Source organism: Micromonospora sp. WMMC264, from assembly GCF_027497275.1.
Lineage (GTDB): Bacteria > Actinomycetota > Actinomycetes > Mycobacteriales > Micromonosporaceae > Micromonospora > Micromonospora chalcea.
In genome coordinates this window covers 4612015-4842700 of sequence record NZ_CP114907.1, presented here as the reverse complement: position 1 = coordinate 4842700, position 230686 = coordinate 4612015, and the positions used below count along the sequence as shown (strand labels likewise).

General features: G+C 72.6%; 204 protein-coding genes, 3 tRNA genes, 1 other RNA gene and 1 pseudogene (2 of these 209 running past the window's edge). 126 read left to right on the top strand and 83 right to left on the bottom strand.

Features of this window, described 5'->3' with window-relative positions; translation table 11 throughout:
- The 14 genes from O7542_RS21025 to efeB form a co-directional block, all read left to right on the top strand.
- Positions 1 to 236 carry the 3' portion of a YbaB/EbfC family nucleoid-associated protein gene (locus O7542_RS21025; protein ID WP_043326418.1) on the top strand. Its footprint begins 178 nt before the window's first position, so only the last 236 of its 414 coding nucleotides appear in the window; the start codon falls outside the window, past its left edge; it ends in the stop codon at positions 234 to 236.
- A gap of 3 nt (positions 237 to 239) precedes the next feature.
- On the top strand, positions 240 to 596 hold the full coding sequence (locus O7542_RS21020) for a hypothetical protein (RefSeq protein WP_064447725.1): 357 nt from the start codon (positions 240 to 242) through the stop codon (positions 594 to 596).
- Positions 597 to 923: 327 nt separating this feature from the next.
- Positions 924 to 4850 (top strand): toxin glutamine deamidase domain-containing protein, encoded by a 3927-nt coding sequence (locus O7542_RS21015; protein ID WP_281605127.1) that lies wholly within the window; start codon positions 924 to 926, stop codon positions 4848 to 4850.
- Positions 4847 to 5290: a hypothetical protein gene (locus O7542_RS21010; protein ID WP_281605126.1), complete on the top strand. Its 444-nt coding sequence runs from the start codon at positions 4847 to 4849 to the stop codon at positions 5288 to 5290. Before O7542_RS21015 ends, O7542_RS21010 begins: the two co-directional genes overlap by 4 nt.
- Positions 5291 to 5296: 6 nt before the next feature.
- Entirely contained in the window at positions 5297 to 6016 is a 720-nt protein-coding gene (gene nfi / locus O7542_RS21005) for a deoxyribonuclease V (RefSeq protein ID WP_281605125.1), read from the top strand.
- Between the two features lie 105 nt (positions 6017 to 6121).
- Positions 6122 to 7093, top strand: a complete 972-nt coding sequence (locus O7542_RS21000) for a hypothetical protein (protein ID WP_113971974.1) — start codon at positions 6122 to 6124, stop codon at positions 7091 to 7093.
- Positions 7094 to 7292: 199 nt separating this feature from the next.
- Positions 7293 to 7499 (top strand): Trm112 family protein, encoded by a 207-nt coding sequence (locus O7542_RS20995; RefSeq protein ID WP_030501390.1) that lies wholly within the window; start codon positions 7293 to 7295, stop codon positions 7497 to 7499.
- Positions 7496 to 8692 (top strand): SIS domain-containing protein, encoded by a 1197-nt coding sequence (locus tag O7542_RS20990; RefSeq protein ID WP_043326408.1) that lies wholly within the window; start codon positions 7496 to 7498, stop codon positions 8690 to 8692. The genes O7542_RS20995 and O7542_RS20990 overlap by 4 nt, the downstream gene beginning before the upstream one ends.
- Positions 8693 to 8720: 28 nt before the next feature.
- On the top strand, positions 8721 to 9743 hold the full coding sequence (locus O7542_RS20985; RefSeq protein WP_069087457.1) for a cation diffusion facilitator family transporter: 1023 nt from the start codon (positions 8721 to 8723) through the stop codon (positions 9741 to 9743).
- 3 nt (positions 9744 to 9746) lie between these two features.
- Entirely contained in the window at positions 9747 to 10907 is a 1161-nt protein-coding gene (gene manA, locus O7542_RS20980; RefSeq protein WP_281605124.1) for a mannose-6-phosphate isomerase, class I, read from the top strand.
- 298 nt (positions 10908 to 11205) lie between these two features.
- Positions 11206 to 12705, top strand: a complete 1500-nt coding sequence (ahcY, locus tag O7542_RS20975) for an adenosylhomocysteinase (protein WP_043326405.1) — start codon at positions 11206 to 11208, stop codon at positions 12703 to 12705.
- Between the two features lie 175 nt (positions 12706 to 12880).
- Complete coding sequence (gene efeU, locus O7542_RS20970) at positions 12881 to 13768, top strand: iron uptake transporter permease EfeU (protein WP_281605123.1); 888 nt, start codon at positions 12881 to 12883, stop codon at positions 13766 to 13768.
- Positions 13769 to 13795: 27 nt separating this feature from the next.
- Positions 13796 to 14926, top strand: coding sequence for an iron uptake system protein EfeO (gene efeO, locus O7542_RS20965; RefSeq protein ID WP_281605122.1), 1131 nt, complete (start codon positions 13796 to 13798; stop codon positions 14924 to 14926).
- Positions 14923 to 16245: an iron uptake transporter deferrochelatase/peroxidase subunit gene (gene efeB, locus O7542_RS20960; RefSeq protein ID WP_069087460.1), complete on the top strand. Its 1323-nt coding sequence runs from the start codon at positions 14923 to 14925 to the stop codon at positions 16243 to 16245. The genes efeO and efeB overlap by 4 nt, the downstream gene beginning before the upstream one ends.
- Positions 16246 to 16271: 26 nt before the next feature.
- Here efeB and O7542_RS20955 read toward each other — a convergent pair whose 3' ends face one another.
- Complete coding sequence (locus tag O7542_RS20955; RefSeq protein WP_281605121.1) at positions 16272 to 17246, bottom strand: RDD family protein; 975 nt, start codon at positions 17244 to 17246, stop codon at positions 16272 to 16274.
- Between the two features lie 41 nt (positions 17247 to 17287).
- Between O7542_RS20955 and O7542_RS20950 the strand changes: the two genes are divergently transcribed.
- Positions 17288 to 18241 (top strand): stage II sporulation protein M, encoded by a 954-nt coding sequence (locus O7542_RS20950; protein ID WP_064447730.1) that lies wholly within the window; start codon positions 17288 to 17290, stop codon positions 18239 to 18241.
- Here O7542_RS20950 and O7542_RS20945 read toward each other — a convergent pair.
- From O7542_RS20945 to O7542_RS20925, 5 genes are read right to left on the bottom strand one after another with little or no spacing between them, the layout of a single operon-like run.
- Complete coding sequence (locus tag O7542_RS20945) at positions 18219 to 19529, bottom strand: DUF58 domain-containing protein (RefSeq protein ID WP_281605120.1); 1311 nt, start codon at positions 19527 to 19529, stop codon at positions 18219 to 18221. The genes O7542_RS20950 and O7542_RS20945 overlap by 23 nt on opposite strands.
- Positions 19526 to 20503, bottom strand: a complete 978-nt coding sequence (locus tag O7542_RS20940; RefSeq protein ID WP_064447732.1) for a MoxR family ATPase — start codon at positions 20501 to 20503, stop codon at positions 19526 to 19528. Before O7542_RS20940 ends, O7542_RS20945 begins: the two co-directional genes overlap by 4 nt.
- The gene (locus O7542_RS20935; RefSeq protein WP_281605119.1) at positions 20500 to 21798 is read right to left on the bottom strand and encodes a DUF4350 domain-containing protein; all 1299 of its coding nucleotides are present in this window, start codon (positions 21796 to 21798) and stop codon (positions 20500 to 20502) included. Before O7542_RS20935 ends, O7542_RS20940 begins: the two co-directional genes overlap by 4 nt.
- Entirely contained in the window at positions 21795 to 22394 is a 600-nt protein-coding gene (locus tag O7542_RS20930; protein ID WP_281605118.1) for a DUF4129 domain-containing protein, read from the bottom strand. Before O7542_RS20930 ends, O7542_RS20935 begins: the two co-directional genes overlap by 4 nt.
- On the bottom strand, positions 22391 to 23236 hold the full coding sequence (locus O7542_RS20925; RefSeq protein WP_281605117.1) for a hypothetical protein: 846 nt from the start codon (positions 23234 to 23236) through the stop codon (positions 22391 to 22393). The genes O7542_RS20930 and O7542_RS20925 overlap by 4 nt, the downstream gene beginning before the upstream one ends.
- Positions 23237 to 23450: 214 nt before the next feature.
- On the opposite strand from O7542_RS20925, the gene mtrA reads away from it, so the two are divergent.
- The 5 genes from mtrA (at position 23451) to raiA (ending at position 29310) form a co-directional block, all read left to right on the top strand.
- A complete protein-coding gene (gene mtrA / locus O7542_RS20920) occupies positions 23451 to 24140 on the top strand; it encodes an MtrAB system response regulator MtrA (protein ID WP_030501405.1) in 690 nt (229 codons plus the stop codon).
- 13 nt (positions 24141 to 24153) lie between these two features.
- Entirely contained in the window at positions 24154 to 25908 is a 1755-nt protein-coding gene (mtrB, locus tag O7542_RS20915) for an MtrAB system histidine kinase MtrB (RefSeq protein ID WP_281605116.1), read from the top strand.
- The gene (locus O7542_RS20910) at positions 25905 to 27704 is read left to right on the top strand and encodes an LpqB family beta-propeller domain-containing protein (protein ID WP_166457270.1); all 1800 of its coding nucleotides are present in this window, start codon (positions 25905 to 25907) and stop codon (positions 27702 to 27704) included. The genes mtrB and O7542_RS20910 overlap by 4 nt, the downstream gene beginning before the upstream one ends.
- A gap of 6 nt (positions 27705 to 27710) precedes the next feature.
- Positions 27711 to 28415 carry a ComF family protein gene (locus tag O7542_RS20905; protein ID WP_043326388.1) on the top strand — a complete coding sequence of 235 codons (705 nt, stop codon included), beginning with the start codon at positions 27711 to 27713 and terminating at the stop codon, positions 28413 to 28415.
- A gap of 250 nt (positions 28416 to 28665) precedes the next feature.
- Positions 28666 to 29310: a ribosome-associated translation inhibitor RaiA gene (gene raiA, locus O7542_RS20900; RefSeq protein ID WP_064447737.1), complete on the top strand. Its 645-nt coding sequence runs from the start codon at positions 28666 to 28668 to the stop codon at positions 29308 to 29310.
- Between the two features lie 45 nt (positions 29311 to 29355).
- Here the strand turns inward: raiA and O7542_RS20895 are convergent, their stop codons facing one another.
- Both O7542_RS20895 and O7542_RS20890 read right to left on the bottom strand, forming a co-directional pair.
- Positions 29356 to 30462, bottom strand: coding sequence for a GNAT family N-acetyltransferase (locus O7542_RS20895; protein WP_281605115.1), 1107 nt, complete (start codon positions 30460 to 30462; stop codon positions 29356 to 29358).
- Complete coding sequence (locus tag O7542_RS20890) at positions 30459 to 31616, bottom strand: GNAT family N-acetyltransferase (protein WP_043326382.1); 1158 nt, start codon at positions 31614 to 31616, stop codon at positions 30459 to 30461. Before O7542_RS20890 ends, O7542_RS20895 begins: the two co-directional genes overlap by 4 nt.
- A gap of 169 nt (positions 31617 to 31785) precedes the next feature.
- On the opposite strand from O7542_RS20890, the gene secA reads away from it, so the two are divergent.
- Complete coding sequence (gene secA, locus O7542_RS20885; RefSeq protein WP_043326381.1) at positions 31786 to 34683, top strand: preprotein translocase subunit SecA; 2898 nt, start codon at positions 31786 to 31788, stop codon at positions 34681 to 34683.
- 217 nt (positions 34684 to 34900) lie between these two features.
- Here the strand turns inward: secA and O7542_RS20880 are convergent, their stop codons facing one another.
- Entirely contained in the window at positions 34901 to 35479 is a 579-nt protein-coding gene (locus O7542_RS20880; RefSeq protein ID WP_281605114.1) for an Rv3235 family protein, read from the bottom strand.
- A 95-nt stretch (positions 35480 to 35574) separates the two neighbouring features.
- On the bottom strand, positions 35575 to 35802 hold the full coding sequence (locus O7542_RS20875) for a helix-turn-helix domain-containing protein (protein ID WP_030501414.1): 228 nt from the start codon (positions 35800 to 35802) through the stop codon (positions 35575 to 35577).
- Positions 35803 to 35997: 195 nt separating this feature from the next.
- Between O7542_RS20875 and O7542_RS20870 the strand changes: the two genes are divergently transcribed.
- Complete coding sequence (locus O7542_RS20870) at positions 35998 to 36507, top strand: hypothetical protein (RefSeq protein WP_043326377.1); 510 nt, start codon at positions 35998 to 36000, stop codon at positions 36505 to 36507.
- A gap of 9 nt (positions 36508 to 36516) precedes the next feature.
- Here O7542_RS20870 and O7542_RS20865 read toward each other — a convergent pair whose 3' ends face one another.
- Positions 36517 to 37650 (bottom strand): hypothetical protein, encoded by a 1134-nt coding sequence (locus O7542_RS20865; RefSeq protein ID WP_281605113.1) that lies wholly within the window; start codon positions 37648 to 37650, stop codon positions 36517 to 36519.
- Between the two features lie 567 nt (positions 37651 to 38217).
- On the opposite strand from O7542_RS20865, the gene pruA reads away from it, so the two are divergent.
- The 9 genes from pruA to O7542_RS20820 all read left to right on the top strand — a co-directional run bounded on the left by pruA (position 38218) and on the right by O7542_RS20820 (position 46077).
- The gene (gene pruA, locus O7542_RS20860) at positions 38218 to 39846 is read left to right on the top strand and encodes an L-glutamate gamma-semialdehyde dehydrogenase (RefSeq protein WP_064447768.1); all 1629 of its coding nucleotides are present in this window, start codon (positions 38218 to 38220) and stop codon (positions 39844 to 39846) included.
- A gap of 134 nt (positions 39847 to 39980) precedes the next feature.
- Positions 39981 to 40496, top strand: coding sequence for a PadR family transcriptional regulator (locus O7542_RS20855; RefSeq protein ID WP_043326375.1), 516 nt, complete (start codon positions 39981 to 39983; stop codon positions 40494 to 40496).
- 45 nt (positions 40497 to 40541) lie between these two features.
- Entirely contained in the window at positions 40542 to 41663 is a 1122-nt protein-coding gene (gene prfB / locus O7542_RS20850; protein WP_069087470.1) for a peptide chain release factor 2, read from the top strand.
- Positions 41664 to 41781: 118 nt separating this feature from the next.
- Positions 41782 to 42462 (top strand): cell division ATP-binding protein FtsE, encoded by a 681-nt coding sequence (ftsE, locus tag O7542_RS20845; RefSeq protein ID WP_013284225.1) that lies wholly within the window; start codon positions 41782 to 41784, stop codon positions 42460 to 42462.
- Positions 42463 to 42527: 65 nt separating this feature from the next.
- A complete protein-coding gene (gene ftsX / locus O7542_RS20840) occupies positions 42528 to 43403 on the top strand; it encodes a permease-like cell division protein FtsX (RefSeq protein WP_030501420.1) in 876 nt (291 codons plus the stop codon).
- A gap of 131 nt (positions 43404 to 43534) precedes the next feature.
- Complete coding sequence (gene smpB, locus O7542_RS20835; RefSeq protein ID WP_030501421.1) at positions 43535 to 44014, top strand: SsrA-binding protein SmpB; 480 nt, start codon at positions 43535 to 43537, stop codon at positions 44012 to 44014.
- A gap of 103 nt (positions 44015 to 44117) precedes the next feature.
- Positions 44118 to 44493, top strand: a transfer-messenger RNA (tmRNA) gene (ssrA, locus tag O7542_RS20830).
- 175 nt (positions 44494 to 44668) lie between these two features.
- The gene (locus tag O7542_RS20825; RefSeq protein ID WP_043326371.1) at positions 44669 to 45091 is read left to right on the top strand and encodes a hypothetical protein; all 423 of its coding nucleotides are present in this window, start codon (positions 44669 to 44671) and stop codon (positions 45089 to 45091) included.
- Positions 45092 to 45132: 41 nt separating this feature from the next.
- Complete coding sequence (locus O7542_RS20820) at positions 45133 to 46077, top strand: hypothetical protein (RefSeq protein ID WP_043326369.1); 945 nt, start codon at positions 45133 to 45135, stop codon at positions 46075 to 46077.
- A gap of 3 nt (positions 46078 to 46080) precedes the next feature.
- Here O7542_RS20820 and mdlC read toward each other — a convergent pair whose 3' ends face one another.
- On the bottom strand, positions 46081 to 47673 hold the full coding sequence (gene mdlC, locus O7542_RS20815; RefSeq protein WP_281605112.1) for a benzoylformate decarboxylase: 1593 nt from the start codon (positions 47671 to 47673) through the stop codon (positions 46081 to 46083).
- 109 nt (positions 47674 to 47782) lie between these two features.
- Positions 47783 to 48583 (bottom strand): S-methyl-5'-thioadenosine phosphorylase, encoded by an 801-nt coding sequence (locus O7542_RS20810; protein ID WP_064447741.1) that lies wholly within the window; start codon positions 48581 to 48583, stop codon positions 47783 to 47785.
- A 148-nt stretch (positions 48584 to 48731) separates the two neighbouring features.
- Between O7542_RS20810 and O7542_RS20805 the strand changes: the two genes are divergently transcribed.
- The 5 genes from O7542_RS20805 to O7542_RS20785 all read left to right on the top strand — a co-directional run bounded on the left by O7542_RS20805 (position 48732) and on the right by O7542_RS20785 (position 63056).
- Positions 48732 to 49322, top strand: coding sequence for a YqgE/AlgH family protein (locus tag O7542_RS20805; RefSeq protein ID WP_069087487.1), 591 nt, complete (start codon positions 48732 to 48734; stop codon positions 49320 to 49322).
- Positions 49323 to 49412: 90 nt separating this feature from the next.
- Positions 49413 to 49485: transfer RNA gene (locus O7542_RS20800), tRNA-Ala, on the top strand.
- 1282 nt (positions 49486 to 50767) lie between these two features.
- Positions 50768 to 55120: a LamG-like jellyroll fold domain-containing protein gene (locus tag O7542_RS20795; RefSeq protein ID WP_281605111.1), complete on the top strand. Its 4353-nt coding sequence runs from the start codon at positions 50768 to 50770 to the stop codon at positions 55118 to 55120.
- A 79-nt stretch (positions 55121 to 55199) separates the two neighbouring features.
- Positions 55200 to 61865: a polymorphic toxin-type HINT domain-containing protein gene (locus O7542_RS20790; protein WP_281605110.1), complete on the top strand. Its 6666-nt coding sequence runs from the start codon at positions 55200 to 55202 to the stop codon at positions 61863 to 61865.
- A 63-nt stretch (positions 61866 to 61928) separates the two neighbouring features.
- On the top strand, positions 61929 to 63056 hold the full coding sequence (locus O7542_RS20785; RefSeq protein WP_281605109.1) for a hypothetical protein: 1128 nt from the start codon (positions 61929 to 61931) through the stop codon (positions 63054 to 63056).
- A 94-nt stretch (positions 63057 to 63150) separates the two neighbouring features.
- On the opposite strand, the gene O7542_RS20780 is transcribed toward O7542_RS20785, so the two are convergent.
- Positions 63151 to 63639: an anthrone oxygenase family protein gene (locus tag O7542_RS20780; protein ID WP_281605108.1), complete on the bottom strand. Its 489-nt coding sequence runs from the start codon at positions 63637 to 63639 to the stop codon at positions 63151 to 63153.
- Positions 63640 to 63711: 72 nt separating this feature from the next.
- Here O7542_RS20780 and O7542_RS20775 point away from each other — a divergent pair, with 72 nt between their 5' ends.
- Both O7542_RS20775 and O7542_RS20770 read left to right on the top strand, forming a co-directional pair.
- The gene (locus O7542_RS20775; RefSeq protein WP_281605107.1) at positions 63712 to 64656 is read left to right on the top strand and encodes an AraC family transcriptional regulator; all 945 of its coding nucleotides are present in this window, start codon (positions 63712 to 63714) and stop codon (positions 64654 to 64656) included.
- Positions 64653 to 64994 (top strand): VOC family protein, encoded by a 342-nt coding sequence (locus O7542_RS20770; protein WP_064447743.1) that lies wholly within the window; start codon positions 64653 to 64655, stop codon positions 64992 to 64994. Before O7542_RS20775 ends, O7542_RS20770 begins: the two co-directional genes overlap by 4 nt.
- Positions 64995 to 65029: 35 nt before the next feature.
- Here O7542_RS20770 and O7542_RS20765 read toward each other — a convergent pair whose 3' ends face one another.
- Positions 65030 to 67462, bottom strand: coding sequence for a DUF4153 domain-containing protein (locus tag O7542_RS20765; RefSeq protein WP_281605106.1), 2433 nt, complete (start codon positions 67460 to 67462; stop codon positions 65030 to 65032).
- A 155-nt stretch (positions 67463 to 67617) separates the two neighbouring features.
- Here O7542_RS20765 and O7542_RS20760 point away from each other — a divergent pair, with 155 nt between their 5' ends.
- Complete coding sequence (locus tag O7542_RS20760) at positions 67618 to 68523, top strand: lytic polysaccharide monooxygenase (protein ID WP_113971955.1); 906 nt, start codon at positions 67618 to 67620, stop codon at positions 68521 to 68523.
- Position 68524: 1 nt separating this feature from the next.
- On the opposite strand, the gene mgrA is transcribed toward O7542_RS20760, so the two are convergent.
- Positions 68525 to 69514, bottom strand: a complete 990-nt coding sequence (gene mgrA / locus O7542_RS20755) for an L-glyceraldehyde 3-phosphate reductase (protein WP_113971954.1) — start codon at positions 69512 to 69514, stop codon at positions 68525 to 68527.
- A 57-nt stretch (positions 69515 to 69571) separates the two neighbouring features.
- Between mgrA and O7542_RS20750 the strand changes: the two genes are divergently transcribed.
- The 5 genes from O7542_RS20750 (at position 69572) to O7542_RS20730 (ending at position 76222) form a co-directional block, all read left to right on the top strand.
- Positions 69572 to 70540 carry an aldo/keto reductase gene (locus O7542_RS20750; RefSeq protein WP_166457288.1) on the top strand — a complete coding sequence of 323 codons (969 nt, stop codon included), beginning with the start codon at positions 69572 to 69574 and terminating at the stop codon, positions 70538 to 70540.
- 58 nt (positions 70541 to 70598) lie between these two features.
- Positions 70599 to 72089, top strand: coding sequence for a magnesium chelatase (locus O7542_RS20745; RefSeq protein WP_281605105.1), 1491 nt, complete (start codon positions 70599 to 70601; stop codon positions 72087 to 72089).
- 2 nt (positions 72090 to 72091) lie between these two features.
- The gene (locus tag O7542_RS20740) at positions 72092 to 74047 is read left to right on the top strand and encodes a VWA domain-containing protein (protein ID WP_281605104.1); all 1956 of its coding nucleotides are present in this window, start codon (positions 72092 to 72094) and stop codon (positions 74045 to 74047) included.
- Positions 74048 to 75029: 982 nt separating this feature from the next.
- Complete coding sequence (locus O7542_RS20735; protein ID WP_281605103.1) at positions 75030 to 75608, top strand: hypothetical protein; 579 nt, start codon at positions 75030 to 75032, stop codon at positions 75606 to 75608.
- A gap of 137 nt (positions 75609 to 75745) precedes the next feature.
- Positions 75746 to 76222, top strand: coding sequence for a hypothetical protein (locus O7542_RS20730; protein ID WP_281606492.1), 477 nt, complete (start codon positions 75746 to 75748; stop codon positions 76220 to 76222).
- Between the two features lie 38 nt (positions 76223 to 76260).
- Here the strand turns inward: O7542_RS20730 and O7542_RS20725 are convergent, their stop codons facing one another.
- Positions 76261 to 77364 (bottom strand): helix-turn-helix domain-containing protein, encoded by a 1104-nt coding sequence (locus O7542_RS20725; protein WP_281605102.1) that lies wholly within the window; start codon positions 77362 to 77364, stop codon positions 76261 to 76263.
- Between the two features lie 53 nt (positions 77365 to 77417).
- Between O7542_RS20725 and O7542_RS20720 the strand changes: the two genes are divergently transcribed.
- Positions 77418 to 78716: an MFS transporter gene (locus tag O7542_RS20720; RefSeq protein ID WP_281605101.1), complete on the top strand. Its 1299-nt coding sequence runs from the start codon at positions 77418 to 77420 to the stop codon at positions 78714 to 78716.
- Positions 78717 to 78731: 15 nt separating this feature from the next.
- Here the strand turns inward: O7542_RS20720 and O7542_RS20715 are convergent, their stop codons facing one another.
- From O7542_RS20715 to O7542_RS20705, 3 genes are read right to left on the bottom strand one after another with little or no spacing between them, the layout of a single operon-like run.
- Positions 78732 to 79448, bottom strand: a complete 717-nt coding sequence (locus O7542_RS20715) for an RICIN domain-containing protein (RefSeq protein WP_113971947.1) — start codon at positions 79446 to 79448, stop codon at positions 78732 to 78734.
- Between the two features lie 58 nt (positions 79449 to 79506).
- Complete coding sequence (locus O7542_RS20710; protein WP_043330617.1) at positions 79507 to 79791, bottom strand: DUF427 domain-containing protein; 285 nt, start codon at positions 79789 to 79791, stop codon at positions 79507 to 79509.
- 40 nt (positions 79792 to 79831) lie between these two features.
- Entirely contained in the window at positions 79832 to 80302 is a 471-nt protein-coding gene (locus tag O7542_RS20705; RefSeq protein WP_069087588.1) for a YbaK/EbsC family protein, read from the bottom strand.
- 91 nt (positions 80303 to 80393) lie between these two features.
- On the opposite strand from O7542_RS20705, the gene O7542_RS20700 reads away from it, so the two are divergent.
- The 12 genes from O7542_RS20700 to O7542_RS20645 all read left to right on the top strand — a co-directional run bounded on the left by O7542_RS20700 (position 80394) and on the right by O7542_RS20645 (position 92097).
- Positions 80394 to 81779 carry an FAD-binding oxidoreductase gene (locus tag O7542_RS20700; RefSeq protein WP_281605100.1) on the top strand — a complete coding sequence of 462 codons (1386 nt, stop codon included), beginning with the start codon at positions 80394 to 80396 and terminating at the stop codon, positions 81777 to 81779.
- Complete coding sequence (locus tag O7542_RS20695) at positions 81776 to 83119, top strand: class I SAM-dependent methyltransferase (RefSeq protein WP_281605099.1); 1344 nt, start codon at positions 81776 to 81778, stop codon at positions 83117 to 83119. Before O7542_RS20700 ends, O7542_RS20695 begins: the two co-directional genes overlap by 4 nt.
- Positions 83120 to 83210: 91 nt before the next feature.
- On the top strand, positions 83211 to 83771 hold the full coding sequence (locus O7542_RS20690) for a helix-turn-helix domain-containing protein (protein ID WP_187693773.1): 561 nt from the start codon (positions 83211 to 83213) through the stop codon (positions 83769 to 83771).
- Complete coding sequence (locus O7542_RS20685) at positions 83764 to 84591, top strand: SRPBCC domain-containing protein (protein ID WP_281605098.1); 828 nt, start codon at positions 83764 to 83766, stop codon at positions 84589 to 84591. The genes O7542_RS20690 and O7542_RS20685 overlap by 8 nt, the downstream gene beginning before the upstream one ends.
- A gap of 78 nt (positions 84592 to 84669) precedes the next feature.
- Entirely contained in the window at positions 84670 to 84903 is a 234-nt protein-coding gene (locus tag O7542_RS20680) for a zinc-ribbon domain-containing protein (RefSeq protein WP_064446874.1), read from the top strand.
- Between the two features lie 2 nt (positions 84904 to 84905).
- Complete coding sequence (locus O7542_RS20675) at positions 84906 to 85082, top strand: hypothetical protein (RefSeq protein ID WP_157539057.1); 177 nt, start codon at positions 84906 to 84908, stop codon at positions 85080 to 85082.
- Between the two features lie 72 nt (positions 85083 to 85154).
- Positions 85155 to 86225 (top strand): hypothetical protein, encoded by a 1071-nt coding sequence (locus O7542_RS20670; RefSeq protein WP_043326330.1) that lies wholly within the window; start codon positions 85155 to 85157, stop codon positions 86223 to 86225.
- Positions 86222 to 87727 carry a hypothetical protein gene (locus tag O7542_RS20665; RefSeq protein WP_281605097.1) on the top strand — a complete coding sequence of 502 codons (1506 nt, stop codon included), beginning with the start codon at positions 86222 to 86224 and terminating at the stop codon, positions 87725 to 87727. Before O7542_RS20670 ends, O7542_RS20665 begins: the two co-directional genes overlap by 4 nt.
- Positions 87728 to 87873: 146 nt before the next feature.
- Positions 87874 to 90153: a bifunctional diguanylate cyclase/phosphodiesterase gene (locus tag O7542_RS20660; RefSeq protein ID WP_181373807.1), complete on the top strand. Its 2280-nt coding sequence runs from the start codon at positions 87874 to 87876 to the stop codon at positions 90151 to 90153.
- A gap of 130 nt (positions 90154 to 90283) precedes the next feature.
- On the top strand, positions 90284 to 90916 hold the full coding sequence (locus O7542_RS20655; RefSeq protein WP_043326326.1) for a hypothetical protein: 633 nt from the start codon (positions 90284 to 90286) through the stop codon (positions 90914 to 90916).
- A gap of 110 nt (positions 90917 to 91026) precedes the next feature.
- On the top strand, positions 91027 to 91785 hold the full coding sequence (locus O7542_RS20650) for a MerR family transcriptional regulator (RefSeq protein WP_281605096.1): 759 nt from the start codon (positions 91027 to 91029) through the stop codon (positions 91783 to 91785).
- A 27-nt stretch (positions 91786 to 91812) separates the two neighbouring features.
- The gene (locus O7542_RS20645; RefSeq protein ID WP_013474158.1) at positions 91813 to 92097 is read left to right on the top strand and encodes an antibiotic biosynthesis monooxygenase family protein; all 285 of its coding nucleotides are present in this window, start codon (positions 91813 to 91815) and stop codon (positions 92095 to 92097) included.
- A gap of 4 nt (positions 92098 to 92101) precedes the next feature.
- Here O7542_RS20645 and O7542_RS20640 read toward each other — a convergent pair whose 3' ends face one another.
- Positions 92102 to 93610: an SLC13 family permease gene (locus O7542_RS20640; protein WP_281605095.1), complete on the bottom strand. Its 1509-nt coding sequence runs from the start codon at positions 93608 to 93610 to the stop codon at positions 92102 to 92104.
- 22 nt (positions 93611 to 93632) lie between these two features.
- Positions 93633 to 95174 (bottom strand): gluconokinase, encoded by a 1542-nt coding sequence (locus O7542_RS20635; protein WP_210884515.1) that lies wholly within the window; start codon positions 95172 to 95174, stop codon positions 93633 to 93635.
- Positions 95175 to 95419: 245 nt separating this feature from the next.
- On the opposite strand from O7542_RS20635, the gene O7542_RS20630 reads away from it, so the two are divergent.
- Positions 95420 to 96574 (top strand): hypothetical protein, encoded by a 1155-nt coding sequence (locus tag O7542_RS20630; protein ID WP_043326319.1) that lies wholly within the window; start codon positions 95420 to 95422, stop codon positions 96572 to 96574.
- 42 nt (positions 96575 to 96616) lie between these two features.
- Entirely contained in the window at positions 96617 to 97789 is a 1173-nt protein-coding gene (locus O7542_RS20625) for a phosphotransferase (RefSeq protein WP_281605094.1), read from the top strand.
- On the opposite strand, the gene O7542_RS20620 is transcribed toward O7542_RS20625, so the two are convergent.
- A complete protein-coding gene (locus tag O7542_RS20620; RefSeq protein WP_281605093.1) occupies positions 97786 to 98646 on the bottom strand; it encodes an AraC family transcriptional regulator in 861 nt (286 codons plus the stop codon). The genes O7542_RS20625 and O7542_RS20620 overlap by 4 nt on opposite strands.
- A gap of 121 nt (positions 98647 to 98767) precedes the next feature.
- On the opposite strand from O7542_RS20620, the gene yidD reads away from it, so the two are divergent.
- The gene (gene yidD / locus O7542_RS20615) at positions 98768 to 99139 is read left to right on the top strand and encodes a membrane protein insertion efficiency factor YidD (protein ID WP_231915509.1); all 372 of its coding nucleotides are present in this window, start codon (positions 98768 to 98770) and stop codon (positions 99137 to 99139) included.
- A gap of 90 nt (positions 99140 to 99229) precedes the next feature.
- Here yidD and O7542_RS20610 read toward each other — a convergent pair whose 3' ends face one another.
- The gene (locus tag O7542_RS20610) at positions 99230 to 99964 is read right to left on the bottom strand and encodes a DUF2071 domain-containing protein (protein WP_209960180.1); all 735 of its coding nucleotides are present in this window, start codon (positions 99962 to 99964) and stop codon (positions 99230 to 99232) included.
- 32 nt (positions 99965 to 99996) lie between these two features.
- Positions 99997 to 100362 (bottom strand): VOC family protein, encoded by a 366-nt coding sequence (locus O7542_RS20605; protein WP_281605092.1) that lies wholly within the window; start codon positions 100360 to 100362, stop codon positions 99997 to 99999.
- Positions 100363 to 100952: 590 nt separating this feature from the next.
- On the opposite strand from O7542_RS20605, the gene O7542_RS20600 reads away from it, so the two are divergent.
- Positions 100953 to 103124, top strand: a complete 2172-nt coding sequence (locus O7542_RS20600; RefSeq protein WP_281605091.1) for an MMPL family transporter — start codon at positions 100953 to 100955, stop codon at positions 103122 to 103124.
- A 22-nt stretch (positions 103125 to 103146) separates the two neighbouring features.
- Here O7542_RS20600 and O7542_RS20595 read toward each other — a convergent pair whose 3' ends face one another.
- Positions 103147 to 103809: a response regulator transcription factor gene (locus O7542_RS20595; RefSeq protein ID WP_113971935.1), complete on the bottom strand. Its 663-nt coding sequence runs from the start codon at positions 103807 to 103809 to the stop codon at positions 103147 to 103149.
- A complete protein-coding gene (locus tag O7542_RS20590; protein WP_281605090.1) occupies positions 103806 to 104978 on the bottom strand; it encodes a sensor histidine kinase in 1173 nt (390 codons plus the stop codon). Before O7542_RS20590 ends, O7542_RS20595 begins: the two co-directional genes overlap by 4 nt.
- Before the next feature lie 226 nt (positions 104979 to 105204).
- On the opposite strand from O7542_RS20590, the gene O7542_RS20585 reads away from it, so the two are divergent.
- From O7542_RS20585 to O7542_RS20555, 7 genes are all read left to right on the top strand, one after another.
- Positions 105205 to 105708 (top strand): DUF1772 domain-containing protein, encoded by a 504-nt coding sequence (locus tag O7542_RS20585; RefSeq protein WP_281605089.1) that lies wholly within the window; start codon positions 105205 to 105207, stop codon positions 105706 to 105708.
- Complete coding sequence (locus O7542_RS20580; RefSeq protein ID WP_281605088.1) at positions 105705 to 106376, top strand: hypothetical protein; 672 nt, start codon at positions 105705 to 105707, stop codon at positions 106374 to 106376. Before O7542_RS20585 ends, O7542_RS20580 begins: the two co-directional genes overlap by 4 nt.
- Before the next feature lie 765 nt (positions 106377 to 107141).
- Positions 107142 to 110225, top strand: a complete 3084-nt coding sequence (locus tag O7542_RS20575) for a hypothetical protein (protein ID WP_281605087.1) — start codon at positions 107142 to 107144, stop codon at positions 110223 to 110225.
- An 8-nt stretch (positions 110226 to 110233) separates the two neighbouring features.
- Positions 110234 to 115672, top strand: coding sequence for a DEAD/DEAH box helicase (locus O7542_RS20570; RefSeq protein WP_281605086.1), 5439 nt, complete (start codon positions 110234 to 110236; stop codon positions 115670 to 115672).
- A 119-nt stretch (positions 115673 to 115791) separates the two neighbouring features.
- The gene (locus tag O7542_RS20565) at positions 115792 to 116787 is read left to right on the top strand and encodes a DUF4928 family protein (RefSeq protein ID WP_043326294.1); all 996 of its coding nucleotides are present in this window, start codon (positions 115792 to 115794) and stop codon (positions 116785 to 116787) included.
- Between the two features lie 125 nt (positions 116788 to 116912).
- Complete coding sequence (locus O7542_RS20560) at positions 116913 to 118091, top strand: DNA cytosine methyltransferase (RefSeq protein ID WP_051611218.1); 1179 nt, start codon at positions 116913 to 116915, stop codon at positions 118089 to 118091.
- Positions 118092 to 118119: 28 nt separating this feature from the next.
- The gene (locus O7542_RS20555; protein ID WP_084789527.1) at positions 118120 to 118554 is read left to right on the top strand and encodes a very short patch repair endonuclease; all 435 of its coding nucleotides are present in this window, start codon (positions 118120 to 118122) and stop codon (positions 118552 to 118554) included.
- A gap of 325 nt (positions 118555 to 118879) precedes the next feature.
- Here the strand turns inward: O7542_RS20555 and O7542_RS20550 are convergent, their stop codons facing one another.
- Both O7542_RS20550 and O7542_RS20545 read right to left on the bottom strand, forming a co-directional pair.
- Positions 118880 to 119431: a GNAT family N-acetyltransferase gene (locus O7542_RS20550; protein ID WP_043326293.1), complete on the bottom strand. Its 552-nt coding sequence runs from the start codon at positions 119429 to 119431 to the stop codon at positions 118880 to 118882.
- The gene (locus O7542_RS20545; protein ID WP_281605085.1) at positions 119431 to 120819 is read right to left on the bottom strand and encodes a helix-turn-helix transcriptional regulator; all 1389 of its coding nucleotides are present in this window, start codon (positions 120817 to 120819) and stop codon (positions 119431 to 119433) included. The genes O7542_RS20550 and O7542_RS20545 overlap by 1 nt, the downstream gene beginning before the upstream one ends.
- A gap of 347 nt (positions 120820 to 121166) precedes the next feature.
- On the opposite strand from O7542_RS20545, the gene O7542_RS20540 reads away from it, so the two are divergent.
- The 9 genes from O7542_RS20540 to O7542_RS20500 all read left to right on the top strand — a co-directional run bounded on the left by O7542_RS20540 (position 121167) and on the right by O7542_RS20500 (position 126754).
- The gene (locus O7542_RS20540) at positions 121167 to 121397 is read left to right on the top strand and encodes a hypothetical protein (protein WP_043326291.1); all 231 of its coding nucleotides are present in this window, start codon (positions 121167 to 121169) and stop codon (positions 121395 to 121397) included.
- Entirely contained in the window at positions 121394 to 121636 is a 243-nt protein-coding gene (locus O7542_RS20535) for a DivIVA domain-containing protein (protein ID WP_281605084.1), read from the top strand. Before O7542_RS20540 ends, O7542_RS20535 begins: the two co-directional genes overlap by 4 nt.
- On the top strand, positions 121629 to 121883 hold the full coding sequence (locus O7542_RS20530) for a hypothetical protein (RefSeq protein ID WP_281605083.1): 255 nt from the start codon (positions 121629 to 121631) through the stop codon (positions 121881 to 121883). Before O7542_RS20535 ends, O7542_RS20530 begins: the two co-directional genes overlap by 8 nt.
- Positions 121884 to 121902: 19 nt before the next feature.
- A complete protein-coding gene (locus tag O7542_RS20525; RefSeq protein ID WP_281605082.1) occupies positions 121903 to 122283 on the top strand; it encodes a hypothetical protein in 381 nt (126 codons plus the stop codon).
- Between the two features lie 60 nt (positions 122284 to 122343).
- Positions 122344 to 123636: an AAA family ATPase gene (locus tag O7542_RS20520; protein WP_281605081.1), complete on the top strand. Its 1293-nt coding sequence runs from the start codon at positions 122344 to 122346 to the stop codon at positions 123634 to 123636.
- A 76-nt stretch (positions 123637 to 123712) separates the two neighbouring features.
- Positions 123713 to 123955, top strand: coding sequence for a hypothetical protein (locus O7542_RS20515; RefSeq protein ID WP_069087547.1), 243 nt, complete (start codon positions 123713 to 123715; stop codon positions 123953 to 123955).
- A 47-nt stretch (positions 123956 to 124002) separates the two neighbouring features.
- Complete coding sequence (locus O7542_RS20510; protein WP_043326275.1) at positions 124003 to 124308, top strand: DUF6403 family protein; 306 nt, start codon at positions 124003 to 124005, stop codon at positions 124306 to 124308.
- Entirely contained in the window at positions 124305 to 125669 is a 1365-nt protein-coding gene (locus tag O7542_RS20505; protein WP_281605080.1) for a hypothetical protein, read from the top strand. Before O7542_RS20510 ends, O7542_RS20505 begins: the two co-directional genes overlap by 4 nt.
- Positions 125666 to 126754, top strand: coding sequence for a hypothetical protein (locus O7542_RS20500; RefSeq protein ID WP_069087546.1), 1089 nt, complete (start codon positions 125666 to 125668; stop codon positions 126752 to 126754). The genes O7542_RS20505 and O7542_RS20500 overlap by 4 nt, the downstream gene beginning before the upstream one ends.
- A gap of 27 nt (positions 126755 to 126781) precedes the next feature.
- Here the strand turns inward: O7542_RS20500 and O7542_RS20495 are convergent, their stop codons facing one another.
- A complete protein-coding gene (locus O7542_RS20495; RefSeq protein WP_064446896.1) occupies positions 126782 to 127348 on the bottom strand; it encodes a snapalysin family zinc-dependent metalloprotease in 567 nt (188 codons plus the stop codon).
- Between the two features lie 189 nt (positions 127349 to 127537).
- Here O7542_RS20495 and O7542_RS20490 point away from each other — a divergent pair, with 189 nt between their 5' ends.
- The 5 genes from O7542_RS20490 (at position 127538) to O7542_RS20470 (ending at position 132632) form a co-directional block, all read left to right on the top strand.
- A complete protein-coding gene (locus O7542_RS20490; protein ID WP_281605079.1) occupies positions 127538 to 127849 on the top strand; it encodes a globin in 312 nt (103 codons plus the stop codon).
- A 138-nt stretch (positions 127850 to 127987) separates the two neighbouring features.
- Positions 127988 to 128701 carry a hypothetical protein gene (locus O7542_RS20485; RefSeq protein WP_064446897.1) on the top strand — a complete coding sequence of 238 codons (714 nt, stop codon included), beginning with the start codon at positions 127988 to 127990 and terminating at the stop codon, positions 128699 to 128701.
- Positions 128702 to 128714: 13 nt separating this feature from the next.
- Positions 128715 to 128975, top strand: coding sequence for a hypothetical protein (locus tag O7542_RS20480; RefSeq protein WP_030501893.1), 261 nt, complete (start codon positions 128715 to 128717; stop codon positions 128973 to 128975).
- The gene (locus O7542_RS20475) at positions 128972 to 129379 is read left to right on the top strand and encodes a hypothetical protein (protein WP_030501892.1); all 408 of its coding nucleotides are present in this window, start codon (positions 128972 to 128974) and stop codon (positions 129377 to 129379) included. The genes O7542_RS20480 and O7542_RS20475 overlap by 4 nt, the downstream gene beginning before the upstream one ends.
- A 43-nt stretch (positions 129380 to 129422) precedes the next feature.
- The gene (locus O7542_RS20470; protein ID WP_281605078.1) at positions 129423 to 132632 is read left to right on the top strand and encodes an AAA family ATPase; all 3210 of its coding nucleotides are present in this window, start codon (positions 129423 to 129425) and stop codon (positions 132630 to 132632) included.
- Between the two features lie 51 nt (positions 132633 to 132683).
- On the opposite strand, the gene O7542_RS20465 is transcribed toward O7542_RS20470, so the two are convergent.
- Both O7542_RS20465 and O7542_RS20460 read right to left on the bottom strand, forming a co-directional pair.
- A complete protein-coding gene (locus tag O7542_RS20465; RefSeq protein ID WP_043326269.1) occupies positions 132684 to 133538 on the bottom strand; it encodes an ABC transporter permease in 855 nt (284 codons plus the stop codon).
- Complete coding sequence (locus O7542_RS20460; RefSeq protein ID WP_281605077.1) at positions 133535 to 134548, bottom strand: ATP-binding cassette domain-containing protein; 1014 nt, start codon at positions 134546 to 134548, stop codon at positions 133535 to 133537. The genes O7542_RS20465 and O7542_RS20460 overlap by 4 nt, the downstream gene beginning before the upstream one ends.
- 353 nt (positions 134549 to 134901) lie before the next feature.
- Here O7542_RS20460 and O7542_RS20455 point away from each other — a divergent pair, with 353 nt between their 5' ends.
- The gene (locus tag O7542_RS20455) at positions 134902 to 136443 is read left to right on the top strand and encodes a carboxypeptidase-like regulatory domain-containing protein (RefSeq protein ID WP_281605076.1); all 1542 of its coding nucleotides are present in this window, start codon (positions 134902 to 134904) and stop codon (positions 136441 to 136443) included.
- Positions 136444 to 136523: 80 nt separating this feature from the next.
- Here the strand turns inward: O7542_RS20455 and O7542_RS20450 are convergent, their stop codons facing one another.
- The 4 genes from O7542_RS20450 to O7542_RS20435 form a co-directional block, all read right to left on the bottom strand.
- A complete protein-coding gene (locus tag O7542_RS20450) occupies positions 136524 to 137507 on the bottom strand; it encodes an aldo/keto reductase (protein ID WP_281605075.1) in 984 nt (327 codons plus the stop codon).
- A 108-nt stretch (positions 137508 to 137615) separates the two neighbouring features.
- Entirely contained in the window at positions 137616 to 138470 is an 855-nt protein-coding gene (locus O7542_RS20445) for an aldo/keto reductase (protein ID WP_043330601.1), read from the bottom strand.
- A gap of 116 nt (positions 138471 to 138586) precedes the next feature.
- Positions 138587 to 139762: an endonuclease gene (locus O7542_RS20440; RefSeq protein WP_113971916.1), complete on the bottom strand. Its 1176-nt coding sequence runs from the start codon at positions 139760 to 139762 to the stop codon at positions 138587 to 138589.
- 40 nt (positions 139763 to 139802) lie between these two features.
- Positions 139803 to 140780, bottom strand: coding sequence for a LysR substrate-binding domain-containing protein (locus O7542_RS20435; protein ID WP_210871498.1), 978 nt, complete (start codon positions 140778 to 140780; stop codon positions 139803 to 139805).
- A gap of 38 nt (positions 140781 to 140818) precedes the next feature.
- Between O7542_RS20435 and O7542_RS20430 the strand changes: the two genes are divergently transcribed.
- Complete coding sequence (locus O7542_RS20430; RefSeq protein WP_281605074.1) at positions 140819 to 141700, top strand: serine hydrolase; 882 nt, start codon at positions 140819 to 140821, stop codon at positions 141698 to 141700.
- A gap of 140 nt (positions 141701 to 141840) precedes the next feature.
- Positions 141841 to 142842, top strand: coding sequence for an MBL fold metallo-hydrolase (locus tag O7542_RS20425; protein ID WP_281605073.1), 1002 nt, complete (start codon positions 141841 to 141843; stop codon positions 142840 to 142842).
- Between the two features lie 9 nt (positions 142843 to 142851).
- Here the strand turns inward: O7542_RS20425 and O7542_RS20420 are convergent, their stop codons facing one another.
- The 7 genes from O7542_RS20420 to O7542_RS20390 form a co-directional block, all read right to left on the bottom strand.
- Entirely contained in the window at positions 142852 to 143391 is a 540-nt protein-coding gene (locus tag O7542_RS20420; protein ID WP_043326260.1) for a DUF1697 domain-containing protein, read from the bottom strand.
- A 37-nt stretch (positions 143392 to 143428) separates the two neighbouring features.
- Positions 143429 to 144172 (bottom strand): FkbM family methyltransferase, encoded by a 744-nt coding sequence (locus O7542_RS20415; protein WP_113972349.1) that lies wholly within the window; start codon positions 144170 to 144172, stop codon positions 143429 to 143431.
- A gap of 13 nt (positions 144173 to 144185) precedes the next feature.
- Positions 144186 to 145955: a sulfatase gene (locus O7542_RS20410; protein ID WP_281605072.1), complete on the bottom strand. Its 1770-nt coding sequence runs from the start codon at positions 145953 to 145955 to the stop codon at positions 144186 to 144188.
- Positions 145952 to 146758, bottom strand: coding sequence for a CDP-alcohol phosphatidyltransferase family protein (locus tag O7542_RS20405; protein ID WP_205795783.1), 807 nt, complete (start codon positions 146756 to 146758; stop codon positions 145952 to 145954). The genes O7542_RS20410 and O7542_RS20405 overlap by 4 nt, the downstream gene beginning before the upstream one ends.
- 153 nt (positions 146759 to 146911) lie before the next feature.
- A complete protein-coding gene (locus tag O7542_RS20400) occupies positions 146912 to 147616 on the bottom strand; it encodes a hypothetical protein (RefSeq protein WP_281606491.1) in 705 nt (234 codons plus the stop codon).
- Positions 147617 to 147618: 2 nt separating this feature from the next.
- Positions 147619 to 148404, bottom strand: a complete 786-nt coding sequence (locus O7542_RS20395; RefSeq protein WP_069087540.1) for a hypothetical protein — start codon at positions 148402 to 148404, stop codon at positions 147619 to 147621.
- A complete protein-coding gene (locus tag O7542_RS20390; RefSeq protein WP_281605071.1) occupies positions 148401 to 149300 on the bottom strand; it encodes an ATP-binding cassette domain-containing protein in 900 nt (299 codons plus the stop codon). The genes O7542_RS20395 and O7542_RS20390 overlap by 4 nt, the downstream gene beginning before the upstream one ends.
- 132 nt (positions 149301 to 149432) lie before the next feature.
- On the opposite strand from O7542_RS20390, the gene O7542_RS20385 reads away from it, so the two are divergent.
- The 4 genes from O7542_RS20385 to O7542_RS20370 all read left to right on the top strand — a co-directional run bounded on the left by O7542_RS20385 (position 149433) and on the right by O7542_RS20370 (position 153503).
- Positions 149433 to 150668, top strand: a complete 1236-nt coding sequence (locus O7542_RS20385; RefSeq protein ID WP_069087538.1) for a histidine kinase — start codon at positions 149433 to 149435, stop codon at positions 150666 to 150668.
- On the top strand, positions 150665 to 151336 hold the full coding sequence (locus O7542_RS20380; protein ID WP_187692623.1) for a response regulator transcription factor: 672 nt from the start codon (positions 150665 to 150667) through the stop codon (positions 151334 to 151336). The genes O7542_RS20385 and O7542_RS20380 overlap by 4 nt, the downstream gene beginning before the upstream one ends.
- A 70-nt stretch (positions 151337 to 151406) precedes the next feature.
- Positions 151407 to 152831: a DUF234 domain-containing protein gene (locus tag O7542_RS20375; RefSeq protein WP_281605070.1), complete on the top strand. Its 1425-nt coding sequence runs from the start codon at positions 151407 to 151409 to the stop codon at positions 152829 to 152831.
- A gap of 87 nt (positions 152832 to 152918) precedes the next feature.
- Positions 152919 to 153503, top strand: a complete 585-nt coding sequence (locus O7542_RS20370; RefSeq protein WP_209960219.1) for a hypothetical protein — start codon at positions 152919 to 152921, stop codon at positions 153501 to 153503.
- A gap of 124 nt (positions 153504 to 153627) precedes the next feature.
- Here O7542_RS20370 and O7542_RS20365 read toward each other — a convergent pair whose 3' ends face one another.
- Complete coding sequence (locus O7542_RS20365) at positions 153628 to 154407, bottom strand: D-Ala-D-Ala carboxypeptidase family metallohydrolase (protein ID WP_043326248.1); 780 nt, start codon at positions 154405 to 154407, stop codon at positions 153628 to 153630.
- A 256-nt stretch (positions 154408 to 154663) separates the two neighbouring features.
- Here O7542_RS20365 and O7542_RS20360 point away from each other — a divergent pair, with 256 nt between their 5' ends.
- Together O7542_RS20360 and O7542_RS20355 are read left to right on the top strand one after the other, a co-directional pair.
- Positions 154664 to 155305, top strand: coding sequence for a hypothetical protein (locus O7542_RS20360; RefSeq protein WP_043326246.1), 642 nt, complete (start codon positions 154664 to 154666; stop codon positions 155303 to 155305).
- Positions 155306 to 155336: 31 nt separating this feature from the next.
- Positions 155337 to 155801 (top strand): PPOX class F420-dependent oxidoreductase, encoded by a 465-nt coding sequence (locus O7542_RS20355; protein ID WP_030272926.1) that lies wholly within the window; start codon positions 155337 to 155339, stop codon positions 155799 to 155801.
- A 1-nt stretch (position 155802) separates the two neighbouring features.
- Here the strand turns inward: O7542_RS20355 and O7542_RS20350 are convergent, their stop codons facing one another.
- Entirely contained in the window at positions 155803 to 156444 is a 642-nt protein-coding gene (locus O7542_RS20350) for an NAD(P)H-binding protein (protein WP_281605069.1), read from the bottom strand.
- A gap of 54 nt (positions 156445 to 156498) precedes the next feature.
- A complete protein-coding gene (locus O7542_RS20345) occupies positions 156499 to 157731 on the bottom strand; it encodes a serine hydrolase domain-containing protein (RefSeq protein ID WP_281605068.1) in 1233 nt (410 codons plus the stop codon).
- Between the two features lie 56 nt (positions 157732 to 157787).
- On the opposite strand from O7542_RS20345, the gene O7542_RS20340 reads away from it, so the two are divergent.
- From O7542_RS20340 to O7542_RS20320, 5 genes are all read left to right on the top strand, one after another.
- Positions 157788 to 158381, top strand: coding sequence for a pentapeptide repeat-containing protein (locus tag O7542_RS20340; protein ID WP_113971909.1), 594 nt, complete (start codon positions 157788 to 157790; stop codon positions 158379 to 158381).
- Between the two features lie 43 nt (positions 158382 to 158424).
- Positions 158425 to 158877 carry a pyridoxamine 5'-phosphate oxidase family protein gene (locus O7542_RS20335; RefSeq protein WP_281605067.1) on the top strand — a complete coding sequence of 151 codons (453 nt, stop codon included), beginning with the start codon at positions 158425 to 158427 and terminating at the stop codon, positions 158875 to 158877.
- A gap of 1080 nt (positions 158878 to 159957) precedes the next feature.
- Positions 159958 to 160863: a hypothetical protein gene (locus O7542_RS20330; RefSeq protein ID WP_281605066.1), complete on the top strand. Its 906-nt coding sequence runs from the start codon at positions 159958 to 159960 to the stop codon at positions 160861 to 160863.
- 125 nt (positions 160864 to 160988) lie between these two features.
- Entirely contained in the window at positions 160989 to 161900 is a 912-nt protein-coding gene (locus O7542_RS20325; RefSeq protein ID WP_233607903.1) for a hypothetical protein, read from the top strand.
- 88 nt (positions 161901 to 161988) lie between these two features.
- Positions 161989 to 162300 (top strand): hypothetical protein, encoded by a 312-nt coding sequence (locus O7542_RS20320; protein WP_043326231.1) that lies wholly within the window; start codon positions 161989 to 161991, stop codon positions 162298 to 162300.
- A 22-nt stretch (positions 162301 to 162322) separates the two neighbouring features.
- On the opposite strand, the gene dacB is transcribed toward O7542_RS20320, so the two are convergent.
- A complete protein-coding gene (gene dacB, locus O7542_RS20315; protein ID WP_043326229.1) occupies positions 162323 to 163906 on the bottom strand; it encodes a D-alanyl-D-alanine carboxypeptidase/D-alanyl-D-alanine-endopeptidase in 1584 nt (527 codons plus the stop codon).
- 192 nt (positions 163907 to 164098) lie between these two features.
- Between dacB and O7542_RS20310 the strand changes: the two genes are divergently transcribed.
- Positions 164099 to 164380, top strand: coding sequence for an iron-sulfur cluster biosynthesis family protein (locus O7542_RS20310; protein ID WP_030501863.1), 282 nt, complete (start codon positions 164099 to 164101; stop codon positions 164378 to 164380).
- Between the two features lies 1 nt (position 164381).
- On the opposite strand, the gene O7542_RS20305 is transcribed toward O7542_RS20310, so the two are convergent.
- Positions 164382 to 165473 carry a hypothetical protein gene (locus O7542_RS20305; protein ID WP_051611212.1) on the bottom strand — a complete coding sequence of 364 codons (1092 nt, stop codon included), beginning with the start codon at positions 165471 to 165473 and terminating at the stop codon, positions 164382 to 164384.
- Positions 165474 to 165682: 209 nt separating this feature from the next.
- Between O7542_RS20305 and O7542_RS20300 the strand changes: the two genes are divergently transcribed.
- Positions 165683 to 166087 (top strand): hypothetical protein, encoded by a 405-nt coding sequence (locus O7542_RS20300; protein WP_043326228.1) that lies wholly within the window; start codon positions 165683 to 165685, stop codon positions 166085 to 166087.
- Positions 166088 to 166337: 250 nt separating this feature from the next.
- Positions 166338 to 166730 (top strand): cupin domain-containing protein, encoded by a 393-nt coding sequence (locus O7542_RS20295; RefSeq protein ID WP_013284343.1) that lies wholly within the window; start codon positions 166338 to 166340, stop codon positions 166728 to 166730.
- A gap of 48 nt (positions 166731 to 166778) precedes the next feature.
- On the opposite strand, the gene O7542_RS20290 is transcribed toward O7542_RS20295, so the two are convergent.
- Positions 166779 to 167960 carry a threonine synthase gene (locus tag O7542_RS20290; protein ID WP_281605065.1) on the bottom strand — a complete coding sequence of 394 codons (1182 nt, stop codon included), beginning with the start codon at positions 167958 to 167960 and terminating at the stop codon, positions 166779 to 166781.
- A gap of 8 nt (positions 167961 to 167968) precedes the next feature.
- The gene (locus O7542_RS20285; protein ID WP_281605064.1) at positions 167969 to 169003 is read right to left on the bottom strand and encodes a DNA polymerase ligase N-terminal domain-containing protein; all 1035 of its coding nucleotides are present in this window, start codon (positions 169001 to 169003) and stop codon (positions 167969 to 167971) included.
- Positions 169004 to 169081: 78 nt separating this feature from the next.
- Here O7542_RS20285 and O7542_RS20280 point away from each other — a divergent pair, with 78 nt between their 5' ends.
- Complete coding sequence (locus O7542_RS20280; RefSeq protein ID WP_281605063.1) at positions 169082 to 169864, top strand: aldo/keto reductase; 783 nt, start codon at positions 169082 to 169084, stop codon at positions 169862 to 169864.
- Between the two features lie 62 nt (positions 169865 to 169926).
- Here the strand turns inward: O7542_RS20280 and O7542_RS20275 are convergent, their stop codons facing one another.
- Complete coding sequence (locus tag O7542_RS20275; RefSeq protein WP_281605062.1) at positions 169927 to 171063, bottom strand: cellulose binding domain-containing protein; 1137 nt, start codon at positions 171061 to 171063, stop codon at positions 169927 to 169929.
- A 329-nt stretch (positions 171064 to 171392) separates the two neighbouring features.
- Between O7542_RS20275 and O7542_RS20270 the strand changes: the two genes are divergently transcribed.
- Together O7542_RS20270 and ctaD are read left to right on the top strand one after the other, a co-directional pair.
- The gene (locus tag O7542_RS20270) at positions 171393 to 172499 is read left to right on the top strand and encodes an FAD-dependent monooxygenase (protein ID WP_043326218.1); all 1107 of its coding nucleotides are present in this window, start codon (positions 171393 to 171395) and stop codon (positions 172497 to 172499) included.
- 127 nt (positions 172500 to 172626) lie between these two features.
- Positions 172627 to 174384, top strand: coding sequence for a cytochrome c oxidase subunit I (gene ctaD / locus O7542_RS20265; RefSeq protein ID WP_043326216.1), 1758 nt, complete (start codon positions 172627 to 172629; stop codon positions 174382 to 174384).
- 675 nt (positions 174385 to 175059) lie between these two features.
- Here the strand turns inward: ctaD and O7542_RS20260 are convergent.
- From O7542_RS20260 to O7542_RS20245, 4 genes are read right to left on the bottom strand one after another with little or no spacing between them, the layout of a single operon-like run.
- On the bottom strand, positions 175060 to 176301 hold the full coding sequence (locus tag O7542_RS20260; RefSeq protein WP_281605061.1) for an MFS transporter: 1242 nt from the start codon (positions 176299 to 176301) through the stop codon (positions 175060 to 175062).
- A 39-nt stretch (positions 176302 to 176340) separates the two neighbouring features.
- Positions 176341 to 176922: an isochorismatase family protein gene (locus O7542_RS20255; RefSeq protein ID WP_043326212.1), complete on the bottom strand. Its 582-nt coding sequence runs from the start codon at positions 176920 to 176922 to the stop codon at positions 176341 to 176343.
- A gap of 11 nt (positions 176923 to 176933) precedes the next feature.
- Positions 176934 to 178220, bottom strand: coding sequence for a nicotinate phosphoribosyltransferase (locus tag O7542_RS20250; protein WP_210873613.1), 1287 nt, complete (start codon positions 178218 to 178220; stop codon positions 176934 to 176936).
- Positions 178221 to 178236: 16 nt separating this feature from the next.
- The gene (locus O7542_RS20245) at positions 178237 to 180909 is read right to left on the bottom strand and encodes a LuxR family transcriptional regulator (protein ID WP_064446921.1); all 2673 of its coding nucleotides are present in this window, start codon (positions 180907 to 180909) and stop codon (positions 178237 to 178239) included.
- A gap of 192 nt (positions 180910 to 181101) precedes the next feature.
- On the opposite strand from O7542_RS20245, the gene O7542_RS20240 reads away from it, so the two are divergent.
- The 9 genes from O7542_RS20240 to rdgB all read left to right on the top strand — a co-directional run bounded on the left by O7542_RS20240 (position 181102) and on the right by rdgB (position 187850).
- Entirely contained in the window at positions 181102 to 182631 is a 1530-nt protein-coding gene (locus O7542_RS20240) for a hypothetical protein (RefSeq protein WP_113971898.1), read from the top strand.
- A 115-nt stretch (positions 182632 to 182746) separates the two neighbouring features.
- Positions 182747 to 183037: an ATP-dependent Clp protease adapter ClpS gene (gene clpS, locus O7542_RS20235; protein WP_030501849.1), complete on the top strand. Its 291-nt coding sequence runs from the start codon at positions 182747 to 182749 to the stop codon at positions 183035 to 183037.
- Positions 183034 to 183537 carry a DUF2017 domain-containing protein gene (locus O7542_RS20230; protein WP_030501848.1) on the top strand — a complete coding sequence of 168 codons (504 nt, stop codon included), beginning with the start codon at positions 183034 to 183036 and terminating at the stop codon, positions 183535 to 183537. Before clpS ends, O7542_RS20230 begins: the two co-directional genes overlap by 4 nt.
- A 54-nt stretch (positions 183538 to 183591) precedes the next feature.
- Positions 183592 to 184080 carry a M67 family metallopeptidase gene (locus O7542_RS20225; RefSeq protein WP_030501847.1) on the top strand — a complete coding sequence of 163 codons (489 nt, stop codon included), beginning with the start codon at positions 183592 to 183594 and terminating at the stop codon, positions 184078 to 184080.
- Positions 184081 to 184147: 67 nt separating this feature from the next.
- Positions 184148 to 184486, top strand: coding sequence for a MoaD family protein (locus O7542_RS20220; RefSeq protein ID WP_030501846.1), 339 nt, complete (start codon positions 184148 to 184150; stop codon positions 184484 to 184486).
- A gap of 11 nt (positions 184487 to 184497) precedes the next feature.
- Positions 184498 to 185463 (top strand): pyridoxal-phosphate dependent enzyme, encoded by a 966-nt coding sequence (locus O7542_RS20215; protein ID WP_043326204.1) that lies wholly within the window; start codon positions 184498 to 184500, stop codon positions 185461 to 185463.
- Positions 185464 to 185687: 224 nt separating this feature from the next.
- Complete coding sequence (locus O7542_RS20210; RefSeq protein WP_043326202.1) at positions 185688 to 186434, top strand: MBL fold metallo-hydrolase; 747 nt, start codon at positions 185688 to 185690, stop codon at positions 186432 to 186434.
- 73 nt (positions 186435 to 186507) lie between these two features.
- A complete protein-coding gene (gene rph / locus O7542_RS20205) occupies positions 186508 to 187236 on the top strand; it encodes a ribonuclease PH (protein WP_043326200.1) in 729 nt (242 codons plus the stop codon).
- Positions 187233 to 187850 (top strand): RdgB/HAM1 family non-canonical purine NTP pyrophosphatase, encoded by a 618-nt coding sequence (gene rdgB / locus O7542_RS20200; RefSeq protein WP_043326198.1) that lies wholly within the window; start codon positions 187233 to 187235, stop codon positions 187848 to 187850. Before rph ends, rdgB begins: the two co-directional genes overlap by 4 nt.
- A gap of 2 nt (positions 187851 to 187852) precedes the next feature.
- On the opposite strand, the gene hutH is transcribed toward rdgB, so the two are convergent.
- From hutH to O7542_RS20170, 6 genes are read right to left on the bottom strand one after another with little or no spacing between them, the layout of a single operon-like run.
- On the bottom strand, positions 187853 to 189391 hold the full coding sequence (hutH, locus tag O7542_RS20195; protein ID WP_281605060.1) for a histidine ammonia-lyase: 1539 nt from the start codon (positions 189389 to 189391) through the stop codon (positions 187853 to 187855).
- On the bottom strand, positions 189388 to 190557 hold the full coding sequence (gene hutI, locus O7542_RS20190; RefSeq protein ID WP_281605059.1) for an imidazolonepropionase: 1170 nt from the start codon (positions 190555 to 190557) through the stop codon (positions 189388 to 189390). The genes hutH and hutI overlap by 4 nt, the downstream gene beginning before the upstream one ends.
- Entirely contained in the window at positions 190554 to 191918 is a 1365-nt protein-coding gene (locus O7542_RS20185; RefSeq protein WP_281606490.1) for a formimidoylglutamate deiminase, read from the bottom strand. The genes hutI and O7542_RS20185 overlap by 4 nt, the downstream gene beginning before the upstream one ends.
- Positions 191915 to 193135 carry an allantoate amidohydrolase gene (locus O7542_RS20180; RefSeq protein ID WP_281605058.1) on the bottom strand — a complete coding sequence of 407 codons (1221 nt, stop codon included), beginning with the start codon at positions 193133 to 193135 and terminating at the stop codon, positions 191915 to 191917. The genes O7542_RS20185 and O7542_RS20180 overlap by 4 nt, the downstream gene beginning before the upstream one ends.
- A gap of 11 nt (positions 193136 to 193146) precedes the next feature.
- Complete coding sequence (hutU, locus tag O7542_RS20175; protein WP_281605057.1) at positions 193147 to 194793, bottom strand: urocanate hydratase; 1647 nt, start codon at positions 194791 to 194793, stop codon at positions 193147 to 193149.
- A 12-nt stretch (positions 194794 to 194805) separates the two neighbouring features.
- A complete protein-coding gene (locus tag O7542_RS20170; RefSeq protein ID WP_104114461.1) occupies positions 194806 to 195654 on the bottom strand; it encodes a MurR/RpiR family transcriptional regulator in 849 nt (282 codons plus the stop codon).
- Positions 195655 to 195768: 114 nt separating this feature from the next.
- On the opposite strand from O7542_RS20170, the gene O7542_RS20165 reads away from it, so the two are divergent.
- Positions 195769 to 196962, top strand: a complete 1194-nt coding sequence (locus O7542_RS20165) for a hypothetical protein (protein ID WP_281605056.1) — start codon at positions 195769 to 195771, stop codon at positions 196960 to 196962.
- A gap of 13 nt (positions 196963 to 196975) precedes the next feature.
- On the opposite strand, the gene O7542_RS20160 is transcribed toward O7542_RS20165, so the two are convergent.
- Entirely contained in the window at positions 196976 to 198544 is a 1569-nt protein-coding gene (locus O7542_RS20160; protein ID WP_281605055.1) for a hypothetical protein, read from the bottom strand.
- Between the two features lie 198 nt (positions 198545 to 198742).
- On the opposite strand from O7542_RS20160, the gene O7542_RS20155 reads away from it, so the two are divergent.
- Complete coding sequence (locus O7542_RS20155) at positions 198743 to 200407, top strand: O-antigen ligase family protein (protein WP_281606489.1); 1665 nt, start codon at positions 198743 to 198745, stop codon at positions 200405 to 200407.
- On the opposite strand, the gene O7542_RS20150 is transcribed toward O7542_RS20155, so the two are convergent.
- From O7542_RS20150 to rfbA, 8 genes are read right to left on the bottom strand one after another with little or no spacing between them, the layout of a single operon-like run.
- Positions 200323 to 201615 (bottom strand): acyltransferase, encoded by a 1293-nt coding sequence (locus O7542_RS20150; protein WP_281605054.1) that lies wholly within the window; start codon positions 201613 to 201615, stop codon positions 200323 to 200325. The two genes, O7542_RS20155 and O7542_RS20150, sit on opposite strands and share 85 nt — an antisense overlap.
- Before the next feature lie 15 nt (positions 201616 to 201630).
- Complete coding sequence (locus tag O7542_RS20145) at positions 201631 to 202437, bottom strand: glycosyltransferase family 2 protein (RefSeq protein WP_281605053.1); 807 nt, start codon at positions 202435 to 202437, stop codon at positions 201631 to 201633.
- Positions 202438 to 202460: 23 nt separating this feature from the next.
- Positions 202461 to 203369 carry a glycosyltransferase gene (locus tag O7542_RS20140; RefSeq protein ID WP_233514569.1) on the bottom strand — a complete coding sequence of 303 codons (909 nt, stop codon included), beginning with the start codon at positions 203367 to 203369 and terminating at the stop codon, positions 202461 to 202463.
- A gap of 5 nt (positions 203370 to 203374) precedes the next feature.
- Positions 203375 to 204451, bottom strand: a complete 1077-nt coding sequence (locus O7542_RS20135) for a glycosyltransferase family 4 protein (protein ID WP_113971888.1) — start codon at positions 204449 to 204451, stop codon at positions 203375 to 203377.
- Positions 204448 to 205299, bottom strand: coding sequence for a glycosyltransferase family 2 protein (locus O7542_RS20130; protein WP_187693929.1), 852 nt, complete (start codon positions 205297 to 205299; stop codon positions 204448 to 204450). The genes O7542_RS20135 and O7542_RS20130 overlap by 4 nt, the downstream gene beginning before the upstream one ends.
- Position 205300: 1 nt before the next feature.
- Positions 205301 to 206569: a hypothetical protein gene (locus tag O7542_RS20125; protein WP_281605052.1), complete on the bottom strand. Its 1269-nt coding sequence runs from the start codon at positions 206567 to 206569 to the stop codon at positions 205301 to 205303.
- Complete coding sequence (gene rfbC / locus O7542_RS20120; protein WP_064446934.1) at positions 206566 to 207168, bottom strand: dTDP-4-dehydrorhamnose 3,5-epimerase; 603 nt, start codon at positions 207166 to 207168, stop codon at positions 206566 to 206568. The genes O7542_RS20125 and rfbC overlap by 4 nt, the downstream gene beginning before the upstream one ends.
- Positions 207165 to 208046 (bottom strand): glucose-1-phosphate thymidylyltransferase RfbA, encoded by an 882-nt coding sequence (rfbA, locus tag O7542_RS20115; RefSeq protein WP_043326169.1) that lies wholly within the window; start codon positions 208044 to 208046, stop codon positions 207165 to 207167. The genes rfbC and rfbA overlap by 4 nt, the downstream gene beginning before the upstream one ends.
- Positions 208047 to 208132: 86 nt before the next feature.
- Here rfbA and rfbB point away from each other — a divergent pair, with 86 nt between their 5' ends.
- Both rfbB and rfbD read left to right on the top strand, forming a co-directional pair.
- Positions 208133 to 209134: a dTDP-glucose 4,6-dehydratase gene (gene rfbB / locus O7542_RS20110; RefSeq protein ID WP_281605051.1), complete on the top strand. Its 1002-nt coding sequence runs from the start codon at positions 208133 to 208135 to the stop codon at positions 209132 to 209134.
- Entirely contained in the window at positions 209131 to 210009 is an 879-nt protein-coding gene (gene rfbD, locus O7542_RS20105; protein ID WP_281606488.1) for a dTDP-4-dehydrorhamnose reductase, read from the top strand. Before rfbB ends, rfbD begins: the two co-directional genes overlap by 4 nt.
- Here rfbD and O7542_RS20100 read toward each other — a convergent pair.
- Both O7542_RS20100 and O7542_RS20095 read right to left on the bottom strand, forming a co-directional pair.
- On the bottom strand, positions 209978 to 211420 hold the full coding sequence (locus tag O7542_RS20100; RefSeq protein ID WP_043326163.1) for a sugar transferase: 1443 nt from the start codon (positions 211418 to 211420) through the stop codon (positions 209978 to 209980). The two genes, rfbD and O7542_RS20100, sit on opposite strands and share 32 nt — an antisense overlap.
- Positions 211421 to 211529: 109 nt before the next feature.
- A complete protein-coding gene (locus O7542_RS20095; RefSeq protein ID WP_043326162.1) occupies positions 211530 to 212597 on the bottom strand; it encodes an LCP family protein in 1068 nt (355 codons plus the stop codon).
- 165 nt (positions 212598 to 212762) lie between these two features.
- Between O7542_RS20095 and O7542_RS20090 the strand changes: the two genes are divergently transcribed.
- Positions 212763 to 213062, top strand: coding sequence for a hypothetical protein (locus O7542_RS20090; RefSeq protein ID WP_043326160.1), 300 nt, complete (start codon positions 212763 to 212765; stop codon positions 213060 to 213062).
- A gap of 71 nt (positions 213063 to 213133) precedes the next feature.
- Positions 213134 to 214132 carry an expansin EXLX1 family cellulose-binding protein gene (locus O7542_RS20085; protein ID WP_281605050.1) on the top strand — a complete coding sequence of 333 codons (999 nt, stop codon included), beginning with the start codon at positions 213134 to 213136 and terminating at the stop codon, positions 214130 to 214132.
- Positions 214133 to 214273: 141 nt separating this feature from the next.
- On the opposite strand, the gene O7542_RS20080 is transcribed toward O7542_RS20085, so the two are convergent.
- The 3 genes from O7542_RS20080 to bcp form a co-directional block, all read right to left on the bottom strand.
- Positions 214274 to 214801, bottom strand: coding sequence for a GNAT family N-acetyltransferase (locus tag O7542_RS20080; RefSeq protein WP_064446937.1), 528 nt, complete (start codon positions 214799 to 214801; stop codon positions 214274 to 214276).
- An 84-nt stretch (positions 214802 to 214885) separates the two neighbouring features.
- A tRNA-Leu gene (locus O7542_RS20075) sits at positions 214886 to 214961 on the bottom strand.
- 108 nt (positions 214962 to 215069) lie between these two features.
- Positions 215070 to 215540, bottom strand: coding sequence for a thioredoxin-dependent thiol peroxidase (gene bcp, locus O7542_RS20070; protein ID WP_043326156.1), 471 nt, complete (start codon positions 215538 to 215540; stop codon positions 215070 to 215072).
- A gap of 123 nt (positions 215541 to 215663) precedes the next feature.
- Between bcp and O7542_RS20065 the strand changes: the two genes are divergently transcribed.
- Genes O7542_RS20065 through O7542_RS20050 form a run of 4 tightly spaced genes read left to right on the top strand, consistent with a single transcriptional unit; the run spans position 215664 to position 218357 of the window.
- Positions 215664 to 216383 carry an energy-coupling factor ABC transporter permease gene (locus tag O7542_RS20065; protein WP_043326154.1) on the top strand — a complete coding sequence of 240 codons (720 nt, stop codon included), beginning with the start codon at positions 215664 to 215666 and terminating at the stop codon, positions 216381 to 216383.
- A complete protein-coding gene (locus O7542_RS20060; RefSeq protein WP_281605049.1) occupies positions 216380 to 216826 on the top strand; it encodes a PDGLE domain-containing protein in 447 nt (148 codons plus the stop codon). Before O7542_RS20065 ends, O7542_RS20060 begins: the two co-directional genes overlap by 4 nt.
- Before the next feature lie 2 nt (positions 216827 to 216828).
- Complete coding sequence (gene cbiQ / locus O7542_RS20055; protein WP_043326150.1) at positions 216829 to 217599, top strand: cobalt ECF transporter T component CbiQ; 771 nt, start codon at positions 216829 to 216831, stop codon at positions 217597 to 217599.
- Positions 217596 to 218357: an ABC transporter ATP-binding protein gene (locus O7542_RS20050; protein ID WP_281605048.1), complete on the top strand. Its 762-nt coding sequence runs from the start codon at positions 217596 to 217598 to the stop codon at positions 218355 to 218357. The genes cbiQ and O7542_RS20050 overlap by 4 nt, the downstream gene beginning before the upstream one ends.
- 227 nt (positions 218358 to 218584) lie before the next feature.
- Here the strand turns inward: O7542_RS20050 and O7542_RS20045 are convergent, their stop codons facing one another.
- Genes O7542_RS20045 through O7542_RS20030 form a run of 4 tightly spaced genes read right to left on the bottom strand, consistent with a single transcriptional unit; the run spans position 218585 to position 221524 of the window.
- Positions 218585 to 219676 (bottom strand): hypothetical protein, encoded by a 1092-nt coding sequence (locus O7542_RS20045; protein ID WP_281605047.1) that lies wholly within the window; start codon positions 219674 to 219676, stop codon positions 218585 to 218587.
- On the bottom strand, positions 219673 to 220389 hold the full coding sequence (locus O7542_RS20040; protein ID WP_281605046.1) for a thioredoxin domain-containing protein: 717 nt from the start codon (positions 220387 to 220389) through the stop codon (positions 219673 to 219675). The genes O7542_RS20045 and O7542_RS20040 overlap by 4 nt, the downstream gene beginning before the upstream one ends.
- Positions 220382 to 220906, bottom strand: a complete 525-nt coding sequence (locus O7542_RS20035; protein ID WP_043326143.1) for a MauE/DoxX family redox-associated membrane protein — start codon at positions 220904 to 220906, stop codon at positions 220382 to 220384. Before O7542_RS20035 ends, O7542_RS20040 begins: the two co-directional genes overlap by 8 nt.
- Positions 220907 to 220936: 30 nt before the next feature.
- Positions 220937 to 221524 (bottom strand): sigma-70 family RNA polymerase sigma factor, encoded by a 588-nt coding sequence (locus tag O7542_RS20030; protein ID WP_064446940.1) that lies wholly within the window; start codon positions 221522 to 221524, stop codon positions 220937 to 220939.
- Positions 221525 to 221737: 213 nt separating this feature from the next.
- Here O7542_RS20030 and O7542_RS20025 point away from each other — a divergent pair, with 213 nt between their 5' ends.
- From O7542_RS20025 to O7542_RS30540, 3 genes and pseudogenes are all read left to right on the top strand, one after another.
- Positions 221738 to 223414, top strand: coding sequence for a copper resistance protein CopC (locus tag O7542_RS20025; RefSeq protein ID WP_187693868.1), 1677 nt, complete (start codon positions 221738 to 221740; stop codon positions 223412 to 223414).
- Positions 223415 to 223430: 16 nt separating this feature from the next.
- The gene (locus O7542_RS20020) at positions 223431 to 224165 is read left to right on the top strand and encodes a YcnI family protein (protein WP_043326141.1); all 735 of its coding nucleotides are present in this window, start codon (positions 223431 to 223433) and stop codon (positions 224163 to 224165) included.
- 647 nt (positions 224166 to 224812) lie between these two features.
- Positions 224813 to 225034: pseudogene (locus O7542_RS30540) on the top strand (hypothetical protein); the annotation flags it as partial.
- A 223-nt stretch (positions 225035 to 225257) separates the two neighbouring features.
- Here O7542_RS30540 and O7542_RS20010 read toward each other — a convergent pair.
- Positions 225258 to 226553: a glycosyltransferase 87 family protein gene (locus tag O7542_RS20010; RefSeq protein ID WP_281605044.1), complete on the bottom strand. Its 1296-nt coding sequence runs from the start codon at positions 226551 to 226553 to the stop codon at positions 225258 to 225260.
- A gap of 74 nt (positions 226554 to 226627) precedes the next feature.
- On the opposite strand from O7542_RS20010, the gene orn reads away from it, so the two are divergent.
- Both orn and O7542_RS20000 read left to right on the top strand, forming a co-directional pair.
- Complete coding sequence (gene orn, locus O7542_RS20005; protein WP_082931010.1) at positions 226628 to 227218, top strand: oligoribonuclease; 591 nt, start codon at positions 226628 to 226630, stop codon at positions 227216 to 227218.
- A 90-nt stretch (positions 227219 to 227308) separates the two neighbouring features.
- Positions 227309 to 227381: transfer RNA gene (locus O7542_RS20000), tRNA-His, on the top strand.
- 281 nt (positions 227382 to 227662) lie between these two features.
- On the opposite strand, the gene O7542_RS19995 is transcribed toward O7542_RS20000, so the two are convergent.
- The 3 genes from O7542_RS19995 to O7542_RS19985 all read right to left on the bottom strand — a co-directional run.
- Complete coding sequence (locus O7542_RS19995; protein ID WP_281605043.1) at positions 227663 to 228151, bottom strand: hypothetical protein; 489 nt, start codon at positions 228149 to 228151, stop codon at positions 227663 to 227665.
- 248 nt (positions 228152 to 228399) lie between these two features.
- On the bottom strand, positions 228400 to 229713 hold the full coding sequence (locus O7542_RS19990) for an Ig-like domain-containing protein (protein ID WP_281605042.1): 1314 nt from the start codon (positions 229711 to 229713) through the stop codon (positions 228400 to 228402).
- A 161-nt stretch (positions 229714 to 229874) separates the two neighbouring features.
- Positions 229875 to 230686, bottom strand: the 3' portion of a protein-coding gene (locus O7542_RS19985; protein ID WP_281605041.1) for an Ig-like domain-containing protein. It continues 466 nt past the right edge of the window; the window shows 812 of its 1278 coding nt (coding positions 467-1278); its start codon lies beyond the right edge, outside the window; its stop codon occupies positions 229875 to 229877.

Genomic DNA, 230686 nt, shown 5'->3' with positions numbered 1-230686 from the left:
GCGAGCTGATCAGCGTCGAGGTGAGCCCTGCCGTCTTCCGGGACCGGGATGCCGGAGGGCTGAGCCGGAAGATCACCGAGACCGTGCTGCGCGCCTCCACGGCCGCTGTCACCGCCACCCGCGAGCTGGTCTCCGGCTATCTGCCCCCGGGTTCACCGTCGGTCGAGTTCCTGCGTACCAATGACTTCGGCGCGCTGCTCGGCCGGGCCGACGCCGTGCTGGCACGCGGCGAGTGACAGGTGGCCGGGGGAGAGATCTGGCTGGACCCGGACCGGGCCCGGCGCGGCGGCGCCGACCTGACCCTGTCCGGTAAGGCGATGAGCGCGGCCCGGCGGGAGACAGGCGACCCGATCGCGACTGCGAGCGCCCAACGACCCTGGGGCCGGGACGACATCGGCGTCGCCTTCGACAAGCATTACCAGGGCTACGCCGAGACGCTGCTGCGCGCGTGGGAACAACTCGGCCGGTCGCTGGAGGTGCTCGGGTCGGACGTCGTCCGCTCGGTCGCGGCCACCGTGGAGACGGACCTGAGCAACGCCCGTGACCTCGGAAAGATCCCCCAGCAGGGCCACAACCCGCGTCGGCCCTGGCGCTGACCACCGGAGGATCCGCGCGTGAGCATGCTGCCCAGCCCGATCCCGCACCCGCTCGACTTCTGCCCGTGGGACGTGCCCGGCTGGATCTACGAAGCGCTCGACTGGGTCGTGGGCGTCGAGTGGCCGGAGGGCAACGAGCGCTCCGTCTGGGACCTGGCCGACCAGTGGTACGGCGTCGCGGGCGTCCTGACCGGTCCGCGCGACGACGCCACCGCCGCCGCCGGTGAGGTGAAGAGCGGATACGGCGGCGTCGGCCTGGTCGCCGGCGCGTTCGACAGGGCCTGGCACAAGCTCGCCGAAGGTGAGGATGCGCCGCTGCACGTCCTCGTGGCGGCCACCGACGAGTTGGGCCGGCTGGTCGACTCCTGCGGCTGCGACATCGAGGGCGCGAAGCTCGAAGCCTGGATCGAGCTGGGCATCCTGGTGGTGGAACTGCTGGCCCTGGCGGTGGCCGCCGTGCTCACCCTGGGCGCCGCCTCCCCGGCGGCCGCCGCCGCGATCACCGCGACGAGGGTCGTCGTCCAGCAGATCTTCAAGCGCCTGGTGGCCCAGCTCGCCCGCAAGGCGGTCAAGCAGGGGCTCAAGGAGGCGGGTGAGCGGGCCGCGAAGGAGGCGGCGAAGGCCGGTGCCCGTGGACTGGCCCGACGGGCGGCGCTCGGCGGCCTGGTGGAGGCCGGTCAGGAAGCGGGTACCAACCTCGCGACGCAGGCGTATCAGAACACCACCGGCCGACGTGACGGCCTGGACCTGACCGACGTGAGCACGTCGGCTCTCGGCGGCTTCGCCGGTGGGGCGGTCGCGCCGCTCGCGGGTCTGGGCCGTCATGCGAGCGGGCGGTTCGCCGAGATCGGCGAGCGGTTCGGCCGGGAGATGGCCGGGGAGACTCTGGCCGAGACCGCGGCCGGATTGGCCACCGGTCACGGCCCGTCGCTGGAGGATCTCGCGCGCGCCGCGGCGTCCGGCGCGACCGGCTCCGCCACCGGCCAGACCGACTCCGCGCTGCAACGCCGCCTCGACGGGCAGTTGAGCGGGCTGACCGTTCCGCCGGTCGGGCTGGACGTGCCACCCGTCGGCGACCCCGTCGGGCTCATCCCGGCCCAGCGGGTCGCCGAGCCGGTCGTCCAGGGCGGCGAAGCGGTGGCGGGCCAGGTCTCCCCGACACCCGCACCCGTCCCACCGCACGCTGCCGCCGCTCACCCGCTGGCGGTTGACCCGCCGCGTCCGGCGCCGGAGACGGCGACGCCGCCGGTGGCCGCTGCCACCCCACCGGACGTGACGCGGCTATCGGTCGCTTCCAGCCCCACGTTGTCCTCGGTGATCACGGATGTGCCCGTCGCGTTCCCTGCCGAGCAGGTCGACCCGCGAACCGCCACGGGTTACCCGCCCCTGGTGCCCGGCAGCAACTCGCCGCCGCCATCGACTCCGGTCCAGGCGGCAGCAGGACCGGCCACGCTGTCCCCATCGATCGGGGAGCACCCGCAGTCGGCGGCGCCACCACCGTCGGACCGGACTGCCCCCGACGTCGGGCACCCCGCACCGTTGAGCGCCCCGCCGCCACAGCCGCAGTCCGCCTCACCCCAGGGGCCGCTCGGGCCGGACCCCCGCCCGACGCCGAACCCGCGCTTTCCGCTGCTGGAGTCCCTGGCGCCGCCTCGGCCCGCCATCGATCCGCCGGCACCCAACCCCGGCCCGGTCGACCCGCCGCCTCCCGACCTACGGACCATCCAGGAGCGCGCCGCGCGCCTCGCGGCCGACCGGGAGTCGTTCGACCGGCGCCGCTACCACGGTTACCTGCAGGCCCAGCGGACGTGGTTCGAGGATCGCCGACGTCAGACCAGGGCCGACTGGCTGCACGAGCGTGCCGCCTATCACGAGGAACGGGCCAGCGACTGGGCCGCGCAGGCGATGGAACTGCGTCGCACCGGGCGGACGCTGGCGGCGCAACGATGGCACCGCGAAGCGCACGAGGCGGATCTCGAGGCGGCCGACCTGCGCGAGGAGGCTCGGCAGGTCCTCGCCGGGCGACTCGTGCCGGAGCAGGTGATGGTCGAGGACGACCTCGACTTCTACCGGATCAACGACGACGTGGCGGACCTGGCCGTCGGCGCGGTCGAGACGGCCGACCATTCCGCGCTCACCGGCCACGGCCACCCCGAACCGATCGACAGGTCCCGGCCCTACGGCCGTCGGGGAGGGCTCCGGCCACCGCTCGCACTGCATCAGACCGACCTGGAACGGCAGATGCCCCGCAACCCGGACGGCAGCGTCGCGCGTACCGCCGATCCCCGGCGTGGCGGATGGTTCCGCCTGGCGAACGACGGCGGACCGGCGGCGGACGCGACCCGGGGCATCAACTGCCTCGACTGCACCCTGTCGCTGTTCGAGACATGGGTCCACGGACGGCCGCGGGTCGCCGCTCCGCGTACGTTCGACGGCTACCTCGGCGGTGACGTGCTCCGCCCAGTGGGCGGCGAGGCGGACGGACCGCTGCGGGTCGAGCAGACCACTGGCGGCCGGTTCCAGAACCTGTGCCCGGTCGACCGGCCCGGCATCACCGGCCCGCAGCGCCAGTGGCTGGTGGATCGCGGCTACCGCGACCTGTACGCGCAGCTGGCGTCGGGCGGCCACGGCAGCTACGCCTTCCTCATCACCAGCTTCGAGGGTGGCGGATCGCACGCCTGGGTGGCGTTGAACCAGAACGGCACGGTCCTCTTCCTCGACCCGCAGTCGGGCGCCGTCGCCGACCGGCCGCTCTACCACCACAGCGGTCGCCCGTTCGAGGGCAACGTGGTCGGTGTCGACGCGCTGGTGCTCGGCCCTGACGGACGGCCGATGCCGCTCACCGGCCGCCCGCCCGGCACGTTCAACGTCCTGCCCGAGCCCTTACCCCGCCCGGCGCCGCCACGCCTGCCCGAGCCGCCGCCGCCACGCCTGCCCGAGCCGCCGCCGGCCGACGACGGGAACGCGCCGGACTTCAATCACGTCCACCTGCTCGGCGAGTCCACCACTTTCCACACCCGGGCGGACGCACCCCCGACGGGCAGCGCGCCGCCCGTCGAGCCGCAACCCGACCGGGTACGCGAGGAACACCGGCAGGCGCACGCCGACCGGATAGCCGGCGGGCTCTACGTACGCGACGTGCTCGCCGAGAGCGGAAGCCTCGACGCGGCCTTCGCCGCCGGGGTGACACCCGTGGAGCTGGCGCAGGCCGCCGACGCGCCGACGCTGCGGCGGCTCGCACCCGGGCTGGACGATGCCGCCGCGGCCGACCTCAGCCGGTTGTTCGCCGACCCGCGCGTGCAACGAATGCTCGACCAGAGCTGGGAAGCGCCACCGCGACGGGAGGAGTTGCTGGCCGAGACGCTGGTACGGCAGCTCGCCGAGCGGCCCGACCTGGTCCGGATGCTCCTGGCGACACCGGAACTCGCGAACTCGCTGACCGCGCGACCGCTGACCCTGCATCACCTGGCCAGCCACCAGCAGGCCATCGACGTGCTCGGCGAGGTCATCAACGACATAGCCGTCCGCGGGACCGAGGCGGTGATCGCGCCAGAGCCGCTGAAACCCCACCCGACGCCTGTCAGTGAAGAGCAGCGGGAACTCGGAGAGCGGGTCGCGAGGCGCGGCCAACGGCGGTTGCAGCTCGGATTCGATAGGGCCCGCCGAAATGACGAGGTGTATCGGCTCGCTTACGTGGACCGGCTGTACGCGGATGCGGCGGTAGCCCAACAGGAGCTGAACACGCTTGCTGTTGTGCTGGCCGCTGATCAAGGCAGGCCTGGTTGGAGGAAGGAGCCCAAGAATCGCGAACGCGTACTCGACAAGTTGGTCGAGTACGAGAACGACGCGTCAAAGCTCAAGGATTTGGCGGGCGCAAAGGTGCAATTCGACACTCTTGACGCTGTTTACCATGCGCTCGGACGACTGGCAGCCGACCCGAAGGTAGTGATCCTGCATGTCAAGGACCGGTTCCTCGATCCGCAGGACAGCGGTTACCGGGATATCTTGCTCAACCTTCGAATGTCGAACGGCCACATGGCGGAACTGCGACTGCAGCTCGCGGCGATCGAGGGGGTCGCGGAATGGGAACATGCGCTGTACGAAGTCCGACGCGACCTGGAAGCGGTCTCAGAGAGTGAAGGCAGGTCGTTGACACACACAGAACGCGCCATCCTCGACGGACTCCTCCGGCGAGCGCAAGGCACTTACTGGAGCAAGGTGCGGGAGGACATCGGAGAGGTGCCGCCGCAGTGAGGCCGGCAGAGGGTTTGACGCTCCCCAAGTTCTTCAACTACTACGACTCCCCGGTGAAGTTGGTCGCCACCGCTGACGGTGGCATGGCTGGCTGGAGGCTGTCGAAGGACACCGGGGGTTGGCGTGAGGCCAACAACCTCATCAACAAGGTGCTGTTCGTGGGCGGTGACGAGGTCTATGAGATTTCGCCTGAAGAGTTCGTGCAGCTCACGGAGCTTGAGAGGAGCCTCTACCTTCGTGGCGACGGGCCGATCTTTGCCCTCTACGAAACCGTCCGGGCTATTGAGGACACGCTCCAGGTGGAACGCCGATATCCGACGCCGCAGGAGCAGGCGCTGATCAGGGGAATCCGGCGGCGGACCTTTGTGATGTTCGAGGAGCAGCTCCAGCAGGCCGGTGACCCCGCCGCCGACCCCACCATCGCCGCCACCCCCTCCTGACACGCCATGTCCGTCGACGAAGGTCCGGCCGTGCCGTACGTGCCGCCCGCCGACGCGACGGAGGCGAGGCGCGTACAGGAGGAGCTGCGGTCGCGGGTGGACCTGGTGGGGCCCGGTCCCGCCGCGCCCGCGACGGTGGCCGGCCTAGACGTGGCGTACGCGCAGGACGGTGATTTACTCGCCGCCGCTGTCACGGTGCTGGACGCAGTCAGCCTCGCCGTGGTGGACGAGGCGGTGTTCGTGGGGCGGCCCGCCTTTCCGTACGTGCCGGGGCTGTTCGCCTTCCGGGAGATGCCGGCGCTGCTGGCCGCGTTGGGCCGGCTGACCGTCCGCCCGGAGCTGCTGGTGTGCGACGGGCACGGGCTGGCGCACCCGCGCCGGTTCGGGCTGGCCTGCCATCTGGGTCTGGTGACCGGGCTGCCCGCGATCGGCGTGGGGAAGACGCCGCTCGTCGGCTCGTGGACCGGGCCGGGCCCCGAGCGTGGTGACAGCGCCGACCTGTGTGACGAGGGCGACGTGGTCGGGCGGGTGCTGCGTACCCGGGAGGGCGTCCGGCCGGTCTTCGTCAGCGTCGGGCACCGGATGGGGTTGGACAACGCGGTCGAACGGGTACTGGCACTGACGCCCCGGTACCGGCTGCCGGAGACGACCCGGACGGCCGACCAACTGTGCCGCCGGGCGCTCGCCTCGGCCGTCGTCTCCGGCGGTGACCTGGACCGGCGGTGATCGCGTGGCGCGGCACACATGTGGCGTGGTCGATGCGAAGGTGCCCTCCGGGCCCGGTAGTAACCTGACCGGCGGATCCGGTCCGGACGCAACGGTGAGGTGGGGATGTCGGTGGGGAGGCACGCGGCGCGGTGGGCCATTGTCGGCGCGCTGCTGGGTGGCCTGATCGCCGTCCCGGCGTCGCCGGCGTCGGCCCGGGACGACCGGGTCGGGCTGCGCTCGGCGGGCAGCTTCACCGCCGGGGGTTCGCCGGGTGGCGTGACTGTCGAGGTGCGCAAGCGCACCGACGGCTGCGTGCAGCTGCGTACCGCGATCGGGCTCCGGTTGGAGGGCCTTCGGGCGGACCAGGTGCGGGTGCAGGTGGCCGCCGGGGACGGCTGGACGCCGGTGCCGGTCTCCGGTGGTGACGGCGCGGTCGCCACCGCCCAGGTCGCGCCGGTCGACCGGCCGCTGTGCAAGGGCAAGGGCGCCACCGTGCGCTACCGGGTGTCCTTCCTGGCCGGCGTCGTCGGCGGGCGGTTGGAACTGGCGGGCGAGGCGAGCGCCGCGAACGGTGACGTGCTCGGCCGGGCCGGTGGGTCGGCCCGGCTGGTGGGCGCGCCGCGTACGCCGAGCCCGAGTCCGTCCCGCAAGCCCTCGCCGACGCCCAGCGCGAGCGAGACCACACCGGCCGAGGCGACTGACACGTCGCCGGTCGCCGCTGCCGTCGCCCCGGCCACCGCCGCGGCCGACGACTCGTCGTTCGGAGGTTCCATGATCATGTGGTTCGGTATCGGGCTGGTGCTCGTCGGCGCCGCGCTCATCGTCCTGCTGCTGCGCCGCAGTCGCGCCGACCGCAGCGGCGGCGGGCCGGTCGCCGACCAGCCGCCGGTCCCGCTGCCACGCAGCACCACCACCTACCGCTCCGGCGCCACCGGGCCGGCCCCCACGGTGTACGGCGGCACGCCGGCGCCCCGTCCGGCGGGCAGCGTGTACGGCGCGCCTTCGTCCGGTCCGACCCCGCCCGTCTCCGGGTCGACGCCGCCCGCGCCCGCGGGCGGGGACGCGACGAGCCTCCTGCCCCGCTTGCCGGACTGAGGCCGAACCCGACCGGCTCCCGGGGTTACCGTGACGGTGGGTGGTCACGCCGTGACCCGGTGGCCGCCACCTGCCCGGCCGGAGGACCGGACACCGGGGCCGAACGGGGCCCGGTGCCGGGGCCGGTTGGCCGATAAGATCGCGTGCGCCGATCGGCACCGCCGACCGGTGAGACCGCATACGTGGAAGGAGCCGCGCCGTGGCCCTGGACCCGCAGTTGCTCGAGATCCTCGCCTGCCCGGACACGCATCACGCCCCGCTCGACTACGACGCGCAGGCGCAGACGCTCACCTGCACCGAGTGCGGTCGCATCTTCGAGGTCCGCGACGACGTACCGGTGCTCCTGCTGGACGAGGCGCGCGGTGGACCCGCCGCCGACGAGGCGCGGGGCGGGTCGTCGCGGTGATGGAGGGTACGGCCGGGGTCAGCGGGCACCGGCACGCCGATGAGGCCCTGCTCGACGACGCGGCGCTGCTGGCCGAGCGGGACCCGGGCGGCATGCTCCGGCACACCGCATCCGCCGGCGCGCAGGTGCGTGAGTCGGCGGCGCTGGCCGCCGAGGCCAACCTGTCAGTGCTCGCCGACGACGGCCGGCCGCGCGCGGTGGTCATCGCCGGCATCGGCACCGCCGGGCGTACCGGTGACGTGCTGGCCACTGTCGCCGGGCCGCGCTGCCCGGTGCCGGTCATCCCGCACCGCAGCGCCGGCGTGCCGGGCTGGGTGGGTGCGGCGGACGTGGTCATCGCGGTGAGCGCGTCCGGGCGCAGCCCCGAGGCGCTGGGCGCGGCCGAGGCGGCGCACCGCCGTGGCGCCCGGCTGGTGGCGGTGGGCGCGCCCGACTCGCAACTCCAGTCGGTGGCGGAGCGGGCCCGGGCGCCGTTCATCCCGGTGCCCCGGCGCGCGCCGGCGAGGGCCAGCCTCTGGGCGCTCACCGTGCCGGTTCTGCTCGCCGCCCGTACCCTCGGGCTGGTGAAGGTCAACGAGGCCGACCTGGCGGAGACGGCGGCCCGGCTCGACGCCGACGCCGATCGGTGCCGGCCGACCGCGGAGTCCTTCGTCAACCCGGCGAAGTCGCTGGCGCTGGGGCTGTCCGGCTCGATCCCGATCGTCTGGGGCTCGTCTCCGCTGGCGACCGTCGCGGCCCGGCGGTTCGGCGACACGTTGTCCGCCAATGCCCGCTACCCGGTGGTCGCCGGCGCGCTGGGCGAGGCGGGGCGGGGTCGTGTCGGCCTGCTCGACGGCGTGTTCGGCGGCCTGGCCGAGGGCGAGCGGGACATCTTCGCCGACCCGGGCGACGACGAGTCCGACGGCACCCGGCTGCGGCTGGTGCTGCTGCGCGACGGCGGGCTCAACGCCGACGACGACACCGACGAGCCGCTGGCGGTCGAGGAGCGCCGCGCGGACGCGGTGCAGACGCTCGCCGAGCGCCGTGGGGTGCGCTGCGACGTGGTGACCGCCGAGGGCGGCTCCGCGCTGGAGCGGCTCGCGTCGCTGGTGGCGGTCCCCGACTTCGCCTCGATCTACCTCGCCCTGGCACACGGGCTGGACCCGATGGCGGTACCGGCCATCACGGAGATGAAGGAGCTGGCGAACCAGTGAGCACACGGGGCATCGAGCGAGGCGGGGAATGAGCGCGAACGGGGGCACGAAGGCGATCGTCGCCGCCCTGGCGGCGAACCTCGGTATCGCCGTCACCAAGTTCGTCGCGTTCGCCCTCACCGGCTCGTCGTCGATGCTGGCCGAGTCGATCCACTCGGTGGCCGACTCGGGCAACCAGGGCCTGCTGCTGCTCGGTGGCCGGCGGGCCAAGCGGCAGGCCACGCCGCAGCACCCGTTCGGGTACGGCCGGGAGCGCTACATCTACGCGTTCATCGTGGCGATCGTGCTGTTCAGCCTCGGTGGCCTGTTCGCGCTCTACGAGGCGTACCACAAGGCGTCCGATCCGCACCCGATCGAGAGCTGGCAGTGGGTGCCGGTGGCGGTGCTGGTGGCCGCGATCGTGATGGAGGGCTTCTCCTTCCGTACCGCGATCAAGGAGTCCAACCTGATCCGGGGCAACCAGACCTGGGTGCGGTTCATCCGCCGGGCCAAGGCCCCGGAGCTGCCGGTGGTGCTGCTGGAGGACTTCGGCGCGCTCGTCGGTCTGGTCTTCGCGCTGTTCGGCGTCGGCATGACGCTGATCACCGGAAACGGCATGTGGGACGCGGCGGGCACCGCGATGATCGGTGTGCTGCTCGTGGTCATCGCGGTCACGCTGGCGATCGAGACCAAGAGCCTGCTGCTCGGCGAGGGCGCGGAGCAGGGCGAGCTGGCCAAGATCGAGCAGGCCGTCACGAACGGTCCCGAGGTCGAGCGGATCATCCACATGAAGACGCTCTACCTGGGCCCCGAGGAGCTGATGGTGGCGGCGAAGATCGCGGTGCCGGCCTGGGAGACCGCCGAGGACCTGGCCCGCGACATCAACGCGGTCGAGGCCCGGATCCGGCGTGAGGTGCCGACCGCCCGGGTGATCTACCTGGAGCCGGACATCTACTCGCCGGAGGCGGAGCGGGCGGGCACCGGGCAGGCGGCGGCGACCGCCGTCCCGGAGGCCGCGACCACCGGCGAGGCGCACGCGGCCGACGAGGTGGCCGGGCGGCCCGGGAGCTGACCGATGGAGCTGTTGCAGGGCCGGATCCGCGACTACGCCTGGGGCTCGCGCACCGCGATCGCCGAGTTGCAGGGGAGGCCGGTGCCGAGCAACGGGCCGGAGGCGGAGCTGTGGCTGGGCGCCCACCCGGGCGCCCCGGGCACCGTTCAGCGGGACGGCCGTCCGGTCAGCCTCACCGAGCTGCTGGTGGCCGAGCCGGGCCACTGGCTGGGTGAGCGGCTGGTCGGCCGGTTCGGCACCCGGCTGCCGTTCCTGCTGAAGGTGCTGGCCGCCGACTCCCCGCTGAGCCTCCAGGCCCATCCGGACGCCGAGCAGGCCCGCGCCGGGCACGCCGCCGACGTGGAGCGGATCAACTACGTCGACCCGTACCACAAGCCGGAGCTGCTGGTGGCGCTCTCGGAGTTCGACGCGCTGTGCGGCTTCCGCGATCCGGGGGAGTCGGCGGCGGCGATCGCCGCGTTCGGCGTACCCGCGCTGGAACCTGTGGTGGCGGCGTTGCGCGCCGGGCAGGCGGGGCTGCGGGAGGCGGTACGCCTGCTGTTGAGCTGGCCGCGGGCGGAGCGCGCCGGGCTGGTGGCGGCCGTGCTGGCGGCGGCGGACGCCGGTCCCGGGTCGGCGGACGCCGAGCTGGTACGCACGCTGGCGGCCGGCTATCCGGAGGATCCGGGCGTGGTGGTGGCGTTGCTGTTGCACCACGTCCGGCTGGCGCCCGGCGAGGGCATCTGGATGCCGGCCGGGAACCTGCACGCCTACCTGCGCGGCACCGGCGTGGAGATCATGGCGGCCAGCGACAACGTGCTGCGTGGCGGGCTGACCCCGAAGCGGGTGGACGTGGACGAGCTGCTGCGGGTGCTCCGGTTCGAGGTGCTGACCGAGCCGGTGCTGCGGCCGGAGACGGTGGCGCCGGGGGTGCTGACGTGGCCGGTGCCGGTGGAGGACTTCGCGCTGCACCGGGTCGAGGTCGCCACCGGGTCGCCGGGGGCGCGGTTGACGCTGCCCGGGCCGCGGGTGGTGCTCTGCCGGACCGGGAAGCTCACCGTTGACGACGGGGTGGGCGTGGTCACGCTGGGCGCGGGACAGGCCGCTGTGGGCACGGCGGCGGGAGGTCCGCTGACGCTGGGCGGGGACGGCGAGGCGTTCGTCGCCACCTGTGGCCTGCGCTGAGCGCTCAGTAAAAGCCGCAAGTCCGACTTTCCCGAAATAGCTTGACGGCCCACTGGCGTGGTGTGACCCTATGGGTACGCAGCGTTGTCGCGACGAAGGTCCGATGACGTGCGGGGGAACCAAACCGGGGGGATGCGCGGGGCGGTCGGGCCGTGGACGGAAAGTCCGTCCACGACCGACCGCCCCGTGCGCTGTCCGCCGACCGGCCGATTGTGTGCTCGGTCAACCGGGCACCGGCCGGGTGGGTCGCGCGCGTAAGGTGGAAGGCTGCGCACCACATCGTTCGACAGGAGCTTCCATGACCAGCACCCTCCCCGCGGCCTCCAGCGGCGCGTCGTCGCAGGCTCGGCCGAGCACCCTCGCCGAGGGCGACTACAAGGTGGCGGATCTGTCGCTCGCCGCGTTCGGTCGCAAGGAGATCCGGCTCGCCGAGCACGAGATGCCCGGCCTGATGGCGATCCGGCGTGAGTTCGCCGAGGCCCAGCCGCTGGCCGGCGCCCGCATCACCGGCTCGCTGCACATGACCGTCCAGACCGCCGTCCTGATCGAGACCCTTGTCGCGCTCGGCGCGCAGGTCCGCTGGGCGTCCTGCAACATCTTCTCCACCCAGGACCACGCCGCCGCGGCGATCGTGGTCGGCCCCGAGGGCACCCCGGAGGCCCCGGCCGGCGTGCCGGTCTACGCCTGGAAGGGCGAGACGCTGCCGGAGTACTGGTGGTGTACCGAGCAGGTGCTCGCCTGGCCGGACGGGCAGGGCCCGAACATGATCCTGGACGACGGCGGCGACGCCACCCTGCTCGTCCACAAGGGCGCCGAGTTCGAGAAGGCGGGCGCCGTGCCGCCGGTCGAGTCCGCCGACTCCGAGGAGTACGCGGTCATCCTCGAACTGCTGCACCGCTCGCTGGCCGAGGACAACCAGCGCTGGACCCGGATCGCCGCCGGCATCAAGGGCGTCACCGAGGAGACCACCACCGGTGTGCACCGGCTCTACGAGATGCACCGCGCCGGCACGCTGCTCTTCCCGGCCATCAACGTCAACGACTCGGTGACCAAGAGCAAGTTCGACAACAAGTACGGCTGCCGCCACTCGCTCATCGACGGCATCAACCGGGCCACCGACGTGCTGATCGGCGGCAAGATGGCAGTGGTCATGGGCTACGGCGACGTGGGCAAGGGCTGCGCCGAGTCGCTGCGCGGCCAGGGCGCCCGGGTCGTGGTGACCGAGGTCGACCCGATCTGCGCGCTCCAGGCGGCGATGGACGGCTACCAGGTCGCCACGCTGGACGACGTGGTCGAGCAGGCGGACATCTTCATCACCGCGACCGGCTGCTTCGACGTCATCACCAACGAGCACATGGCCCGGATGAAGCACCAGGCCATCGTGGGCAACATCGGCCACTTCGACAACGAGATCGACATGGCCGGCCTGGCCAAGCGCAGCGACGTGACCCGGGAGAACATCAAGCCGCAGGTCGACGTGTGGCGCTTCGACGACGGCCACGCGATCATCGTGCTCTCCGAGGGCCGCCTGCTGAACCTGGGCAACGCCACCGGCCACCCGAGCTTCGTGATGTCGAACTCGTTCGCCAACCAGACGATCGCGCAGATCGAGCTGTTCACCAAGACCGAGGAATACCCGATCGGCGTCTACGTGCTGCCCAAGCACCTGGACGAGAAGGTCGCCCGGCTGCACCTGGACGCGCTCGGCGCGAAGCTGACCACGCTCACCAAGGAGCAGGCCGCCTACCTGGGCGTCTCCACGGAGGGCCCGTTCAAGCCCGACCACTACCGCTACTGAGTTCACGCTCCGGAAGGGACCGGGGTCGGCCACCGCGCGGCCGTCCCGGTCCCTTTTCGCGTACGGGGTGGGCCGGCGGGTGCCGAACCGGGTGACGTTACCGCGATCAGCTTGACGTTTGCTGTGAACAGGAGGAAGGTATGCCTGCCCTAAGTTAGCGACCACGGAGCAGCTGATGTTCGCCACGTACCTGATCGGCCTGCGCGAGGGCCTGGAAGCGACACTTGTGGTCAGCATCCTCGTCGCGTTCCTGGTGAAGTCGCAGCGCCGCGACCGGCTGCCGCAGGTGTGGACCGGCGTCGGCCTGGCCGTGGCGCTCTCCGTCGGCTTCGGCTCGCTCATCCAGTACACCTCGACCTCGCTGTTGCGCACCTCGGAGTCGCGCGAGCTGTTCGAGGCGGTCACCTCGGTCGCCGCCGTGGTGTTCGTGACCTGGATGATCTTCTGGATGCGCCGGGCCGCCCGCACCATCGCGGGTGAGCTGCGCGGCAAGCTCACCGACGCGCTCGCGGTCGGCTCCCTGGCGGTCGCCGGCATGGCGTTCCTCGCGGTCATCCGGGAGGGCCTGGAGACCGCGCTGATCTTCTACGCCGCCGCCGAGAGCGCGGCCGGCGGCACCGGGCCCGGCTCGCTGCTCGCCCTGGCCGGCGGCATCGCCACCGCCGTGGTGATCGGCTTCCTGCTCTACCGCAGCGCCGTCCGGATCAACCTCAGCCGGTTCTTCACCTGGACCGGGGCGCTGCTCATCCTGGTGGCCGCCGGCATCCTCAAGTACGGCGTGCACGACTTCCAGGAGGCCGGCGTGCTGCCCGGCCTGAACGACCTGGCCTTCGACATCTCCACCACGCTCGACCCGAACGCCTGGTACGGCGCGCTGCTCGCCGGCATGTTCAACGTCACCGCCGCGCCGACGGTGCTGGAGCTGGTCGCCTGGGTCGCGTACGCGGTCCCGGTGCTCGTGCTCTTCCTGCGCAAGCCCGCCCGGCCCGCCAAGCCGGTTCCGGCCGCCGCCACACCCACCGCGCCGGCCGACGTCGCCGCTGATCCGTCCCCCCGCGCCTGAACCACCCGTTCCCGAGGAGACCGCACGATGCGTACCACCCGACTCGTCGCGCCCGCCGCCGCCGGGCTGCTCGCCGTCGCCGGACTGACTGGCTGCGGGGGCGGTGACGACGCCGACGCCAAGAACGGCGGGCCGATCGCCGTCAAGGCCACCGACACCGTCTGCGAGGTCGCCGACACCGAGATCGACGCCGGTCAGGTTACGTTCAAGGTGACGAACAACGGTTCCAAGGTCAACGAGTTCTACGTCTACGCCGCCGGTGACCGGGTGATGGGCGAGGTGGAGAACATCGCCCCCGGGCTCAGCCGGGAGCTGCGCGTCGAGCTGACCGCCGGCACGTACGAGACGGCCTGCAAGCCGGGAATGAGCGGCCGGGGCATCCGGGGCGCGCTGAAGGTGAGCGGCACCGCCGCGACTGTCGCCCCCGACGCCGCGCTGACCCAGGCCACCGAGAGCTACCAGCGGTACGTGCGCAGCCAGACCGCCGCGCTGCTGACGAAGACCGAGGAGTTCGTGGCCGCGGTCAAGGCGAACGACGTGGCGAAGGCCAAGGCGCTGTACCCGGTGGCCCGCACCTACTGGGAGCGGATCGAGCCGGTCGCGGAGAGCTTCGGCGACCTCGACCCGAAGATCGACGGCCGCGAGGAGGTGGTCGAGGAGGGCATGGAGTTCACCGGCTTCCACCGGATCGAGAAGGACCTCTGGACCACCGGCGACGTCAGCTCCGACGGCCCGATCGCCGACCGGCTCCTGGCCGACGTCAAGGCGATCGTGGCCAAGGCGGACGCCGAGAAGCTCACCCCGCTCCAGCTCGCCAACGGCGCCAAGGCGCTGCTCGACGAGGTCGCCAGCGGGAAGATCACCGGCGAGGAGGAGCGCTACTCGCACACCGACCTCTGGGACTTCAACGCCAACCTGGAGGGCTCCAAGGCGGCCGTCGCCGCGCTGCGTCCGGCGCTGGAGCAGCGCGCGCCCGACCTGGTCAAGCAGCTCGACAGCGAGTTCGCGAACGTGGAGACCACGCTCGGCAAGCACCGCGCCGGCGACGGCTGGAAGCTGCACACCCAGCTCGGCAAGGACGAGCTGAAGGAGCTGTCGGACGCGGTCAACGCGCTGGCCGAGCCGGTCAGCAGGGTCGCGGCGGCAGTCGCGCGATGACCGGCCCGGCCGGCGGTGACGCGACGAGCGAGCCGAACCGCGAGCGGACCGGCCGCGGCCTGTCCCGGCGCCGGGCGATGACCCTGGCCGGCGTCGGAGTGGCCGGTGTCGCCGGGGTGGCGGGTGGCGCGGGCGCGCTGCTCGCCGGCGGCAACGAGGCATCAGCGACCGGATCGGCCGCCGGTTCCGTGCCGTTCCTCGGCGAGCACCAGGCCGGCATCACCACCCCGGCCCAGGACCGGCTGCACTTCGTCGCGTTCGACGTGGTCACCAAGGACCGGGACCGGCTCGTCGCCATGCTCCAGGAGTGGACCGCCGCCGCGGCCCGGATGACCGCCGGGAAGGACGCCGGGGTGATCGGCGCGGTCGGCGGCATGCCCGAGGCTCCGCCGGACGACACCGGCGAGGCGCTCGGGCTGCCCCCGTCGCAGCTCACCCTCACCGTGGGCTTCGGACCGACGCTGTTCCGCGACGCGCAGGGCCGGGACCGTTTCGGCATCGCCGCCCGGCGTCCGGCCGCCCTGGCCGACCTGCCGCACTTCGCCGGGGACGCGCTGCGGCCGGAACTGTCCGGCGGCGACATCTGCGTCCAGGCGTGCGCCAACGACCCGCAGGTCGCGGTGCACGCCATCCGCAACCTCGCCCGGATCGGCATGGGCGTGGTGAGCGTCCGCTGGTCGCAGCTCGGCTTCGGGCGTACCTCGTCGACGTCGCGGGACCAGGCCACGCCGCGCAACCTGTTCGGCTTCAAGGACGGCACCGCCAACCTCAAGGCCGAGGACGCCGCCCTGCTCCGCGACCAGCTCTGGGTGCAGCCCGGTGATGGCCCGGACTGGATGACCGGCGGCTCCTACCTGGTCACCCGGAAGATCCGGATGCTGATCGAGACGTGGGACCGCAGCCCGCTGGCCGAACAGGAGATGATCGTCGGCCGGACCAAGGGCAGCGGCGCGCCGATCGGCCGCCAGGACGAGTTCGACGAGCCGGACTTCGCCGCCAGGGGCGACGACGGCGAGCCGCTCATCGCCGACACCGCGCACGTACGGCTGGCCCACCCGGACACCAACGACGGCGCCCGCCTGCTGCGCCGCGGCTACAACTTCGTGGACGGCTCGGACGGGCTGGGCCGGCTCGACGCCGGGCTGTTCTTCATCGCCTACCAGCGCGATCCGCGCCGGCAGTTCGTGCCGATCCAGACCCGGCTGGCCCGCAACGACGCGATGAACGAATACCTGCGGCACGTCTCCAGCGGCCTGTTCGCCTGCCCGCCCGGCCTGCGCGACGCAGCCGACTGGTGGGGGCGCGCGCTGTTCTCCTGAAGCCGGCTCAGCTCACCCGAGGCGGCTCAGCGGCGTACCGGATCGGGTTCGACCTGCGGCGCGGCGGGCCGCAACCGGCCCGCGCCCGGCCCGGCGGGGCCTGGCAGGACGGCGCCCGGCCCGGTGGAGCCCGGCACCACGGCGGGCGCCGGGACCAGCTCCGGCCAGAGCGTGGCGGCGACCGCCCGGCTGCGGCCCAGCCGGTGCGCCGCCCGCCGCCCCCGCTCGGCGAGCACCGCCGACAGGTACGCCCAGTCCGGCGCGGCCCACGGCGGAGGCGGCGAGGTGACCGCCGCGACCTCCGTCCACAGCCCCCGGCCCAGCCGGAACCGGTCCGGTTCGGCGAGCTGGGGCAGCCGGTCCAGGTACTGCCGCACGGCCAGCGCCAGCCCGTCGTCGAGGCGGGTCAGGTCGAGCGTGCCGGCCCAGGCCAGCAGCGGCGGCGCGGCCGGCGGCAGCGGCCGCCACAGCGTCGCGCCCCGGGTGTGCACCACGAGCGTGCCGGCGACCAGGTCACCGAGTCGGCGTCCGCGCGGGTCGGTGAGCATCACCGTGACGCTCGCCGCCCAGCTCAGCAGCGGCAGCACCAGCCCGGGCCACTCCACCGCGACGCCGACGAGCGCCCGCGTCAGCGACTGGCCCACCCCCACCGGGCCGCCGTCGGCCCGGACCACCCGCAGCCCGACGGCCAGCTTGCCCACCGTCCGGCCACCGGCGAAACGTTCCATCACCACCGGATAGCCGATCAGCACCAGCACCAGCAGCACGATCTGCAGCGCCCCGGCCAGGGCGGCGTCGAGGTAGTCCCCGAGCAGGGCGAGCGCCACCATCCCCAGCACCGCGCCGAGCACGAGCGCCAGCGCGAGCTGGATCACCGCGTCGATCAGCAGGGCCAGCACCCGGGAGCCCAGCCGGGCCGCCCGGACGTCCAGCTCCACCGCCTCGCCGCTGACCAGACCGGCGTCGGCCCACCGGGGCGGTGGGGGAGGTTGCGCGCGCACCCCGACAGTGAACACCATGGACGCCGAACGGGGGAGGGCGAGTGGATCTCGATGCGTACGTGGCCGAACACAACGCCGAATGGCGGCGGCTGGAGTACCTGACCGGGCGGCGTCGCCTCGACGCGGCAGAGGTCGACGAGCTGGTGGCGCTCTACCAGCGCAGCGCCACGCACCTGTCCGCCCTGCGCGCCCGGGCGCCCGAGCCGGCGCTGGTCAACCGCCTGTCCCACCTGGTCCTCGCGGCCCGCGCCCGGGTCACCGGCCGTCAGCGGTTCTCCTGGGCGGCGGTGGGCCGGTTCCTGGCCGCCGACCTGCCCGCCGCCCTCTACCGTGCCTGGCCGTGGTGGTGCGGCGTGGCCACCGGGTTCAGCCTGCTCACCGCGTTCCTCATCTGGTTCGTCGCCGGCAACCCGGACACCGCCGCCGCGTTCGTCGGCGACGAAGCCGCCCGGGAACTCGTCGACTCCGGTTTCGCCGGCTACTACACCGAGTTCGCCGCGCCCACCTTCGCGTTCCACCTGTGGACGCACAACGCCTGGCTGGCCGCCCAGTGCCTGGCCGCCGGCGTGCTCGTGGTGCCGGTGCTCTGGCTGCTGTGGCAGAACGCGCTGAACATCGGCGTGGTCGGCGGCGTGATGGTCGCCTACGGCCGGGGAGACGTCTTCTTCGGCCTGATCACACCGCACGGCCTGCTGGAACTGACCGGCATCTACGTCGCCGCCGGGGTCGGACTGCGTACCGCCTGGGCCTGGATCGCCCCGCCCGCGGACCTCGGGCGCGGCCGGGCGGTCGCCGAGGCGGGCCGGCTCGCCGTCGTGGTCGCGGCCGGGCTGGTCGGCCTGTTCGCGGTCTCCGCGCTGGTCGAGGCGTTCGTCACCCCGGCGCCGCTGCCGGTCGCGCTCCGGGTGGCCGCCGGCGCCGCGGTGTGGCTGGCCTTCCTCGCGTACGCGCTGGTGCTCGGCCGGCGCGCGGTCAGAGCTGACCGAGGGACTTGAGCCGCAGGTAGGTGTCCGCGACGGCCGGGGCGAGCCGGTGGGCCGGCACGTCCACCACCGTCACCCCGTAGCGGGACAGCGCGGCGCGTACCCGGTCCCGCTCGGCCAGCGCCCGCCACGCCGACGCGGCCGCGTACGGGTCGTCCGGGCCGGTCGGGGTGGCAGTGGCGAGCCTGCTCAGCACCGGGTCGCTGCCGGCGGCCAGCACCACCCGGTGCCGGGTCGCCAGCCGGGGCAGCACCGGCAGCAGCCCTTCGCCGATCGCGCCCGCCTCCAGCGCGGTGAACAGCACCACCAGGCTGCGCTGCCGCTCCCGGCGCAGCACCTCGCCGGCGATCAGCTCGAAGTCGGTCTCGGCGAGCGTCGGCTCCAGCGGCGCCACCGCCTCGACCAGCCGGGCGAGCAGGGCCGGACGGCCGCTGCCGGTCACCCGCGCCCGGATCTCGGTGTCCGCCGCCAGCAGGTCCACCCGGTCACCGGCGCGGGCCGCGAGCGCGGTGAGCAGCAGCGCCGCGTCGATGGCGGTGTCCAGCCGGGGCTCGTCGCCCAGCCGGACCGCCGAGGTGCGGCCGGTGTCGAGCACGCAGACCAGGCGCCGGTCCCGTTCCGGGCGCCAGGTGCGGACCAGGATGTCGGCGCGCCGGGCGCTGCCCCGCCAGTCGATCGAACGGACGTCGTCGCCCACCGCGTACTCGCGCAGCGTGTCGAACTCGGTGCCGTGGCCGCGCCCCCGGGTCACCTGCACACCGTCGATGACCCGCAGCCGGGCCAGCTTCTCCGGCAGGTGCCGGCGGGAGTCGAACCGGGGCAGCACCCGCAGCGTCCACGGCGGGGTGGCGGGCTGCCCGGCGCGCTGCCGGGCGCCCAGGCGCATCGGCCCGAGCGAGCGTACGGTCAGCGCCACCGCCGGCCGGTCGCCGCGCCGGGTCGGGGTGAGCCGGACCGGCAGCGTGGCGGTGCCACCGGGCGGCACGGTGAGCAGGCGCTGCGGCGGCACGTCCGAGCGGGCCCCGGCCGACGGCACCCAGGCGTCGCGCACCTGGGCGTACAGCGTGTGGTGGGTCGGGTTGGTCAGGTGCAGCGTGACGGTGGCGGTGCCGCCGAGCCGCACCGTACGGTCGCCGGAGCGGGCCACCGTGAGCGCGTGCGGCGGGGCGGCCATCGCCCGGTCGAGCGCCACCAGCAGCAGCACCACGACGGTCAGCACGGCCACCCCGACGAACGGCGCCGGCCAGAACGGCAGCGTCAGCGCGCCCAGGCCGAGCAGCAGACCCGCCCGCCAGGTCATCGCGGCGTCGGCACGGTGGCCAGCACCGAGTCCAGCACCGCGTCCACGGTCACGCCCTCCAGCTCCGCCTCCGGGCGCGGCCGCAGCCGGTGCCGCAGCGTGGGCCGGGCCACCGCCTTCACGTCGTCCGGCGTGACGTGGTCCCGGCCGGCCAGCCAGGACCACGCCTTGGCGGTGTTCAGCAGCGCGGTGGCGCCCCGGGGCGACGCGCCCAGCTCCAGCGCCGGGGCGGAACGGGTGCCCCGGCACACGTCCACGATGTAGCCGAGCACCGGCTCGGCCACGTGCACCCGCTGCACCTCGGCCCGGGCCGCGGCCAGGTCCGCCGCACCGGCCACCGGGCGTACGCCCGCGGCACGCAGGTCGCGCGGGTCGAAACCGGCGTGGTGCGCGCGGAGCACACCCAGCTCCTCCTCCCGCTCCGGCAGCGGCACCGTCAGCTTGAGCAGGAAGCGGTCGAGCTGCGCCTCGGGCAGCGGGTAGGTGCCCTCGTACTCGACCGGGTTCTGGGTGGCCGCGACGATGAACGGGTCGGGCAGCGGACGGCGCTCGCCCTCGACCGAGACCTGCCGCTCCTCCATCACCTCCAGCAGCGCCGACTGCGTCTTCGGCGGGGTCCGGTTGATCTCGTCGGCGAGGAGCAGGTTGGTGAAGACCGGCCCCTCCCGGAACGTGAACGCGGCGGTGCGCTGGTCGAAGATCAGCGAGCCGGTGACGTCGCCGGGCATCAGGTCGGGGGTGAACTGCACCCGCTTGGCGTCCAGGTCGAGCGCGGCGGCAAGCGTCCGCACCAGCAGCGTCTTGGCCACCCCCGGTACGCCCTCCAGCAGCACGTGCCCCCGGCAGAGCAGCGCGATCACCAGCCCGGTGACCACGGCGTCCTGCCCGACGACGGCCTTGGCCACCTCGGCGCGCAGCCGGTGCAGGGCGGCGCGGGCGCCGGACGGGGCGGTGGTCGTGACGGGTCCGGTCACCGGGTGTCTCCTTCGCTCGGATGCGGGGCCAGGGTACGGGTCAGGGCGTCCAGTTCGCGGGCCAGCTCCAGCAGCTCGCGGTCCTTCTCCGGGGCGGGGCCGTAGAGCAGTTCGGCCACCCGTTCCGGGTCGGCGCCGGCACGCTCGGCGATCCGGGCGGCCACCTCGTCGTCGGGCGTGTCCGGAGGCAGGTTGAGCCGGGGCAGGAGCCGGTCCAGCGCGGCGGCGCGCAGCGTCTCGGCGACCGTGTCCCGGGCGCCCGCCCGGCGGTAGAGCCGCGCCCGGCCGCGTACCGTCTCGGCGGCCCGCACGGTCACCGGCAGCGGCTCCGACACCGGTGGCCCGAGCCGGCGGGCCCGCCAGAGCACGACGAGCAGCCCGGCCAGGGCGAGCTGCGCCAGGAGCGCCCAGAACCACTGCGGGAAGGCGCCCCAGAGCGGGTTCTCCCACGGCGGGTCGGCGCGGTCGGGCGGGTCGGGCCGTTCCGACCGTTCGCCGTCGCCGCCCTGGGCGGGCTCCTCGGTGAAGGGTTCCGGGGACCAGCTCGGGCGGGTCGGGGCCGGTACCGGCTCGGGCAGGTCGAGCCAGACGAGCGGGCGGTTCCCGCCGAGCATTCCGGTGGCGAGGGCCTCGTTGCCCCACTCGCCGATCCGGTCGTTGCGGAACGGGTCGCTGGCGCCGGCCAGCACCACCTCGACCCGGCCGGGGACGCGCAGCAGCGCGCCGCCGTAGCAGTGGCCGACCTCGGCCGGCCCGGCGTAGCGCTGCAGGTCGATCGCGGCGGCACCGGCCCGGACCGCCTCGGGCAGCGGGCACGGCGTGCCGTCCGCGTCCGGCGGCACGGCCCGCGCGGCCCAGCGCCGGGCGGCCGGCTCGACCGGCGTGTCCAGTTCGGCGAGCACCCGCGGGGAGGGCTCGACGAACACCAGGCGGGTGCCCGGGGGCAGGGCGGTCAGGCGGTCGAGCAGGTCCGGGTGCACCAGTCCGGGCGCGGGCACGAAGACGGTGCTCGGTGCGATGCCGGCGGTCTGCAGCACCCCGTCGAACGCCGTCTCCCGGCGCACCGACACGCCCTGCGCGCGCAGCGCCTCGGCGAGCCGGCTGCCCCCGTCGTCGTCGGTGGCGACCGGGGAGAGGAAGCCGGGCTCGTCGGTGTCGGGCCGGTCGACGGCGTGCAGCACGAGCGTGGTCACGATCAGCAGCACGGCCAGCCCGAGCGGGACGAGCAGCCGGTGCCGCCGACGGCGCGGCGTCGCGGCGGTGGCCGTCTCCGCCGGCGTCACGGTGGCGGTCATCGCGGCTCCTCCCCGGTCAGCTCGCGACGCAGGTCGGCGGCGAGTTCACGCATCCGGTGGTCGTGCGCGGCGGTGGCGGGACGCTGGGCGTACCAGAGGTCGGAGAAGATCGCCCCGGCGGTGTGCAGCGTCGGCCGCACCTGGGGCCGGGCACGGGCCGCCGCCTCGGTCAGCTCGACCACCGTGAGCCCGGGGCGGGGCTCCACGACGTGCCGCGTGACCAGGAGCCGGACCATCTCGCGCAGCCGTTCCCGGACCGCCTCGGCGTACCGGCCCTCGGCCGCGAGCCGGTCGGCCAGCCCGGGCGCGCCGGCCGGCACGGCCTCCGGGGTCCGGGGCTCGGGCACGCGTACCGGCGGCGGATCGGAGCGGCGGCGGCGCGCGGGCCGGCGCAGGCGGGGCAGCCGCAGCCGGGGCAGCCGCAGCCAGCGCAGCCGGGGCAGTGAGAACCGGGGCAGCCGGCGGGGCACCCAGGCCGGGAAGAAGTACCAGCCCAGGGCGGCCAGCAGCGCGACCGCCAGCAGGATCAGCGCGGCCAGCGGCAGCGGCAGCAGGTCACCGAGGGCCGCCACCGTCTCGGTCCACCACCGGCTCACCGCTGCGCCGCCAGCAGGACCGGTTCCGGTACGCCCGCCGGCGCGCGGGAGAGCCGGATGTCCAGCCCTTCGGTGCGGATCCGGGTCTCCAGGTGCAGCACCGCGTCCAGGCAGGCCAGCGCCGGGTACGCCAGCGCGTTCACCGCGGCGAAGGCGGCGACGGTCACCGGCAGCGCCCAGGCGGACACGTCGAACAGGCCCAGCATGCCGAGACCGTGATAGACGCCCAGCCCGATGCCGAGCCGGATCAGCCACCAGCCCAGGTAGCCCAGCAGCCGGACGGCGGCGGCCCGCGCGCTCACCCGGCCCGCCAGGCGGATCGCCCGCCACGGGGCCCGGTGTCCGGGCACCCCGTCCAGCACCAGCACCGGCACCACCAGGCCGAGCAGCCCGTACGCCAGGAACCAGCCCGGCCCGGTCAGTGCGGCGAGCGCGACGACGGGGCCGATCGCGACGGCGGCCAGCAGCGCGGCGCCAGGGCGGGAGCCGCGCAGCAGCTCGGCCGGCCCGGGACGGCGCCCCAGCAGGGCCGCGCCGGCGCCGCGCGCGGCCGGGCCGCCCAGCAGCGCGATGATCGCCGCCTCGGTGCCGGCGCCGGTCGCCAGCAGCAGCCAGTACCAGGGCAGCGCGTCACCGAGGTCCGCCGGCCACCACTGCGGCGGGTCGGCCTCGACCAGCAGCCGCAGCGGGTGGAGCACCGCCTGCTCGGCGAGGGCCAGCACGAGGGCGAGCGGGACGAGCACCCGGGCGTGGTCGCGCAGCAGCAGCACTGCCGCGTCGAGCAGTTCGCCGACGGTCAGCGGACGGCGCGGCAGCACCGCGGTCGGGCCGGCGTCGGGCACGCGTACTCCTGGCGGGCAGGGCGGAGGTGGCGGGCGGCGCGGCGCCCGAGGGATCATGGTTGCACGGCGGGTCCGCATCCGGTGGACCCGTCCGCCCTGACGCGCCACGCTGTGCGGCCACGCCGCTTGCTGTGGTGCGCGGGCCCGCTCGGCGCTACCGTGCCGTGGAGACGCCGAACCCCTCCAGACGAACGGGGATGGAACGATAAACCCCATGAGAGCCCGGGTACTCGTGGTCGACGACGACCCCGCCCTCGCCGAGATGCTCGGCATCGTGCTGCGCAGCGAGGGCTTCGTGCCGTCCTTCGTCGCGGACGGCGAACGGGCGTTGGCCGCCTTCCGCGACAACCGACCCGACATCGTCCTGCTCGACCTGATGCTCCCCGGCATGAGCGGCATCGACGTGGCCCGCGCCATCCGGGGCGAGTCCGGCGTGCCGATCGTGATGCTGACCGCCAAGAGCGACACCGTGGACGTGGTGCTCGGCCTGGAGTCCGGCGCCGACGACTACGTGGTCAAGCCGTTCAAGCCCAAGGAGCTGGTGGCCCGGATGCGGGCCCGGCTGCGCCGGGGCGAGGACGTGGCCCCGGAGATGCTGACGATCGGGCCGCCCGGCAACCAGATCACCATCGACGTGCCGGCGCACACGGTCAGCCGCGACGGCGACGAGGTGAAGCTGACCCCGCTGGAGTTCGACCTGCTGGTCGCGCTCGCCCGCAAGCCGCGTCAGGTCTTCACCCGCGAGGTGCTGCTGGAACAGGTCTGGGGCTACCGCCACGCCGCCGACACCCGCCTGGTGAACGTGCACGTGCAGCGGCTGCGCGCCAAGATCGAGCCGGATCCGGAGCGACCCGAAATCATCCTGACCGTGCGGGGCGTGGGTTACAAGGCGGGTACCGGATAGCCTGGTCAGCACTGTGGTGACCACCCCGCTGCCGGACACGCCGACCGCCGAGCCCCGCCGGCTCCACGCCGTGCGGGCGCTCTGGCTCGCCCTGAGCGGCCGGGTCGCCCGGCTGGTCGCCGCGGTGCACCAGGCCTGGCGGCGGTCGCTCCAGGTGCGTGTGGTCACCATCACGCTGGTGGCGTCGAGTCTGCTGGTGGGCGGTTTCGCCTACCTGATCGCCGACAAGATCACCAGCATCCTGCTGGAGAACGCCGAGACCGACGTGCGGCTGCGGCTGAGCAACGGCAGCGAGTACGCGGCGAAGCAGTTCAACCTCTACAGCCAGCCGCAGGAGGCGCAGCTCCAGAACACCATCGACGGCACGGTGAACTACCTTGCCGGCGGTGACCCGACGCAGACCAGCGGCGTCGTGGTGGCGATCACCGCCGACAACTTCGCCGAGTTCATCGAGCCGCGCACCACGCCCGAGGTGCCGGTCGGCACGGTGATCGGCGACGAGCTGCGGGCCGCCGTGGCCTCCGGCAAGGTCGCCCACCAGATCCGCACCGGGTCGCTCGGCGGCGAACGCACCAAATACCTGGTCTACGGCTCCCCGGTGCCCACCAAGTTCGGGCAGGTCGAGCTCTACTACCTCGTACCCCTGGCCCGGCAGGACGCGACGGCGGCCGACGCCCGGGCCACGGTGGTCGCCACCGGCGTCGCGCTCGTCCTCCTGCTCGGCCTGCTGGCCGCCCTGGTCACCCGCCTGGTGGTGACGCCGGTACGGGTGGCCGCGCGCACCGCGCAGCGGCTCTCCGCCGGCCTGCTCGACCAGCGCATGGTGGTCTCCGGCGAGGACGACCTCGCCCTGCTGGCCGCCTCGTTCAACCAGATGGCGACGAACCTGCAACGGCAGATCCTCCGGCTGGAGGAGATGTCCCGGCTGCAACGCCGGTTCACCTCCGACGTCTCGCACGAGCTGCGGACCCCGTTGACCACGGTCCGGATGGCCGCCGACCTGATCTTCGCCGAGCGGGACGAGTTCGACCCGGCGGTGGCCCGCAGCGCCGAGCTGCTCCAGGCCGAGCTGGACCGGTTCGAGGAGCTGCTCACCGACCTGCTGGAGATCAGCCGGTTCGACGCCGGCTTCGCGGTGCTGGACAGCGAGCCCACCGACCTGGTGCCGGTGGTGCACCGGGTCACCGAGCGGCTGGCCGGGCTGGCCGAGCGGGTCGGGGTCACGATCGAGCTGGACCTGCCGGACACTCCGGTGATCGCCGAGGTCGACCCGCGCCGCGTCGAGCGGGTGCTGCGCAACCTGGTTGGCAACGCGGTCGAGCACGGCGAGGCCAAACCGGTACGGATCACCCTGGGCCAGGACCGCAGCGCGGTGGCGATCACCGTGCGGGACCACGGCGTCGGCCTCAAGCCGGGGGAGGAGAAGCTGGTGTTCAACCGCTTCTGGCGGGCCGACCCGTCGCGGGCCCGGCAGACCGGCGGCACCGGGCTCGGCCTGTCGATCAGCCTGGAGGACGCCCGCCTGCACGGCGGCTGGCTGGAGGCGTGGGGCGCGCCCGGCCAGGGCGCCCAGTTCCGGCTCACGCTGCCGGCCCGGGCCGGGGACCGGCTCACCACCTCCCCGCTGCGGCTGGTGCCGGCCGACGCCACGGTGCCGTTCGGCGGTCCCCGCGACGGCGGCCTGCTCGCCATCGGCCCGGGCACCGACGCCGGAACGCTGACCGTGGAGCCCGCCACCGAAGGCGACCGGGCGGAGGTCCGGCCGTGAGCCGCCGCGCCCTGGCCCTGCTGCTGGCCGGCGCCCTGCTTCCGGCCGCGCTCGTCGGCTGCGGCATCCCGGGTGAGACAGACGTCCAGATCGACGGCTCGGTGCCGGCCGCGCAGGGCGGAGCGCTCAACGGCAGTCCGGCCCGGCCGCCCGAACCGGCCGACAGCAGCGAGCCGGTGCCGTTCATCGAGAACTACCTGCGGGCGGCGGCGGCCGGGGAACGCGACCAGGCGTACGCCCGGGCCCGGAAGTTCCTCGCCGAGGAGTCCCGCGACCTGCTCCCGGGCAAGCCGCAGACCAGCGAGGTCGAGTTGACCGTGGTGCGGCTGCGGGAGAAGCCGGAGAGCACGCCGCCGAACAACCAGGGCACCAGCACGGTGACGCTCAAGGTGCAGCAGGTCGGCGTGCTGCGGGCGGACGGCACGCTCGGGCCGCCGGTGGCCAGCGACACGCAGTACGTCTTCGAGCTGCGCCGCGCCGAGCCGGCCGGGACCGGGCTGCTGATCACCGAGGCGCCGAACGTGCTGCTGGCCAGCGACTCGGCGATTCGTGAGTACTACCGCCCCCGCACCGTCTACTTCTGGAACTCGGACCAGACCCGGCTGGTGCCGGACCAGCGCTACCTGCTCTCCTCGGCGCCGACCGAGCGGCGGATCACCGAGGTGATGAAGTGGCTGGCGGACCGCCCCTCGGACTGGCTGGCCGCCGGCGTGACCGGGTTGCCCGACGGCACCCAGCTGATCAACAACGCGACCGGGACGGACGGGCACTGGGAGATCAACCTGAACATGCCGGGGGCCAACGAGCAGCGGCTGAACCGGCTCGGCACCCAGTTGGCCTGGTCCCTGTCGGACCTGGACGGCGTGGTCGACCTCAAGATCCAGAACCAGAAGCGGCTGACCGTCGACCTCCGGCGGGAGCGCGTCTCGGTCGTCGCGTACCCGCGCGGGGCGAACCCGATGCGGTTGGGCGTCTACGACGGCGCCGTACGCCCACTGGCGTTCGGCAACGAGCCGCGGGCCGCCGTGCCGCTGCCGCCGGAGGAGAACCGCAACGTGGTCTCCGCCGCGCTCGCCCGTGCCGAGGAACAGGTGCTGGCCGCGCTCGTCGTCACCGGCGCCGACAACCGCAAGCGGCTCAAGGTGGGCTCCGGCGCGGAGCCGGTGGCCACGCTCAACGCGAGCGACCGCACGTTCCGCGCGATGAGCCGCCCGACCTGGCTGCGGTCGCTGACCAAGGCCCGGCCGGGTGGCCTGGTGGCGGCAGACGGCAAGCTCTACCGGTTCGACGGGTCGGGCCGGATGAGCGAGATCGCGCTGTCCGTGTCCGGCCCGGTGACGGCGGTCGCCGGTTCCCTCGAAGGCCACCGGGTCGCACTGGTCAGCGGCGGCGCGCTCTACGTCGCCGCGGTCAGCGTCGACGGCGGCGTGGTCAACCTGGGACAGCCGCGCCGGGTGGCCACCCTGCTCACCGGCGTGACGGTGGTGGACTGGGTGGCGGAGAACGAACTCGTGCTGGCCGGCAACGAGGCGGACCGGCGTTCGGCGATCCACCAGCTCAGCGTCGACGGCGTGTGGGAGACCCCGCTGGCGGTGGAGATCGGCGCCCCGGTCACCCAGCTCGCCGGGTATCCGGGCGGCAGCGACCGGGGCCTGGCCGCGTTCTCGTTCATGTTCGAGACGGACGGGGCGGCCTGGCGGAACAACCCGTTCGACTTCGTCAAGCGGGAGCAGGTGCTCGACGTGCCGGCCGGCAGCCGGGCGACCAACCCGACCGCCCCGTTCTTCCTCTACTGAGCCGCCGTGCGTGACCTGGGCGGGCTCTGGTCGGACCTGACCGACCTGGTGCTGCCCGCCGGGTGCGCCGGCTGCGGCGGGGGAGCGGCGCGGCTGCGGCAGGGCTTCTGCCCCGGCTGCGTACGCGAACTGGAGTCGCTGCGCCCCGCGCCCACCCGGCCCGATCCGGCCCCGCCCGGCCTGCCGCCCTGTGTCGCGCTCGGCCCGTACGGCGGGGCGCTGCGCGAGGCGCTGCTCGCGTACAAGGAACGGGGCCGGCACGGGCTGGCCCGGCCGCTCGGCGCGCTGCTGGCGGAGGTGGTCGCCGAGGCGGTGGGGCCGCCCGGCCCGGTGACGCTGGTGGCGGTGCCGGACACCGCCCGCGCCGCCCGGGCCCGCTACGGCGACCACCTGGACCGGCTGGTCCGCCCGGCGGCGTCCCGGCTGCGCGCGGCCGGCTGGCCGGTACGCGTGCTGCGACCGCTGCGGGCACTGTCCCGGCCCGACTCGGTGACGCTGGACAGCGCCGGACGGGCCACCGCGGCCGAGGCGGCGTTCCGGTTGCGCCGCCCCGTGACCGGACACCGCCCGGCCGGGACCGTGGTGCTGCTGGACGACATCGTCACCACCGGCGCGACGCTCGCGGCGGTGAGCCGGATGTTGCACCGCGCGGGAATGACGCCAAAGGCCGCGGCCGTGCTCGCCGCAACGCAAAAGCGGCACGTTCGGTGACGCTTCGTGTATCCGTTTCACCCCATGGTGTATGAGGTGTTAAATTCCGCAACCCCTTTCGGCAACCAGGGGTGACGGTTGGCGGTACAGGAGTTAGCGTTTCGGTGTCGGGGGTAGAGAGGATGCCAACCTTCCCCCGGCGCTGGAAGGAGGCGTAGCCGAACACCACCGGTCGACGCCGAGCGGGGCCCTCCCGGGCGGGTCGACCGGATTCTCCGGACCGAACGACCGTCCGAACAAGGGAGGTCACGTGGACATCGTGGTCAAGGGCCGTAACGTCGAAGTGCCGGACCATTACCGGGTGCACGTAGCCGAGAAGCTCGCGAAGATCGAACGCTACGACCAGAAGCTCATTCGCGTGGACGTCGAGTTGTTCCACGAGCGCAATCCACGCCAGGCGGACCACTGCCAGCGAGTGGAGATCACCTGTGTCACGCGCGGCCCGGTGATCCGGGCCGAGGCCTGCACGAGCGACTTCTACAGCGCGCTCGACGCCGCAATCGCCAAGTTGGACACCCGCTTCCGCCGCGCGGCGGACCGCCGCCGGGTGCACCGGGGGCGGCACGCGCCGATCTCAGTGGCCGCCGCGACCGCCGGACTGCCGGTGGCCGAACTCGACGGGCCCGGCCTGGCGGCGCGCGACGGCCACGGCGCCGCCACCGCCGTCGCCGAACGTCCCGACGAGGACGGTTACGTCGAACCCGACGACCAGCCGTGGCACATCGCCCGGGCGAAGGTCCACCCCGCCGATCCGATGACCGTCGACGACGCGCTGTTCCAGATGGAACTGGTCGGCCACGACTTCTACCTGTTCCAGGACAAGGAGTCCGGCCGCCCGAGCGTGGTCTACCGGCGGCACGCGTACGACTACGGGATCATCCAGCTCGACACGTGACCCCTTGACCGGTGAGACGGGCCCCCGCACGCGCGGGGGCCCGTCTCAGTTCTCGTCGGTGGCGAGCCGGCCGTAGACCACCGAGTCGACCCGGGCGCCGTCCGGGCCGGGCAGCCGCCCGCGCAGCAGCCCTTCCCGCCGGAAGCCGGCCCGTTCCAGCACGCGCTGCGAGGCCACGTTGTCCGGCCGGGTACCGGCCCAGAGCCGGGCCACCCCGATGCCGAACGCCCACCCGGCGACCAGCCGGACCGTACGCGCGGCCAGCCCGCGCCCGCGCGCCTCCGGCAGCAGGCTGTAGCCGATCATCGCCTGGCCGGTGGCGGGCTCGTCGTAGAACAGCGCGCACCCGCCGACGACAGCGCCGGTCGCCGCGTCGACGATCGCCAGGTCGGCGGCCTCGCCGGCCAGCCAGCGGCTCGCCGCCAGCCGGCAGCGCCGCGCGAGCGCGGCCCGCTCCGGCGCCACCGGCGGCACCCGGTTCGCCACCACCTCCGGCAGCGAGTGCAGCCGGTGCAGCACGCCGGTGTCCGCCGGCCCCACCGGGCGCAGCGTCACCACGCCGTCGGTGAGCCGGCCGCCGGGCAGGTCCGGCAGCAGACGGGCGACCGGTCCCGGCGGGTCGTCGGCCAGCCGCACCCAGGCGATCAGATCCTCGCGTACGCCGCCCGCGCTCGCGCCCGCCGCCCGGCGTACGCCCTCGTGCCGGTAGCCGCAGGTCAGGGCGATGCGCTGGCTCGGCACGTTGTCGACGCGGGTGAGCAGTTCCAGCCGGGCCGCCCCGGCGGCAAACGCACGCTCGGTCAGCAGCCGGGTGGCGGCGCTCGCCACGCCCCGGCCGCGCGCCGCGGGACCCACCCAGTAACCGATCTCGTAGCTCGCCCGCTCCGCGCTGAGCCGGCTCAGACCGATGCTGCCGAGGAGCCGGTCGGTGGCCGGGTCGGCGATCGTGTACGCGGCCCCACCCGCCGCCCACGCCGCCGGCGAGCCCTCGGTGATCCACCAGCGGGCGGCGTCCTCGTCGTAGGGATCGGGCAGCAGAGGCATGAACCGGCGGGTCTCCGGGTCGGCGCACCCGGCCACCATGTCCGGCACGTCCCCGAGGTGGCACGGCCGCAGCCGTACGCCGTACCCCTCGATCGTCTCCGGCGTCACACCAGGTCCTCCGGCAGCAGCGCGCCGATCCACGCGTCCTGGCGCTCGCCGCGGTGCTGGACGCCGCCGCGCAGCGTGCCCTCGACGGTGAAGCCGGCCTTCTCGGCGGCCCGCCGCGAGGCGGTGTTGCCCACGTTGGCCCGCCACTCGATCCGGGCCAGGCCGAGCGTGGTGAAGCCCCAGGCGCACACGGCGGTGAGCGCGGCCGGCAGGTAACCCCGGCCGCGCGCGTGCGGCGCGGTCATGTAGCCCACGTCGGCCACCAGCGGGTCGTTGGGGAGGATACGCAGGTCGATCGAGGCGACGTAGCTGTCGTCCGGGTCGGCCACGGCGAACGTCGCGGCGGTGCCCCGGGCCCAGGCCGGGCGGACCAGGTCGTGCAGAAAGCCCTCGGCGTGCTCCGGCCGGTACGGGTGCGGCACCGTGGTCCAGCGGATCGTCTGCTCGTCCTGGCAGGTGCGGGTCACCGCGGGCAGGTCGCGCTCCTCCAGCGCGCGCAGCCGCAGCTCGGTGTCCCCGGCGGTGGCGAACAGGACCGGCTGCGGGCGGCCGAAGACCGCCGCGCGGCGGGCCTGCAGCGTGTCCGGCCCGTAGGGGACCGGGTCGCCGGGCGCGGCCAGCTCGGCCGGGAACAGGGAGCCGATCCAGCCCTCCGGACGGCCGCCGGGGCTGGGGTGGGCCAGCCGCAGTTCACCCTCGACGCGGAAGCCGGCGCGCAGCGCGACCAGCCGCGAGGCGTGGTTGCCGATCTCGGCCTGCCAGGTGAGCCGGCGCAGCTTGAGCGCGTCGAACGCCCAGCGGGCGAGCGCGCGGGTGGCGCGGACCGCGACGCCCCGGCCCCGGGCCCACGGCGCGGTCCAGTAGCCGACCTCGGCCGAGTCCAGCTCGCGGTCCACGGAGACCAGGCCACACGAGGCGAGCAGTTCCCCGGTGCCGGCGTCGCAGACCGCGAACGGTGCGCCCGCGCCCTCGGCCCAGGCGGTCGCGCTGAACGTGGTCACGAACTCGGCGGCGTGCTCCGGCAGGTACGGGCGAGGTACGGTGGTCCAGCGCTGGATGTCCGGATCCTGGCAGGCACGGTGCACCGCGTCGGCGTCCGCCGCACGCCAGGGGCGCAGCAGCAGGCCGTCCTCGATGATCTCCACAGGCTCCATCCGAGCCATCGTGCCGGATCGTTCGCGCACGGCGTAACCCGATTAGCGGCCGGTGGCGCACGGTCGCGGCGTTATGTCGGGTTCCGGAGCCCGGACCGCCGCCACCAGTGACCATCGTCGCCTCCGAGCGCCTACGATGGTTCGAGACCGTCTAGGGGAGCGTTGATCCGTGTCGATTCTGGAAAAGGTCCTTCGCGCCGGCGAGGGGCGCATGGTGCGTCGGCTCAAGGCCATCGCGGCCGCCGTCAACTCGATCGAGGACGACTACGTCAACCTCAGCGACGACGAGCTACGCGGCATGACCGACCAGTTCAAGGAGCGGCTCGCTGACGGCGAGACCCTCGACGACCTGCTGCCCGAGGCGTTCGCGGTGTGCCGTGAGGCGGCCTCCCGGGTGCTCGGCCAGCGTCCCTACGACGTCCAGGTCATGGGTGGCGCGGCGCTGCACTTCGGCAACATCGCCGAGATGAAGACCGGTGAGGGCAAGACGCTCACCTCGGTCATGCCGGTCTACCTGAACGCGCTCGCCGGCAAGGGCGTGCACGTGGTCACCGTGAACGACTACCTGGCCGAACGCGACGCCGCCTGGATGGGCCGGGTGCACGAGTTCCTCGGCCTGCGCGTCGGCGTGGTGCTGCCCAACCGGCCCGCCACCGAGCACCGCGCGGCCTACGAGTGCGACATCACCTACGGCACGAACAACGAGTTCGGCTTCGACTACCTGCGCGACAACATGGCCTGGTCGAAGGACGAACTGGTCCAGCGCGGCCACTTCTTCGCCGTGGTCGACGAGGTCGACTCGATCCTCATCGACGAGGCGCGTACCCCGCTGATCATCTCCGGTCCGGCCGAGCACTCCGCCCGGTGGTACCAGGAGTTCGCCACCGTGGTGGCCCGGCTCCAGCCCGGCACCGACGGCGAGGGCGACTACGAGGTCGACTACGCCAAGCGCACCATCGCGATCACCGAGCGCGGCGTGGCCAAGGTGGAGGACCGCCTCGGCATCGACAACCTGTACGAGTCGGTGAACACCCCGCTCGTCGGCTACCTGAACAACGCCATCAAGGCGAAGGAACTCTACAAGCGCGACAAGGACTACATCGTCAACGACGGCGAGGTCCTGATCGTCGACGAGTTCACCGGCCGCATCCTGCACGGCCGCCGCTACAACGAGGGCATGCACCAGGCGATCGAGGCCAAGGAGGGGGTGGAGATCAAGCAGGAGAACCAGACCCTGGCCACCATCACCCTCCAGAACTACTTCCGCCTCTACGACAAGCTCTCCGGCATGACCGGTACCGCCCAGACCGAGGCGGGCGAGTTCAACAAGGTCTACAAGGTCGGCGTCGTGACCATCCCGACGCACCGGCCGATGGTCCGGCTCGACCGGCCCGACGTCATCTACAAGACCGAGAAGGCCAAGTTCAACGCCGTCGTCGAGGACATCGCCGAGCGGCACGAGCAGGGCCAGCCGGTGCTCGTCGGCACCGTCTCGGTGGAGAACTCCGAGATCCTGTCGCACATGCTGCGCCGCCGCGGCATCCCGCACTCCGTGCTGAACGCGAAGTTCCACGCCAAGGAGGCGGAGATCGTCGCCCAGGCCGGGCGCAAGGGCGCGGTCACCGTCGCGACCAACATGGCCGGCCGCGGTACGGACATCCTGCTCGGCGGCAACCCCGAGTTCCTCGCCGCGAACGAGCTGCGCCAGCGCGGGCTCGACCCGGTCGAGCAGCCGGAGGAGTACGCCAAGGCGATGGAGGAGATCCTTCCGACCTGGAAGCAGGCGTGTGACGTCGAGGCGGAGGAGGTCGCCGCCGCCGGTGGCCTCTACGTGCTGGGCACCGAGCGGCACGAGTCCCGCCGGATCGACAACCAGCTGCGCGGTCGCGCCGGCCGGCAGGGTGACCCGGGCGAGTCCCGCTTCTACCTGTCGCTGCAGGACGAGCTGATGAAGCGCTTCCGGGCCGGCGCGGTCGAGGCCGTGATGGACCGCTTCAACATCCCCGAGGACGTGCCCATCGAGTCGAAGATGGTCACCCGGCAGATCAAGAGCGCCCAGGCCCAGATCGAGGGCCAGAACGCCGAGATCCGCAAGAACGTCCTCAAGTACGACGAGGTGCTGAACAAGCAGCGCCAGGTGATCTACGCCGAGCGTCTGCGGGTGCTCAACGGCGAGGACCTGTCCGACCAGGTCCGCAACATGATCGACGACGTGGTGACCGCGTACGTGGTCGGCGCGACCAGCGACGGCTACGCCGAGGACTGGGACCTCGATCAGCTCTGGTCCAGCCTCAAGCAGCTGTACCCGGTCGGCGTCACAGTCGACGAGCTGGAGGAGGAGGTCGGTTCCCGCTCGGGCATCGACCAGGACTTCCTGCTCGCCCGTCTGAAGGAGGACGCGCACGCCGCGTACGACAGGCGCGAGGAGAGCCTCGGCGAGGAGGCGGTCCGCCAGCTCGAGCGGATGGTCCTGCTCCAGGTGATCGACCGCAAGTGGCGCGAGCACCTCTACGAGATGGACTACCTGCAGGAGGGCATCAGCCTGCGGGCGTACGCCCAGCGCGACCCGGTCATCGAGTACCAGCGCGAGGGCTTCGACATGTTCGCCACCATGATGGACGGCATCAAGGAGGAGACGGTCGGCTTCCTCTACAACCTGGACGTGCAGGTCGAGGAGGCCGAGCCGGAGGCCGAGGAGGTGCAGTTGCTGGAGAAGCCGGTGGAGATCCGGGCGAAGGGTCTCAACCGCGCGCCGCAGCAGCAGGGCCTGCAGTACTCCGCTCCCGCCGTGGACGGCGAGGCCGGTCGCGGCGCTCCGGTGATCGAGCGGCCCGAGCAGCAGGCGCCGGCGCTCGGCATCGGCCAGCAGTCGGAGCGCCCTGCCGCCGCCGGGCCGCGCCGGGCTCCGGCCGGTGCGAGCGGCCAGGCGGTCGCGGCGAGCACCGCCCGGCGGGCCGCCCCGGGCCAGGTCGACGGCGGCGAGGGCCCGTCCCGTAACGCGCCCTGCCCGTGTGGCTCGGGCCGCAAGTACAAGCGCTGCCACGGCTCGCCCAACGGCGGCAACTGACCCCGAACGCCCACGACGGGCCCCGGCCTCCCGGCCGGGGCCCGTCGCCGTCCCTGGGTTCCCCCAGTGCCCTCGCTCTCTCCCGCGATCTTGCAGTTTCGGCCCTCATCATGCCCGATTCATGACGTCATCTACGGGACTGAAGTGCAAGATCGGCGCCGGTGGAGGCGCGGGTGGCCGCGGCGCGGTCGAGCCGGGTCGGGGGCCACGACCGGGCTCAGAGGACGTCCAGGACGAGGCACAGCCAGGTGCCTCGGCGGCGTTCCAGGCGTATCGCAACGGCCCAGCTCGTGCCTCCGACGCCGGCGAACACGGCGGTGGCCTCGACCGCACCCGCGCGGGGCTCGCAGACCCGCAGACGCCGCAGGAGCAGAGCCGGCCGGGCGGTACGGCGGCGGACCGGGGTCACCCGGCGGGCTGCTCGGGTCAGCTCGGCCGCGACCGGGCCGGCCGACTCGGGCACGCAGAGCGGCCGGAGCTGGCCGGGTGGCCGGAAGCCGTTGACGATCTCCAGGAAGGTGCGGACGAATCGGTGTGCGGCCCGCGTTCCCTCGGGTGCGGCGGACGCGAGGGCTGACGCGGGGGTGCCGGTCCAGCGTGGCCAGGCGGGTGCCGGGTCCGGGGCGCGGCCGGCGGGGCGTGCGGCGGCACCGCGGCGCGGATCGCTCAGGTCGAGGGTGAGCTGCCCGACGGGACTCCACAGCGGCTCCTCGTCGACCCACGGCGGGTCGAGTGGCGGGGCGGGCCGGAGACGGACCGGCGGGCGGGGTGCGCGGGGACGGCGGGTGTCGACCATCTCGAATCCTTGCGTTTGCCTTCGTTTGCCTCCGACAGGGCTTCATCTTCCCGGAATGGCGTCACCGGCGTCAATGGCCGACGGTCCTCGGGTGGTCACTCCTCGTCGCGCTCACCGAGCGGGTTCCCGCGTACCCACTCCGCCGTCTCGGCGTACTTCCGCTCGATGTATTCCTCCAGCCGGGAGCGCTCGACCCGCCACTGCCCCCGACCGCCGATCTTGATCGCCGGCAGCTCGCCACTGCGAACCATGTGGTAGACCTGCGAGTCCGAGACGTTCAGCTCGGCGGCGACGTCGGACAGCAGCAGGAACCTCGACTCCACGGTGACTCCCGGGGTTGGCTTCGTTTGCCTTAGTTTGCCATCACCGGCTGACATCGCCCCATGCCCGTTCGCCTGACACACCGGCGGGAGACTTCACCCGCGCGGATGCCGGGTGTATGACGGTCCTGGCGTACGGCATGATCGGCGCCCGGAGCCGGCGTCCGCCGGTGAGTGGCCTGAATGCGGGAGTGACCGGTGACCGACGAGCTTGTCCGGGTGTACCTGCCGGCGACCGTACCCATGCTCGCCCGGCTGCGCGAGGAGGGGCTGACCGCCGAGGCGGCGCACGCGGTCACCCCGGAACTGCGCGAGTGGTACGCCGAGGGCGACGAGGAGGAACTGGAGTACGTGGCCTTCACCCGGGCCGCCCAGGACGCGCTGTTCCTGCTCCGGAGCGACCCCGCCGCGCCCCGGCGACGGGTTGTCGTCTCGGCCGACCTGCCCGCCCGGGCGGTCGGACGAGTCGGCGGCGAGCTGGGGTCCAGCGTGGTCCGGCCGGCCGGACCGGTGCCGGTGAAGTCGGTCGCCGCGCTTCATGTCGACGGCGCGGAGGCGGTCGAGGACGTGGCCGCTGCCGTCGAGGTGGTGGCCGAGGCCCAGGCCGGGGACCCGGACGCCCAGTTCACCGTCGACGGCGCCGAGGACCACGAACTGGAGTGGTACGACGTGACCGAGCTGGACCTGCTGCTGCGCGAGGCCGGCTGAGCCGGCGGCTCAGGACGCCGCCGGCTCGTCCGTCTCGTCCTCGACCGGGCGGGGGCCGAGCGTGCGGCCGAACACGATGAGCGTGGTCAGCGCGCCCACGAAGAGCACCCAGATCCCGTTGTCCACCCGCGAGGTGCCGAGCGCGGTCTGCGCGACCTCGTCGGCCTCGCTGAGCGCGGCGGCCAGGTCGAGCAGCCCGCCGCCGCCGATCCGGATGATCACCTCGGTGAGCAGCAGGAGCAGGCCCGCGCCCGCGCCGGCCACCAGGTAGGCCGGCCAGCGCAGCGGCGACGCCACGCCGTCGCGGCGCTCCGCCCGGCGACGGGACCAGGTCAGATAGAGGTACGCGGCGAGGCCGGCGAGCAGGCCGGCGAGCAGCGATTCGGTACGCGAGACCCACTTGGCGGCGTCGAGCACCGACTGCTGGGTCTCCCCGGCGCCGAACAGGTCGGACAGCGGGTCCCGGGCGCGGCTGAACAGCACCACGAAGATCTGCGCGGTGAGCGTCGCAGCGGTGATCGCACCCACCACCCGGGCCTGACGCGCGCCCGCCATCGCGCCGCCGATGATCGCGGCTGCCGCCGTGGTCCCGGCGATCGTGTTCGTGGTGGCGTTGTCGGCGTACGTCAGGTTGATCGCCACCGCGGCGAGCAGCCCGACCACCAAGCCGGTCCCGACGGCGGCCAGGAACCGCAGCGTGGCCCGGCCGAGCCGGTTGGTCGCGGCCAGGGCGACGGTGGCGCCGGTGACCAGCGCCGCGGTGATGACGCCGGGCAGCGCGTACGCGGAGAGGCTGATCGCGGTGACGCCGGCCGCGGTCGAGTGGATCGCCTCGCGGGTCGACCAGAGCATGGCGGCCAGCCATCCGAGCGAGAGCAGGGCGAGTACGAGCGCGCCCGGGGCGAACTCCGGCCGACCGCCGGTGACAGTCCCCTCGTCCCCATGCGCGGGTCCGGCTGCGTCCTCGCCCGTCCGAGCCTCGCTCGCCGGTGCCTCGGCCGACGGTGCCTCTCCGGAGGACGCCTTGACGGAGGACGCCTTGACGGAGGACGTCTCGACGGTGGCCCCGTCGCCCGTGGTCGGCCCGACGGTCTCGGGCTGATCCGTCTCCGCGGCCGTGGAGCTGCCGGGCTGGTTGCTCATCGTCTTCCCTTCGACGGTCGCCGGATCCCCGAGCCGGGCCGGGCAGGTCACCGGTCATCCAGCGTACGCGGCGCATCACCACTCCTCGGGCGGGCCGTGTGCCGTGTGCGCGTTGATCGACTGCAGTACGGCGATGTGGTGGCATCCCGAGGGCCCGGATACCGCCATTTCCCCGAGGTGGAGTGGATCAGTGGCCGATAACCGCCAGCCGGGCGGGCCGTGTGGTGCCGTTGGTCGAATCCAGCTCGGGGAGGTGCCGCCCGGAGGCCCGGAACACCGCCACCCCCGAGGTGGGCTGGATCAAAGGTCGAGTAAGCGCCGACGAATCGTCGACGAACTGGGGCGCGATCCGATGTTTCGTCGGATCCGGGTCGGTTGGGGCGACGGTCCGGAGATGAACCGGCCGTCCGGTGTGCCAGGGAGGCGCGTCCGGCGGGGGCTTGTCGTGACAGAATCGGGGCCAGGTCCCGCCGCCGCCCACCCCGCGGCGCCCCGGTGTCCGGCCGCCCGGCCGGCGCCCGCGGGTCCGGTTTCGCCGTCGCCGTCGAGATCGCCAGGAGCCTGTTGATGGACGCCGTGTTCTCCGTACCCGAGCCGCTCAACGAGCCGGTCCACTCCTACGAGCCCGGCAGCGCCGACCGGGAACGGCTCCAGCGGCGGCTGGCCGAACTGGCCGCCGAGCGGATCGAGCTGCCCATGACGATCGCCGGCGAGCGGCGGATGGCCGGCGGCGCGTCGATTGACGTGGTGCAGCCGCACAAGCACGCGCACGTTCTCGGCGTCACCGGGCACGCCACCCACGACGACGCCCGCGCCGCGGTGCAGGCCGCCAAGGACGCCGCGCCGATGTGGCGCGCGCTGCCGTTCGAGGAGCGGGCCGCGATCTTCCTGCGCGCCGCCGACCTGCTGGCCGGCCCCTGGCGGGACACGCTCAACGCGGCCACCATGCTCGGCCAGTCCAAGACCGCCGTGCAGGCCGAGATCGACTCGGCGTGCGAGCTGATCGACTTCCTGCGCTTCAACGTGCACTTCGCCCGGCGGCTCCTGGCCGAGCAGCCGCTGTCCTCGCCCGGGGTCTGGAACCGCCTCGACCACCGGCCGCTGGAGGGCTTCGTCTACGCGATCACCCCGTTCAACTTCACCGCGATCGCCGGCAACCTGCCGTCCGCGCCGGCCATGCTCGGCAACACGGTGGTCTGGAAGCCGTCCCCGACGCAGCAGTTCGCGGCGCACTTCACCATGCGCCTGTTCGAGGCCGCCGGCCTGCCGCCCGGCGTGATCAACATGGTCACCGGCCGCGGCGAGGAGGTCTCCGAGGTGGTGCTCGCCGACCCGGACCTGGCCGGCATCCACTTCACCGGCTCGACGAAGGTGTTCCAGCACCTGTGGAAGACCGTCGGCGACAACATCGCCCGCTACCGCGGTTACCCCCGCCTGGTCGGCGAGACCGGCGGCAAGGACTTCGTGGTCGCGCACACCAGCGCCGACGTGGACGCGCTGCACACCGCGCTGATCCGGGGCGCCTACGAGTACCAGGGGCAGAAGTGCTCGGCTGCCTCGCGCGCGTACGTCCCGCGGTCGATCTGGGAGGGCGGGCTGCGCGACCGGCTCGCCGCCACCGCGGACTCGCTGACCTACGGCGACGTGACCGACTTCAGCAACTTCGGTGGCGCGGTGATCGACGACAAGGCGTTCGGCCGGCACACCGCCGCGCTGGAGCTGATCAAGGGTGACGACTCCTGTCGCATCCTGGCCGGCGGCACCGCCGACGACTCGGTCGGCTACTTCGTCCGGCCGACGCTGTTCGAGTGCTCCGACGCGGCGCACGAGACGTTCACCACCGAGTACTTCGGGCCGATCCTCGGCGTGCACGTCTTCGACGACGCCCGCTTCGACGAGGTGGTCACCCAGGCCGAGTCGATCGCGCCGTACGCGCTGACCGGGTCGATCTTCGCGACCGACCGCCGGGTGGTCGACCAGGTGGCGGAGAAGATGCGGTACGCGGCCGGCAACTTCTACATCAACGACAAGCCGACCGGCGCGGTGGTCGGGCAGCAGCCGTTCGGCGGCGCCCGGGCCAGCGGCACCAACGACAAGGCGGGTTCCTGGCACAACCTGGTCCGCTGGATGTCGCCTCGGACGATCAAGGAGACGTTCGTTCCGCCGACCGATCACACCTACCCGCACATGGGCTGAGACGCTCGAAGAGGGCCCGTCCCGGCCGGGACGGGCCCTCTTCCTCATCCGACAGTGCACATCGGACCGGTCCGCGGGTGCCGAAATAGGCAAATCCTGGACGCCAGAGCCGACAAAGTGGCAGCTTAGAGGGCATGGCGGATTCCGGAGTCAACCCGACGGCGGCAGCTTTGCTCGGCCTGCTGCACGACGGCCCGATGACTGGCGGCCAGTTGATGGCCGCGGCTGAGCGCCGGCTGGCGCCGTACTGGTCGATGACCCGCAGTCAGGTCTACCGGGAGCTACCGGTCCTGGCCGAGAAGGGTCTGGTGCGTCTCGGCAAGCCCGGGCCGCGCATGAGTCAGCCGTACGCGCTGACAGCTGCCGGTAAACGGACATTCTCCCGCTGGCTGGCGGAGAATCCCGGCAAGGACACCATCCGTAACCCGATAGCGCTACGGATGGCGTTCGGCAACCTGCACTCGGCGAGCCAGCTCAAGAACCTCTACGCGACGGCGAACGAGTACCACACCGAGGCGCTGGCGGCGGTGCGGGAGCAGGTCAAGAACGCCAAGAAGGAAGGCGAGAGCTACGACGCCAGCGCGCTGGAGTTCGCCGTCGCCTACCACAAAGCGGCGCTGTCCTGGCTCAAGACCGCGCCGGTCGGCTGACCACCTGCAGCAGGTTGAGGGAACGACGCAGTAGTCTTGTCTGTCGTGACCGCTGCCGATTACGCCGAACAGCTCAAGGAACTCGACGCCACGCTGCGCAACATCGAGGCCGTGCTCGACCTCGACAAGCTGCGCGAGCAGAAGGCACGGCTGGAGCAGGAGGCCTCCGCGCCCGACCTCTGGGACGACCAGGCCAAGGCGCAGCAGGTGACGTCGCAGCTGTCGTACGTCAACGGCGAGATCACCAAGCTCGGCGACCTGCGCTCCCGGCTCGACGACGCCGGGGTGCTGCTGGAGCTGGCCCAGGCGGAGGACGACCCGGGCGTGCTGACCGAGGTCGAGTCGGAGATCGCCGGGCTGACCAAGGCCATCCAGGAGATGGAGGTCCGCACGCTGCTCTCCGGCGAGTACGACTCGCGGGAGGCGCTGGTGGCGATCCGGGCCGGGGCCGGCGGCGTGGACGCCGCGGACTTCGCCGAGATGCTGCTGCGGATGTACCTGCGCTGGGCCGAGCGGCACGGCTACCCGACCGAGGTCTACGAGACCTCGTACGCCGAGGAGGCGGGCCTCAAGTCGGCCACCTTCACGGTGAAGGTGCCGTACGCCTACGGCACGCTCAGCGTGGAGTCCGGCACGCACCGGCTGGTGCGGATCAGCCCGTTCGACAACCAGGGTCGCCGGCAGACCAGCTTCGCCGGCGTCGAGGTGCTGCCGGTCACCGAGCAGACCGACCACATCGACATCCCGGAGAACGAGGTCCGGGTGGACGTCTACCGGTCGTCCGGGCCGGGTGGGCAGAGCGTCAACACCACCGACTCGGCGGTGCGGCTGACCCACATCCCCACCGGCATCGTGGTGACCTGCCAGAACGAGAAGTCCCAGCTGCAGAACAAGGCCTCCGCGATGCGGGTGCTCCAGGCCCGGCTGCTGGAGCGCAAGCGGCAGGAGGAGGAGGAGAAGATGGCCGGCCTGAAGAGCGGCGGCACCAGCTCCTGGGGCGACCAGATGCGCTCGTACGTCCTGCACCCGTATCAGATGGTGAAGGATCTGCGTACCGAACAGGAGACGGGCAATCCGTCCTCGGTCTTCGACGGTGACCTGGACAGCTTCATCGAGGCGGGAATCCGCTGGCGGAAGCAGCAGCAGCTCAGCGCTGACGGTGCGTGATCACGTTCGGACTGAGCGCGTCATCGATCCCGTTCTGACCGGGTAAATCGATGACGCGCACCGCTTCGGCGGGCCTGGGGGCTTGGCTCTGCGGTTACACCGCGTAGACTACCGACCCGTGATTCAGCTTGAGCAAGTGACGAAGACGTACCCGAAGGCGTCCCGGCCTTCGCTCGACAACGTGTCCGTCTCGATCGAGAAGGGCGAGTTCGTCTTCTTCATCGGTCCATCCGGCTCCGGCAAGTCCACCATCATCAAGTTGCTGCTGCACGAGGTCACGCCCAACAAGGGTCGCGTCGTCGTCAACGGCAAGGACGTGACGTCGATGCGTTCCTGGAAGCGACCACACTTCCGGCGTTCCATCGGCTGCGTCTTCCAGGACTTCCGGCTGCTGCCGAACCGCACCGCGTACGAGAACGTGGCGTTCGCGCTGGAGGTGATCGGCAAGACGAAGGCGGTCGCCCGCCGGGTCGTGCCGGAGGTGCTGGAGCTGGTCGGTCTCGGTGGCAAGGAGCACCGCTACCCGCACGAGCTCTCCGGTGGTGAGCAGCAGCGTGTGGCGGTGGCCCGGGCGTTCGTCAACCGGCCGCTGATCCTGCTGGCCGACGAGCCCACCGGAAACCTGGACCCGGACACCTCGATCGAGATCATGCGCCTGCTGGACCGGATCAACCGCACTGGCACGACCGTCGTGATGGTCACGCACGACTCCAACATCGTGAACCAGATGCGGCGCCGGGTGATCGAGATCGAGAGCGGCCGCATCGTGCGCGACCAGGCCCGCGGCGTCTACGGCTGAGCCGTACGACGTTCCGTAGACCCTGACGACGAACCCTCACGCCGGAGAGCCGGAGGAATATCCCGATGCGGATGAAGTACGTCCTGTCCGAAGTACTGGTCGGGCTGTGGCGCAACGTCACCATGACCATCGCCATGATCATCACAATGGCGGTGTCGCTGTTCATGCTGGGCGGCAGCGGCCTTCTGTACCAGAAGGTCGGCGACATGAAGGACCTCTACTACGAGAACGTCGAGGTCTCGATCTTCCTGAAGACCGACGCCACCAAGGAACAGGTCGACGCGCTGGGTCAGCAGCTCGACCAGGACCCGCTGGTCAAGGACTCGACGTACGTCAACAAGGACCAGGCGTACGAGCGCTTCCAGCAGATGTACGCCGACGCCCCGGACCTGGTCAGCGCGGTCAAGCCGGACCAGCTTCCCGAGTCGTACCGGGTGAAGCTCAACGACCCCGAGCAGTACAAGGCGATCTACGACAAGTACAAGACCGCCGAGGGCATCGACACGATCGTCGACCAGAGCAAGCTGCTCGACAAGGTCTTCGGCGTGCTCAGCGGCTTCCAGAACGGCGCGCTCGCGATCGCTATGGTGATGGCCGTCGCCGCCCTGCTGCTCGTCGCGAACACCATCCAGGTGGCCGCGTACAGCAAGCGGCGTGAAGTGGCGGTCATGAAGCTGGTCGGCGCGTCGAACTGGTTCATCCAGGCGCCGTTCGTGCTGGAGGCGGTGGTGGCCGGTCTGTTCGGCTCCATCCTCGGCCTGCTGGCATTGATCGCGGTGAAGGTGCTCGCGGCCGGCAGTTCGATGGCGGCCCTGGAGGGTCTGATCACCCCGATCTCCTGGTCCGACATCTTCCTGACCTTCCCGCTGATGGCCGCCGTCGGTGGCGTGGTCAGCGCGGTCACCGCCTGGGTCACGCTCCGCTTCTACCTGCGGGTCTAGTCACCCGTCCGGCTCCGACAAGGGCCCTCCCGCGCGGAATAAACCGCGCGGGAGGGCCCTTGTGGTTCCGGTAGCATGATCTTCGCTCGCCGGCCGGTGGCCGGCGACGGACCGGGAGGGAGGTGGCGCCGATGCCACGGGAAAAGGGTCGCAAGGTGGTCGCCTCCAACAAGAAGGCGCGCCACGACTACGCCATCCTCGACACGTACGAGGCGGGCATGGCGCTGACCGGCACCGAGGTGAAGTCGCTGCGGGCCGGGCGGGCGTCGCTCGTCGACGCGTTCGCCCAGGAGCGTGACGGCGAGATCTACCTGCACGCCATGCACATCCCGGAGTACGCCCAGGGCACCTGGACCAACCACGAGCCGCGGCGTACCCGCAAGCTGCTGCTCAACCGGATCGAGATCGACCGGCTGCTGGGCAAGCTCAAGGAGAGCGGCCTGACGCTGGTGCCGTTGCAGGTCTACTTCTCCGACGGCTGGGCCAAGGTGGAGATCGGCCTGGCCCGGGGTAAGAAGTCGTACGACAAGCGCCAGGACCTGGCCAAGCGGGACGCCGCCAAGGAGATCGCCCGGGCGGTCGGCCGGCGCGGCAAGGGCATGGCTGAGTGATACGTCCGGTTCGTCCGGCTGCCCGCGTCGGGCGGGCCTCGGGATGAATCTGGTTGCGCCAGGCGTTAGGCTTGGTGTGCTGCCGACAGGGGCAGCGCTTCGAGGGGGTGACTGGTTTCGACTTCGTACGCAGCGACAGGGGAAGCGAGCCGAGGAAGCCGACGTCGTCTCGAGAATCGGTCGTCGGAAACCAATAAGCGCCAAGAACAATCGCGCTGACTTCGCTCTCGCCGCCTGAGGCGAGTAGCAAGTCTGTCGGCCTGGGAGCGCCTTCGACCCAGTTAGCCGGCATCAGCTAGAAGGCTGGCCAATCGGACCCGGTCGCGGGGTCCGTGCGGCGAGATCAATCAGCGACTGGGCCCGTCACACCAACTTGCTCGCGTGAGCGGTGGGGCCGAGTAGAGGCACAGCGAGCTGCGCTCGGAGAAGCCCTGACAAACCGGCGAAGGACCCGGGTTCGATTCCCGGCACCTCCACCACACGGCCTGTGCGCCCCGGTCCACGAGGACCGGGGCGCACAGTCGTCTGAGGCCTCTGAGCCAGCCGGGGCAGATGGTGCCAATGCGGCAGATGAGGCGCGTCGCAGCGCTGGACAGCGCCGCGTACCGGGTCCACCATCGCCATACGGGTTCGCCCAGCAGCGGGAGGTGTCCCATGGTCACCAGTCCGATCCAGCAGCCGATCTCCGTGCTCCCCACCGCTCCCGGTGACCTGCGCGCCCTCGCCCGGGCCACCGGCGGTCCGCGCTGGCGGGAGCGCCTGCTCACCGACCTCGACCCGGTCCGGCGGGGCTTCACCGAACACGTCCGCGTCACCGAAGGGCCGGGAGGCCACTACGCCGACCTGGTGCGCGCCGCGCCGCGGCTGCACCGGGGCGTACGCCTGCTGGTCGCCGAGCATGCCGCGATCCTGGCGGCGCTGGCCGCGCTCCAGCACACGGTCCGGCTGCCCGGGGCGTCCGCCGCCCAGGTGCGGGCCCGCACCGTGGACCTGCTGCGCGCGCTCGACCGGCACCGGCGCCACGGTGCCGACCTGCTCTGGGAGGCGTACCAGGCCGACCTCGGCGGCGAGGACTGAGTCCGGGGGAACCGGCCGGGACGGGCCGGCGTCCAACCGGTATGCGTCGCGTGCTCGCCCTGCTCGGGATCTCGTTGCTGACCCTCTCCGCCTGCGCCACGCCCGGCGCCGCTCCCGTCCGGACGCCGCCCACCGGCCCGGACCAGCGGCCCGCGTTCACCGAGCGGGCCGAGGAAGTCGCCGCCGGCTGGCGGCCCGGGCCGGGCTGGCGCGACGGGTACGTGCCGCTCCAGGACGCCACTGTGCTCACCGGCGACCCGGGCTTCACCGACGAGACGAAGGTGGCGTTCGGAGCGGGCTGGTACCGGGACCAGATCCCGATCCCGGCCGCCGTGCCGAAGGACGGCACGATCCGGTTCCCCGACGGCACGCTGCGGGTGCCGTTGGTCAGCGCCGCCGACGCGTACGCCCAGCTCCGCCAGGGCGACCCGCCGCCCTGCGACGGGCGCCCCGCCGCGCCCGACCCGGCACCGACCGGACGGCCCGGCCCGAACGACCCGGTGTCGACCTCGGCGCCGACGCCGTGCGTCCCGCTCACAGTGACCGAGGTACGGCTGGGCAGCGCGCCGGTGTGGACCAGCCGGGGCCGCGCCGACGCGCCCGCCTGGCTGTTCACCGTGGACGAGCTGGCCGTACCCGTGGCCCGGATCGCCGTCGCGCCGCGCGTGACCGGCCGGGCGCCCGGCGGCGCGGTGCCCACCCGGCCGCTCCCGGCCGGCCTGGTGTCCGCTCAGCAGTTGCGGGCGGTCGACGGCAACCGGATCGACTACGTGCTCGGCGTCGGCGCCTGCGACGGCCCGCCCACCCCGCTCGTGCTGGAACGGCCGGACGTGGTGGTGATCGGCGGCGCCGTGATCGCCTCCACCGGCGTCTGCACCGCGCAGCTCGTGCTGAAGCCGGTCAGCGTCACGCTCGACGCGCCGCTCGGCGGCCGGGCCGTGCTGGACGCCGCCAGCGGCGCCCCGCTGATCGTCCAGCCCGGCTGAGTCTCAGAGGATCCGTGGCACGTCGGTGCTGATCGGCACCGGCAGCACCGTCGGCCGGTCCGCGGCCAATGCGGCGTCGAGCGCGGTGCCGAGCCCGTCCAGCGTGGTCACCGCACCGGCGCAGCCGTAGCCGTGCGCCACCGCCGTCACGTCCAACCCGGGCAGATCCAGCGCCGGCACACCAGGGGTGTGCTTCAGCTCGGCGAACGCCTTCAGGATCGCGTACTGCTGGTTCACCGGAACCACGACGGCGAGCGGCAGGCGCAGCCGCGCCGCCGTCCACAACGCCTGGACCGAGTAGTGGAACGAGCCGTCGCCGACCACCGCGACCACCGGGCGGCCGCGCCCGGTGTCGCGTTCGGCGAGCGCCATGCCGACCGCCGCCGGCAGCCCGAAGCCGAGCCCGCCGCTGGCCATCGTCAGGTACGAGAGCGGCCGCTCGATCGGCAGCCGGCGGCGCAGCGCGGCCAGGTTGGACGGCGACTCCTGCACCAGCACCCCGTCCGCCGGCCACGCGGCGGCCAGCGCGGCGAACAACGCGTCGGCGCTGGGCGGGTCAGCCTGCTCCGGCGGGGCCGGCTGCGGGCGCGGTGACGGCGCGGGACGGTCGGTCGCCGGCAGCAGCTCGCACAGCGCGGCCATGGTCAGGCGGGCGTCGCCGAGCAGGCTGTCCCCGACCGGGGCGCGCGCCGCCTCGTCCGGGTCGTCTGTGACGTGCAGCAGCCGCGCGTCGCCGGGCAGGTAGTCGCCCGGCACGTGCGGGTAGTAGCGGAACACCGGCGCACCCACCACCAGCACCACGTCGTGGCCGCGCAACGCCTCCGACAGCGGCCCGATCGCGTACGGCAGCACGCCCCGGAAGTGCGGATGCCGCTCGGGGAACACGGCCCGCTCCGGCGCCGGGGCGGCCCAGACCGGGGCGGCCAGACGCTCGGCCAGCGCCACCGCGTCCGGCCAGGCGTCCGACCGGTCCACCGCCGCGCCGAGCACCAGCGCCGGGGCACGGGCGGCGGCCAGCGCGTCGGCGAAGCTCCGCAGCCGGTCCGGGTCCGGCGCGATCCGGGTGGCGACGGTACGCACCTGCGGCGGCGGGTCGGCCGGGCGGTCCCAGTCGTCCATCGGCAGGGAGAGGAAGACCGGCCCGGCCGGTGGCTGCACCGCCGAGGCGTACGCCCGCATGAAGGCCGCCGGGATGTCCTGCGCGCGGGCCGGCTCGTGGGCCCACTTGACGTACGGCTGGGCCAGCTCGACCGCCCGGGGGCTGGCCAGGCGCGGCTCGATCAGCAGCATCTCGCGGGTCTGCTGGCCGGCGCTGACGATCAGCGGCGTCCGGTTGTGCCAGGCGGTGACCAGGTTGCCCATGCCGTTGCCGGTGCCCGGCGCGGTGTGCAGGTTGACGTGCGCGGGCCGGCCGGTGCCCTGGGCGTAGCCGTCGGCCATCGCGACCGCCGACGCCTCCTGCAGCGCGTGCACGTAGTGGAAGTCGGCCGGGAACTCCTGCAGGAACGGCTCCTCGGTCGAGCCCGGGTTGCCGAAGACCGTGGTCAGCCCGAGCGCGCGCAGCAGGTCGTAGGTCGCCTCCCGCACCGTCGCCATCGCCGGCTGCCTCCGTCCTCCACGCGGATGCCGGAGACGGCCCGGTGCCCGGTCCCCCGACCAGCCGAATCTATCGGGCCGAGGCCGACTTTTCGGGCGCTTCCCGCGCTCAGGGCAGCGGGAACGGCAGCTTGATCCCGTCCAGCGCGTGCCCGCACCCGCACTCCCGCTCGGCGGGCAGCGCCGCCACGGCGTCCAGCAGCAGCCCGCGCAGCCGGTCGGTGTTCTCCGCGAAGACCCGGAACACCTCCTCGTGGGTGACCGACTCGCCCGCCTCGACGCCCGCGTCCAGGTCCGTGACCAGCGCGATCGACGTGTAGCAGAGTGCCAGCTCACGGGCCAGCACCGCCTCCGGGTGGCCGGTCATGTTGACGATCGTGCCGCCCATCGAGGCGAACCAGCGCGACTCCGCCCGGGTCGAGAAGCGCGGACCCTCGACCACCACGACGGTCCCGCCGTCCACCGCCGGCACGCCCCGCCCGGCCGCCGTGTCCAGCAGCGTGCGCCGTCCCACCGGGCAGTACGGATCGGCGAACGACACGTGCACCGCGCCCCGGTCGTAGTACGTCTGCACGCGCCCGCTGGTGCGGTCGATCAACTGGTCCGGCACCACGAACGTGCCCGGACCCAGCTCCGGCCGCAGGCCGCCCACCGCGCAGGGCGCCAGCACCTGGCGTACGCCCAGCGACCGCAGCGCCCACAGGTTCGCTCGGTAGGGGATCAGGTGCGGCGGGTAGCGGTGATCACGCCCGTGGCGGGGCAGGAACGCCACCCGGCGACCGCCCACCTCGGCGACGGTGATCGGGCCCGACGGCTCGCCGTACGGGGTGTCCACCACGTGCTCCACCCCGTCGAGCAGGGCGTAGAGACCCGACCCGCCGATCACCGCCAGTTCGGCCTGCGCCGCCATCCGACCCTCCCTCGATCCGTCGTGATCACCCGCCGTCAGACCTTAACCAGCGGGCCGGACGCAGGCTATGGTGCGTGACATGGCGTTGACAGGATGGACGGTCGACGGCCTCGGGCCCGTACGGGCGCACGGCTGACGGGTGTCGGACATGCAGAGTGAGGGGCAGGCGATCGGTGGCCGAGCCATGGAGTCGATGACCGGACGACTGCTGGTCGCGACTCCAGGGCTCAAGGATCCGAACTTCGACCGTACGGTCGTGCTGCTCGTCGCCCACGAACCCGGCGGCGCCCTCGGGGTGGTGCTGAACCGCGCCACCGAGGTCTCGGTGGCCGACGTGCTCGGCGACTGGAGCGACCTGGCCCGCGACCCGGCCGTGCTGTTCGAGGGTGGCCCGGTGCAGCCCGACTCCGCCATCTGCCTGGCCCGGATGCGGCACCCCGTCCGGCCGATCAAGGGCTTCCACCGCGTCTCCGGCGCGGTCGGCACCATCGACCTCTCCGTCGACCCGGAGAAGCTGCGCGAGGCGGTCGGCGGGATCCGGGTGTTCGCCGGCTACTCCGGCTGGGGCGCCGGACAGGTCGAGCGCGAGATCGAGGAGGGCTCCTGGTTCGTGCTCGACGCGCTGCCCGGTGACGCCTTCGTCGACCGGCCGGATGATCTCTGGCCGATGGTGCTGCGCCGGCAGGGCGGCATGATGGCGGCGGTGGCCCACTTCCCGCCGGATGTGGCACTGAACTGACCCCCTCGGTGGGGGACCCCCGCGAGATGACCATGCGGGGCGGCGTGTGTATAGTTCTTCCCGTGCCCGGGCGACCGGGTACGACCGCAAGGGGCCGTGGCGCAGCTGGTAGCGCACCACACTGGCAGTGTGGGGGTCAGGGGTTCGAGTCCCCTCGGCTCCACCGATCGCACCGTTGTGCGAACCGGTGGTACTCCTGAGGTGCCCCCGTCCGTTTCGGGCGGGGGCATTGTCGTGTCGGCGGGGATCTTGAACGCGGGTACGACTCCCTGGTCGGTGAATCGGACTTCGGCGATGACGGGCTTGGAATTGAGCGAGTCGTTGGCGGAGTTCGCGGATGCGGGGTCCGGCGGTGGCGTCGTCCATGGTGCCGTTTTCGATTTGCCGTGTGGTAGCGGTCGATCGAGTTTTTCGGTGGCTCGTCCGGATGCTGCGCCACCTGAGCCTCAAGGGCCGCAGCCTGGTCAGCCACACTCATCGACACGGCACCTACCGCACTGAATGCCTGTCGCGATCGGGCACGGAGCCAGGGGCGTCATGGGCGGTACACGTCAATTCGATAAGCACTTCCACAGCAGTGACGGTGTGAATGTCATCGTCAATGCGGTAGATGATCCGATAGGTGCTTCGCCGGGCGCTGAATCGATCTGACAATGGCGGCAGCAGACGCTTCCCGACCCGGCAGGGTTTCGCGCCAACGGCCCGGTCATGAACTCGTACGAGGCCACAGTGACGGCCGGGGCCTTACGCGACCGAGGCGCGACGGGCGCGAATGATCTCCGCGGGAGGGCGGGCAGACACCTCTTCACCTCGGCACGTTCCGCGTCGAGTCGGCCGGCCGCCACAGGGTGCCAGCATCCCCGAGAACCGCGACCCGTTCCTCCAGACGCTTCAAGTCCTCCACCGAGACCAGCACAGCGGACGGCCGACCATGCATGGTCACTTCGCTGCTGCGTTTGTGCAGTTCCCGTACGGCGTTGGAAGCCCCGTGACGGAGTGCGAGTCGTCGAAGACGTCGTCGAGCACGAGTGTTGCCCGGCTTGGGACCACGGCCCCGGCAAAGTCGTTAGGTGCCGAACAATGCCAGCGGGCGGGTGCTGTCGCGGGCGTGATGCCGGTTGGCGGCGGTCGGTGTTGCGGTCGGTGTCGCAGGTAGCAGAGCCGGTACGCAGGACAGTGACGAGACCAGCGATGATGGCAGCGCGGCCTTGCTGCCACCAACAGCGGCGCTTCTACCTCAAGCCCCACACGTCAGACACTGTCACGACTTGCCTGGGCGAGGATCTGACCGAGGGGCAGCGCCAGTCAGGTGAAAGTTCATTGACCAAGGTCACCATTGGCTCCTACCATCTGCCCACGCGCTTTGCCGTACGGGGGCAGATGGGCAACCGCTGAACCCTGCGCGAGAACGACTTCATCGCATGGTTCACGGGGGAGCAACACAAATGACGATGGCGCACGCCCGCATCGCGCAGGGCGCCACTTTGGCGATCCTGGCGACGTTACTCTCAGTCGTTACATCACCACCTACCGCCGCTCATGCTGCGGATTGTCCGTCCGGAGTGGTCGCCGAGAGTGAGCCGGCTGCCGAGACCGAGGCGGCGGCACAGCGCCTCGCGGAGCTCTGTGACAAGCCCGTCGAGGTCCTCGCCGAAGCCGATGAGACCACCAAGGTCGTCGCCCTGCCCAGCGGCGACTTCTCTATGGAGACCTACCTCGAGCCGCAGCGCGTCGAGCGAAACGACCGCTGGATCGCGCTGGACACGAACCTCGAGCGCGGCGCGGACGGCCGGTTCCGGCCCAGGGCTGCGGCCGACGTGTCGTTCTCGACCGGTGGCACCGGCCCGCTGGCGACCTACCGCGAGGGTGGCGCCGACTTCACGCTGACCTGGCCCGCGCCGCTGCCGGCCGGCGTCGTGCGCGAGGACTCGGTCACGTACCCGGAGGTTCACCCGGGCGTGGACCTGGTGGTGCGTGCCGTGCCCGGCGGCTTCTCGCACGTGCTCGTAGTGAAGAACGCCGAGGCTGCCGCGAACCCCGAGGTGCGCGAGACGGCCTACGTCATCGGCGGCTCGGCGACCGTGACCGAGACCAACGACGAGATCGTCATCAAGGGCCCGGCCGGTGTGATCGCCGGCGCTCCCAAGGCGATGGCCTGGGATTCGACCCGGCAGGTCCGTGACCCGCAGACCGCCGCGCTGCGCCGGGAGGATCCCGAGGGCCTCGCCCCACCGCGGGTGGCCGAGCCGTCCACCGCCGAGGCTCCGAGCGAGTTCGCCCGCCGGTCCGACCTGGACGTACGGGTTGCCGGCAAGAGGCTGACGGTGAGCGTCGACGAGGATCTGCTGTCCGCGCAGTCGACGTTCCCTGTCTACATCGACCCGACCTATTCGAAGTACTACGCGAAGTGGATTCCGGTCAACGACTCCCGGCCGGACACCAAGTGGGTCTCCGGCGACGCCTGGCCGCGTGAGGTCATCCGGATCGGGTCCAACTACGACAACTACGGCGACGTGTGGCGCGCGCACATGCAGTTCGACATCAGCGCGCTCAGGGGCAAGCGGGTCATCAATACGCCCAGCGTCGACGCCTACCTGACGCACAGCGCCTGGTGCGCCGGTGAGTCGCTGGCGCTCTGGCAGACCAACGCCATCGACGGCAACACCCCGACCTGGAACGGCATGAAGGGCAAGTGGCTGCACGGCAAGGCGATCCATACCAAGACAGTCAAGGTGAACAGCGGCTGCAGCGGCCAGAAGCCGGCCTGGGTCAAGTTCAACGCGGGCGGTGTGAAGACCCACGTGCAGCGGCATGCCGACGAGAACTACAGCACCATCACGTTCGGCCTGCGGGTGCCCACCGAGAGCGGCGGCCACTGGGTCAAGGCCGAGCGCGGCAAGATCAAGCTGGTCGTCGAGTACCAGTCGAAGCCGACCTCGCCGGTGCCGGTGCGCACCGCGCCGGGCGGTAACTGCGCCGCCTCGCCCGGTCCTTGGATCAACGACAGCACCCCGGCCCTGTACGCCACGGCAACCGACGCCGACAACTCGGTGCGGCTCGTCTTCGACGTGAACGGCCCGACGGCGCCGGCCGACTACACCTCCGCCGCGGTGGCCTCGGGCAAGGAAGCGACCTGGACCACCCCGGTGCTCGCGGACGGCAGCTACAACTGGAGGGTCTACGCCACCGACGGCACGGACAAGACCGGCTGGAGCAAGACCTGCTACTTCCGGCAGGATCACACGCCGCCCACCCTGCCGGTGATCGCCCGCAAGGCCGGCACCCCGACGCCCGAGCTGGGCAAGCCGGTGACCCTCACCTTCTCGTCGACCGACGCGCTCTCCGGCGTCGAGCGCTTCGACTACGGCATCGGCGTCGACGTGAAGTCGTCGAACGTCACGGCGTCGGCCGGCAAGGCGGAGGTCACCTTCACCGCGGACAGCGGGCTGACACAGATCTACGTGTGGGCCCGGGACAACGCCCTCAACTCTTCGTCGCGGGCGATCTACAACATCTTCACCGGGCGGGTCACGCCGGTCGAGCCGATGGCCGTCTGGCGGATGACCAGCAACCTGCGTGACGACTCCGGCACCATCGACGACGAGGGCAACACCAGTGAGGCGTCCACCGCGAAGGACCTGCGGTGGACGGTCTCCGGCACGCCGACGTACTCGGCGGACCGGCTGAACCACGGCAGCACCGCGCTCGACCTGACCGGTACGGGCTGCGCCACCACGATTCCGGTGGTGCGCAGTGACGCGGCGTTCACCGCCACGGCCTGGGTCAAGCTGACCAGCAAGGCGGCCGGGTCGAACCGCACCGTGCTGGCCGTCACCGGCACCAACGCGCCGGCCTTCGCGCTCTCCTACGACCAGGCCAGTGACCGCTGGCAGACGGCGATCACCAACGCCGACTCGGCTACGGGAACCTCAACGATCGCCCGCGGCACCACCTCCCCGCCGCTCAACGGCTGGCAGCATGTGGCGACCACGGTCGACCCGGTCGGCAAGACGATGCGGCTCTATGTGGACGGCGCAGTACAGGCGACCACCGCGATCGGCGCCCTGCCGTGGCGCGGCACCGCCCGCACCCTGGTCGGCTGCGGCGGTACCGCCGGTGTGATCAATGAGCATCTGATCGGCGCGGTGGACGACGTCGCGATGTGGAGCGGCCTGCTCAGCGACGCGCAGATCGCCGCGGCGCGCGACGAACTGCCGGCCGGTGTCGCTGCGGCCTGGAAGCTACGCGGCACCGGTGACGACGCCAGCAACCACGGCCACACGCTGACCGTGCCCGCCCCGGCGACGCCGCCTACGCCCGAGCCAACCCCGGAGCCCGAGGTCACCGACGACCCGGCACCCGATCCGGGCCCGGGCGGTGGCCCGACCCCGCCGCCGGGCGAGGAGCCGACGCCCGAGCCGACCGAGACCGGCGACCCGAACGAGCCGGACCCGACCGGTAGTCCCGAGGTGCCTGAGGAGACCGAGGAGCCGTCGCCGGATCCGTCCGAGGAACCGACCCCCGAGCCGACGCCGGCACCGACGGTTCCCATGGAGTGGACCGACGACGCGTACGGCCGGCCGGGCTCCGCCTGGTACGTCAGCGGTGACCGGTGCGCCACCACGCAGCACAGCGTGATCCGCAGCGACGAGTCGTTCACGCTCGCCGTCTGGGCCCGTCTGGACGACCCGAGCGCGATGAACCAGACGATCATCGGCACCGACGGCAACCGGGTCAGCGGCTTGTTTCTCGGCGCCCGCACGAACGCTGCCGGCGTACCGTTCTGGGCGCTCATGATGAAGGCCTCCGACTCCGAGACCTCGACCTCGGAGTGGGCGGGCGGCAGCACCGACGCGTTCGCCGCGACGGTGGGCAAGTGGACGCACCTGACCGCCACCTACAACGCCACCACCAAGACGATGTCGCTGTTCGTGAACGGCGCGAAGGCGGCGTCCGTGGTGCGGTCGACCGGCGCGAACTGGAACGCGTCCGGTGTGCTCAGCCTCGGCTGCGCCAAGTACGCCGGCGCGCGCAACGACTTCTTCCGAGGCGCGATCACCGATGTGAAAGTGTGGCGCGGCGCGCTCACCGACGCCGCGGCTGCCGCCGTGAAGAACGCCAACCCGCCGGTCAGTGTGCAGGCCTGGTACCCGCTGGAGGGGCCGCGTGCCGAGGAGCCGACCAACCTGGAAGACCGCTCCGGCAATGCCAGGCACCTCTCGATGGCCTCCGGTGAGCCGCACTGGGAGCAGGACCGGTTCGCCAGCCGCAACGGCGCGCTGGGCCTGGCCCTCGACGAGGGCTCGTGCGCCGAGACCAATGCGCCGGTGATTCAGGCGAACGAGTCGTTCTCGGTCGCCGCCTGGGTATCGCTGGACGACCTGACCGGCGACCGCACCGTGCTGTCGCAGTCGGGCAGCGTCAAGCACCGCTTCCTCATCGAGTACGCGGCCGGCGTCGGCCGGTTGCGGGTGGTGATGACCGGCGGTGACTCCGCTGACGCGCCGACCGCGGAGGTGCGCTCGCTGGCCGCCCCGGCGGCCGGCGCATGGACGCACGTGGCGGCGGTCTTCAATGGGCTGACGAACAAGCTCACGTTCTATGTGGACGGCGAGCCGCAGGGTGAGGGCACCACGCTGACCGGCTCGCTGTGGTCTGGATCCTCCCCGCTTCGAGTCGGTTGTCTCGCCCTGACCGGCGGGACCCGCTCCAACTACCTGGGCGGCATCGTCGACGACGTCCGCGTCTGGACCTCGACGGTCGACCCCGACCTCTTCGGCACCTTCGCCCACGCCTGACCGGAGAACGTTCATGACTGAGAAAAAGAAGTTCTTCTCATCAGACCGGCGCGGGTTCGCCCTGGCTGCCTCGGCTTTGATGCTGACCTCTTTCCTGACCTACAACTGGGTCGCCGAGGCGCTGGACGGCGAGCGGGACAGCCAGTCCGTCGCCGCCACCAACTTCGGCACCGTCAAGGTCGACCCGGTCCCGCTGCCCGCCGACGGCGGCGCCTGGAAGGGGCCGGAGAAGGGCCGCTGGCCCGCCGCCGGCTCCACCGAGATCGTCCTGGCCGGCGCCGCCGGCCGCGCGGTCGAGGGCAAGGCTGGCTCGATCACGGTGCGGGTCAAGGCCATACCCGGCAAGAAAGCGCCGGACCGGGTGCGGGTCACGTCCCTGCCTGAGGATCAGTCCACCAAGCTGGGGTTGAGCGGCCCGGTGCTCGCGGTCGAGGGCGATCAGCCCGGCGACGTGGAGACCGAGGTCGACATCGACAGCTTCAGCCAGATGTACGGCGGCGGCTGGGCGGGCCGACTCAACCTCAGCCGTTTGCCGGCGTGCGCGGCGACGACCCCGCAGAAGGCGGAGTGCCAGGACGCGGTGCCGCTGAAGACGGCGAAGCAGGCGACGACGCTGGCGGCGCCGATGGCGCTGACGGCGGCGGGGCCGACCATGCTCGCCCTTTCCGCGGACACCGAGTCCGGTGAGGGCGACTACAAGGCCAGCGACCTGCAGGCGTCCGGCTCGTGGACGGCCGGCGACAGCTCAGGGGCGTTCAACTACTCGAATGCCATCAAGGTGCCTCCGGCGCCCGGCCCGGTGCCGGACGTCGCGCTGAACTACTCGTCGCAGATGGTCGACGGCCGGATGGCGGGCAACAACAACCAGGCGTCCTGGGCCGGCGACGGCTGGGACTACACCCCCGGCTACATCGAGCGCAGCTACGTCACCTGCCAGGACGACGTGGACAAGGTCGCCGGCAAAGACCCGAACAACAAGGACAAGAAGACTCTCGACCAGTGCTGGAAGGACAAGTCGCCGAACATCACCGTCTCGCTGAGCGGAACGAACACGGCGCTGGTCAAGGACGACGCGACGGGCACTTGGCGGCCCGCCGCGGACGCCAACTGGAAGGTGCAGCTGGAGGGCTCGCCCGCCAAGAAGGGCACCGCGACCACCGAACGGTGGATCATCACGACCCCGGACGGCACCCGTAACTTCTTCGCCGCCGAGGTCGCCACGTCCAACTCGCGGTGGTCGGTGCCGGTCTTCGGCAACCACGACGGCGAGGACTGCCACGCCGACGTGTTCAAGGACTCGTCCTGTCAGCAGGTCTGGCGCTGGCTGCTGGACAAGCAGATCGACGTCCACGGCAACATGACCCGCTACTTCTACAAGAAGGAGACCGGGCACTACGGCGCGGCCGGCGACAAGAGCAACCGCGTCTCGTTCGACCGCGGCGGCAACCTCGAGCGCATCGAGTACGGCCTGCACACGGCGTACCCGGACGTCGCGGCCACCGGCCGGATCATTTTCAGCACAGCGGACCGGTGCTTTGCGACCGAGTGCTACTCCGACGGCAAGCCGGTCACCGCGAACTGGCCCGACGTGCCGTGGGACAAGGAGTGCACCGCCGAGCCGTGCACCGACAAGCTCGCGCCGGTCTTCTACTCCATCAAGCGGCTCACCAAGATCACCACTCAGATCCGCACGAGCGCGACCGGGTTCGACCCGGTCGAGTCATGGACGCTCGACCAGGAGTTCAAGGCGCCCAAGGCGGCGCGCTCCGCGTCGCTGTGGCTCAAGTCGATCACGCACGCCGGGCACGTCGGTGGCACCGTCACCGACCCGCCGGTGGTGTTCACCGGCGTCGAGCTGGCCAACCAGGTCAACGCGATCGCCGGAACAGAGTTCTTCTCCCGCTGGCGGGTCCAGAACATCCGCACCGAGTCCGGCGCGGACATCTTCGTCAGCTACTCGGACGCCGACTGCGACGCGAACGACCTGCCGGCTGTGGAGAACAACAGCCGGCTCTGCTACCCGGTGTACTGGACCCCGGACGGCTACTGGGACCCGACCAGGGATTGGTTCCGCAAGTACGTGGTCAAGGAGGTCACCACGTACGAGAACACCGCCGGCCAGCCGCCGGTGACCACCCGCTACGCGTACTCGAACGAGGGCACCAATACCAACGTGCTCTGGGGCTGGGACGACGGCGAGTTCACCAAGAAGAAGCACCGCACCTACGGTCAGTGGCGGGGCTACTCCCGGGTGACCGCCACGGTCGGCGGCACGCAGGCTCCGCTGGTCACCCGCAAGCAGTTCTTCCGTGGCCTCGACGACCAGCCGCTGCCCGGCGACAAGACCCGCAGCGTGCAGGTCATCGACTCGGCCGGCAACAGCTACACCGACCAGCCCGCGCTCGCCGGCTCTACGCTCGAGGTGGCCTCGCTCGACGGCACCGCGGTCGTCGAATCGTCGATCACGTCGTACTGGGTCAAGCAGACCGCGACCCGCACGCGTACCGGCGGATCGGACCGGGCGTACAAGATCGCCCCGTCGGTGAAGAAGGAGCGCCGCCTGCTCGCCCCCGGCACCTGGGAGCAGAGCGAGACCCGGACGACGTACGACGACGAGGGCTACGCCGAGGTCGCGTACGAACTGGGCGACACAAGCAAGACCGGCGACGAGTCGTGCACCCGTAACACGTACGTGCAGAACGACGCCCTCTGGTTGCGCGGGTTGGTGTCGCGGAGCGAGACCGTGTCCAAGGCCTGTGGCGCGACGGTGTCCCGGCCGGCCGACGTCGTCGCCGACGTCAAGACCTACTACGACGGGTCGGACACACATGGCGCGGTGCCCAGCAAGGGCAGGGCGACCCGAGTCGACACGCTCGACGAGTGGATGGACGGCGCGCCGAAGTACACGGTGACCACCCGGGCGGCCTTCGACGCGCTGGGCCGGCCGACCAGCAACACCGACTCGCTCGGCAAGACCAGCAAGACGTACTACACCCCGGCGGGTCCCGGCCCGGTCACCCAGACCCGGACGCGCAACCCACTCGAACACGAGGTGATCACCGACCAGAACCCGGCGTGGGCCACGCCCACCTCGATCCTGGACGCCAACAACAAGCGCACCGACCTGGAGCACGACCCGATGGGCCGGCTGGCGAAGGTCTGGCTGCCCGGTCGAGCCAGGACCGCCACGCCGAACCTGGAGTTCTCCTACCTGGTCCGCAACAACGGGCCGCTGGCGGTGACCACCAAGCGGCTCGGCCCGAACAACAACCAGATCAGCGAGATCGGCCTGTTCGACTCGCTCTACCGGTCGGTGCAGGTCCAGGAGGACGCGCAGAAGGACAAGGACGGCAAGGACGCCCGCCTGGTCACCGGCACCGGCTACAACGACCGCGGCCAGGTCGAGTACAAGTCGGACGGCAACTACGCCCTCGGCAGGCCGGGCACCGGACTGGTGAACATCACACCGGGCGAGGACCGCAGCCGGACCGTGTCGACCTACGACCGGCTGGGGCGCGTCGTGGAGGAGGCGCTCTGGTCGCACAATGTCCGCAAGTGGGGCACCACCACGGCGTACGGCGGAAACTCGGCGGGCTGGCAGGTGGCCGTCACGCCGCCGAAGGGCGGCACCGCGACCGCGACCATCGAGAACGTCGACGGCGACGTCATCGAGGAGCGGGAGTTCCACGGGCCCGAGCCGGAGGGCGCGTTCGACAAGACGTCGTACACATACACGCCGCGCGGCGACGTCGAGACCGTGGTGAAGGGGGCCCTCACCTGGCGGTACGAGTACGACCTGCGCGGTCGTGAGATCAAGACGGTCGACCCGGACAAGGGCACCACGGTGCTCGAGTACAACAACGGCGACGACGTCACCAAGTCGATCGACGCCGAGGGCGACGTGGTCTCGACCACCTACGACGACCTGGGCCGCCAGAAGCAGCGCCTGTTCAACGGCGTCAAGGCGGCGGAGTGGACCTACGACACTGTCGCGAAGGGACACCTCAGCAAGTCGACCTCGATCGTCGGCGGGCACTCCTTCACCAAGGAGATCTTCGAGTACAGCGACGCGTACCAGGTCGTCGACGAAGAGGTCACCATCCCGGCGATGCCGGGGCTGACAGGGCTCGCCGGCACCTACGTCGCGACGTACACGTACACCGCGAACGGCCTGCCGTTGCGTTCCAGCTTGCCGAAGATCGGCCCGATGGAGAAGGAGGGCCTGACCCGCACGTACGACGACCTCGGCAACGTGGTCAAGCTGGCGGGCACCTCCTCGCCGTCCGGCACCACCCGCACGTACGTCGACCGGACCACCTACTCGCCGTACGGCGAGGTGCTCAACCGCTGGCTCGGTACTCCGGTCGGGGACAAGCCGCAGGCGTACCAGAACTACGTCTACGACGACGCCACCCGGCGGCTGTCGGAGTTCCGGTTCGACCGCGACGGCAGCGTGCCGAACGTGGCCGCGGTCACGTACGACTACGACGAGGTCGGAAACGTCCGTTCGGTCGCCAACCGGCCGGTGGACGCGGACAAGAACCCGCGTGCGGGCGAGGAAGACGTCCAGTGCTTCACCTACGACCACCTGCGTCGCCTGACGGAGGCCTGGACGCAGGTGGCCACCGAGTGCGCCGGCCCGACCGCTGCGGGTGGCAAGGCGCCGTACTGGAAGACCTGGGCGTTCGACGAACACGGGTCGCGGACCACCACCAGCGACAAGCTCACCGACAAGAGCTCGATCTACGGGTACGCGGCCGGTGCCCAGCCGCACGGCGTGCGCACCATTACGACCGGTGAGCAGGTCGACCACTACGACTGGGACAAGCGGGGCAACCTGAAGTACCGCAAGGTGGGCGACCGCACCGAGACGTTCCAGTGGAGTCCGCACGGCAAGCTGACCAAGATCAGCGGGCCGGAGGGCGACACCACGATGGTGTACGACGTCGACGGCAACCGCATCGCGCGGATCGACCCGACGGGGGCGGCCACCGCCTTCCTGTTCGGCAACGAGTACACCTCGTCGCCGGCGAACACCAGCGCCACGCGGTACTACGAGCACGCGGGTGACACGATCGCGTCACGGACCGACACCACCAGCCGCAAGGGCGACATCATCTGGCTGGCGTCGGACGCCCAGGACTCCGCGACCTGGGCGGTCAACTCGGTCACCCGGGCCGCGACGATCAAGTACAACGACCCGTACGGCAACCCGCGCGACGGATCGCCGACCCCGCAGTGGCCCTCGGGCCAGCGCGGGTTCGTGGGCGGCATCAACGATCCGACCGGACTGACCCTGCTCGGCGCCCGGTACTACGACCCGAGAACCGGCGCGTTCATCTCGGTCGACCCCGAGATCGACGAGCACGACCCGCAACGGCTTCACCCGTACGCGTACTCGAACAACAACCCGACGACGTTCTCCGACCCGGACGGCCTGTTCTGGGGTGCCATCAAGAATGGCATCCAGAAGACGGCCAGTGCGGTGGCGAACGGCGCCAAGGCGGCCACCAAGGCGGTGGTCGACAACGCCGGCACGATCGCGTCGGTGGCCGGCACCGTGGCGATGGTCGCGGCGGTGTTGCCCCCGCCCGCGCAGGTGGTCGCTGCGGCGGCCGGTGCGGTGGCGGCCGTCGCCGGAGCGATCGACACGGCCAAGTCCTGTGTGGGTGGTGACGTCGGCGGCTGTGCGTCGGGCATCGCCGGCATGGTTCCCGGCGTCCGGCAGGCCAAGAACGCCGCACGAGGTATCGGGTCGTTGAAGAACGCCGCGAAGGGTGTCTTCTCCAAGGGCTGCAACAGCTTCTTGCCCGGCACGCGGGTGCTGATGGCCGACGGCAGCACCAAGCCGATCGAGGACGTCGACCTGGATGATCAGGTCGTCGCGCGGAACCCGGAGACCGGTGAGGACGGCATCCGCCCCGTCACGTCACTGATCACGGGCACCGGTGACAAGCAGCTCGTGAAGATCACCATCGACGCCGACGGCGACGGCGTCGACGACGGCACCGTGACCGCCACCGACGGCCACCCGATCTGGGTGGAAGACGAGCGGAAGTGGCTGGACGCCGGCGTGCTGAAGGCGGGCATGCAGCTGCTCACGCCGGACGGCGCCCGCGTCACGGTCATCGCGGTGGTCGCCTACGGTGCCGTCGCCACGGTGCACAACCTCGACGTCGACGACATCGACACGTACTACGTCGTCGCCGGTGGCACGCCGGTCCTGGTTCACAACGCGGAAGCCTGCTCGATCCTCGAGCACCGAGCCAAGGAGCTGCACGACCTGCGCCGGGACGGCACGGCGGCTGGCTACTTCCAGTGGAAGCTCGGCACGACGGCGATCGTTCGCAGCAAGAAGGTGCTGCCGGACGGCACGGTCACCTACGTCGACGTGGTCGCGGCCAACGGCAAGGGACTGACGGCGGCGCAGAGGGCGGCGCTGCGCGGCAACGAGGAAGAAGCGGTCAACTTCGACGACCTGCACGCCGAGATGAACGCCCTGAAGCACGCTGTGGACTCGAAGTACGAGCCGCTGCACGGCGCGGCGAGTCGCAACGTCTGTCCCTGGTGTGAAAACTCGATCCGGGATCGCGGCGGCCGACTCACCGGACGCTCGAAGTGGCGGCAGGCGGTTCCCGCGGCGGGCGGCAAGAAGAAATACCCGAAGGGGCAGCGCGGCTTCGAGATCTACCGCAACGGCTCACTGTATGGCATCAAGGTGAACGGCGGCACCCTGCTGCTCTGAGCACCGGGCTGCCCGGCGTTTGTGGCGCCGGGCAGCCCGACCCATCGTCGATAGAATGCCGCCGTGATTCGTGAGATGCGCTTCGTCGTGTCGGTGCCGGATGAGGTCTCGGCCCATGCCGTCGCCGAGAAGCTGGCCGAGCGCGGCCACCTGCTGGTCGCGGTACGGGAGGTGCCGACCGACCCGCTGGAGGGTCGCTTCGCCGGCTGGTGGCGAGTTCACTCGCTGGCCGTGGACCCGCCCTATGAGGGTCCGCTGGAGGTCTCACCGGCCGAGAAGAAGGCCGTTGCGGCAATTGCCCGGAAGTACGGCGGGCAGGTCAACTCGGCGTGTGGCCAGTTTCCGGACGAGGCGATCGAGCGCTTCTCCCGGGAGGGCCTCGTGCACGAGCTCGACCGGGCCGAGGCCGACCGGATCCGCGCGGAGCTCGTCGGCGGGCAGGCAGCCGTCGCGCCGTCCTTGCCCGCGCCTCCCGGACTCAAGTGCGGCGGTTTCCGTCGTCCTGCCGCCGATCTTCGCGCGGCCGCCGAGGTGGTGCCCTTCGAGGGCCGCACCTTCGACGGTGTGGGCGACCTGATCGCAGCGATCGCGAGCGACGCGTTCCCGCAGGGCTCGGTGGTGCCCGCCACCCCGGGGGCGGTGCCGCGGCTGGCCGCGCTGGCAGGTGCCGCGGGGGTAAGCGACTTCTACCGGGCGATGACGCTCATGGTGCTGTTCCAGATGAGCACCGCGGGTCGGCGGCGGCTGGCCTACCAAGCGGACGCCCCGGAAGACGGCGGTGCCGAGACGCCCGTGGAGACGGCGACCCGGGCCGCGGTCGCGGCGGTGCTGCCCGGTCTCGCCGTGGGCCGCAGTGAACTGGCCGAGTTCCTGCTCGCCGGGCTGTCCGCGGCCACGCGGGAGGCGGGGGCCGGAATGCCGGCCGGCCTGGAGCGGGTCGCGGGGCGGTACGCGGGCACCGCCCGCATCCCGGTGGTGAACCTGATCCGGGCCGTGGCAGACGGCGCCGAAGAGCCCATGCGGACCGCCACCGCAGCGGTGGTGGCGGCCCTGCCCGAGGTGGTCGACGGCCTGCAGAGTACAAAGGCATCGGTCGAGGGGCGGGCACTCGACACGCTCGATACCGTGCTGCAGTGGGAGCTGGACAACGCTCGGCTGTCCAAGCTGGGCACCGTCTTCGGCCCCCGCTGATGACCGCCGGCCCACCGGTGGTGTGAGTTGGTGAACGGCGGTGTGCCAGCAATCCGGGTGGTGCCGGCAATGGGCTGAACCGGCCGGAATCCGCTCAACCGGCCGCCCGCCCGACGAGCGCCAGCGCCCAGCACAGCGCGCCGAAACCGGCCGTGCTCGCCAGCGTCCGGACCAGGTTCCAGGTGACCCAGGCGGACTCGAAGCGCTCGCGCGCCGCACCGGGATCGGCGGAACCAGCCGCCGCGAGCGCGTCGTTCAGCGGCACGTTCACCGCCACGGTGACGACGAACATCACCAGGTAGAGAGCAAGCCCGACGACGATCCACGGCAGCGCCGGCCGGACCGCCCCGCGCCATGCCAGCACCGCCGCGAGCGCGGCCAGCACCGGCGTACCCAGGAAGGCCAGTAGGAACCAGCCGTTGACGATGGTGACGTTGATGCGCTGCATGGCGTCCACGAACGTGGGGTCGTCCGCGCCGCGCAGCGCCGGCATCACCGCGTACGCGAACGCGGCGAACAGGCCCGCCATCAGCCCGGCCCCGACTGTGGCGCCGACCAGCGTCAGTTGTTGTACGAGTCGCATGTGTCCATCGAACCCGCCGCGCGGTGAGACGGCCCATGGCCAGGACGCGCGATCCTGTGTTCAATCGTCTCCGTGGACGCCGTCTCCGGCCTGCTCGACGGTCCCCGGGCGCGGGGCGCCTTCCTGCTGCGCTCGATCCTCACCCCGCCCTGGTCGATGCTGATCCGGGACGAGGCGCCGCTCACGCTGGTCGCCGTGGTGCGGGGGGACGCCTGGATCGTCCCGGAGGAGGGGGAGGCCGCGCGGCTCGGCGATGGTGACGTGGCGATCGTGCGTGGCCCGGCCCCGTACACGGTGGCGGACGACCCGGCCACGGCGCCGCAGGTGGTAGTGCACCCGGGGCAGCGCTGCACCACGCCGGACGGGCGCGAGCTGTTCGCGATGACGCGGTGGGGCGTACGCACCTGGGGCAACGGACCGGACGGCCGGACCGTGTTGCTCACCGGCACGTACCCGGTGCGGGGCGCTGTCGGGCGGCGGCTGCTCGACACGCTGCCGCCGTTGGCGGTGGTCCGCCGTGAGTCCTGGGACTCTCCGCTCGTGCCGTTGCTGGCCGACGAGATCGTCAAGGACGACCCCGGCCAGGATGCGGTGCTGGACCGCCTGCTGGACCTGCTGCTCATCGCCGCGCTGCGGGAGTGGTTCGCACGGCCCGGGGCTGCCGCGCCCGGCTGGTACCGGGCGTACGCGGATCCGGTGGTCGGCCGGGCGCTGCGGATGCTGCACGACGACCCGGCCCGGCAGTGGACGGTGGCGTCGCTGGCCGCCGAGGTGGGGCTGTCGCGGGCGGCGCTGGCCCGGCGGTTCACCGCCCTGGTGGGCGAGCCGCCCATGGCGTACCTGACGGGCTGGCGGCTGGCGCTCGCGGCCGACCTGCTCCGCGAGCCCGGCGCCACTGTCGGCGCGGTGGCCCGCCGGGTCGGCTACGGCAGCTCGTTCGCGCTGAGCACCGCGTTCAAACGCCGGTACGGCGTGAGCCCACGCGGGCACGTCGACGCGGCTAGATTTGCCGGATGACTGTCGACCTGTTCGCCGGCGTTCCGATCCATGACATCGCCGTGTCGACGGCCTGGTACGAGCGGCTGCTCGGCGCCCCGCCGCAGTTCCTGCCCAACGACCACGAGGCGGTGTGGGAGCTGGCCGAGCACCGCTACCTCTACATCGAGGTGCGGCCCGACCACGCCGGTCACGCCATGCAGACTGTCTTCGTCGAGGACTTCGACTCCCGTCTCGCGGCGATCGCCGCCCGAGGGTTGGAGCCGGCTGCGCAGGAGACCTACGACAACGGCGTCCGGAAGGCGATCTTCCACGACCCGGACGGCAACGAGATCGGCTTCGGCGGCGGCCCCGCCTGACCGGGCCGCGGCGATCCGCGGCCCGGTCGGCGACGTCAGCGTGGGCCGCGCGTCTTCGGCAGGTCGAACTGGTCCGCCCGGCGGCAGTCCTTCGGGCCGCCGACCGCCTGCGGGCCGACCTCCTCCAGTGCCTTACGGGCGCGCTGCCGACCGAGGTTCCAGGCGTACCAGGGGTCGGGCTCGGCGAGGTCGTCGGCTATCCAGCTCAGCGTGCACCGGCGTACCGGATCGGGAAGCTTGGCCAGCGACGGCGTCGCGTCGGCGGACAGCGCCCGCAGATACCAGGCGTCGATCTTGCCGGTCTGCTCGTACCGCAGCGTGTTGCGGCGGGCGACGTAGTCCTCCGGGTTGAGCACCGCCAGGCCGAGCAGCATCGTCACGGCCAGCGCGACGGTGGCGCCGGGAATCCACCGGCCCTTGAACCGGACGCCGGCCAGGATGATCATCAGGAAGACCGTGCCGAGCAGCATCTCGAACGCCATCACGAAGATCCGCTCGCCGGTGAAGCTGTAGACCTTCTGGTACGTCCACATGCGGGACAACGCCGACGCCACGATCACCACGCTCAGCGCGCTGATCAGCCCGAGCAGCACACGCAGCAGGACGCGCTCGACCGGCCGCTCCCGGCGCGCCCAGCGGCCCACGCCGCCGAGCACCGCCACCGTCAGCAGCGTGACGAAGAGCAACTGCCAGAAGCCGCTGCGCGCGTACTCGGCGTAGCTGAGACCGGCGACCCGCTGCACGTGCTGCTGCCCGCCGAAGAGCACAGTGAACTGCACCACCACGAACCCGGCGAACAGCAGGACGAGCGCGCCGATGGCCGGGGCCCACTCCAGCAGGCCGATCCGCCGCTCGCCGGACCTGTCCACGGTGGACAGGTCCGGCGGCGCGGCGAGCGTGTAGACCGCGGCCACCGCGATCAGCCCGCCCACCACGGCCAGGAACACCCAGCTGAACACCGAACCCATGTCGGTCTCGGGAACGAGCGAGCCGAGCGCCTCGGAGAACGCCGCGTCGGCGGAGGCGAGCAGGCTGCCGAAGACCACGAGCACCACGACCGTGGCGACCACCGAGACAGTCACCTTGCTCACCGTCGCCGCCGACGCCGAGGCGGTGACGTGCCGGCGTACCCAGGGCAGGCCGCGTAACGCCGCGAACGGCGTGGCGACCAGGCCGAACAGGATCGATCGCACCAACCGTCCGCCGACGATCGCGAGGGTGGCGCAGCCCAGCGCGCCGAGCACGCAGAACGTCACGAGCCACCAGGCGTTGCGGAACGCCGGCACGGCCATCAGCGCCAGCGCGGCCGCCGCCCACCCGGCCCGGATGAGCCGGTCGGCGCGCGGCAGGTCAGCGGTCTTCGACCGGATCGCCAGCACCACCGCGACAGTGAGCGTGAGCCACCCCAGGAACCAGCCGACGCCGACCCGGCCCAGCGGCACGAAGACCGCGCCGCCGACCGCGCCGGCCAGCACCGCGAGCGGCACGGCCCGGCCGGTCGCCGCCTTCGGGCCGGGCCACCGCGCGCCGAGGAACGAGGTCCGCGGCGTCGGCGGTCGCGGCGCCCAGACCGGCGCCTGCGGATGGCCGGTCCACCCCACACCGGGGTACGGCGGCGCGCCCACCGGCCGACCGGGAGGCTGCGGCATCCCCGGAGCGTGCGGTGTGACCGGCGCGGGCGACGCGCCGGGGATCAGCGCGGGCGACGCGCCGGGGATCGGCGGCGTGCTCGGGGTCCCGGGCCGGCCGGAAGCGTGCGGCGTGCCGGGCGCGCCGGAACCGGCCTGCGGGTGCGCACCCGGTGCGCCCGAACTGGCCAGTGTGCCGGAGCCGGCTTGCGGGTTCGGCGCATCCGACGGGGACGAACCCGGGGTGGCAGGCGAACCGGTGGCCGGAGCCGTCGTGCCGGCGCCCGAGGAGGACGGACCCGCCGATGCGGCGTCCTCGGCAGCCGAAGGGGTTCCGTCGGCTCGGGTGGCGGCAGGCCGGGCCGCCGGAGCGGTGTCCGGCGTGGCGGCGACGGGCTCCGCCGGACGGTCGGCCGGTGCGGTGGCGGGCTCCCCATGATCAGCCGCCCCCGTCGAACCGTCCCCGGCCGGGGACACGCCCGCGCCCGCGGAAGTCGGCGGCGTCTTGGCGACGTCGCCGGTGGTGGGGGAGAGGGCGGCATCCTCCACCGGGGAGCGTTCGACGGCCGGTGCTGTCGCCTGGGCAGGCACCGCGCTCGGCTGGCCGGCCGCCGGCACCAGCGGGAGGAACAGCGCGTACCCCTGGGTGCCGGGCGGGACGGTGACCGGAATCGCCCAGCCGGGCTGCCCCTCCGCGCCGGGCCACGGCACCGGTGGGGGCGCGCCCTCCATGCTGGGCATCACCAGCAGATAGGGCTGGGAAGGTGGGACGTCGCCCGCGGGGGGCCCGTTCGCCGGGGCGGCGCGGGAGGGCTCGGGGGACGGTTCCGGCTCGGGCAAGGGACGCTCCTCGATCACAGGGTTTCGTCACTCTAGGTCCCCCCACATGCGCCCCGCCGCCCCGTCTGTCCGTTCGGTCACGTCGGCCCGGCCGATCGGCGCGGATCGAACCTTTGACGTCTCGCGGCCGTACCAGTGCGCGGGAGGTCGATCACATGGCCGCACGCCGCGCGCTCGTCGCGCTCGCCGCCGTCGCCGTGACGGTGCCGCTCGCCGCCACGCCGGCCGGCGCGCACGGTGCGCCGACCAGCCCGCTGAGCCGGGCCGCCGCGTGCGGGCCGGAAGGTGGTGGCCGGGCGCGGACGCCCGCGTGCCGGGCCGCGATCGCCGCCGGAGCGGCGGTACGCGAGTGGGACAACATCCGGGTCGCCCGCGTCGACGGGCGGGACCGGGAACGCATTCCGGACGGGGAACTGTGCAGCGGCGGGCTGTCCGCGTACCGGGGGCTGGACCTGCCGCGCGCGGACTGGCCGGCCACCACGCTCACCGCCGGCGCCCGGCACACGTTCCGCTACCGCACCACCATCCCGCACCAGGGCACGTTCCGGTTCTACGTCACCACCGGCTCGTACTCGCCGCAGCGGCGGCTGACCTGGGCGGACCTGGAGAAGAAGCCGTTCCTTCAGGTCACCGACCCGCCGATCCGCTCCGGCGCGTACGAGATGCGGGGGCGGCTGCCGGCCGACCGCACCGGCCGGCACATCGTCTACGTCATCTGGCAGAACTCGGACACCCAGGACACCTACTACTCCTGTTCGGACGTGATCTTCCGGGCGGCACGCGGTGAGCCGGACGCGACACCGGCAGCGCCGGAGGCGAGCGCGTCGCCTCCGCGTACCCTCGCCGGGGCGGCGACCGACGACGAGCCGGCGGTGCCGGTGGCGACGGTGACCGACGGCGGACCGCTGTCCCGGCCGCTCGTGCTCGGCGCGGCGGCGCTCGTCGTCGCGCTGCTCGCCGCGGCGGTGGTCGGACGGCGGCTGAGCCGGGCCGGCGGCCCTCCGCCCGGACGGCCGTGCGGTGTCCGCAACCACCGCGCCGGGCGGCGCCGCGTCTGGTGAGTCAGCCGAGCAGGCGCTCGATCTCGGCCAGGTCCTCACCGGCGAGGTCGAGGTTGTCCAGCGCGGCCACGTTGCCCTCCAGCTGCGCCACGCTGCTCGCGCCGATGATGAGGCTGGTCATGCGCGGGTCGCGCAGCGCCCAGGCGAGGGCGAGCTGCGCGAGCGTCTGACCGCGCCGCTCGGCCACCGCGGCGAGCCCCCGGACCGTCGCCATCGTCTCCTCGTCGAGGTCGCTCTCGTTGAGGAAGACGCTCGTGCGTACCCGGGAGTCGGCCGGGATGCCGGTGAGGTAACGGTCGGTGAGCAGGCCCTGGGCGAGCGGGCTGTACGCGATGCAGCCGGCGCCGACGCCCTCCAGCGTGTCCAGCAGGCCGTCGCTCTCCGTCCAGCGGTTCATCATCGAGTACGACGGCTGGTTGATCAGCAGCGGCGTGCCCAGGTCGCGCAGGATCTCGGCGGCGCGCTCGGTCTGCTCCGAGTCGTAGTTGGAGATGCCCACGTAGAGCGCCTTGCCGGAGCGGACGATCGCGTCGAGCGCGCCCATCGTCTCCTCCAGCGGGGTCTCCGGGTCGAAGCGGTGCGAGTAGAAGATGTCGACGTAGTCCAGCCCGAGGCGGCGCAGCGACTGGTCCAGCGACGAGATCAGGTACTTGCGCGAGCCCCACTCGCCGTACGGGCCGGGCCACATCAGGTACCCGGCCTTGCTGGAGATCACCAGCTCGTCCCGGTACGGCTTCAGGTCGCCTGCGAGCAGCCGGCCGAAGTTCTCCTCCGCCGAACCGGGCGGCGGGCCGTAGTTGTTGGCCAGGTCGAAGTGGGTGATGCCGAGGTCGAAGGCGCGGCGGACGATGTCGCGCTGCCGCTCGAAGGGCCGGTCCGGTCCGAAGTTGTGCCACAGGCCGAGGGAGATGACGGGGAGCTTCAGCCCGCTCCGGCCGCTGCGCCGGTAGATCATCTCGTGGTAACGGTCGTCGCTGGCGAGGTATGTCACGGGGCCATTCTGTCCGCAGCGGAGTGCGGCCGCAGCGGCGCGGGTACGTTCGGCCACATGCGTTACGTGCAGCTCGACACCCCCAAGCCCATCTCCAAGATCGGCCTCGGCACCTGGCAGTTCGGCTCCAAGGAGTGGGGCTACGGCCCCGACTACGAGCGCCGCGCCGCCGAGATCGTCCGGCGGGCGCTCGACCTGGGCGTCACCCTGTTCGACACCGCCGAGCTGTACGGCTTCGGCCGCAGCGAGCGCATCCTCGGCGCGGCGCTGGGCGACGACCGGAGCAAGGTCGTCGTCGCCAGCAAGATCTTCCCGCTGCTGCCGGTCGCCCCCGTCGTGCAGCAGCGCGCCGTCGCCTCCGCCGCCCGGCTCGGCGTCGACGGCATCGACCTCTACCAGGTGCACCAGGCCAACCCGGTGGTCGCCGACACCACCACCATGCGCGGCATGCGCTCGCTGCAGGACGTCGGACTGGTCGGCGAGGTCGGCGTCAGCAACTACGGCCTGCGCCGGTGGCGGTTCGCCGAGGCCGCGCTGGGCCGCCGGGTGCTGAGCAACCAGGTCCGCTACAGCATGATCGACCGCGGCCCCGAGGAAGACCTCATCCCGTACGCGGAGCAGGCCGGCCGGATCGTCATCGCGTACTCGCCGCTGGCGCAGGGCTTCCTCTCCGGCCGCTACGACGCCACGAACCCGCCCGCCGGGGCGGTACGCCGGGCCAACCCGTACTTCCTGCCGGAGAACCTGGAACGCGGCACCGCGCTGATCGCCACGCTGCGCGAGGTCGCCGACGCGCACGACGCCACGCCGAGCCAGATCGCGCTCGCGTACGTGCTGCGGCACCCGAACGTGGTGGCCATCCCCGGCGCGTCCGGGGTCGAGCAGATGGAACGCAACGCGGCCGCCGCCGAGATCGACCTGACCGACGACGAGTACGCCGCGCTGGTCGCCGCCGCGCGCGCGTTCCGCCCGGTCACCGGCCTGGCCGCGGTGCCCCGGATGGTCCGCGCCCGCCTCGGGAGGTGAGCGGCGCTCCGGCGGCGTCAGTGGCGACGGGCGCCGCCGGTCACCGGAGCGCGCTAGCGTGGATCGGGTGACCGCTCCCAACCAGGTTCCCCCGGTCCCGCCCGCCGAGCTGCCGAGCACGCTCGGCGCGTTGCGCGCGGCCGGCCACCAGTACCGCACGGTCAAGCAGGAACTCCGAGACAACCTCCTCGCCCGGATGGGCTCCGGCGAGGACCGCTTCCCCGGCATCGTGGGCTACGAGGACACGGTGCTGCCCGAGGTCGAGCGCGCGCTGCTCGCCGGGCACGACATGGTGCTGCTCGGCGAGCGCGGGCAGGGCAAGACCCGCCTGATCCGCTCGCTCGGCGCGCTGCTGGACGAGTGGACCCCGGTGATTCCCGGCTCGGTGCTCAACGAGCACCCGATGCACCCGATCACCCCCGCCTCCCGGGCGCTGGTCGACTCGGCCGGCGACGACCTGCCGATCGGCTGGCTGCACCGCTCGATGCGGTACGGCGAGAAGCTCGCCACGCCGGACACCAGCGTCGGCGACCTGATCGGCGACGTCGACCCGATCCGGCTCGCCCAGGGGCGCACGCTCGGCGACCCGGAGACCATCCACTTCGGGCTCGTACCGCGTACCAACCGGGGCGTCTTCGCCGTCAACGAGCTGCCCGACCTGGCCGAACGCATCCAGGTGGCGCTGCTCAACGTGCTGGAGGAGCGCGACATCCAGGTCCGCGGCTACCAGCTGCGGTTGCCGCTGGACCTGCTGCTGGTGGCCAGCGCCAACCCGGAGGACTACACCAACCGGGGCCGGATCATCACGCCGCTCAAGGACCGGTTCGGCGCGGAGATCCGTACCCACTACCCCCTCGACCTCGACCTGGAGCTGTCGCTGATCCGGCAGGAGGCCGACCTGGTCGCCGTCGTGCCGGAGCACGTGCTGGAGGTGCTGGCCCGGTTCGCCCGCGACGTGCGGGAGTCCCCGTCGGTGGACCCGCGCTCGGGTGTGTCCGCCCGGTTCGCCATCGCCGCCGCGGAGACGGTGGCCGCCGCCGCGTTGCGTCGGTCCGGTCTGCTGGCCGGTGCCTCTGCCGTCGCCTCGGGTGGCGGCGCTGCGTCTGCGTCTGCCTCTCGTCCGGAGGCGCCGGTGGCCCGGATCGGCGACACCGTGTCGGTCACCTCCACACTGCGCGGCAAGGTCGAGTTCGAGAGCGGCGAGGAGGGACGCGAGATCGAGGTGCTCGCGCACCTGCTGCGTACCGCCACCGCCGAGACGTTCCGCGCCCGCCTGGCCGGGCTCGACCTGTCCGGCTTCACCGCGATCGTCGCCGAGGGCGGCGCCGTGGAGACCGGGGAACTGGTCTCCTCGGCCGAGCTGCTGCGCCAGGTCGGCACCGTACCGGGGCTGGCCAAGGTGCTCGACCGGCTCGGGCTCGGCGACGCGCCCAGCCCGGAGGAGGCCGCCGCCGGCATCGAGTTCGTGCTGGAAGGGCTGCACCTGACCCGCCGGCTCGGCAAGGACGTCACCGACTCCGGGCGCACCGTCTACGGGGACCGGGACTGACAATGGCCGGCGGCAACCGCTTCCGGTACGGGCAGTGGCGCGGCGGACCCGACCCGCTCGCCCCGCCGTACGACGTGCGCGCAGCGGTGGACGCGGTCGGCTCCGACGTGCTGGCTGGCGGCAGCCTGCGCGAGTCGCTGCGCGAGCTGCTGCGGCGCGGCCCGCAGGGTCGCGGCGGCCTGGACGACCTGGCCGCCCGCGCCCGACGCCTGCGACGGGAGGCGCTGCGCCGGGGCGACCTGGACGGCGCTGTCACCCGGGCCCGCGCGCTGCTCGACCAGGCGCTCGCCGCCGAACGCGACGAGCTGCGCGGCCGCGACGGCGACGACGCCCGATTCGCCGAGGCCGTGCTCGACAACCTGCCCCGCTCCACCGCCCGCGCGGTCTCGGAGCTTTCCGGGTACGACTGGGCCAGCGCCGAGGCGCGGCAGACGTACCAGCGCATCCTCGACGGGTTGCGTGGCGACGTGCTGGAGCAGCGCTTCGCCGGGCTGCGCGACGCGGCGCGAGCCGCCGCCGACCCGGCCGCCCAGCGGCAGCTCGCCGAGATGATGCGCGACCTCAACGACCTGCTCGCCCGGCACGCCCGCTCGGAGGACACCACCGACGCGTTCGCCGAGTTCATGGGGCGGCACGGGGAGTTCTTCCCGGAACGGCCCAGGAACGTCGACGAGCTGATCGACGTGCTGGCCCGGCGGGCGGCTGCAGGTGAGCGACTGATGCGGTCGCTGTCCGACCGGCAGCGCGAGGAACTGGCCGGACTGATGCGCCAGTCGCTCGGCGACCGGCTGGCCGGTGAGCTGTCCCAGCTCGACGCGCACCTGCGGTCGCTGCGGCCGGACCTCAACTGGCAGCGCGGCGAGCGCGTACGCGGCGACCAGCCGCTCGGCTACGGCGAGGCCACCGGCGCGCTCGACGAGATCGCTGAACTCGACGAACTGCTGGACTCCCTCGACCAGGACCAGCCCGGCGCCACGCTCGACGACGTCGACGTGGAGGCGGTCGCCCGCACGCTGGGCCGTGACGCCGCCGACGACGTACGCCGGTTGCAGGAACTGGAACGCGAACTGCGCCGCCAGGGCTGGGTCACCCGCGACGCGGACGGGCTGACGCTCAGCCCGAAGGCGCTGCGCCGGCTCGCGAGCACCGCGCTGCGGCGCGTCTTCTCCGACCTGACCGCTGGCCCGCGCGGCCAGCACGACCTGCGCACCGCGGGCGCGGCCGGCGAGGTGAGCGGGGCGTCCCGCCCCTGGGAGTACGGCGACGAGCAGCCGCTGGACGTGGTGCGCACACTCACCCGCGCGGTACGCCGGGCCGGCCCCGGAGTGCCGGTGCCGCTCGCCGTCGAGGACTTCGAGGTGGTGGAGACCGAACGGCGCGCGTCGGCGGCTGTCGTGCTCTGCGTCGACCTGTCGTACTCGATGATCTCGCAGGGCCGGTGGGGCCCGATGAAGCAGACCGCGCTGGCCCTGTCGCACCTGATGGCCACCCGGTTCCCGCAGGACGCGCTGCAGATCGTCGGCTTCGGCCGGGAGGCGATGCCGCTGACCCAGCAGGAACTGGCGGCGGTGGAGCCGGACATGCAGCAGGGCACGAACCTGCAGCACGCGCTGCGGCTAGCCGGCCGGCACCTGCGCCGCCACCCGGGCGCCGAGCCGGTGGTGCTCGTGGTCACCGACGGCGAGCCCACCGCGCACCTGGACCCGGAGGACGGCGAGGCGTACTTCCACTGGCCGCCGCTGCCGGAGACCATCTCGGCGACGATCCGGGAGGTGGACCGGCTGACCCGGTACGGCGCGACGCTCAACCTGTTCATGCTGGGCGACGATCCGGGGCTGCGCCGGTTCGTGGACGCGGTGGCGCGGCGCTCGGGTGGCCGGATGTTCACCCCCGACCTGGACGACCTGGGCGAGTACGTGGTGTCCGACTACCTACGATCCCGCCACGGCCGCCGCTGACCCCGCGCTCCCTCATCCTCCCGCCCCCCGTCCCCGCGTCCCCGCAGTTCTCCCATGTTCTCGTCGATCTTGGAGTTGTGGCGCCCAGGATGCCCGGCTTGACACCTTTCGCGAGGCACCACAACTCCAAGATCCCCGACCCCAGGCCCCCTGAGCGCGCGCGATCTTGCACTTTGGTGCCCCGCAAACCGGGCGAATCGGGTGCTCGGAGGGCGCGAACTGCAAGATCGCGGGACCGGTCGCGGCCGCTTCGCTCCCGCCCAACGCACCGTCCTGCCCGGTCGCGTCGATCATGAACTTGGCGGCACTTGGTGTCCGGCTTGTCACCGTTAACCTCATGATCAACCCGGCGTGGGGGCCTGGTGAAGGCTTGTCGGACCTTGGAGTTGTGGTGCCCAGGATGCCCGGCTTGACATCGTTCGTGAGGTGCCGCAACTCCAAGATCGCGGTGATCAAGGGGTTTGTGTTCTCGTGGGTGCCGGAAAGGGCCGCAAACTCCTTGATCAACAGGGCGTGGAGCGAGGCGGCCGGGCTGGGCGCGGTGGGGTTTGGCGTGTGTGGGCGGGTTGTCGGGTTTGGGGGTGGTGGGCGGCACTTTGGTGGCGGAATCGTGGGCGGGCCGGTGGCGTTGTAACCGGGTGAACGACCGAGCAAGGCCGCGCCCCCGAGCGCGTCGGCTGTGGGGACAGACCTCAGGCCGTTGAGTACGTGCGGCGGCGTGAGCCGCGGGGAATGATCCCGCTCGGCTGGTCGTTGAGCATGGTTCCGACGACGTGAGCCCCGCGCCGTACCCCCGACAGCGTGAGCTGGCCCGGGAATGATGCCGGGCCGATGGTCGTTGGACATCCTTCCGGCGCCGCGTAGAGGCCCCCGCCCCGCGAGCAGCCGGGATCCCCCTTGAGACTTTCTTGAGCGCCTGACGGTGCCCACGCACCCCCGGTCCCCCCGGGGGGTGTGTCGACCCCCGAATGGAGCCCCCATCATGAACACGATTCTGCGTAAGAGCGTTCTGGGTGTTGCTGGTCTGGCTTTCACCGGTGGCGTGTTCGCCGGCCCGGTCGCCGCTCACGCGGCCGACACCACCGCCCAGGCGGCGAAGCCGGTCACGGCCACGGTGCAGTCCGACAAGCTGATCCCGCACGGCGTGCAGGGCGCCCAGTCCCGCATCGACCTCGACGACGAGCAGACCAAGAACGTGAAGGCGATCATTGCCGCGACGAAGAAGGCCGGCATGGACGAGCGTGCCGCGGTCGTGTCGATCGCTACCGCGTTGCAGGAGTCGAAGCTGGAGAACCTCGGCCACCTCGGTGACCGTAACGACCACGACTCGCAGGGCCTGTTCCAGCAGCGCCCCTCCAGCGGTTGGGGCACGGTCGAGCAGATCACCGACCCCGAGTACTCCACCACCGCGTTCCTGAAGGGCCTCAAGCAGGTCGACGGCTGGCAGGACATGCCGCTGACCAAGGCCGCCCAGACCGTCCAGGTGAGCGCGTACCCGGACCACTACGCCCAGTGGGAGCAGCAGGCCGCCGACCTCGTCGCCCAGCACTGGAACAAGTAAGACAAAACGTGAAGGCCGGCACCCCGAACCAACGGGGTGCCGGCCTTCACGCCTGTCCGGACCCGTCCGGGTGAACCCGGCGCGGTAGCCGGGGTGGGCGCGGCAGCGCCGGGGGTTGGATGCGGGACATGGACGAGGTGGACGTCGCGGCACTGCGGCAGGCGTACGACGAACTGTTCGCGGAGATCGACGCGGGCGGGTTCGGGCCGCCGTCGGAGGGGCAACTCAGCGCCGAGCAGATCGTCGCGCACCTCGCCGCCAACGACGAGCTGATGAGCGAGGCGACCGAGGCGGTGCTGGCCGGTTCGCCGTTCGCCTACTACGACCTGGACACCATTCACCGGCCGCAGCTGGACGCGCTGGTGTCCGAGTGCGGCGGGCTGGACGGCCTGGCGGTGCTGTTCCGGGCCACCAGCCAGAAGCTGTGCGCGCTGGCCGAACGGCTCGGCCCGGCGGCGGAGACACCTGTGGACACGGTGCTACGCGAGGGCTTCGACCTGGACGTGGACGAGTCGCTGCCCTGGGGCAGGGCGCTGGACCTGCACATCCGCGTGCACCTGCCGCTGCACCTGACCCAGCTCCGCGCCCTGCGCCGCCAGCCCCACCTCGCCTGACCGCGGGACCGCCCGCCGCCGATCCGCCCCGCCGCCGATCATGGAGTTGTGGCGGTGGACAACTCCGGCACGTCCGGCCTTCCAGGCGCCACAACTCCAAGATCGACGGGAGCGGGGCGCGGGGAACGCGGGGACGTCGCGGGGGACGCCGCGGGGGAAGGGTGGCGGAACGTGCGGCGGTAGGCGGTGGGGGCCACGCCGACCCGGGCGTGGAAGTGCTGGCGGAGCGCGGCTGTGGTGCCGAAACCTGCGTCCTGGGCGATGCGGTCGACGCTCAGGTCAGTGGTCTCCAGCAGCACCCGGGCGTGCTCGGTGCGCTGCTGGAGCAGCCACTGCGCCGGGCTGAGCCCGGTCTCGGAGCGGAAGTGCCGGGTGAACGTGCGGACGCTCATCCGCGCGTGCGCCGCCATAGCGCGCAACGCCACCGGCTCGTGCAGGCGCTGCCGGGCCCACTCGCGGGTGGCGGCGGTGCCGTGGTCGGTGCCCCGGGGCACCGGCCGTTCGATGTACTGGGCCTGCCCGCCGTCCCGCCACGGCGGCACCACGCAGCGCCGGGCCGCCCGGTTGGCCGCCGCGCTGCCGTGGTCGGTGCGGACGACGTGCAGGCACAGGTCGATGCCGGCGGCCACCCCGGCCGAGGTGAGCACGCGCCCGTCGTCGACGAAGAGCACGTCGGGGTCGAGTCGTACGCCGGGGTGCAGGCGACGGAAGCGTGGGGCGTACGCCCAGTGGGTGGTGGCCGGGCGGCCGTCGAGCAGACCGGCGGCGGCCAGCACGAACGCGCCGGTGCAGATGGACATGACGCGCGCTCCCCGGGTGTACGCGGCGCGCAGCGCGTCGGCCACCTCGGCGGCCACCGTGCCGTCGAGCAGTGGCGGACCGGCGTGGATGCCGGGGACGATCACGGTGTCGGCGGTGTCGAGGAGTTCCAGGCCGTGGTCGGGGAGCACCTGGAAGCCGGCGCTGCTGCGTACCGGCTGCCCGCCGGGGGTGCACGTGGCGACGAGGTACAGGGGGACGCCGCCGTCGGTGCGGGCGGCGCCGAAGACCTGGGCGGGGGTGCCGAGGTCGAGTGCCACCACGCCGTCGAGGGCGAGGACTGCGACCCGGTGCGGTACGGACATGGCCCGATTATTGCGCATGATGGCTTTCCGGCCACTCGTCGGCGAGGCCACCCCGGTCCGAGACTCGGCTGGTGAACCGATCCCGCCTGCACCCGGCCTGGCTCGTCGCCGCCGTCGCCTTCGTCGCGCTCGTCGGCGCGGCCGGTTTCCGGGCCACACCCGGCGTGCTACTGCACCCGCTGCACGCCGAGTTCGGCTGGCCGCTGGCGACCATCTCCGCCGCCGTCTCGGTCAACCTGCTGCTGTACGGGCTCACCGCGCCGTTCGCCGCCGCGCTGATGGACCGGTTCGGCATCCGCCGGGTGGTGGCCGGCGCGCTGGTGCTGGTGGCCGCCGGAAGTGGCCTGACCGTGGCGATGACCGAGAGCTGGCAGCTCATTCTGTGCTGGGGCGTCCTCGTCGGGCTGGGCACCGGCTCGATGGCCCTGGCGTTCGTCGCGACGGTGACCGGGCGCTGGTTCGTCAAGCGCCGGGGCCTGGTGACGGGTGTGCTCACCGCCGGTGGGGCGGCCGGGCAGCTGGTCTTCCTCCCGCTGCTGGCGGTGCTGGTGCGCGACCACGGCTGGCGCACGGCGGCACTCGTCGTGGCCGGGGCCGCGCTGGCGGTCGTACCCCTTGTGGTGTGGTTGTTGCGCGAGCACCCGGCGGATCTGGGGCGGCCCGCCTACGGCGCGACGGAGGTCGTGCCGCCGGCCCGGCCGGAGGGCGGCGCGGCGGCCCGGGCGGTCGGCGCGCTCGCCGCCGCCGCGCGGACGCGGCCGTTCTGGCTGCTCGCCGCTGGTTTCGCGATCTGCGGCGCGACCACGAACGGCCTGGTGGGTACGCACTTCGTGCCGGCCGCGCACGACCACGGCATGCCGGAGACCACAGCGGCCGGGCTGCTCGCCCTGGTCGGGCTCTTCGACATCGCCGGTTCGATCGCCTCCGGCTGGCTCACCGACCGGGTCGACGCGCGGCTGCTGCTCGGCGCCTACTACGCGTTGCGCGGGGCGTCGCTGCTGGTGCTGCCGAGCCTGTTCGCCGGGTCGGCCCGGCCGAGCATGCTGGTCTTCATCGTCTTCTACGGGCTGGACTGGGTGGCGACTGTGCCGCCCACTGTGGCGCTGTGCCGGGAGTGGTTCGGCGCGTCCGGGGCGGTGGTGTTCGGCTGGGTGTTCGCCGCGCACCAGTTCGGGGCCGCGTTCGCGGCCACCGGCGCCGGGCTGGTCCGGGACCGGCTCGGCGACTACGCGATGGCCTGGTACGTGGCGGGCGCGCTGTCGGTCGGCGCGGCCGGGCTGTCGCTGCTGCTGCGCCGCCGTCCCGCCGACGAACCGGCGTTCGCGCTCCCGGTGGTCGCGGGCCGGCGGGCCTGGAGCTACCGGGGTTGACGCCCGCGCTGCCGGTCAGCCGACCGCCCACTGCTGCTCCGGAGCGCCGCTGCACGGCGCCTGCTCCAGCTCACGGCCGGGCTCGGTGCCCGCGTCGTCGACCTGCGCGCACTTGCCGCTGTGCACGGCGACCAGCAGCGCCACGCCGTCGCCGGCCTGCTGGAACCGCCACTGCTGGTTGGCCTGCCCGTTGCAGGACCACTGCTGCACGTCCGTGCCGTCGTCGGTCTTCGCCTCGTTGACGTCCAGGCACTTGCTGCTCGCGGCGTTGACCAGCAGGTAGGTGTCGTTCGTGACCGGCGTGACCACCCACTGCTGCTCGGGCCCGCCGGTGCAGTCGGCGAGCGCTGCCTGCGCGCCCTCGGCCTCGTCGCCGGTCACGCCGAGGCAGCGCCCGGACGGCACGCCCCGGAGCACCTTCGGCGTGGCCACCGGCGCGGCCGGGGTGGTCGGCGCCGCGCTCGGCGAGGGCGACGGCGTGGGCTCCGCCGACGGTTCCGCGCTCGGCTCGCTCGCCGTCGCGGTCGGCACTGCCGCCGCCGGCACCACCGGCCGCTCGTCGCCACCGCCGAGCACGCCGGTGGCGAAGAAGGCCCCGAGGAGTACGCCGGTCACGCCGACGCCCAGCGCGATCCGCATCAGCGGGTCCTGCGGCAGCCGGAGACCACGGGCGCCACGGGCGCGGCGGGCCCCGTAGACGGTGCCGGACGGGTCGGAGTGCGGGTCGGCCATGGGAGCATGGTGACCCACCGGGGCCGCCGGGTGCCAGTCACCCCGGCGGCACGGTGACTCAGTCGACGACCCGGACGTCCTTCCAGAACGCCACCCGGTCGCGGACCATCTCCGCCTCCGGCTTCGGGTCGCTGTAGTACCAGACGGCGTCCGGGCTGGTCACGCCGCCGTGTTCGAGCGTGTAGTAGGAGGCGGTGCCCTTCCACGGGCAGACCGTGTGGGTGTCGGAGGGGCGGATCAGGTCCTCGCGCAGGGCCGTACGGGGGAAGTAGTGGTTGCCCTCGACCAGCACCGTGTCGTCGCTCTCGGCGACGACGAGGTCGTTCCAGACGGCTTTCGGCATGTCCTCCACGCTATGCCGCCGGCTCTCCACCGGCCACCGCTCAGCGCGTCGGCTCCTCGTCTGTCACGTCGGCCACAGTCGCGCCGAGCGCGGCCAGCGCGGTGTCCGCGTCGACGGCGACGGCGAGGCCGTGCTCGCCCGCGCCGAGCGTGATCTCCCGGCCGCGCAGCCGCTCGTCGGCGACCACCGGCCAGGCGGTGGTGGAGCCGAACGGCGTGATGGTGCCGCGCGCGTACCCGGTGGCGGCCTTCGCCGCCTCGGCGTCCGGCATCGACAGCCGGCTGACACCGAGCAGGGCGCGCAGCTTCGGCCAGGAGATCACCCGGCCGCCGGGGGTCAGCACGAACAGCAGGTCGCCCTCGCCGCGGCGGACCACGATCGTCTTGACCACGTCCGGCACCTCGACGCCGCGCGCCGCGGCCGCCTCGGCGAGGCTCGCCACCGGGCCGTGCCGGATGACCCGGTACGGCAGGCCGGTGTGGTCGAGAGCGGTCAGCGCGGGATTCGCCATGGCGGTCACGGTAACGCGCGCGCCGACCGTGAGTCGGCGAGGCCATCGTGGACGTCCCCCGAATTGTCGTACCCGCGCGTAAGGTGATCTCATGCACGCTGTCCGTGATCATGAACGGGCGGTGGACACGCTGCGGCGCTCCTACGCCGCGGTGCCCGCCGGGGAACCCGTACGGCTGGCCAAGCAGACCTCGAACCTCTTCCGGCCACGTTCGGCTCCACGAACGCCGGGTCTGGACGTGAGCGGCCTGACCGGGGTGCTCGCCGTCGACCCGGCGGCCCGCACCGCCGACGTGCAGGGCATGTGCACCTACGAGGATCTGGTCGACGCGACGCTGCCGCACGGCCTGATGCCGCTTGTCGTGCCGCAGTTGCGCACGATCACGCTGGGCGGCGCGGTGACCGGGCTGGGCATCGAGTCCACCTCCTTCCGCAACGGCCTGCCGCACGAGTCGGTGCTGGAGATGGACGTGCTCACCGGCGCGGGGGAGATCGTCACGACCCGGCCCCGGGGCGAGCACGCCGAGCTGCACCGGGCCTTCCCCAACTCGCTGGGCAGCCTCGGCTACGCCACCCGGCTGCGCATCGAGCTGCAACCGGTACGCCGTCACATGGCGCTGCGCAACATCCGGTTCACCCGGCTGGAGGAACTGGTCGACGCGGTCGGCGAGGTGGTGGCCAAGGGTGCCTGGGGCGGCGAGCCGGTCGACGCCATGGACGGGGTGATGTTCAGCCCCGGCGAGGCGTACCTCGTGCTCGGCACGTTCACCGACGAGGCCGAGGACGGTCCGTCCGACTACACCGGCCAGGAGATCTACTACCGCTCGTTGCGCCGGCGCACCCGGGACACGCTCACCGCGTACGACTATCTCTGGCGCTGGGACACCGACTGGTTCTGGTGTTCGGCGGCGTTCGGGGTGCAGCACCCGGTGGTGCGGCGGCTGTGGCCGCGGCGCTACCGGCGCAGCGACGTCTACCACCGGATCGTGCGGCTGGAGCACCGGCACCAGGTGGCCGCGCGCGTCGACAGGTGGCGGGGCCGCCCGGCCCGCGAGCGGGTGGTGCAGGACGTGGAGGTCCCGCTGGACCGCACGCCCGAGTTCCTGCGCTGGTTCGCGGCGAACGTGGGCATGACGCCGGTGTGGCTGTGCCCGCTGCGGCTGCGCGAGCCCGCCGGCCCCGGGTCGGCGAAGGCGTGGCCGCTATATCCGCTCCGACCGGGCGAAACGTATGTGAACATCGGCTTCTGGGGAAGCGTGCCCATCGCGGCGGGCGCCGCCGACGGGGACGTCAACCGCCAGATCGAGCGCATGGTGTCGGAGGTGGGCGGTCACAAGTCGCTCTACTCCGACGCGTACTACGACCGGGGCGAGTTCGACCGGCTCTACGGCGGGGAGACCTGGCGCGCCGTGAAGGACCGCTACGACCCGGACCACCGACTCACCGGACTGTACGAGAAGGCGGTAACCCGAGCATGAGTCTGACCGACCGAACACCGGGGGCGGCGAGCGCCCCGGCCGGCCCGCCGGCGGGCGGCCGGCGTACCGGACCCACAGTCGCGGACGTGGTCCGCGCGGTCACCACCGGCGACCTGCCCGTCCGGGTGACCGGCTACGACGGCAGCGCGGTGGGCCCGGCCGACGCCGGCATCACCCTGGCGATCCACACCGAGCGCGGCTTGTCCTACCTGCTCACCGCGCCCGGCGACCTGGGCATGGCCCGGGCCTACGTCAGCGGCGACCTCGGGCTGGAGGGCGTGCACCCGGGCGACCCGTACGAGGCGCTGCGGATCATCAAGGACGAGGTGCCGCTGCGGATCCCGGCGATGAGCGAGGCGCTCGCGCTGGTCCGCGGGCTGGGCTGGGAACGGCTGCGTCCGCCGCCGCCCCCGCCGCAGGAGGCGGCCCCGCGCTGGCGGCGGCTGATGACCGGGCTGCGTCACTCGCGTACCCGGGACAGCAGCGCGATCTCGCACCACTACGACGTGTCGAACGCCTTCTACGAGAAGGTGCTCGGGCCGTCCATGACGTACACCTGCGCGGTCTTCCGCAGCCCCGGCGACACCCTCGAAGAGGCGCAGCGGGCCAAGTACGACCTGGTCGCCGGCAAGCTGGCGCTCAAGCCGGGGATGCGGCTGCTGGACGTCGGCTGCGGCTGGGGCGGCATGGTCCGGCACGCGGCCCGCGAGTACGGCGTCAAGGCGCTCGGTGTGACGCTGTCGAAGGCTCAGGCCGAGTGGGCGCGGGCGGCGATCGAGCGGGAGGGGCTGAGCGAGCTGGCGGAGGTGCGCCACCTGGACTACCGGGACGCGCCGCACGAGCAGTTCGACGCGATCTCCTCGATCGGGCTGACCGAGCACATCGGCGTGCGCAACTACCCGGCCTACTTCGGCGCGCTGCGCTCCCGGCTCAAGCCCGGCGGGCGGCTGCTCAACCACTGCATCACCCGGGCCGACAACCGGGCGCCGCACCGCTCCGGCGCGTTCATCGACAGGTACGTCTTCCCGGACGGCGAGCTGGCCGGTCCGGGCCGGCTGATCAGCGAGATCCACGACGCCGGGTTCGAGGTGCACCACGAGGAGAACCTGCGCCAGCACTACGCGCTGACGCTCGCCGGCTGGTGCCGCAACCTGGTCGAGCACTGGGACTTCTGCGTCGGCGAGGTCGGGCCGGGCACCGCCAAGGTGTGGGGCCTCTACATGGCCGGCTCCCGGCTGGCGTTCGAGCGCAACGGCATCCAGCTGCACCACGTGCTCGCCACGCACAACGGCCCGGAAGGGGTGAACGGGTACCCGCTGCGTCCGGACTGGACGCCCTGACCGGTCGTACCGACGAGAGGCCGCGCGGACCGCGCGGCCTCTCGTCGAAGTCATTGACAAAGAAGTTTTGTACGTACAAACTGATTTTGCCATGAGAGACGTCCTGTACCTGGAACAGCGCGAGCAGGCCGAAGCCCTGCTCAAGCCGCAGCGCATCGAGGTGCTGCGGCAACTGGCCGAACCCCGCACCTGCACCGAGGTCGCGGCCCGGCTGGAGCAGACGCCGCAGCGCGTCTACTACCACGTCAAGCAGCTCGTCGCGGCCGGGCTGGCCGAGCAGGTGGCGCAGCGCCAGGTGCGCGGCATCACCGAGGGCATCTACCAGGCCGCCGCCCGGTCGTACTGGCTCTCGCCCCGCCTGGTCGGCCGCATCGGCGGCGCCCGCCGCGCCCGCGACGAGCTGAGCCTGGGCTACCTGCTCGACCTCATGGAAGAGGTCCAGGCCGACATCGCCGCGCTCGACCGCGCCGCCCCCGAACTGCCGTCCGTCGGCGTCTCCGGCGAGATCCGGGTGCCCGCCGAGCGACGGCAGGAGTTCCTGCACGACCTGCAGACGACGCTGCAGGACCTGTTCACGCGCTACGGCGGCGCCGAGGGCGACGCCTTCAAACTCGCCGTGGCCTGCTACCCGAAAGGCGACAAGCATGAGTGAGCCGATGACCATCCGCGCCCGCCTCGCCGCACCCGTGGCGACCGTCCGCCAAGCCCTGACCGACCCCGCCGAGCTGCGCGTCTGGCTGGCCGAGCACGCCGAGGTCGAGCTGCCCCGGCGGTACGAGTTCTGGGGCCGCTACACGCCCGAGGGCGACGCGCCACACCAGCGGCTGCTGCACGTCGACGACCGGACGCTGCGCTTCGCGTGGACGCTCGACGGGGTGGAGACCACCACCGAGTTCGAACTGGAGCCCGACGGCGACGGCACGATACTCACGCTGCGGCAGAGCCACTTCGACTACGCGGAGGCGATGAGCGGCAGCAGCATCCGGGGCGTGCTCCAGACGTACTGGTACCTGGCGATCGCCCACCTCAACGACCACCTGGACGGCCGGCCGCTGCTGCCGCGTACCGACTTCACCTCCGCCGACCTGAGCGGCGAGGTGGTCATCGACGCCCCGATGGACAAGGTGTGGACGTCGCTCACCGACTCGGAGCAGGTCACCGCCTGGTTCGGCTACCCGATCGGAGTGGAGCCCTGGGAGGGCGGCCGGTACGCGATGGGCGGCCTCGACGCCGGTGAGGCCGCGAAGGTGTTCGACGTGACGCCGGGGCGGGCGCTGTCCATCGACTGGGGGCCCGTCGGCGTGACGTCCTGGGAACTGGCGGAGTCCGACGGCCGGACGAAGCTGACGTTCGTGCAGTCCGGCTTCGACGAGGGCAACCCGCCGTACGCGGCGTGGAGCGGGAACGTGGCCGGGTGGGTCGAGCTGCGGCGCTTCCACGAGGTGCCCAACTGGCAGCCGATCTGGCTGTAAGGAAGGGCCCCCTCTTAACGCCTCCGGTAGAGGAGGGGGCCCCTTTTAACACGGCGCCCGGGTGGGTAATGCCGGGCGATGTTCTTCATCTTCGGGCTGCGGACCAAGGTCGTCCGGTCCGGCGTCGTCACCGAGGTCTGCCGCAACTGCGGCAACCATGCCGCCCAGGTGATCACTCGCCGGGTCACCAAGTTCAGCCTCTTCTTCGTCCCGCTGATCCCGCTGCGCACCCGGTACGCGCAGCAGTGCACGTTCTGCGGCGCCGAGTACGACATCTCCCGCGCCGAGGCCGAGCGCCTCCCGGTCGGCTGACCGTGACCCGCTTCCTCTACTGGCTGATCGGCCGGCAGCCGGCCGCTCCGGCCGCCCCGCCGGTGCACACCGCCGCCCGTCCACCCTGCACGCCCGGGCGCCGGCACCACCGCCGGCGTCGCCGGGTCGCGGGCGCGCAGTCGCCCCGCTCGCCCTGGAACCGTTCCGCCGACCGCTGACGCACCGTGTTAATAAGGGGCCCTTCCTCTACCGGAGGCGTTAACAGGGGGCCCTTCCTTACACTTCATCGGGTGGAAGATCGGCTGGCACGGATCAGGGGTGGTGGGCCGCCCCGGCGGCACAACGCCCGTACCATCGCCGCGCTGACCGGCAACCCCGGCTGCACCCGCCGCGCCGTGCTGGACAGCGCGGGCGCGGACAAGCCGGCGCTGGCCGAGCGACTCGGCTTCCCGGCCCGCTTCGGTCAGTCCCGCTTCGCGATCACCCGCGGCAACGCGTTCGAGGCGCAGGTGAAGGCCGACGGCGGGAAGGAACTGCTGCGCCTGGTCGCGGAGCGGCTCGGCGTACCCGTCCCGGAGGGCGCGACCTGGACCGACCTCGGCGCCGACGACGACCGGCCGGAACGGTCCCGGGCGGCGCTCACCGCGAGCGGCGACGGCCCGGCGCTGTTCGACCACCCGCTGCTCGGCCTGGACGTGGCGGGTACCCGGGTGCACCTGGAACCGGATCTGGTCGCCGCCCGGCTGGCGGGCCGGTTCCACGTCGTGGAGATCAAGTCGTTCCCGGTGATCGACGGGCAGGCCGACCCGGGCAAGGTCGCCGCCGCCGCGATCCAGTCCGCCGTCTACGTGCTGGCGTTGCGCGAGCTGCTCGCCGCCGAGGGACACGACCCGGAGCTGGTGTCGCACGAGGTGGTGCTGGTCTGCCCGCGCGACTTCGCCAACCAGCCGGTGGCCAGTCTGCTCGACGTGCGCCGCCAGCTGCTGGTGCTGCGCCGCCAGCTGGCCCGGATGGCCCGGGTCGAGGACCTGCTCGCCGCCGTACCGGCCGGGTTCACGGTCGACCCGGCGGCCGATCCGGCGACGCTCGCCGCCGCGCTGCACGAGGTGCCGGCCCGCTACGCGCCTGATTGCCTGGCCGCGTGCGAGCTGGCGTACTTCTGCCGGCACGAGGCGCGCGGGCAGACCGGCGCGCTGGGCCGGCCGGTCCGCGAGGCGCTGGGCGGCGTCGAGGAGGTGGCCGACGTGCTGGCGCTCGCCGAGGGTTCGGCCGCGCCCGAGCCGGGGCAGGCGGAGGCCGCCGCGCTGCTGCGGGCCGCCGCGCGCCTGCGCGCCGACGCCCTCGCCGGGCAGACCGCATGAGTACGCTGCGCGCGCTCGCCCGGGCGCAGGCGGTCGCCTCCGGGCGGGCCCAGCCGGTGGCCACCGTCCGGCACCTGCACCTGTCGGAGCGGCCGTTGGTGCTGGTGCCGCTCGCGCTCGCCGGTGAGGCGAACGCCCCGCTCGCCGCGATGGTCGGCGCCGCGCCCGACGACGCCCGGCTGCTGGTGGTGCCGCAGCCGCGCAACCGGGACCAGCGGTTCGCGTTCGCCGCCGAGCTGGCCGCGATCGTGCTGCCGTACCTGGACGAGTTCCGTGACCTGACCGAGGCGGTGCCGGTGGACCGGGGCCGCGACGTCCGCCACCGGTACGTCGACGCGCCGCAACTGCTGGTGCCGAACCCGGCCGGGATCACGTTCCTGCGGCTGTTCGGGCGCTCGACCCGGTTCCGCCGTACCGACGGTGACTATCCGGTGCACCAGTCGGTGCCGCTGCTGGGCCGCTGGCTGACGTTCTTCGCCGAGCGTGCCGAGCAGCCCGGCTCGTCGGCGCTGCTGGCGTTGACCGAGGCGCTGACGTTGCACTGGGCGACCGGGCAGAGCGTGGTGGAGGACCTGCATCTGCCGGCGGTGCTGGGCTGGCTGGACCCGCCGGCCGGGCTGACCGGGGCCGAGGCGGCGGCCCGCGCCGAGGACCCGGCACACTGCCCGCCGGCCGGGCCGGCCACCGACCCGGACTTCGACAACCGTCGGCTCGCCCCGGCGATCGAGGCGTACACCCGGGCCGGGGACGACCCGGCGGCCCGCGCGGCCGCGTACGACGAGCTCGCCGGCCTGCTGCGCGACCAGCTCGCGCCCACCTGGGAGCTGATGTGGCGCGGCGTCGGCCTGCTGCGGACGCTGCCGGCCGGTGCTCGGGTGGCCGGCCGGTGGGCCGGTGACCGGGACGCGTTCACCGCGCACGCCGAGCACGTCGACGCCGGGGGCGGCCCGCAGCCGCGGCGCGACGGCGCGGTGGCGGCGGCGCTGCGGTTGCAGCGGCTGGAACGGGCGTCGACCGCGTGGGCGGTGCAGCGCGCCTACGACGATCCGCTGGTGATGGCCGAGCACCGGCTGTCCGGTGAGGCGTTCGTCGGTGAGGTGACGCTCGCCGACCCGGCGCGGGTGGACGACTCCGGCAAACGGCCGGTGCTGCGCCCGCGCATCCAGGTGGTCACCACCGAGCCGGTGCCGATGCCGGTGGGCGCGAGGCTGTACTCGCCGCAGCGCCCGGCGCAGAAGGCGACTGTGGTGTTCGTGACGCCCGGCGCGGACGGCAAGACCGAGGTGGTGCTGGAGCTGTCCGGCGGGATGGGCCGGGGGCTGACCGCGCCGCCCGGCAGCGTTCCGGAGGTGGGCGAGCGGATCTGTCTGACCAGCCTCTCCGACGGTTTCCTGCCGGGTGGGGCGTTCCCGGCGCCGGAGGAGACGCCGTGGACGCACGGCGGGCCGCCCGGCACGGCCGCCGCACCGCCGGACCCGGCCCCGGCGGAGGACTGGTCCTGACCGTCACGGTCCGCTGACCGACAGCCGTCGACTCTGGCGGCGGCCCCCGGCGCTGACTAGGCTTGCGCCGTCCGTCGTCCTGCCCTCGGCGTCGAGGGTGCACGTCTGGAAGAGAGCCGGAGCGCATCGTTGTACCCCAGCTCGACGTGAGCCTCGCCGCCGCTGCGCCGGCCCGTCATCCGCTCGCCGGCCGTGTCGGACTTGTCGCGGCCGCCGTCGTCGTACTCGGGGAGACGGCCTGGCTGGTCGCCCGGCTGCCCGGCGCGGCGCTCGTCAGCGACCTCGGCGCGGTTGCGGTGTCGAGCCTCGCGGCGGTGCTCTGCGTTGGCGCGGCGCGGCGCCACCCGGTCGCGCTACGCCGGTTCTGGGAGCTGCTCGCGGTCACCATGGTCCTCGCCGCGCTCGGCCGTACGGTGTGGACGGTCGAGCGTCTCGGCGGGCTCGGGCTGCCGCACACGCCGCTGGTCGCCGGACTGTTCGCCGGCGGCATCGTCACCGGCACCGCCGCCCTGCTCAGTTTCCGCGCCGGCCCGCGCAGCCTGATCGGCCGGGCCCGCACCCTGCTCGACGGGGTCATCGTCGGGCTGGCCCTCCTCCCGATCGGCTGGGTGGTGGTGTTCCAGGAGATCACCGAGGCCGGCCTGGCCGATCCGATGCGTACGTTCGGCCTGCTCTACCCGATGTTCGACCTGATGCAGCTCACCATCCTGGTGGCGGTCGCCGGTCCGGGCCGGCCGATGTGGCGGGCGCTCACCGTGATCGGGGCGGGCCTGGCGATCCGGGCCGGCGCGGACGCCGTCTACGTCTCCCTGGTCGCGCACGGCAACTACACGCCCGGTCACCCGGTCGACATCTGCTGGCCGCTGAGCTACCTGCTGGTCGGCCTGGCCACCCGCTATCCGCCGCCGGTCGACGAGGACGGCGACGACGACGTGGTCGAGTCACCGCTGCCGCCGTGGTGGCGGGTGGCGCTGCCGTACCTGCCGGTGGGCGGCGCGATCGTCGCGGTCATGCTGTCGCGGCGGCCCAGCGGGCAGACCCCGCACGTGGTCTTCGTCGGCATGATGGCCCTGCTCGGCGTACTGGCGCTGCGTCAGGGGCTGGCCGCGAACGAGAACCTGCGGCTGGTCGGCCGGCTGCGTCGGCTCGCGTACTCCGACCAGCTCACCGGCCTGCCGAACCGGCTGACGTTCGTCCGGCGGCTGCGGCGGGCGTTGCGCACCGGCGGGCCGGTCGCCGTGGTGCTGCTCGACCTGGACGGCTTCAAGCAGGTGAACGACAGGTTCGGGCACGCCGCCGGGGACCGGCTGCTCACCGCCACGGCGGAGCGCATGCGGGACGCGGTCGGCCCGGACGGGATGATCGCGCGGCTGGGCGGCGACGAGTTCGCGGTGCTGGTCGCCGGGGACCGCGCGGTGCCGCCCGAGCGGCTCGCGATCCGGCTGCTGGCCGCGCTGGAGCCGCTGCCCGGCGAGGAGGACCTGGGAGTGCACCCGTCGGCGAGCATCGGCATCGCCGAGTACGGGCCGCAGCACGCCTCGCACACCGACCTGCTCCGCGACGCCGACATCGCCATGTACGCGGCGAAGGCGGCCGGCAAGGCCGCGTACCGCACGTGCACGCCGCAACTGCGCGAGTCGGCGGTCAGCCGCGCCGAGCTGATCGCCGACCTGCGCCGGGCGGTGGACGAGGGCCAGTTGCTGATGGAGTTCCAGCCGATCGTCGACCTCGACACCGGCGCGGTACGCAGCGCCGAGGCGCTGGTGCGCTGGCGGCATCCCCGCCTCGGCGTGCTCACCCCGGCCCGGTTCCTGCCGCTGGCGGAGGAGACCGGGCTGATCGTGGCGATCGACAGGTGGGTCATCCACGAGGCGTGCCGGGCCGCCGCGACCTGGCGCGCGCACGCGCCGGAGGTGACGGTCGCGGTCAACATCGCCGCCGCCCACCTGTGCCGGCCCGACCTGATCGCCACCGTCACCGGCGCGGTCGCCGCGGCCGGCCTGCCGCCCCGCGCGCTCACCCTGGAACTCACCGAGTCCGCGCTGATCGAGGGCAGCGAGGCGGTGCTGGACCGGCTGTCCCAGCTGCGTGACCTCGGCATCCGCATCGCCATCGACGACTTCGGCACCGGGTACTCCTCGCTGAGCTATCTGCACCGCATCCCGGCCACCGAGCTGAAGATCGACAGGTCGTTCGTGTCCCGGCTGGACGCCGGGGACAGCCGCGCGTACGCCACAGTCGAGATGGTGAACCGGCTGGCCGGCGCGTTCGACCTGGCCGTGGTGGCCGAGGGGGTGGAGACGGTCGCGCAGCACGCGGCGGTCACCGCGATCGGCTGCCGGCAGGGCCAGGGCTGGCGGTACGGCCGCCCGGCCGCCCTGACCGATCTGCTTCCCGCGTTGTCCGGGGCGGGCGCGGACCGCTGACCGGCCCGGGTCCACGGGGGCCGAAGGTCCCGGACGGGACAGGGGGTTCGACCCTGCTCACGGGCGGTCCGGCACCGCCATGATGGTTCTCGTCAACAAGACGAACACACCCTCCACACGGGAGCTTGATATGAAGCGACGGACTCTCGACCTGCTGTTCAGCATCGGTGGGCTGGGCCTGGCGGTCCTGCTGCTCGTCGTCGGCGTCGTCCTGACGACGAACGCCAACTTCGCCAACGACTACGTACGCAGCCAGCTCGGCGAGCAGAACATCACCTTCACCCCGGCGGACAAGCTCTCCGACGAGGAGAAGAAGTCGGACTGCCTGCGCGAGTACGCCGGCCAGAAGATGACCACCGGCAAGCAGGCGGAGTGCTACGCCAACGAGTACATCGGCCTGCACCTGAAGAACATGGCCGGCGGCAAGACCTACGCCGACCTGGGCGAGCCGCAGAGCGCGCTTCGTGAGCAGGTGGCCCAGGCCGAGCAGAGCAACGCCGCCAACCTGGCCGACCTGCAGAAGCAGCTCGCCGAGGTGACCGCCCAGCGGGAGACCGTGTTCAAGGGCGAGACGCTGCGCGGCCTGCTGCTCACCTCGTACGGCTTCAGCGAGTTCGGCCGCAAGGCCGAGCAGGGCGCCCTGGCCGTGTACCTCGGCGCGGGCCTGCTCCTGCTGCTCTCCGCCGCCGGCCTGGTGCACGCCTTCCGCACCCCGCCGACCGCGACCTTCGCCGCCCCGGAGAAGGAGAAGGTCACCAACTGACCGCACCGACGACGTCCCCGGCCGATCCTGGTCGGGGGCGTCGTCGTGTTTTCCGGCTTGACCCTCACGCAGCGGAAGGCGGCAGCCTTGGTCGCGGAAGGGAGGGAACCATGGCGTACACGGTGGGGCAGGTGGCGCGGGCGGCCCGGGTGACGGTCCGGACGCTGCACCACTACGACGAGATCGGGCTGCTGCGGCCCAGCGGGCGCACGTCGGCGGGCTACCGCCGCTACGACGAGGCGGACCTGGACCGGTTGCAGCTCATCCGGTACTACCGGGAGCTGGGGTTCCCGCTGGAGGAGATCGCCGAGATCCTGGACGATCCGGACGCCGACCCGGTGGCGCACCTGCGCCGGCAGCACGAGCTGCTGTCCGGGCGGATCGGGAAGCTCCAGGAGATGGTCGCGGCGATCGAACACGCGATGGAGGCGAGGACGTTGGGGATCCAGTTGACGCCGGAGGAGCGGTTCGAGGTGTTCGGGGACTTCGACCCGGACGAGCACGCCGAGGAGGCGGAGCAGCGCTGGGGCGGCACCGAGGCGTACCGGCAGTCGCAGGAGCGCGCGGGCCGCTACTCGAAGGAGGACTGGCTGCGCAACAAGGCGGAGAACGAGGAGTGGGGGCGGCGGTTCGCCGCGCTCATGGAATCGGGGGCGCCCGCTGACGGCCCGGAGGCGATGGCGCTGGCCGAGGAGCACCGGCAGCTCATCACCAAGTGGTGGTACGACTGCTCGTACGAGATCCACACCGGTCTGGCCGACATGTACGTGGCGGACCCGCGGTTCACCGCGTACTTCGAGGAGCTGCGGCCGGGGATGGCCGCGTACCTGAACGAGGCGATCCACGCCAACGCGATCACCCGGTCCTGACCGGGAGCGGGTGGCAGGATGGCCGGCATGCTCATCGTCGCCGGCACCCTCTACGTCGATCCGGCCCGGCGGGACGCCTACCTGGCGTCCTGCGAGGCTGCCGTCCGTGCGGCCCGGGACGCGCCCGGCTGCGTGGACTTCGCGGTCAGCGCGGACCTGGTCGAGCCGGGCCGGATCAACGTCTACGAGCGGTGGGAGTCCGACGAGCAGTTGCTGGCGTTCCGGGGTTCCGGCCCGGAGGCCGAGCAGGTGACGGAGATCCTCGGCGCCGAGGTGCACAAGTTCCGCATCTCCGGCGTCGAGGCTCCCTGACCCGTTAGATGAAGACGTCGAGCAGCAGGACGCCGAGGAAACCGACCACCGAGATGATGGTCTCCATCACCGACCAGCTCTTGATGGTCTGCCCGACGGTCAACCCGAAGTACTCCTTCACCAGCCAGAAGCCGGCGTCGTTGACGTGGGAGAAGAACAGCGACCCACAGCCGATGGCCAGCGCCAGCAGCGCCACCTCGGGGGCGGCGAGCGTGTCGGCCAGCGGCGCGACGATGCCGGCGGCGGTGATGGTGGCGACGGTGGCCGAGCCGGTGGCGACCCGGATGCCGACAGCTACCAGCCAGCCGAGCAGCAGCGGGGAGAGGTTCGCGCCGTCGGCGGCGTTCGCGACCAGGTCGCCGACGCCGGCGTCGACGAGCACCTGCTTGAAGCCGCCACCGGCGGCGACGATCAGCAGGATGCCGGCGATCGGCGGCAGCGAGCCGCCGAGGAAACCGGAGACCTGGGTACGGCTGAAGCCGGACCGGTAGCCCAGGAAGATCATGGCGAAGATGACGCCGGCGAGCAGGGCGATGATCGGGGTGCCGACGATGTCCAGCGCCTTGCGCCCGGTGGTGTCCTCGCCGAGCGTCAGCTCGCCGATCGCGCGCAGCAGCATCAGCACCACCGGCAGCAGCACGGTGACCACCGCCGCCCAGAGCGCCGGGGCGCGGCGCGAGCGCCGGCCGGCCGGCTCGTCGATCGCGCCGCCGGGCCGCCCGGTGCCCGGGTTGACCAGGTCGTCCTCGGTGACCAGGTCGCCGTCGGCGTCCAGCCGTCCGTCGCCGGGCCGGGTCGGGCTGCGGTCGCCGGTGTCGCGCCGGGTCGGCAGCAGCTCGGCCGGGGCGGTGGCCGGCACGTACCGGGCGATGAAGTTACCGAAGACCGGCCCGGCGATGATCACCGTGGGGATCGCCACCAGCAGGCCCAGGGCGAGCGTCTGACCGAGGTTCGCGCCGAGCGCGTCGATGGCCACCAGCGGGCCCGGGTGCGGCGGCACCAGGCCGTGCAGCACCGACAGGCCGGCCAGCGCGGGAATGCCGATCTTGATCAGCGGCACGTTCACCCGCAGCGAGACGAGCAGCACGATCGGCACGAGCAGCACCACGCCGACCTCGAAGAACAGCGGCAGGCCGATGAGCGCGGCCACGCCGGCCATCGCCCAGGGCAGCGCGGTCCCGGAGACCCGGCCGACCACCCGTTCCACGATGCCGTCCGCGCCGCCGGACTCGGCCAGCAGGCCGCCGATCATCGCGCCGAGCGCGATCAGCAGGCCCACCCCGCCGACCGTGGAGCCGACCCCGCCGCTGAACGACGTGACGATCTTGTCGACGGGTACGGCGGCGACCACGCCGAGCACCGCGGCGCCGAGGATCAGCGCGAGGAACGGGTGCACCTTGCCCCACGCGATGAGCAGGACGACAGCGGCGATGCCGAGCAGCGCGGCGAGGACGAGCTGGGTGTCACCGGCGTTCGTGAGCGGTTCCGCTGGTGCGGCGAGCAGTGTGACCACGGCTATCACGCCCTTCGGTCGGTCAGCGGGGTGGTGCGGTGGGTGGTGGTTCCGGCGGCAGGCTCGGCGCCATCCGTCGCAGTGAGGCGAACGTGGGTACCAGTGCGTCGTACAGCTCGGAGAAGAGCGGGAGCAGCGCCGCGTACGTCGCGGCGGAGGCGGGATCCGGGCGGACCGTCTCCTCGATCCGGACCAGGTCGGCGGCGACCTCGATCGATTCGATGAGGCCGAGCGCCTGCATGCCGAGCAGCGCCGCGCCGAAGCCGGACCCCTCGTGCCCGGCCGGGAACCGCACCGGCATGCCGAGCGCGTCGGCGAGGATCTGCCGCCACAGCGGGCTGCGGGCGAAGCCGCCGCTGGCGCGGACCTCGCGTACCTCGTTCCCGGCCGCCCGGACCGAGGCGAGGACCAGCGCGAGCTGCTGGCAGACGCCCTCCAGCGCGGCCCGGACCAGGTGCGCCCGGCCGTGGCCGTGGGTCAGCCCGACGTACGCGCCGCGCGGCAGCGCGCTCCAGTGCGGTGCCCGTTCGCTGAGCAGGTACGGCAGCATGATCAGCCCGCCGGAGCCGACCGGCGCCGTGGCGGCCAGGTCGAGCAGTTCCTCCTCGGCGTGCTCGCCCAGTTCGGGGGCGAGCGCGTCGTTCGCCCACTGGAGGACGATCCCGCCGTTGTTGATGGCACCGCCGACCACCCAGCGGTCCTCGGTGAGGGCGTAGCAGAACACGCCGCCGAGCGGGTCCACGCCGGGGCGTTCCACCATCACCCGCATCGCGCCGCTGGTGCCGATCGAGCAGGCCACCACGCCGGGGCGTACCGCGCCGAGCCCGAGGTTGGCCAGCGGCCCGTCGCCGGCGCCCACCACCAGCGGGGTGTCCGCCGGCAGGCCGGTGGCCCGCGCCGCCTCGGCGGTGAGCCCGGGCAGCACGTGCGTGGTGGGTACGAGCTGGGGGAGCTGCTCCTCGGTGATGCCGGCCAGGCGTAGCGCCTCGGTGTCCCAGGCCAGCCGGTGGATGTCCATCAGCCCGCTGGCGGAGGCGACCGAGTGGTCGGTGACGAGTGCGTCGGCGAGCCGCCGCAGCACCAGATCCTTGATGCCGACCCAGTGGGCGACCCGCTCGTGCAGTTTCGGCTCCTGCTCGGCGAACCAGACCAGCTTGGGCAGTGGCGCCATCGGGTGCACCGGGGTGCCGGTGCGGCGGTGCAGCGCGAGCCCGGACGGCACCGCCCGCAGCCGCTCGGCCTGCGCGCTGGCCCGGGAATCGGCCCAGGTGATCGACGGGGTCAGCGGGGTGCCGTCGGCGTCCAGCCCGATCAGGCTGTGCATGGCGGTGCTGAACGACAGGCCGGCGATCGGCGCGGCCAGCTCGTCGACGACCGCGCGGATGACGCCGAGCACCGCTTCGTAGATGAGGTCCGGGTCCTGCTCGGCCCAGCCGGGGTTCGGCTCCTCCAGCGGGTAACCGATCGAGTGGCTCGCCAGTTGCCGGCCGGAGGTGTCGAACGCGACCGCCTTGGAACTGGTGGTGCCGATGTCCACGCCCACCACGACGGCCGGGTCGCCCACCGGTGCACCTCCTCGCCGCCCGGGGGGCCGCGCTACGCCCCGCTGTGCGGCTGACGTTACCGACGTGCTCCCGGGCGCGCATGACGAAGCAGCGCCGCCGGGAAGCGCGGGGGAGTTTCCGTCGATAGTGTCGGTCAATCAGCCGATCGGTCTAATTGGCGACTTTCGCGTGTCTTCGTACCCCTGCCGGATCGTTGACATGAATGACACCCCGATTGGTGGGCTCGCGCGGCGGAGGAGTCGGCGTGACGAAGACTGATTCGACGGGTTCCACATGGCGGTACCGGTGGGCGCACCGGCAGAACGAACGGCGGCAGCGGGCCTTCCGCGCGGCCGACGAGGCGTGGCGACGCCGCGACGACGAGCTGCGCCGCCTGCGTACGCTCGCGGTGTCCTTCCACGGCTCGGCCCAGGCGGGCGTCGGCCTGCCGATGGAGCTGGCCCCCGGTGAGGTGGTCTTCTGGACGCTCCCGGCCGCGCAACTGGTGGAGGTCCGGCACACCGCCGTGCTGCCCGCCCCCGAGCTGACGGTCGACCCCGACCCGCCCGTGCTGCGCCCGCGCCGCCCCGAGGGGGTCAAGGTGGTCGACGCCGGGCTCGCCGTGCTCACCAACCGCCGGCTGGTGCTGCTCGGCGGGCGCGGGAGGCGCGACTGGGCGTACGGCCGGATGACCGGCCTGTCCCACGACCCCGGCGCGCCGGTCACCCTGATCCAGGTGCTGGACCGGCGACGTACCTCCGGGTTGCTGCTGCCCACCGGCGCGGTGGCCGACTTCCGGTTCACGCTCACGCTCGCGTTCGCCGACGCCATCGAGCAGCGCGCCGCGGTCGTGGCCGAGCTGGACGAGCTGATCGAGGAACACGCGGCGGAGCGCCCCCAGCGACCGCCCGTGCTCACTCCCGCCCAGGCCCGGGTCTCCGCGTTGGTGCCCGGCGGCCGGCGCACGGTGGCCGTCGGCGCGGCGCTCGCGCTCGTCGTCCCGGCGATGCTCTTCGAGTCCAACCCGCCGACCCGGGCCGGCTCGGAGCGCGCCGTCGCGGCCACCCCGGCGGCCACCGGAACCCCCGCGCCGCCGCAGGTCGCGCCCGCCGTCCAGGTCCGGCCCACCACCAGCCCCGAGCCGTCGCGTGCCCGTCCCGCGCCGCCGCGCGGCACGCCCCAGCCGCCGGTCGAGCGCCGCTGCGGCGCCCCGGCGAACCCCTTCGGGTACGACTTCTGCGGCGGCCAGCGGATCCGCAGGCCGGCCGCCGGGGTGTGCGACTGGTTCGAGTGCGTACCCGGGTTCTGGTCCGATCGCGGCTGGCTGGTGCAGTGCCGCGACGGCTCGATCAGCCGCACGGGTGGCCAGCGCGACGTGTGCGCCGGGCACCAGGGGTTGCGCCGCACCGTCTGGCGCTGAATCCGCTCGCCTCCCGTCGGGGCGTCCGGCTACCGTCCGGCCGTGTCCCGCACCGTCACGCTGATCCTGCTCGACGCCGCCGGCCGTCCGCTCGGCGCGCTGCCGCCGTTCGACGTGCCGGAGCCGTGGTGGCAGGAGGTCGCCTCGATCGTGGCCGAGGTTCGTCGTCGTCACGGTCTGGAAGTCGCCGTGCTGCGGCTGCTCGACGCCGACCGCCCCGCGCCGCCCGGCGGCCACGTCCGCTACCTGGCGCAGACCGCCGACGCTCCCGCCGTACCCCTGGAACGGGTTGCCGTGGACCTCGCGCCGCACCCGCTGCGCCAGCCGTGGGCGCGGGCCGGCGGCCCGGCGCGCAGCGTCGCCTGGGCGGCGGGTGAGCTGCGCCGGCTCGGCCGCCGGGTGACGGCGGTGGCGCAGCAGCGCACCTGGAACCTCTCCGCCATCTGGCGCCTGGACACCGACGCGGGCCCTACGTGGCTGAAGCAGCTCCCCCCTTTCGCCCGCCACGAGCCCACGGTCCTGGCGTTCCCCGGTGACCCGAGCTCCTTGGTCAACGGGCCGACGGTGCTCGCCGCCGACGGGGAGGGGCGGATGCTGCTGGCGGACGTGCCGGGGCAGGACCGGTACGGGGCCGGGGAAGGGGAGCGTGCCTCCATCGCGGTAGAGCATCACGCGGTGCAGTGGCGGGCGTGTGGGGTCGTCGGTGAGCTGGCCGTCGCCGGGGTGCCGGATCTGCGCGGGACGGGGCTGGCGGACTGGATCCGCGAGCGGCTCGCCGGGCACGACGTGTCGGCGGCCGCCGGCCTGCTCGACGGGCTCGACCACCGGCTCCAGCAGGTCCGGGACTGCGGCCTGCCCGACACGCTCGTGCACGGCGACCTGCACCCCGGCAACGTGCGCGGCGACGGGCGGCGGCGGGTGGTGATCGACTGGGCGGACTCGTTCGTCGGCCACCCCGCCTTCGACATCCTGCGCCTCACCGAGGACGTCGACGCGGACGCCGCCGCCCGGCTGATCGGCGTGTGGACGCGGCGCTGGCGCACCGACGTGCCGGGCAGCGACCCGCACCGGGCCGTCGACCTGCTCCGGCCGGTCGCGCCGCTGCGGCTGGCCGCCGTGTACGCGATGTTCCTCGCCGCCATCGAGCCGGGCGAGCATCCGTACCACGTACACGACGTGCCGGCCGCGCTGGCGCGAGCGGCAGCTACTCCCTAGACCCGGCGGACCGGGATCCACAGCTCCGCGTCGGCGGTGCCGCCGTCCTCGGCGACCCGCACACGCGAGATCTCCGGCCCCGGGCGGGCCTCGTACGGGTTGGACGGGAACCAGGACGTGAACACGGCCCGCCACAGGTGCTGCACCGCCACCGGGAACGCCCCGGAACTGGAGAACACCGCCCAGTCACCGGCCTCGACCGGCATGCTGTCCAGGCCGTCCGGCACCTCCGCGCCGGTCACCGCCGCGTACCAGTAGTCCAGCTCGGCACCCTCGTCGCGGGAACCGGCCAGCTCGGCGCTGACGTTGACGATCCCGCGCGGCTCCTGGTCGGACAGCGCCTCGATGCGGCGTACGGTGGCCGGGTCGATGCCCCTGACGAACGCCACGATGTGCGGGTTCATCCCCTCGTGCACGAGCGGCACCCGCGCCTTCAGCCCGGCGAGCCGGAAGGCGTCCTTGGTCACGATCCGGTAGTCCATGCTGGTGTTCCCTTCGACGACGAGCCGGAAGGACAGCCGGGGCTGGGACCGCAGCACCGCCCCGGCCTGCCGGGCCTGCGTCGGCCCGACGCCGTGCACGGACCGGAACGCGCGGGCGAACGCCTCGTTCGAGCCGTAACCCCAGCGGACCGCCACGTCGAGCAGTGACTCCCGCCCCGCGAGCACGTCCGCGCCGGCCAGCGTCATCCGGCGACGGCGGACGTACTCCGACAGCGGCAGCCCGGCCAGCGCCGAGAACAGCCGGCCGAAGTGGTGCTCCGAGACGCCCGCGATCCGGGCCAGCGCGGCCACGTCGAGCGGCTGCTCGAGCCGCTGTTCGAGGTAATCCAACGCGGCGTTGAGCCGATCCAGCACCCGATGTTCCTTCCTGGTGACGACCTCGACGCTAGGTTCCCGGCCGTCCACAGACCCGATCACACCGGACCCGGTCCGGTCGCCTCATTCGACACTGGCGGGCGTGTCGCATCATGACGTGGTGATCTTCCGAAAGCGGCACCGCCACAAGAAGAAGAGCCGGGACTGGTGCAACTGCGACGTGCCCACCTGTGACGGGCCGGGCTGCTGCGACCTGGGCCTCTTCTCGATGCTGCTCACCCTCGGTTCGGTGACCGCCGGCGTCGTCCGGCGGCCCGCCGTGGACCGCGCCGGCCGGGCCGCCATCCTCGGTTACCGGCGCTGGCTGTCGCACCGCTGGCCGGCGACCTGCCGCTACACGCCCACGTGCAGCGCGTACGGGCTCGCAGCGGTCGAGCGGTACGGGCTGGCGGTGGGCGGTCGGATGGCCGCCGACCGGGTACGCCGATGCCGTCCCGACGTGCCGCACGGCACCCACGACCCGTTGCGCTGACGCGCCCTCGCCACGTCGGGGAGGTGGCGGTGTCCCGGTGCGCGGGATGCCGCCACTCCGGCGACCTGGTGTCGATCAAGGCGGTGGCGGTCACCCGGCCGACGTGGGGCCGCCGAAGACGACAGGGACGCCGGGGGAGTAGAGCACGCTCACCGGTGGGCCGTCCGGCGCGGGCAGGCCGGCGGCGGTGACCAGTTCGTCGTCCAGGTCCAGCAGTTCGGCACGGTGCAGCGGCCACTGTGGATGCCAGTTCGGCACGTGAAGGGTGCGGCCGTATGCGCGGGTGTGCAGACCCCAGCGCGCGGTGAGGAAGTGCTCCAGCGGCGTCGGCTCGGCGATCGGCGCGCCGACGCGCACCGTCATCCGGCTGGACGCGCCGGACGGACCGGGCCAGCGGCGGCGGCACCGGTAGGTGAGCGTGTCGCCGGAGCGGTCCAGCCGCATCGCCGACCACTTGTACGGCAGGCGCAGGCTCAGCTGGGCCACCAGCACCGGCACCAGCCGGGACGCGTCGAGCGAGCGGAACACGACAGCGCGCCGCCCCGAGCCGTCGACCGAGTAGAGGCGGACGTTCGTCTCCCAGAACGTGCCGAAGTACGGCACGCCCGGGCCGACGCCGAGCCCCAGCCCGACCATCTGGAACCCGATCAGCCCGACGTAGGTGAGCCCGTCGAAGGTGTCCGGCCGGGTGCCGGCGGGCAGCAGTGGAGCCACCCGCTCCGGCGGGACCGCCCAGTGCAGGAACGTCAGGTCGTGCCAGCGCTGTGCCAGCCAGGACCGGCGGATGGCGCGTACCGGAGCGTGCTCGACCGGTTCGATCTCCACCGGTCCATCCTGCCTCTGCGACGCAACCGGACTCACTCCGGACGGTGGCAGACCGCCTCGACGTTGTTGCCGTCCGGGTCGCGGACGAACGCGCCGTAGTAGGTGGCGTGGTATTCCGGCCACTCCTTCGGCGCGTGCAGCACCTCCGCGCCGGCCGCGACAGCCGCGTCGTGGAACGCGCGCACCGTGGCACGGTCGGCGGCGGTGAACGCGATGTGCACCGGCACCGGCGTGGCGTCGGACGGCGCGGGTTCCACCCAGAAGTCGGGCTTGTCGACGCCGTAGCCGATCGGGCCGGGCTCCATGAGCCGCCGCGCGCCCAGCGGGGCGAGCACCGTGTCGTAGAAGGCGCCGCTGGCCGTCAGGTCGCGTACCGCTACGGAGAAGTGGTCGAGCACGTCGCCTCCCTGCGATCGTCGTTGACCGCGCCAGGCTACGAGCCCTCTACGACACTTCCGCCGCCCGGTTTGCGTCGCGCCCGCCGCCGGGCAGCCGTCGCGGTGACGCCAGCCGTCGTCGAGCGCCCGGGCTCGGTGGTCCAGCCTCGTTGAAGACGTGTGCCATCCAGAGCGATATACCTCAGAGTCATGATTATGACTTTGAGGTATATCGCTTCTGCCTCCATGTATTTCCGGGCGGCGGTAAGGACCGTCGGGCGGGACGCGCGTCGCAGCCGGGCGGTGAATGAACTCGCCCACCGCGCCCCGGATTTCCGCACGCCACCCACCACGTAGTGGGTTCTGTCCTCGGCGCCGAGCCGTACCGTGCTCTGCGCCAGCAGCGCGCCGAACACGACGGGGTACCCGATCAGCGGCGGGGCGTCGGGGTTGGTGGACCGTCAGCACGGGGGCGAGCACCGGCGCCGCGAGCACGGGCCACCACAGCGCGGTGGAGACCGGATCGTCGACGAAGTCCGCGAGCCGTCCGAAAGGGATTGCTCACGCAGCGTAGGATCGCGTGCGACACAGCCGAACACACGGGGGAAACGATGTTCGAGCGCCTGGGCAGATTCGTCGTGGGCAAGGCGTGGTGGGTGATCGGCGGCTGGGTCGTCGCCGCGATAGCGATCATCGCCGCCAGCCCGTCACTGAGCGACATCACCTCCGCGGACCAGGAGAGCTTCCTGCCGAGCTCCTACGAGTCGGTGCAGGCCACCGAGCTGGCCGGGAAGTCGTTCCCGCAGGCGGCCACCGCCACCGCCACCGTCGTGGTCAAACGCGGCGACGGCAAGCCGCTCACCGCGGCCGACGAGGCGCGCGTGGGGCAGCTCGCCGCCGCGCTCAAGGCGCGGAACATCCCGCAGACCTCCGGCTACCTGACCGGGCCGCAGGCCGTCGCGCCGGACAAATCGGTGCAGGTGGTCACCGTCGGTCTCGACGCCGACAGCCCCGACGACCCGGGCCTGCTCGACGCCGTACGCGATCTGCGTGCCGCCCTCGGGCCGGACCTGGCCGGCAGCGGCCTTACCGCCGGGGTGGCCGGCGACGTGGCCAGCTTCGTCGACAACGAGGACACGTTCAACGACGCGTTCGCGGTGGTCGGCGTCGCCACCATTATCCTCATCATCGGGCTGATCCTGATCATTTTCCGCAGCCCGATCGCCGCGCTGCTGCCGGTGGTGGTCATCAGCGTCGTCATGTCCGTCACCACCGGGCTGGTCGCCGCCGCCGGCAAGGCGTTCGACCTCAACGTCAGCCAGGACCTGCAGACCATCCTGCTGATCGTGCTCTTCGGCATCGGCACCGACTACATCCTGTTCCTGCTGTTCCGCTACCGGGAACGGCTGCGCGCCGGTGACGACAAGCGCACCGCCATGGTCGTCTCGGTGCAGCGGGTCGGCGAGGTCATCACCTCCGCCGCCGGTGCCGTCATCGTGGCGTTCCTGGTGCTGCTGCTCGCCTCGCTCGGCTTCTTCGGCTCGCTCGGCCCGGCGCTCGCCATCGCCGTCGGCGTCATGCTCGTTACCTCGCTGACCCTGATCCCGGCACTGGTGTCGCTGCTCGGCCGGTGGGTGTTCTGGCCGTCGAAGGCGTGGCAGCGCCCACCGAAGGCGACTCTGTCCCGGCGGCTCGGCGCCGCCGTCGGCCGTCGCCCGGCTGTCGTCGCAGCCGCCTCCGGTGTGCTGCTCGTCGCGCTCGCCGCCGGGGTGCTCGGCTACAAGGCCGACTACGACTTCAGCGCCGGATTCCCGCAGGACACCGAGTCGGCGCGGGCCGCCCAGGACCTCCAGCGCGGATTCGCCGCCGGTGCGCTCGCGCCCACCGAGGTCTACCTGACCACCGGCAACGGCACCCCGCTCACCGACCAGCAGGTGAACGACTTCGCCGCCGCGTCGGCCAAGGCGCCGGGCGTCGGGCGGGCGCAGCCGCCGGAGCGCAGCGCCACCGACCCGAGCGTCGCCCGGATCAGCCTGCTGCTGAACGAGAACCCGATGTCCAACGAGGCGATCACGCTGGTCCGCGACGACCTGCGGGACGCGCTGCACGCCGCCGCGCCGCCGGGCACCAAGGCCCTGGTCGGCGGCGCCACCGCGATCTTCGCGGACATCAACTCGGCGAACAACAGGGACCTCTCGGTCATCCTGCCGGTTGCCGCCGGCCTGATCGCGCTCATCCTCGGGTTGCTGCTGCGCAGCCTCGTCGCGCCGGTCTACCTGGTGATCGCGGTGCTGCTCAACTTCGCCGCCACGCTCGGCGCGACCGTGTACGTGTTCCAAGGGCTCCAGGGCAACCCTGGCGTCACGTTCCAGCTGCCGATCATCCTCTACCTGTTCGTGGTGGCGATCGGCACCGACTACAACATCCTGATGATCGCCCGGCTCCGCGAGGAGGCGCGCGAAGGGCACGAACCGCACGAGGCCGCCGCGATCGGGGTGGAACACGCCGGCCCGACAGTCGCCGCGGCCGGGCTGATCCTGGCCGGCACGTTCGGGGTGCTGATGCTCGCGCCGATCTCGTTCCTGCAGCAGATGGGTTTCGCGGTGGCGATCGGGATCGTGCTGTCCGCATTCGTCATGTCGATGTTCTTCGTACCGGCGCTGACCGGGCTGATCGGCCACACGGCATGGTGGCCGGGGCACGGCGACGAACGGCGCAACGGCGGTGGCGGTGGCGGCGGCCGGCACGCCGCGCCCGAGCCGGCCGACGCGACGCCGGTCTGACTGTGACCCGCCCCGGCGCGGCTCAGCCCTCGCCGGGGCGGACCAGCCCGCTCTCGTACGCGATCACGACGAGCTGCGCCCGATCCCGGGCGTTCAACTTCTGCAGTAGCCGGCTCACGTAGGTGCGGGCGGTATCCGGGCTCAGGAACAGCGCCTGCCCGATCTCCGTGTTCGACCGTCCGGCGCCCACCTGCGCGAGCACGTCCCGCTCCCGCGCGGTCAGTCCGGCCAGCCGCGCCGGGTCGGCCACCGGTGAGCGGGCCGCCGCCGCGAGCACCCGCCGCGTGACGGCGGGAGACAGCAGCGCGTCGCCACCGGCCACCGTCCGGACCGCGTCCCGCAGGGCGTCCGGCGCGGTGTCCTTGAGCAGGAAACCGGCCGCCCCGGCGCGGATCGCCTCGAACAGGTACTCGTCGTCGTCGAACGTCGTCAGCATGAGCACCTGCACGCCGTCCAGCGTCGGGTCGGTGAGGATCCGCCGGGTCGCCTCCAGCCCGTCCCCGCCGGGCATCCGTACGTCCATCAGCACGATGTCGGGCCGCTGCTCGCGTACCACGGCGAGGCCGCTGCGGCCGTCGCCCGCCTCGCCCACCACCTCGATGTCCGGCGCCCGGTCGAGCAGCGCCCGCAGGCCGGTACGGACGAGGTGCTGGTCGTCGACGAGGACGACGCGGATCGGGCTCACGCGGCGACTCCCGCCAGCGGCAGGCTGACCGCCACCCGGAAGCCGGTGCCACCGGATGCGGCGGTGCCGTTCCGGACCGTGCCGGTTTCGACGGTGCCGCCCAGCAGGGCGACCCGCTCGGCCATGCCGCGCAGGCCCTGACCCCTCCCGTCCGCCCGACCGGCGGGTGGGCCGCCGCGACCGTCGTCCACCACCTCCAGCGCGAGCCGACCGGCCGTGACGCGCACCGTGACGGTGACCCGGGTGGCCCCGGCATGGCGCAGCACGTTCGTCAACGCCTCCTGCACGACCCGGTAGACGGTGCTGCCCACCACCGCCGGCAGTCTGTCCACCGGCCCCTCGACGCGCAGGTCGACTGCCAGCCCGCCCTGGCGTACGCCGTCCACGAGCGCCGGGAGCCGGTCGAAGCCGGGTACCGGCTCCCGCGGCCCCGGTTCGCGGCGCAGCGTGCCGAGCGTGGCCCGCAACTCCGCCATCGCGCTGCCGCTCACCGACCGGATCGCGGCCAGCGCGCTCTCCGCCTGCGCCGGATCGCTGTCGGCGAGCGCCTCCCGGGCGACCGCGGACTGCAAACTGATCACCGACATCGTGTGGCCGAGCGTGTCGTGCACCTCCCGCGCGATGCGCAGCCGTTCCGCCTCGACCTGACGGGCCGCCTCCCGGTGGCGCTCCTCGTCGGCCGCGACCGCCTGCCGGATCAGCGCCGCCCGCAGCGACCTGCGGTTGCGTACCGCGTCGCCGAGGGCGATGACGGCGAGCAGCAACGCCGCCTCCGAGCCCAGTTGCGTACCGACGACGACGCCGACGTCGTCGCCCTCGGCCAGCCGCGCGACCACCGACACGGCCAGCAGGCTCCCGGCGACCACAGCGGCCGGGACCACCCGCCCGCGTTCCGACGCCCGGTAGAGCACTGCGGCTGCCGGAGCGGCCACGCCGACCGGCGGCAGGTCCAGCGCGTAGTACAGGAGGATGGCGACCGCCGTGGCCAGCAGCGCCGGCACCGGCCACCGCCTGGCGCACAGCACCAGCCCGCCCAGCCCCGCGCCGAACACCACGGCGAGCGCCGCGCCGCCGGCAGCGGGCCGCTCGGCCGCCACGGCCACCACGACCAGGCCGAGCGTGGCCGCAGCGAGCAGCGCGTCGGCTCGTGTGGGCAGGGCGTCGGGCACGCTTCGAGCCTAGGTCCGCGCGGCCCCTCGCCGCTGTCGTCCGCAGGCGTCAGGGACAACCCCGAGGCGTACGCCGAGAAGCGACAACCGGTCGCGCGGCCACGCGGACGACGGTGCCCGGCCCCCGACCTAGCGTCGATGGCGTCCCCAAAACGTGAGGAGAACCCTCGTGGTACGCACACGACTGACCTGGATAGCCCTAATTGCGATGGTTTGGGCTTCGATGATGTCGTTCGGCGGGGTCGCCGCCGAGACAGTCATGCTCTACCCGAACATCTTCAACGACGCGCCCGCCTCCCTCGACCGGGCCCGCGAGTTCCTCGTCCACGGCGGCCCGCACGACTACTTCCCGCCGCTCGGCGCGTCGGTGATCCTGAGCAGCGTCGCCGCGACCCTGCTCACCTGGCGCGACGGCCGGCTGCGCTGGTGGATCGCCGGCGCCACAGCCGTCTTCGTCGTCTGCGAGTTCCTGTTCTCGGCCGTCTTCTTCTGGCCACGCAACGAAATCATGTTCGTGGACCCGGTGGGGACGCACTCGCCGGAGTACCTGCGGCAGGTCGCGGCCGAGTTCGTCGCCGGGCACTGGGTGCGCGTCGCCGGAGGGGCGGTCACCGCCGTCCTGGCGTTCGTCGCGCTGTTGAAGTTCGTGCGCTCGACCGCGCCGGCCCCGGTTTCGGCTCCCGCGCCTGCTTCTGTTTCGGTTGCGGATTCTTCCGAGGCGACGCGATGAGCGGGGCCCGCCGTACCCTCGGGTTCTCCTGGCCGGCGCTGGTCGCGCTCGCCGCGCTGGCCGCCCCGCGCGTGGCTCTGCACGACCTGGGCGTCGTGCCGGAGGGCACGATCGTGGCCGCGCTGCTGGCGGTCGGGCCGCCGCTGTGCTGGGTGGCCGTCGTGCTGTGGCGGCGACCGCCGCGCCCGTTCCTGACGCTCGTCGTGGTCGGGGCGCTGTACGGGGTGTTCCTGGCGGCCGGTCACCAGGTGTTCTGGGACTCGTCGCTGGGGATGGACGCGCCGGGGCCGGCCGGGCTGGCGCCGGGGGCGCGGGAGGCGTTGTTGCGGGGTGCAGCGGTGATGTCGAGCCTGGTCACCGGGACGGTGGTCGGGGTGATCGCCGGTGGGGTGGCGGTGTTGCTGAGCCGGGTGCTGCGCAAACGTTCCGATGTTGCTGGTCGCGCTCTTGCTGAGCGTCCGCTTGGATCCCGGCATCCTCAACCGGCTCAGTTCACTGCCGCTGATCCTCGCGCCAATCTCGTTCCTGCAGCAGATGGGCTTCGCGGCGGCGATCGGCATCGTGCTGTCCGCGTCCGCCATGTCGATGTTCTTCGTACCGGCGGTGACGGCGATGATCGGGCACACAGCGTGGCGGCCAGGGCACGACTACCGGCGACGGGCGAGTGAGTCCGGAAGTCCCGCCGGAGTCGGTGGGCGTGGGCCGGGTGGAGCGGGCGGCGGTGGGCATTCGAGACCGGGTGCCCGCCGCTGTCCTGATCCACTGGCATAGATTGGCCGATCGCAAGACCGGGGACACACTCTGCGCAGCTATAGCAGCCGGCGGTCGTCCACGGGACACCTTCATCGCGCCGCCTTCCGGCACGGCACGCCTCCCCGAACGAGTCTCATGAGGAGTGCAGGACGATCCTCGCTGTCGAATCTCCGACAAAAACGAGGGTCTTGCTCACACGCCTTGGTGACCGGGGAGACCTGTGCCCGCTCGGTCATAGCTACGGCTTTGCCTCACGGCGAGGGGAGGAGACTGCCCTTGAGCAGGGCAAACCGCTACCAAGACCTGATTGCTTTCCCCGCAGCGATATCAACTTGCAAGGCTATTGACAGTGCAGACAGGGCGGTGGGGACCGGCTGAACGGCTGAAGACTTGGGGTCCCGCTGACAGGACGCGGGGCGATATGGTCCGAGCACCGTCAGTGGGGAGTGGGGTGACGGTGCTTACCAAGGTGCCTTTCTCGCCGGGGGGTAGGGCCGAGCGTGCGCTCCTAGCGGTCCTGGCGAAAGTGGGCTCGGGCGAATGCCGCGGCGGGGCCGACGTTCTGTCCTCCGCGGCCTGCGGGTCGACCTCGGTCATGCGCGCTGTCGTTGAGCTCGCAACCCCTGCAAGGCGTCAAGCCATGCCGCAACTTGGGCCCGTTCTGCAGGGAGGGATCTAGGATGTCTCGCTGGGAAGCGTATGACGCTTGGAATGAAGCGATAGCCGAGGTCTTCTTCTCGGAAGAGCTAGGAGGCCAGCCGGTTTATATCGATGTCGACAGTGACACCATTCCGCTGCTCGGTGAGAAGACCGGGACTCCATCTGATGAGGTTGAGGAGGCGCTCGCCACTGCTGTACGGGAGGTTCTGTGCCTCGCGGGGAGTCGGCACACCTTCGGTGAGATCCTCACGCATCTCACCACCTGGCTTGGAGCGTGGCGCCGCACTGCCCATACCTCGCGTCCAACCCTCAGTCCACCCCCTATCCTGGCCCTGTTGGCGGTGTTCAGCATGGCTGCGGAGCGCATGGGCCGTGACGCCGATATGGGACCCAATAACTACTTCGGCAGGCTAGCGCAGCTCCTCGGGGCTCGGGACCAACACGAAAAGCAGCGCCTTAAGGCGCACTACCGCCAGCACGTCGTGACTTTCTGGAATGTGCTGGCGACCTGGCTCACCGGCCTTGACGGCATGCGCGGCCTCCCGTCGGCCGTGGCCATCTCCCACCGATACATTGGTCTCTCCATCTCGCAGGCTCTGGTTCGCGAACATGACCGCAGTAAGCTGCCGCGATTTTTCGCCGACTACGGGCTCCATCCCGGGCAGGAGGTGGCACCCCAGGAGATGCAGCCACTCCTTGACGAGTGGATCCGGCGAGACCCGCCTCCGATCAGTAAGAATCTCGCTTCGCTCTGGATCCGGCATGCGGCCACGCGGGAACGTATTGCCAGTGTCGTCTCGCTCGAGTTGCAGAACTGGGACGGCAGCAGCACCGAGGTAATTCCGCTCTCTGCAGAGGCGCTTCGGCCGCGTGGAGAGGTTAGGCTGGTTGCCTTGACTCGATCGAGCATGTTCGGCAGCAGCCTGGAGCTCAGTGTCGTGGCTCGCATCCCGGGGCCTGCTGAGCCCCACTGCATGCAGATCGACAGCGCGATTGGTGACGATAAGCCGGTCCTCGAACTCATGCCGTGGGTAAATGGTTGGCACCGCCTTCCACGGCCTGCGGGCCTTGAGAAGTCCTCGATCCTCGATGGTGTCCTGGTCCTGTCCAGTGAAGATGGCAAGACCGTCCAACGACGGCCCCGACGAGTGGTGCCGCTGCGCAAGGACGAGACCCTCGGCCTGTTCCTCGAAGTGGAGCGACTGCAGCTGGCCGAGGACGGCTTGGTCTTTGCGTCCAACTCGCTGGCAGGGGAGGTCGCGGATGTGCTCAAGCACGTGGCCCGCCCGGGATTCCAGAGAGTGCAGGGCGGATCTGAAGGTGTGCCAGCCGGTTGGGTCCTCTTCCGGGATGTGCAGATCCTGGGATTGCTGCCGTCCGAGGCTAGGTCCCGAGCGCGCGCCGACGTCAATGTGCTCCTGCCGTCGGTCTCCTCGCAGGTGGCCTTCTCCGAAGGGCTCAAGCTTCCGGGCCGGCTGCGTAAGTTCTCGGCATATGCGCCGCCGGAGATCCGAGCAGTGTCGACCGGTGCAGAGCACATCCGCCTTCAGGTAGCGCGTCGAGACGCCGAGAGCATTGTGGGCGACGTCGACCCAAACGCCCTCGAGCGGGTGGCCTGCGAACGTGAGGGTGAGGGGGCTGCGCTAATTCTGCATACGGCCGATGAGCATCTCCCCGTGGGTGACTACGAGGCTTTGCTGTTTGTTGACGGTGCCAACGATCCCACACAGCGCCTGCCCTTCCTGCTGCGGTCGGCCGACTCGGTTGACCTCGCAATGTGGACCCGCTGCCGGCGCCTGGCGCATCAGCCGGCGGTCCACCAGGGGTGGGCTGCGTTGAGCGCAGAACCGTATGAAGAAGAGTCGTCGCCAGTCATCGATGGGGCTGTCGCAACCGAGGCGTCACCGCTATCTCCAGCCGTGCAGGCACCCCGCTCCGTCTGGTGGACGCAGCAGCGGCCAACCCAGTATGGCGAGGTCGCCAGCGCGGTCCTGACCACCCCTGACGCGAGATCATGTCTTGTCACCGGCGCTCACTATTACGAGCTGCCCTACGCGAGCACTTCGTTTGTATCCGGGGTATGCCGTAACTGCGGCCTTGTGAAGCGATTTCCGAACAATCATTGGGCGGCTCAGAAAAGCAAGCGGGCTCGAGACAAGGTCGAGGCAATGTATCGCGTCGACGTCCACGACGTGGAGCCGGTGCGGGCGGAGCCTTTGACCTGGGACGTTGGCCTCGATGGGCTCATGCACGCTGGCGGCGGCCCAATTTCTGCGCTTGAGGGCATCGCGCTGCAAATTGAAGGCTCCTTGCTCTTCGTCGACACCTTTATTCGGACTCTTGAAGCGCTTGCTCACATCGCAGTCCGACGGGATGAGCGGACTCTAGAGGCGGTCGAGTGGGAGATCGCCCCACCGGCCTTGGCCCAGCTCGCCGACGGTGCCTACTTGCTAACCGGCTACTGGCCGCCAAGCTATGTCGAAACCCTTGAGGAGCTGGCGGCCGAGGCTGGGGCCAAGGTCGGGATCGAAACCACCAGCCCGGGACCGAGCCGACGGACCCTCAGCGGATTGGCACCGAAGACCGCCCAGGAACTGGCCAGCGCGATAGGGGAGGTGACGGTCGCCGCAGATGCCGCCCGGGCCATCCTCCGCGCTGCTCCGGATCTCACCGCCGTGGAGGCGTCGCTTCCGACAATCACCATGCCAGGTGCTCGTCGGATCCAACACTTTCATCTTGGCTCGGCCGCCTGGGTCCCCCAGCGTCATGCCGAAACCTTGGGTGCCTTCCGCCTCGAGTCATTCGGCAGCACCTACATCGTGCGACGGGACGTTGAGCTCGCGAACGGAACGGCCCGCGTCGGCACAGCGCAACTCGTCAAACACCTTGAGGCGCTCAGGGCGGGCCGGCCGTTGCTGGCATACGACCCAGCGGCCCAGGCGCTTGATGTGCCGCTCGGTGCCGACTTGCCAGGGCTTTATGGGCGGGCGGCGGTCCTATGTGCAGGGCGTCCACCTGCTCCGATCAAAGAGCGTCGGCTCCTTCGCTACTACAACGTGCCAGCCGACGTCGCAGACATGCTAGCTACCCGTCTCGCCCGCTGAGGAACAACATGACTGATCGCACCTTGTCCGCCAGTAACAACCGATCGTCGACGTTCCCCGTGCCTACCCAGGTTTACGGTGAGCTCCGGGACGCCTACCTTAGGTACTTCGATACGGCATTCTGGTTGCGGGACGAACCGCTCCGGCGGGAGCGACGACAACTACTGCAAGAACCCGGCCTCATCTTCACCGACATCCTGCTCGAGCCGGTCGTCCCATACGATGCGGACTACCCGCTGAAGCAGGCGGCAGAGGCAGCAGGTCTCGATCCTGCTGCGGCTCGCATTGTCGGCGAGGCTTTGTTCGGCGATTTCGTTGCCCCTGGCGAAGAGATATTTCTGCGGTCCCACCAGGCCGAGGCGCTCATCCACTCGCTTCGCCCTGGCGAAGGACAGCGGAATGTTGTCGTCACGTCCGGCACAGGTTCCGGTAAGACTGAGTCCTTCCTGCTCCCGGTACTCGCCCGGCTCGTTCGCGAGGCACTTACCTGGCGCAGTCAGCCTGCACCCGACCGCTGGTGGCAGGCACCGGACAACGCGCTGCAGTGGCGGCCGCTACGCGACCTCGAGAACCGCCCTGCCGCCCTACGGACAGTTGTCCTTTATCCGACGAATGCACTCGTCGAGGACCAGATCGGCCGACTTCGCCGGGCTCTGCGGCGAATCGCCGCGACAGGGCAAGTCCCACAGCTGTGGTTCGGTCGGTACACGGGTGCCACCCTCGGGTCCGGCAACCGGCCGGGTTCCGGAGACGGGTCGAAAGTCCGTGAAGCGGCGGCCGAGATTAGGAGCGCCGAGCAGGACTATCAGGCACTCGTGCGTGCCTATCAGGATGACACGGATCGACGTGCGGTCGAGCACATGTTGTCTCAGTTCTCCGACCCCGCTCTTGGTGAGATGGTCACGAGGTGGGACATGGTCGCCTCGCCACCCGACCTCATGGTGACCAACTACTCCATGCTCAACGCAATGCTGATGAGGGACATCGAGCAGGAGCTCTTTCAGAAGACGGCAGACTGGCTCGCTGCCGACCGGCAGAACAACTTTTTCACCATTGTGATCGACGAGATGCACCTGTATCGGGGGACACAGGGCAGCGAGGTTGCGATGGTCGTTCGCAATCTGCTTTCCCGCATCGGTCTCGACGCAGACTCGCCGCAACTGCGGTGCCTCGCCACTAGCGCGTCGCTGAGCGACGACGAGAAGGGCGGCGAGTATCTGGAGCAGTTCTTCGGCGTGCCTCGCTCGAGTTTCCAGGTCACGGCCGGGGTGCCGCGACCAGTGCCAAACCGCGAGCCGCTGTCACGCATAGAATTCGAGGAAATCGCGCGAACCCTTCCTGAAGAACCGACGGTCCGTTCTGCGGCCCTGGCCGCTATTGCGGACAAGCACCGCCTTTCGGAGGCGATAGCCGCTGCCTGTCGAGAGAAGCCGAACCAGCCGCTGCGAGCCACACGTCTCTCTGTCATCGAGGGGCGACTGTTCGATAAGACTGTGGACGCCGGCGCCGCGATGGACGTCGTACTGTCGGCGGTCGCCGAAGCGGGAAGCGGCCCGGCCAGCATCCCGCTGCGCGCCCATATGTTTGTCCGCACCGCGAGCGGACTCTGGGCCTGCGCGAACCCGAACTGCAGCCAGGTTTCGTCCGAGCACGTCTACGCTGGGCGCGCGATCGGCAAACTATTCAGCCGCCCGGCTACCACCTGCCCATGTGGCGGTCGGGTTCTGGAGGTACTGTATTGCTTCGACTGTGGCGAGGTTAGCCTAGGCGGCTACATCATCGAACGGCATACGGCCAGCAACCCACCGGAGCTGGTCATCGGCGCTAATCCCATCGAGATTCCGTCACCGCAGACCCGTCCGGTCAACATGCGACCCCTCAACCAGTACATATGGTATTGGCCGGGACAATCCGCCACGGGCGCCTGGCAGCACAAGACGCCGCAGGGCCGTAGCGCGACCTTCAGCTTCCGGCCCGTGGAGCTGGATCCCACATCCGGCCGCATCATCGAGACGATGACAAGCGCGACCGGATTCACCCTGGCCGTCTCCGGTCTCGGCTCGAGCGCAACGGCGAAACCACCAGCGCTTCCAGAACGTTGCCCGCGGTGCGATGCCAAGAACTATAACGGGGACCTGCGGCGATTTTGGCGCGGGATTGTGCGGTCGCCAATCCGTGGCCACCGATCCGGTCAGTCGCAGGCGATCCAGTTGTACCTCTCGCAGTTATTTCGGAGCATGGGCTCCACTGCGGCTGAGTCTCGCACGATTCTCTTCACCGATAGCCGCGATGATGCCGCCCGCACCGCCTCTGCGGTGGCCCGGAACCATCATCGGGACCTGGTGCGTCAGCTCATCCGGCACGAGCTAGAGGAGCGCCAGCCAGATCCAGTCGATCTGGTGTTCAAGTCGGTAAAGGAGCCGCTCGCCCCGGATGAGCTCCCTCCCCTGATGACGTTCCAGCAGCAGCATCCGGATGTCTACGGCGCGGCCATTCGGGCGGCTGCTGGCGCGGCGTCGCCGAGTGATCACGCACTCATCGCCGAATACCGTCAGGCGAGCGATCCCACGGCGCGGATCCCCTGGACGCAAGCAGCCATTCGGCTGGAAACGAGGATGCTCGCTCGCGGGGTCCACCCGGCTGGACCCGCGCGATCTGTGCGGGAGTGGCAGGGCGAGCCGTGGTATCGAATCTTCGATCCTCCTGAGCCGGAGCTGTGGAGCCCGCTTGCCCCGCATACACGCATGGCGGGCATCCAGCTCTACCGGCAAATGCTGGCAACTGCCATGGCGGAGGCGGTGTTCGACCGGGCTCACCGCGACCTAGAGTCCACCGGGCTGGTGATGGTCGAGCCGCGGGCTCCGCAGCTCTCTGGCAGCGGCCTTGACGCCGAACTCAGCCTGCAGATTCTGCGCTCGGTCATTCGGATCATGGGCATCCAAGGGCGGTACGCAGGCGGTCGCTGGTTCAGCCCGCAGACCGACATGCCGCGACCTGTCCGGGCCTACGTCCACGCCGTCGCGGACAAACTAGGCGTCGACAGAAGCGGACTCGAGGTTTGGGTGACGCGCGAGATCCGTGACCGAATCGCCCCGGACTGGGGACTTCGGGTCAGCAGTGCCGACGCGCCCTTCGTGCTGGTGAAGGGTGGTGACGCAGTCTGGGTCTGCCCGAGATGTAACTATCGGCACCTGCATGCGTCTGCAGGCGTCTGCGCGGCACGCGGCTGCCACCATGTCGGACTCGAGCAGCGCCACGGAGATCAAATCGAGCAGGATTACTATGCCTGGCTCGCCGACCTGTCTCCGCGACGTATGGCGGTCGCGGAGCTGACCGGCCAGACAAAGCCGCTGACGTTGCAGCGAAAGCGCCAGCGCTGGTTCAAGGAGGCACTGCTCAAGCCGCCGACCGAGAACCACCTGACCACGCCGCTGGACGTCCTTAGCGTGACAACCACCATGGAGGTGGGCGTTGACATCGGCTCCCTACGTTCGACCATCATGGCGAACGTTCCGCCGCAACGGTTCAACTATCAGCAACGCGTGGGCCGGGCCGGCCGGCAGGGACAGCCTTACTCATACGCCCTGACCGTCGCCCGCTCCCGCACCCATGATGACTACTACTTCAACGCCACTGAGCGAATGACCGGGGACACACCCCCGCAGCCATTCCTCGACCTGCGGCGGACGCGGATCGCGCGGCGCGTGGTCGCGGCTGAGCTGCTGCGCCGCGCCTTCGCCGCCTGCGAACCAGTCCCGGAACGCACGCCGGACAGCATCCATGGGATCTTCGGCACCCGCGATGACTGGCCGGCATACCGCCCGCAGGTCCAGGCATGGCTGGCTGCAGCGGCGGACGTCCCCGCGATCATCGCCGCGCTGACGGTCCGATCGGGCATTGCCTCCGCCGAGATCAAGGAACTGGAGCGGTGGGCCGCCAGCGATCTAATCGGCGACATCGATGCAGCTGTCTCCAACCCCTTCTACCAACAGAAGGAGCTCAGCCAGATCCTGGCCAATGCGGGAGTGTTGCCGATGTTCGGCTTCCCGACGCGGGTGCGCTATCTCTACAAGAGCCACCCCCGGGACAAGCGGCAGCTCGAGGCGGCGGCGGTCTCCGACCGATCGCTGGACATGGCAATCGCCAGCTTCGTTCCCGGCGCAGAGGTCGTCCGGGACGACGAAATTCACACCGCGGTGGGATTTGCCGCCTTTGACGTCAGAGGGAACTCCGTCTTGCCCGTCGACCCGCTCGGCCCGCCAATCAGCGTTAGCAGATGCGAGGACTGCGGCAGCACATCACTGGCCGCGCCGGCCCCTGCCTGCGCAGTCTGTGGCGGAAGGGTGAACACCTTTGACATGTACCAGCCGCTCGGCTTCCGCACCGACTATCGGCCCCGCGACTACGACGTCGACGGCGAGACCGTCGCCGTTGTGGGTGCGCCCGAGCTGGCGATCGCCTCGGCGCCGAGCCGTTCGTCATCGGTTGGGGGCCTCCTGGTCGAGGTCTATGAGATGGCCGACATTCTCCGAATCAATGACAACCTCGGTCGGCTCTTTCCCATGGAGGACGCGGTCGACCGCAGCGTCGTGGTGACCGATGAATCTCTCTACAGCAACGAAGTCTCTATCCCTAAAACCCGGGGACGCCGCAGCGACGCCGCTATCGGCGATGTGCGTAAGACCGACGCTCTCGTCGTGACTCTCAACCGGCTGGCTCTGCCTGGTGGCATCATCCCGACCGCACGCGAGGTCCAGCCTGCCGGGCTTCCGGCGCTATGGTCGCTGGCCGAAGTGCTCCGCAAGGGCTTCCAGGCAGAGCTAGACGTGGACTCCAGCGAGTTAACCGTGGGTCTGAGCCCGGCCCGGGTAGGCGACGAACAGACCCATCGCATCTTCGTCGCGGATAGCCTAGAGAACGGGGCTGGCTATGCATCGCTCCTCGGCCAACCCGAGTTGTTCGCACAGGTGCTCAACCGCGTGCTCGACGATCTGCGACAGCGGTGGCAGGCAAGCCGGCACGCCGCGGAATGCACCGTGTCGTGTCCCGACTGCCTTAGGTCTTTTGACAACCAACGGATCCATGGCGCACTGGACTGGCGGCTTGCACTCGACATGGCCGAACTTGGACTGGCCCGAGAGGTCGACTGGGGCCGCTGGCTTGATCGCGGTGACGTCCTAACCCGGGGTTTCATCAACTCCTTCGGGCAGTACGGCATCGAGCGACACCGGGTTAACGGCCTCTGGGTGCTGTCGAGCCTCGCCCGGCAGAAGGCGGTGGTCCTCATTCATCCGTTGTGGCGTACCGATCCGTCGCTCTTCCGTCCGGAGCAGACCGACGCAATGCGCCAGGTACAGGAGACGTTCCTGAGTGTGAAGACGGCGGATCTCTTCGAGCTCGATCGGACGCCCGTTGCGGTAGCTGGGCGTTTGCTGTCTTCGGCATGACGGGCACTCTCCCTCCACAATGACACCGCCGCGTCGGGACCTCTTCGGCCGTTACGGGGTCGAACAAGTTTCAGCGCTAGCGTAAGCTGCCCGAGCTGTCTATGTGATTGAGGTGCGTAGTGGATTTGGTTTGGCTGAGAGCAGAGCCAATCGTTGAGGACCTGATCAATTCGTTGGAGGACTGGCGGGAGACCAAGCGCAACAGGAAGGGTGCTATCGACGCGAATGTCTTCTGCGCTGGGCTTTACGTGACCGAACATCTCGGGCGGCATTATCCGCTGAGCCGATCTGACTACCTTTCGGAATCCCAGGTGAAAGGCGCAGGTGGTCCGCAGGCTCAGCGCATCCTGAGGAAGCACGGGGAGGAGCGGCCTTTCTTGAAGGAGGGCGGCAGGACCTCTCGAATGACTAAGGAAATCGCTGTCGAACTCGTAAGCGTTATCGACGGACATCCCCGGTCGGACGATCTCCGTGCCCTTTCCGAGAAGGAGCTGGGCCAGGTTGCGACGACCTTGCAGGCATGGTTCGTCGACCAGATCAAGGTCGAGTACTTCGGAAAGCAGCGGCTCAAAACGGAGTTTGTTCCGGCGACCCCGATCAAGCTGGTCGTCGCCGCTGTGCTGAGGGCAGCCCACGAGCGAGGGGGTAATACGGCGGGCGCTGTGGCGCAGCACCTTGTGGGCGCAAAGCTCGCCCTCCGCTTCCCTGCCCTGACTATCGGTAACGAAAGCTACACGACTGCCGATGCTCAGACTGCTCGGCCGGGCGACTTCCTTGTGGGCGACACGGTGATTCACGTGACGATGAGCCCCGGGCAATCGCTGTTCGAGGGGCGGTGCAAAGCCAACCGCGCTGCGGGTTACCGGTGCCGGGTGCTGGTCCCAGAGGCGAAGCTCGCCGCCGCTCTGCAGCTGTCGGAGCTTGGGCAGGTAGGGGATTACGTCGCGATCCAGGCTGTGGAGGACTTCGTAGGCACCAACGTGGAGGAGATGGCGGAGTTCCGCGATCAGAGCATCCGGTCAGGGCTGCGAAGGTTGCTGGAGACATACAACAAACGCACAGCCGAAGCAGAGACCGACCCCTCACTCTTGATTGAGCTACCCGAGAACCTGTAGCCCGTCGACCCGCGACTGGCCGCGTGGCTGCCCGGTCGGCCGGCGCGACCCCGAACGAGCCCTGGTCCCGAGTTGGCGCGGCCCCGCTACGTGGTTGATCAAGATTAGGTCAGTAAGGTTGGCACGTGACCCAGCTAGCGTTGATCCCCTCCGATGCCGGCGTTACCAAGCCCGCCGCTGCCGAGTTCTTCGCCGGGATAGGGCTCGTCCGCATCGGCCTGGAAGAAGCTGGCATCAGAGTCATCTGGTCGAACGACATCGAACCGGACAAGCGGGACATGTACGTTCGGCACTTCCAAGACCTGGAGCACGAGCACACTTTCCAACTCGGTGACGTGGCCAAGGTGACAGGAGGCGAGATGCCCGAGGGGCTGAGTCTCGCTTGGGCATCGTTCCCATGCACTGACCTGTCTTTGGCGGGCGCTCGACGGGGCCTGGCGGGCAGCGAGTCGGGGACGTTCTGGCACTTGGTTCGCGTGCTGGAAGAGATGGGCGAGCGGCGCCCCCCCGTCGTGGCGCTCGAGAACGTGGTGGGACTGGCCACCAGCCATGGGGGCGAGGACCTAGCTGCGGCCATCCGTGCGCTCAATGATCTTGGCTACTCCGTGGATGTCCTTACGCTCGACGCGCGCCGGTTTGTGCCGCAGTCACGGCCTCGGCTATTCCTCGTCGGTGCGATCGATCCACCAGCAGACGAGCCCGTGCCCAACAGCGAGTTGCGGCCGGACTGGCTCCAGGCGCCTTTCGGTGATTCCAGCCTGAGAACTCACCGGGCGATGTTGCCTGCGCCCCCGCCTCCCCTGACCACCGGATTGACTCAGCTGGCTGACAAGCTGCCGCTCGACAGCGATCTGTGGTGGGACGGGCTGCGCAGAGCTGCCTTCATCGAGTCCTTGTCGCCCATCCAGGCAGAGCGGTTGGAAGCCTTGCGAAAACTGCGCAGGATCTCGCGTCGGACCGCGTATCGCCGGACACGAGGCGGCAAGCCGACCTGGGAAATCCGTCCAGATGACATCTCGGGATGCCTGCGCACCGCGCGAGGTGGCTCCTCGAAGCAGGCCGTCGTGGAGGCTGGTCACGGCAAGGTGCGGGTGCGGTGGATGACTCCCGGGGAATACGCCCGCCTCATGGGTGCCGGTGACTACCACCTCGAAGGGCTCCGCACCAACCAGGCCCTGTTTGGCTTCGGTGACGCTGTATGCGTGCCGGTAGTGTCGTGGCTTGCCCGTGAGTACCTCATGCCGCTCGTGCGCGGGGAGCTGCGAGCTGCCGACCCGCCGCATCTGGCGGTGGTGGGTGCCTGACATCCCCGGGGAGGGCTAGGACCCGCAGATGGTGAGGGGTATACCAGAAGCATCCTGGGCATCCAGCCCCGCGACCCGACGTGCCATGCAGGGCAATCGCAGTCGCAACACCACGCCAGAGATGGCGCTGCGGCGAGCCCTTCACGCCAAAGGGTTGCGTTACCGCGTCTGCGCCCATCCGCTACCCGATCTGCGTCGGAAGATCGACATCGTTTTCAGGCCGGCTCGCGTCGCCGTTGAGGTCCATGGCTGTTTTTGGCACGGCTGCCCCGAACATCACCGTCGACCATCGGCGAATAGCCAGTACTGGCATGACAAGCTCGCCAGGAATATGAATCGCGACCGGCAGACCCGTCAGCAGCTTGAGCAAGCTGGCTGGCTATTAATCACCGTGTGGGAACATGATGATGTTGAGCTTGCCGCGGAAAGGATCACCGACGCAGTCCGAGCACGACGGCCCTAGCTAGTGCCTCGTCCTGGAACGTTGATCGTGAAATCCGCTGATTCTGAGGATCCTCCGGCAGGCTGTCCCCAATACTCGTGGTGCGAGGTGTTGGCCGGTACGCCGCGGTCGGTGCCCACATCCGCTAGTGCAACCAGCGCGTCCGGTCCAAGACCGGATTCGCCACCAACTCCAAGATCCGTCACCCCGATTACCATTCAAGGATGCATGACGAGGCACTAGTCGCGATAAAGGCCACGCGAAAGCCAATGCGTTAGTGCAATCGGTAGGTGTCAGGGACTTCGTCCGCCGTCTGTCAGATCATCGACACGGTCTCCGGGATACCTCATCGACGCGCTGGCCCGATGGGCTTGGTGCGGACCTCGAACAGCGGTGCGCCATCCCGCGCGGGCTGCAGCCGGCCGGCCGGCTGCCATCCCCAGGAGTCGTACGCGCGCTGGGCAGGGGCGTTGTCGGGCCGTACGAGCAGCGTGGCGCGTCGTTCCCGCCGCGTGCTCAGGAGCCGGTCGTGGAGTGTCCGGGCGATCCCCCGGCGTTGCCACGAGCGCCGCACCAGCAATTCGCAGACCGCGAAAGTCCGGTGCCCGTCTTCGTCCGTGAAGCCGTCCGGTACTGGCTCATGAATGCCGTCCCACCAACGTGTATCGGCGGCGAGCGGAAATCCGTAGATATAGCCAACCAGCTCGTCATCGGCTCGGGCCGTTACCAGCTCCCAGCCTTCCCTGAGCATGTGCGCCGCGAGTTGCTGTTCGTACCGCTCGGCTGTGTAACGCGGACCGTCGTCGGCGTGCGCGTCGAGGTACACGTCGACAAGCTGGTCCACCAGCACTTCGGCCTCTGCGGCCGTGTGGTGACGCAGTCGCAGTTTGTCCACCATCAAACCAGCGTCCCGTTATAGGCATCAACAAACTGCCGTACCTCCGGCACCATTCGATGGGCCGTCAGACTGCAGCGGACCTCGGAAAGCACCCGAAGCGTCCGCCCGGATCGCACCCGACCAAGCTCCGACAGCACGCTGAACCCGGCTCCGGCGCCACCACCTATCTCCCCTTGCCTGACCAACGCGCGCGAGAGCTGAACCATGTAGTGGACACGGTTGCGACGGTAGGCGTTGGCTGGACCGGACGTGGCTGTGCGGAAGCAGGCGGCAGCACGGTCCGGCCGGTCGAGTTCGAGGTAAGCGAGGCCCTGGATGCCGCTGACCTCCTGCTCGCTGACAAAGGAGAGGAACGGAAGGTCGTCATCGTGGCTGCCGCCGTCGAAGGCCCGCCGTGCCTTGGTCATCTCGCGATCGAAGCCGAAGGCATCCCGGAGAGCGGCATGCGCGTGGGCTGAGCGGAGGTGCAGAAGAGTGGTCAAGCGGGGAGTGGCCCAGCCGGCAGCGGTTCGTAAGGCAGCCTCGGCGCAGTGCACCGCCTCGGCCGGACGATCCTGACGTAGTAACAGCGACATGCAGGCCAGAGCACGTACTTCGGCCCGTGAGTCATCCGCGATACGGGCTCGCGTGATGGCCTCGTTCAAGTAGGGCCTCGCCTCGGTCCGCCGGTCGGAGTCGATGGCAAGCCAGGCCGCCTGGATCGCAAGTTCGGCCAGCGCGCTCTGTAATGCCTCGCCCACCGAACGGCCGTAAGCGGCCGTTGCCGCGCACGTGGACAGGCGATCGTGTACGTGCATAGCGATATCGCAGATCGCGTCCGCACCCACTGCCGCATCCGCTACGCGGAACTGATCAACCAGTGAGGCCGCGTACCGGACCTGCTCCATGCCCAGATGTGACGGCGGTCCGGCGCTTGTGTTCAGCAGGTTGAGGACGTCACTTGCCTGAATGCCAGCCAGCGCGGCCAGGGCGTTGAATCGCCGGCGATTCGTACTACCACCTTCTTCGATGCTCGTGTTTGAGACCACGATAGGTGTGGGTTGACCAGGTAGCGCGAACCAGAGGCGTGGAGGCGGGATGCCGAGCACGGTCGCCCAGTGCGCCAGCCGGTCGAGATGCACCAGGGCTGGGCCGTTCTCGATCCGGCTCAACTGCGCCTGCGTGATCCCCAGCCACCCCGCGACGACGCTCTGCGGCAGCGGGCTCCGCCCGTGGTACGGGTGGTGTCGGTACGCCCGGATCACCTGCCCGAGGTGCCGTCCGGCCAGCGCCGCCCGGAGCGGCTCATGGTCCCAGAACGAGTCGGGCACGGCGGGCGGCGTGCTGAGGCGGTCGCGCTCGGCGGCCTGACAGGGCGCGCAGCGCCCCGTGTCGTTGTCGCGCGCCAAGCGCCCGCCGCAGCGGGGGCAGTTCGCAGGTGTCACCGGCAACCTCGCCGTTCGCGGAGAACCTGTGTCCGAAGTCGAGCCTAGCCATTCAACCCGTTCCGGAGCGGCCTGGTATACGCACCGCGCATATCGCCGGATGTCTCGCGGCGGTGACCGAGCGTATGCGTTGTGTGCATGACAGCCACGATCACCACGGCATGCGGCTCCTGCCGGGAGGGACCGAGAGTCGGCGCATGGCCCGGGGCGGGTGCCGGGCTCCGGTGGCACCGCGTCCCCCGATCGTGGCTCCCGCCGTCCCCGCCCGCTCCGGTGCCACTCCACGAGAACCGACCCGGAGGCGCCAGCCGATGTCCGCCGTACTCGCCGACTTTCCCGTCCTCACCCCGGTCACCGACGAGGATCTGCTCGTCGCCGCGCTGGCCGTGCGCGTACACGTTCCCGAGCACTGGCCGCAGGGACCGCTGTGTCGCAGCGAGCGCGTCCCGTACCCCTGCCGGCTGGCCCGGTGGGGGAGGGCGACGCTCGCCGCGGCCGGGCTGCCCGACGAGGCCGTGGCGGCCGGGATGGTGGCGTTGTGATCTACGTGACCGGGGAGCGGGTGCAGGCGTACCAGGTGCGCAGCGCCGTCTTCGACACCCGCTGGCGCGGGCTGGACCCGGCGCAGGTACGCGATTACCTGTGCCGGGTCGCCGACGAGATGGACCGCCTGCACCGGGAGCTGACCACCGCGCGCACCGAGTCGGAGCGGGTCCGTCAGGCGTTGCGGCAGTGGCAGTCCCGCCACAACGGGTGCCGGCGACGCGGCCACGATGACTGAGCCGCGCTGGATCATCCACCTGCCGACCACGCTGACTATCCGGGACGCCGCCGCCGAGCTGGCCGCCGCGCTCGCCCGGTCGCTCGGGCACTTGGACGCCGTGGACTTCGGCGAGACCACGCTCAGCGAGGAGGACGCCCAGCACCTGCGGCACCGGGTCTGGTGCGACGTGCGGCTGCCCGACGGTGGACGCTGTGGGCTGCGGAACGGTCACGGCGGGTCGTGCGGGGCGACGGAGCCGCGCTGACGCCGGTACCGTCCCCGCCGTGCTGGACACCGAAGAACTACTCGCCGAGTTCACGTCGCCCCGCCCGTACACGATGGCGGTCGTCGCCGACGCGCCGGCCGCGCCCGGCGTGCACCTGGTGCTCGACGGTGGCGTGGTGGTCTACGTCGGCTACACCGGTAACCTGCGCTCCCGGCTGCGGCAGCACCTCACCGGCAACCGCGACTCGTCGGTCCTGCATGACCAGGTCGGCCAGCTCCTCGACACCCCGGGCCAGGCCGCGACCCGCGACGACATCGCCGGGTGGCTGGGGCGGCGCGAGGTCCGCTGGCTGGAGACCGACCACCCCGAGAGTACGAAGGACGCGCTGGTCCTGGCGTTGCGTCCCCGCTTCAACCGGCAGGTGCCGAAGGCTCGCTGAGGCGGCGCGTGTTAAGAAGGGGCCCCGCCTCTACCGGAGACGTTAAAAGGGGGCCCTTCCTTGCACGAAGCGGAGCAGGTGATCCAACGGGTGCTGCGGGACCTCCGGGAGGGGGCGCACCGCGGCGTCGTCGTGGACTCGCCGCCGGGCGCCGGGAAGTCCACCCTCGTGGTCCGCGCCGCTGTCGAGATCGCCGCCACCGGCGACCCGCTGATGATCGTGGCGCAGACCAACGAGCAGGTCGACGACCTCATTGACCGGCTCGGCCGTAGGGCCCCGGAGCTGCGCGTCGGGCGGCTCTCCGCGACCGACTACCGGCCCACCGAGCGGGTCACCGGGCATCCGGCGGTCCGGGTCGCGGCGAAGGTCGCCGATCTGGGCGGCCCGGCGGTCACCATCGGTACGGCGGCCAAGTGGGCCACCGTCACCGAGGGGAGCTGGCCGTGGGCGATCGTGGACGAGGCGTACCAGATGCGCGCGGACGCGCTGCTGCGCGTGGCGGGGCGGTTCGAGCGGGCGCTGTTCGTCGGCGACCCCGGGCAGCTCGATCCGTTCTCCACAGTTGAGACGTTCCGCTGGACCGGGCTGACCTGGGATCCGATGCAGTCGGCGGTGGCCACGCTGCTGCGGCACAACCCGGAGCTGCCGGTGCACCGGCTGCCGGTGTCGTGGCGGCTGCCCGACTCGGCCGCGCCGGTGGTGTCCGCCGCGTTCTACCCGTTCACCGGGTTCCGGGCCGGCACCGGGCCGGCCGACCGGGTGCTGACGTTCACCGAGCCGGGTCCGGGGGACGCCTACGACGCCTCGGTGGAGGTGGCCGCCGCGACCGGCTGGGCGTTGCACGAGCTGCCGGCCCGGCACACCGTGCGTACCGATGCCGAAGCCGCCGCGGCCTGCGCGGAGCTGGCGTTGCGGGTGCTGGCGCGCGGCGCGGTGGCGGTGAGCGAAGCAGCGCCGGGTGGCGCGCCGGTCACCGCGGACCGGATCGCCGTCGGGGCCGCGCACCGCGACCAGGTCGCGGCCATCCGGTCCCGGCTGGGCACGGCCGGGGCGGGCATCACCGTGGACACCGCCAACCGGCTTCAGGGCCGGGAGTACGACGTGACGATAGTGCTGCACCCGCTCTCCGGCCGGCGGGACGCGACCGCGTTCCACCTGGAGTCGGGGCGGCTGTGCGTGCTGGCGTCGCGGCACCGGCACGCCTGCGTCGTGGTGGCCCGGGCGGGGATCGGTGAGCTGCTCGACGCGTACCCGTCGACCGAGCGGGTGCACCTGGACGTGCCGGTGAAGTTCCCGGACGGCTGGGAGGCCAACCAGACGGTGCTGACCCACCTGGACGCGCACCGGGCGTGACGACGGGCCGTCGTGGCATGTCCGGCGAACCGAACGGATCTTCCGGGCGGTGGAGGGCGGTGGGCACGATGGCCGGATGTACCCTCACGACCCGTATCAGCAGGATCCGTACCAGCAGCAGTACCCGCCGCCGCAGTACCCGCAGTACCCGCCGCAGGCGTACGCGCCGCAGCCGGAGCAGCCGACGAACAGGTGGGCGATCGTCCTGTGGGTGGCGGTGCCGGCGCTGCTGGTGATCCTCTGCTGTGCCGGCTGTGTCGCGTCCGGGTTCGCGGGCGGGTTCATCGAGGGGTTCAACGAGGGCTATTCGTCGTCGTAGGCGTACCTCGGCGCGCGCCGCTGGCGGCGGTGCGTTAGGAAGGGATCATGACCGCGAGTGTGCTGCCCTGGCTGGGTGGGGGCGTGGTGGCCCTGGCGGCCGGGTTCCTCGCCGCGTTGCTGCCCCGGCGACGCGCCCGCGCGCAGGGCCGGCGCGTCGCCTGGTCCTCGGCGCGGGCGGCGATCCACGACGCCACCGTGAGCCGGGACGCGTCCCCGACGGCGGTGCCGGAGGCGGAGCGGCTGCTGGCCCGGGCCGAGATGCTCGCCGCCGCCCGGGGTGGCGCCGACGCGGCCCGGGCCGCGGCCGAGCACGCCCGCCGGGCCGACGAGCTGTGGCGGGCCGGCCGGTGACCGCGCCGAAGCTGCCGGTACGCCGGGATCTGGTGCGCTGGTCGCTGCTGGCCGCCGCGGCGGCAGTGCTCGTGGTGTTCCTGGGGGCGCAGCGGCAGAGCGTGGAGGTCAGCTACGGGCGGTCCCCGTCGGCGGGCGCGCTGCCGCAGGAGGGGTCGGCCGGGGAGCTGAGCGACGCGAGCGTCCCGTCGGTCGAGGAGATGACGGCGCTGGTCGCGGCCGAACCCGTGGTGCGGCTGCCCGGGGCGGTCGCGCGCTGGGACGAGCAGCGGGTACGGGCGGCCATCGGTGACCGGGGCACCCGGATCCTGGTCGCCCCGCCCGGTCTGGACGAGGCGGAACGCCGCCGGGTCAAGGACGTGGAGAACGCCGAGATCCGGATCGTCGGCACCGAGGTCAGCGGCGGGCTCTACGTGGCTTCGCCGGACGACCTGCCGGGCTGGCGGGCCCGGTTCGCCACCCGTGACGTGACCGGCCCGCTGCTCACGCTGCTGGCGACGCTGCACGACCAGCCGACCCCGCCGGACCGCGACGACCTGCGCTGGCGGGAACCGACCGGTCCGGAGCTGGCACCGATGGTGGCCGCGTTGCGCGCCACCGGCCGGTACGTTGGCCCCGGCGCCACGCTGACCAAGCTGCCGGAGAAGGCGGCGAGCAGCGCGTTCCCGGACGGGGCCTGGTTCGTGGTGCTGCCCGCGCAGCCGTACGGGGAGCCGCTGCCCGCGTACGGGCCGGCGCTGCACCGGCTCGCCCCGGATCAGCCGCTCCTGGTGATGTACGGCGACTGGATCGAGTACCACGGTCCGAGTGCGGCGGAGTTCGCCGAGGTGGCCGGCGCGAGCTTCTACGCCCAGTTCGGCAGCCGGCTCGGCCGGTACGCCTATCCGCAGCAGAACGTGCTCGCCACGTACCTGGGCCAGGTGACCGACGTGCGGTACGCGGGGCTGTTCGACCGTCCGCTGCCGTACCGGCCGTTCGACCCGCTGCGGGTGGCGCTGCCGGCGTTGCCCTGGATCTTCGCCGCCTGCGTGGCCGGTTTCGTGGCGCTGTCGATCCGTACCGTGCGGGGCAGCGGTCGCCGTCCGGCCGACGTCGGTCCGGGCGGTACGCCGGCCCGGCTGGCCGGGCTCTCCGCGCTGGCGGTGGAGCTGTCGCTGCTCACCGACGCCCGCACCGACCCGGCGCTGGTGCGGGGCGTGGGCCGGTTGCGGGCGGCCCGGGACGCGCTGGGCGAGGGGTTGCCCGACCGGCACGTACGCGAGTTGCTGGCCGACGCGGCGGCCGAGCTGGACGACGTGGCCCGGGACGTGCGGATGCCCGGCTACCGGCCGGACGTCTACCTGCGGGCGAGGCTGTCGTGAGCGGCGTCGCGACCCGGCCCGCGCGGGTGCCCGCCCGGCGCGGCGCGGCGGCGACCGGTCCGCGCCGGCTGCTCGGCCGCCTGGTCGGCACCGCCTTCGGCCGGGCGACGCTCGCCTGCCTGGCGCTGGCCGGCTGGGCGCTGTGGTCCGGCGGCATCCTGGACGGGCCGGTCGCGCGGCAGGTGCGCGTCTCGTCGGTCTACGCCGCTCCCGGGGTGGACCTGGACCGGGCCGCCGCCGAGCGGGTCATCGGCAACCGGCGGCTGGTGGTGCTGATCATGGAGCCGGGCGCCGACCTGCGCGAGGCGTGCGCCGACACGAAGCGCGCCGCCCAGGGCACGCTGGTGCTGGCGATGAGCCGCGACGGCGAGGACTGGGACACCTACGGCTGCTCCCGGCTCGGTGGCGACGGCGCCAAGGACCTCGGCCGGGCCGTGGTCGCCGAGACCACCATCGGCCGGGGCGCCGACGCGTTCGTGGACCGGCCGGTCGAGGCGCTGAAGGTGATCGTGCTCAACTACGACCGGCTGGTCCGGGCCGGTCTGGTGCCGGACGGCGCTCGTACCATCAGCCCGTCGCTGCCCCGGTACCTGCTGGCCGGTGGCGCGGTGACCGGCGTGGTGGCCGGCGCGGCGGTGCTCTGGTTCGGCGGTCGTCGGGCCGGTCGCCTGGCCGACGCGCGCCGGGCCGGGCGGGACGCGCGCGCCGACGAACGGGCCGCGCTCGGCGCCGCCACCGCTGTGCTCGCCCAGCAGATCATCGACCTGGACGGGTACGCCGGTCCGGCCGCGCCGGCGCACCGGCGGCTGGCCGCCGACTACGTCGGCCTGCTCGACGAGGTGTCCGAGGTGGACGACGACGCCGGGGCGTTGCGCCGGCTCCGGGAGCGGGTCGAGGAGCTGAACCGCCGCGCGGCGGCTCTGGCCGACGACGCCGCGTCCGGGCGGGGCGCCGATCGCGCGGGTGGCCGCAAGCAGGACAAGCCGCCGGCCGGGAGCGCCGGCAGGTCGGCGGGCGGGCGGCCGGGCCGGACGGCGGCCGGCGCGCCGGGGAAGGGCCGGACGCGCGGACGGGGCCGGCGGTGACCCGCCGACCCCGTCGTCACTGCGTCGTCAGCGCTGGGCGCCCACCGTCGCGGCGGCCGGCCAGCTGCCGGTGAAGACCTGGGCGGGCGTCGCGCTGCGGGCCGCGAAGCCGAACAGCGAGTCGACCCGGGATGCCTCGGCGGAGCTGGGGTACGGGTTGGTGCAGCTCGTGCCGGCGCTGCCGCCGGACATCAGGATGGCGCAGTTGCCGTTGTAGTTGTCCGGCAGGCCGAGGATGTGGCCGATCTCGTGCGTCATGATGCGCAGTGCCGAGTACTGCTGGGCCTGGTTGTAGTCGATCACCACGCGGCCGTTGCCGAGGCTGGTGCGCTGGGCGTACGAGCCGCCGCCGTAGGTGTAGGTGATCCGCAGGTTGGACCCGCACTGGGCCATGTTGATGTTGTTCGTGTAGTTGTTCCAGATCGCCGCCGCCTGCACCGCCGTGTTGGCGAACGGGCCGGCCTGGCTGATGTTGTAGCAGACGTTGCGGACGGCGGCGGAGGCCGGAGCCGGGTTGACGGCTACCGCGCCGAGCGCTGCCAGCGTCGCGGCCGCGAGGGTGGCGAGGATCCGGGACAGCTTGGGCTTACGCATGGTTCACACTCCTTGGGATGGGGGGTGAGCGGAACGCCGCCAGCCTATAGATTGGTATCCATCGATATCAAGTGTCGCGGTGAACTGACCGGGCTCGATCATCCGTACCCCTTGTCGTGCGGACCACGGAGCTGGTGACCTGTCCCCGCGAGCCGCGACCGGCTCGGCCCGGTCGCCGTACGCGAGGCGGTGCACCGCTGGCTGCGGCTGATCGCGGCGGACGCGGAACTGGCCCCGTACCTGATCGGGGTCGACCGCCGCCGGCTCGCGGCGCTGCTCACCGACCGGCTGGACGCGGCGCTCGGCGGTGTGTGGCGCAGCCCCGGCGGCACCGGCCCGGACGGCGGGCCGGTCCTCGGCGGCGCGCGGCGACCGCCGTTGAGCGAGGAGCAGCGCTGGCGCGTCCTGGACTACCTGGCCGCCGCGCTCTGGACGCTCGACCTGCCGCCGACCGCGCTCGTGGACGCCCAGCGGGCCGTCGCCGGACTGCTGCGCGCCTGATCGCCCACCAGCACAGGAATGGTCGTTCACGCCGCCGGGAATCCCCGGTTTTCCTGTCAACCTCCCGTCACGCGGGGTGTTTTTCTGATCGCTTCCGGTCGATAACGTCGGGCCACTGCCGTCGACGAAGGGCCGACGATGAACGACAACGGACACCCGCTCGACCGCCGGCGACTGCTCGCCGGCGCGGCGGCAGCCTCGGCGGTCACAGTGACCGGCCTGGCCGTCGCCTCCACCGGAGCCGCCGCCGCGGCGGCTCCCGCCCGTCCCGCGACACCGCTGATCGCCCGGGACCGCATCGCCACCGCCGCGCTGCGCGCGCCCGACGGCTCCGCGCCCGCGGTCGGCGTCCAGACCGACTTCCACGCCCGGCTCGCCGCCTGGCTCGCCTTCTGGTCGGCGAACTCGCCGCCGGCCTGGAGTACGCCGGTGCACGTGGTCGCCCGGGTCGAGCCGGCCGGCGACGCGCTGGTGCTGCACGCGATCCGGCACCGCCGCGACGACGAGCTGCACGCCGGGTTCGCCGCCGGCCGGCGCGACGCCACCCACCTGGCCACGCTGGCCAGCCTGCACCACCACTTCCCGGACGTGCGGGTCCGGCCGGACGGCACGATCCGGGTCGCCGACGGACCGGCCGGGTTCACCGGCGCGCCGGAGCAGGTCGCCTTCGCGGTCGCGGCCTGCCGCGAACTGTGGGGCGACGCCGCGGCCACCCCCGGCCGCTGGGCGGAACACGCCGCCCGGGTGCTCGCCCGCGCCGGGCAACGCACCGACGCCGCCTCGCACGCCGGCTGGGCGGCCTTCACCCGAACCAGCCTGCGTCGCGGGCTGGGCACCGAATCGTACGAGTGACCGGAGGAAGCACATGGCCCGCAACGAGTTCCGCTTCGTGGTCGACGGTGTCGACCTGAGCGCCGAGCAGCAGACGCTGATCGCCGCGGAGATCCAGAAGGCCGGCCTGGCCGCCCTGCGTACCGCCGACGCGAAACTGACCAACCCGCTGACCGTCGGCCACGGCAACATCAAGCTGCGCCCCGAGTGGTACGGGCTCTGGGTCATCGACGGCCCGTTCGCCCAGGACCTCGGGCAGAAGATCAACGACATCGGGTTCTGGATCCAGCGGTGACCGACGCCGCCCGGCCGGCCGGCGCGCCGGAGCGGATGTGCCCGAGCACCCCGGCGTCGAACGCCACGGTGTTCCTGGGCATGATCACTCCGGCGGGCCGGGTGGCCTACGTGACCCCGGCCGTACCGGCCGAGGTGGCGCTCGCCGGGCTCGGCGACTCCGACGAGCCGGTCGAGGCACGGGTCCGGCTCGCCGGTCCGTGCGTCACCTCGTCCTGCGGCTTCTGGACCGGCTCGCACTGCGGGCTGGGCGCGCGGATGGCCGCCTCGTACGCCGAGACCGCCCCGCCCGCCGAGGAGGCGCTGCCGAAGTGCGCCATCCGGCGCACCTGCCGGTGGTTCGCCGAGCAGGGGCCGTCGGCGTGCCCGGCGTGCGCGCACGTGGTGACCGACGCGCGGACCTGATCGCTGTCGTCTTGTCGGACCCCTCGACTAGCGTCGGGAGGTCATGGAGCCGCGGTTCGGCGAGCAGATCATCGGGCGGGAACACCCCGCGGCGCTGTTGCGCGCCGAGGTGGCCCGGCTGACCGCGGGCCACGGCGGCCTCGCCCTGGTCACCGGCGAGCCGGGCATCGGCAAGACCACACTGGTCTCGGCCGCCGCCGACGAGGCCCGCCGAAGCGGCGCGCTCGTGCTCGGCGCCGCGTGCTGGGACTCCGACACCGCCCCCGACTACTGGCCCTGGGTCCAGGTGCTGCGCCGGCTGGCCCGCTTCGCCGACGACCCGTCCGGCGCCCGCGAAGCGGTCGACGCCGGGCTGGCCGCGCTGCTCGGCGAGCGCCCCGCCGGAGAGGGCGACGAAGCGGGGGACGACGGCGACGAGGCGGGGGACGGCGGCCGGGCCGAGTTCGACAGGCACGACGCGGTGACCGCGGCGCTCGTCGCCGTCGCGCAGCACCGGCCGGTCGTGGTGGTCCTCGACGACCTGCACTGGGCCGACCCGGCGTCGGTCCGGCTGCTCCAGTTCGTCACCCGGCACACCTGGTTCGAGCGGCTGCTGTTCGTCGGCACCTACCGGGACGCCGAGGTCGAGTCCGGCGAGCATCCGCTGCGCCCGTTGCTGGTGCCGCTGAGCGCGAAGGCCACCACGGTCACGCTCACCGGCCTCGGCCGGGACGACGTAGCCGCCCTGATGACCCGCACCGCCGGCCGCGAGCCGGGCGCCGACCTGGTCGCCGAGGTGCACCGGCGCACCGGCGGGAACCCGTTCTTCGTCGAGCAGACCGCCCGGCTCTGGCACACCGACGGCCTCACCGACACCATCGCGCCCGGCGTCCGGGAGGTGGTGCGCCGCCGGCTCGACCAGTTGACCGCCCCGGTCGTCGAGGCGCTCACCGTCGCCGCGGTGCTCGGCCACGAGTTCGACAGGGGGACGGTGGCGGCCTGCGTACCCGCTCCGGTCGCCCAGGTCGACCGCATGCTCGGCCGCGCCGCCGCGGCCCGGCTGGTGCTGCCCCGGGGCGGCGGGCGGTTCGTCTTCGTGCACGACCTGGTCCGCGAGACGCTCTACGACGGGCTCGCCGCGGACGCGCGGCGGGCCCGGCACGCGAGCGTCGTCCGCGCCGTGGACAGGTCCGGCGCGCTCGCCGGCGCGCTCAGCCCCGCCCACCTGGCCCGGCACGCGTGGCTGGCCGGCGCCGAGCTGGACCCGGTACGCGCCGGTGAGCTGCTGGTCACAGCCGCCCGGGACGCGGCCGGCCGGCTCGCCGTGGACGAGTCGGTCCGGCACTACCGGCGGGCGCTCGATCTTCCCGGTGAGCCCGTCCCGCGGGTCCGGCTGCTGCTGGAACTGGCCGGGCTGCTGCACCACATCGGCCCGGCCGACGAGGTCGAGCGGCTGCTGACCGAGGCCGCCGCGCTGGCCCGGCAGGCCGACGACCCGGGCGTGCTCACCCGGGTGGCGCTCACCGCGCACCGGCGGCACTCGGCCACCCGCCGCCGGCTCGACGCCGACGACCTGGTCCGCGAGGCGTACCGGCGGTTGATCGGCGAGCCGGATCCGCAGCGGTCCGTGCGTAGCCTGGTCACCGACCTGATCACCGCCACCGAGACGCTCGCGAGGCACGGCAGCGACGACGAGGCGCTCACGTTCAGCCTGTGGGCCCGCCACGACACCACCTGGGGCCTCGGGACCGCCGAGGAGCGAGCCCAGGTGACCGCCGAGATCCGGGAGGTGGCCCGCCGCGGCGGCGACCGGGAGACCGAGCTGTGGGCCACCGCGCTGCGCTGGGTCGCGCTGCTGGAACTGGGCGACCCGGGATACCACCGGGAGCTGGCCTCGTTCGTGGCCGGCGCCCGGCAGGGCGAGGTCCCCCGGCAGCGGATGGCGGCCACCATGGACAGCGGCATCATCGCCGCGTTCCGGGGCGACCTCGCCACCGCCGAGGAGTGCTTCGCCGAGGTGGAGAGCCACCCCGAGCCGGAACACTCCGACCACGCCTTCATGACGCACCACATCCGCTGGTCGGTGCTGCTTCTCTACGGCCGCGTCGCCGAGGCCGAGGCCCTGCTCGACAAGGTGGGCGCCGGCCACCCGCAGGCCGAGCTGCTCCGGGCGATCACCGCCGCCGAACGCGGCGACCCGGCCGCCGTACGCGGGCTCACCGCCGGGATCGAGGCCGCCGGCGCCACGTACCCCCGGTCGGTGTCGCCGCTGTGGCTGCGGCTGCGGGCCCAGGCGGCGGCAGTGGACGGCGACCCGGGCCGGTGCGCCGAGGCGCGGGCGGCGCTGGCGCCGCACCGGGGACGGTGGATGGCCGCGCTGTTCGGCTGCGACATCGCCGGCCCGGTCGACCTGTGGCTGGCCGCGGTGGACGCGGCCGACGGCCGGTGGGACGACGCGGTCGCCGGTTACACGGCGGCCCGGGACGCCGCCGACCGGCTGGGCGCTCGCCCGTGGTCGGTGCTGGCCCGGGTCGGGCTGGTGGCCGCGCTGACCGGGCGCGACGGGCCGGGCGACGCGGCCGAGGCGCGGCGGCTGCGCGCCGCGACGGCGGCCGAGGCGCGGGCGCTGGGCATGAGACAGGTGCCCGGCCGGCTGGCCGCCGCCCGGGCGGACCCTCCGGCGGTGGCGGTCTCTCCGCTGACCGCTGTTCGCCCGGCGGTGTCCGCTCCGCCGGAGTTCCGCCCGGACGGGCCGGTGTGGCGCCTCGGGTACGGCGGTGTGGTGGTGCACCTACCCGACGCCAAAGGGCTGCACGACCTGCGGCTGCTGTTGAGCCGGCCCGGCACCGACGTGCCCGCCGTCGAGTTGCTCGACCCGGCCGCCGGCCCGGAACTTGTCGCGGCCCGCCGCCTCGGCGCCGACCCGGTGCTGGACGACGAGGCGAAGGCCCGCTACCGCCGGCATCTGCGGCGGCTCGACGACGAGATCGACCGGGCCGCCGTACGCCACGACGAGCGGCGGCTGTCCGCGCTGGACGCGGAGCGCGCCGCGCTGCTCGACCAGTTGCGGACCGCCGCCGGGCTGGCCGGGCGCAGCCGCCGCCTCGGTGACCAGGCCGAACGGGCACGCAAGGCGGTGACCGGGCGGATCCGGGACACGCTGCGGCGCATCGACCAGCGGCATCCGGCGCTCGCCGCCCATCTGCGCGAGTCCGTCACCACCGGCGGCGCCTGCCGCTACCTGCCGCCCGAACCGGTGTCCTGGCGGCTCTGACCTGCCGTACGCCGGGGTAACGGGTTCGGGTCCCGCCACCCCGGCGGGCGGTCAGTGGCGGTTGTAGCGGTACATGGTCAGCGTGCCGAAGACGACCACGAAACCGGCGCTCCAGAGCAGCAACCACATCGTGTTCGGGCCGTCCATCGAGCCGGCCATCGCCGCGCGGACCGCGCCGACCAGGTGGGTGATCGGGTTGACCTTGACGAACGCCTGCAGCCAACCGGGCATGGTGGACGGTTCCACGAACACGTTGCTGAGGAACGTCAGCGGGAACAGCACCATCATGCTGACCCCCATCACCGACTTCTCGCTGCGCAGCACCAGGCCGAAGAACGTCCACACCCAGGAGAACGCGAACGAGAAGACCACGAGCAGCCCGATCCCGGCCAGCACCCCGAGCAGCCCGCCGTCGGGACGGAAGCCGAGCACCAGCCCGACCGAGAGGATGACCACCGCGGCGAGCACGTAGCGCAGCACGTCCCCGAAGATCATCCCGACCAGCGCGGCCGGCCGCCAGACCGGCAGCGTACGGATCCGGTCGAAGACACCCTTCTCGATGTCGTTGTTCAGCCCGACCCCGGTGTACATGGTGATCATCACGACGCTCGTGACCATGATGCCGGGCAGGAAGAACTGCAGGTACGCACGCGGGCTGTCGGCGAGCGCGCCACCGAACAGGTACGTGAACATCAGCACCATGATGATCGGGAACGCGGTCACGTCGAACAGCTGCTCCGGCACGTGCTTGATCTTCAGCAGGGCCCGCCAGCCGAACGTCAGCGACGCGGCGAGCGGACTCGGCCGGGCCGGCCGTTCCGCCGGGGCGAGCACCGTGGCGAGCGCCTCGGCGGACGGGACGTAGACGGACGGCGCGCGCCCGGTGGTGATCGCGGTGTCGCTCATCGCGCCGCCTCCAGCTCGTCGTCCCGCTCGTCCGCCGGGACGGCCGGGTGGTCGGTCAGGGCCAGGAAGACCTCGTCCAGGCTGGGCTGGCCGAGGGAGAAGTCGTCCACCACGATGCCGGCGCCGGCCAGCTCACCGAGCGCGCGGGCGGCCTGCGCGCTCGCCTCCAGGTCGGTGCCGTCCTCGCCGACCCGGGCGGTCAGCGCCACCGGGTCCGTGTCGAGCTGCACCGGTACGCCCAGCGCCGCCCGCAGCACCTTCTCGGCCTGGGGCCGCTGCCCCGGATCGCGCAGCCGGATGTGGACGCTGCCGGATCCGACCGACGACTTCAACTCGCCCGGGGTGCCCTCCGCGATCACCCGGCCGTGGTCGACCACCGCGATCCGCCCGGCGAGCTGGTCCGCCTCGTCCAGGTACTGCGTGGTCAGCAGCACAGTGGTGCCGTACGCCACCACCGCCCGCACGATCGCCCACACCTGGTTGCGGCTGCGCGGGTCCAGCCCGGTGGTCGGCTCGTCCAGGAACAGCAGATCCGGGGTGTTGAGGATGCTCGCGGCGATGTCGATGCGCCGCCGCATCCCGCCGGAGTACTTCTTCACCTGCCGCCCGGCGGCCTCGGTCAGCCCGAAGGCGGCGAGCAGCTGGTCGGCGCGGTCCCGGGCGCCGGCCCGGCTCAACCCGAGCAGCCGCGCCAGCAGGATCAGGTTCTCCGCGCCGGTCAGGTCCTCGTCCAGCGAGGCGTACTGGCCGGTCAGGCTTACCCGGGAGCGGACCGCGTCGGCGTCGCGCACCACGTCGTGGCCGAAGACCCGGGCGGTGCCGCCGTCCGGGCACAGCAGCGTCGCCAGCACCCGTACGGCTGTGGTCTTGCCGGCGCCGTTGGGGCCCAGCACCCCGTACACGGTGCCGGCGGGGACCCGCAGGTCCAGCCCGTCGAGCGCCCGCGTCGTACCGAAGGACCGGACCAGGCCCTCGGCCTCGACGGCCAGGCCGGTGTTCCGGTTACTCATGGATTGCTACCTCTCTCGTCGGTGTCTCGACAGGCGTACGGCGTGCCGCCGGACCGATCGCCTGTTTCAACGAGGCCGGGGAGCTGTGGTGTTGTGCCGGCCTCACCTCTTCGGCGCCAGACGGTCCGCCAGATCCGATCTGGCGGTGGCGGTTCCCGGCCGACGGCGGCCCGGTACGGGAGAAAGACGGGGTTATGACCGTTCCCGCAGCAGTCCGCCGGATGACCGGTCGCGGACAGTGCGCGATCGATCGTCTGCCATATGCTGCGCCGGCATCCGACGCACGGGGGGCGTGCCCTGGTTGTGGTGACGCGGACGCCTCTTGAGCGCATTGAAACCGAGAGGGGTCCACCGTGTCCATCGTCCGAAGAGTGCTCGGCGCACTCGCCGTGGCGGCCCTGGCCGTCACCGCCGCACCCACCGCCGCCGGTGCGGCGGCGGATCCGGCAGGCGTGCTCCACCTGACCGTCACCGGGACCGACGGCAGCCCGGCCGGCGGCAACGTCGCCGTGACCGCAGCCGACAGCAGCTACGACAAGGACCTGCTGCCGCTGGACGAGTCCGGGCAGCTCAGCGTGGAGGTGCCGGCCGGCGACTACAAGATCGCCGTCACCCCGGTGTACAGCGACGGCCAGGACGACGAGGTGCTCCGGCAGTGGGTGCCGGGCCGCACCAGCTGGGCGCAGGCCGGAACGGTCCGGGTGTCCGCGGGGGACACGACGGAGGTCTCCGAGCGCCTGGTCACGCCCAGCGTGTCGACCCTGCGGGCGCGCGACGCGGTCACCGGCGCCGCGGTCGACGGGGTATGCGTGTTCCTCGACCCCCGGCGCAATCCCTGCGGCGACACCCAGGTGACCGTCCCGCCGCTGATCCCCGGCCCGCAGGAGGTGTGGGTCTACACCCGGGACGACACCCACCTGCCCCGCTACGCCACGGTGAACGTCCTGGCCGACGGCAGCGGCACCGCCGTGGTCGCCCTGACCCCGGCCGCGAACGTGGTCTCCCGGGTGGTCGACGCGGCGACCGGCGCACCAGTCGCCGGGGCCTGCGTGACGCCGGCGCCCGCCGGTACCGGCGAGCTGCCCGCCAACCCGGGACGGTACTGCTCCGACGCCTCCGGGAACGTCCGCGTCGGCCTGGTCGCGGCCGGCTCCTGGAACCTGTTCGCCCGCCCCGCCGGCGGATCGGCGTACGGCGCGCAGTGGGTCGGCGCGACCGGCGGCACCGGTGACGCGAAGCAGGCCCGGGTGGTCACGCTCCGCGCCGGGCAGACGGTCACCGTGCCGCCGATCCGGCTCGACCGCGCCGGTGTCGTCACCGGCACCGTGACCAGCGCGGCCACCGGCAAGCCGGCGACCTCCGGCACCGTGACGCTCGCGCCCGAGACGGGCGACTTCCCGGATTGGGGAGTGGAACTGGACGCGCAGGGCCGCTACCGGATCGACTGGCTCGGCCCGTACGCCTGGCCGCTGCTGTTCACCACCGCCGACAACGCCACCCAGTGGTCCGGCGGGTTCGCCCTGCGGGGCAAGGCCGTGCCGGTCACGGTCCGGGTCGGCGCCACCACCGTCTACGACCTCGCCGTGCGGCGAGGCGTCCTGGTCACCGGCCGGCTCGTCGATCCGGAGGGCCGCCCGGTGGTCGCCGAGCTGACGGTGCGCAACGCGCGTACCCGTGAGGTCATCGGCCGGACGGCCGACCGCGACGGCGAGTACGCGCTGCGTGTGCTCGGCCCCCAGCCGGTCACCGTGGCCTGGCTGTGGACGCCGCCGTTCGTCAGCTACGCCGGCTGGTTCGACGGCGCGGCCCGCCCGGCCGACGCCACCGAGGTGACCCTGCCGGGCACCGGCACCCTGCGGCTCGACGTCGCTGTCGACAGGTACCCGGCCGGCTGAGCGACACGATCCGGTCGATCGGCACGAGCGGTCGATCGGCACGGGCCGGGTGGCGTGTGAGCCACCCGGCCCGGCGCCGGTCAGCGCGCCGTGTCCAGCCGGGTCCGCTGCTCCGGGGTCAGCTCCAGGTCGACAGCGCCCAGGCTCTCCTCCAGCTGCGCCACCGAGGAGAAGCCGACGAGCGGGATCGACGGGATGTCGCCGCCCATCAGCCAGGCCAGCACCACCTGGTTGACGGTGGCCCCGGTCTCGGCGGCCACCGCCCGCAACGCCTCCAGCCGGGCCGGGGTGGCGGGCACCGCGTACTCCTCGCCGAGCCGTTCCGGCCGGACGTACGCGCCCTTGAGCAGCGGCGAGTACGCGACCAGCGTGAGCTGCGGCTCGGCCCGCAGATAGCTGAGCAGGTCCGGGCCGACCCAGCCGACGTCCCCGTCCCGGTCCAGCTCGCTCGGCACGTCGAGACGCCGGGGCAGGTAGCTGCGGTGGTACTGGAGCACCTCGTACCCGGGCAACCCGGCCGCGGCGGCGAGCGCCCGCGCCCGCTCCACCCGCCAGGCGCGGTGGTTGCTGGCGCCCAGCAGCCCGACGGTGCCCTCCGCGACCAGCTCGGCGAAGCCCTCCACGGTCTCCCGCAGCGCAACCGTGTGGTCCTCGATGTGGGCGTAGAGCAGGTCGATGCGGTCGAGCCCGAGCCGCTCCCGGCTGCGTTCGGCGGACTCGCGGATCACCTTCGCCGACAGCCCTTCGGGGTTGTCCACGTAGCTGGTGCCCGGGGCGAGTGGCCGGGCACCGAGCTTCGTGGCGATGACCACCTCGTCGCCGACCCCGCGGCTGCGCCGCCAGCGGCCGAGCAGTTCCTCGCTCTCGCCACCCTGGCCCCCGTTCTGCCAGAAGGCATAGTTGTCCGAGGTGTCGATGAACGTGCCGCCGGCCTCCACGTAGCGGTCGAGGATGGCGAACGAGGTGGCCTCGTCGGTGGCGGTGCCGAAGAGCATCGCGCCGAGGCTGAGCACGCTGACCTTGCGGCGCGTCGCAGGGTCGGTGCCGATGGTGCGGTAGCGCATGGATTTCCTCCCCGTCGGAGCTTTGCCGGTCACCCTGCCCCTTCGAGTGCGCGCGAAGTCAAACGTCGAAGGGCCCCGGTTCCCCGGGGCCCTTCGGTGTGCGGCGGTTCAGCTCGGGATGTAGTCGAACTCGTCCGGGTTCGGGCCCGTCCGGCCGTCCTCGCCCCGGTCCAGCGAGGTGAGCCGCTCCATCGCGGTGTCGTCGAGCGTGAAGTCGAAGATCGCGAAGTTCTCCTCGATCCGCTTCGGGGTGGTCGACTTCGGGAAGACGATGTCGCCGCGCTGCACGTGCCAGCGCAGCACCACCTGGGCCGGGGTCCGGCCGACCTGCTCGGCCACGTCGACGACCGTCGGGTCGTCGAGCACCGCGCCCTGAGCGATCGGCGACCACGCCTCGGTGAGGATGCCGTGCGCCTTGTCGTACGCCCGCACCTCCTCGTTGCCGAGGTAGGGGTGCGCCTCGATCTGGTTGACCGCCGGCACCACGTCCGCCTCGGCGGCCAGCCGCTCCAGGTGCGCGACCTGGAAGTTGGACACGCCGATCGACCGGACCGTGCCCGCGTCACGCAGCTCCTCCAGCACCTTCCAGGTGGAGACGAAGTCGCCGTCGTAGCGGGTGGGCAGCGGCCAGTGGATCAGGAACAGGTCGAGGTAGTCGAACTTGAGTTCCCGCAGCGTCTGCTCGAACGCCTTGCGGGCGTCGTCCGGGCGGTGGAAGCCGTTGTTCAGCTTGCTGGTCACGAAGACCTCGCCGCGGTCCAGCCCGGAGGCGCGCAGCGCCTGACCCACCTCGGCCTCGTTGCCGTACATCTGGGCGGTGTCGATGTGCCGGTAGCCGATCTCCAGCGCGGTGCCGACCGCCCGGGCGGTGTCCTTCGGTTCGATCTGGAACACGCCGAAGCCGAGCTGTGGGATGGAGTTTCCGTCGTTGAGCGCGATGTCCGGAACGCTGTTGGGGGCCATGAAGAGTCTCATCTCCGATCGTGCGGTAGCCGGGGCGCGTCCGTGCCGCCCGCCCCGGCCGTGCCAACCGGATGTCTCTACCCGCTCGCCACGCTTCCTCACATCGGGGACGAGCGTCAACCCCAGATCGACCGGGCCCACTCCGGGTGGTCGACGAACGGATTGCGGTTGCCCTGCCAGCGTTCGTAGATCCGCTGGTTGCGTCGCTGCTCGAAGGCGTCCGGCGGGTCCTGGTCGTTCCAGGCCAGCAGCTTCGACAGCCGCCCGAGCCGGGGCGCGGAGCCGTTCGACACCGAGTCGTTCGGTTCCAGGTCCGGCCAGCCGTCGCCGCCCTCGTACCGGATCGCCATGTACAGGATCATCCGGGCCACGTCGCCCTTCACCGCGTCGCGCGGCTCGAACGAGTCGGCGTCTGTGTAGCAGCCGGGCGCCTCGGCGACCGCGCCGCCGCCGGCGTCGAAGTCCTTGTTGCCGCGCAGCGAGTTGACCGACACGTCCTCCGGCCGCAGGTGGTGCACGTCGGTGCCGGGGCCGGTGGCGGTGCCGAAGTCGCCGTGCGACTTGGCCCAGACGTGCTCCCGGTTCCAGTCGTTCGCACCGCCGCCGTTGCTGGTCTTGCTCTGCGAGCGTCCGCTGTAGAGCAGGATCACGTTCGCCGGGTTGGCCGGGTCCTGGTCGGTGTCCTTGAGCGCGTCCCACACCTGGTCGTAGCTGAGCTTCGTCTGCACCCGGATGATGCCGTGCAGCGCGGTACGCAGCGCCGGCCCGGTCTTGCCGGCCGCGGCCGCGTAGTAGGCGTCGGGCGTGCCGGTCGGCGCCGGGGTCGGGGTCGGGGAAGGGCTCGGCGTGGCCCCGCCGCCGAGGCTCATCGCGCTCGGGTTCTTCAGCCCGCCGTGACTGAAGTACGCGGTCAGCGTGCCGGTCGCGGTCACCTGCCGCCCGCGCAGTGACGGGTTGCCGAGCAGCCCGAAGGTGCTCCGCCAGGCGGCCGTGACCTGCACGTACAGCATCCGGGAGGTGCCGGTCTCGGCGGCCTGGTCGGCGATGGCGATCGCGGTGTCCGCGGTGAAGCCGGAGGTGAGCACCGTGTTGGTGGCGGTGGGCTGGCCGATTACGTAGCCGGTCACGGTGGCGGTCCGGCCGTCCTGCGCGGCGAGGGCCTGCGCCACGGTCAGTGTGGTCGCGGCCGAGGCGGCGCCGGTCACGCCGAGCGGGATCGCGACCGCGACGGCCAGCACGACCGCCGCGATCAGCCGCCCGGATCGCGAGCGGGTGACGCGCTTTATATTCATGATCAGCGATGTTAGTCGGATCGGGGTGAACTGCGGGAGGTCAGCGGGCCAACTTTTCGTCCCGGCCGGCCTCGAACAGCACCGGCCACGGCCGGGCCGCCGGGGCGAGGAGCGCCGGCCCGCCCGGTTCGTCTGGCGCGGTCAGCGTCTCGGTGGCGAGGTGGCCGAACATCGGCGCGGCCGGGTGCGCCGCCCGGATCGGCCAGGCCGCGGAGATCCGCCGGACCAGCGGCGTGCCGGTGATCGGTCGCCAGGCGATACGCGGTTCCCGGCGGGCCAGCGCGGCGGGCTCAACGGCGACCGCGCCGCCGGTGAGCAGCAGACCGAACAGGAACTCCGGGTTGCGCGCGGGGCGGACCCGGGCCGGGGCGAAACCGTGCTGCCGGCACACGGTCAGCAGATGCTCGTGCCAGCCGGGCGCGGTGGCCGGTGGCGCGGTGACCAGGTCCATGCCGGCCAGATCGGCGAGCGCGATCTCCCGCGGCCGGGCCAGCGGCGAGGCCCGGGGCAGCAGCACACCCACAGGTACGTCCACCGGCTCACCGAAGCGCAGCCCGGCCCCGTCGACCGGATGGTGCAGCAGGCCGACGTCCAGCCGCCCGTCCGTGAGCATCCGGTGCTGCTCGGCGCTCGTCAGTTCGTGCAGGTCGAGGGCGAGCCCGGGCGCGCGGGCCGCGAGCGCGTCGAGCAGCGCGCGCAACGTCACGGCCGGGGTCTCCGGGGGTACGCCGGCGCGCAGCACCCCGAGCGCGCCCCGGCGGACCCGCTCGGCGAGGTGACGCAGCCGGCGTTCACCGGCCAGCAGTTCGTCGGCCTCGCCGAGCAGCAACTGGCCGGCGGTGGTGAGGCCGACCTGGCGCTGTGACCTGTCGAACAGGGTGACGCCCAGCTCCCGCTCCAAACGCTGGATCGACTGGCTCAGCGGCGGCTGTGCCATGCCGAGCGTCTCGGCGGCCCGGCCGAAGTGCAGTTCCCGGGCGACCACCACGAAATGCCGCAGGTGCCGCAGCAGGTCCATCCGGGCACCCTAGCGTCGCCGCTGGTTACCGTGTCGGCGTGGATGTGGCGGAACGGGTCGGGGAGATCTTCGGGCGGGCCGGGGTGCGGGGTTGCCTGCACGTCGTGGACGTGGACGACCCGACCGGCGGTGAGGTGGCGCTGCGCGCCGACGAGCAGATAGTCATCGCCTCCATCTTCAAGATCATGGTGGTGCTGGAGTTCGCCCGGCAGGCAGCCGCCGGCCAGCTCGACCCGACCGAACGGGTGCTTGCCGGTGCCGCCGACCGGCTCGGCGGCTGGGGTGTGGCCGGCTGCGCCGACGACGTGGAGGTCTCCCTGCGCGACCTCGCGTACCTGGCCATGTCGGTGAGTGACAACACGGCGGCCGACCTTCTGCTGCGCCGGGTCGGGGCGGACGTGCTGCCGATGCTGGCCGCGGAGCTGGACCTGCCGCGCACCCGGATCGTCGGCGGCCCCCGGCAACTCGTCGAGACGATGCTCTCCGACGTGGGCGCACGCACCGAGGCGGACTTCGCGCGGATCTTCCCCACCCTGTCGCCCGAACGGGTCCGCGCGATGCGGGTCTTCGACCCCGAGCACACCAGCTCCAGCACCGCCCGGGAGCTGACCCGGCTGCTCCGTCTGGTGTGGCGGGACGAGGCCGGCCCGGCGTCCGCGTGCGCCATGGTCCGGGAGTTGATGGCACGGCAGCTCTTCTGGACCCGGCTGGCCGCCGGTTTCCCGCCCGGGGTCCGGGTCGCCGGGAAGACCGGCACCCTGCCGGGACTGCACCTCGAAGCGGGCGTCGCGGAGTATCCCGACGGCCGCAGGTACGCGATAGCGGTGGCGGTACGCGCTGAACGGCTTGCCGCCCGCCGGATCGATGTGGACCTGGCAATGGGGGAGGCAGCCCGGACCGCTGTCGAATCCTTGCGTTGATGCAGGCCGAGCCCTCGGCCTGACCTGCGGTGATATCGGTCCGGATATCGGCTGTTGCGCTCATCGATCTTGGACATCGGCGCCGGCGGGGTGGTGGTCTGGGCCTACCGATCACCGATCCCGAACGGGGAGGGCGACACATGCCCGAGAACCAGCCGTCCGGCTACGCCCGCCGTCGACTGCTACGCGACACCGCAGTCGGCGCCGCCGTCGTCAGCACCGCCGGACTCGTCGCCGGCGCCCCGGCCCGAGCCGCCGGGCCGAACCCAGTTGCCGCGCCGAGCCGCACCGCCGGCGGTACGCGCCGCCGCGGCGCGGTGAGCTTCCGCTGGTGGGGGACCTCCGGCTGGCGGATCGACATGGGGGACCGGACGGTGCTCGTCGACCCGTACCTGAGCCGGTACGACACCGGGCTGTTCCGGAAGCCGTTCAACCCGGACACCCGGCTGACAGTGGCCGCCGACGTGGTCGACCGGCTCGCCGACCGGGCGGAGAACATTCTCGTCACCCACACCCACTGGGACCACTTCAACGACGTGCCGCACATCGCCGTCCGGACCGGTGCCCGGGTCTTCGGCACGCTCACCGCGTACCACCTCGGCCTGGCGTACGGGCTGCCGACCGGGCAACTGGCCCCGGTCAAGGGCGGCGAGGTGCTCGACTTCGACGGGTACACGGTGGAGGTGGTCGGCTCGCTGCACAGCCGGAATCCCACCTGGTCGATGGCCTTCCCTGGGGTACGGGTCAGCCCGCCGCCCCGCCCGGAGACGATCGCCGACCTGCCCGAGGGCGACACGCTGGCGTACCAGATCCGGAACGACGGCGGACCGTCCGTGTTCTTCATGGGCGCCAGCGACTTCGACGAGCGCAAGCTGAGCGGACTGGCCCCGGACGTCGCGATGGTCGCCTCCGCCGCCACCACGGCGACCGCCGACTACGTGCCCCGGCTGATGGCCGCGCTGGACCGTCCGAAGGTCGTGGTGCCGGTGCACTGGGACAACTTCGAGACGCCGCTCACCAACCCGCCGACTGTCGCAGACAACGACCGGGAACGTCTGGACGCCCTCGTCGCAGAGGTACGCCGGGTCTCGCCGCGCAGCCGTGTGCTGGTGCCCGAGTACCACACGGCGTACCGGTTCTGACGGCGTCGCTCAGGCGGCGGTGAGGTCGCGCAGGGCCAGCACCGAACGCCAGTTGCGGGCCGTCGCCACCACACCCAGCTTCTTCTCCAGGTACGCGGCGGTGAACTTCGTCCGTCCGTAGCCGCCGGCCGGGAAGTGCAGGTGCGCTTCCCGGCCGATCACCTCGTACTCCATCGTCTCGCCCGGCGGCACGGCCAGCTCGCGCACCCGCGCGGCGGCGGGCGCGGCCGACAGGAACACCACGAGCACCCGCGTGTGGTCGTCCTGCCGGCCCGCGTACGGGCTCGCGGCGGCCACCGCGGCCAGCTCGTCCCCGTCGCGGACCAGCACCGGCACCCGCAGGCCCAGTTCGTCGCCGAGCCGGTTCGCGATGCCCTCGGCCAGCGTCTCCGGCCGGGCCGGCGGGCTGGTGAAGACCACGTTGCCGCTCTGCAGGTAGGTCTTGACGTCGGTGTGACCGAGGTCGGTGACCACGCGGCGCAGGTCGGCCATGGCCAGCTTGTTGACCCCGACGTTGACGGCCCGCAGCAGAGCGGCGTACCTGGCCATCGGCCCTCCTCGGCTCGTGCTCGGGGCCGACCCTACGTCAGGAGTCCGACAGCCGGGCGTAGACGTCGCCGGAGCGACCGGCCGGGCGGTACGTCTCCAGCAGCCGCACCAGCCCGGCCGCGTCCAGCCAGCTCTCGCTCGCGAACCGCATGGTCTCCACCGGCGAGTAGTTGTAGCGGTACGCGCCCAGCTGTTCCACGAGGTCCAGCGACGCGAGCGCGGCGTCGTGCGCCGGTGGCAGGTACTCGAAGGACAGCCCGCGCACCGGGTGGCTGAGCCCGGACAGCACGTCGACCTCGAAGCCCTCGACGTCGACCTTGCAGAACGCCGGTACGCCGTGCCGCGCCACCAGGTCGTCGAGCGTCACCACCGGCACCTCGACCGACCGGTCCCAGCGGACCCCGGCGAAGCTCGGATCGGCGGTGACCGACTCGATCCAGGACGACGACATGGTGGACACCGTCGGCGTCGCCGACGACAGCTCCAGCCGCGCACTCCCGGACCGCGCACCGACCGCCGTCGGCTCGATCACCACGTCGGCGTCCCGCCCGAACCCCAGGCGCAGCACCCGCAGGCAGTCGGGCTGCGGCTCCACCGCGACCACCCGCGCGCCCAGCCGCCGCCAGGTGCGCACCCGGCCGCCGACGTGGGCGCCGATGTCGAAGGCGAGGTCGCCGGGGGAGAGGAACTGCCCGTAGAGCTGCCGGGCACGCCGGTGCTTGGCCGGCTGACCGTGGTAGACGGCCAGGGAACGGGTGATCCCCCAGGCCCGCGCGAGCATCGTCACGACATCCCTAACTGTGAGTGGTGGACTGCGGTCCGAACGCCCGCAGGAAGCGGTCCCGGAACGACTCCATCGGCCAGACCGGGGCCTGCGGGTCCGGGTTGAGCCCGTCCTGCCAGCCCCATCCGGCGATGCGGTCGAGCACTGCCGGGTCCTTCGCGACGACGGTGATCGGCACGTCCTTGCCGGCGTCGTCGCCGGTGATCGTGCGGGCGGGCTGGTGGTCGCCGAGGAACACCACCACCAGGTTCTCGTCACCGTACCGCTGCACGTAGGAGATGAGCGTGCGCAGCGAGTACACGACGGCCTGCCGGTACGCCTCCCGGGTGCCCTCCGCCGAGCGGTCGGCGCGCGCCGTTCCCTTGTAGACCGAGCCGTCGCCGATGTCGTCCCAGCCGACGAGGGGCGGGACCGGCGTCCACGGCAGGTGGCTGGAGAGCAGCGGGATCTCGGCCATCACGGGGGTGCGCCCGGGGCCGCGCTCGCGGCGTTGGAACTCCGCCAGCGTGTACTGGTCCGGTGGCGAGGAGAAGCTGAACAGCGGCCCCTTGTAGCCGAGTTCCTTTGCCCCGTACAGCGTGTCGGGTTCGAAGAATGCCGCCTCCGGCCACGCCCGGTTCAGCGCCGGCATGACGAGCGCGGTCCGCCAGCCGGCGCGCTTGAACGCGCCGTTGAGGGTCAGGTGGTCGCTGCGTACCAGGTTGGTGTAGCGCAACTGGTTGTCGGTGCGGATGCCGCTCATCAGCGTGGCGTGCGCGAGCCAGCTTCCACCGCCGGTGGTGGACGAGGTGAGGAACGCGCTGCGGCTGCCGTAACCGGCCGCGCGCAACTGCCGGGTCCCCTCGTCGAGGACGGCGTCCACCTCCGGGGCCAGTTCCGGGTCCTCCAGCGCGACCCGGCCGTAGCTCTCCACGAACGTGAACAGCACGTCCTTGCCGCGCAGCGCGGTGAGCATCTGCTCACCCGGCACGTCCCGGAACGGGTCGCCGGCGAGTTGCGTGTTCAGCGTCTCCTTGTCGTTCAGGCCCGCCCGCACCTGCCGGGCACGGTCGAAGACGTCGGCGGCGACGGTGTCCGCGGCGACCGGGAGGCCGGGCACGATCTGCGCGCCGAGCACGGCGCAGACCACCCAGGCGGCGGCGAGCGCGGTGACGGCGCGCGTGGTCACCCGGCGGTGGGCCGCCGCGGCGCGGGCCAGCCGCCGCGCCGAGAGCGTCACCAGCACCGGTACGGCGAGCGCCGCGACCACGGCCAGGGCGATCGCGCCCACCTCGGCGGCCCCGCCGTACGACTCGGACAGGAACTCCGCGCCCGCACCGAGGAACGTCCAGTCGGCGATCAGGTCGAAGCGCCGGTCGAGCACCATCGAGAACCCGAGATCGGTGACCTTGAGCACCAGGATCAGGCCGAGCAGCGCGCCGAGCACCGTGGCCACCACGCGGCGCGGGCGGGCCGGCAGGACCAGCAGCAGGGCGACGGCGAGCAGCCCTTCCACCGGGATGCGGAGCAACGCCCCGAGGGACAGCAGTTTGGCCTCGCTCGGCGCGACCAGGGCCACCAGCACGAGCGCTCCGGCCAGCGCGGTGACCGCCGCGCCGAGCAGCCGCCGGGCGCTCCACGCGCCGACCGCGTCGTTGCCCGGGTCGCTCGTCTCCCTGTCGTTCGGGGTGCGGTCGCCGCTCTCGGCCGAGGCGCCGGCGCTGTCCGGCGTGCTGTCTTCCGTGTACGTGGCGCCGGCCGGGACGTCGTCGCCGTCGGCCGGCCGGGACAGGTCGGTCACCGGCGCCGCCCGCCGACCTCGACGGGCTGGCGCACGATCCGCGTGCCCGGCGTCCACTCGGACCCGTGGCCCGCCGGCGCGGGGGAGACCGGTGCCGCCGGGAGCGCCGGCCGTACGCGGTGCCGCCACAGCCAGCCGACGTCGCGTCCGAACGACTCGACCAGCAGCGCGAGCGCGCCGAGCACCACCGCGAGGGCCAGCGGCCGGGGCAGCACACCGGCCGCCACCACCGTCAGCGCGATGCCCTGCGTGGCGGCGACCACCTTGCGCCAGTAGCGCGGCGGCAGCGAGCCGCGCATCCACGGCAGCACCCAGCCGGCGGCGACGAAGACGTACCGCATCGCGCCGATCACCAGCACCCAGGCGCCCACCTGGTCGGCGACGTACCCGCAGAGGACCAGGACGAGGAAGGAGTCGACCTCCATGTCGAACCGGGCGCCGAGCGCGCTGGTCGTGCCGGTGCGCCGGGCCACCTGGCCGTCGACCCAGTCCAGGGAGAGGGCCACGGCGGCCAGCGCGACCAGCACCGGCACCGCGATCGGGCCGCGGAACGCCTCGACTGTCAACGCGGCCACCCCGCCGGCGAGCGTGGCCCGGGTGAGCGTCACCCAGTCGGCCGGGCCGAGCCGGTCCGCGCCCGAGCGGCGCAGCCCGTATCCGAGCGCCGCGACCATGACCACCCCGAAGAGCAGACCGGCCAGCCAGCCGTACGCGCTCAGGCCGACCGTGCCGGCCAGGGCCGCCAGTACGCCGACCTGGAGTATCGCCCCCGCGAATGGATCAGTTCGAACTGCGGACACCATGCCTCCGAGGTAGACGTCACGTACCACACCTGTGTACGGAGAACATGCCCGAACAGTTCGTTCTGATGCCGGAAACGCGCCAGCGATGTGACTTGTCACGTCCACCGGCGTCGCGGCGGGCACCGCGCGGATCAGGCGCCGGAGCGGAGGCCGTCAGCGCGGCGGCGGTCCGGGGACCAGCCGCCAGTACTGCCGTTTGCCCTCGTCGCGGACCACGACGCCGAGCCGGGCCAGCTCCCCGTGCAGCTCCCGGGTCTCGGCGTCGTGGCCGCCGTCGAGCGCCCGCTGCCGGGCGCGCAGCAGGGCGTCCGCGCCCGGCGGCAGGTCGGGCAGCCCTTCGACCCACCTGCGGTACGCGTCCCGGTGCGGGTCCTGCCCGGTCCACGGCCAGCCCTGCCGGGTGAACGCCTCCCGCAGCCGCTCGGTGTCCAGGTCGGACTTCTCCCGGGCCAGCTCGCCGCCGGCGGTGTCCAGCAGCACCAGCGCCTCACCGTCGACGAACACCCCGGCGACGTCGGCGTGGGCCACGTCCCGGCCGTGCCCGTCGCGGTGCAGCCGTACCGTGTGGTGCCCGACCGTGACGGTCAGCCGGTCGCGTACCGCCACCACCGCCAGGGCCAGGCCGCCGAGCAGGCCCAGCCCGGCCCCGATCGGGTACGCCCGCTCGTCCGGCCACCGGTCGAGCAGCTCGAACAGGCCCTGGAACGGGAACCAGGGCAGCCCGGCGATCCAGCCGGACAGCGCGGTCAGCCCGGCGCCCAGTCCCGCCCCGAGCAGCGGGAACCCCGCCCAGAACAGCACCAGCTCGCCGCGTCCGCCGTCGACCACGACGTCCTCGCCGGTGTGCCGGGCCACCATGGTCACGACACCTCCCGGCGCAGCGTGCGGACCAGACCGGCGACCAGCGGCAGGAGCACCCAGACGGCGAGCGAGACGCCGAGCCGGCCCCACTGCCCGCCGGTCATCTCGGCGCCGAGCAGCGGCTCCATCGTGTACGACGTGTCGAGCCAGCGGGCCGGCTCCCGCAGCGCGGAGATCATCGCGGCGAGCAGGCTCCACACCGTGGGCAGCAGCAGATAGGTGACGATCGCCAGCGGCGTGTTCAGCAGCAGCAGCCCGAAGGCGGCGCCCATCAGCACGTTCACCACCTGGAACACGGCCGCGTGCGGCAGCAGTTGCCAGTCGAACGTCCAGGCGCCCGCCCCGCCGGTGGCGCCGGCGGCGAGCGTGCCGACCGCGGCGACCGCGAGGCTGACCAGCACCGAGGCGAGCGCGGCCAGCACCACGGCGGCGAGCTTGGCGACGATCACCCGTTCCCGGCGGGGCACCAGCGCGAACGTGGTGAGCGCGGTGCGCTGCGACCACTCGCCGGTGATGGAGAGGATGCCGAGCACCGGCAGCAGCAGGCCGACCGGCAGCAGCGACGGGGTGAAGAAGGCGGTGAACGTCTGGTCCGGCGCCTCGACGACGAACAGCTGCACCACCACGATCACGGCCGCGATCAGCCCGATCGTGATCAGCAGCCACCGTCCGGCCCGGGTGTCGGCGAGCTTGCGCAGTTCGACGGCGGTCAGCCGGGCCAGCGTCGGTCCGGCGACGGCGGCCTCGGGACGCGGCGGCGCTGGGGTACGGGTGGCGGTGGTCATCGGACGGCCTCCTTGGTCGACGCGCCGCCGGTGAGGGTGAGGAAGAGCTGTTCGAGGCCGCCGCTGCCGGCCGGGCGCAGCTCGGTGAGGACCAGTCCGGCGTCCGCCGCGGCCTGGCCGACCTGACCCGGCTCGGCCCGGACCACATAGCCGCCGTCGGTGCCGGCCGTGGCGGGCAGCGCGGCCCGCTCCAGCGTCAGGCGCAGGGCGTGCGCGTCGCGGGCGCGCACCAGCGTGCCGGCGCCTGCCAGCAGCTCGTCCTTGCCGCCCTGGGCGACCACTCGGCCCCCGCCGATCACCACCAGCCGGTCGGCCACCGCCTCCACCTCGCGCAGCAGGTGCGAGGAGAGCAGCACCGTGCCGCCCCGGTCGGCGAAGTCGCGCAGCAGGCCGCGCATCCAGAAGATCCCCTCCGGGTCGAGGCCGTTGGCCGGCTCGTCCAGGATCAGCACCCGGGGGTCACCCAGCAGCGCCAGCGCCAGGCCGAGCCGCTGCCGCATGCCCAGGGAGTACGCCCCGACGCGGCGCCGGGCGGCGGTCTCGTTCAGCCCGACCCGGTCCAGTGCCGCCGCCACCCGCGCCCGGTCCACGCCCATGGTGCGGGCGGCGAGCGTGAGCGCCTCCCGTCCGGTGCGTCCGGCGTGCTGCGCCGAGGCGTCGAGCAGCACGCCGATCTCCCGCCCCGGATTGGGCAGGTCGCGGTAGGGGCGGCCGGCGACCGTGGCGCCGCCCGCTGTGGGCGGCGTCATCCCGCAGATCATCCGCATCGTGGTGGACTTCCCGGCGCCGTTCGGCCCGAGGAAACCGGTCACTGTGCCCGGTTCGCACCGGAACGTGACGTCCGCGACGGCTGTGTGCGGGCCGTACCGCTTGGTGAGCTGGTCGACTTCGATCATGCCGTCGAGCCTGCCGGGGCCACCCGGCCACGCGCTGCGGCCGGCGGTCGGCGTCGCCGTCGACCTCGGTTCACCGCAGTCGTCGACTTTGGTAGCTGGTAGCCGGTCCGGACGGCTTCCTAGCATGGGTGGGTGAGCAGCGCCGTCGTACCCGATCATCCCTGGCTCCTGCCGGGCTCCCTGGTGCCCGCCCGGACCGCCCGGCGGACCCCGCGGGACTGGTTCGTCGACGGCGCGCTGTTCGTGGCCTCGCTGCTCTGGGTGCTCATCGCTCACGGCGACGTCACCAGCGCGAGCCCGGAGTTCGGGCTCAACGCCGGTCCGGCCTGGCTGGAGGAGGTCGACCTGCTGATCGGCCTGTGGATCAGCGGGGCGCTCTGGCTGCGCCGGCGCTGGCCGGTCGGGCTGGCACTGGCCACCGCGCCGCTGGTGTTCTTCTCGGTCACCTCCGGCGTCGCGTTGCTCGTCATCACGTTCACCGTGCTGGTGCACCGGCCACTGCCGGTGGGCCTGGCCCTGGCGGCCTGGAACGTGCTCAGCCTGCCGGTCTACCTCGCCGTCCGGCCCGACCCGACGATGCCGTTCTGGGGTTCGGTGATCTGGACCGCGCTGTTCATCGGCGTGGTGGTGGCGTGGGCGCTGTTCGTCCGGGCCCGCCGCCAGCTGGTGCTGTCCCTGCGCGACCGCGCCGAGCGGGCCGAGGCCGAGCAGCAGCTCCGGCTCGACCAGGCCCGGCAGCTCGAACGCGGCCGGATCGCCCGGGAGATGCACGACGTGCTCGCCCACCGGATCTCCCTGCTCAGCCTGCACGCGGGCGCGCTGGAGTTCCGGCCGGACGCGCCGCCGGAGGAGGTGGCGCGGGCGGCCGGGGTGATCCGGGCCAGCGCGCACGCCGCGCTCCAGGACCTGCGCGAGGTGATCGGCGTGCTGCGGGCCGAGGTCGGCTCCGAGGCCACGCCGGAACGGCCGCAGCCCACGCTGGCCGACGTGCCCGCGCTGGTCGCCGAGAGCCGCGACGCCGGGGTACGGGTCGCCGTCGTCGACGAGGTGACCGAGCCGGAGGCGGTGCCCGCGGCGATCGGGCGCAGCGCGTACCGGATCGTGCAGGAGGGGCTGACAAACGCCCGCAAGCACGCGCCCGGCGCGGTGGTGACCGTCCGGCTGGCCGGTGGCCCGGGTGACGGGCTGGTGGTGGAGATCAGCAACCCGTGGCCGGTGGGCAGCCCGGCCACCGCGATCCCGGGCACCGGCACCGGCCTGGTCGGCATCGCCGAGCGGGTCACGCTCGCCGGTGGCCGCCTGGAACACGGGCGGGACGCCGACGGCACGTTCCGGCTGACCGCCTGGCTGCCCTGGGCGGCGCAGTGAGCGCCCCGGTACGGGTACTGATCGTCGACGACGACCCGCTGGTCCGCGGCGCGCTGTCGATGATCCTCGGCGGCGTACCCGACCTCGCGGTGGTCGGCGAGGCCACCGACGGCGCCGAGGTGCCCCAGGCCGTCGCCGCCCACGCCCCGGACGTGGTGCTGATGGACATCCGCATGCCCCGGGTCGACGGCCTGGCCGCCACCGAGGCGCTGCGTGCCACAGCGGAACCGCCCGAGGTGCTGGTGCTCACCACGTTCGACGCCGACGAGCAGGTGCTGCGGGCGCTGCGGGCCGGGGCGAGCGGCTTCCTGCTCAAGGACACCCCGCCGGCCGAGATCGTGGCGGCGGTACGCCGGGTCGCGGCGGGGGAGGCGACGCTGTCCCCGGCGGTGACCCGGAAACTCATCGCGCACGTCACCGGCGCCGCGCCGGCGCCCGGCCCGGACCCGAAGCGGGAGCGGGCGGTACGGCTGCTCGACGGGCTCTCCGAACGGGAACGGGAGGTCGCGGTGCTGCTCGGCCGGGGCCGCACCAACGCCGAGATCTCCGCCGAGTTGTTCATGAGCGTGGCGACGGTGAAGGCGTACGTGTCCCGGCTGCTGACGAAGCTCGACCTGAACAACCGTGTGCAGGTGGCCCTGCTGGTCCAGGACGCCGGCCTGGTCTGAGGCGCAGACACTCTCATTCGGGATACTATCAGAGATGAGAGTATCCGTCCTGAGAGTATGAGGTGATGACGTGGCCGGTTTCGTCGGCAGGACGAGGGAGCTGGCCCGGCTCGACGGCATGTTGGCGCGCGTCGAACGCGGCGGCCGGGCGGGGCGCCCGGGACGGGCGCTGCTCATGCGTGGACGCCGACGGGTGGGTAAGTCCCGCCTCGTTGAGGAGTTCGTCGAGCGCGCGGGCGTACCCCACCTCTTCTTCACCGCCTCGGCGCAACCCACCCCCGCCGCCGACCTGCGGCTCTTCGTCGAAGCGGCGGCCGGCTCGACGCTCCCTGGAGCGGGTCTGTTCGCCGGACAGGCGCCGGCCACCTGGGACGCGGCTCTCACCCTCCTCGCCGCCGCGCTGCCCACGGATCAGCCCAGCGTCGTCGTGCTCGACGAGATGCCCTACCTCATCGCCACCGATCCCGGCTTCGAGGGCACCCTCCAGAAGGTCTTCGACCGGGAGCTGTCCCGTCGGCCGGTCCTGCTGATCTGCGTCGGCTCGGACCTGGCGATGATGGAGGCGCTCAACGACTACGGCCGCCCGTTCCACCAGCGCGCGACCGAGATGGTCGTGCCGCCCCTGAGCCCCGGCGACGTGGCCGAGATGCTCCAGTTGCCGCCGGCGGATGCCATCGACGCGTACCTCGTCACCGGTGGCCTGCCGCTCGTCCTCGACGACTGGGCCCCCGGCGAGACCGTGCGCGACTACCTCGCCCAGGCCGTCCCGGACCCCACTTCCGCGCTGCTCGTCAGCGGGGAACGGGCCCTCGCTGCCGAGTTTCCGCCGCAGTCCCAGCCGGGCGTGGTGCTGCGCGCCATCGGCTCCGGGGAGCGCACCTCCTCCTCCATCGCGCGGGCGGCCGGCGGAATCCCGCAGGCGTCGCTGCACCGCGCGCTCCGACTGCTGACCGACAAGCGGGTCGTGGAGGCCGCCCTCCCGCTGTCCACCCGTCCGTCGCGCGAGACCCGCTACGTGGTCGCCGATCCGTATCTCCGCTTCTGGCTCGCCTTCCTCGACCCCTACCTCGCCGAGATCGAGCGCGGCAGAGGGGATCTGACGCTCGCCCGCATCCATTCGTCCTGGACCTCATGGCGAGGGCGTGCGGTCGAGCCGGTGATCCGGGAGTCCCTGCGGCGGCTGCCGCCGGGGAGCCTGCCGTCCGGGACGGCGGAGGTGGGCGGGTACTGGACGCGTACCAACGATCCCGAGATCGACCTGGTCGGCGGCGATCGGAGCCCGGTGGCCAAGCGGATCACGTTCGTGGGCTCGGTCAAGTGGCTGGAGAACGGCGCGTTCGACGGTCACGACCTGGCCCGGCTGCTTCACCACCGCGCCCAGCTACCGGGTGCCGACGACGACACACCGGTCGTCGCGGTGGTGCGCAGTGGCCGTGCGGTCGACGGAGTCACCGCGCTCGGGCCGGCCGAACTGCTCGCCGCGTGGCGGGATTGAACTGCTGCCGTCATCCGGCCGTACCAGTGGTCGAGGATGTGGTGCGGCCGTTCCGCCGCACCGCTGCCGAACTGCGGGAGGCCTGCCGTGCGAGTTGGTGAGCAGTCGACGGATCCCATCGACCAGATCCTGGGCGAGGTGCCGGTACCGGCGCCGTTGACCCCTGAGGACGTCCGCCTCGCGGTCCGGGCGGTGGTGGTGCACGCCGCCGAGGAGTGGCCCGCGGGGCCGAAGTGCCGCAACGACGGTTCGTCGTTCCCCTGCCGGTTGCATCGCTGGGGCCGGCGCGTGCTGGAGACACACGGTCTCAACGACCGCCAGATCGACGCGCTGATCCGGCACGGCAACCCGTTCGTGCACGTGCCCTTCCCGTTCGTGCTGACCGGACCGTCCGGCGCCCGTCCCGCCCCCGGGCAGGCCGCCCGCGGTCAGACGGCGCGACCGGGCGTACCCGGTCAGGTGGCGCGGCCCGGCGTACCCGGTCAGGTCGGCCGCCCTGTGCCCGGACAGCCGGCCCGGTCGGTGCCGGGTCAGGCCGCCCGCCCCGCCGCGGCGCAGGCGGCGCGCGGTGCGGTTCCGCGGGCCGCCGCGCCGCCGGTGCGGCCCGGTCTGCGGCCGGTCGCCGGGCGGTCGGCTCCCACCGCCCGGCCCCGCTGGCCCCGGGCGAGCTGACGCCCGGCGCCCGGTTCCGGTCGCGCCGACGCCTCGTCGCGGAGTGGCGTCGGTCGCGCCGGAGCATGCCGACGGCGGCCCGGACGGGGAGCCCCCACCCCCGGTCCGGGCCGCCGTCACCGCATCACTTGACTCCGCAGTCCGGTGCGGACCAGCCCTTCGTGTTCGACGACTTGTCCCGGTTGTTCTCCCGCCGCGAGTCGACGTGCGTGTGGTCGTCGTGGTCCGGGTAGCCGGGGCCGTAGATGCCGCTGAAGCCCCGGCTGCGGGCCGAGCGGGCGATGTCGCAGAGGCTGCGGTGCTTGGCGATCAGGTCGGCCGCGTTGCCGTAGAGGTGCTGGCTGTCCGCGGCGCCGCCGACCTGCCGGTTGCAGGCGATGCTGCGGAACCCGCTGGTCACGTAGAGCGGCTTGTCGCCGAGGCTGCGCCGCAGCGCCTCCAGCTTCCACATGGTGCGCAGCGCGTTCTCCCGGGTGGCCGACGCGGAGAGCGGGCCACCGGCCCACCCGCCCTTGCCGCAGCCGTTGTCCAGCTCGGCGTAGCTGAAGTGCTTCGGCGTGCAGTCGCTGTCCTTCTGCAGGTCGTAGATCCTGGCGAACGTCTGCGGCCCGGCCACGCCGTCGGCGCGCAGCCCGTACGCGGTCTGGAAGCGCTTGACCGCGGCGGCCGTCTCCGGGCCGTACACGCCGTCGACCCGGACGATGCCGCCGTACGCCGCCCAGCCGGCCACCCGGATCTGGAGCTGCCGGACGTCGTCGCCGGAGCTTCCCTGGGACAGCGTCCGGTTCCAGGTGTAGCAGCCGTCGGCGTGCGCCGGTGGCGCGGCCACGACTGTCGCCACGGCGGCCCCGGGCAGGGCCAGCGCGAACGCGACCGCCGCCCGCTTCAGGGTGTTGACGCGCACAGAGTCCTCCCGATGTCAGAGCGGAACTGGGATCCGACGGGCACATCGACCGGTACGTCCCGTCCCTCTCACCGTGACAGGTACGAGGATTCTTCGTGGTGATTAGCGGAAATTGTTCTCACATCGCCCGGTTGCTGGGTATTGGCTGTGAATACTGCCTGTTTGCGTACGCGCTGCCGGGTGTCGCCCGTCGGACGTGACCGGTAACGTCTGCTCCCGGACCGGGCGGCGACCTCGACGGGCGGGGAGGTGGGCGTTGGCGCGTGGCGGCGTGTTCTGCGTCGAGGGGCAGTGGCACCGCGACCTCAACGAACGCGGGTCCGTCCTGCCCACGCTCGACCTGCTGGAGCGGCTCGGCCGCATCCGCTACATCCACAAGGACGCGGCCACCCGCGACGAGCTGTTCTACTTCGTCGACCGCTGGCTGCTCAAGCAGTACGCCGACCACCGGGTGGGCTTCTTCGCCATGCACGGCGAGCCGAGCCGGCTCTGCCTCACCGACTGGGACTCGGTCGAGCTGTCGGACGTGGCCGAGCGGATGGCCGGCCGCTGCGAGGGCCGCCGCCTCTACTTCGGCAGCTGCTCGGTGCTGCGTGCCTCCGACGCCACGCTGCGCGAGTTCCTCGACGTCACCGGCGCGGCGCTGATCTGCGGCTTCACCCGCGAGGTGGACTGGGTCGAGTCGGCCGCCTTCGAGACGGTGCTGCTCGACGTGCTCGCCAACGGGCAGCGGCACAACGCCGCCGAGCTGCGGATGCGCTCGGCGCACTGGGCGCCGCTGGCCGCGTACCTCGGTTTCCGGGTGATCTACGCCAACGGCCGCGCCTGGCGGCCCTCGGCCCGCCCGCGCGTGCCGGAGCAGGTCACCGCGCAGCGGTCCGCCGGCCGCCCGCGCTGAGAACGACGGACATGCCTGGTAGAACCGAGGCATGGCACGCAGCATCGCGAAGAACACCCGGGTCGACCGGGACGCCCTGATCGAGTTCCTCCGCCCCCGCCACCACGTCGTGCTCATGACCACCCGCTCCGACGGGCGCCCGCAGTCCTCCCCGGTGGCCTGCGGGGTGGATGCCGAGGGCCGGCTGGTGATCTCCACCTATCCCGAGCGTGCCAAGGTCGCCAACATCCGCCGCGACCCGCGCGTCTCCGCGTGCGTGCTCTCCGACGACTGGAACGGCCCGTGGGTGCAGGTCGACGGCGTGGCCGAGGTGCTCGACCTGCCCGAGGCGCTGGAACCGCTGGTCGAGTACTTCCGCAGCATCTCCGGCGAGCACCCGGACTGGGACGAGTACCGGTCGGCCATGGTCGCGCAGGGCAAGTCGCTGATCCGGGTCACGATCGAGTCCTGGGGCCCGATCGCCACCGGCGGCTTCCCGGCCCGGCTGGCCGACTGAATCAGTACGCGACCGTGAACCGGGCGTTGCCGAAGCGCGGATCCTCGATCTCGTCGACGATCGCCACCGCCAGGTCCTCGTAGGTGAGCACCGAACGGCCCTGCGCGTCGGTCACCGGGTGGTCGGTGCCGGTGCGGTAGTGCCCGGTCCGCTCGCCCGGGTGGAACTCCAGCGGCGGCGGGGAGACGTACGTCCAGGTCACTCCGTCGGCGCTGGACCTGTAGAACTCCAGCGCGTCGGCCTGACCGTGCGCCGAGTCCCGGTACTCCTCCGGGAAGTCCGGCTCGTCCAGATACCGGGTCCCCTTCGGCGTGAGCAGCGTCGAGCCACCGCCGACGTGGATCACCCGAGGTGGGTCCGGCAACTCACGCAGCGTGTCGACCAGCGTCCGCGCGGCGTCGCGCCACAGGGTCCGCTCGCCGCCGCCGATGGCCACCACCAGCACATCCGCGTCCTCGGCCAGTTCGCGTACGCTCCGCGCCGACGTGGCGTCGCCGGTCACCGTGCGTACGCCTGGGGGTAGGTAGCCGACCGCCTCCGGACGCCGCACCGCCGCTGTCACCCGGTGCCCCCGCTCGACCGCCTCCGCGGCGATCCGCGAGCCCGCCGTCCCGCCGGCGCCGAACACGACGATGTCGCTCATGCCTCACAGGCTAGGCAGCCTGTCGGCGGGCGGCGGGAGTTCCGCCGAACCGGCTCAGTCGACGATCGCCGAGTAGACGAGCTGGCGCAACTGGCTGCGCAGCGGGTACGTGCTGGACGGCATCAACTGGGTGAACAGCAGCGCGGTGACCTCCTCCACCGGGTCCACCCAGAACGCGGTGCTGGCCAGGCCGCCCCAGTAGAACTCGCCGACGCTGCTCGGCACCCGCGACGGCACCGGGTCCAGCACGACCGCGAAGCCCAGCCCGAAGCCGACCCCGTCGAGGATCGTCTCGGCGAAGCCCTCCGGCGAGAACGAGGCCAGGTCCCGGTTGCCGGGCAGGTGGTTGCGGGTCATGAAGCGCACCGTGCGCGGCCCGAGCAGGCGCACCCCGTCCAGCTCGCCGCCACGCAGCAGGAACTGGGTGAACCGGTGGTAGTCGGCCGCCGTGGAGAGCAGCCCGCCGCCGCCGGAGTGCCACGTCGGCTCCGCCAGCGCGGCCCGGCCCACCCCGTCGGCGCGTACCGCCTGACCGGTCGCCGGGTGCGGGGCGTAGAGCGCGGCCAGGCGTTTCGCGTCCGCCGCGTCCACCCACCAGCGGGTGTCGGTCATGCCCAGCGGGCCCAGGATCCGCTCGGCGAAGAACGCGTCGAGCGACTGCCCGGAGATCACCTCGACCAGGCGGCCCAGGACGTCGGTGGAGACGCCGTAGTTCCAGCTCGTGCCGGGCTGGAACAGCAGCGGCAGCCGGGCCAGCCCGGCCGAGGCCGCCGCCAGGTCCGCGCCCGGCGGCACACCCAGGTCGAAGCCCGCCGCCCGGTAGAGGCCGTCGACCACCGACACCTGGGCGAAGCCGTACGTCAGGCCGGCCGTGTGGGTGAGCAGGTGCCAGATCCGGATCGGCTCGACCGTCGGCACCGTGTACGGCTTCAGCACCGAACCCCGGTCGTAGACCCGTACGTCGGCGAACTCCGGCAGCCAGCGGCTGACCGGGTCGTTCAGCTCGAGCCGGCCCTCCTCCCAGAGCATCATCGCGGCGACCGAGGTGATCGGCTTGGTCATCGAGTAGATGCGCCAGAGCGTGTCCGCCTCGACCGGCGTACCGGCCTCCCGGTCGCGCAGCCCGTACGTCGAGGAGTGGGCGATCTCGCCCCGGCGGGTGACGACGATCTGCCAGCCGGCGAGCCGGCCGTCGTCGACGTACCGGGCGAAGTGCTCGTCGATCCGCGCCAGCCGGGCGGGATCGAGGCCGACACGTCCGGGGTCGGTGCTCACGGTGACACTCACGACCGCGAACCTACCCGCAGGTATCGCGGCCGGGAAGTGTCACTAGGGTCGGTGGCATGCCGGAGCCGGTCGAGGACGTCACCTACCGCCAGCAGGACTGGTACGCCGAGGAGTTGGCCGACAGGCACTTCGTACGGTGCGAGTTCTTCCACGTCGACCTGACCGAGGCGGTCAGCCGGGGCGCGGTCTTCACCGACTGCGTGTTCGGCAACGTGGCGTTCAACGCCTCCCGGCACACCGACTCGGCGTTCACCAGGTGCTCGTTCAGCAAGTGCAACCTCTTCGAGGCCGAGTTCACCGGCTGCAAGCTGGTCGGCAGCACGTTCGACCGCTGCGACCTGCGCCCGCTGCGGATCGACCGGGGCGACTGGTCCTTCGTCACGCTCGCCGGCGCCGACCTGCGCGGGGCACGGATCACCGACGTACGGATGCGGGAGGTCGACCTGAGCGGCGCCGACCTCACCGGCGCGACGCTGACCGGCGTGGACCTCTCCGGCGCCCAGTTGCACGCCGCCAAGCTGATCCGGGCCGACCTGCGCGGCAGCGACCTGTCCGCGCTCGACCCGACGGCGGTGCAGCGTTCCGGCGCGCGGATCGACGCCGAGCAGGCGGTGATGCTGGCCCAGGCGCTCGGTTTCCAGGTCGGCTGAAAGCTGCCGCGGGTTGTCAGGTTTCCCGGCCAGAATCGGGCGCATGACATGGTGGTCCGATCTGGTGGCGGCCGAACCCGAGTTCGCGGCGCGGATACGCGCCCGCTTCGCGGTCCGCAAGCACGGCACGATGGCGACACTGCGGCGGGACGGCTCGCCGCGGATCAGCGGCACCGAGTTCGACTTCGGTGACGACGGGCAGCTGCGGCTGGGCAGCATGGCCGGCGCGGTCAAGGCGCTCGACCTGCGCCGCGATCCTCGGGTGGCGCTGCACAGCCCGACCGAGGACGCCCCGCCGGACGACCCGTCCACCTGGGACGGGGACGCGAAGATCGCCGGCCGGGCGCACGAGGAGCAGCCCGCCGAGGACGGCTCGCACAGCTTCCGGATCGAGCTGACCGAGGTGGTGCTCACCCGGGTCGGCGACCCGCCCGACCACCTGCTGATCGAGAGCTGGCACCCCACCCGGGGCCTGCGCCGCCGCACCCGCCACTGACGCCACCCACCATCCCGCCCGCTCCCCACCCGCCCCGCTCCCCACCCCCGCCCGCTCCCGTCGATCATGAAGTTGACGGCATTCCGCGCCCGGAATATCCCCGCCAACCTCATGATCAACAGGTTGACGAGGGTGGGCGCGCCGGCCGGGGGAGATCTTGGAAGGAAATGGCTCCTATGGGGACCTGAATCTTCCAAGATCTGGTCCGTGGGGCGGGTTGGCGGCGTGGGGTGCGTGGGAATTGCGAGGGCGGATGCCTTCTGCAAGATCGCGTTCTGTGTCATCCTCCCTACGGCGAGCCACGGGGTCGGGCCGCTCGCCGCCGGTGGCCGAGGAGGGTCGGTGGCTGAGGACGACATCGCGCGGACCGGAATCCGGGTCGGGGGTTGGCTGCCCGCGCCGGACGAATCGGCAGACGCGCCGGCGCGGCCCACCGGTCCACGCCGCCTGCCCGGGAACACCGACCCCGGCGTGTCCCGGCCGGTGACGCCCCCGGACGCCGAACGCGCACCTTCCGGCGCGGACGATCCGGTGCCGCCGGTCGACCTGGATCCGCCCGGTACCGCTGTGTGGCCGCCTCCGCGCGCCGGCGGACCGCCGGCTCTCGACCTTCCGGCCGCCGGCCCGCTCCCGGCGGACACGCCCGCCCCGGGCGCGCTTGCCCCGGGCGCGCTTGCCCCGGGCGCGCTTGCCCCGGGCGCGCTTGCCCCGGGCCCGCTTGCCCCGGGCCCGCTTGCCCCGGGCTCGATCGCTTCGGGCTCGATCGCTTCGGGTCCGCTCAGCCCGGGTGCGCCTGCTCCGGGTCCGCCCGGCTCCGGCACGCCCGCTCCGGGTTCGCTCGGCCCGAGGCCACTCGTCTCCGGGGCGGCTGCTTCGGCCGGCCCCGAGTCCCGTCCGAACCCGCCCGGCGGTCGGGTTCCGCTGGTCGGGCCGGCGCCGATCGGACTGCACCTGTCCGCTCCGTCGCCGGTCCGGCCCGCTTCAGATCCGGCCGAACCCGGCCCGCCGCAGGTGGCCGAAACAGAAGCGAGACCGGGCCGGCACTCCGCCCGGGAGAGCATCCCGGCGCGCCTCGCCGATATGACCAGCGGGATCGGCCACCTGACCAGCGGGATCGGCGACCTGGCCGGCCGGATCGGCGATCTGGCGGGCGGGATCGGCGTCCGGCTGCGCGACGCGGCGCGAACCAGGCTGACACTCGGCCCGACCCGGCCCCCGGTCGACGCCCCGGCCACCCGGGTCGCCGTGGCCCGGGCCCGTCGTCGGCGCCGGCGCGCCGTGCTGGCGGCGGTGACCGTGACCGGGCTGGTGGCGGCGCTGGCGTACGCGGGCCGGTCACCCGCGCCACCGTCGAACCGGGAGACGTCGCCCGTGGCGGCGCCGAGCGATCAGGCGCCCGGCGACCAGGCGCCCGATCAGGCGCCGGCCGACCCGGTGTCACCCGGCGGTCCGCTGCTCGACGTGGACCTGGCGCCGCTGCCGGGGGCGTTGTCGCTCACCGCGCTCGGTACGCGGGACTGGCGGCACTGGGGCGGTACCGGCGCGGACAGCTTCCATCGCAAGGCGGGCGGCACCGGCGAGATCCAGGATCCGGGTGGCGAGCGGCTGGAGCACAACGCGGGCGCCTGTGATCTCCAGTGGACCGACGGTACGCCGACAGCGCGCCAGGAGGGCACCCGGGCGGGTGTCTTCCAGCGCGGCGCCGGGAAGAGCTTCACGCTCGGGGTGGCCGGGAGCGGGGACCTGCGCACGGTCCGGCTGTTCGTCGGCACGTTCTCGGCCGGCGCGCGGCTCGACCTGACGCTGTCCAGCGGCGGCGATCCCGTCGTCCGTGAGGTCGCCCTCGCTGCGGGCGACCGCTTCTACCAGTACGTCATCCGCTTCCGGGCGGCCCCGGGGGAGCGGCTGCTGATCAAATGGCAGGCCCTGACGGTCACCGGCGCGCAGAACGACGGGGTGGCCCTGCAGGCGGTCACGGTAAGCTGAGCGGCCGGTCCGGCGAGCGGCCGCCAGGTAACGAACTGGAAACGCCCGTCACTCGACATATGGCGCAAAGAGCCGTCCGGTGACACCGTGAAGCCCGTCGCGCACCAGTCGTATCCGGCGGTGTCGTGACCGAAGTGGAGGGTGTGGTGGGCCAGGAGGACCGTCCGCGTACCGGCCCCGGCTCGCATCGGCACGGCCTTCCGCGTACCCGCTCCGCGCTGCGGCGGCTGCGCCGTCGGCGTCGGCTGATGCTGGAAGGGCTGGCCGCGTTCCTCTGCCTGGCGGCACTGGCGCTCTACCTCGGCGTCGAGCGGCACGACGCGCCACGCGAGGAGCACGCCCGGCTGCCGGCCGCGCCGCCCGGCCGGGTCGGGCTGCCGAACGAGGCCGACGACACGGTGGCCAATCCGGGACTGCGTCCCCGGCAGCGGCCACCGTCGCCGAGCCCGACGCCGTCCACGCCGTCGCCGTCGCCGTCGCCGACGAGCGCGCTCCCGCCGACAGTCACCGTGACCCGCGCCGAGGTGCCCGCCACCGTCGACCTCACCGCCGTGGGCACCACCGACTGGGTCCACTGGGGGCTCACCGGCGCCGACCGGACGGTCCGCAAGCGGGGCGGCTCCGGCGAGATCCGCGACGAGGGCGGCCGGGGGCGGCGGCAGAGCTTCAGCAACAACCCCGAGGCGTACGCCTGGCGCGACGGCAACCCGGTCGCGTCGGCGAGCGGCACCATGTCCGGCGTGTACGCCTGCCACCGGGGCAGCGGGTTCAACCTGGCGGTGGCCGCCGACGGGCAGCAGCGCACGGTGCGTCTGTACGCCGGGCTCTGGATGGCCCGTGGCCGCCTCGACGTGCGTGTCTCCACCGGCGGACCGGTGACCACGCTCCGGATGGAGGACCCGCACACCGCGCTCACCACCGAGTTCACGATCAAGTTCCGCGCCCAGCGTGGCGCGCGGCTGCTGCTGAACTGGACGGTGGAGGAGTCGCTCGGCGACTGCGGCAACGTCAGCCTCCAGGCGGTGGCGCTGCGCTGAGCGGGGACAGTTTGTCCGTCGCGTACCCGGCACGGCGTCGTAGGTTTCCGTTGTTCCCGTCCGACCATCCCCTGTGGAGGCACGACCGATGACCGGCCCTGCTCCCGTCGTCCCCGCCCGCCCCCGCGCCGACGGTGACGTGCTGCGCGAGATCCCGATGCCGCCGTACGTGACGGTCGAGGACGTCCAGTTCGCGGTGCGCGCGGTGGTGGTGCACGCGCCGCGGACGTGGTCGGGCGGAACCATCTGCCGCAACGACGCCAGCCCCCACCCGTGCCGGCTGCACCGGTGGGGTCGCCGGGTGCTCACCCTGCGCGGGCTCCCACCGGCCGAGATCGACGCGCTCGTCGAGCGGGGTGACCCCGCCGCCGGCCCGCAGCCGCGCCGCCCCGGCGCCTAGCACCCGGGCGGTACGGCGCCGGTCAGCAGAGCGCCGGTTTGACCCAGGAGCACTCCCGTCCCTCCGGTACGCGCGGTGACTCCGGCGCGGCCGGCACGGTACGCCGGGCGGTGGCCGTCTCCCTCTCGGTGTACGCGGCCAGGGCGATCGCGATCTGATCCTCCAGCCCTTTCACCGACGAGGTCAGGTAGTTGTTCAGCACGATCGAGAACGCCAGCAGCCGGCCGTCAGCGCTCGTGACGTAGCCGGAGAGCGCTGACGCGCCGGTCAGGCTGCCGGTCTTGGCGTGCACGTTGTTCGCGGCGGCGGTGCCGCTCATCCGGCTGCGCAGCGTCCCGCCGACGAGCCGGTTCGGGTTGCCGGCCACCGGCAGCGCGGCGTACCAGGTGTCGAACCACGGTTCGGCGCGGACCGCCGAGAGCAGCGTGACGAACTGTCCCGGCGGGACGAGGTTGCGCCGGGACAGGCCGGAGCCGTCACGTTGGCGCAGCGTGCCGGTGTCCACCCCGGTGTCGCCCACATACCCGCTGATCGCGGAGAGCCCGGCGGCCCAGGTGCCGGAGCCGGAGAGCTGCCGGCCGAGTTCCTTGGTGAGCACTTCGGCGTGGCCGTTATTGGAGAGCTTGAGGAACGGCACCATGAGGTCGGTCAGCGGCATCGAGTCGTGCCGGGCCAGCGGCTTGGCCGTGTCCGGGGTGGCGGCGCCGAGCACGGTCCGCCCGAGCACCCGTACGCCGTGACGGCGCAGCGCGGACCGGAACACGTCGGCCGCGTACCCGGTCGGTTCCCAGACCGTCACCCAGTCGCTCTCGGTGGCCTGGCCGAGCGCGATCTGGCCGGTGACCACCACTGTGTTGCCGCCGTGCTCGCGTTCGAACGAGATGGTGGTCTCGCCCTCGGTCACCGTCTCGGCCCGGTTCTCGATGCGCAGCCAGCCGTTGTCCGGAGTCATGGTGATCTTCGGTCGGGCGCCCGCCCGCGTTCCCGGCGCGGCGTGGACGATCACCGTGCCGGCGTCGTAGTCGGTGTCCGGGGCTACGGTGAGCGCGGACACCTGGGCGGCGTAGTAGTAGGGCTCGTCGTCCCAGGTCCAGTCCGGGCCGAGCCGGTCGCGGTCGTACCGGGTGTCGTCGGCGACCAGGTTGCCCGCGACGACCCGTACGCCGGTCGCGGCGACCTGCGCGGCGAGCCGGTCGTAGTCGGCGGCGAGGATGGTGGGGTCGCCTCCGCCGCGCAGGTAGAGGTCGCCGGAGAGCATGCCGGCGTGGCGCGGCCCGTCGGCGCTCACGTCGGTGGTGAACCGGTGGCCCGGTCCGAGCAGTTCCATCGCCGCCGCGGAGGTGAACAGCTTGGTGTTGGAGGCCGGGATGAGCCGTCGCGTCCCGTTGCGGTCGTACAGCGTGCGGCCGGTGGTGGTGTCGACGACGACCACGCCCGCCTGCGCGCCGTCGAGCCGGCTGTCGGCGAGGACGGCGTCGATGGTGGCGTGCAGCCGGGTCTGCGCGGGGGTGGGCGCTTCGGCAGTGGCGGTGGTGGCGCCGGCGGTGGCCGCGGTGGCGACCAGCACCAGCACCGCGAGCGCCCGGGGGAATAGGCGACGATGCATGTGCCGATGCTGCCATGGAGATTTCCTGCGGGAAAGACTCCGGTGTGAAAGGTTATCGCCAGGAGACGTGGCGCGCACCGCGCCGTCTCTGCCCCCAGCCTAGGGATTCGCCGGGCCGAGGGAGGGAAAAGACCTGTACGTGGGCCTTGTCGCCCGCGCGAATCCCGACATCCAGCCATGAGGAGTTCAGCGATGCTGACCATGACCGACAACGCCGTCCTGGTGATCCGTGACCTCGCCGCCCAGCAGGACGTGGCCGACGCCGGTGGGCTGCGCATCGCCGCCGACACCGAGGCCGGTTCGCTCTCCATCGAACTGGTGCCGGAGCCGGTGCGGGGCGACCAGGTGGTGGACACCGAGGGGGCGCGCATCTTCCTCGACTCCGACGCCGCCGAACTACTGAACGACACCTCGGTGGACGCGGTCGTCGACGACGAGGGCGTGGTGCAGTTCGGGTTCACCGAGAAGGAGTGAGTCAGCCGGCGCGGCGGGACTCCCCGCCGCGCGGCGAGCGGCCGGTACGTCCCCGTTCCGGGACGTCCGGGTCGGCCCACCACGCCCGGCCGCGCTGGTCCCGTTCCGGTCGGACCAGTGCGGCCAGCACCTGCGCCAGGTGGTGCGAGGTGCTCCACGCGATCCAGTTGGCCGGGGAGCCTGCGCCCGCGCCGCGCCGGGCCCGCCGGACGATCTCGTGGTCGCCCCAGGAGAAGCCGGCCCCGGCTGCCGGCCAGTGCGCGGCGGCGGTCACCGTGCGGCACAGGTCGGCGAAGCGCTCGTCGCCCCGCCCGCCGCGCCGCGACCAGCGGTAGACCCACCACGCGTCGTCGGTTGCCCAGCGCAGCGTGGGAACCCGGTCGACCGGCTCGTCCGCGCCGCGTACCGCGCAGCTCACGCCGTAGTCGCCGTACCCGAGGTCCAGGTCGGCCAGGCGCTGCCAGAGCGACCAGTCGTACCGGTCCAGCCGGACCGGCTCGTCCACCGGAAGCCGGGACAGGGCCGGCGGCATCCCGCCGGCCGCCACCGTCACCGAGCGCCAGGCGTGCCGCCGGGCCCATTCCGCCGCGCGCCGCACCCGTGGCTCGGCCAGCCGGACGTCCGCGGTGCAGCACACGTCCTCCGCGTCGAGCAGCAGGTCGCACTGCTCCGGCATCAGGCCGGTCAGCCGCCACACCCGCTCCGCGGCGGCCGTCGCGGCGTCCGGCCCGCTTCGGTCCGGGCCGGTGCGCAACCGGACGACCGCGTGGTGCGCCCAGGCCCGTGCCGCCGCGCCGTGCGCGGCCAGCCGCCGGTCGCTGTCCGTCAGGCCGATGACCGGCGCCAGCGGTACGCCCCAACGGACCGGATCGTGTTCCGGGGTGTCCGGAAGCGCCGACACGTCGACGGCGGGCAGCAGCCCGTCCGGCAGTCGAGCCAGCGAGTCCTTGATGGACGGTGCGTCCGCCGCGACGTCGAGAACCGGTGCGAGCAGCGGGGTGGAGCCTCCGTCGAGATGGGACAGCGCCTCCAGCTCACCGCGCCGCGCGGCCAGCACCGGGCGGTAGACCGGGCCTCGGGGCGACTGCACCATACTTAAATGTAGCCAGCCGATCGCTCTGCGTCACGTCGTGAACGTTTTCGCAGGTCAGAGCCGTTCGCTGTCAATGATCGGACACCTCTCCGGCTGGTTGCCGGGCGGTGCGCCGACATAGCGTCGGAATCATCGAGGGTGACCGCCGACGATCGCCCGAACGCGCACGAACGCCTCCGGCCGGCGTACCGGCGGGAGAGAGGATCACCATGCCCAGCCGCAGAGGTAGGAGGGAAACCACCGGCCAGCCGATCCCGAGCATGCGGGAGGCCGCACGCGCCGACACCGAGATCAACTCGTGTTCGCCGGTCGGGCTGCCGGCCACCGCACGGATGCTGTTCGCCGTGGTCGACGCCGACGGAAAACTCGTCCGGGGGCTCGGCGCCACCTCGGCCACCCGGCTCGCCGCCGGGATGTACCAGGTCGCGTTCGACCAGGACGTGGCCGGAGCGGCGTACGTCGGATCGGTGGGCCCCGCGACGGCGAACGGGCTGGTCCCGCAGGGTGTCATCACCGTGGCGCCGCGCTCGGGTATCGCGAACGCCGTGTTCGTCGAGACGCACGGCACGAGCGGGCACGTGGACCGTCCGTTCCACCTGGCCGTGCTGGCCTGACCGGACACGCAGACGAGCGCACGGCGCCGCACGACCTCCGGTCGTAACGTCGCCGCGCTCCGGCCGTCTCCCACCGCCGCAGCCGTACAGGCGGTACGCCAGCGGGGACTTGGCTCGACCGGCCCGTCCCGCACCGGTCTTGTCGGCAGCACATGCCCCTTCTCCGGGGATCCAAACCGGATCGGCGTGGGGAATTCCACCATCTGCGACTCCCGGCGTGGCGGGCGCGTGATCGGGGTATGAGCGGGCCATGGAGCATTTCACTATCGCGACAGTCGCCGAGAAGAGTCCCGACTTCCGCCGCGTGCTCTGGACCGGGGAGCACACCCAGCTGGTCATCATGACCATTCCGCCGGGCGGCGAGATCGGCGAGGAGGTCCACGAGGGCATCGACCAGATCCTCACGTTCGTCAGCGGCACCGGCGAGGCCCGGGTGGCCGGCGAGAAGAAGGAGGTCGTCTCCGGCGACCTCGTGGTCGTCCCGGCCGGCACGAAGCACAACTTCGTCAACACCGGGCCGAACCCGCTGGTGCTCTACACCGTCTACGGCCCGCCGGAGCACGCCGACGGCGCGGTGCACAAGACGAAGGAGGAGGCGGACGCCGCCGAGGAGGCCGGCGAGGACGAGCCGCCGACGTCCTGACGCCCGGTGCGCACGTGTTAAGCGGGGGCCCCTGCTATACCGGAGACGTTAAGAAGGGGCCCCTCCTTGCATCAGGCCGGGGTATTTCAGGCCGGCACCGGTGTTCAGCACCACCACGCGCTCGCCGGGACGGATCCAGCCACCGGCCCGCAGGTGCCGGGCGGCGGTCAGGCAGGCCGCGCCCTCCGGGCAGAGCAGCAGCCCCTCGCGGGCGGCGAAGTCGCGCAGGTCGGTGAGGATCTCCGCGTCGTCCACGGCGATCGCGGTGCCGGCGCTCTCCCGCAGCGCGGACAGGATCAGCTCGTCGCCGAGCGGGGCGGGCACGGTGATGCCGAACGCGACGGTGCGCGCGTCCTCCCACGGGGTGACGCGGTCCTCGCCGGCCGCGAACGCCCGCACGATCGGCGCGCATCCGGTGGACTGCACCGCTACCAGCCGGGGCAGCCGGTCCTCGACCCAGCCCAGCTCGCGCAGCTCGTGCAGCGCCTTGTGGATGCCGATCAGCCCGACGCCCCCGCCGGTCGGGTAGACGATCACGTCGGGCACCTGCCAGCCGAGCTGCTCGACGATCTCGTACCCCATGGTCTTCTTGCCTTCGAGGCGGTACGGCTCGCGCAGCGTGCCCGCGTCGAAGATCCGCCCGTCCGACCCGGCGATCAGCTCGGCGATGTCCCGGCCGGCGTCGTTGATCAGGCCGTCGATCAGCCGCAGGTCCGCGCCGGCGGCGAGGCACTCCTCCCGGCAGATGGTCGGCGCGGCCAACGGCATGGCGATCGTCGCGCCCATCCCGGCCCGCGCCGCGTACGTGGCCCAGGCCGCCCCGGCGTTGCCGTTCGTCGGCATGGCGATCCGCTCCACGCCCAGCTCCCGGGCTCGGCTCACACCCACCGACGCGCCCCGCGCCTTGAACGACCCGGTCGGGGTCAGCCCCTCGTCCTTGACGAGCAGATCCGCGATGCCGATCTCGTGGCCGTACGCGGGCGCGCGCCACATCGGCGTCCAGCCCTCGCTGAGCGTGGTGACGCACCGGGGATCGGCCACCGGCAGCAGCTCCCGGTAGCGCCACAGGTCGGCCGGGCGCAGCCCGAACTGCTCCGGGGCCACGGTGGCGGCCACCTCGGCGAGGTCGTAGCGGGCCAGCAGCGGCGAGCCGCAGCCGCACAGGTTCTGCAACACGTCGGCCGGATGGTCACGACCGCAGCGCGGGCACTCCAGGTGCGTCAGGTGCACGGTGGTCCTCAGCTCGCGTCGATGCTCAGCCAGTGCCGGCTGCGCCGGCCCGGCTCGTACGGGGAGTCGAGGCGTTTCGCCACCACTCCCGGGAGCCCCTGCTCACGGGCGGCCCGCAGGGCGTCCGCACCGACTCCCGGGAACCACGGCGGAGTCTGCCAGTGCGGACCGGCGAGCGCCAGACCGTCGAGCAGGTCACGGCGTTGCGCGTACGGCACCTCCAGGCTCGGCACGCCCTCCAGCCAGAGCAGGTCGACGGCGAGGAACTGCCCGTCGCGCCGGGTCGGCGGCCGGACCCGCCCGGCCGGGTCGATCCGGACCAGCACGCCGTCCAGAACCGCCTCGGCCGGGGCCAGCGCCTCGGCCATCGCCCGCAGCCAGGGGTACGACCCGGTGACCTCGTCGCCGTCGCCGTCGAGCAGCCGCAGCCGGCCGCCCGAGACGTACGCCATCGCGCGCACGCCCGCCCAGCGCAGCTCGTACCCCCAGGCGGCGGCGTCGCGCGGCAGCCGCCCACCCTCGGCGGGCCGCATCGGGCGGACCAGGTCGGGCATCGGCGTCCAGCCCTCCGGCGCCGGGTCGGTGCGCCTGATCATCCAGTCCCGGCCCCGCCCGCCGGTGGCGAACAGCACGTACCGCCCCTTCGTGCGCTCGCCGTCGAGCACCACGATCACCTCGTCGTCGCGCCACTTCTCGGCCCGGTAGGTGCCGGTGTCGTGCACTGTCATCCGGCCGCCGCCGTACTCCCCGGCGGGAATCTCCCCGTGGAACGTCAGGTACTCCATCGGGTGGTCCTCGGTGTGCACGGCGAGGTGGTTGCGGCCCGGGTCGCGGGGCAGGCCGCGCGGCACCGCCCAGGAGGCGAGCACGCCGTCGTGCTCCAGCCGCAGGTCCCAGTGCAGGCTCCGGGCGTGGTGCTGCTGGATGACGAAGCGGGGCGCGCGCCGCGCGGACCGCTTCCGGCCGGGCGCCCGCTCGGGCACCGGTTCCGGGGTACGCGCGGCGTCCCGTTTGCGCCGGTACTCGTCCAGCCGGTCCGCCATCCCCGCATCCTCCCCCAGACGCGCCGTGCGCGCCGGGATGCCGGTGTGTGTGCGGCGAACCGGGGTAGAACGGGGGACATGGACAGCGACCAGCCCACCCTTCCGCTCGCCGGTGACGTCCGGATCCCGCTGCTCGGCTTCGGCACGTGGCAGGCCACCGGCGAGGCCGGGTTCCAGGCCGTGCTCGCCGCGCTGGACGCCGGCTACCGGCACATCGACACGGCCACCATGTACGGCAACGAGAAGGAGGTCGGGCGGGCGGTCAAGGAGAGCGGGCTGCGCCGCGAGGACGTCTTCATCACCACCAAGCTGCCGCCGGACCGGGTGGGCCGGGAGCGGGAGACCATCGAGGCGAGCCTGGTCGCCCTGGACACCGACTACGTGGACCTGTGGCTGGTGCACTGGCCGCCGTCCGCGCCCGGCGACAGCATCCCGGTGTGGCGGGAGATGCTCGCCGCGCGGGACGAGAACATGGCGCGCACGGTCGGGGTGAGCAACTACTCGATCGGGCAGATCGACGAGCTGATCCAGGCCACCGAGGAGACGCCGGCGGTCAACCAGATCCGCTGGAGCCCCTCGCTGTACGAGCGGCACACGCACGCCGCCCACCGGGACCGGGGCGTGGCGCTGGAGGGGTACAGCCCGTTCAAGACCAGCGACCTGTCCGACCCGGTGCTGGTCCGCATCGCCCAGGCGCACGACGTGTCGCCGGCCCAGGTGGTGCTGCGCTGGCACATCGACCACGAGATCGTGGTCATCCCGAAGTCGGTCACGCCGGAGCGGATCCGGGCCAACGTCGACGTGTTCGGGTTCTCGCTCACCGCCGAGGAGATGCGCGACATCGACGCGCTCGCCGGCTGAGGCGTACCCGGGGGGAGGGGGCGCGGTCCGCGACGGACCGCGCCCCCTCCCGTGTGCGGTGGTCAGCCCCGGGCGCAGGTGGAGCCGTTGAGCGTGAAGCTGCTCGGTGCCGAGTAGCTGCCGTTGAGCGTCGCCTGGTAGCCGAAGGTGGTCGACGCGCCGGGCGACAGCGTGCCGTTGTAGCCGGCGTCGCGGGCGGTCACCGCGGAGCCGCTCTGGCTGACGGTGGCGTTCCACGCGTTGGTGACGGCCTGCCCGGAGGGCAGGTTGTAGTTGAGCGTCCAGCCGTTGATCGTGCCGGAGCCGGTGTTCTTGACCGTCACCTCGGCGGTGAAGCCGTTGTTCCACACGTTCGCCGCCTTGTAGGTGACGGTGCAGGACGCGCCGCCCGAGGGCGGGGGCGTGGTCGGCGCCGACGTGGTCGGCGGCGGGTTGGAGCCGCCGGTGTTGACGTTCTGCGAGAACGAGTTGACCGCCAGCCCGACGCCGCCCTGCCACGGCTCGAAGCCGGCCTGGATGCTGGTCAGGTACCAGTCGTTCGTGATCGCGCCCCGGTTGCGGGTGTCGTTGATGAACGCCAGCGCGTCGAAGCTGAAGCTGGGGATGGCCGACGGCGCCACGTACGAGATGACGTTGTTGGAGCCGTTGCTGCCGCGCCAGACCTCCCAGGTCCGGCCCGCGATGCTGGCGTTGCCGACCACCGAGCCGATGGGCTGGATCGAGCCCTGCCGGTTGAGCCAGATCATGATCTCCATCTGGTTGACGCCGTCCCGCTTGGGTGACGGGTCGAGCCAGATGTCGTACGCGGCGTCGTAGATCGCGCCGCTGACGTAGTTGTAGCTGATGCTGGACGGTGCGCTGCTGATGTTCTTCACCTGCACCGGCAGGTTCGTGCCGGGCGAGCAGTTGGTGTAGTGGCAGCCCACGAAGATCGACGGGTAGGCGACCGGCGCCCCGTTTGTCGGCGCGGAGCCGTCCGCCCGGGTGATCGAGAAGCCGGTCGAGGTGACGTTGATGCACTGCTGGGCGCTGGTGCCCCAGCGGTTGTTCTGCACCACGTACTTGCCGCCGATGGTGGTCGAGCCGTACTGCTCGCAGATCTGCGTGTCGGCGGAGGCGGTGCCGCCGAGCGCTACGGCGACGATGGTGCCGGCGGCCAGCAGGCCGGCTGCGGCGAGAGCCCTGAGTGGACGCTTCATGATGCTCCTTGGCTCGGCGCGGGGACGGCGCCGGTTCGGTCGGTGCTACGGACGGGAGCGCTCCCACGGTGCATGCAATACATTTACATGTCTCGAATCATTGCGCAAATGCGCCGGGCTCGTTAACGCTCCGCGTACGGCCGGTGGTGCGACCGAGTGCCACGGCCGACCCCTTCCCCCAGATGGAGGCGGGATTCCTGCCGGTGGGACGGGGTGTGCCGCCGACCGGCGGCCCGCACCGGGGCGAGCGGGCACTTCCGCCGCCTGGTTGCGGCGAGTAATGTCTTGCCTCCAACGCGTGCCGTTCCCCTCCGGAGGCGTAACCCACCATGGGTGGTTCACCCCTGCGCGTCCTCGTCGTCGGCGCGGGCATCGCCGGACTCGCCGTCGCCCGGGCGCTTCGCCTGGCGGGATTCCGGCCCGACGTCACCGAGCGGCTGCCACCCGCGGAGTCGACAGACACCGGCCTCTACCTGCCGGGCAACGCGGCCCGGGCGATGCGCCGGCTCGACCTCGACGGCCCGCTGCGCCCGCTCGGCCAGGTGATCCACCGGCAGCGCTTCCTCGACGCCGCCGGTGCGCCGCTGTGCGAGGTCGACCTCGACGCGCTCTGGACCGGAGTGGGGGAATGCCGGGCGCTGCCCCGGGCCGAGCTGCACCGGGTGCTGCTCACCGGCGCCGGCGGCGCGGTCCGCCACGGCGCCGAGGTCAGCACCGTCGACCCGCTGCCCGGAGGCGTGGCGGTCGGCTTCACCGACGGCACCAGCGCGGAGTACGACCTGGTCGTCGGCGCGGACGGCCCACGCTCGGCGGTACGCACGCTCGCCGCGCTCGGCGGGCCGCCCCGCCCCGCCGGTCACGTGGTCTACCGGGCCCTCGTGCGCGGCGGCCCGCGGATCGCCGACTGGACCGCCCTGCTCGGCCAGCGGGCCGGGTTCCTGGTGGTGCCGCTCGGCGCCGGGCGGCTCTACTGCTACGCCGACGAGGCCGGCACCGACCTGCCCGCCGACCCGCTCGCCCGGCTGCGCGAGCTGTTCGGCTCCTACGGCGGCCCCGTCCCGGAGGTGCTGGACGCGCTGGAGACGGTGTGCGTCGAGCGCACCGAGGAGGTCGAGCTGGGGCGGTGGTTCCACGGCCGGGTGCTGCTCGTCGGTGACGCCGCTCACGCCACCGCGCCGACGCTCTCCCAGGGCGCGGCCATGGCGCTGGAGGACGCCGTCGTGCTCGCCGAGTCGCTGCGCGCCGCCGGCAGCGTCGACGCCGCGCTGCTGGCGTACGAGAGTCGCCGCCGCCCGCGTACCCGCTGGGTGCGGGACCGGACCCGGGACCGCAACCGCACCCGCGACGTGCCGCCGGCGCTGCGCGACCCGTTGCTGCGCGGACGCGGCGGACGGATCTTCCGGGAGCACTACCGGCTCCTGACCGGCCCGCTCTAGGCGGCCGGAGATCGTAGCCGCCCACCCCACGCGGCGGGGCCACCTACCGGGGACTATCCTCCTTGCGGATGACGGCTGCGCCGATGACCAGCGCGCCGAGCGGGACAACCAGAACCGGAGGCCACTCGTGACCACCGTCGCACCCAAGCCGGTCGTGACCCGGCCCTGGCCGGTCCGGGAGCCGGTCAAGGGGTCGGCCCTCGCGCGGCTGTTGCGCACCACGGACGCGAAGCAGATCGGGATCATGTACATGGTCACCGCGTTCGTGTTCTTCATGATCGGTGGCCTGATGGCCCTGATCATGCGTGCCGAACTGGCGCGGCCGGGCCTGCAGTTCCTGTCGCCCGAGCAGTACAACCAGCTCTTCACGATGCACGGCACGATCATGCTGCTGTTCTTCGCGACGCCGATCGTGTTCGCCTTCGCGAACTACGTGGTGCCGCTGCAGATCGGCGCGCCGGACGTGTCGTTCCCGCGGCTCAACGCCTTCGCGTACTGGCTCTACCTGTTCGGCGGCACGCTCGCCACGGCGGGCTTCATCGCCCCCGGCGGCGCGGCCGACTTCGGCTGGACCGCGTACACGCCGCTGAGCACCGCCGACCACGCCCCGGGCGTCGGCGCGAACATGTGGGTCGTCGGCCTGGCCATCTCCGGTCTGGGCACGATCCTCGGCGCGGTCAACCTGATCACCACGATCCTGACCCTGCGCGCGCCCGGCATGACCATGTTCCGGATGCCGATCTTCACCTGGAACATGCTGGTCACCAGCCTGCTGGCGATCCTGGTCTTCCCGCTGCTGGCCGCCGCGCTGTTCGCGCTCGCCGCGGACCGCCTGATGGGCGCCCACGTGTACGACCCGGCGACCGGCGGGCCGATGCTGTGGCAGCACCTGTTCTGGTTCTTCGGTCACCCCGAGGTGTACATCATCGCGCTGCCGTTCTTCGGCATCATCAGCGAGATCATCCCGGTGTTCTCCCGGAAGCCGATCTTCGGCTACAAGGGCCTGGTGGCCGCCACCATCGCCATCGCCGCGCTGTCGATGAGCGTCTGGGCGCACCACATGTTCGCCACCGGCCAGGTGCTGCTGCCGTTCTTCAGCTTCCTGAGCTACCTGATCGCGGTGCCCACCGGTATGAAGTTCTTCAACTGGATCGGCACCATGTGGCGGGGCCAGATCACCTTCGAGACGCCGATGCTGTTCTCGATCGGCTTCCTGGTGACGTTCCTCTTCGGTGGTCTCACCGGTGTGCTGCTGGCCAGCCCGCCGCTCGACTTCCACCTGCACGACTCGTACTTCGTGGTGGCGCACTTCCACTACGTGCTCTTCGGCACCATCGTGTTCGCCGTCTTCGCCGGCATCTACTTCTGGTTCCCGAAGATGTTCGGCCGGATGCTCGACGAGCGCCTCGGTAAGATCCACTTCTGGCTGACCATGATCGGCTTCCACACCACGTTCCTGGTGCAGCACTGGCTGGGCAACGAGGGGATGCCGCGCCGGTACGCCGACTACCAGGCCATCGACGGCTTCACCACGCTGAACACGATCTCCACGATCGGCGCGTTCATCACCGGTATCTCGACGCTGCCGTTCATCTGGAACTGCTGGAAGTCGTACAAGACCGGCCCGGTCGTCGAGGTCGACGACCCGTGGGGCTACGGCAACTCGCTCGAGTGGGCCACCAGCTCCCCGCCGCCGCTGCGCAACTTCGACCGCATGCCGCGCATCCGCTCCGAGCGGCCGGCCTTCGACGCGAAGTTCCCCGAGCTGGCCGCCGGGCAGAGCCTGGCCGGACCGCCCGAGGGTGGTGCCAAGCCGCTGACCAGCGAGGTCAACGGTGGCGCCAGCTACCAGGAGGACACCGCAGGCAACCTCGACCAGCGCTGAGTTTCGCGCCGTCACGTCGAGCCGGGCGCCGCACTCCCTGACGGGGGCGCGGCGCCCGCCCTTTTCCCTGCCCGCCCTGTCCCGCCTGTCCCGATCCGCCCGTCCCCGTCGATCATGAAGTTGACGGCAGTTCGTGTCCGTTTTGTCGCTGCCAACCTCATGATCGACGGGGTGAGGCGGGGTGAGGCGGGGGCGCGGCACCAGTTCGGGGAAGTGGTGGTGTCCGGGGTACCTGGACCCAGCCACTTCCCCGTTCTGGCTTCGCTCTGCCTTGGGCGCTCCGGTGATCAAGGTTGTGTCGTCCTGGGGTGCCTGAGGGGACGCCAACTCCTTGGTCAACTTGCAGGGTGGTGGGGTTCGGGGCCGGGGACATCGCGCGGGCACCAGTTCGGGGGAGTGGGGGTATCCGGGGTGCGTGGACCCAGCCACTTCCCCGTTTTGGCTCCGCCCCTGCCTCGGGCGCTCCGGTGATCAAGGGGTTTGTGTGGTCCTGCGGTGCCTGAGGGGACGCCAACTCCTTGGTCAACTTCGGGGAGGGTGGGGTTCCGGGCCGGCGGGGGCGTCACGCAGGCACATGTTCGGGGGAGTGGGGGTGTCAAGGGCACCTGGACCCAGCCACTTCCCCGTTCTGGCCTCGCCCTCCGCCTCGCGGAGACACGAACTCCGGCCGAGGGGTCAGCGGGGGGCTAGGGCCAGGTCGGGATCCAGGGTCGGGGTGGGGGCCGGGGTGCGGCGGTGGCGCAGCTCGATCGGGAGCACCACCAGCGCCACCAGCGCCCCGATCGCGCCGGTGACCGCGAAGCCCCACGCGGGCGCGGAGGCGTCGATCACCGCGCCGGCCAGCGGTGCGCCGAGCGCGATGCCCACCGTCACGGCGGAGCCGTGCAGCCCCATCGCCACACCGCGTACGGAGGGCGGGGCCAGCCGGCTGACCGCGTCGGAGGTGGACGCGAGGGTGGGCGCGCAGAGCGCACCGGCCGGGATCAGCGCGAGACAGAGCAGCCACCAGTGCGATCCGCCCAGCCCGACCGGGATGGTGGCGAGGCTCAGCACCGCCACCAGCGCCAGCGGGGAGAACGAGCGGCGTACCGCGCCGTATGCGAAGCCACCCACCAGCGAGGCGACCGCCCAGGCGGCGAGCACGACGCCGGTCCAGCCGACCTCGCCGCCGGAGCGGAGCACGGCGACCACTGCGACGTCGGTGCCGCCGAGCACGAGGGTGGCGGCGAGGCTGACCGCCAGCACGGCGAGCAGGCGCGGGGTGAGCCACTCGCGGCGGTGCACCGGGCGCTGCGGCCCGGTCTGCTCGTCGGCGGCCCGCACCGGCGGGTTGAGCAGCCAGAAGCAGATGCCGGAGCCGACGATCCCGGCGCCGACCGCCCACAGCGTCAGGCGCGGCGTGACGGCGGTGGCCAGGGCGACGGCGAGCGCCGGGCCGACCATGAACGACAGCTCCATCGCCATCGAGTCCAGCGCGTACGCGGGGCGGCGCTTCTCGGCCGGCACGAGCGCGGCGATCGACTGGCGGATCATCGAGAAGATCGGCAGCGCGAGCAGCCCGGCGAGGAACGCGGCCGGCAGCAGCACCGGGTACGGCAGTGTGGGCGCGGCGGACCAGAACAGCGCCTCGGCGACGGTGGTGAGCACCAGCACCGGCCGCAGTCCCCGGCGGTCGATGAGCCGCCCGAGCAGCGGGGCGCCGACCGCCGCGCCGATGGTCGACGCGGCGCCGACCAGGCCGGCGGCGCCGTAGCCGCGGCCCAGGTCGAGCACCACGTAGAAGGTGAGCGTCACCCCGGTGGCGGTGAGCGGCACGCGGGCCAGCACCGACACCAGCAGCAACGATCGGACACCGGGTAGGGCGAGCGCCTCCCGGTAAGGCTTCAGGTTCACGACGGTCCGTACCTCCGGCGTCATCCTGGGGCCGGGGTACGACACCCGCAAGCGATTACCGGGTCAAGCGGTGGCGATCACAGGCTCGCCCACCATTGTCACCCCGGCGCCGTCGAGGGCCCGCAGCGCCACGTCGAGCGTGTCCGGCGCGACGGCGGCGGTCAGGTCGAGCAGCACAGTGGTCCGGAAACCCTCCCGGGCGGCGTCCAGCGCGGTCGCGCGCACGCAGTGGTCGGTGGCGATGCCGACCACGTCGACCCGGTCCACGTCGTGCCGGCGCAGCCAGTCGGCCAGGCACTCGCCGTCGGGCGCATGGCCTTCGAAACCGGAGTACGCGGCCGCGTGCTCGCCCTTGTGGAAGATCGCCTCCACCCGGTCGGTCGCCAGCTCGGGGTGGAACTCGGAGCCGGAGGTGCCGACCACGCAGTGCCGGGGCCAGGAGTCGACGTAGTCCGGCGGGTCGCCGAAGTGCGCGCCCGGGTCGATGTGGTAGTCCTTCGTCGCGACCACGTGGTCCCACCGGTCCGGCTCGGCGGCGAGCAGCCGGGAGATCCCGGCGGCCACTCCCGCCCCGCCGCCGACCGCGAGGGAGCCGCCCTCGCAGAAGTCGTTCTGCACGTCCACGATGATCAGGGCGTTCGCCATCGGGTTCCTCCTCAGCTCGCGGGTACGACGGTGACGGGGACGGCCGGGTCGCCGGCGGAGAGCTTGAGCCCCTCCCACGGGATGGAGATCAGGCACTGGCGCAGGTGGTCCCGCGACTCCTCCAGCGTGGGCAGTGTCTCCGGCTCGCCCGACACCACGTACGAGCGCTGGAGCAGCCGGTCGTTGGGCTGCCGGTCCGGCACGCCCTGCGGGACGATGACCTCCTCGGTGGCGGTCCCGGTCGGCTTGTGCCGGCGGACCGCGACCTTCCGGCCGCCGATGGTGGCCTTGTGCTCGGAGCGTTTGACCACCGGCCGCCCCTCCACCTCGACCAGCTTGTAGACCAGTCCGGCGGTGGGCGCGCCGGAGCCGGTCACCACGGCGGTGCCGGCGCCGTACATGTCCACCGGTTCGGCGGCGAGCGCGGCGATCGCGTACTCGTCGAGGTCACCGGAGACGATGATCTTCGTCTCGGTGGCGCCCAGCGAGTCGAGCAGCTCGCGGGACTGCTGGGCGATCACCGCGAGGTCGCCGGAGTCGATCCGGACCGCCCGCAGCTCCGGCCCGGCCACCGCGATCGCGTTGCGGATGCCCTGGGCGATGTCGTACGTGTCGACCAGCAGCGTGGTGTCCTTGCCCAGCGTGGCGACCTGGGACGCGAACGCGGCCCGCTCGTCGTCGTGCAGCAGCGTGAAGGCGTGCGCGGCGGTGCCCGCGGTGGGGATGCCGTAGCGCTGCCCGGCGGCCAGGTTGGAGGTGAACCGGAACCCGGCCAGGTACGCGGCCCGCGCCGCGGCGACGGCGGCCTCCTCGTGCGCGCGGCGGGAGCCCATCTCGATCAGCGCCCGCCCCCGTGCGGCGGTGACCATCCGGGCCGCGGCGGCGGCGACCGCGCAGTCGTGGTTGAGCACCGACAGCACGAGCGTCTCCAGCACCACGCACTCGGCGAACGTGCCGGACACGGTGAGGATCGGGGAGCCGGGGAAGAACAGCTCGCCCTCGGCGTAGCCGTCGATGTCGCCGGTGAAGCGGTAGTCGGCCAGCCACTGCGCGGCCCGGTCGTCCACCACACCGGTACGGCGCAGGAAGTCGATCTCGGCCGGTTCGAACCGGAAGTCGCGGATCATCTCGATCAACCGGCCGGTGCCGGCGACCACCCCGTACCGGCGCCCGGCCGGCAGCCGCCGGCTGAACACCTCGAAGACGCAGCTCCGGTCGGCCGTGCCGTCACGCAGCGCGGCGCTGACCATGGTCAGCTCGTAGTGGTCGGTCAGCAGCGCGGGGCGAAGGGTGCTCACCGCTCCAGCCTAGAGTTCAGTCCGGCTCCGTGCCGTCGTGCCCCGGCATCGACCGCAGCGCGGCCCGCAACTCGCCGCGCCCGGCGACGCCGAGCTTGCTGTAGACGCGCTGGAGGTGGTTCTCCACCGTTCGCGTGGACAGGAACAGCCGCTCCGCGATGGCCCGGCTGGTCACCCCGTCGGCGGCCAGGCGGGCGACCTCCCACTCCCGGTCGCTGAGCGTCGGGCGGAGCCGCCGCAGCGCCGGGGTGGAGATCTCGTCGCAGCGGCGCAGCAGGTCGGCGAGGCGTTCCCGGACCGGCCCGGTGGCGCCGGCGCGGGCGTTCCGCGTCCGGTGCAGCGCCATGGCGGTCGCCTCGGCGGCGTACACGGTCAGCTCGCGGTCGGCGAAACCGTCGGCGACGGCCAGCAGGGCGTCCGGGGCGCCGTCGGCGGCGGCCCGGCCGAACCGGGCGACGAGCGGCGGCAGCACGCCGTCGACCTTCTCGGAGAGCTCGGCCAGGCGTTGCGCCACGGTGCGCCGGCCGCCGTCGGTGCAGGTCGGGCCGACCGGCGCGGCGGCCTGGTCGAACCGGACCAGGTCGAGCAGGACGAGCAGCTCGTGCCCGGCCAGGCCGTCCTCGCGCAGCCGGTCGGCGAGCGCGCACAGGTGCTTGGTGGCCGCCGGCAGGTCACCCGTCGCGGCCTGGACCGCGCCCCGGGCCTGCTCCAGCCAGGGATAGAGCACGGCCATGCCGGGTGCGTGCGTCCGGTCCGCCTCGGCCATCGCGTCGGCCGCGTGCGTCACGTCCCCGCGCAGCGCGGCGGCCTGGGCGCGCTCGGCGTGCGCCAGCCCGGCGTACACGCGGCTGGTGGCGAGCACCGCGCACGCCTCCAGGCTGGTCCGCAGCGCCTCGTCGCCGCGCCCGCGCAGCCGCGCCGCGTACGCCTGGAGGATGGCCAGGTAGCCGGTGCCGAGCCGGAAGTCACCGGCCCCGGCCAGGTCGGCGAACTCGTCGGCGACTATCGCGTCGATGCCGGGCAGGTCGCCGGAGAGCGTCAGCCGGGTGCCCCGGGCCAGCTCCATGGCGAGCTGGAGGTAGGGCATGTCGGCCCGCCAGCACGCCGCCTCGGCCTGGACCCGGGCGATCGCGGTGGCGCTGCGCTGATACTGCCCCTGCGCGGCCTGGAGGTGGGCCAGCGTGCAGCGGGCCAGCTCCCGGGCGGCCATCGGGGCGGCCGGGCGGTCGAGCACCTCCTGGGCCAGCCGTACCGCGACGTCGACGTCGAGCCGGTGCAGTCGCATGATGGCCTCGAACGCGCGTACGCGAGTCCGGTCGGCGGGGTCGCGCAGCTCCTCGCCGCGCGCGGCGATCTCCTCCACCGTGGACTCCCGGTTGAGTCCCCAGTAGCTGACCATGCCCCGGACCGTCAGCCACCGGCTGCGCCGGCGGTCGTCGTGGATCTCCCCGGCGACCTGGTCGAGCACGCTGATCGCCTCGTCCGGCCGGTCGCCGAACATCAGGATGGTGGCCAGCAGCTCGGCCGCGTCGGTACCGCCGCCGGCCTCCAGCGCGGCGCGGGCCAGCCGGGTGGCCAGCGGCACGTCGTACCGGCCGAACGCCTGGACCGCCGCGTCGAGCAGCAGGGCGACGTCCTGCGCCGTGCCCGAGTCGAGCCGCCACACCGCGACCCGCAGCAGGTCGTCGCGGCGGCGCGTGCCGACCTGCTCCAGCAGCCCGGCGAGGGTGGCCTGGAGCCGGCGGGTGCGGCTGACCGGGCAGTGCCGGCGCATCACCTCGCCGTAGAGCGGGTGCGCCAGGCGGACGTTGAGCCGCCGGTCGTCGTGGATCAGGGTGATGAGCCCGCGCTCCTCGGCCGTCTCCACGTCCGCCGGGTCGACCGCCCGTTCCAGCAGTTGCAGGCCCAGCGGCTCGCCGAAGGCGACCAGCTCGACCACCGCCCGGACGCCGGGGGTGAGCTGCCCGATCCGGGTGTCGATCAGGTCGGTGAGGCTGGGCGCCAGCTCCAGCCGCCCGGTCCAGGTCCAGATCCCGTACGTGCGGCGCAGCTCGTCGTCGGCGGCCAGGACCAGCTCGCGCAGCAGCAGCGGGTTGCCGGCGCAGAGCTGGAAGAGCCGGTCGGAGGAGCCGGCGTCGACCGGTCCACCCAGGATGGCGGCGAGCAGACCGGTGGTCTCGCTGCGGCCGAGCGGGCCCAGTTCGACCAGTTCGACCAGGTCGTCGGTCCAGAGCGCGCGGATCGGCAGCGGGATCTGCTCGCCGTTGCGCAGCGTCCCGATGACTGTGGCGTTCTCGGAGCGGGCGACCAGGTGCACCAGCGCGGCCGAGGGTGGGTCGAGCAGGTGCGCGTCGTCGATGGCGAGGACGATGGGCCGGCCGGCGGCCTGTTCCTGCAGCACGTCGACGGCCCAGCGCAGGATTCCGGCGGGGGAGAGCCCCTGCGGCTGGGTGGCGGGCAGCACCTGGACGAGCCCGCCGAAGGGGAGCGCGGCGGTGGTGGCGCTGGCCGCGATGGACCAGATCGCGTACCGCTCGGGGGAGAGCTCGGAGACGCCCTCGCGCAGCAGCCGGCTCTTGCCGACCCCGGCGTCGCCGCTGAAGAGCAACCCGCGCCCTCCGGGTCGGCCGATCGTCGACAACAGACGGTTGAGTTCATCCCTACGGCCGACGAACTCCCACCTACTCATCGGAGCAGCATATCGACCGTGTTCCGTCCGCGTGCGGGCCGTTACGCAGTGAAGTTGAGTAATCTGGCCGTTACCCATGAGTATCGGAGGTGTTCGTTGTCGGATGGCCGACAGCCGTACTCTTCCGACAGCCCCTGCAACCAGGGAAAAGCCGCGACCGGCACCCCGGTCGCCTGACCGGGAGGCCACCTGATGACGCCGGGTCCACTCCCCTCGGTCGACGTGCCCGACCCGCGCCGTCAGGCCGGCCCGCCCGGGTGCGCCCCGCTGCCGACCCGGCTCGGGGCGGCCACGCCCGGACCGGACGATCCGATGGCCGTGGTCGTCGCCGGCCCGGCCGGCGCCGGCCGGCGCGAGGTGATCGCCGGCCTGCTCGGGATCGACTCCGCGACGCTCGCCGTGCCCGTGGGAAGCAACCTGCTGGTCCAGCACGCCGCCGAGAAGGCGACCCGCGCCGCGTACGTCCCGGGCTACCGCCAGCCGCACGCCTACGGCGCCGACCCGATGGCGACCGGCCCGGCGCTGGCCCGGCCGCCACGCCGGGTCGAGCTGAGCCTGCCCGACCCGCTGCTGCGGCACTTCGCCGTGGTCGACACGCCGGACACCGGCACGCTCGGCGTGGCCGGCGGCCGGGTGCTGCGCGACGCCGTCGGCCGGGCGGGCGCGCTGCTCTTCGTGATCTCCGCCGACCAGGCGTTCAGCGCGGCCGAGCTGCACCTGCTCGCCGAGATGGCGCGCGCCCGGGTCGAGGTGTTCTTCGCCGTCACCCCCGGCACGACCGGCTGGACCGCGTCGGCCGACGGCCCGGCGGCGGAGGCCACCGGTCCGTCCGCCCGCCGGCTCGACCCGGTGTCGGTCTCCATCGAGGCGCACCGCGCGGCGCTGCTGGCCGCGGTGCCGGCGCTCACCCCGGCCCGGTGGTTCCCGGCCCGCCGGGCCGAGCTGCCGCACCTGCGGCGTGCGCTGGTCGGCTGGGCCGCCGACGAGGGACTGCGCCGCGGCAGCGCAAGCCCGCCGGTGCCGCCCGGCGCGCACGGCCGGGTGCCGGTGCTGGCCGGCGTCGAGCCCGGCGAGCTGGCGGACCGGATCGACAGGGGGTCACGAGCCTGCGCCCGCCGGATCCGTCAGCACCTCGCCCTGGAGTTGGCGAACATCCACCTGCGGGTGGTGCAGGAGATCGTCTTCGGGGTCGGCTGCGCCGGCCTGCCGCAGATGCTCGACCGCGAACTGGAGGCGCTGTCGCTGCTCGCCACCGCGCAGTGCGACGAGGCCGTCCGCGGTCTCGTCGACGCCGCCGCCGCCCGGGTCTTCGGCGCGCCGCTGGCAGAGGGCGTACGCGGGCGGATCGCGCACGCGGTGCGCTGTAGCCTGGCCGACCATCCGGACGGCCGGGAGCTGGACCGGGTCCTCCTGGTCACCAGCACGGCCGGGGTCGCCGCGCTGACCGGCGAAGGCGCTCTCGACGCCCTGGCCGGGCTGCCCGGCGGGCAGCGGGACGAGATGCTCCCGCCCGTGGGCGTCGCCCTCAACGGCGGCTGCTGGCAGCACTGGCGGGCGACCGACAACAACGACCCGAACGCCGCCCGGTCCTGGGCCCAGCGCGCGCTGCGCGAGGTCGAACTCGAACTGTCCCGCGAGGTGTCCCGCCGCTTCGAGGTGATCCGTCTCTCGCTGACCGGGGTGCTCGCCGATGCTGTCGACCACGGCATCCTGCTTGCCTGACCACGGCGCGGGCACACCGCGACCCGGGCTCGCGTACGCGGCCCGGGCGGGTGACGACGGCCGCCGCGGTGTTCCGGTTCATCGGTTCCCCGGATCCGGTGGCACGATGGGGGGCATGGCGGCTCCACAGGTTGCGCCGGTCGAGACGCCGGACACCGAAGAGGTGCCGGTCTCCGACCGGCCGTGGGTGACCATCGTCTGGGACGATCCGGTCAACCTGATGACGTATGTGACCTGGGTGTTCCAGAAGCTCTTCGGATACAGCCGGGAGAAGGCGGAGCGGCTCATGCTGGACGTGCACCACAAGGGCAAGGCCGTGGTGTCCACCGGCGCCCGGGAACGGATGGAGCACGACGCGGCGCAGCTGCACGCGTACGGTCTCTGGGCGACGGTGGAGAGGTCATGAGCATGTTCCGCCGCCGGGGCGACCACTACGTGGCGACGTTCGCCGTCGACGAGGTCCGGGTGCTGCGCAAGGTCGCCGCCGAGGTGGTCGGGCTGCTGACCGACGGCTTCGACCACGGTGACCCGGTGGTCGGCCGGCTCTTCCCCGACGTCTACCCGGACGACGACGCCGGCACCGCCGAGTTCCGCCGCTACACCGAGGGCGATCTGAAGACCGGGAAGATCGACCAGGCGGGCGCGATCCTCGCCGCCCTGCCCGACGGCGACTCCGGCGGCGAGGTGCGACTCGACGCGGAGGCGGCCGAAGCGTGGCTGCGCGCGCTCAACGACGCCCGGCTGGCGATGGGCGTACGCCTGGAGATCAAGGACGGCACCGACCTGGGTGAGGAGCTCGACGACGCGGTCGCCGAGGACCCCGGTTCGTCCCGGGTGTTCCAACTGTCGGTCTACGCCTACCTCGGTTATCTGCAGGAGTCCCTGCTCAACGCGCTCATCGACTGAGTGGTGACGGTTGCCACCTCGCCGCCCGGCCCGGCCAGGGGCTAGGCTGGTGGCGTGCTGAGCATCGACCGGTCGATCATCGACGCGATCGTCGCCCACGCGCGTCGGGACCACCCGGACGAGGCGTGCGGCGTGGTCGCCGGCCCCGTCGGCAGCGACACCCCGACCCGGCACATCCCGATGGACAACGCGGCCCGCTCCATGACCTTCTACGAGTTCGACTCGATGGAGCAGTTGCGGGTGTGGCGGGAGATGGACGACCGCGACGAGGAGCCGGTGGTGATCTACCACTCGCACACCGCGACCGAGGCCTACCCGTCCCGCACGGACGTCTCCTTCGCCGGCGAGCCGGGCGCGCACTACCTGCTCGTCTCGACCCGCGAGCCCGACACCGAGGAGATCCGCTCCTTCCGGATCGTCGACGGCGTGATCACCGAGGAACCGGTGAAGATCGTGGATGCCGCCGTGGACCCGAACGCCGTCCAGTCCTACATGTTCGGGCAGAGCCCGGCGACGGTCGACTACGAGTGTTCCGACCGCTGACCTTCAGCGCCGGCACCTTCCTTTTCCCGTCACCTGGCACCATCCCGAACGAGGAGCACGAGACATCATGGCCATCGAGGTTCGCATCCCCACCATCCTGCGCAGCTACACCGGCGGCGCGAAGGTCGTCGAGGGCAGCGGCGACACGCTCGCCGACCTGATCGCCGACCTGGATTCGCGGCACGGCGGCCTGAAGGCCCGCCTGGTCACCGACGCGGGCGTGCTGCACCGGTTCGTCAACGTCTACGTCAACGACGAGGACGTCCGTTTCCTGGGCGCGCTCGACGCCAAGCTCAACGACGGCGACAGCGTGACCATCCTGCCGGCCGTGGCCGGTGGCGCGTTCGGCTTCGCGGCCGCCGCGGCGATCGCCTCGCACGCGGTCTCCACGCGCGCCGCCCGCTGAGGGGGCCCGCGATGGCGCGGTACGACAGCCTGCTCGACGCGTGCGGTGGCACCCCGCTGGTCGGGTTGCCCCGCCTCTCGCCGACGGTTCCCGCCGGGGCGCCGCCGGTGCGGCTCTGGGCCAAGCTGGAGGACCGGAACCCGACCGGCAGCATCAAGGACCGCGCGGCGCTGTACATGGTGCGCGCGGCCGAGGAGGCCGGCCGGCTCCGTCCCGGTGACACGATCCTGGAGCCGACCAGCGGCAACACCGGCATCTCGCTGGCCATGGTGGCGAAGCTGCGGGGCTACCGGCTGGTCTGCGTGATGCCGGAGAACGTCTCCACCGAGCGGGTGCAGCTGCTCCGGATGTACGGCGCGGAGATCATCTTCTCGCCGGCCGCCGGTGGTTCGAACCAGGCCGTCGCGACCGCGAAGCAGATCTCCGCCGAGCACCCGGACTGGGTGATGCTCTACCAGTACGGCAACGAGGCGAACGCCCGGGCGCACTACGAGACGACCGGACCGGAGCTGCTGCAGGACCTGCCGGGCATCACCCACTTCGTGGCCGGGCTGGGCACCACCGGCACGCTCATGGGCACCGGCCGCTTCCTGCGGGAGAAGGTCGACGGGATCCAGATCGTGGCGGCCGAGCCGCGGTACGGCGAGCTGGTCTACGGTCTGCGCAACATCGACGAGGGCTACGTGCCCGAGCTGTACGACGCGGGTGTGCTGTCCCGCCGCTTCTCCGTGGGCACCCGGGACGCCGTGCTGCGGACCCGGCAGCTCGTCGAGGTGGAGGGCATCTTCGCCGGGTTCTCCACCGGCGCCATCCTGCACGCCGCGCTCGCGGTGGCGCACGAGGCGGTCCGCGACGGCCGCCGCGCCGACGTGGCGTTCGTGGTCTGCGACGGCGGCTGGAAATACCTGTCGACCGGCGCGTACGGCGGCACGCTCGCCGACGCCGAGGAGTCGCTGGAGGGGCAGCTCTGGGCCTGACGGTCCGGCGACGGTCCGGCCGGTGGTGTCCCCGCCGGCCGGACCGCCGCGCCTGCCCGGAGCGGACGTGTATGGGTGTCACGTTGATGACAACTTCCGGCAGATGATTCTTGCCCGACCGGGGCGGCGCGTAGGCTGCGCAGCGTGGCGAGCGCGTCGGTAGAGATCATCGGCGGCGTCGCCGCCGGCGCATCGACTACTCATGGTGAGATCGAGGCCACCGGATGAGACTGACCGTCCTCGGCTGCGCGGGCAGCTTCCCGGGCCCCGAATCGCCCTGCTCGGCCTATCTCATGGAAGCCGAGGGCTTCCGGCTCCTGATCGACTTCGGCGTGGGTTCGCTCTCCACGCTCCAGCGCTACGTCGGGCTGCACGCCCCCGACGCGGTCCTCCTCACCCACCTGCACTGCGACCACATGTTCGACGCGGTGTCCTACGTGGTGGTGCGCCGGTACGCGCCGGACGGTCCGTACCCGCCCCTGCCGATGTACGCCCCCTCCGGCGCGCCCGACCGGCTCGCCGCCGCGTACGGGCAGGAGGAGGGCTCGGTGGAGGACGTCTACCAGTTCTACGGTCTCCAGCCGGGCACGTTCCCGATCGGCCCGTTCAGCGTCACCGTCGACCGGATGAATCACCCGGTCGAGACGTACGGGGTGCGGCTGGAGCACGGCGGGCGGGTGTTCTGCTACTCCGCCGACACCGCGCCCTGCGAGGCGTTGCTGCGCCTGGCCCAGGACGCCGACGTGTTCCTCTGCGAGGCGAGCTACATGGACGGCGTGGAGAACCCGCCGGATCTGCACCTGACCGGCCGGGAGGCGGGCGAGGCGGCCACCAAGGCGGGCGTGGGGCGGCTGCTGCTCACCCATCTCGTACCGGCCTGGGGCAGCGAGTCGCAGACGGTGGAGGCGGCGGCCGGGGCGTACGCCGGGCCGCTGGACGTGGTGCGGCCCGGCGCCTGCTACGACGTGTGACCCCGGCGGCGGCCGGGCCGTGTCGGCGGACACCCGCGGACGATCCGATCACCGCACCGCATAGGGTGCAGGCATGGCGCGACCTGACGGGCGGGAGCCCGACCAACTCCGACCGGTGACCCTGACCCGGGGCTGGAGCACCCACCCGGAGGGTTCGGTGCTCGTCGAGTTCGGCGCGACCCGGGTGCTCTGTACGGCGAGCGTCACCGAGGGCGTGCCGCGCTGGCGCAAGGGTTCCGGGCTGGGCTGGGTGACAGCCGAGTACGCGATGCTGCCCCGGGCCACGAACACGCGCTCGGACCGGGAGAGCGTGCGCGGCAAGGTCGGCGGGCGTACCCATGAGATCTCCCGTCTGATCGGCCGCAGCCTGCGTGCCTGCGTGGACCTCAAGGCGCTCGGCGAGAACTCGATCGTGCTCGACTGCGACGTGCTCCAGGCCGACGGCGGCACCCGGACCGCGGCGATCACCGGCGCGTACGTCGCGCTGCACGACGCGGTGACCTGGCTGGCCGAGCGCAAGGCGCTGGCCGGCAAGGTGGAGAAGGTGATGCACCGTTCGGTGGCGGCGGTGAGCGTCGGGGTGATCGGCGGCGAGCCGATGCTCGACCTCTGCTACGCCGAGGACGTCACCGCCGAGGTCGACATGAACGTGGTGTGCACCGGCGCCGGCGACTTCGTCGAGGTGCAGGGCACCGGCGAGGCGGGTGTCTTCGCCCGCGATCAGCTCGACGCGCTGCTCGACCTGGGCGTGGCGGGCTGCCTGGAACTGGCCGACGCGCAGCGGAAGGCGCTCTCGTCATGAACAAGGTCCTGCTGGCCACCCGGAACCGGAAGAAGCTCGTCGAGCTGCAGCGGATCCTGGACGGCGCGCTCGGCGCGCACCGGATCGCGCTGCTCGGCCTCGACGACGTCGAGGAGTACCCGGAGCTGCCGGAGACCGGCCTCACGTTCGGCGAGAACGCGCTGATCAAGGCGCGGGAGGGCTGCCGGCGTACCGGCCTGCCGACGATCGCCGACGACTCGGGGCTGGCGGTGGACGCGCTCAACGGCATGCCGGGTGTGTTCAGCGCCCGCTGGTCCGGCCGGCACGGCGACGACCACGCCAACCTCCAGCTCGTGCTGGACCAGGTCGGCGACGTGCCGGACGAGCACCGGGGCGCGGCGTTCGTCTGCACCGTCGCGCTGGTGCTGCCGGGCGGCAAGGAGCACCTGGTCGACGGCCGCCAGTCCGGCCGGCTGCTGCGCGCGCCGCGTGGCGAGGGCGGCTTCGGCTACGACCCGATCTTCCTGGGCGACGGGCAGGAGCGCACCAACGCGGAGCTGACGCCCGAGGAGAAGGACGCGGTCAGCCACCGCGGCAAGGCGCTGCGGGAGCTGGCCAAGCTGGTCGCGAAGGTGCTCCCGCCCGCCACCTGAGATCAGCCCAGCGGGCCGATCTCCCGTTCGATCGCCGCGCGCAGCTCCGGGCCGCGTACCACCTCGCGCGCCGCCTCCATGAGCGGCGCGAGGAACACGTCCGGTCCCGGCTCGCCGATCGTGCGGCCGAGCACGTCGAGCGCCGCCCGCCCGGCCGGTGACGGCGTCAGCGGGGCGCGCAGCTGGAGCCCGCGTACGGCCGCCAGCAGCTCCACCGCGAGCAGGCTGGTCAGGTTGTCCAGCACGGTGCGCAGCTTCTTGGTGGCCGCCCAGCCCATCGAGACGTGGTCCTCCTGCATGCCGCTGGTGGGCAGCGAGTCGACCGAGGCGGGCGCGGCGAGCCGGCGGTTCTCCGCCACGATCCCGGCGGCGGTGTACTGGGCGATCATCAGCCCGGAGTTCACCCCGGCGTCGGGGGACAGGAACGCGGGCAGCTCCCGGGAGCGGGTGACGTCCAGCAGCCGGTCCACCCGGCGTTCGGCGATCGCGCCCACCTCGGCGGCGGCGATGGCCAGGTAGTCGGCGGCGAAGCCGAGCGGCGCGCCGTGGAAGTTGCCGGTCGACTCGACCCGCCCGTCCGGCAGCACCACCGGGTTGTCCACCACGGACAGCAGTTCCCGGCCCGCGACCACCTCGACGAAGTCGAGCGTGTCCCGGGCCGCGCCGGCGACCTGCGGGGCACAGCGCATGGAGTACGCGTCCTGCACCGCGTGCGCCAGGTCGTCGCGGTGCGAGTCCATCACCGCCGAGCCCTGCAGCAGCCGGTGGATGTTCGCCGCCGAGGCGGCCTGGCCGGGATGCGGGCGGATCGCGTGCAGCTCGGGCAGGAAGGGCCGCTCCGAGCCGAGCATCGCCTCGATGGCGAGCGCCGCTGTCACGTCCGCCATGGCGAACAGGTGCCGGGCGTCGGAGACGGCCAGCAGCAGCATGCCGAGCATGCCGTCGGTGCCGTTGATCAGCGCCAGCCCCTCCTTGGCGGCCAGCGACACCGGCTTCAGCCCGACCTGGTGCAGCGCGTCGGCGGCCGGGACGCGCTCCCCGGACGGGCCGAGCACCCAGCCCTCACCGAGCAGCACCAGCGCGCAGTGCGCCAGCGGCGCCAGGTCGCCGGACGCGCCGAGCGAGCCGTGCTCCGGCACCCACGGGGTGACGTCGTGGTTGAGCAGGTCCACGAGCGCCTCGGCGACCAGCGGGCGTACCCCGGAGCGGCCGAGCGCCAGCGAGCGGACCCGCAGCAGCATCATGGCGCGTACCACCTCGCGCGGCATCGGCGCGCCCACCCCGGCGGCGTGCGAGCGGATCAGCGCGTGCTGCAGCTCGGCCCGGCGCTCCGGTGCGACGAACGTGTTGGCGAGCGCGCCGAACCCGGTGGAGACGCCGTACACCGGCCGCCCGGCCGCCTCGATCCGGTCCACGATGGACCGGGAGGTGGCCATCGCCTCGGTGGCGGCCGGGTCGAGCACGACCTTGGCGGTGCCGCGGGCCACCGCGAGCACGTCGGCGGGGGTGACCCCGGTGGACAGGATGGTCACTGTGGTCATCGCGGCACTCCGTTGTGCAGAACCTGGCGGATCAGTGGCACCCCCGGCCGGTAGGCCAGGTGCAGGTGGGACGGGGCGTCGAGGATGATCAGGTCGGCCCGCGCCCCGGGGGTCAGCCGCCCCACGTCGGTGCGGCGCAGCGCCGCCGCCCCGCCGGCGGTCGCGGCCCACACCGCCTCCGCCGGGGTCATCCGCATCTCGCGTACGGCGAGCGCGACACAGAACGGCATCGACGACGTGTACGACGAGCCGGGGTTGCAGTCGGTCGCGAGCGCGACTGTCACGCCCGCGTCGAGCAGCCGCCGGGCGTCCGGGTACGGCGACCGGGTGGAGAACTCCGCGCCCGGTAGCAGCGTGGCGACCGTCTCCGAGCCGGCCAGCGCGTCGACGTCGGCGTCGGTCAGGTGGGTGCAGTGGTCGACGCTGGCCGCGCCCAGCTCCACGCCGAGCCGTACGCCCGGCCCCGGGCCGAGCTGGTTGGCGTGCAGCCGTACGCCCAGACCGGCGGCCTGCCCGCAGGCGAGGATCGCCCGCGCGTGGTCGGCGTCGAACGCGCCCCGCTCGCAGAACACGTCGATCCAGCGGGCGTACGGCGCGGCGGCGGCGAGCATCGGCCCGCAGACCATGCCCACGTAGTCGTCCGGGCGGTCGGCGTACTCGGCGGGGACCACGTGCGCGCCGAGGAACGTGGTGTCGTCGGTGAACTCGGCGGCGATCCGCAGCGAGCGGGCCTCGTCGGCGACGGTGAGGCCGTACCCGCTCTTGATCTCGACGGTGGTGGTGCCCTGCCGCAGCATCTCCGCGCGCAGCCGGCCCACAGTGGCGCGCAGGTCGTCGTCGGAGGCCGCGCGGGTGGCGCCCACAGTGGTGCGGATGCCCCCGCCGGTGTAGGGCTCGCCGGCCATCCGGGCGGCGAACTCGGCGGCCCGGTCCCCGGCGAAGACCAGGTGGGCATGGCTGTCCACGAAGCCGGGCAGCACCGCCGCGCCACCGGCGTCGATCCGCCGGTCGGCGGCGGGCGCGTAGCGGGCCGACCCGATCCAGGCCACCTGGCCGCCCTCGACCAGTAGCGCGGCGTCGCGCCTGATGCCCAGCGGGTCGCCGTCGCGGCCGTCGTTCGTGACCAGCTCGCCGATGTGGTCGACGAGCAGGCTGCCGCGCGTCACGAGTCCTCCTTCGCGGTCACCGCCGCGATCGCGTCCCGCAGCTCGGTGGGCACGTCCACGGTCAGGTGCCGGCCGCCGTCCACCACCGGCCTCCCGTCCACGATCACGCTCGTCACGTCGGCGGCGGTGGCGGCGAAGAACGCGCCGGCCGGCGGCACCCCGGCGGTGCGGGCGCTGTCCAGCCGTACCGTGACCAGGTCGGCCCGCTGCCCGACGGCGAACCGGCCGGCGTCGCCCCAGCCCAGCGCGGCGTGCCCGCCGACGGTGGCGGCGCCGAGCAGCTCGGCCGGCGTGAAGTGCCCCCGCCGGCGGGTACGCAGCCGCTCGTCCATCTCCAGCGCGCGGGCCTCCTCGAACAGGTCCACCACGGCGTGACTGTCGCTGCCCAGGCTCAGCGGGCTGCCCGCGTCGGCCATCCGGCGCACCGGGCCGACCCCGTCGGCCAGGTCGCGCTCGGTGGTGGGGCAGACGCAGACCCGGGTACGGCTGTCGCCGAGCAGCGCCACGTCGGCGGCGGTCGGGTGGGTGGCGTGCACCGCTGTGGTGTGCGGGCCGAGCACGCCGTGGTCGGCCAGCAGCCGCGTCGGGGTGCAGCCGTGCACGGCCCGGCAGGCGTCGTTCTCGGCCGGCTGCTCGGACAGGTGCACATGCAGCGGCAGCCCGTTGCGGTCGGCCCAGCCGGCCACGGTGGCGAGCTGCTCGGCCGGGACCGCGCGTACCGAGTGGATGGCCGCGCCGAGCCGGACGTGGTCGTCGGCCGGCCCGAACGCGTCCACCCGCGCCGCCCAGCGCAGCGCGTCACCGTCACCGAAGCGGCGTTGCGGCCCGGTCAGCGGCGCGCCGTCCACGCCCCCGGCCAGGTACGCGGTGTCCAGCAGCGTGAGCCGGATCCCGGCGTGCGCGGCGGCCTCCACGAGCGCTGCGGACATCGCGTTCGGGTCGTCGTACGGGGTGCCGCCGGGACCGTGGTGCAGATAGTGGAACTCGCCCACGCAGGTGATCCCGGACAGCGCCATCTCCGCGTACACGGCGCGGGCCAGCGCCAGGTAGGTGTCCGGGTCGAGCCGGGTCGCGATCGCGTACATCAGGCTGCGCCAGGACCAGAAGTCGCCGCGCCCGTCGTGGGTGCGCCCGCGCAGCGCGCGGTGGAACGCGTGCGAGTGGGCGTTGGCCAGGCCGGGCACCGTCAGCCCGGGCAGCCGTACCGCGTCGCCGAGCACCTCCACCCCGGCGGTCGGCGGACCGTCCCCGGTCAGCGGGGTGACAGCGGTGAGCCGCCCGTCGGTCGCCTCGATCAGCACGTCCCGGGTGGGCTCGGCGCGGTCGGGCAGCCAGGCGTACTCGGCCAGCCAGCGGGTCAGCGGCATGCCAGCTCCTCCAGGACCCGGGCCAGGGCGGTCACCCCGGCGGCGCAGTCGGCGTCGGTGGCCGCCTCGGCGGGGGAGTGCGACACCCCGGTCGGGTTGCGCACGAACAGCATCGCGGTGGGCAGGTGCGCCGCCAGCACCCCCGCGTCGTGCCCGGCGCCGGTGGGCAGCACCGGCGCGCCGAGCAGCGTGACCAGCCGGTCGGCCAGCCCGCGGTCGAACGCGACGAGCGGGGTCGCCGACTCCTGGGTGCAGGTCAGCGCGGTGCCGTCGCGGCCGGCCCGGTCGGCGGCCTTGGCGCGTACCGCCTCGACCAGACCGCACAGCGTCTCCGCCTCGGCCGCCCGCGCGTCCAGCCAGCCGGTGACCCGGGACGGGATCGCGTTCGTGGCGTTCGGCTCGACCGACACCCGGCCCACTGTGGCGTGCGCGTCGCGCAGCCGGGCCTCCTTGTTCGCCGCCAGCACGGTGAACGCGTAGGTGAGCATCGGGTCGCGGCGGTCGGCCATCGCTGTCGTACCCGCGTGGTTGCCCTCGCCGGTGAAGTCGAACCGCCACCGGCCGTGCGGCCAGATCGCGGAGGCCACCGCGACCGGCGCGTCCTGGTCGACCAGCGCGCGGCCCTGCTCGACGTGCAGCTCCACGAAGGCCGCGAAGCGGCCGAGCAGCGCCGGGTCGGCGCCCGCCGGCCGCTCGCCGAGCGCCTGCGCGAAGGTCGTCCCGGCCTGGTCGCGCAGCCCGGCCGCGCGGTCGACGTCGATCTCGCCGGTGAGCAGCCTCGACCCCAGGCAGGGTACGCCGAACCGCGCGCCCTCCTCCTCCACGAACGCGGCCACCACCACCGGCCGTTCCGGGGTGATGCCCGCGGCCCGCAGCTCGTCCACGGCGAGGAACGCGCTGACGATGCCGAGCGGACCGTCGTACGCGCCGCCGTGCGGCACCGAGTCGAAGTGGCTGCCGGTGAGCACCGCGTCGCCGGCCTCCGGGTCGCCCCACCAGGCGAACAGGTTGCCGTTGCCGTCCTGCTGAACCGGCATCCCGCGGGCGTCGGCCTGGTTGTGGAACCACTCCCGCAGCCGCAGCTCCGGTTCGGTCAGCGCGTAGCGCAGGTAGCCGCCGCTGCCCTCGTCGCGCCCGATCGGCGCGATCTCGTCCCACAGCTCCCGGAACCGGTTAGGAAGGGACCCTTCCCATGCAGAATGCGTTAACAAGGGGCCCTTCCTTACTCGGCCATCGGGATGCGGACGCCGGTGCGCTCGGCCACCGCGCGGGCGTCGTCGTAGCCGGCGTCGACGTGCCGGATGACGCCCATCGCCGGGTCGTTCGTCAGCACCCGCTCGATCTTCTGGCCGGCCAGCTCGCTGCCGTCGGCCACGCAGACCTGCCCGGCGTGGATGGACCGGCCGATGCCGACGCCGCCGCCGTGGTGGATCGACACCCACGACGCGCCGCTGGCGGTGTTCACGAGCGCGTTCAGCAGCGGCCAGTCGGCGATCGCGTCGGAGCCGTCGGCCATCGCCTCGGTCTCCCGGTAAGGGCTGGCCACGCTGCCGCAGTCCAGGTGGTCCCGGCCGATCACCACCGGCGCGCTCAGCTCGCCGGACGCGACCATCTCGTTGAACCGCACCCCGGCCCGGTCCCGCTCGCCGTAGCCGAGCCAGCAGATCCGCGCCGGCAGACCCTGGAACGCGACCCGCTCGCCGGCCATCCGGATCCACCGGGCGAGGGACTCGTTCTCCGGGAACAGGTCGAGGATCGCCCGGTCGGTGGCGGCGATGTCCTTCGGGTCGCCGGAGAGCGCGGCCCAGCGGAACGGGCCCTTGCCCTCGCAGAACAACGGCCTGATGTACGCGGGCACGAACCCGGGGAAGTCGAACGCCCGCTCGTATCCGCCGAGCTTGGCCTCGCCCCGGATCGAGTTGCCGTAGTCGAAGACCTCCGCGCCCGCGTCCAGGAAGCCGACCATCGCCTCCACGTGCTTCGCCATCGACGCCCGGGCCCGGTCGGTGAACTCGGCCGGCTTGGCCGCCGCGTAATCCCGCGCGTCGCCCGGGTCCACGCCCTCCGGCACGTACGACAGCGGGTCGTGCGCGCTGGTCTGGTCGGTCACGATGTCGATGGCTACGCCCCGGCGCAGCAGCTCGGGGAAGACGGTGGCGGCGTTGCCGACCACGCCGACGCTGAGCGCCCGCCGGTCCCGTCTGGCCGCGAGCGCCCGCTCGATGGCGTCGTCGAGCGAGTCGGCCACCTCGTCGAGGTAGCGGTCGTGCACCCGGCGGTCCAGCCGCGACCGGTCCACGTCCACGATCAGGCAGACGCCGCCGTTCATGGTGACGGCGAGCGGCTGCGCCCCGCCCATCCCGCCGCAGCCGGCGGTGAGCGTCAGCGTGCCGGCGAGCGTGCCCCCGAAGCGCTTGGCGGCGACGGCGGCGAACGTCTCGTACGTGCCCTGGAGGATGCCCTGGGTGCCGATGTAGATCCACGAACCGGCGGTCATCTGCCCGTACATGGTCAGGCCCAGCGACTCCAGGCGGCGGAACTCCGGCCAGGTGGCCCAGTCGCCGACCAGGTTGGAGTTGGCCAGCAGCACGCGCGGCGCCCACTCGTGGGTCCGCATCACACCGACCGGCCGGCCGGACTGCACCAGCATCGTCTCGTCGTCGCGCAGCTCGGTGAGCGTGCGCACGAGCGCGTGGTACGACGGCCAGTCCCGGGCCGCCTTGCCGGTGCCGCCGTAGACCACCAGGTCGTCGGGGCGCTCGGCCACCTCCGGGTCGAGATTGTTCATCAGCATCCGCAGGGCGGCCTCCTGCGGCCACCCCTTCGCGGTGCGGGTGACGCCGCGGGCGGCGCGGACGGGCTGGTGCATCTCGTACTCCTCTCAGCCGAGGAACAACTGGCGGCGGGCGGCGGACGACTCGAACGCCTCGAGCCGGTCCTGGGTCTCGGCCGGTGCGGCGTCGCAGATCGCCTGGAGCACCACCATGGCCAGGGTCATCGGTGCGGTGTGCAGGTCGAAGACGAGGTCGGCGCCGACGGCGGCGGGCAGCACCACCTGGGCGTGCTCGGTGGCCGGGCTGACCGGCGAGTCGGTGATCGCCACGACGGTCAGGCCGGCGTCCCGGGCCTCGCGCAGCGCCTCCAGGGTCTCCCGGGGGTAGCGGGGCAGCACGAACGCGAGCATGGCCGTCGCGCCGGCCGCCACCGCCTGGTCCAGGCGGTCCACGAGCATGCTGCCGCCGTCGTCGAACACCCGTACGTCCGGGTGCACCTTCGCCGCGAAGTAGGCGAAGTAGGCGGCCAGCGGCGCGGCGGCCCGCAGCCCGAGCACCGGCAGCGGGCGGCTGGCGGCGAGCAGGCGGCCCACCTCGGCGACCCGGTCGGCGTCGGCGAGCTGCGCGGCGAGCCGGTCGAGGTTGTCCCGTTCGGCGTGCACCGCCCGTTGCAGGGCGTTCCCGGCGCGGTCCTGGTCGGCGGCGTCGCGCGCGCCCAGCTCGCGCAGGCGGCGGCGCAGCGCGGGGTAGCCGTCGTGGCCGAGCGCCATGGCGAACCGGGTCACCGACGGCTGGCTGACGCCTGCGAGCTCGGCCACCTCGGCGGCGGACAGGTACGCCGCCGCGCCCGCGTGCCGCACCAGGCAGTGCGCGATGCGGCGCTGCGTCGGGGTGAGCCGTACGCCGTGGAAGAGGTCGAGCAGGCGGTCAGGGGAGGCCGCACCGCTTTCATTCACGAGCCGACTCTATGCATGAAAACTTTCAGAGCGCAAGCGTCGCGCGACCGCAGGGAGGTCCGATGAGCGTGCTCTCTGTACTATCCGCACGGCGGGTGAACAGAGGAGTGGGGCATGCAGCCGGAGGGGCCGTACAGGTTCACCGAGACGTTGGGCGAGTGCCAGGTCGGCCGGGCGTGGGCGGCTCTCGACGGACAGGACCGCCCGGTCACCGTCGCCGTCCTCGAAGGCGCCGCCGCCGGTGACCAGCGCTGGCGGGAGGCGTTCACCAACGCGGCGAACGTGCTGGCCCAGACCCCCGGCGGCCACCGGTACGTCAACGCCGACTTCGCCGCCGCCGAGCCCTGGATCGCGTACCCGTCCGAAGAGGAAGGTGCGGCCGAGCGGCTGTTCCGCAGCCTCGGCATGGACTACCAGCGCACCCCGACGGCCGAGATGCTCCCACCGCCCCCGGCCGCCGCCCCGGTCTCCCCGCCGTCCCAGTTGCCGTGGGTTCCGCAGCCCTGGGCGATGGCGGCCCAGCCGATCTCCGGCGCGCCGATGTCCCCGGCCGCCGTCGTCGCGACCTCCGGGGTCCCCGCCACGTCGGCCGTCTCCGCGCCACCCGCCGTCGGCTCGGCGCCGGTGGCCACCGACCCGCTGGACCCGTCCGGCGGACGCCGGATCGCCCCGGTGCAGCCGGCGCCGAAGCGGCGCGACTGGATCTCGATCGTCGGCGCCCTGGTGCTCACCCTGGTCGCCGGCACCGCCGGGTTCTTCCTGGGTGCGGGGCGCGAGAAGGAGGCCGCGACGCCGGCGCCGTCGGCCAGCCCGTCGCTGCCGCCCTACGAGGCCACGCAGCTCGCCATCAACAAGGCCAAGTTCGAGGGTGAGCTGGCCCCGCTGGTCGAGCCCTGGCTGACCCGGATCGGTGGCTGCACCGTCTACGACCAGCCGGGCGCACCGAAGCTGCCGGCGGACGAGAAGGGGCACGTCTTCTGCCACTACGGCGGCGCGTGGCTGCACTTCACGCTCTACCCGGGACAGAAGCAGAAGGACACCGCGCGGGCGTACCGCCAGCAGCTCAACCTCGCCGGCGGCTCGCTGGCGCCGGGGCTGCGCGAGGCCGGCACCACGAAGGGCGGCGTGACCGGGAAGCCCGGCAGCTACGTCGAGTACGCCTTCGAGGGCGAGGACGGCCGGGCGATCTGCGGCGTCTGGTGGGACCCCGACGACATGCAGGGCGCCTTCTACATCGAGACGCTCTGCAAGGACGGTGTGGACGGCGACTGGGACGCCCTGCGCGACCTGTGGCAGCGCGGCAGCTGACCGCCGCGCCGCGTCATGGCGTGCTGATCCGGGCGACCGGTTCGACCCCGCCGGTGACCTGCTCGACGCGGTAGGCGGCGAGCGCCTGCCGCCAGGCGTCGACCTCGTCGCCGACGACGTGCGAGCGGATCAGCCAGACGCGCGCGCCGTCGCCGCGCTCGGCCGCCAGCTCGACCGCGTGCCGGAGACTGGCCCCGACGGCAGTGGTGTCGTGGCCGGGCACCACCACGACGTCGGACCGGTCGGGCATGTCGACCCACCAGCCCACCGTGTTGCCGTGCGGCACGACCAGCTTCAGCCGCTCGTGCCGGGAGTAGAACGCGAACCCGTACCAGGCCGCGTTGTTCATGACCACGACGTCGTTCGGGAGGCGGTGCCGGGCCACGTACTCGGTCGCCGAACGCACGTCGGTGACGGCGATCGCCGTGTAGTAGAGCCCTGGCTCGTTCCCGTCGAACCGGTACCAGTGGCTGTTGCCGGCCGCGTACCCCCCGAGCAGGACCGCGCAGAAGGCCGCGGCCAGGACGGCGGGCCGCACCCGGGGGAGCCGGCGGCAGGCCAGGTCGGCCGCGCGGCTCGCCAGCCCGGCGACCCCGATGCCGGCCACCGCGGCGGCGGTGACGAGCAGGAAGTGCGAGGTACGCAGCTCCAGCAGCGGATAGACCTTCGCGACGCCGACGATCGTCGCGACCACTGGTAGGAGCATCACGGCGGCCGCGGTGGCGGGCCGGCCGTGCCTGCGGAGCGTCAGCGTGCCGGCCACGAGCAGGGCGACCACCACCAGCCCGGGCGCGCCGACCACCGGCATCAGCGTGTCGATCTGCCGTGCCAGGTAGCCGGGCAGCTCGGTGACCCCGGGGAAGTTGCCGGCCCAGAACTGCTGCATGGGTACGTTGCGGCCCTGCATCGAGATGCCGAAGTAGACGCCGGTGAGGACCAGCCCGGCGTTGAGCCCGGTCACTGTCACCTCGACCAGACGTAGCCACTGCCGCCGGATCGCCGTGACCAGCAGCAGCCCGCCGAACGCGCACGGCGCCACGATCGCGGTGACGTGGCTGACCAGCATGCCCGCGGCGACGGCGGCGGTGAGCACGTTGAGCCGCCGGCGCGACCACCGTTGCTCGACCCAGGCGACCAGCGCGAGCACGCCCACGGCCACGGCTGCGTCGGCGGTGTACTGCTTGAGGTCGTGGCGCACCTGCTGGGCGGGGAGCAGCAGGACCGCCGCCGCGCAGGCCGCGCCGGCCACCACGCCCCGGCCGGGCGTCGACCACCGCAGCGACCGGCCGAGACCGTACGCCGCCACGACCGCGAGCCCGTGGAACGCCAGCGTGACCAGACGCAGGTCGTCCGCGTCGGGCACCAGCCGCAGCAGGAAGCTCCAGCCGAGCGGGCTGGACGACGTGGTGACCGGCAGCTCGCCCAGCGGGAACCGGACGGACAGGGCGACCCACGCCTCGTCGAGCCAGTACGGCGCGCTGAGCATGGTCTTGACGTCGTGCAGGATCGGCAGCAGGCACAGCAGCGCGAGGACGGCGGTGCTGTCCCACAGGATCGGGCGGGGCCCCAGCGGTCGGGCCACCGCCCCGCCGGATCTGTCCACATCGGCTGGTTCCACCCGTGCGACCACGCAGTTCCCAATCCCCGCCTGCCGACCGGCCGTCACCCTAACCCACCACTCAGGTGCGTCGACAGGCCCGGACCTGCGGGCCCGCGTCCCCGGCCCCAGGGCTGGTGCCGATCGGCCACTGCTGATCCGTACGATCGTGCGGTGCGCGTGATGGCTGACCGGATCAGGGGCGTGGAGCGCAGGGGCCGCTACCTCGGCCTCGGCCTCGTCGTTCTGGCGGCCGGGTTCCTGCTGACGGGCAGGTGGCAGCTCGCGCTCGGGGTCGCCGTCGGCGCCCTGCTCGGCTGGGTGCTGACGGACCCGGTCCGGATCACCTGGGCGGTCTTCGTCATCGCGTTCGCCGTCCCGGTGACCATCGACGTCGGCTATCCGACGAATCCCTCGTACGCGCTGCTGCTGGTCCTGTTCCTCCTCGCCGCGTGGGGGCGGGTGCTGCGCGCCGAACGCGACGGGTGGCCGCCGAAGGCGCTCGCGGCGGCGCTCCTGCTCCCGGCGTGCGCGGTGCTCGCGGGGCTGGTCCACTGGCACGGGGTGAAGCCGATCGCGGTCGGCGTCGCGCCCCTGCTGTGCTTCGGCGTGCTGGCCTGGCACCTCGCCGAGGAGGCACGGCACGACCGGCGGACCGTCCGGCGGATCGCGGAGGCGCTCACCTGGTTCAGCGTCGCCGTGGCCGTGTTCGCCAAGTACCAGACCGCTTCCCGGAGCTGGCCGATCTTCGACCAGTTCGCGTACGACTGGACCTACACCTCGGCGTTCGACGCGACCCGGGCGGTGGGCCTGTCCGGGCACCCCATCATCTACGGCACGTTCGCCATGGCCATGGTGCTCGTCGCGCTGACGCTCCGGGGCCGGTTCTGGTACGTGCCGGTCACCGCCAACCTCGTCGGCCTGGTGCTCTCCGGCACCCGCAGCGCCTGGGTGGGCACGGTTCTCGCGCTCGGGCTCTGGCTGTTCCTCCAGTGGCGGAAGGTCAGCTGGCGCGGCCTGGGCGCCACTGCCGCCGTCGCCGCGGTCACCTTCACGCTCGTGGCGGTCAACCCGCCGGCCCTGCGGCCCGACACCACCGCCGCCGCACCCACCCCGAGCCCGGCCGCTCCGGCGGCGAGTTCGGCGGCGCCGGCCCCCGAATCGCCCGCTGCCACGCCGAGCCCGGCCGCGCCGAGTCCGGCCGCTCCGGCGCCTCCGGCGGCGAGTTCCCTGCCGCCGGAGCCCGGCGCGCCGGTCCCGGCGGCGCCCACCGCGAGCGCCGTGGACTCCGTCGACGTGGCGGGATCACGGATCTCCGACCCGGCCAGCGCCGACGCCCGCTTCACGCGCATGAGCGTGGTCTGGGACGGCATCACCAGCGACTGGTCCACAGTCGTCTTCGGCAACGGGCCGGAGGCAAACGTGCGGTTCCTGGAGAACGTCGGCATCGGCGACGGCCAGGCCCAGGTCTTCGACAACACCTACCTGGCGTTCTGGTACAACTTCGGCCTGATCGGGCTGGCCTGCCTGCTGGCGCTGCTGGTGCTGCTCTACCGGCGCCTCCGGTCGCTGCCGGCCCGCCTCCTGCTGGTCGGGTTCGCGGCCCAGATCTTCTTCTTCGACGTGTGGCTGTGGCTGGGCGCGGTGGCCGTGCTGCTCCTGGCGGTCGCGCTGGGCGCCGCCGACAACCCGTCCCTGTCGGCGCGGGCGCTACCGGTGCCGCGTCGCCGGCAACCTGGCGCGCAAGCCGCCGCCGGCCCCCGTCAGCCAGCGGCCGGCGCGGCGGCCGGATCCGGCTCGGCGCCCGCCGCGCGCCCGGGCAGCGCAGGCGCGTCGGGACCGTCCTGACCCGGCCGATCGTCCGGCGGCTCGCGCAGCGCGGGCGGCGTCCAGTCCTTTCCCCGCAGCGCCGGCTTCTCCACCAGATGCCAGGAGAGCATCGCCAGCCCGAGGCTGAGCACGGCGCTGACCAGGAAGAACCCGGCCACGCCGAGAGCCGGCAGGCCGAACTTGGCGAGCACCTGCTGCACCACGAACGAGTAGATGTAGACACCGTACGAGTAGTCGTTGTCGCGGCCGACGCGGTGCAGCACGCGCGGCAGCCGTACGGCGAGCCAGAGGACGGCGTACGCGTAGGCGAGCAGCGCCGGTGCGAAGAACGCGCCGTCGACGGCGTACACCCCCGGGCCGACGAAGTCGCCCCGCACGGCGAGCCAGCCGACCGTCCCGAGCGCGAGCACGCCGAGCAGGTCGTTCATCGGCAGCCGGTCGCGGTACAGCTCGGCGGCCCCGCCGGCCAGGAACATGAACCCGAACCAGAGCAGGTAGGTCTTCTGCAGCGCGCCGAGCATCGGCAGCGGACCGACCGCCCCGCTGGTCCAGAGCGCCGCACCGGGCTGGAGGTGGTTCCAGCAGAGGACGCCGAACACCGCGACCACGGCGAGCAGCGTGACCCAGCGGAGCTGCCGGCGCAGCACGGTCAGCGCGGCCAGGACGGCCACCGCCAGATAGCAGTAGATCTCGTAGGCGAGCGTCCACAACGATCCGTTGATCGTGTTCCCGCCCTGCCAGTGCCAGTACGGCGTGTCACCGCGCAGCAGGTCGGCGATGCCGAACTGCCGCAGCCCGCCCCACCAGTTCAGCCGCAGGTAGTCGAGCACGCCGCCCGGGCTGCGCCACAGCCCGTCGAGCGTGCCGTGCCGGTCGAGGTACAGCAGGGGCGCCACGACCAGGCCGGTGAACAGCAGGCAGACCCACAGCCCGGGCCAGATCCGCAGCGCCCGGTGCCACAGGAAGCGGGGCACCGAGTTGCGTCGCGCCGAGCCGACGACGAGGAAACCGGAGATCGTGAAGAAGCCCGCCACCGCCAGGGCGCCCAGGTCGACCCGGTGCAGCAGCGGACGCCCGAACCCGAGGGCGGCGGTGTGGGACAGCACCACGGCCAGCGCGAAGACGAGCCGCAGCGCGCCGAAACCGTTGGCCCGCCCGTGGTACGCGCTCGCCAGCGGCTGCGACACGAGCGCACGCCGGACGGCGGCCTTCAGGAGGGGAGACACGCGGACCGACCCGGCTCAGCCGGCCACCGGCGGGCGGGGCGCGGGCACCCGTGAACCGATCAGCCCGGCCGCCCGGTGGTGCCGGCGGGCAGCCGGCGGCAGGCCGACCAGGAACTCGGGGAACATGCCGAAGAAGATCCGGGCGCTGCGCAACTCCAGCGTGTGCGCCGGTGACCACCGCACCGAGTTCGTCGCCCGCGCCCAGTGGTGGGTCCACCGCACGTCACCGAGCAGGGCGACCGGGAGACCGCGCTGCCACGCCCGCAGGCCCAGCTCATGGTCCTCGTAGTAGAGGAAGAAACGCTCGTTCCATCCGCCCAGCTCGACGAGGTCACCGGTGCGTCCGGCGACCGCCGCCCCCATCAGCCAGGCGACGTAGCGGACCTCGCCCGGCTCGGCCACCATCCGGTACGACTCGTGCAGGCGGGACAGCGGCCACAGCTTCCGGTTGCCGAGCTTCGCGGTGGCGTACGGGAAGCCACGCCCGTTTGGTTGCGGGGTCCCGTCGGTGGAGAGCAGTTGGGGCGCCACCAGTCCGCCGTGCGCGTCCAGGTGCCGCGCGAGCGCCTCCAGCCCGTCCGGGCGGACCTCCAGGTCCGGGTTCGCGAAGAGGACGTACCTGCCGGCGGCCTCGTGCAGCGCGACGTTGTTGGCCCGGGAGAAGCCCACGTTCTCCGGCAGCCGGACGACCCGCGCGCCCAGCTCCCGGGCCACCGCCGCCGAGTCGTCGGACGACGCGTTGTCCACCACGATCCACTCGTACGGCTTCTCGCCGCGCCAGCAGCGGCGCAGCGTGTCCGCCGAGTTGTAGGTGACAGTCACGACACTCCACGGGTGTCCCGTCATCACGCTCTCCGAACTGTCAGATAGCTGAGCAGGGTCGCGAAGCCGAACCGCTTGCCGGTCCACTGCCGGCGGGCGGCCGGCCCCTGCCGCAGGCCGTGTCCCACGCCACGCAGGAACGGCCGCAGCAGGCCCTGGCGGACCCGCCGGGCGGCGAGCGCGACGTGCGCCAGCGCGAGGACCGGCAGCGCGACGAGCAGCAGCGGCCAGGTGAGCGTGCGCGCCGCGACCAGGAGCCGGTTGCGGGCCAGGAGGAACGCCCGGAATCCCTGCAGCCGGTCGTCGCCGTCGACGCTGTGCCCACCGGCGTGCGGCAGCATCAGATCCAGCGCCCGGGTACGAACCCCCGAGGCGTGGAGCCGCAGGGCGAGGTCGGCGTCCTCACCCCAGGCGAACAGGTGCTCGTAGAACCCGCCGAACCTGCGGTACAGCTCGGTGGGGAAGACCGCCGCGCCGCCGGACGGGCCCAGTGGCGCCCGTGCCGTCGTGGCGGACCGGTCGATGAACAGCGAGACCGGATTCAGGTCGATGCCCACGTACTCGCCGCCGTGCATGGCCAGGCCGACCGCGACCGGGGTGCCGGGGTCCTCCGCGACGGCGGCGCAGATGCGGGCCAGCGCGCCGTCGGGCAGCCAGACGTCCGGATTCAGCAGCAGCACGTGGCCGGTGGTGGTGGCCGCGACGGCCCGGTTGCAGCCGGCCGCGAAGCCCGGGTTGGACGAGTCGGGAAGGTACCGGTACCGGTCCTGGTCGAGGCAACCGGCGATGATCTCCGCGCAGCCGTCCTCGGGCCAGTTGTCGGCGAAGACGAACCGCACCGGCAGCCCTTCGGCGCTGCGTACCCAGGTAGGCAGCGTCTCGGCGAGCATGCCGGCGGACCGGTAGAGCACCGTGACGACAGTCAGTTCCACGGCGGTCACCGCAGCGACCGGTACAGACTCTGCCAGCGCGTCACGCACCGGTCGAAGGCGTACTCCTGGGCGTACCACTCGGCCACACCCCGCCGCTCCTCGGCGGGCCCGGCCTGGGCCAGCGCCCGGCGGACGGCGCCGGCCAGCGCGGCGGGGCTGGGGTCGGCCCGGACGGCGAGCGTGCCGGTGGCGTGCCGGGTGACCTCGGCCAGCCCGCCGGCCCCGGTGTGCACCACCGGTACGCCCAGGGACAGCGCCTCCAACGCGCTGAGCCCGAACGACTCGACCCGCGACGGCACCAGGAGGCAGTCGATCCCGCGGAGGAAGTCCGCCGCGACGACCCGGCCGACGAGTTCCAGGTTCGGCCGGGCCGCGATCGGCAGCGAGCCGGCCCCGGCGACCCGGACGTCCATCTCCGGCAGGTGCGCGGCGGTCTCGGCCAGCAGGTCCGCGCCCTTCTCCCGTTCCAGCCGGCCCAGGTAGCCGACCACTGGACGCCGGCCGGGTGCCGGCGCGTCGGCGGGTTTCGGGGCGGGCCAGTCGGCCGGCAGCGGGTTGGGGATCAGGTGGACGTTCCGGACGCGGCCCCGCTGACGCAGCTCGGTGGCCTCGAACTCGGACACCGCCACCGTCGCGTGCGGCCGGAGGCGGCGCATCGCCAGGTCCAGCGTGATGTTGGACTGGGTGGCGGCCCTCTGCTGCCACGACCCGGCGGTGTCCCGGTACTGCCAGAGGCTGTTGTGCAGGGTGACCACGAGCGGGGTGCGGTCCAGGCTGAGCGCGGCCCGCGCGTGCATCGCGGCGGACAGCAGGTGGGCGCAGACCACGTCCGGCTTCACCTCGCGGACGAGACGGCGGATCTGACGCGCGTAGCCGAGGTCGATCCGGCTGGTCGCGCCCAGCCCGACCCACGGCACCCCGGCCTCGCGCAGCGACCGGCCCACCTCGTCGTCCGAGGTGGCGGCCACCACGTCGACACCGGTACGGGCGTGCGCCGGCACCAGCTCGGCGAGCATCCGTTCCGCGCCGCCCAGCTGCCGCCGCCCGGAGCCACCGGTCGTGCAGACGAAGAGCACCTTCACGACGCACGCAGCCCCGCGACGGCCCCGCGCGCGATCGCGCGGCGCACGGAGTCGCGGCCCACCGCCGCCCGCAGCAGGATGCCGCAGACGTACGCGGTGGCCGCCACGCGACCACGGCGGCCGCCCAGGTCCCGGCTGGCCCGGATGAACTCCCGGGTACGCCGCTCGGAGATCTCCTCCGCCGACCAGCGCCGCTTGGCGGTCGCGTCGTCCTCGTGCATGATCACGGCGTCCGCCACGTACGCCAGCCGTTTGCCCTGCCGGCGTACCGCCCAGCACAGCCGCATGTCCTCGGAGTAGAAGAACGACGTCTCGTCGACTCCGCCGATGGCGTCGAAGGTGCTGCGCCGCAACGCGACGAACGGCCCGGTCAGCCAGTCCGCCTGCTCCGGGGGCGCGACGATCCGCAGGCGCGGCACCACGAGGCTCAGCCCGGTGGCGTGGCCCAGCCCGACCCCCATGGTCAGGAACCGGCCGCCCTCGGTCTGCGGCACGCCCTCCGGCGTCACCACAGCGGGGAAGGCGGCGCCCACCTCCGGGTCCTCGAGAGCTGTCAGCAGCCGGGCCACCGCGTCACCGTGCACGACGATGTCGTTGTTGGAGAGGATGACGTTCGCCCTGCTGGTGTGCCGTACGCCGAGGTTCATGCCGCGGGCGTATCCCAGGTTCGAGCCGGACTGGACGTAGGTGACGCCCTGCTGGGCGCAGAACTCGCTCAGCGCCTCGCGGATCTCCGCCGAGCTGCCGTTGTCCACCACGACGATCTCGGCCTCGGCGGGCAGGGACAGCACGCAGTCGCGGGTGCGGTGGAAGTCCTCCCAGGCGAGAACCACGATCGAGACGTCCATCTCACACCATCCCAGGATTCGGCGGCTGCGCCCGGCGCAGGCTCGCTCTCGAGGCGAACGCGTGTACGGCGTAGGCGAGCGAGGAGGCGATCGCCGCCCCGACCACACCGGCCCACGGGATGACGCCGAGGTATGCCGGAACCGCGACCGCCGACGTGACCACGGCGACCACAGTGGTCGCCCTCTCACCCCGCCGCTTCAGCAGCAGGGCGCTCCAGCTCTTTCCGGCCGCCGTGGCCAGCGAGCCCGGCAGGAGCAGCAGCCCGAGGAGCCAGGCGTGCCGGTACTCCGGCGCCAGGAAGCCCAGCACGCCGAGCCCGACGATCGCGGCCAGGGCGATCGGCAGGGCCGCCGTCACCACCGCCCGCGTCGGGTCCGGGCCGTTCCCACCGTCCCGGTCGGCGAGGATGCGCTGTGCCCGCACCACGGCTCCGGCCTGCGCGAACTCCAGGGCGGCGACCGCCAGCGCGTAGACGCCGAGCGGACCGGCCCCGGCGAACCGGGCCACCAGGACCTGGTTGAACCGCAGCGTCATCATCTGCGCGAAGATGCCCAGGTGCAGGCTCCCGGCCGCGAGCAGGTCGGCCCGGAGGTCCGCGCCGGTCGAGGTGGGCGCCGGGGCCGCGCCGGCCCGCCGCAGCCGGACCAGGACCAGGCCGCACACGGCGAAGGCGCTGAGCCACTGCACCGCGAGCCACACCATGCTCCACACGCCGCCGTCGAGCCGGCCGGCGGCGTAGAGGGCGGCGTACCCGGCGACCAGGACCGCGCCGCTCGCCGCGCGCATCGCGTAGACCAGCCGGAAGCTGCGCTGCCGCAGGGCGAGCGACGAGACCGTGTTGAACACGGTCAGACCCACCGCGGACCCGACGCCGACCAGATAGGCGCCGACGCCCGCCGCCGCGGTGAGCAGCGCGGCGGCGACACCGGAGAGGAGTACGGCGACGCCGAGGATCGCGATCACGTACGTCCGTCCCCGGGACTGCACCCAGCCGGCCGGACGCGAGATGAGGAAGGTGTCGAGCGACAGCCCGCCGACGGCCGCGCCGAGCGTCGCGCTCACCATGTTGGCCGACAGTTCGCCGCGCTCCGCCGCGGGCAGCGCCACCGACATGACCGCCGCCAGGCCGGTCAGTCCCAGCGCGCCGAGATAGAGGCGCTCGGGCGCGACGAGCCGCCGCAGCAGACCGGCCGCCCGGCGCCGGTGCGGCGGTGTCGTGCCGGGGTCCGACGAGGACTGCGCGGCGTCGACCAGCGAACCGCCTGTCACTCGTCGCCCCCGAACGGTGCGGCACAGGTGCGGGTACTGCGGTAGTCGGGCAGGAGCCCGGCCGTACGCGCGTGGGCCAGGCTCGGCGCGGCGGCGTCGCGGGCCGACAGCACCGGCGCCTCGGCCGGCCAGTCGATCGCCAGGTCCGGGTCGAGAGGGTGCACCGTGTGCTCGGCGCCCGGGTTGTATGTGGTGGAGCAGAGATAGCTGAGTGTGGCGTCGTCGGTCAGCGCGCAGAAACCGTGCCCCAGACCCTCGCTGAGATAGACGGCTCGCCGGTCGACGTCGTCCAGCCGCACCGCCTCCCACCGGCCGAACGTCGGCGAGCCCACCCGGATGTCCACCACCAGGTCGACCACGGCCCCGCGTACGCAGGTCACGTACTTGGCCTGGCCGGGCGGGACGTCGGCGAAGTGGATGCCGCGGACCACGCCCCGCGCGGAGACGGACAGGTTGCCCTGGGCCAGCCGCAGCGGACGCCCGACCACCTCGGCGAGCCGGTCGAACCGGTACCACTCCATGAACAACCCGCGGGAGTCGCCGTGCTGCCGGGGCGTGATCTCCCACGCCCCCTCGATGCTCAGCGGCCGGATCTTCATCCTTCGGTCCCGCTCCGCTCGGCCAGCAGGCCCAGCAGGTATTCGCCGTAGCCGCTGCGGGTCAGCGGATGGGCGAGCACGCGCAGCCGCTCGTCGTCGATCAGCCCGGACCGCCAGACCACCTCCTCGACGCAGCCGATCTTCATGCCCTGGCGCTCCTCGATCACCCGGACGAACTCCGCGGCCTGCATCATCGAGGTGAACGTGCCGGTGTCCAGCCACGCCGTGCCCCGGTCGAGGACCGTCACGGTCAGCTCGCCCCACGCCCGGTACGTCTCGTTGACCGCCGTGATCTCCAGCTCGCCGCGCGCGCTCGGCGTCAGCTTGCGGGCGATGTCGACCGCCCGGTTGTCGTAGAAGTAGAGGCCGGGCACCGCGTACCGGGACCGGGGACGGGCCGGCTTCTCCTCGATCGAGAGCACCCGGCCGTCGGCGTCGAACTCGACCACGCCGTACGCCTGCGGGTTCGCCACCGGGTACGCGAAGACCCGGCCGCCCGCCGGTTCGCCGTGCTGGGCGAGCTGCCGGCCGAGCCCGACGCCGTGGAAGATGTTGTCGCCGAGGATCAGCGCCACCGACTCGTCGCCGATGAAGTCCGCGCCGAGCACCAGCGCCTGCGCGATGCCCTCCGGACGGGGCTGTTCGGCGTACGCCAGCCGCAGCCCCCACTGGCTGCCGTCGCCGAGCAGCCGCTCGAACTGGGCGCGGTCCTCCGGAGTGGTCACCACCAGGATCTCCCGCACGCCGGCCATCACCAGAGTGGAGAGCGGGTAGTAGACCATCGGCTTGTCGAACACCGGCATCAGCTGCTTGGAGACGGCCCGGGTGATCGGCCACAACCGGGACCCGGTGCCGCCGGCGAGAAGGATTCCACGCACTCGCGGAGACTACCCGTGACGCCGTCACCACCGTGGCCCGTCGACGTCCCGCCTGCGCTGCGGGTACGGCGTAGACTCCTCCACCCGTGAGGATCCTCGTCACCGGCGGCGCCGGCTTCATCGGGTCGGAGTACGTGCGGATGCTGCTGGGCGTGCCCGGCGGTGACGCGGCCGGGGTGCCCGCGACGGCGCCCACGGCGCTCACCGTGCTGGACAAGCTCACCTACTCCGGCAACCTGGCGAACCTGGCCCCGGTACGCGACGACCCGCGCCTGCGCTTCGTGCACGGCGACATCTGCGACGCGGCGCTCGTCGACGAGGTGGTGCCCGGCCACGACGTGATCGTCCACTTCGCCGCCGAGTCGCACGTGGACCGCTCGATCACCGGCGCGGCGCCGTTCGTCACCACGAACGTGCTCGGCACCCAGACGCTGCTGGACGCCGCGCTGCGTCACGGCGCCGGCCGGTTCGTGCACGTCTCCACCGACGAGGTGTACGGCTCGATCGACTCCGGCTCCTGGACGGAGGACTGGCCGCTGTCACCGAACTCGCCGTACTCCGCCTCGAAGGCCGGGTCCGACCTGCTGGCGCTGGCCTACCACCGCACCCACGGCCTGGACGTGGTGGTGACGCGCTGCTCCAACAACTACGGGCCGTACCAGTACCCGGAGAAGGTCGTCCCGCTGTTCGTGACGAACCTGCTCGACGGCGGCACCGTGCCGCTCTACGGCGACGGCGGCAACGTGCGGGACTGGCTGCACGTGCACGACCACTGCCGGGGCGTGGCGATGGTCCAGGAGAAGGGGCGGGCCGGCGAGGTCTACCACATCGGCGGCGGCACCGAGCTGACCAACAGGCAGCTCACCGAGCGGCTCCTGGCCGCCTGCGACGCCGGCTGGGACCGGGTCGTCCCGGTCACCGACCGCAAGGGCCACGACCGCCGCTACTCGCTGGACATCAGCAAGATCAGCGACGAGCTGGGGTACGCCCCGACCATCGACCTCGACCGGGGCCTGGCCGAGACCGTGCGCTGGTACCGGGACAACCGGGCCTGGTGGGAACCGCTGAAGACGGCCGGCCGCCGGTGACCCGGGTGCTCGTCACCGGCGCGGGCGGCATGCTGGGGCGGGACCTGCTCGCCGTGCTGCGGACCCGGCCGGACCTGTCGGTCACCGCCGCCACCCGCGCCGGCCTCGACGTCACCGACGCCCACGCCGTCCGGGACGCGGTGAGCGGGCACGACGTGGTGCTCAACGCCGCAGCGTGGACCGACGTGGACGGCGCGGAGACCCGCGAGGCGGACGCCACGGCTGTCAACGGCGACGCGGTCGCCCACCTGGCCCACGCCTGCGCCGGGTCCGGCGCGCGCCTGGTGCACGTCTCCACCGACTACGTGTTCGCCGGGGACGCGGTCGAGCCGTACCCGGAGGACGCCCCGACCGACCCGGTCAACGCGTACGGGCGCGGCAAGCTCGCGGGCGAGCTTGCGGTGGCCCGGCTGCTGCCCGAGACCGGGTACGTGGTGCGTACCGCCTGGCTCTACGCCACCCACGGCCGCAACTTCGTCACCACGATGCTGCGGCTGGCCGCCGAACGCGACCGGCTCGACGTGGTGGACGACCAGCGCGGGCAGCCCACCTGGTCGTACCGTCTCGCGGAGCGGCTCGTGGCGCTCGCCGACGCGGCGCTGGCCGGCGACGCGGCGCCCGGGACGTACCACGGCACCGCCGCCGGCGAGACCACCTGGTACGGCCTGGCCCGCGCCGTGTTCGCCCTGCGCGGCCTGGACCCGGACCGGGTCCGGCCCACCACCAGCGACAGTTTCCCGCGCCCGGCGCGGCGTCCCCGCTACAGCGTGCTCGCGCACGGCCGGTGGGCCGCGGCGAAGCTGCCGCCGCCGGGGGACTGGTACGCCGACCTGGCCGAGGCGCTCAGCCTCCACCGCCCCGGAACACCTCGCTGACGGTACGCAGCACGATCTTGATGTCGAGCCAGAGCGACCAGTTCTCGACGTAGTAGTTGTCGAACCGCGCCCGGTCCGAGATCGGCGTGTCCCCGCGCAGGCCGCTGACCTGCGCCAGCCCGGTGAGCCCGACCGGTACGCGGTGCCGCATCGCGTAGGTCGGGTACTCCACCGAGAACTTCTCCACGAAGTACGGCCGCTCCGGGCGGGGCCCCACCACGCTCATCTCACCGCGCAGGATGTTCCACAGTTGCGGCAGCTCGTCCAGCGAGGTGCGCCGCATGAACCGCCCGATCGGCCCGACCCGCTGATCGTGGGCGATGGACCAGGTCGTCTGCGACTCGTGCTCGTCCTCCGGGCGCATCGACCGGAACTTGATGACGTGGAACGGCTTGCCGAACCGGCCGATGCGCTCCTGCCGGAAGAACACGCCCCGGCCGCCGTCGAGGAACGTGGCGAGGGCGCAGAGCAGCAGCAGCGGGCTCAGCACCACCAGCGCGGTCACCGCGAAGACCACGTCCGAGGCCCGCTTGAGCCGCCACCGGGGGCCGGTGAGCGTGGTGTCGCCGATCTTGACGATCGGAATGGCGCCGATGTGGTCGGGGTAGCCGCCCTGCGACCGCGAGCCCCACAGCCGGGGTACCGCCCACAGGTCACACCGCGAGCTGGCCGGACGCAGCAGCGACTCCATCAGCTCCGACTCGGAGCAGTCCGGGTCGGCGATGACCAGGACCTCGCACTCCAGCATGTCGGTGAGCTTCTCCAGGTCGTCGATCGTGCCGATCAGCGGCAACGCCCCCATGCGGGGCCTCGACGGGGCGTCCACCGCGCCGACGAACCGCAGCCCGTACTGCGGGTGGCGGCGCAGCAGCCGGGCCAGCTCCCCGCCGATCGGACCGCCGCCGATGACGATGGTGTTGCGCTCCACCCACCGGCGCTTACGGGCCAGCAGGACGAGCCGGCTGTTCAGCGCGCGCCCGACGATCACCAGGCCGGCGGAGAACGCGACGCCCTGGACGAAGCCGCTCACGTGCGGCACCGAGTCGTGCCGCAGCGCCGCGATGATCGCCACCACCGCGCCGGAGGCCAGCAGCCGCCCGCCGAGGCTCGGCAGCTCGTCCAGGATGCTGATGTGCCGGCGCGGCCGGTACAGTCCGCCCGCCGCGAAGAAGCCCACCGTCAGGGCCGCGTTGGCCAGCGTGCCGCGCCAGTAGTTCTGGGTCAGCAGCAGCGGCGCGAGCAGCGCCGCCACGTCGATGGGCGCGGTCACCATCCACGCGCGCACCCATCGGGTACGCGTCGACGCCCGCGACCCGGCGTAGGGCAGGACCGTTGTCGTGTCCAGGCCGCTGTTCATCGGCGGATCGTTCGACGGCGCGGCCGGATGCTCGAACGCCGGAAGGCGTGGCATTGTCGATCCTCCCCCGTGACGCCGCCGGCCCGGATGCGGAGACCGACGACGATCGCAGGATACGAGCGGCCCCGCCGCGCCGCCACCACCGGCATGGCAGATCGACGTCCTACTTTCCGCTGACGGCGAGAATCTCCGGGACCGAGTCGCGGCGGACCGCGTCGAACAGCGTCTTCGCGCGCGCCGGATCCGGGAACACGACGCTCTCGCTGCCGACCCGGCCGGTCCCCTTCACCGGGCAGGTGAAGAACGTCAGATTGCCGCTGCGCAGGCCACGCATCTCCATCGCGAGGTCCACCAGAGACAGTGATTTGTCGACGGCCACCGAGTTCGACGTGGCGCGGACGAACGAGTTGAGCTTCGCCGGGTTGGTCATCACCCCGCCCGAGGCGGCCTTGTCCAGAATGGCCTTGATGACCTGCTGCTGGTGCCGGATGCGGGCGAAGTCGCCGTCGGGGAAGGCGTGCCGTTCCCGCGCGTAGTCGAGCGCAGCGGCGCCGTCCATGGTCTGGCGGCCCTTCTTGAACGTCCGCGTGCCGATCAGCGAGTAGTTCGTGGTGAACCCCTTCTCCACGTCGATCTCGACACCGCCCAGCGCGTCGATGATCTCCTTGAAGCCGGCGAAGTCCACCATCGCCACGTTGTCCACCCGTACGCCGCTGAACTTCTCCACCGTCTGCACCATCAGCGGCACACCGCCCCAGGCGTACGCGGCATTGATCTTCGCGTCGCGACCGCCGCGACCCTCCTTCGACTTCGGGACGGCCGTCCAGGTGTCCCGCGGGATCGAGATGAGCTGGGCGCTCGACCGGTCCTTCGGCAGGTGGGCCAGGATGATCGTGTCGCTGCGCGAACCGCCGGTGCTCTCCGGGTCGCGGGAGTCGCTGCCCAGGATCATGATGTTCATGGCGCCCTTGACCTCGACCTGCGGGCGCGACTCCTCCGGTACGCCCTCGAAGGCGTCGACCCGTTCGATCGACTTGTCGACGGAGCGGTAGTACAGGCCGCCGGCCAGCGCGCCCCCGCCGGCGAGCAGCACCATCACGAGCAGCACGATCAGGGCGATCCGGCGGCCCCGGCGACGGCGCGGCGCCTTCTCCCGCACCGGCTCGCCCGCCTCCACATCGGAGACCCCGGAGCGGGCGTCGGAATCGGCGAGCTGATGGCGATCTGACATGCTGCGATGCTACTGATTCGCGCTGCGCCGCGGGGGGACCCTCGGACGGCAGGCGGTGGGCCTCGGCACCGGTCGGCGAGCCGCACGACCGGCGTGCCGGGCCTTGCCGTGAGGAGCGTCACGGATCGATGATGGTGAGGCAGCCAGGTCGACCGAGGAGTCGAGATGCAGGTTATCCACCAGCCCCGGGTGGCGTGGGACGCGGCCCGCGTCATCGGCGCGTCGATCCACGACGAGGAACTGTTCCGCTGGCTCTACCGTGTACTCGGCGATCTGCTCGGCCCCGCCACATGGGCGGCCCTCGACGAGACCCGCGACCGGGTCCGTTGGTCCGGCGACGAACGGATCCCGGTCGAGACCGGAGTGTGGCGCGTCCGCCTGGAGGACTCGCTGCGCGGACGCCCCGACCTCGCCGACGAGCTGGCCGGCATCGTCGCCACCGCCCGCGCGGTCCGGCCGTACTAGCCGCCGCGCCGGTTTAGCTTTCGCTTAGCTCGCTTGTCCGGCGGCACGCCGGTCCGGCAGCATCGACCGGCGTGACCGACGGCACCGTACCCCACCCGCCGACCGACGACCACGCGCCCGCCAGCCGTGCGGCCACGCGCCGTCGCCGGCTCGCCGCCGCCGGTCTGGTCACCGTCGCGGCGGCGGTCGCTGTCGCCCTCGCGGTACGCGGCGGCGCCGCCCCCGCCTGCGCGGCCCCGCCTCCACCCGCCGGCGTCCCGGTCCTGGCGGCGGGTCCACTCGGCGCCGCTCCGCCCGTCGGTGGGACGACCCGCAGCGGCAAGGCCACCTTCTACGACTCCGCGGGCGCCGGCGGCAACTGCTCCCGCCCCGCCGCCCCGGCCAACCGGATGTACGTCGCGCTCGGCCCGGGCGAGTACGCGGCCGGCGCCTCCTGCGGCGGGTTCCTCGACGTCACCGGTCCGCGCGGCACGGTCCGGGTGCTCGTCATGGACCAGTGCCCGGAGTGCGCCCCCGGCCACCTCGACCTGTCCGCGGAAGCGTTCGCCCGGATCGCCGACCCGGTGCAGGGCGTGGTGAAGGTCAGCTACCGGGCCGTGGTGAACCCGCCGCTGCCCGGGCCGCTCACCTTCCGCATGAAGGAGGGCTCGTCGCAGTGGTGGTTCGCCGTCCTGGTCGGTGACCACGGCAACCCGCTGCGCTCGGTCGAGGTCCGGCAGAACGGATCGTGGCGGGCGGCCCAGCGGCAGGACTACAACTACTGGCTGATCGATTCCGGCGCCGGCCCCGGCCCGTACACGATCCGGGTCACCGACGTGTACGGCAACCGCGCGACCGCCACCGGCGTCCGGATGCTCCCGGGCCAGGTGCAGCGCAGCGCGGTCCGGATGTACGGCGCGAAGCCCGCCGCCACCACACCGACCCCGAAGAAGTCCCGCCCCGCATCCCCGCCCCCGTCCACCCCGACCCCGACCGCATCCACCCCCACCCCCGCGGCCCCCACGTCAGCCCTCGCCGACCCCGTCGTGCAGGCAGCCGCCACCCCACCCACCCCCACAAGCTGCGCCTAGCCCTCGCCCGCCCCTCGCCCCCGCCCTCGCTGATCTTGCACTTGGGGACCCGTGCGTGTCGTGAATGCCCGATCTGCCGGGGCCATGAGTGCAAGATCAGCGAGGCGGGGCGGGGGGAGGCGGGGCGAGGTGGGGAGGGGGTCAGGTTGGGGTGGGGAGGTCCAGCCACATGAGGATCTCGTCGCGGGCGTCGGTGGCGGACAGGCGCAGCGCGGCGGGGAGGCGGCCGATCTCGCGGTAGCCGAGGCGCTTGTAGAAGCGGTCCAGCCCCAGCCCGTCGCGGACCGTCACGTGCAGCGCCGCCAGGCCCAGCCCCCGGGCGATCCGCTCGGCCTCGCGCATCAGCGCCGCGCCGTGGCCGCGCCCCTGCGTGTCGGGGTGCACCATGACGCGCTTGAGCACCCGCCAGTGCGTCTTGAGGTGGAACCGGTTGTCGGCGATGACCAGCACCGCGACCAGCTTTTCGCCCTCGTGGCCGACGAGCAGCCGGTCCGGCCCGTCCGCGACCTCGTCGAGCGTGGAGGTGGCGAGCGGGCGTACCTCGTCGGCGGTCACGGGGGCGACGAAGCCGACGGCGCCGCCGGCGTTCGTCACGTCCACCCAGAGCGCGATGATCTGTTCGCGCAGCTCGGGGGTCAGGTCGGGGTCGAGGGAGAAACGCAGGTCCACGCCGTAATCCTGCTCGTGGCGGCGCGGTGCGGACCCGCGTTCGTGACCTTCCCGACAGTCGCCGGTGCGCGTGGCACCGGCGACTGGTAGGGCCGGCGGGATTCGAACCCGCACTGGTGCGGACCTAAACCGCATGCCTCTGCCGTTGGGCTACGGCCCCTTCATCGTGACCACCGCCCGCGGACCGGTGTCACAGCCTCCGGATCGTAGACCACATTCGGGGTCACCACTGCGGCGCGGCCGTCACGAGCCGGACCGCGCGCCGACCTCAGTCGAGCCCGAGATCCCGGCGCAGCTTGGCGACGTGGCCGGTGGCCCGCACGTTGTAGAACGCCTGCTCGATCTTGCCGTCCTCGTCCACGACGAACGTCGAGCGGATCACGCCGGTGACCGTGCGGCCGTACATCTGCTTCTCGCCGAACGCGCCGTACGCGGTCAGCACCGCCTTGTCCGCGTCGGAGACCAGCGGGAACGTGATCGCGTCCCGCTCGCGGAACTTCGCCAGCTTGGCCGGCTTGTCCGGCGAGATGCCCACCACCTCGTAGCCGGCGGCCTGCAGGGAGGCGAGGGAGTCCCGGAAGTCACATGCCTGCTTGGTGCAGCCGGGCGTCATGGCGGCCGGGTACGCGTACAGGATGACCTTGCGGCCGCGCAGGTCGGCCAGGGAGAGTGTCCCGCCGTCGTCGGTGGGAAGGGTGAATTCGGGGGCGGGGTCGCCGGGCTTGAGGCGGTCGGTCATGGCGGTGACGATACCGCCGGGCCGGTGCGCTCGGCGGACGGCGACGCGCGGACGCGGTGACGGCCATCATGAGGTTGTTGCCAGATATTGGCAACAGTGCCTTCCTGGAAATACGCTGAGCGCGTGGACACCCTGGCGATGCACATCTCCAACGGGATCATCAACGGTCCGGTCGCCGCGATCTTCGCGGCTCTCGCCCTCGCCGCGCTCGCGTTCTGCGTGATGCGGGGCCGAGCCGACCTCGACGACCGGCTGGCCCCGATGGCCGGGCTGGTGGCGGCGTTCATCTTCGCCGTGCAGATGCTCAACTTCCCGATCTTCACCGCCGGGGTCAGCGGCCACCTGCTCGGGGGCGCGCTCGCGGCGATGCTCGTCGGCCCCTGGGTCGGCGCGCTCTGCGTGGCCGTGGTGCTCATCGTGCAGGCGCTGGTCTTCGGTGACGGCGGTGTGGCGATGCTCGGCCTCAACATCACCAACATGGCGCTGCTCGGCACCGCCGCCGCGTACCTGCTGATCGCGCTCCTGCTGCGTGTGCTGCCGCGTACCCCGGCCGGCCTGGCGGTGACCGCGTTCGTCTCCGCGCTGGTCAGCGTGGTGGTCGCGTCCCAGGGCTTCGTCCTGCAGTACTGGCTGGGCGGCACCACCGACCTCGGCGGCAACCTCACCGGCCTGGCCGGCACCATGGCCTTCGCCCACCTGCTGATCGGCATCGGCGAGGGCCTGATCACCGCGACCACCGTGGTCACCGTCGCGAAGGTCCGGCCCGACCTGGTGTACGCGCTGCGCGCCCTCAAGCCGGTCACGCCGGCTCCCGCCGTCCCGGTCGCCGGAGGTGCCCGATGAGCAAGCGTCAGTGGCCGTTCCTTCTCGGCGGCCTGCTGGTGGCGCTGCTGCTGGCGGGCGTGGTCAGCAACTACGCCTCCTCGCACCCGGACGGGCTCGACTCTTCGCTGCTCAAGGGCTGCACGGTGAACGCCGACGACGAGATCACCGGCGGCAGCTGTCCGGCCCAGGAGGCGAAGGACCACGAGCTGGCGGACAGCCCGCTGGCCGACTACGGCGTACGCGGAATCGGCAACGACTTCGTCTCCACCGGCCTGTCCGGCGTGCTCGGCGTGCTGCTCACCTTCGCGTTCGGCGCCGGCCTGTTCTGGCTGGCCCGCCGCCGCGGCCCCGCCACGCCCGCCACGTCCGCCGGCCCCGCCGCGCCCGCCGCGTCCGCCCCGGACACCGCGAGCGCCGACCCGGCGGACGACGCAGCGACCCCGTCCACCGGCAGCCGCTGACCATGGGCGCCGGGCACGCCCACGTGCTCTACCGCGAGTCCGGCTCGCCGGTGCACCGCCTCCCGCCGGAGGTGAAGATCGCCGCGATGGTGCTGTTCACCGTCGCGGTGGTGGCCACGCCCCGGGAGGCGTACTGGGCCTTCGGCGGGTACGCGCTCCTGGTCGCCGTGGTGGCCGCGCTGGCCCGGGTCGGCCCGCGCTGGCTGCTCAGCCGGGCGCTGATCGAGCTGCCGTTCGTGCTGTTCGCGTTCGCGCTGCCGTTCCTCGGGGCGGGGGAGCGGGTCGAGGTGGCGGGGCTCGCCCTGTCCGTGGACGGGCTGCACGGCGCGTTCAACATCCTCGCCAAGGGCACGCTCGGCGTACTCGCGTCGCTTCTGCTGGCGGCGACCACGACGACGCGGGACCTGCTGCTCGGCCTGGACCGGCTGCGGTGCCCGCAGATCCTCACCCAGATCGCCACGTTCATGCTGCGCTACCTGGAGGTGCTGGTCGGCGAGGCCCGCCGGATGCGGGTGGCGCGGGTGTCGCGCGGCGACGACCCGCGGTTCCTGTGGCAGTTGCGCGGCTTCGCGGCCGGGGTCGGCGCGCTGTTCCTGCGCGCGTTCGAGCGCGGCGAGCGGGTCTACCTGGCGATGCTCTCGCGGGGCTACACCGGCCGGATGCCGGCGGTGTGGCAGGGGGCCGGCGCGGCCACCGCCGGCCAGTGGGCGGTCGCCGCGACGGTGCCGGCGATCGCGGCCACCATCGCCGCCGTCGCGCTCGTCCTGCAATGATCGGGTACGTGCAGCAGCCGCCCTCCCTCGACGTCAACGGCGTCCGGTACGCGTACCCGGACGGTCACGTCGCCCTGCACGGCGTGGACCTGACCGTGCCGCGCGGCGATCGGGTGGCGCTGCTCGGGCCCAACGGCGCCGGCAAGACCACGCTCGTGCTGCACCTCAACGGCATCCTCACCCCGACCGAGGGCACGGTGAGCGTCGGCGGCCTCACCGTCACCCGGGACCGGGACACGCTGGCCGAGGTACGCCGCCGCGTCGGCATCGTCTTCCAGGACCCGGACGACCAGCTGTTCCTGCCCACGGTCGCCGAGGACGTGGCGTTCGGCCCGGCCAACCTGGGCCTGCGCGGCGCCGAGCTGGCCGCCCGGGTCGACGAGGCGCTCGCGGCGGTCGGGATGAGCGAGCACCGGGACCGCGCCCCGCACCACCTGTCGTTCGGGCAGCGACGCCGGGTGGCGGTGGCCACTGTGCTCGCCATGCGCCCGGAGATCCTGGTGCTGGACGAGCCGTCGTCGAACCTCGACCCGGCCGCCCGCCGGGAGCTGGCGGAGATCCTGCGTGCCCTGCCGGTGACGCTGCTCATGGTCACGCACGACCTGCCGTACGCGGCCGAGCTGTGCCCCCGCTCGGTGATCCTGGACGGCGGCCGGATCGTCGCCGACGCCCCGACCGCGGACCTCCTGTCCGACGAGGCGCTGCTGACGGCCCACCGCCTGGAACTCCCCTACGGCTTCGCCCCCCGCCCGTCCTGACCCCGCCCTAGCCCCTCCCTCCCTCCCTCCCTCCCTCCCACCCCCCTCCGCCGCGATCTTGCACTTTCCGCCCCGGGCATTCCGGGCAAAAGCCGCACGCCCGGGGCGGCAACTGCAAGATCGCGCCGCCCGGGGGCGAGTGCGGCGGGAGTGGAACGTGATGGGTGTGTCGAGGGCGGTTTGACACCCGTGGTGTTCCACTCGGGCTGCCTGGCGCTCGCAGATGGTCAGGGCGTGGGGGTTGGGTGGGGGGTGGGGCGGGCTGCTCTTGCTGCGGTGCGCAGGCGCAACAGGCCCGCCGCGACCGCGCCGGCTCCCGTCGCCAGGCCGACCACCACCAGCACCCGCACCAGGACCGGCGGGCCGGCGGCCGGGGGGATCGCGCGGGACAGCGCGGCGAGGTTCGTCACCCCGGCGAACACCGTCAGGCACGCGCCGGCCAGCGCCAGCACGAAGTCGGCGGCCGGGCGGCGGGCCAGCGCGTACCCGCCCGCGGCGAGCGCGCCGAGGCCGGTGAGCAGCGTCCACACCTGCCCGGTGAACAGTTCGGCGAGCATTCCGCCGAGGCCCGGGGTGCCGGTGTCGAACGCCCGGGCGACGGTGAGCGCCACTGTCGCCGCGCCACCCAGGGCGAGCAGCGCGCCCACGCCGCGCAGCGCCCGTACCCCGGCGGTCGTGCCGCCCGGCGCCAGCCCGGCCGCGCCGATCACCAGGAAGCCGAGCGTGGCGGCCACCCACCAGGGGTACGGGTCGGGCGGCGGCACCCAGTCCAGCGTGCCGCGTACGGCTCCGGTGGTGTCACCGGCGCGCAGCGGCACCGACCAGTCGCGTACCCGGTGCTCCCGGTCCGGGTCGGTGGCGACGGCGGCCGGCGGCGCCTCCTCCCGCCACAGCGTGCGCTGGTCGTGCCAGCGGGCGGTGGGCCCGTCGTCGATCCGCCGCCAGTCCGGCGCGGCGGCCGGGTTCGCCTCGGCGGGCAGCCGGGTCTCGCCGGCCAGCGTCCGGTTCAGGTACGTGGCGGGGGAGTGGACGTTCTCGTACACGCCGCCCGGGCCGACGCGCAGGTACGGCTCACCGGAGTAGCCCATCACCGTGACGTCGGCGCCGGTGTCGTTCGTCAGCTCCAGCCGCGCGCCGGCCTCCACCATGCGGGCGGTGAGCCCCGGACGGTCGGGCTCGACGCCGGTGATCGTGGCGCGGTAGTCGGTGCCGTCGGGCGCGTCCGCGCCGTGCGCGGCGGCCGGCGCGGCGAACGTGAGCAGGGCGACGGCCGCGCCGGTGAACACCAGCGCGGCCCGGCGCAGGGGTGCGGGGATCACTTCCCGGCCGCCTCCACCGCTGCCCTGATTCCCTCGGGGCTGCGGTCCCGCAGCTCACTTCCGTTGATCTTGATGGTCGGGGTCCCGGTCACGCCGGCCTTGCTCGCCTCGTCGGTGACGTGCTCGGTCCACGACCGGTACGTGCCGTCGGAGACGCAGGACGCGAACTCGTCCCGGTTCAGCCCGACGCCCGCGCCGATGTCGACCAGCTCGTCGTTGCTGAGCCCGGCGCCGCCCTCCGGCGGCTGCTTGGCGAAGAGCTGGTCGGTGAACTCGCGGAACTTGCCGCCCTGCGCGGCGCAGCCGGAGGCGGCCGAGGAGCGGGTGGAGTACTCGGTGGTGGAGAAGCGGTTGAGGAAGGCGACCGGGTGGAACACCAGCTTGGCCTTGCCCTCGGTGACGAGCTGGTTGAGCGTCTCGCCGTTGATCTGCTGGAACTGCTTGCAGGCCGGGCAGAGGTAGTCCTCGTACAGGTCGATGGTGACCGGCCCGGTGCCCTGGACGATGCCGGTGCCGGCGTCGTTCGCGCCGGGCGGCGCGGTGAAGTCGTCCGACTTCTGGCTGGAGTAGACGGCCCAGCCGATGCCACCGGCGATGACCAGCACCAGCACGGCGGCGATCGACGTCCAGAGCGTGCGCTTGCGACGCTTCTCCCGGGCGATCTGCTCGCGTACCACCCGCGCCGCGTCCCTGCGGCCCTTGCGGCTACTCATCGGTGTCCTCCACGGTGTCGTCGCCGGCCAGCCAGCCGTCCACCGAGAACGGCGTGCGGGGCCAGATCAGCAGGAACCCGGCGAGCGCCAGGAACCCCAGGTCCCGGAGGATCTCCGGGAGGTAACTGGGTGTCTCGCCGGCGGCGAGCTGGCCGCCGCTGCCGAAGCACCCGCAGTCGATGGCCAGGCCGCGCGCCCAGGCCGAGGCGATGCCGGCGATGAAGACCACGAGCAGCACCGCCGAGATCCCGGCGCTGACCCGGGTGGCCAGCCCGGCGAGAAGCAGCAGACCCAGGGCCAGCTCGACGAAGGGCAGCGCCGCGCCGATCACGGTGGCCAGCTCGTACGGCATCACCTGGTAGGCGTTGACGGCCCGGCCGGAGGCGGCGAGATCGCCGACCTTGGTGCCGCCGGCGATCAGCCAGACGGCGGCCAGTCCGAGGCGGGCGGCGACGCCGAGCCAGGGGCGCAGGGTCTGCCAGCGGCCGGCCGGGGAGGGGGAGGGGGTCACAGTCATTCGTCGTCCGAGCGTCACGAAAGGTTCCCGCTATCCGGTCATCGTGTCGCCGACGGCGCCGACCAGTTCGTCCCGGGCGCGGGCCACCCGGGAGCGGATGGTGCCCACCGGCACCCCCTCCACGTCGGCGGCCTCGGCGTAGGACAGGCCGAGCAACTGGGTGAGCACGAACGCGGAGCGCCGCTCGGCCGGTAGCCGGCGGACCAGGTCGGTGGCGCCGAGCTGACCGGCCGGGTCCGGGTAGGGGCGGTCGGTGGCGGCCTGGGCGGCGAGTCGCGCGTCGAGCCGCCGGCGGCGTACCACCGTGCGCAGGTGGTCGGCGCAGGCCCGGCGGGCGATGCCGAGCAGCCAGGTACGCACGCTGGAGCGCCCCTCGAAGCCGGGCAGCGCCCGGAACGCCCGCAGGTACGTCTCCTGGGTCAGGTCGTCCGCGCTGTCCGGGTCGACGAGCGCGGCGGCGAAGCGCCACACCTCGGCCTGGGTGGCCCGGACGAGGGCGGCCTGCGCGTCGCGGTCCCCGTCGCGGGCGGCGAGCGCCCAGCCGGTGGCCGTGTCCCGGACAGCCTCGGCGGCCGCCTCGGGGCGGTCGTCGGCGGTGTCACGCGAGCCGGGGATCACGTCACCCGAGGTTACGCGGCGTACCTGGAGGGGACAGGGTCCTTCGGCCCATTCCGTGGTCCCGCACACGCCGGGAACTTTTTCCCGCCGCCGTCCGACTACCCTCCCATGACCTCCGAGCAGGCCCGGCGTGGCGCGCGCCGCCGCGCCGGGTGGGCGCTCGGTCACGCCCGCCCGGGACCGGCTCGCCGGATCGGCTCCGGTTCGGGAACCATGGCGGTCATGACTGCTGCCGTACGCCGCCCGTCCCGGGCCGTCGCCGCCCGATCCGGGGCCGTCGCCGGGCTGCTGCTCCTGCTGGTCGCCCTGCTGCTCGTCCCGGCCACCCCGGCCAGCGCCCACGCGGTGCTGGTGAGCAGCAGCCCGGCCGCCTCCGCCGTGGTGCCCGACGCGCCCGCGCAGGTGGTGATCACCTTCAGCGAGAGCGTCCGCAAGGTGCCCGGGAAGGTCCGCGTGATCGCCCCCGACGGCTCGCGGGCCGACCGGGGCGAGCCGACGTTCCAGGGCGCCGAGGTCACCATCCCGGTGGACCCCGGCGCGGGGCGCGGCACCTATCTGGTGAGTTACCGGGTCATCTCGGCGGACAGTCACCCGGTCTCCGGCGCCTTCACCTACTCCGTCGGCGCGCCGTCCGAGCCGCCGACGGACAGCGGCACCGACAACCGGGCGAACCCGGTGACCGAGACCGCGGTGAAGGTGGCGAAGTACGCCGGCTACGCCGGGTTGCTGCTGCTCGTCGGCCCGGCGCTGGTGCTGGCCGCGCTCTGGCCGCGCCGGCTGTCCCGCCGCGGCCCGGCCCGGCTGGCCTGGGCCGGGCTGGGCGTGCTGGCGGTGGCGACGCTGGCCGAGATCTGGCTCCAGGTGCCCTACGTCAACGGCGGCGGCCTGTTCGACGTGACCGGCTCCGGGCTCGGCGACGTGCTCGGTAGCGCGTACGGCACGACCCACCTGGTCCGGCTGGGCCTGATCGCCGCGGCGGCGTTCCTGCTCCGGCCGCTGTTCGCCGGCCCGGTCGGCCGCACCGACGGGATCATCCTCGCCGTTCTCGGCGGCGCCGCGCTGTTCACCTGGCCGCTCGCCGGGCACGCGGCGGCCTCGCCGGCCCCGGCCGTGTCGGTGGTGGTGGACGCGGTGCACCTGGGCGCCATGGCGGTCTGGCTCGGCGGGCTGGTGATGCTCGCGGTGTTCCTGCTGCGCCGGGCCGACGAGCGCGAGCTGGACGCGATCCTGCCGATCTGGTCCCGCTGGGCGGCGCTCGCGGTGGCCGCGCTGCTGCTGGCCGGCACCGTGCAGGGGCTGATCGAGGTGGCCAGCCTCCAGGCCCTGATCGACACCACGTACGGGCAGCTGCTGCTCGCCAAGATCGCGCTGTTCGCGCTGGTGATCGGCGTGGCCGCGTACTCCCGGGCGCTGGTGCGGCGGCGCGTCGCCGCCGGACGGCCGGGCTCGATGCGGCGGGCGGTGGTGGCCGAGCTGGTGATCACGGCGGTGGTGCTGGGCGTGTCGGCGACGCTCGTGCAGACCACACCGGCGCGGACCGCCGTCGCGGACGCGCCGGGCGCCTCGCCCGGCTACTTCTCCACCACGCTGAGCAGCCCGATCTACTCGCTGCAGGTCGAGCTGGACCCGGCCGAGACCGGCAACAACTCGATGCACCTGTACGCCTACACCCCGGACAACCGGCCGCAGCCGGTGCAGGAGTGGAAGGTCACCGCCGCCCTGCCGTCGGCCGGGATCGAGCCGATCACGGTCCCGCTGCTGCCGTTGAGCGACAACCACGCCACCGGGGAGGTCAACCTGCCGGCCCGTGGTGACTGGCAGTTGCGCATCACCGTCCGCACGTCCGACATCGACCAGGCCACGGTGACCGCCACCGTGCCGATCAAGTAACGGGAAGGTCCCACTGATGATCCGTCTCCGGCGCTCCGCGACCGTCGCCGCGCTGACCCTGACCGCCGTCGCCACGACCGTGCTCGGCCTGGCCGGGCCGGCCTCGGCGCACGTCACGATCAACCCGGCCGAGGGCAAGCAGGGCGGCTACGGCCGGTTCGCCTTCCGGGTGCCGAACGAGAGCGACACGGCGTCGACGGTCAAGGTCGAGGTGAACCTGCCGGAGAACGCACCCGTCGGTTCGGTGTCCACGATGCCGGTGCCGGGCTGGACGGTGGCGGTGGAGAAGCGCAAGGTCGACCCGCCGATCGAGGTGCACGGCAGCCAGCTCACCGAGGCGGTGTCGAAGCTCACCTTCACCGCGGCGCCGAACGGCGGCGTGAAGCCGGGCGAGTTCCAGGAGTTCCCGGTGTCGATGGGCCCGCTGCCGCAGGTCGACACGATGGTGTTCAAGGTGCTCCAGACGTACTCCGACGGCAACGTCTCCCGGTGGATCGAGGAGCCGACGCCGGGCGCGGAGGAGCCGGAGAACCCGGCGCCGGTGCTCAAGCTGGCCGCCGCCGAGAACGCGCCCGCCTCGCCGGGCGCGAGCGCGCCGGCCGCCGCGGCGGCCGACGACGATGACGACGACGCCGGCTCCGGCGCGGCGACCGCCCTCGGGGTGGCCGGTCTGGTCGCCGGACTGGCCGGCCTGGTCCTCGGCGGTCTGGCGTTCGCGCGTACCCGGCGGGAGCCCGCGGCGAAGTCCTGAACGCGAGCGACGCACCGGCCCGGCGGAACGATCCGCCGGGCCGGTCGCCGTCCCGGCCGGGTGCCGCCGATATCCGGCGATCGGCCGACCCGCGTCGGTAAGGTCTGGCGGGTAGTTGGCTACCGAGAGGGACGACGCGAATGCGTTTCGCACGCACGATCGCCGGCATGGTGCTGCTGGCGCTGGGGGTTCCGGCCCTGCTGGCCGGCGCCGGCCTCTGGCTCGCGGCCCGGCACGCCGACCCGGACGGCGGTTTCGGCGCCCGGTTCGAGCCGGTCCGCACGCCCGCCCGCGCGGTGCTGGTGACCGACGTGGACGCGCTGCTGCGCACCGACCTGCCGGTGGCCCGCACCGGGCAGGCCCGGCTGCACCTCACCGCACGGGACGATCACGGCCCGGTCTTCCTCGGACTCGCCCCGACCGACCAGGTGCGGCGGTGGCTGGCCGACGTCCCGCACAGCACCGTGCGCCGCGTCGCCGTCACCCGGGGGGCGCTTCCGGTCGATCTCGACCCGGCGACCGCCGGCGACGGTGTCGCCGTGCCGCTGGCCCAGCCCTTCTGGGTACGCGAGGGCATCGGCTCGCTGGAGTGGAGCCCGGCCGAGCTGAGCGGCCGGTCGTTGAGCCTGGTGGTGATGCGCGTCGACGGCGCCGACGGGCTCGACCTGCGGATGCGGGGCGAGTTGCGGGCCGGCTGGTTCCCCGGGCTGGCGTGGGCGCTGCTGACCGGCGGGACGCTGCTCGTGGTCCTCGCCGTGGTGGTGCTCCTGCGGCCGCTGCGGCCGCGTGAGGTGGTCTTCGTGGTCGAGCCGGACCAGGTGCCGGTGCTGGCCGGGCGCCTCGGCGTCACCTCGCTGAGTGGGCTGGGCCGGCAGCCGGGTCCGGCGTCGCGGCCCGAACGGCATCTGGTGGCGGTGGGCTCGGGCACCCACGGGCGGACCCGCGCGGCGATCGCCCCGCCGCCCGGCCGGTGCCCGGACGACCAGGACTGACCGGAAGAACCGAACGGCCCTCCGCGCTGCCGACGCGGAGGGCCGTCCTCACCGGGGGATCGGTGCTACCTGGGAGAAATCTGAGGTAGTTGAGACCAGATTAGCGCTGATCGCCGTTTGTTGCGAGGTGTGTCCGTTCAGTCCGTGTTATCTGAGGTTCGTCCCGGTGGTGGCGGATCGGGAGCACCACCAGCAACAGCAGGCTGAGCAGCACGTACACGTTGCGCACGACGAAGTCGACCGGGTCGTCCGTGTGCACGATGGCGGTGCCCCAGTCCTGGAACGTCACCAGGCCGTACACGATCGGCAGGCCGACCACGGCGGCCAGCGCGAACAGCCCGCCCCGGCGGCGCGCCCCGGCCGGCGTCGCCGGATCGGCGTCCAGCGCCGCGTCGACGAGCACCACCACGGCGGGGATGAACCAGTAGAGGTGGTGGATCCAGGTGATCGGGCTGACCAGCCCGCCCACCAGGCCGGTCACTGTGAGCCCCACCAGCGCGTCCCCGGCGCGCGCCGCCCGCGCCGCGCGCCACAGGCCGAACGCGGCCACCGCCAGCGCGAGCAGCAGCCACAGCAGCCGGTCCGCCTCGGCCGACGCGGACAGGCGGCTGAGCAGCCCGAACAGCGACTGGTTGCCGGTGTAGTCGGTGCGGCCCACCCGGTCGGTGGCCCACAGCTCGTGGGTCCAGAACCGCCACGAGTCACCGGGCGCGACCGCCGCCGCCAGCAACGTGGCCGCCGCCGCGGTCGCCGCCGCCACCGCCGCCGCCCGCCACTTGCGGGCGACCAGCAGGTAGAGGACGAAGATGCCGGGGAAGAGCTTGAGCGCCGCGGCCAGTCCCACGCCCACGCCGGCCCAGCGTCGCCCCTGGGGTACGGCGAACAGCAGGTCGGCCAGGATCAGCACCACCAGCAGCATGTTGATCTGCCCGAGCGTGAGCGTCTCCCGGGTGCTCTCCACCGCCAGCACCAGCAGCACGGCGACCGTCAGCCCGAACCCGCGCGGCAGGTCGTGCCGCCGCAGCACCGGCAGCACCAGCCAGCGGGTCGTCACCACCACGGCGGCCACTGTCAGCACCACGAACGTGGCGACCGCGACGCCGAGCCGCAGATAGCCGAACGGCAGCAGCAGCAGCGCCGCGAACGGCGGATAGGTGAAGTAGAGCGCGCCCTGCACCCGGTCCGGCTGGACGTAGTCGTAGAGCGGATGCCCGGCCGCCCACCAGTCCATCGCCGACATGTAGATCTTCTGGTCGTAGTAGTCGTGGCGCAGGTTGGGCAGGTAGAGCGCCGGCAGGATCGCGACCAGCGCCAGCACCGTTACGACCCGCCGGACCGTACGCGCGCCCACGTCGCCGCGGGCGACGGCGGGTGGGGCGGCGGGTTCGGCTGGCACGCAGGAAACCCTAGCGGTCCACGTCGGCCACCGTGCCGAGGCGCGGGCGGGTCGGCGGCGCGTAGTCTGTTCCGGTGGCTGATCTTCTCGTCTGGATCGACTGTGAGATGACCGGGCTGGACCTGCGGCGGGACGCGCTGATCGAGGTCGCGGCGCTGGTCACCGATCCCGATCTCAACGTGCTCGGTGACGGCGTCGACGTGGTGATCCACGCCGACGACGAGGTGCTCGACGGCATGCCGGAGATCGTGCGCAGCATGCACGCCAAGTCCGGGCTCACCGAGGAGGTGCGCCGCTCCACGGTCACCCTGGCCGAGGCCGAGGACATGGTGCTCGACTACGTGACCAGCTACGTGAAGGACCCACGTACCGCGCCGCTGTGCGGCAACTCGATCGCCACCGACCGGGGCTTCCTGGCCCGCGACATGACCCGGCTCGACGCCCACCTGCACTACCGGATGATCGACGTGTCGTCGATCAAGGAGCTGTGCCGGCGCTGGTACCCGCGGGTGTACTTCGGGCAGCCGCAGAAGGGCCTGGCCCACCGGGCGCTCGCCGACATCCGGGAGAGCATCCGCGAGCTGGAGTACTACCGGCGGACCGTGTTCGTGCCGCTGCCGGGCCCGGACGTCGAGGCCGCGAAGGCGATCGCCGCCCAGCTCTGACGCCCGCGCCGAACCCGGTGGACGGGGTCGGCCGGAGTGTGGCTATTATTAGTCCGCGCACCGCCCGGGCAACCGCAAGCGGCGAGCATGGTGGCTGTAGCTCAGTTGGCAGAGCACCGGGTTGTGGTCCCGGTTGTCGTGGGTTCAATTCCCATCAGTCACCCCGATAGTGGATCTGCTCCACTGCCTGATCACGCCCCCTCCTCCGAGGGGGCGTGAGTCGTTTCAGGGGCACCGCAGGGGAGTCGTGGCCCCGCCAGTGCGCGTCTCCCCTGCGGAAGGCGTTCGAACTCCGGCTGGAAATCGACGCGATGTGCTTCCTGTCCGAAGAAGCACGCCTACACTGAGGTGGTAGATGGAGCCGATCAGTCCGCGGATGTGGTCGGAAGTCGGGCCGAGGACTCCCGGGGCAGACCGGGACCTCGGCCCCGCGCATGTTCACAGTCAGTGCAGTTCGATCTCGGACATCCTCAGTGTGGGCGTCAGCGGAGCGAGCAGCTGTTGCCCATGAGCTGAGCCGTGTGCGCTGCTGACCGCGCCGGCAACGATGTCCGGCAGCCACAGCAGCGGATCACTCTGCGGTCCGTACGGCCGCACGAAGTCAATCTTGATCCGTCCTGAGATGATCCGCCGCCGCTTGAACTGAGCAATGGCAGCGGTGTCCTTGGCGTTGAGCGACGCCGTGCGGGTCTCGATGCTCGAGTGTTCCACGCCTGCCCGGTCGAGTTGCCACAACATCTGCTCCATGCACAGCCGCCGGGCGCGTTCCTGCCGGGAGCTGTCCATGCCGGTTCCCATGACCACCACATGGACCGCTGCAGTCATGGACGCCACGGCCTGGACCATCTTGCGCCGTTCGCCGTCGGTCGCGTCCCGGTAGTGAACGCGGGCCCGGGGCGTCGGAGCCAGCCTGGCAGCGTCGAACCTGACCATCTCGACCTCGCCGGTCTATATCACCGCCGCTGCGAGCACGTAGATGCCGCTGCGGTCGGGCCGCTGACGCATCGACTCGTCGAGCCAGGCCGCGCTGCTCATCTGACCACCTCAACGACCGGCTGACGGAAGGTCCATGGCGCGCCCGGCCATGAGGGGAACGAGCGCGGTCCCGACAAGACATGGCCTGTGTGTCTCCTCACGACGAAGCCCCCTCCTTCCGGAGGGGGCTTCGTCGTGAGCGGGGTTCAGGGGGTCGGCTCGACGCTCGGCGTACCGGCGTCCGGCGTGGTGTCGGGGTCCGGGGTGTCGGCGGCCGGCGGCTCGTACGGCAGGGCGCTGCCCTTGACGTACTCCGCCCAGCTCATGTTCCAGTCGGTCCAGCCGTTGCCGTTCTGGAGCTTGCGCTCGGTGCCCTTCACCGTGATCGGGTCACCGATCCGGGTGTTGGCGAACAGCCAGTTGCCTTCCTTCATCGAGACGTTGACGCAGCCGTGCGACACGTTCGACCGGCCCTGCACGCCCTCGGACCAGGGCGCGGCGTGGATGAACTCGCCGCCCCAGGTGAGCCGCTGGGCGTAGTCGATCTCGGTGCGGTAGCCCTCCTCCGGGCCCAGCTCCTCCATGGTGTCGAAGACCGTGTGCCGGAGCTTCTCCATCACCACCATCGTGCCGCTGGACGAGGGGGTGCTCTTCTTGCCCAGGCTCACCGGGATGGTCTTGACCACCTTGCCGTCGCGGGTCACAGTCATCCGCTTGGTGCGGTTGTCGACCGTCATCACGAACGACGGGCCGATCTTGACGTCGACGGTGAGGTCGGACCGGCCGTACCAGCCGCCGCCGAGCGGCAGCCCGCCCGCCTGCACCTTGTAGCTGACGGTGCTGTTCGGCTTCCAGAACGTCTTGGGCCGGTAGCGCACCTCGGTCGGGCTCACCCAGTGCCAGATGCCCTCCTGGGCCGGCTTGGCGGTGACGATCATCCGGCGCTGCACGTCGTCGCGGTAGTCCTCCGGGATGGCCCGGCCGAACTTCACGATCAGCGGCATGGCCACGCCGACGACCTGGTTGTCGCCGAGGAAGCTGGTGACCCGGACCTGCTTGGCCGGCTTCGCCATGGTGGTGAACGTGCTGGTGGCGGTCGCGGGCTTGCCGTCGTCGCCGGTCGCCGTCACGGTCGCGGTGTACGTCTGCCCGTACTCCAGGGCGCCGGCCGGCAGCCAGCTCTTGCCGTCCGCGGCGACCGCGCCGTCGACGGCCTTGCCGGCGGAGTCCTTCACCTCGACCGTCGTCTCCTGCGCCTCGGTCGTGGTGAAGACGATGGCGGTGGAGGCGGGCACGTCCTTGGCGTCGGCGGCGGGCTCGCTGATCGTGGCGGCGGCCTTCGGGGCCTTCTCGCCACCGTCGCCGCCGCCCTGCCAGCTCGACGGCTTGCCGCCACCGCCGCCGGTGCAGGCGGAGGTCAGGGCCAACGCGGCGGCGAGCACCCCGGCCGCCAGCGCGCGGCGGCGGCCGACGCGCGGGGCGCTCCCGCCCCTGATCGGTTCGTCCTGGCCAGCTCGCATGATTCCCTCACAAGTGATGCCGTTCGGCGTCGTCTCAGGTCAGACGCGCCGGAGCGCTTACGCGTTGCCGGGCGTGAACCGGAACACCTCGCCGGGATGTAACGATTCCACGGCCGCCCGGCGCTTCGTCGGAGGTGGCGTGTCCGACCACGGTACGCCGGTCAGAACGGGGCGGACTGCCCGCCCTCCGGCACCGGCAGCGCGCTGCCGGCGACGAACTCCGACCAGCTCAAGCTCCAGGCAGTCCAGCCGTTGCCCGGGGCGAGGCGCCGCTCGGTGCCCTTCACCGTGATCGGATCACCGACGAGCGTCTTGCCGAACAGCCACCGCCCGTCGGCCATCGACACGTTGACGCAGCCGTGCGAGACGTTCCGGCGCCCCTGCACGCCCTCGGACCAGGGCGCGGCGTGGATGTACTCGCCGCCCCAGGTGATCCGCTGGGCGAAGTCGATCTCGGTGACGTACCGGTTGGCCGGGTCCGGCTCGCTGCGGGTGTCGAAGACGGTGGACTCCTTCTTCTCCATCACCACCATCGTGCCGCTGGAGGAGGGGGTGCTCTTCTTGCCCAGGCTCACCGGCAGCGTACGGATCACCGTGCCGTTCTCGGAGACCGTCATCCGCTTCGTCGCGTTGTCGACGGTCATCTCGAACGCGCGGCCGATCTTCGCGGTGGCGCTCCGGTCGATGTTGCCGTAGCGGCCGTTGCTCAGCGGGATCCCGGCCAGCGCCAGCCGGACGGTGATCGTGGTGCCGGTCTTCCAGTACTCCGGGGCGCGGTAGTACGCCTGGGTGCCGTTGTCGACCCAGTGCCAGGCGCCGGGCTGCGGCGGGTCCGTCTGCACGAACATCCGCTTCTGCACCGCGGCCCGGTCCTTCTTCGGGATGCCCGGGGAGAACTCGGCGACCACCGGCATGGCCACGCCGTACGTCTTGTCGCTGAACAGGTAGAGCCCGGAGCCGATCATCGACTTCG

Bases quoted from the DNA above. Each gene is read 5' to 3' on its own strand.
- O7542_RS20820 (WP_043326369.1), top strand. From the start codon at position 45,133: ATGCGTCGCGTGCTCGCCCTGCTCGGGATCTCGTTGCTGACCCTCTCC.
- O7542_RS20945 (WP_281605120.1), bottom strand. From the start codon at position 19,529: ATGACCTGGCGGGCGGGTCTGCTGCTCGGCCTGGGCGCGCTGACGCTG.
- O7542_RS20715 (WP_113971947.1), bottom strand. From the start codon at position 79,448: ATGGCCGACCCGCACTCCGACCCGTCCGGCACCGTCTACGGGGCCCGC.
- O7542_RS20025 (WP_187693868.1), top strand. From the start codon at position 221,738: ATGGCGGTCATGACTGCTGCCGTACGCCGCCCGTCCCGGGCCGTCGCC.
- O7542_RS20035 (WP_043326143.1), bottom strand. From the start codon at position 220,906: ATGACTGTGACCCCCTCCCCCTCCCCGGCCGGCCGCTGGCAGACCCTG.
- O7542_RS20215 (WP_043326204.1), top strand. From the start codon at position 184,498: ATGGCGCGGTACGACAGCCTGCTCGACGCGTGCGGTGGCACCCCGCTG.
- O7542_RS20270 (WP_043326218.1), top strand. From the start codon at position 171,393: ATGGGTGGTTCACCCCTGCGCGTCCTCGTCGTCGGCGCGGGCATCGCC.
- O7542_RS20575 (WP_281605087.1), top strand. From the start codon at position 107,142: ATGTCTCGCTGGGAAGCGTATGACGCTTGGAATGAAGCGATAGCCGAG.
- O7542_RS20435 (WP_210871498.1), bottom strand. From the start codon at position 140,780: ATGGACCTGCTGCGGCACCTGCGGCATTTCGTGGTGGTCGCCCGGGAA.
- O7542_RS20300 (WP_043326228.1), top strand. From the start codon at position 165,683: ATGCCCAGCCGCAGAGGTAGGAGGGAAACCACCGGCCAGCCGATCCCG.
- O7542_RS20400 (WP_281606491.1), bottom strand. From the start codon at position 147,616: ATGGTGGCCCGGCACACCGGCGAGGACGTCGTGGTCGACGGCGGACGC.
- O7542_RS20040 (WP_281605046.1), bottom strand. From the start codon at position 220,389: ATGAGTAGCCGCAAGGGCCGCAGGGACGCGGCGCGGGTGGTACGCGAG.
- O7542_RS20705 (WP_069087588.1), bottom strand. From the start codon at position 80,302: ATGGCGAATCCCGCGCTGACCGCTCTCGACCACACCGGCCTGCCGTAC.
- smpB (WP_030501421.1), top strand. From the start codon at position 43,535: ATGCCACGGGAAAAGGGTCGCAAGGTGGTCGCCTCCAACAAGAAGGCG.
- O7542_RS20245 (WP_064446921.1), bottom strand. From the start codon at position 180,909: ATGAGTAGGTGGGAGTTCGTCGGCCGTAGGGATGAACTCAACCGTCTG.
- rdgB (WP_043326198.1), top strand. From the start codon at position 187,233: ATGAACAAGGTCCTGCTGGCCACCCGGAACCGGAAGAAGCTCGTCGAG.
- O7542_RS20330 (WP_281605066.1), top strand. From the start codon at position 159,958: ATGACCAGCGGGATCGGCCACCTGACCAGCGGGATCGGCGACCTGGCC.
- O7542_RS20585 (WP_281605089.1), top strand. From the start codon at position 105,205: ATGTCGTTCGGCGGGGTCGCCGCCGAGACAGTCATGCTCTACCCGAAC.
- O7542_RS20710 (WP_043330617.1), bottom strand. From the start codon at position 79,791: ATGCCGAAAGCCGTCTGGAACGACCTCGTCGTCGCCGAGAGCGACGAC.
- rph (WP_043326200.1), top strand. From the start codon at position 186,508: ATGGCGCGACCTGACGGGCGGGAGCCCGACCAACTCCGACCGGTGACC.
- O7542_RS20395 (WP_069087540.1), bottom strand. From the start codon at position 148,404: ATGACCACCGCCACCCGTACCCCAGCGCCGCCGCGTCCCGAGGCCGCC.
- O7542_RS20825 (WP_043326371.1), top strand. From the start codon at position 44,669: ATGGTCACCAGTCCGATCCAGCAGCCGATCTCCGTGCTCCCCACCGCT.
- O7542_RS20465 (WP_043326269.1), bottom strand. From the start codon at position 133,538: ATGAGCGACACCGCGATCACCACCGGGCGCGCGCCGTCCGTCTACGTC.
- efeU (WP_281605123.1), top strand. From the start codon at position 12,881: ATGTTCGCCACGTACCTGATCGGCCTGCGCGAGGGCCTGGAAGCGACA.
- O7542_RS20420 (WP_043326260.1), bottom strand. From the start codon at position 143,391: ATGGCCAGGTACGCCGCTCTGCTGCGGGCCGTCAACGTCGGGGTCAAC.
- O7542_RS20155 (WP_281606489.1), top strand. From the start codon at position 198,743: ATGGCTGACCGGATCAGGGGCGTGGAGCGCAGGGGCCGCTACCTCGGC.
- O7542_RS20390 (WP_281605071.1), bottom strand. From the start codon at position 149,300: ATGATCGAAGTCGACCAGCTCACCAAGCGGTACGGCCCGCACACAGCC.
- O7542_RS20165 (WP_281605056.1), top strand. From the start codon at position 195,769: ATGCAGCCGGAGGGGCCGTACAGGTTCACCGAGACGTTGGGCGAGTGC.
- O7542_RS20695 (WP_281605099.1), top strand. From the start codon at position 81,776: ATGAGTCTGACCGACCGAACACCGGGGGCGGCGAGCGCCCCGGCCGGC.
- rfbC (WP_064446934.1), bottom strand. From the start codon at position 207,168: ATGAAGATCCGGCCGCTGAGCATCGAGGGGGCGTGGGAGATCACGCCC.
- ahcY (WP_043326405.1), top strand. From the start codon at position 11,206: ATGACCAGCACCCTCCCCGCGGCCTCCAGCGGCGCGTCGTCGCAGGCT.
- O7542_RS20550 (WP_043326293.1), bottom strand. From the start codon at position 119,431: ATGGTGGACAAACTGCGACTGCGTCACCACACGGCCGCAGAGGCCGAA.
- O7542_RS20415 (WP_113972349.1), bottom strand. From the start codon at position 144,172: ATGCTCGCGCGGGCCTGGGGGATCACCCGTTCCCTGGCCGTCTACCAC.
- manA (WP_281605124.1), top strand. From the start codon at position 9,747: ATGGAGCTGTTGCAGGGCCGGATCCGCGACTACGCCTGGGGCTCGCGC.
- O7542_RS21000 (WP_113971974.1), top strand. From the start codon at position 6,122: ATGTCGGTGGGGAGGCACGCGGCGCGGTGGGCCATTGTCGGCGCGCTG.
- O7542_RS20780 (WP_281605108.1), bottom strand. From the start codon at position 63,639: ATGCGACTCGTACAACAACTGACGCTGGTCGGCGCCACAGTCGGGGCC.
- O7542_RS20060 (WP_281605049.1), top strand. From the start codon at position 216,380: ATGAGCAAGCGTCAGTGGCCGTTCCTTCTCGGCGGCCTGCTGGTGGCG.
- O7542_RS20295 (WP_013284343.1), top strand. From the start codon at position 166,338: ATGGAGCATTTCACTATCGCGACAGTCGCCGAGAAGAGTCCCGACTTC.
- O7542_RS20210 (WP_043326202.1), top strand. From the start codon at position 185,688: ATGAGACTGACCGTCCTCGGCTGCGCGGGCAGCTTCCCGGGCCCCGAA.
- O7542_RS19995 (WP_281605043.1), bottom strand. From the start codon at position 228,151: ATGGTCAGGTTCGACGCTGCCAGGCTGGCTCCGACGCCCCGGGCCCGC.
- O7542_RS20220 (WP_030501846.1), top strand. From the start codon at position 184,148: ATGGCCATCGAGGTTCGCATCCCCACCATCCTGCGCAGCTACACCGGC.
- O7542_RS20260 (WP_281605061.1), bottom strand. From the start codon at position 176,301: ATGACGCCGGAGGTACGGACCGTCGTGAACCTGAAGCCTTACCGGGAG.
- O7542_RS20855 (WP_043326375.1), top strand. From the start codon at position 39,981: ATGGCGGATTCCGGAGTCAACCCGACGGCGGCAGCTTTGCTCGGCCTG.
- O7542_RS20440 (WP_113971916.1), bottom strand. From the start codon at position 139,762: ATGAATATAAAGCGCGTCACCCGCTCGCGATCCGGGCGGCTGATCGCG.
- O7542_RS20685 (WP_281605098.1), top strand. From the start codon at position 83,764: ATGAGTGAGCCGATGACCATCCGCGCCCGCCTCGCCGCACCCGTGGCG.
- hutU (WP_281605057.1), bottom strand. From the start codon at position 194,793: ATGCACCAGCCCGTCCGCGCCGCCCGCGGCGTCACCCGCACCGCGAAG.
- O7542_RS20510 (WP_043326275.1), top strand. From the start codon at position 124,003: ATGACCGCGAGTGTGCTGCCCTGGCTGGGTGGGGGCGTGGTGGCCCTG.
- ftsX (WP_030501420.1), top strand. From the start codon at position 42,528: ATGCGGATGAAGTACGTCCTGTCCGAAGTACTGGTCGGGCTGTGGCGC.
- O7542_RS20340 (WP_113971909.1), top strand. From the start codon at position 157,788: ATGCCGGAGCCGGTCGAGGACGTCACCTACCGCCAGCAGGACTGGTAC.
- O7542_RS20770 (WP_064447743.1), top strand. From the start codon at position 64,653: ATGACTGTCGACCTGTTCGCCGGCGTTCCGATCCATGACATCGCCGTG.
- O7542_RS20570 (WP_281605086.1), top strand. From the start codon at position 110,234: ATGACTGATCGCACCTTGTCCGCCAGTAACAACCGATCGTCGACGTTC.
- O7542_RS20335 (WP_281605067.1), top strand. From the start codon at position 158,425: ATGACATGGTGGTCCGATCTGGTGGCGGCCGAACCCGAGTTCGCGGCG.
- O7542_RS20355 (WP_030272926.1), top strand. From the start codon at position 155,337: ATGGCACGCAGCATCGCGAAGAACACCCGGGTCGACCGGGACGCCCTG.
- cbiQ (WP_043326150.1), top strand. From the start codon at position 216,829: ATGGGCGCCGGGCACGCCCACGTGCTCTACCGCGAGTCCGGCTCGCCG.
- O7542_RS20890 (WP_043326382.1), bottom strand. From the start codon at position 31,616: ATGGAGCCTGTGGAGATCATCGAGGACGGCCTGCTGCTGCGCCCCTGG.
- O7542_RS20285 (WP_281605064.1), bottom strand. From the start codon at position 169,003: ATGGCGGACCGGCTGGACGAGTACCGGCGCAAACGGGACGCCGCGCGT.
- O7542_RS20580 (WP_281605088.1), top strand. From the start codon at position 105,705: ATGAGCGGGGCCCGCCGTACCCTCGGGTTCTCCTGGCCGGCGCTGGTC.
- O7542_RS20530 (WP_281605083.1), top strand. From the start codon at position 121,629: ATGACTGAGCCGCGCTGGATCATCCACCTGCCGACCACGCTGACTATC.
- O7542_RS20555 (WP_084789527.1), top strand. From the start codon at position 118,120: ATGGTGAGGGGTATACCAGAAGCATCCTGGGCATCCAGCCCCGCGACC.
- O7542_RS20485 (WP_064446897.1), top strand. From the start codon at position 127,988: ATGAACGACAACGGACACCCGCTCGACCGCCGGCGACTGCTCGCCGGC.
- O7542_RS20405 (WP_205795783.1), bottom strand. From the start codon at position 146,758: ATGGTGTCCGCAGTTCGAACTGATCCATTCGCGGGGGCGATACTCCAG.
- O7542_RS20865 (WP_281605113.1), bottom strand. From the start codon at position 37,650: ATGAGCAACCAGCCCGGCAGCTCCACGGCCGCGGAGACGGATCAGCCC.
- O7542_RS20680 (WP_064446874.1), top strand. From the start codon at position 84,670: ATGTTCTTCATCTTCGGGCTGCGGACCAAGGTCGTCCGGTCCGGCGTC.
- O7542_RS20540 (WP_043326291.1), top strand. From the start codon at position 121,167: ATGTCCGCCGTACTCGCCGACTTTCCCGTCCTCACCCCGGTCACCGAC.
- O7542_RS20700 (WP_281605100.1), top strand. From the start codon at position 80,394: ATGCACGCTGTCCGTGATCATGAACGGGCGGTGGACACGCTGCGGCGC.
- O7542_RS20760 (WP_113971955.1), top strand. From the start codon at position 67,618: ATGGCCGCACGCCGCGCGCTCGTCGCGCTCGCCGCCGTCGCCGTGACG.
- O7542_RS20805 (WP_069087487.1), top strand. From the start codon at position 48,732: ATGCAGAGTGAGGGGCAGGCGATCGGTGGCCGAGCCATGGAGTCGATG.
- O7542_RS20275 (WP_281605062.1), bottom strand. From the start codon at position 171,063: ATGAAGCGTCCACTCAGGGCTCTCGCCGCAGCCGGCCTGCTGGCCGCC.
- mdlC (WP_281605112.1), bottom strand. From the start codon at position 47,673: ATGGCGACGGTGCGGGAGGCGACCTACGACCTGCTGCGCGCGCTCGGG.
- clpS (WP_030501849.1), top strand. From the start codon at position 182,747: ATGGCGGCTCCACAGGTTGCGCCGGTCGAGACGCCGGACACCGAAGAG.
- nfi (WP_281605125.1), top strand. From the start codon at position 5,297: ATGTCCGTCGACGAAGGTCCGGCCGTGCCGTACGTGCCGCCCGCCGAC.
- O7542_RS20645 (WP_013474158.1), top strand. From the start codon at position 91,813: ATGCTCATCGTCGCCGGCACCCTCTACGTCGATCCGGCCCGGCGGGAC.
- efeB (WP_069087460.1), top strand. From the start codon at position 14,923: ATGACCGGCCCGGCCGGCGGTGACGCGACGAGCGAGCCGAACCGCGAG.
- O7542_RS20320 (WP_043326231.1), top strand. From the start codon at position 161,989: ATGACCGGCCCTGCTCCCGTCGTCCCCGCCCGCCCCCGCGCCGACGGT.
- O7542_RS20050 (WP_281605048.1), top strand. From the start codon at position 217,596: ATGATCGGGTACGTGCAGCAGCCGCCCTCCCTCGACGTCAACGGCGTC.
- O7542_RS20480 (WP_030501893.1), top strand. From the start codon at position 128,715: ATGGCCCGCAACGAGTTCCGCTTCGTGGTCGACGGTGTCGACCTGAGC.
- dacB (WP_043326229.1), bottom strand. From the start codon at position 163,906: ATGCATCGTCGCCTATTCCCCCGGGCGCTCGCGGTGCTGGTGCTGGTC.
- O7542_RS20795 (WP_281605111.1), top strand. From the start codon at position 50,768: ATGACGATGGCGCACGCCCGCATCGCGCAGGGCGCCACTTTGGCGATC.
- O7542_RS20100 (WP_043326163.1), bottom strand. From the start codon at position 211,420: ATGCCACGCCTTCCGGCGTTCGAGCATCCGGCCGCGCCGTCGAACGAT.
- O7542_RS20130 (WP_187693929.1), bottom strand. From the start codon at position 205,299: ATGGACGTCTCGATCGTGGTTCTCGCCTGGGAGGACTTCCACCGCACC.
- O7542_RS20790 (WP_281605110.1), top strand. From the start codon at position 55,200: ATGCTGACCTCTTTCCTGACCTACAACTGGGTCGCCGAGGCGCTGGAC.
- O7542_RS20515 (WP_069087547.1), top strand. From the start codon at position 123,713: ATGTACCCTCACGACCCGTATCAGCAGGATCCGTACCAGCAGCAGTAC.
- O7542_RS20690 (WP_187693773.1), top strand. From the start codon at position 83,211: ATGAGAGACGTCCTGTACCTGGAACAGCGCGAGCAGGCCGAAGCCCTG.
- O7542_RS20280 (WP_281605063.1), top strand. From the start codon at position 169,082: ATGGACAGCGACCAGCCCACCCTTCCGCTCGCCGGTGACGTCCGGATC.
- O7542_RS20425 (WP_281605073.1), top strand. From the start codon at position 141,841: ATGCCCGAGAACCAGCCGTCCGGCTACGCCCGCCGTCGACTGCTACGC.
- pruA (WP_064447768.1), top strand. From the start codon at position 38,218: ATGGACGCCGTGTTCTCCGTACCCGAGCCGCTCAACGAGCCGGTCCAC.
- O7542_RS20470 (WP_281605078.1), top strand. From the start codon at position 129,423: ATGGAGCCGCGGTTCGGCGAGCAGATCATCGGGCGGGAACACCCCGCG.
- O7542_RS20935 (WP_281605119.1), bottom strand. From the start codon at position 21,798: ATGACCGCCACCGTGACGCCGGCGGAGACGGCCACCGCCGCGACGCCG.
- bcp (WP_043326156.1), bottom strand. From the start codon at position 215,540: ATGACCGACCGCCTCAAGCCCGGCGACCCCGCCCCCGAATTCACCCTT.
- hutH (WP_281605060.1), bottom strand. From the start codon at position 189,391: ATGACCACAGTGACCATCCTGTCCACCGGGGTCACCCCCGCCGACGTG.
- O7542_RS20230 (WP_030501848.1), top strand. From the start codon at position 183,034: ATGAGCATGTTCCGCCGCCGGGGCGACCACTACGTGGCGACGTTCGCC.
- O7542_RS20750 (WP_166457288.1), top strand. From the start codon at position 69,572: ATGCGTTACGTGCAGCTCGACACCCCCAAGCCCATCTCCAAGATCGGC.
- O7542_RS20450 (WP_281605075.1), bottom strand. From the start codon at position 137,507: ATGCGCTACCGCACCATCGGCACCGACCCTGCGACGCGCCGCAAGGTC.
- O7542_RS20095 (WP_043326162.1), bottom strand. From the start codon at position 212,597: ATGTCAGATCGCCATCAGCTCGCCGATTCCGACGCCCGCTCCGGGGTC.
- O7542_RS20255 (WP_043326212.1), bottom strand. From the start codon at position 176,922: ATGGCGAACGCCCTGATCATCGTGGACGTGCAGAACGACTTCTGCGAG.
- O7542_RS20495 (WP_064446896.1), bottom strand. From the start codon at position 127,348: ATGCGTAAGCCCAAGCTGTCCCGGATCCTCGCCACCCTCGCGGCCGCG.
- O7542_RS20090 (WP_043326160.1), top strand. From the start codon at position 212,763: ATGCAGGTTATCCACCAGCCCCGGGTGGCGTGGGACGCGGCCCGCGTC.
- O7542_RS20240 (WP_113971898.1), top strand. From the start codon at position 181,102: ATGACGCCGGGTCCACTCCCCTCGGTCGACGTGCCCGACCCGCGCCGT.
- O7542_RS20735 (WP_281605103.1), top strand. From the start codon at position 75,030: ATGAACACGATTCTGCGTAAGAGCGTTCTGGGTGTTGCTGGTCTGGCT.
- O7542_RS20985 (WP_069087457.1), top strand. From the start codon at position 8,721: ATGAGCGCGAACGGGGGCACGAAGGCGATCGTCGCCGCCCTGGCGGCG.
- O7542_RS20305 (WP_051611212.1), bottom strand. From the start codon at position 165,473: ATGGTGCAGTCGCCCCGAGGCCCGGTCTACCGCCCGGTGCTGGCCGCG.
- O7542_RS20650 (WP_281605096.1), top strand. From the start codon at position 91,027: ATGGCGTACACGGTGGGGCAGGTGGCGCGGGCGGCCCGGGTGACGGTC.
- O7542_RS20740 (WP_281605104.1), top strand. From the start codon at position 72,092: ATGGCCGGCGGCAACCGCTTCCGGTACGGGCAGTGGCGCGGCGGACCC.
- O7542_RS20020 (WP_043326141.1), top strand. From the start codon at position 223,431: ATGATCCGTCTCCGGCGCTCCGCGACCGTCGCCGCGCTGACCCTGACC.
- O7542_RS20350 (WP_281605069.1), bottom strand. From the start codon at position 156,444: ATGAGCGACATCGTCGTGTTCGGCGCCGGCGGGACGGCGGGCTCGCGG.
- O7542_RS20460 (WP_281605077.1), bottom strand. From the start codon at position 134,548: ATGAGTAACCGGAACACCGGCCTGGCCGTCGAGGCCGAGGGCCTGGTC.
- O7542_RS20445 (WP_043330601.1), bottom strand. From the start codon at position 138,470: ATGGCCCCCAACAGCGTTCCGGACATCGCGCTCAACGACGGAAACTCC.
- O7542_RS20655 (WP_043326326.1), top strand. From the start codon at position 90,284: ATGAAGCGACGGACTCTCGACCTGCTGTTCAGCATCGGTGGGCTGGGC.
- O7542_RS20665 (WP_281605097.1), top strand. From the start codon at position 86,222: ATGAGTACGCTGCGCGCGCTCGCCCGGGCGCAGGCGGTCGCCTCCGGG.
- O7542_RS20810 (WP_064447741.1), bottom strand. From the start codon at position 48,583: ATGGCGGCGCAGGCCGAACTGGCGGTGATCGGCGGGTCGGGTCTCTAC.
- mtrA (WP_030501405.1), top strand. From the start codon at position 23,451: ATGAGAGCCCGGGTACTCGTGGTCGACGACGACCCCGCCCTCGCCGAG.
- O7542_RS20725 (WP_281605102.1), bottom strand. From the start codon at position 77,364: ATGCGCAATAATCGGGCCATGTCCGTACCGCACCGGGTCGCAGTCCTC.
- O7542_RS19990 (WP_281605042.1), bottom strand. From the start codon at position 229,713: ATGCGAGCTGGCCAGGACGAACCGATCAGGGGCGGGAGCGCCCCGCGC.
- O7542_RS20600 (WP_281605091.1), top strand. From the start codon at position 100,953: ATGTTCGAGCGCCTGGGCAGATTCGTCGTGGGCAAGGCGTGGTGGGTG.
- O7542_RS20310 (WP_030501863.1), top strand. From the start codon at position 164,099: ATGCTGACCATGACCGACAACGCCGTCCTGGTGATCCGTGACCTCGCC.
- O7542_RS20880 (WP_281605114.1), bottom strand. From the start codon at position 35,479: ATGGTCGACACCCGCCGTCCCCGCGCACCCCGCCCGCCGGTCCGTCTC.
- efeO (WP_281605122.1), top strand. From the start codon at position 13,796: ATGCGTACCACCCGACTCGTCGCGCCCGCCGCCGCCGGGCTGCTCGCC.